This is a genomic window from Streptomyces sp. NPDC031497 (assembly GCF_055580905.1).
On record NZ_JBVIKO010000005.1, the window covers coordinates 395,682 to 559,770 of the forward strand.

General features: G+C 71.1%; 126 protein-coding genes and 3 pseudogenes (1 of these 129 running past the window's edge). 61 read left to right on the forward strand and 68 right to left on the reverse strand.

Features of this window, described 5'->3' with window-relative positions; all coding sequences use genetic code 11:
• A protein-coding gene (locus ACZ5K7_RS13205; RefSeq protein WP_468913061.1) for a DMT family protein crosses the window boundary here: on the forward strand, positions 1-65 show its final stretch. Its footprint begins 895 nt before the window's first position; only the last 65 of its 960 coding nucleotides appear in the window; the start codon falls outside the window, past its left edge; it ends in the stop codon at positions 63-65.
• 135 nt (positions 66-200) lie between these two features.
• Here ACZ5K7_RS13205 and ACZ5K7_RS13210 read toward each other — a convergent pair whose 3' ends face one another.
• The 4 genes from ACZ5K7_RS13210 to ACZ5K7_RS13225 form a co-directional block, all read right to left on the reverse strand.
• Positions 201-857, reverse strand: coding sequence for an LURP-one-related/scramblase family protein (locus ACZ5K7_RS13210; protein WP_351711483.1), 657 nt, complete (start codon positions 855-857; stop codon positions 201-203).
• Between the two features lie 67 nt (positions 858-924).
• The gene (locus ACZ5K7_RS13215) at positions 925-2,973 is read right to left on the reverse strand and encodes a phosphocholine-specific phospholipase C (RefSeq protein ID WP_468913062.1); all 2,049 of its coding nucleotides are present in this window, start codon (positions 2,971-2,973) and stop codon (positions 925-927) included.
• Between the two features lie 199 nt (positions 2,974-3,172).
• Positions 3,173-3,634, reverse strand: coding sequence for a hypothetical protein (locus tag ACZ5K7_RS13220; protein ID WP_351711487.1), 462 nt, complete (start codon positions 3,632-3,634; stop codon positions 3,173-3,175).
• A gap of 122 nt (positions 3,635-3,756) precedes the next feature.
• On the reverse strand, positions 3,757-4,692 hold the full coding sequence (locus tag ACZ5K7_RS13225; protein WP_351711489.1) for a hypothetical protein: 936 nt from the start codon (positions 4,690-4,692) through the stop codon (positions 3,757-3,759).
• 395 nt (positions 4,693-5,087) lie between these two features.
• Between ACZ5K7_RS13225 and ACZ5K7_RS13230 the strand changes: the two genes are divergently transcribed.
• From ACZ5K7_RS13230 to ACZ5K7_RS13245, 4 genes are all read left to right on the forward strand, one after another.
• The gene (locus ACZ5K7_RS13230; RefSeq protein ID WP_468913064.1) at positions 5,088-8,129 is read left to right on the forward strand and encodes an AfsR/SARP family transcriptional regulator; all 3,042 of its coding nucleotides are present in this window, start codon (positions 5,088-5,090) and stop codon (positions 8,127-8,129) included.
• A gap of 85 nt (positions 8,130-8,214) precedes the next feature.
• Positions 8,215-8,880: a M15 family metallopeptidase gene (locus ACZ5K7_RS13235; RefSeq protein WP_468913066.1), complete on the forward strand. Its 666-nt coding sequence runs from the start codon at positions 8,215-8,217 to the stop codon at positions 8,878-8,880.
• Between the two features lie 219 nt (positions 8,881-9,099).
• A complete protein-coding gene (locus ACZ5K7_RS13240; RefSeq protein WP_468913068.1) occupies positions 9,100-9,582 on the forward strand; it encodes an RNA polymerase sigma factor in 483 nt (160 codons plus the stop codon).
• 105 nt (positions 9,583-9,687) lie between these two features.
• Complete coding sequence (locus tag ACZ5K7_RS13245; RefSeq protein WP_450973019.1) at positions 9,688-10,836, forward strand: C40 family peptidase; 1,149 nt, start codon at positions 9,688-9,690, stop codon at positions 10,834-10,836.
• A gap of 51 nt (positions 10,837-10,887) precedes the next feature.
• Here the strand turns inward: ACZ5K7_RS13245 and ACZ5K7_RS13250 are convergent, their stop codons facing one another.
• Complete coding sequence (locus ACZ5K7_RS13250) at positions 10,888-11,466, reverse strand: PadR family transcriptional regulator (RefSeq protein WP_351711499.1); 579 nt, start codon at positions 11,464-11,466, stop codon at positions 10,888-10,890.
• A 53-nt stretch (positions 11,467-11,519) separates the two neighbouring features.
• On the opposite strand from ACZ5K7_RS13250, the gene ACZ5K7_RS13255 reads away from it, so the two are divergent.
• A complete protein-coding gene (locus tag ACZ5K7_RS13255) occupies positions 11,520-11,915 on the forward strand; it encodes a nuclear transport factor 2 family protein (protein WP_468913070.1) in 396 nt (131 codons plus the stop codon).
• 87 nt (positions 11,916-12,002) lie between these two features.
• Entirely contained in the window at positions 12,003-12,752 is a 750-nt protein-coding gene (locus ACZ5K7_RS13260) for a methyltransferase domain-containing protein (RefSeq protein WP_468913072.1), read from the forward strand.
• A gap of 41 nt (positions 12,753-12,793) precedes the next feature.
• On the opposite strand, the gene ACZ5K7_RS13265 is transcribed toward ACZ5K7_RS13260, so the two are convergent.
• The 4 genes from ACZ5K7_RS13265 to ACZ5K7_RS13280 form a co-directional block, all read right to left on the reverse strand.
• The gene (locus ACZ5K7_RS13265; protein ID WP_468913074.1) at positions 12,794-14,089 is read right to left on the reverse strand and encodes an alpha/beta hydrolase fold domain-containing protein; all 1,296 of its coding nucleotides are present in this window, start codon (positions 14,087-14,089) and stop codon (positions 12,794-12,796) included.
• A gap of 128 nt (positions 14,090-14,217) precedes the next feature.
• Complete coding sequence (locus tag ACZ5K7_RS13270) at positions 14,218-15,144, reverse strand: LuxR C-terminal-related transcriptional regulator (protein WP_351711507.1); 927 nt, start codon at positions 15,142-15,144, stop codon at positions 14,218-14,220.
• Between the two features lie 131 nt (positions 15,145-15,275).
• A complete protein-coding gene (locus tag ACZ5K7_RS13275) occupies positions 15,276-16,283 on the reverse strand; it encodes a zinc-dependent alcohol dehydrogenase family protein (RefSeq protein WP_468913075.1) in 1,008 nt (335 codons plus the stop codon).
• A gap of 229 nt (positions 16,284-16,512) precedes the next feature.
• Positions 16,513-17,349: a peptidase associated/transthyretin-like domain-containing protein gene (locus ACZ5K7_RS13280; protein ID WP_468913077.1), complete on the reverse strand. Its 837-nt coding sequence runs from the start codon at positions 17,347-17,349 to the stop codon at positions 16,513-16,515.
• Between the two features lie 197 nt (positions 17,350-17,546).
• Between ACZ5K7_RS13280 and ACZ5K7_RS13285 the strand changes: the two genes are divergently transcribed.
• Both ACZ5K7_RS13285 and ACZ5K7_RS13290 read left to right on the forward strand, forming a co-directional pair.
• A complete protein-coding gene (locus ACZ5K7_RS13285) occupies positions 17,547-17,846 on the forward strand; it encodes a hypothetical protein (protein WP_468913079.1) in 300 nt (99 codons plus the stop codon).
• Entirely contained in the window at positions 17,843-18,646 is an 804-nt protein-coding gene (locus ACZ5K7_RS13290) for an IclR family transcriptional regulator (protein WP_351711521.1), read from the forward strand. Before ACZ5K7_RS13285 ends, ACZ5K7_RS13290 begins: the two co-directional genes overlap by 4 nt.
• 60 nt (positions 18,647-18,706) lie before the next feature.
• Here ACZ5K7_RS13290 and ACZ5K7_RS13295 read toward each other — a convergent pair whose 3' ends face one another.
• On the reverse strand, positions 18,707-19,543 hold the full coding sequence (locus ACZ5K7_RS13295; RefSeq protein WP_468913082.1) for a PaaX family transcriptional regulator: 837 nt from the start codon (positions 19,541-19,543) through the stop codon (positions 18,707-18,709).
• A 287-nt stretch (positions 19,544-19,830) separates the two neighbouring features.
• Between ACZ5K7_RS13295 and ACZ5K7_RS13300 the strand changes: the two genes are divergently transcribed.
• Positions 19,831-21,222: an MFS transporter gene (locus ACZ5K7_RS13300; protein WP_468913084.1), complete on the forward strand. Its 1,392-nt coding sequence runs from the start codon at positions 19,831-19,833 to the stop codon at positions 21,220-21,222.
• 302 nt (positions 21,223-21,524) lie between these two features.
• On the opposite strand, the gene ACZ5K7_RS13305 is transcribed toward ACZ5K7_RS13300, so the two are convergent.
• From ACZ5K7_RS13305 to ACZ5K7_RS13320, 4 genes are all read right to left on the reverse strand, one after another.
• Positions 21,525-22,142 (reverse strand): TOPRIM nucleotidyl transferase/hydrolase domain-containing protein, encoded by a 618-nt coding sequence (locus tag ACZ5K7_RS13305; protein WP_351711527.1) that lies wholly within the window; start codon positions 22,140-22,142, stop codon positions 21,525-21,527.
• Positions 22,143-22,335: 193 nt separating this feature from the next.
• Positions 22,336-22,767, reverse strand: a complete 432-nt coding sequence (locus tag ACZ5K7_RS13310) for a cupin domain-containing protein (RefSeq protein ID WP_468913086.1) — start codon at positions 22,765-22,767, stop codon at positions 22,336-22,338.
• A gap of 47 nt (positions 22,768-22,814) precedes the next feature.
• Positions 22,815-23,642 (reverse strand): phosphoenolpyruvate hydrolase family protein, encoded by an 828-nt coding sequence (locus ACZ5K7_RS13315; protein ID WP_468913087.1) that lies wholly within the window; start codon positions 23,640-23,642, stop codon positions 22,815-22,817.
• 79 nt (positions 23,643-23,721) lie between these two features.
• Entirely contained in the window at positions 23,722-24,945 is a 1,224-nt protein-coding gene (locus ACZ5K7_RS13320; protein ID WP_468913088.1) for a Tm-1-like ATP-binding domain-containing protein, read from the reverse strand.
• A gap of 114 nt (positions 24,946-25,059) precedes the next feature.
• Between ACZ5K7_RS13320 and ACZ5K7_RS13325 the strand changes: the two genes are divergently transcribed.
• Positions 25,060-26,454: an aminotransferase-like domain-containing protein gene (locus ACZ5K7_RS13325; RefSeq protein ID WP_468913090.1), complete on the forward strand. Its 1,395-nt coding sequence runs from the start codon at positions 25,060-25,062 to the stop codon at positions 26,452-26,454.
• 140 nt (positions 26,455-26,594) lie between these two features.
• Here ACZ5K7_RS13325 and ACZ5K7_RS13330 read toward each other — a convergent pair whose 3' ends face one another.
• Entirely contained in the window at positions 26,595-27,974 is a 1,380-nt protein-coding gene (locus ACZ5K7_RS13330) for a DEAD/DEAH box helicase (RefSeq protein WP_468913258.1), read from the reverse strand.
• Positions 27,975-28,313: 339 nt separating this feature from the next.
• Here ACZ5K7_RS13330 and ACZ5K7_RS13335 point away from each other — a divergent pair, with 339 nt between their 5' ends.
• A complete protein-coding gene (locus ACZ5K7_RS13335; protein WP_468913092.1) occupies positions 28,314-29,312 on the forward strand; it encodes a helix-turn-helix domain-containing protein in 999 nt (332 codons plus the stop codon).
• Between the two features lie 197 nt (positions 29,313-29,509).
• Here ACZ5K7_RS13335 and ACZ5K7_RS13340 read toward each other — a convergent pair whose 3' ends face one another.
• From ACZ5K7_RS13340 to ACZ5K7_RS13360, 5 genes are all read right to left on the reverse strand, one after another.
• A complete protein-coding gene (locus ACZ5K7_RS13340; RefSeq protein WP_468913093.1) occupies positions 29,510-32,833 on the reverse strand; it encodes a S8 family peptidase in 3,324 nt (1,107 codons plus the stop codon).
• 374 nt (positions 32,834-33,207) lie between these two features.
• Positions 33,208-34,584: a sialidase family protein gene (locus ACZ5K7_RS13345; protein WP_468913095.1), complete on the reverse strand. Its 1,377-nt coding sequence runs from the start codon at positions 34,582-34,584 to the stop codon at positions 33,208-33,210.
• Positions 34,585-34,651: 67 nt separating this feature from the next.
• Positions 34,652-35,269, reverse strand: coding sequence for a hypothetical protein (locus tag ACZ5K7_RS13350; protein WP_468913097.1), 618 nt, complete (start codon positions 35,267-35,269; stop codon positions 34,652-34,654).
• 55 nt (positions 35,270-35,324) lie between these two features.
• On the reverse strand, positions 35,325-42,167 hold the full coding sequence (locus ACZ5K7_RS13355) for a polymorphic toxin-type HINT domain-containing protein (RefSeq protein WP_468913099.1): 6,843 nt from the start codon (positions 42,165-42,167) through the stop codon (positions 35,325-35,327).
• 222 nt (positions 42,168-42,389) lie between these two features.
• Positions 42,390-46,589, reverse strand: coding sequence for a LamG-like jellyroll fold domain-containing protein (locus ACZ5K7_RS13360; protein WP_468913101.1), 4,200 nt, complete (start codon positions 46,587-46,589; stop codon positions 42,390-42,392).
• 607 nt (positions 46,590-47,196) lie between these two features.
• Between ACZ5K7_RS13360 and ACZ5K7_RS13365 the strand changes: the two are divergent.
• From ACZ5K7_RS13365 to ACZ5K7_RS13380, 4 genes and pseudogenes are all read left to right on the forward strand, one after another.
• Positions 47,197-47,628, forward strand: a pseudogene (locus ACZ5K7_RS13365) (transposase family protein); the annotation flags it as partial.
• A gap of 380 nt (positions 47,629-48,008) precedes the next feature.
• The gene (locus ACZ5K7_RS13370) at positions 48,009-49,073 is read left to right on the forward strand and encodes a Rieske 2Fe-2S domain-containing protein (RefSeq protein WP_468913103.1); all 1,065 of its coding nucleotides are present in this window, start codon (positions 48,009-48,011) and stop codon (positions 49,071-49,073) included.
• Complete coding sequence (locus ACZ5K7_RS13375) at positions 49,070-49,240, forward strand: hypothetical protein (protein WP_468913105.1); 171 nt, start codon at positions 49,070-49,072, stop codon at positions 49,238-49,240. The genes ACZ5K7_RS13370 and ACZ5K7_RS13375 overlap by 4 nt, the downstream gene beginning before the upstream one ends.
• The gene (locus ACZ5K7_RS13380) at positions 49,237-50,193 is read left to right on the forward strand and encodes a PDR/VanB family oxidoreductase (protein ID WP_468913107.1); all 957 of its coding nucleotides are present in this window, start codon (positions 49,237-49,239) and stop codon (positions 50,191-50,193) included. The genes ACZ5K7_RS13375 and ACZ5K7_RS13380 overlap by 4 nt, the downstream gene beginning before the upstream one ends.
• On the opposite strand, the gene ACZ5K7_RS13385 is transcribed toward ACZ5K7_RS13380, so the two are convergent.
• Positions 50,144-50,896 (reverse strand): IclR family transcriptional regulator domain-containing protein, encoded by a 753-nt coding sequence (locus tag ACZ5K7_RS13385; protein ID WP_351711555.1) that lies wholly within the window; start codon positions 50,894-50,896, stop codon positions 50,144-50,146. The two genes, ACZ5K7_RS13380 and ACZ5K7_RS13385, sit on opposite strands and share 50 nt — an antisense overlap.
• Before the next feature lie 245 nt (positions 50,897-51,141).
• Between ACZ5K7_RS13385 and ACZ5K7_RS13390 the strand changes: the two genes are divergently transcribed.
• From ACZ5K7_RS13390 to ACZ5K7_RS13405, 4 genes are read left to right on the forward strand one after another with little or no spacing between them, the layout of a single operon-like run.
• Entirely contained in the window at positions 51,142-52,107 is a 966-nt protein-coding gene (locus tag ACZ5K7_RS13390) for an ABC transporter substrate-binding protein (protein ID WP_468913110.1), read from the forward strand.
• A gap of 5 nt (positions 52,108-52,112) precedes the next feature.
• Complete coding sequence (locus tag ACZ5K7_RS13395; protein WP_468913260.1) at positions 52,113-52,886, forward strand: ABC transporter permease; 774 nt, start codon at positions 52,113-52,115, stop codon at positions 52,884-52,886.
• Positions 52,883-53,659: an ABC transporter permease gene (locus tag ACZ5K7_RS13400; protein ID WP_468913112.1), complete on the forward strand. Its 777-nt coding sequence runs from the start codon at positions 52,883-52,885 to the stop codon at positions 53,657-53,659. Before ACZ5K7_RS13395 ends, ACZ5K7_RS13400 begins: the two co-directional genes overlap by 4 nt.
• A 24-nt stretch (positions 53,660-53,683) precedes the next feature.
• Positions 53,684-54,499 carry an ABC transporter ATP-binding protein gene (locus ACZ5K7_RS13405; RefSeq protein ID WP_351711561.1) on the forward strand — a complete coding sequence of 272 codons (816 nt, stop codon included), beginning with the start codon at positions 53,684-53,686 and terminating at the stop codon, positions 54,497-54,499.
• Here ACZ5K7_RS13405 and ACZ5K7_RS13410 read toward each other — a convergent pair.
• The 10 genes from ACZ5K7_RS13410 to ACZ5K7_RS13455 all read right to left on the reverse strand — a co-directional run bounded on the left by ACZ5K7_RS13410 (position 54,468) and on the right by ACZ5K7_RS13455 (position 66,670).
• On the reverse strand, positions 54,468-56,645 hold the full coding sequence (locus ACZ5K7_RS13410; protein ID WP_468913115.1) for a discoidin domain-containing protein: 2,178 nt from the start codon (positions 56,643-56,645) through the stop codon (positions 54,468-54,470). The genes ACZ5K7_RS13405 and ACZ5K7_RS13410 overlap by 32 nt on opposite strands.
• A 54-nt stretch (positions 56,646-56,699) precedes the next feature.
• Complete coding sequence (locus ACZ5K7_RS13415; RefSeq protein WP_468913118.1) at positions 56,700-58,307, reverse strand: glycoside hydrolase family 13 protein; 1,608 nt, start codon at positions 58,305-58,307, stop codon at positions 56,700-56,702.
• A 30-nt stretch (positions 58,308-58,337) separates the two neighbouring features.
• Positions 58,338-59,219 (reverse strand): carbohydrate ABC transporter permease, encoded by an 882-nt coding sequence (locus ACZ5K7_RS13420; RefSeq protein ID WP_351711567.1) that lies wholly within the window; start codon positions 59,217-59,219, stop codon positions 58,338-58,340.
• Entirely contained in the window at positions 59,216-60,172 is a 957-nt protein-coding gene (locus tag ACZ5K7_RS13425) for a carbohydrate ABC transporter permease (protein WP_468913121.1), read from the reverse strand. Before ACZ5K7_RS13425 ends, ACZ5K7_RS13420 begins: the two co-directional genes overlap by 4 nt.
• A gap of 5 nt (positions 60,173-60,177) precedes the next feature.
• The gene (locus ACZ5K7_RS13430) at positions 60,178-61,530 is read right to left on the reverse strand and encodes an ABC transporter substrate-binding protein (protein ID WP_351711571.1); all 1,353 of its coding nucleotides are present in this window, start codon (positions 61,528-61,530) and stop codon (positions 60,178-60,180) included.
• Positions 61,531-61,671: 141 nt separating this feature from the next.
• Positions 61,672-62,667 carry a LacI family DNA-binding transcriptional regulator gene (locus tag ACZ5K7_RS13435; protein ID WP_351711573.1) on the reverse strand — a complete coding sequence of 332 codons (996 nt, stop codon included), beginning with the start codon at positions 62,665-62,667 and terminating at the stop codon, positions 61,672-61,674.
• Positions 62,668-62,724: 57 nt separating this feature from the next.
• The gene (locus ACZ5K7_RS13440; RefSeq protein ID WP_468913124.1) at positions 62,725-63,540 is read right to left on the reverse strand and encodes an ABC transporter permease; all 816 of its coding nucleotides are present in this window, start codon (positions 63,538-63,540) and stop codon (positions 62,725-62,727) included.
• A gap of 11 nt (positions 63,541-63,551) precedes the next feature.
• On the reverse strand, positions 63,552-64,415 hold the full coding sequence (locus ACZ5K7_RS13445; RefSeq protein ID WP_468913126.1) for an ABC transporter permease: 864 nt from the start codon (positions 64,413-64,415) through the stop codon (positions 63,552-63,554).
• Between the two features lie 3 nt (positions 64,416-64,418).
• A complete protein-coding gene (locus ACZ5K7_RS13450) occupies positions 64,419-65,609 on the reverse strand; it encodes an ABC transporter substrate-binding protein (RefSeq protein ID WP_468913128.1) in 1,191 nt (396 codons plus the stop codon).
• A 29-nt stretch (positions 65,610-65,638) separates the two neighbouring features.
• Positions 65,639-66,670 (reverse strand): ABC transporter ATP-binding protein, encoded by a 1,032-nt coding sequence (locus ACZ5K7_RS13455; RefSeq protein ID WP_450973005.1) that lies wholly within the window; start codon positions 66,668-66,670, stop codon positions 65,639-65,641.
• Positions 66,671-66,793: 123 nt separating this feature from the next.
• Between ACZ5K7_RS13455 and ACZ5K7_RS13460 the strand changes: the two genes are divergently transcribed.
• Positions 66,794-67,534, forward strand: coding sequence for a FadR/GntR family transcriptional regulator (locus ACZ5K7_RS13460; RefSeq protein ID WP_351711583.1), 741 nt, complete (start codon positions 66,794-66,796; stop codon positions 67,532-67,534).
• 38 nt (positions 67,535-67,572) lie between these two features.
• On the forward strand, positions 67,573-68,352 hold the full coding sequence (locus tag ACZ5K7_RS13465; protein WP_468913132.1) for a cache domain-containing protein: 780 nt from the start codon (positions 67,573-67,575) through the stop codon (positions 68,350-68,352).
• A 259-nt stretch (positions 68,353-68,611) separates the two neighbouring features.
• Here the strand turns inward: ACZ5K7_RS13465 and ACZ5K7_RS13470 are convergent, their stop codons facing one another.
• Positions 68,612-69,280 carry an MmyB family transcriptional regulator gene (locus tag ACZ5K7_RS13470; RefSeq protein ID WP_468913134.1) on the reverse strand — a complete coding sequence of 223 codons (669 nt, stop codon included), beginning with the start codon at positions 69,278-69,280 and terminating at the stop codon, positions 68,612-68,614.
• A gap of 246 nt (positions 69,281-69,526) precedes the next feature.
• On the opposite strand from ACZ5K7_RS13470, the gene ACZ5K7_RS13475 reads away from it, so the two are divergent.
• From ACZ5K7_RS13475 to ACZ5K7_RS13485, 3 genes are all read left to right on the forward strand, one after another.
• Positions 69,527-70,180 carry a helix-turn-helix domain-containing protein gene (locus tag ACZ5K7_RS13475; RefSeq protein ID WP_468913136.1) on the forward strand — a complete coding sequence of 218 codons (654 nt, stop codon included), beginning with the start codon at positions 69,527-69,529 and terminating at the stop codon, positions 70,178-70,180.
• Between the two features lie 23 nt (positions 70,181-70,203).
• Positions 70,204-70,773 carry a toxin-antitoxin system, toxin component gene (locus ACZ5K7_RS13480; RefSeq protein WP_351711591.1) on the forward strand — a complete coding sequence of 190 codons (570 nt, stop codon included), beginning with the start codon at positions 70,204-70,206 and terminating at the stop codon, positions 70,771-70,773.
• Between the two features lie 216 nt (positions 70,774-70,989).
• Positions 70,990-71,217 carry a hypothetical protein gene (locus ACZ5K7_RS13485; RefSeq protein WP_351711593.1) on the forward strand — a complete coding sequence of 76 codons (228 nt, stop codon included), beginning with the start codon at positions 70,990-70,992 and terminating at the stop codon, positions 71,215-71,217.
• A gap of 27 nt (positions 71,218-71,244) precedes the next feature.
• Here ACZ5K7_RS13485 and ACZ5K7_RS13490 read toward each other — a convergent pair whose 3' ends face one another.
• Entirely contained in the window at positions 71,245-71,925 is a 681-nt protein-coding gene (locus ACZ5K7_RS13490) for a 4'-phosphopantetheinyl transferase family protein (RefSeq protein WP_468913139.1), read from the reverse strand.
• Complete coding sequence (locus ACZ5K7_RS13495) at positions 71,873-72,778, reverse strand: metallophosphoesterase family protein (RefSeq protein ID WP_351711597.1); 906 nt, start codon at positions 72,776-72,778, stop codon at positions 71,873-71,875. The genes ACZ5K7_RS13490 and ACZ5K7_RS13495 overlap by 53 nt, the downstream gene beginning before the upstream one ends.
• A 356-nt stretch (positions 72,779-73,134) precedes the next feature.
• Between ACZ5K7_RS13495 and ACZ5K7_RS13500 the strand changes: the two genes are divergently transcribed.
• Complete coding sequence (locus ACZ5K7_RS13500) at positions 73,135-74,259, forward strand: ATP-grasp domain-containing protein (RefSeq protein ID WP_351711599.1); 1,125 nt, start codon at positions 73,135-73,137, stop codon at positions 74,257-74,259.
• A 58-nt stretch (positions 74,260-74,317) separates the two neighbouring features.
• Here the strand turns inward: ACZ5K7_RS13500 and ACZ5K7_RS13505 are convergent, their stop codons facing one another.
• Both ACZ5K7_RS13505 and ACZ5K7_RS13510 read right to left on the reverse strand, forming a co-directional pair.
• Positions 74,318-75,127 (reverse strand): alpha/beta fold hydrolase, encoded by an 810-nt coding sequence (locus ACZ5K7_RS13505; protein WP_468913142.1) that lies wholly within the window; start codon positions 75,125-75,127, stop codon positions 74,318-74,320.
• A gap of 106 nt (positions 75,128-75,233) precedes the next feature.
• Positions 75,234-75,536, reverse strand: a complete 303-nt coding sequence (locus ACZ5K7_RS13510) for a putative quinol monooxygenase (protein ID WP_351711603.1) — start codon at positions 75,534-75,536, stop codon at positions 75,234-75,236.
• A gap of 88 nt (positions 75,537-75,624) precedes the next feature.
• Here ACZ5K7_RS13510 and ACZ5K7_RS13515 point away from each other — a divergent pair, with 88 nt between their 5' ends.
• Entirely contained in the window at positions 75,625-76,257 is a 633-nt protein-coding gene (locus ACZ5K7_RS13515; RefSeq protein WP_468913145.1) for a TetR/AcrR family transcriptional regulator, read from the forward strand.
• 304 nt (positions 76,258-76,561) lie between these two features.
• Entirely contained in the window at positions 76,562-78,241 is a 1,680-nt protein-coding gene (locus ACZ5K7_RS13520) for a carbohydrate binding domain-containing protein (RefSeq protein ID WP_468913147.1), read from the forward strand.
• A gap of 235 nt (positions 78,242-78,476) precedes the next feature.
• Here ACZ5K7_RS13520 and ACZ5K7_RS13525 read toward each other — a convergent pair whose 3' ends face one another.
• From ACZ5K7_RS13525 to ACZ5K7_RS13545, 5 genes are all read right to left on the reverse strand, one after another.
• Positions 78,477-79,346: a sulfotransferase family protein gene (locus ACZ5K7_RS13525; protein WP_351699419.1), complete on the reverse strand. Its 870-nt coding sequence runs from the start codon at positions 79,344-79,346 to the stop codon at positions 78,477-78,479.
• A gap of 225 nt (positions 79,347-79,571) precedes the next feature.
• A complete protein-coding gene (locus tag ACZ5K7_RS13530; protein ID WP_468913150.1) occupies positions 79,572-80,822 on the reverse strand; it encodes an alpha-L-fucosidase in 1,251 nt (416 codons plus the stop codon).
• Between the two features lie 79 nt (positions 80,823-80,901).
• A complete protein-coding gene (locus ACZ5K7_RS13535) occupies positions 80,902-83,958 on the reverse strand; it encodes an alpha-mannosidase (protein WP_468913152.1) in 3,057 nt (1,018 codons plus the stop codon).
• Positions 83,959-84,003: 45 nt separating this feature from the next.
• Positions 84,004-85,341 carry a 6-phospho-beta-glucosidase gene (locus ACZ5K7_RS13540; protein ID WP_468913158.1) on the reverse strand — a complete coding sequence of 446 codons (1,338 nt, stop codon included), beginning with the start codon at positions 85,339-85,341 and terminating at the stop codon, positions 84,004-84,006.
• Positions 85,338-86,102, reverse strand: coding sequence for a DeoR/GlpR family DNA-binding transcription regulator (locus ACZ5K7_RS13545; protein WP_468913160.1), 765 nt, complete (start codon positions 86,100-86,102; stop codon positions 85,338-85,340). Before ACZ5K7_RS13545 ends, ACZ5K7_RS13540 begins: the two co-directional genes overlap by 4 nt.
• A gap of 126 nt (positions 86,103-86,228) precedes the next feature.
• Here ACZ5K7_RS13545 and ACZ5K7_RS13550 point away from each other — a divergent pair, with 126 nt between their 5' ends.
• The 7 genes from ACZ5K7_RS13550 to ACZ5K7_RS13580 all read left to right on the forward strand — a co-directional run bounded on the left by ACZ5K7_RS13550 (position 86,229) and on the right by ACZ5K7_RS13580 (position 96,928).
• The gene (locus tag ACZ5K7_RS13550) at positions 86,229-87,248 is read left to right on the forward strand and encodes a carbohydrate kinase family protein (protein WP_351699407.1); all 1,020 of its coding nucleotides are present in this window, start codon (positions 86,229-86,231) and stop codon (positions 87,246-87,248) included.
• 71 nt (positions 87,249-87,319) lie between these two features.
• A complete protein-coding gene (locus ACZ5K7_RS13555) occupies positions 87,320-88,606 on the forward strand; it encodes an ABC transporter substrate-binding protein (protein WP_468913163.1) in 1,287 nt (428 codons plus the stop codon).
• On the forward strand, positions 88,606-89,562 hold the full coding sequence (locus ACZ5K7_RS13560) for a carbohydrate ABC transporter permease (RefSeq protein WP_351699403.1): 957 nt from the start codon (positions 88,606-88,608) through the stop codon (positions 89,560-89,562). Before ACZ5K7_RS13555 ends, ACZ5K7_RS13560 begins: the two co-directional genes overlap by 1 nt.
• A gap of 14 nt (positions 89,563-89,576) precedes the next feature.
• The gene (locus ACZ5K7_RS13565; RefSeq protein WP_351699401.1) at positions 89,577-90,437 is read left to right on the forward strand and encodes a carbohydrate ABC transporter permease; all 861 of its coding nucleotides are present in this window, start codon (positions 89,577-89,579) and stop codon (positions 90,435-90,437) included.
• Positions 90,434-93,355: a glycoside hydrolase family 2 TIM barrel-domain containing protein gene (locus tag ACZ5K7_RS13570; protein ID WP_468913166.1), complete on the forward strand. Its 2,922-nt coding sequence runs from the start codon at positions 90,434-90,436 to the stop codon at positions 93,353-93,355. Before ACZ5K7_RS13565 ends, ACZ5K7_RS13570 begins: the two co-directional genes overlap by 4 nt.
• 49 nt (positions 93,356-93,404) lie before the next feature.
• Positions 93,405-95,237 (forward strand): LamG-like jellyroll fold domain-containing protein, encoded by a 1,833-nt coding sequence (locus tag ACZ5K7_RS13575; RefSeq protein ID WP_468913168.1) that lies wholly within the window; start codon positions 93,405-93,407, stop codon positions 95,235-95,237.
• 23 nt (positions 95,238-95,260) lie between these two features.
• Positions 95,261-96,928 (forward strand): CehA/McbA family metallohydrolase domain-containing protein, encoded by a 1,668-nt coding sequence (locus tag ACZ5K7_RS13580; RefSeq protein ID WP_468913170.1) that lies wholly within the window; start codon positions 95,261-95,263, stop codon positions 96,926-96,928.
• A gap of 132 nt (positions 96,929-97,060) precedes the next feature.
• Here ACZ5K7_RS13580 and ACZ5K7_RS13585 read toward each other — a convergent pair whose 3' ends face one another.
• From ACZ5K7_RS13585 to ACZ5K7_RS13600, 4 genes are read right to left on the reverse strand one after another with little or no spacing between them, the layout of a single operon-like run.
• Entirely contained in the window at positions 97,061-97,516 is a 456-nt protein-coding gene (locus tag ACZ5K7_RS13585) for a MaoC family dehydratase (protein ID WP_468913172.1), read from the reverse strand.
• A 22-nt stretch (positions 97,517-97,538) separates the two neighbouring features.
• Complete coding sequence (locus tag ACZ5K7_RS13590) at positions 97,539-99,047, reverse strand: acyl-CoA synthetase (RefSeq protein ID WP_468913174.1); 1,509 nt, start codon at positions 99,045-99,047, stop codon at positions 97,539-97,541.
• Positions 99,048-99,056: 9 nt separating this feature from the next.
• On the reverse strand, positions 99,057-99,932 hold the full coding sequence (locus ACZ5K7_RS13595; RefSeq protein ID WP_351699389.1) for an amidohydrolase family protein: 876 nt from the start codon (positions 99,930-99,932) through the stop codon (positions 99,057-99,059).
• Positions 99,932-100,849, reverse strand: a complete 918-nt coding sequence (locus ACZ5K7_RS13600; RefSeq protein ID WP_468913176.1) for an SDR family NAD(P)-dependent oxidoreductase — start codon at positions 100,847-100,849, stop codon at positions 99,932-99,934. The genes ACZ5K7_RS13595 and ACZ5K7_RS13600 overlap by 1 nt, the downstream gene beginning before the upstream one ends.
• A gap of 302 nt (positions 100,850-101,151) precedes the next feature.
• On the opposite strand from ACZ5K7_RS13600, the gene ACZ5K7_RS13605 reads away from it, so the two are divergent.
• Genes ACZ5K7_RS13605 through ACZ5K7_RS13615 form a run of 3 tightly spaced genes read left to right on the forward strand, consistent with a single transcriptional unit; the run spans position 101,152 to position 103,739 of the window.
• Complete coding sequence (locus ACZ5K7_RS13605; RefSeq protein ID WP_468913177.1) at positions 101,152-101,571, forward strand: MarR family winged helix-turn-helix transcriptional regulator; 420 nt, start codon at positions 101,152-101,154, stop codon at positions 101,569-101,571.
• Positions 101,568-102,338 (forward strand): IclR family transcriptional regulator, encoded by a 771-nt coding sequence (locus ACZ5K7_RS13610; RefSeq protein WP_468913179.1) that lies wholly within the window; start codon positions 101,568-101,570, stop codon positions 102,336-102,338. Before ACZ5K7_RS13605 ends, ACZ5K7_RS13610 begins: the two co-directional genes overlap by 4 nt.
• Before the next feature lie 9 nt (positions 102,339-102,347).
• A complete protein-coding gene (locus ACZ5K7_RS13615; RefSeq protein WP_468913180.1) occupies positions 102,348-103,739 on the forward strand; it encodes a lanthionine synthetase LanC family protein in 1,392 nt (463 codons plus the stop codon).
• On the opposite strand, the gene ACZ5K7_RS13620 is transcribed toward ACZ5K7_RS13615, so the two are convergent.
• From ACZ5K7_RS13620 to ACZ5K7_RS13630, 3 genes are all read right to left on the reverse strand, one after another.
• A complete protein-coding gene (locus tag ACZ5K7_RS13620; RefSeq protein WP_468913182.1) occupies positions 103,664-104,503 on the reverse strand; it encodes a hypothetical protein in 840 nt (279 codons plus the stop codon). The two genes, ACZ5K7_RS13615 and ACZ5K7_RS13620, sit on opposite strands and share 76 nt — an antisense overlap.
• Positions 104,504-104,732: 229 nt before the next feature.
• Positions 104,733-106,508 carry a sulfatase-like hydrolase/transferase gene (locus tag ACZ5K7_RS13625; RefSeq protein ID WP_468913184.1) on the reverse strand — a complete coding sequence of 592 codons (1,776 nt, stop codon included), beginning with the start codon at positions 106,506-106,508 and terminating at the stop codon, positions 104,733-104,735.
• A 272-nt stretch (positions 106,509-106,780) separates the two neighbouring features.
• On the reverse strand, positions 106,781-109,447 hold the full coding sequence (locus ACZ5K7_RS13630) for an FAD/NAD(P)-binding protein (protein WP_468913186.1): 2,667 nt from the start codon (positions 109,445-109,447) through the stop codon (positions 106,781-106,783).
• Positions 109,448-109,766: 319 nt separating this feature from the next.
• Between ACZ5K7_RS13630 and ACZ5K7_RS13635 the strand changes: the two genes are divergently transcribed.
• The 3 genes from ACZ5K7_RS13635 to ACZ5K7_RS13645 all read left to right on the forward strand — a co-directional run bounded on the left by ACZ5K7_RS13635 (position 109,767) and on the right by ACZ5K7_RS13645 (position 115,326).
• Complete coding sequence (locus ACZ5K7_RS13635) at positions 109,767-111,014, forward strand: L,D-transpeptidase (protein ID WP_450973001.1); 1,248 nt, start codon at positions 109,767-109,769, stop codon at positions 111,012-111,014.
• Between the two features lie 181 nt (positions 111,015-111,195).
• A complete protein-coding gene (locus ACZ5K7_RS13640) occupies positions 111,196-112,605 on the forward strand; it encodes a glycoside hydrolase family 16 protein (protein ID WP_468913188.1) in 1,410 nt (469 codons plus the stop codon).
• A 255-nt stretch (positions 112,606-112,860) separates the two neighbouring features.
• Positions 112,861-115,326: a tetratricopeptide repeat protein gene (locus ACZ5K7_RS13645; RefSeq protein ID WP_351699354.1), complete on the forward strand. Its 2,466-nt coding sequence runs from the start codon at positions 112,861-112,863 to the stop codon at positions 115,324-115,326.
• 115 nt (positions 115,327-115,441) lie between these two features.
• On the opposite strand, the gene ACZ5K7_RS13650 is transcribed toward ACZ5K7_RS13645, so the two are convergent.
• On the reverse strand, positions 115,442-116,338 hold the full coding sequence (locus ACZ5K7_RS13650; protein WP_351699352.1) for a helix-turn-helix domain-containing protein: 897 nt from the start codon (positions 116,336-116,338) through the stop codon (positions 115,442-115,444).
• Positions 116,339-116,483: 145 nt separating this feature from the next.
• On the opposite strand from ACZ5K7_RS13650, the gene tkt reads away from it, so the two are divergent.
• The 13 genes from tkt (at position 116,484) to ACZ5K7_RS13715 (ending at position 135,032) form a co-directional block, all read left to right on the forward strand.
• Positions 116,484-118,562: a transketolase gene (gene tkt, locus ACZ5K7_RS13655; protein ID WP_351699350.1), complete on the forward strand. Its 2,079-nt coding sequence runs from the start codon at positions 116,484-116,486 to the stop codon at positions 118,560-118,562.
• Positions 118,563-118,594: 32 nt separating this feature from the next.
• Positions 118,595-119,737, forward strand: a complete 1,143-nt coding sequence (tal, locus tag ACZ5K7_RS13660; RefSeq protein ID WP_468913190.1) for a transaldolase — start codon at positions 118,595-118,597, stop codon at positions 119,735-119,737.
• Positions 119,737-121,305: a glucose-6-phosphate dehydrogenase gene (gene zwf, locus ACZ5K7_RS13665; protein WP_351699346.1), complete on the forward strand. Its 1,569-nt coding sequence runs from the start codon at positions 119,737-119,739 to the stop codon at positions 121,303-121,305. Before tal ends, zwf begins: the two co-directional genes overlap by 1 nt.
• Positions 121,302-122,237, forward strand: coding sequence for a glucose-6-phosphate dehydrogenase assembly protein OpcA (opcA, locus tag ACZ5K7_RS13670; RefSeq protein WP_351699344.1), 936 nt, complete (start codon positions 121,302-121,304; stop codon positions 122,235-122,237). The genes zwf and opcA overlap by 4 nt, the downstream gene beginning before the upstream one ends.
• Positions 122,230-123,876, forward strand: a complete 1,647-nt coding sequence (pgi, locus tag ACZ5K7_RS13675) for a glucose-6-phosphate isomerase (protein ID WP_468913193.1) — start codon at positions 122,230-122,232, stop codon at positions 123,874-123,876. The genes opcA and pgi overlap by 8 nt, the downstream gene beginning before the upstream one ends.
• 1 nt (position 123,877) lies before the next feature.
• Positions 123,878-124,759, forward strand: a complete 882-nt coding sequence (gene gnd / locus ACZ5K7_RS13680) for a phosphogluconate dehydrogenase (NAD(+)-dependent, decarboxylating) (protein WP_351699340.1) — start codon at positions 123,878-123,880, stop codon at positions 124,757-124,759.
• Positions 124,760-124,765: 6 nt separating this feature from the next.
• Entirely contained in the window at positions 124,766-125,359 is a 594-nt protein-coding gene (locus ACZ5K7_RS13685; RefSeq protein ID WP_351699338.1) for a histidine phosphatase family protein, read from the forward strand.
• Between the two features lie 239 nt (positions 125,360-125,598).
• The gene (locus ACZ5K7_RS13690) at positions 125,599-126,843 is read left to right on the forward strand and encodes an ROK family protein (protein ID WP_468913195.1); all 1,245 of its coding nucleotides are present in this window, start codon (positions 125,599-125,601) and stop codon (positions 126,841-126,843) included.
• A gap of 37 nt (positions 126,844-126,880) precedes the next feature.
• The gene (locus ACZ5K7_RS13695) at positions 126,881-128,746 is read left to right on the forward strand and encodes a glycoside hydrolase (protein ID WP_468913197.1); all 1,866 of its coding nucleotides are present in this window, start codon (positions 126,881-126,883) and stop codon (positions 128,744-128,746) included.
• Between the two features lie 260 nt (positions 128,747-129,006).
• Positions 129,007-130,272, forward strand: a complete 1,266-nt coding sequence (locus ACZ5K7_RS13700; RefSeq protein ID WP_351699332.1) for an ABC transporter substrate-binding protein — start codon at positions 129,007-129,009, stop codon at positions 130,270-130,272.
• 20 nt (positions 130,273-130,292) lie between these two features.
• The gene (locus ACZ5K7_RS13705; RefSeq protein WP_468913199.1) at positions 130,293-131,258 is read left to right on the forward strand and encodes a carbohydrate ABC transporter permease; all 966 of its coding nucleotides are present in this window, start codon (positions 130,293-130,295) and stop codon (positions 131,256-131,258) included.
• Entirely contained in the window at positions 131,255-132,148 is an 894-nt protein-coding gene (locus tag ACZ5K7_RS13710; RefSeq protein WP_351699328.1) for a carbohydrate ABC transporter permease, read from the forward strand. The genes ACZ5K7_RS13705 and ACZ5K7_RS13710 overlap by 4 nt, the downstream gene beginning before the upstream one ends.
• 25 nt (positions 132,149-132,173) lie before the next feature.
• Complete coding sequence (locus ACZ5K7_RS13715; RefSeq protein ID WP_468913202.1) at positions 132,174-135,032, forward strand: glycoside hydrolase family 2 TIM barrel-domain containing protein; 2,859 nt, start codon at positions 132,174-132,176, stop codon at positions 135,030-135,032.
• Between the two features lie 13 nt (positions 135,033-135,045).
• On the opposite strand, the gene ACZ5K7_RS13720 is transcribed toward ACZ5K7_RS13715, so the two are convergent.
• Together ACZ5K7_RS13720 and ACZ5K7_RS13725 are read right to left on the reverse strand one after the other, a co-directional pair.
• Positions 135,046-136,917 (reverse strand): ArnT family glycosyltransferase, encoded by a 1,872-nt coding sequence (locus tag ACZ5K7_RS13720; protein ID WP_468913204.1) that lies wholly within the window; start codon positions 136,915-136,917, stop codon positions 135,046-135,048.
• Between the two features lie 334 nt (positions 136,918-137,251).
• On the reverse strand, positions 137,252-137,557 hold the full coding sequence (locus ACZ5K7_RS13725) for a hypothetical protein (protein ID WP_351699322.1): 306 nt from the start codon (positions 137,555-137,557) through the stop codon (positions 137,252-137,254).
• A 395-nt stretch (positions 137,558-137,952) separates the two neighbouring features.
• Between ACZ5K7_RS13725 and ACZ5K7_RS13730 the strand changes: the two genes are divergently transcribed.
• The gene (locus ACZ5K7_RS13730) at positions 137,953-138,954 is read left to right on the forward strand and encodes an acyl-CoA desaturase (protein ID WP_468913206.1); all 1,002 of its coding nucleotides are present in this window, start codon (positions 137,953-137,955) and stop codon (positions 138,952-138,954) included.
• Positions 138,955-139,058: 104 nt separating this feature from the next.
• Here the strand turns inward: ACZ5K7_RS13730 and ACZ5K7_RS13735 are convergent, their stop codons facing one another.
• The 4 genes from ACZ5K7_RS13735 to wecB are packed head-to-tail and all read right to left on the reverse strand — an operon-like array spanning position 139,059 to position 144,802.
• Positions 139,059-141,245 (reverse strand): glycosyltransferase, encoded by a 2,187-nt coding sequence (locus ACZ5K7_RS13735; RefSeq protein ID WP_351699320.1) that lies wholly within the window; start codon positions 141,243-141,245, stop codon positions 139,059-139,061.
• The gene (locus ACZ5K7_RS13740) at positions 141,242-143,050 is read right to left on the reverse strand and encodes a hypothetical protein (protein ID WP_468913208.1); all 1,809 of its coding nucleotides are present in this window, start codon (positions 143,048-143,050) and stop codon (positions 141,242-141,244) included. Before ACZ5K7_RS13740 ends, ACZ5K7_RS13735 begins: the two co-directional genes overlap by 4 nt.
• Positions 143,050-143,721, reverse strand: coding sequence for a class I SAM-dependent methyltransferase (locus ACZ5K7_RS13745; protein WP_468913210.1), 672 nt, complete (start codon positions 143,719-143,721; stop codon positions 143,050-143,052). The genes ACZ5K7_RS13740 and ACZ5K7_RS13745 overlap by 1 nt, the downstream gene beginning before the upstream one ends.
• Positions 143,714-144,802, reverse strand: a complete 1,089-nt coding sequence (gene wecB / locus ACZ5K7_RS13750; RefSeq protein ID WP_468913211.1) for a non-hydrolyzing UDP-N-acetylglucosamine 2-epimerase — start codon at positions 144,800-144,802, stop codon at positions 143,714-143,716. The genes ACZ5K7_RS13745 and wecB overlap by 8 nt, the downstream gene beginning before the upstream one ends.
• A gap of 101 nt (positions 144,803-144,903) precedes the next feature.
• On the opposite strand from wecB, the gene ACZ5K7_RS13755 reads away from it, so the two are divergent.
• The 3 genes and pseudogenes from ACZ5K7_RS13755 to ACZ5K7_RS13765 all read left to right on the forward strand — a co-directional run.
• Positions 144,904-146,325, forward strand: a complete 1,422-nt coding sequence (locus ACZ5K7_RS13755; protein WP_351699311.1) for a glycosyltransferase — start codon at positions 144,904-144,906, stop codon at positions 146,323-146,325.
• Positions 146,326-146,404: 79 nt separating this feature from the next.
• A complete protein-coding gene (locus tag ACZ5K7_RS13760) occupies positions 146,405-147,727 on the forward strand; it encodes a nucleotide sugar dehydrogenase (protein WP_351699309.1) in 1,323 nt (440 codons plus the stop codon).
• A 74-nt stretch (positions 147,728-147,801) separates the two neighbouring features.
• A pseudogene (locus tag ACZ5K7_RS13765) lies at positions 147,802-148,860 on the forward strand (glycosyltransferase); the annotation flags it as partial.
• 10 nt (positions 148,861-148,870) lie between these two features.
• Here ACZ5K7_RS13765 and ACZ5K7_RS13770 read toward each other — a convergent pair.
• From ACZ5K7_RS13770 to ACZ5K7_RS13780, 3 genes are all read right to left on the reverse strand, one after another.
• Complete coding sequence (locus ACZ5K7_RS13770) at positions 148,871-149,254, reverse strand: VOC family protein (RefSeq protein WP_468913213.1); 384 nt, start codon at positions 149,252-149,254, stop codon at positions 148,871-148,873.
• Positions 149,255-149,299: 45 nt separating this feature from the next.
• Positions 149,300-149,710, reverse strand: a complete 411-nt coding sequence (locus ACZ5K7_RS13775; RefSeq protein ID WP_468913215.1) for a VOC family protein — start codon at positions 149,708-149,710, stop codon at positions 149,300-149,302.
• Between the two features lie 118 nt (positions 149,711-149,828).
• Positions 149,829-150,254 (reverse strand): PPOX class F420-dependent oxidoreductase, encoded by a 426-nt coding sequence (locus ACZ5K7_RS13780; RefSeq protein WP_468913217.1) that lies wholly within the window; start codon positions 150,252-150,254, stop codon positions 149,829-149,831.
• Between the two features lie 331 nt (positions 150,255-150,585).
• Between ACZ5K7_RS13780 and ACZ5K7_RS13785 the strand changes: the two genes are divergently transcribed.
• The gene (locus ACZ5K7_RS13785) at positions 150,586-151,809 is read left to right on the forward strand and encodes a serine hydrolase domain-containing protein (RefSeq protein ID WP_468913219.1); all 1,224 of its coding nucleotides are present in this window, start codon (positions 150,586-150,588) and stop codon (positions 151,807-151,809) included.
• Positions 151,810-151,880: 71 nt separating this feature from the next.
• On the opposite strand, the gene ACZ5K7_RS13790 is transcribed toward ACZ5K7_RS13785, so the two are convergent.
• Both ACZ5K7_RS13790 and ribA read right to left on the reverse strand, forming a co-directional pair.
• Entirely contained in the window at positions 151,881-153,026 is a 1,146-nt protein-coding gene (locus ACZ5K7_RS13790; RefSeq protein WP_351699301.1) for an NAD(P)/FAD-dependent oxidoreductase, read from the reverse strand.
• A 55-nt stretch (positions 153,027-153,081) separates the two neighbouring features.
• Complete coding sequence (gene ribA / locus ACZ5K7_RS13795) at positions 153,082-153,741, reverse strand: GTP cyclohydrolase II (RefSeq protein WP_351699299.1); 660 nt, start codon at positions 153,739-153,741, stop codon at positions 153,082-153,084.
• A gap of 38 nt (positions 153,742-153,779) precedes the next feature.
• Between ribA and ACZ5K7_RS13800 the strand changes: the two genes are divergently transcribed.
• A complete protein-coding gene (locus ACZ5K7_RS13800) occupies positions 153,780-154,538 on the forward strand; it encodes a creatininase family protein (RefSeq protein WP_468913221.1) in 759 nt (252 codons plus the stop codon).
• 101 nt (positions 154,539-154,639) lie between these two features.
• Here the strand turns inward: ACZ5K7_RS13800 and ACZ5K7_RS13805 are convergent.
• From ACZ5K7_RS13805 to ACZ5K7_RS13825, 5 genes and pseudogenes are all read right to left on the reverse strand, one after another.
• A pseudogene (locus ACZ5K7_RS13805) lies at positions 154,640-155,518 on the reverse strand (lysylphosphatidylglycerol synthase transmembrane domain-containing protein); the annotation flags it as partial.
• The gene (locus tag ACZ5K7_RS13810; RefSeq protein WP_468913262.1) at positions 155,515-156,462 is read right to left on the reverse strand and encodes a class I SAM-dependent methyltransferase; all 948 of its coding nucleotides are present in this window, start codon (positions 156,460-156,462) and stop codon (positions 155,515-155,517) included. The gene ACZ5K7_RS13810 and the pseudogene ACZ5K7_RS13805, both read right to left, overlap by 4 nt.
• 92 nt (positions 156,463-156,554) lie before the next feature.
• Positions 156,555-157,766 (reverse strand): glycosyltransferase family 4 protein, encoded by a 1,212-nt coding sequence (locus tag ACZ5K7_RS13815; RefSeq protein ID WP_351699295.1) that lies wholly within the window; start codon positions 157,764-157,766, stop codon positions 156,555-156,557.
• Positions 157,763-158,161 (reverse strand): 6-pyruvoyl trahydropterin synthase family protein, encoded by a 399-nt coding sequence (locus ACZ5K7_RS13820; RefSeq protein ID WP_351699293.1) that lies wholly within the window; start codon positions 158,159-158,161, stop codon positions 157,763-157,765. Before ACZ5K7_RS13820 ends, ACZ5K7_RS13815 begins: the two co-directional genes overlap by 4 nt.
• 150 nt (positions 158,162-158,311) lie before the next feature.
• Complete coding sequence (locus tag ACZ5K7_RS13825; protein ID WP_468913224.1) at positions 158,312-159,295, reverse strand: zinc-dependent alcohol dehydrogenase; 984 nt, start codon at positions 159,293-159,295, stop codon at positions 158,312-158,314.
• Between the two features lie 122 nt (positions 159,296-159,417).
• Here ACZ5K7_RS13825 and ACZ5K7_RS13830 point away from each other — a divergent pair, with 122 nt between their 5' ends.
• Positions 159,418-160,320: a CDP-alcohol phosphatidyltransferase family protein gene (locus ACZ5K7_RS13830; RefSeq protein ID WP_468913226.1), complete on the forward strand. Its 903-nt coding sequence runs from the start codon at positions 159,418-159,420 to the stop codon at positions 160,318-160,320.
• Positions 160,321-160,386: 66 nt separating this feature from the next.
• Here the strand turns inward: ACZ5K7_RS13830 and ACZ5K7_RS13835 are convergent, their stop codons facing one another.
• The 3 genes from ACZ5K7_RS13835 to ACZ5K7_RS13845 form a co-directional block, all read right to left on the reverse strand.
• Positions 160,387-161,109, reverse strand: coding sequence for a YcnI family protein (locus ACZ5K7_RS13835; protein ID WP_468913228.1), 723 nt, complete (start codon positions 161,107-161,109; stop codon positions 160,387-160,389).
• A gap of 50 nt (positions 161,110-161,159) precedes the next feature.
• Positions 161,160-161,819 (reverse strand): hypothetical protein, encoded by a 660-nt coding sequence (locus ACZ5K7_RS13840; RefSeq protein ID WP_468913230.1) that lies wholly within the window; start codon positions 161,817-161,819, stop codon positions 161,160-161,162.
• Positions 161,820-161,963: 144 nt separating this feature from the next.
• A complete protein-coding gene (locus tag ACZ5K7_RS13845; RefSeq protein WP_468913232.1) occupies positions 161,964-163,838 on the reverse strand; it encodes a discoidin domain-containing protein in 1,875 nt (624 codons plus the stop codon).
• Between the last annotated feature and the right edge of the window lie 251 nt (positions 163,839-164,089).

Here is a 164,089-nt window from a genome sequence, read left to right on the forward strand (position 1 = left end):
CGGCGGCGGAGCAGGCGCTGCTCCCCCGGCAGAAGCCGGAGACCGAGCACCTCACGGCACTCTGAACAGCGCCCGGACCGAAGCACCCGTCAGGGGCGCGGGGAACGGCGCGACCAGCCACCGCACACCCGCAGCCGCCCGACGACCGTTCCAACAACCCCCACGGGCCGCGTCAATCGGCACTCGGCCGCAGACGACCCTCAGCCCAGTCCCCGAGAGTCCTGCTTCAGCGCCGTGTCCACGGTCAGTGCCGTCGCCACCACCAGGCTCCGCAGCGGCTCCGGCAACTGGTGGTGGATCTGCAGCACATAGTTGTCGGCGGTGGTGAACATCGTCTTGGCGAGCCCCTCCCACGTCTTCGTGATCCGGGCCACCTCCGTGTCGGCGTGGTCGACGATCGCGAAGTTCCACGCCCGCCAGTTCTCCGCCTTGATCGCACCGACCTTCTGGCCGCCCGCCATCATCGCGAAGTTGATCTTCCCGATCATGTTCTGCTGGACGATCTCACCCACCTGCGAGCCGTCCGGACGCGTGACGATCACCCGGGACTTGAATATCTTCGCGGGCCGGGTCAGCACCAGCTGCGGCTGACCCTGCGCGTCACGGACCTCCAGCCGGTGGGTCATGAACTGGTCGAGGCTGGAGACGAACCGCAGGATCTTCTTCAGCGCGCTCTGGCCGACCTCGGCCACCGAGCCGATCTCCCGGCCGTGCTGGTCCATGACCTTGTACTCGTTGGTCAGTTCGATCAGCTTGGCCTTCTGGTTCACCACCAGGACCGGCTCGGTGAAGAGTGTCTGGGACGCACCGTGCGGATCGCGGTACGAGTCTGCAGGAGTGTTCGATTGCGTGGTCACCGGGGCACACTATCCCGATCTGACCGGTACCTGATCAGTTCCGCACGATGCGGCCCTCAGCCCTTTGTCACTCGGTGCCGATCGCCGGGTCGCTGACCCCGGGCCGCCCGTTCTCCACGTGCCCCGCGAACCGCCGCACGAAGGTCGCGTCGGCCTCGGAGGTGACCGTCAGGTCGTACCACTGGTCGCTGTGGTTGAGGTGGGCGATGTGCTTGACGGTGGCCCCGGCGCGCACCGTGAACGTGCGGCCCCGGCCGCCGTACCCGTCGGCCACCGCCAGCTTCACCGTGCCGCTGCCCTTGTTGGTGAGGGTCAGCTCGATGTCGTCGCCGTGCGGCCGGGCGGTGACCTCGGGTCCCGCCACCTTGCCCGGGCCCTGGAAGGTGCGCAGGAAGCCGTTCGGACCGTGCACGGTCAGGTCGTAGGTGCCGCCCGAGTACGCCGAGTTCCAGGTGTCGGAGACGGACTTGCCGGCTTCGGTGGTGTAGCTCCAGGGACCGTCGGTGCGGTTGTTGGAGGTGACCAGGAAGGCGGCGCCGGCCTGCGCGCCCGAGGCGAAGGTCAGCGTGAGCTTGCCGGCCGCCGCGTCCAGCGCACCGTCCACCAGCGGGGCGTACTTGAGCGGCCGGGTGGGCCGGGAGCCGCGCTCCTGCTTGGGCAGCGCCGGGTTGGCGGGCGGGGTGGGCACGTAGTCGGGGTGGCGGTTCTTGTCCGGCGGCTGGTAGCCGTCGGTCGAGGGCAGTGCGACCGGCTTGGTGTCCTTGCGGGAGAAGTCGAACGCGGCGGTCAGGTCGCCGGTGACGGCGCGCCGCCAGGGCGAGATGTTCGGCTCGTGGACGCCGAAGCGGTTCTCCATGAACCGGATGACCGAGGTGTGGTCGAGCGTCTCGGAGCAGACGTAACCGCCCTTGCTCCACGGCGAGACGACGATCATCGGCACCCGCTGGCCGAGGCCGTAGGCGCCGGCGGCGTGGCTCGCGTCGCCCTTGAAGAGGTCGAGGGCCGGGTCGACCGTGGACTTGCCCTGGGCGGCGGAGGCCGGCGGGAACGGCGGGACCACGTGGTCGAAGAAGCCGTCGTTCTCGTCGTACGTGATGAACAGGGCCGTCTTCGCCCACACCGCGGGGTCCGCGGTGAGCGCGTCGAGGACCTGGGAGATGTACCAGGCACCGTAGTTGGCGGGCCAGTTGGGGTGCTCGGTGAAGGCCTCGGGGGCGACCACCCAGGAGATCTGCGGCAGCTTGCCGGCCTTGACGTCGGCCTTCAGCTGGTCGAAGAAGCCCTCGCCCTTGGTGGCGTCGGTGCCGGTGCGGGCCTTGTCGTACAGCGGGTCGCCGGGCTGGGCGTTCTGGTACTGCTTGAAGTAGAGCAGCGAGTTGTCGCCGTAGTTGCCCCGGTAGGCGTCCTGGATCCAGCCCCAGCCGCCGGCCGCGTCCAGGCCGTCGCCGACGTCCTGGTAGATCTTCCAGGAGACGCCCGCCTTCTCCAGGCGCTCGGGGTACGTCGTCCAGGAGTAGCCGGCCTCGTCGTTGCCGAGGACCGGGCCGCCGCCCTGGCCGTCGTTGCCGGTGTAACCCGTCCACAGGTAGTAGCGGTTCGGGTCGGTGGAGCCCATGAACGAGCAGTGGTAGGCGTCGCAGATGGTGAAGGCGTCGGCGAGCGCGTAGTGGAACGGGATGTCGTCCCGGTTCAGGTACGCCATGGTCGTGGAGCCCTTGGCCGGCACCCACTTGTCGTACTTGCCGTTGTTGACGGCGGTGTGCGTGTCGGCCCAGCCGTGCGGGAGGTCCTGGATGAAGGCGAGGCCCAGGTCGTCGGCGTCCGGGTGGAAGGGCAGGATGTCCTTGGTGCCGTTCGACTGGCGCCACACCGACTTGTCGTCCTGGGTGACCGGACGCGGGTCGCCGAAACCGCGGACGCCCCTGAGGGTGCCGAAGTAGTGGTCGAACGAACGGTTCTCCTGCATCAGGACGACGATGTGCTCGACGTCCTCGATCGACCCCGTGCGGTGGTTCGCGGGCAGCGCGGCGGCGCGCTGGATGCTGTTGGACAACGCGGTGAACGCCGTTGTGGCGCCTGCGAGTTGGAGGAATCGGCGCCGGTTTACTTCGGTCATGAGTGAGCGACCTCTCATCCTGACGCACGGGATGGCCGGAACAGGGCGGATTGTGCGCGGCTGCGAGTGTTCCAAGAGCATCGAACGTCAGGGAAGGGTCCGGTGGCGCGGATGTGAATCTCGGCGGTACGGGAGGTAGGTAGTCGGTAAGGAGGCGGGACCGGCCACGGCCCGGGGCGGCCGTGGCCGGCATGGGACCTCAGCTGATGAAGGAGCCCGGGGCGCAGGCGCTGGACGCCACCCACACGTGGGACATGATGTTGTCGTTCATGTTGTGACCGTCGGTGAAGGAGTCGCGGGTGAGGTTGTCCACGTACAGCTCGCCCGGCTTGAGGCAGCCGTAGGCGGAGGACGGGTAGCCCGGCAGGTAGTAGAAGGCCACGACGTCCTTGCCGCCGACGAAGCCGCTGTTCATCACCGAGGAGGCGGCGTTCTCGTCGCCGCTGCGGAAGGCGTCGAAGTTGTCGCTCCAGTCGGGGTCGTTGCCCGGGGTGGCACCGAGCAGTTCACCCTGGCAGTCGGCGTCCCGCCAGGCCCGCACGTAGCCGTCCCGGCCCGGCCACTTCGCGTTGCAGCCGGAGACGGCGTGGGCGTTCGCCGGTACCGAGAGGCCGAGGGCCGCGAGGCCCAGGGTGGCGACGGCGAGGATCAGTTTGCGCATGATGAGTCCCGTTCTGCCTCGTCGGAGGCGGTGGGTGTGGGTGGGGCCGCGACGGGTGCCGCGGAGTTCGTGGGGCGCCCGGCGGTGTCGGGCGCGGGCCGGGACCAGCGCCGCCCGCCGGGTCAGGCGCGGGCGGGGACGAGCCGCTCGGCGCGTGCCAGCGCCCGCTGCCGCAGTTGCCGGTAGGCGTCCAGCTGGGCGCCGTACTTCGCGTTCAGCCGGGCCAGGTAGTGGGCCTCCCGGTCCTGGCCGACGGACCTGAGGGAGACCTCGCGGGCGCAGGTGGCGTCGGCGACCGCGATCCGGGTCTCGGCGGCGAAGCTGCGGGCCTCCTCGGCCCGGCTCTGGACGGCGGGGTGCTCCCGGGTGGCCTGCCGGGCCGCGTCGGGGTCCGGGTAGGGGTGTCCGGCCCGCTTCATGCAGCCCGCCCAGTCGTGCACGGCGGCGGTGAACCGCCGGTCGTGCAGCAACTTGCCGACGTACAGCGGGCGCAGGTTGCTCGCGGTGGTGTCCAGCCGGAACCAGGTGGCCGGATCGCCGTACAGCGTGCGCTCGGCCGCCGCGTCGCAGCCGCCGGACTGCTTGCTGACCGAGCCGCCGCCGGGGACCGCGGTCCGCAGCAGCTCCGTCTTCCGTCCGCCGTCCAGCGCGGTGTCGTAGGCGGTCCGGCGGACCGCCGGAAGCGCCTTGCGGTAGGCGATGTTGGGGTTGTGCAGGCGGGCGCGGTCCTCCTTGGCGGCGATCCGGCTGCCGTAGCCGTAGGTCCGGGCCCAGCGGACGTCGTCCTGGACGTAGCCGAGCGGCCTGCTCTCCGCCAGGGACAGGGAGCGGTCCGGCCAGTAGCGGAAACCGTGCCGGGCCATGCACTGGGTGATCAGGCGTTGTTCGGCGTCCGAGACCCGGAGGTCCTCGGCGTAGGTCAGCTCGCGCGCCTTGGCCGCGCCGACCGGTGCCGGGTCGTCGCCGGACGTCCCGGAGCAGCCGGTGAGGGCGAGCGCTGCCACGGCGGCGACGGCGCTCAGGTGCGCGACCTTGCGACGGAGGGCGGGGCGCTTCATCGGGCAACTCCCTGGGCTGTGGCGAACGGCTCGGTGCTTTCGGGCCGTTGACGGTGCCGGCGGGGCGTTCGTATGACATGCGGACGCGGGGAATTTCCGGCGCGACGGATTTCGTGACCGGTTCGGGGGCGCGGTCATACGAGGACCGCCGGTCACCCGTCTGACGCACAGGGGCCGCTATGGCCACCCACAGAAACCAGCCAACTGCGCCGGCGGGGAGATCCCTCCCCGGAGCCCTGTCGGCCCTGCCCCTGTTCGGCGTACCGGGCGTCGCGGAGGGTTCCGCACCACCGATCGGACAGCACGGATCCGGTCACGACGGCCCGGTCTTCGCCCTGCCCGGACGACGCCCGCCGATATCGTTGCCGGCATCCGCCAGGAGCGATCGGGGACTGATGTTCGAAGTGCGTCTGCTCGGCCCGGTGGAGGTCTGGGAAGGGGGACGGCGGGCCCCGCTCGGCGGTTCCAGACCCCTGGCCGTCCTCGCCGCACTCGTCGTGCACCTGGGCGAGGTGATCTCCACCGAGCGCCTGGTGGACTTCGTGTGGGACGAGGAGGCCCCGGCCACCGCGGGCGCCCTGGTCGCGACCCATGTCTCCGCCGTACGCCGGGCGCTGTCCCGGGTGGGCACCGCCGAGGTGATCCGCACCCGGCCCCCGGGCTATGTCGCCGACCTCGCCCCCGACCGGGTCGACGCCCGCCGCTTCGAGGAACTCCTCGCGGCGGGGCGGTCCGCGGGGCGTCCGGAGGAGGCCGCCGAGTCACTGGCCGAGGCGCTGGGGCTGTGGCGGGGCCGGGAGGCGCTGGAGGGGCTCGGCCAGTCGTTCGCCCGGATCGAGGCGGCCCGGCTCGGGGAGCTGCGGCTCGTCGCCCAGGAGGAGTCCTTCGGGCTGGCACTGGAGCTGGGCCGCGCGGACGGCGCGATCGCGCCGCTGCTCGCCCATGTGGCCGCGCATCCACTGCGGGAGCGGCCGCGCGGCCAGCTGATGACCGCCCTGTTCCGCGCCGGCCGGGTCTCCGACGCGCTGCGCGTCTTCCAGGAGGGCCGTGCGGTTCTCCGTGACGAGCTGGGCATCGACCCGGGCCCGGAGTTGCGCGCCGTCCACCAGGCCGTACTGACCGGCGACACGGGCGTGTTGGGGGCCGGACGTCCGGCCCGGACGGTGCCCGCCCCCCGCGGTGCCGAGCCCGCACCCTCTCATCTCCCGCCCGACATCGCCGACTTCGTCGGCCGCGGCGAGCAGATCAAGTGGGCCACCGAGCTGCTGCGGAGCGTCGGCGACACCGGCCGGACCGCGCCCCCGATCGGGGTGATCTCCGGACGATCCGGCATGGGCAAGACGGCCCTCGCCGTGCACGTCGGCCACCGCACCGCCGAACTCTTCCCCGACGGCCGCCTGTTCGTGGACCTGAGAGCCGCCGACACCACCCCGTTGGAGCCCGCCGACGCCCTCGCCCGGCTGCTGCGCGCGATGGGGGTCGACCCGGACACCGTGTCCGCCGGCGTCGAGGAGCTGACCGGCCTGTACCGCACCCACATCGGGCACCGGCGGGTCCTGATCGTCCTGGACAACGCGGCCGGTGAGGCGGATGTCCGGCCGCTGCTGCCGCCCGGACCCGGATCCGCGGTACTGATCACCAGCCGGCGGCGGCTGGTGGCCCTGGAGGGCGCCGCCCATCTGGACCTCGCCGTGCCGGACGAGGCCGAGGCCCTCGACCTGTTCCGCCGGGTGGCCGGCGAGGGGCGGACCGGAGCGGACCCGGAGCGGGCCACCGAGATCGTCGCCCTGTGCGGGCGGCTGCCGCTGGCGGTGCGCATCGCGGGCGCCCGGCTGGCCGCCCGCCCGCACTGGGCGCCCGGCCGGCTCGCCGCGCGACTGCGCGACGAGCAGCGCCGGCTCAACGAACTCAGCGCCGGAGACCTGGAGTTGCGCACCAGCCTGCAGCTCGGCTACGCGGACCTCGCGCCTCAGGAGCGCCAGGCCCTGCGCCGCCTCGCCCTGCTGGACCTGCCCGACTTCGCGGCCTGGATCGCCGCTCCGCTGCTGGGCATAGGGACCGAGGAGGCCGAGGAGGCCGTCGAACGGCTGGTGGACTGCCATTTCATCGATGTGATCGGCATGGACGGCACCGGCCTCGCCCGCTACCGCATCCACGACCTCGCCCGCGAGCACGCCCGCGAGCGCTGTCTCTCCGAGGAGAGCACCGAGGAGCGTGCCGCCGCGGTACTGCGCCTCGTCGGCTGCTGGCTGGACCTGGCCCGGAAGGCGGCCGCCCGCGGCCCCGGCGGCGCGGTACGGCACTTCCCGGAACCGGCCGCCGTCCGCCCACTCGACCCGGAGACCGAGGAGGCGCTGCTCGCCCGGCCCGCGGCCTGGTTCGCCGCCGAGCAGGCCGGGTTGCTGGCCGCCGTGACGCACTGCGCCGACCACGGCATGGCGCGGGCCGCCCGGGACCTCGCCGGGGCCCTGATAGCGAGTTCGGCCGCACTGTACAACCAGTTCGACGCCTGGTCCCGCTCGCACACCGCGGCCATGGCGGCGGTGCGCCGCAGCGGGGACGTCGAGGGCGAGGCCTGGCTGCTGGCCGGCCTCGGCCAACTCCGTTACGAACAGGACCGGTTCGAGGAGTCCTACGCCTACTTCGCGGACGCGTTGCGGCTGTTCGAGGAGCGCTCGGCCGAGGGGTCTGCCGTGGCACTGGCCGGGATGGGCACCGCCCGCCGCGAACAAGCCCGCTACTCCGAGGCGTTGGAGCTGCTGGAGACCTCGCTGGAGCGGTACGGCGACGACGGCGACGTGGGCTCCCTGGCGCGGGTGCTGTACGGCATCGGGTACGTGCACCGCGAGCAGGGGCGCGACCCGGCGGCCCGCCAGGCGCTGTCCCGCGCCCTCGACCTCTACCGGGCAGCCGCCGACCTGCACGGCGAGGGGCTCACCCTGCGCTCGCTGGCCCTGTGCGACCGGGCCGAGGGCCGGTACCCGGAGGCCGAGCGGCTGCTGCACGACACACTGCGGCTCTTCACCGGCCTGCACGACACCTTCGGCGCGATGTACACCGAACAGTCCCTGGCCAAGGTGGAGTTGCGCACCGGCCGCACGGTGGAGGCGCGGCGGCGGCTGGTGCGCTGCCTGGAGGTGGCCCGGGAGCGGCAGGACCGGTTCGGCGAGGCGCTGGTGCTGCGCACGCTCGGGGAGGCGCGGCTGGCGGCCGGGGACACCGACGGGGCCCGGGAGCCGCTGGAGCACGCGGCGGCTCTCTGGGCGGAGCTGGGGCTGTCGCTGTGGCGGGCGCGCACGGTCTGGGACCTGGCCGAGGTGTGGACGGCGGACGGCGACGCGGAGGCCGCGCGGGCGGCCCGGGCGCAGGCGATGGAGGTGTTCCGGTCGGTGGGCGGCCGGGAGGCCCGGGAACGCCGGGACGACGCGTCGTCGTGACCCGGTGGGGGCTGTAGGAGCCCTGGTGACACGCTTGCAGGGAACCTGCAGGGCAATTGCAGGGGTGCGGGGCACTGTTGTCTGCGTGACGGACATCATCACGCTCTCCGACTCCCGGGTCGCGGCGGTCACCGAGCAGGAGTGCGGCGAACCGCTGGTCGACCTGCGCGGGACTCCCGGCCTGCTGATCGACCCCCGCCAGGCCGACACCGACGGCAGCTACGCACGACTGCGCTCCGGGGCGCTCAGCAGGCTCCTCGACGCGCAGTCGCTGCTGCCCGCCGGGATCAGGTTCCTGGTGGTGGAGGGGTACCGGCCGCCCGATCTGCAGCACCGCTACTTCGAGCAGTACGCGGCGACGCTGCGCGCGGCCCACCCCGACGCCTCGCCGGGCCGGATCCGCGAGCTGGCCAGCGCCTACATCTCCCCGCCGGAGGTGGCGCCCCATGTCAGCGGCGGCGCGGTGGACCTGACCCTGTGCTCGGCCGACGGCACCGAGCTGCCGCTGGGCACGGAGGTCAACGCCACCCCGGAGGAGAGCGCGGGCGCCTGCCGTACCGGGGCACCGGACATCGGCGCCGAGGCGCGCGCCAACCGGGCGCTGATGGCGCAGGCGCTGGGCGCGGCCGGCTTCGTCAACTACCCCACGGAGTGGTGGCACTGGTCCTACGGCGACCGGTACTGGGCCCTGCTGAGCGGTGCGCCGGCCGCCCGCTACGGGCCCGCCGCCGCCTCCGTCCGGGCCGTCTGACCAGCGGGCCACGACCTTCTCCTGTCTCGGACCACGCACACCGCGAAGAGCATAAAAACCACGAAGATCACGAAGACCACGAAGAGCACGAACACCGCGAACGACCATCGGGGGACGACCATGGAAAGTCACGGCGGCAGATGTACACAAGGCCCGCGCGAAGCCGTGCCGAGTCGGCGCGAGACCGTGCGGGGACCGGGCGAGGCGGCTCAACCGCCCATGAGTCCGGGCGACTTCGACGCCCGCTTCACCGCCGACATGCCCAGACTGCGCAGACGGCTGCTGGCCCTGACCGGAAATCCGCACGACGCCGACGACCTGCTGCAGGAGACGTATCTGCGGCTGTCCCGGCGGGCCCGCGCCCGGAACCTGACGCACCAGCAGCATCCGTACGCCTACACCTGCACGGTCGCGCTGAACCTGTTGCGCGACTCCTGGCTGCACCCCTCCCGCCGTGAGCGCACCACCGACCGGCTGCCCGAGGCGGGCTGGGACGGCGGGCTCGGCTCGTACGAGGCCTCGGCCACCGCCCTCGCGCTGCTGAGCGTGCTCTCGCCGAAGGAGGCGGCCGCGGTGATCCTCGTCGATCTGGAGGGCCTCACCCACGACACGGCCGGGGAGCGGCTCGGCGCCCATCGCGGCACCGTCCAGCGCAACCGGATGCGGGCGCTGGCCAAGATGCGCGCCGCGCTGGCCGGTTGAGCCCCGGGTGCCGCGTCCCGACGGGGGTGGGACGCGGCATCCGGCACGTCACCGGACCCCCGTACACCTCCGTACACGGCTCCACGTCGACCAAGGATGTGCACCTTGAGACTCTCCGAACTCACCACGCCGGGCCGGGCGACGGCCGCGGCGGCGGCGATCGCGCTGATCGCCTTCCTCCCCGCCACCGCGCACGCGGCCGCCCCGCGCGCCGCCCAGGACGCGACCTGTGGGGTGCTGGCCTCCGGCGCCTCGGCCACCGCGGAGGCCGCCGTCGGCGCGGCCTGCTCGCAGATCGGCGTCTGGTACAGCTGGGGCGGCGGGCACGGCGCCACTCCCGGTGCCACGTACGGCTACTACGACGGCTCCGACCCCGACAGCCTGCACGACAACGAGCGCAAGGGCTTCGACTGTTCGGGCCTGATGCGGTACGCCTACTACCGGGCGACCGGCCGGGACCTGCTCAACGGCACCGCCGACGACCAGTACCACAGCTCGCAGGCCACGGCCCGTTTCTCGGCCTCCCAGGGCACCGCTCCCCTGGTCCCCGGTGACCTGATGTTCTGGGGCAGCGGGCACATCCACCATGTCGCCATGTACCTGGGGGCCGGGCAGATGGTCGAGGCGTACGAGTCGGGCACCCACATCCGGGTCGCCCCGGTGCGCACGGGCGGCGACTACGCGGGCGCGATCCGCATCAACCCGTCGGGCACGCCGGTGCCGCCGCCGGCCAACGGCGGTACGACGTTCGAGACCTGGGGCACGGGGGTGCGCACGCACTCCACGCCGAGCGTGCGCTCCTCCGTCGTGGACACCTTCGCCGGGCCGACCCAGGTCTCGGTCCAGTGCCAGGAGCACGCGGAGACGGTGACCGCCGAGGGCTACACCAACGACATCTGGTCCAAGCTGGCCGACGGCTCCTGGCTGACCAACATCTACATCAAGGGCCCGGCCGAGCTGCCCGGCATCCCGGACTGCGGCGGTGACACCCCGCCGCCGCCGGGCGGGGGCAGCACGGCGTTCCAGACCTGGGGCACGGGCGTGCGCACGCACAGCGAGCCGAACGTGAACGCCGGCGTCGTCGACTACTTCCCGCAGCCCACGACGGTCAACGTGGTCTGCCAGGCCCACGCCCAGACGGTCACGGCCGAGGGCTACACCAACGACGCCTGGTCGAAGCTGACCAACGGCGCGTGGATGACGAACATCTACATCAAGGGCCCGGCGTGGCTGCCGGGGGTCGCCACCTGCTGATCCGCACCCGGCCGCGGGGCGCCCGACGATTCGGGCGCCCCGTCCGTGTTCCTACTCACCTTGTTGACTATGCATGCCCGCCCGCTCCTCAAGTCTGCGCAGCGCCAGCTCGCTCCAGCGCAGGTTCTCCCGCTCGAAGGACATCCCGCGCAGCAAGGTCAGGTACGGGCCGATGCGCTCCGCCTCCGCGAAGTACGCCTCCTCCGAGCGCCCGGCGAGCAGGCGCCGGCGGATCCGCTCGTAGCGGGCCAGTTTGGCGGTGGCCCAGTCCATCCGCTCGGCGACGGCGGTGCGGACCGCCTCGATGTCACCGGCGTCCGCGCACTGCACCTTGACCAGCAGTTCGTCCCGGACCACCGCGGGCCGGGCCGGGGGCTCGGCGGTGTACGCGCGCACCGCCTCGCGACCCGCCTCCGTCAGCGAGAACAGCCGCTTGTTGGGCCGGCGTTCCTGCTCGACGACGCGCGCGGTGACCAGTTCCTCGGCCTCCATGCGCTCCAGTTCGCGGTAGAGCTGCTGGGGCGTGGCCGTCCAGAAGTTGGCGACCGTCGCGTCGAATCCCTTCGCGAGGTCGTACCCGGAGGCCTCGCCCTCCAGGAGGGCGGCCATCAGCGCGTTCCGCAGAGCCATGGGTGCACGCTAGCATGCACCTACTCAATTTTTTGACTAGGTGAGGTGGACCCATGCATCCCTTCCGCAAGGCCGTCGAGAACGACGACCTGGACGCCGTGGCCGCCCTGCTGGCCGACGACGTCGTCTTCACCAGCCCGGTCGCCTTCAAGCCGTACGCGGGCAAGGCGATCACCGCGGCGATCCTGCGCGCGGTGTCCCAGGTCTTCGGCGACTTCACCTACGTACGGGAGATGGCGAGCCCCGACGGCCGCGACCACGCCCTCGTCTTCACGGCGACGGTGGCCGGCAAGAAGCTCCAGGGCTGCGACTTCCTGCACCTCGACGAGAACGGGAGGATCGACGACCTCACGGTGATGGTGCGCCCGCTCTCCGCCGCCCAGGCGCTGGCCGAGGCCATGAACGCCCGGTTCGAGGCGATCGCCCAGGAGGCGGCCGCCGCGGGGTGACCCCGTCCGGAGCACCCGGTCCCGGCTTCCGCCATCGCCCGATCGAGGGACTGGTGGGAGCCGGGCACCGCCCACAAGACTCGGGCCATGACCGCCACCAACCCGTCCCAGGGGCTCGCCTGGGACACCCCCGCCGCCGCGGCCGCCTACCGCGACCGTGACATGAGGCTGGCCCGGCAGCTGATCTTTCCGGCGGTGCTGGACCGCGTCGGCGCTCCCCCGGGTCCCGGCGCCACCGTCCTCGACATCGGCTGCGGTACCGGCGCGCTGGCCCTGGAGCTGGCCCGGTCCGGCGGCTGGTCGGTGCAGGGGGTCGATCCCTCCGCGCACATGCTGGACATCGCCCGCGCGGACCGCCCCGACCCGCGCGTGGACTACCGCCTCTTCGACGGCCGTTCCCTGGCCTGGATCCCGGACGGCAGCATCGAGGCGGCCGTCTGCTGCCTGGTCTACTGCACCGACCCCGACGACGACCGCCTGGCCGCGCTGACCGCCGAGATCCACCGGGTGCTGCGGCCGGGCGCCCCCTATGTCCTCGCCGACCTCAACCCCGCCGCGGCGGGAGAACAGTTCGCCACGCTCCGGTACGGCGAGCCCGGCGCGTCGTACGCCGAAGGGTCCCCCGTGCCGACCGAACTGCGCCGGCTCGACGGCGGCTGGGTCACGGCGGCCTGTCACTTCCGTCCGCTGTCCGCCTACACCGCGCTGCTCACCGGCGCCGGTTTCGCCGCACCGGCCACGGACACCCCGGCCGTGCCGGAGTCCGAGCGGGCCGCCGGGTCCGGGCGCGCCCCGTACCTGGTGCTGAGCGCCGTCCGCACTCCGGCCCACGGCTGAGCGGACGGTCCGCGGGCTTCCGTGCCTGCCACAGGAGTGCGTCAGCCTCCGATGTACTGCTTGAGCCACGGCAGCGTCAGTGCCCGCGTGGCCTCGGCGCCGATGCCTGCGGAGACACTGTCGTAGGCGTGGTCCAGGAAGGGGAGTTCGACGTACCGGTGGGTGACGCCCGCCGTCGTCAGCTTGTCGGCGAAGGCCTCGGTGTGGCCGGCGAAGACGAGGTGGTCCCGGGAGCCCTGGAGGATCAGGGTCGGCGGGGCGTCCTTGCTGATCTGGTTCGCGGAGTCGACGGCCTTGTAGCGCTCCGGGTACTGGGCGGGGTCCCCGCCGACGTACCGGTCGCCGGACTCCGTGCCGTACGCGCTCTCACCCACGGAGGTCGACAGGTCGACCACGGGGTAGGCGGCGATCGCGGCGTTGACCCGGGGAAGTTGGCCGGCGGTTCCGCAACTGGGCTTGAGCGTGCCCGCGTTGGCCTGGTAGGCGACGTTGATGGCCAGGTTGCCGCCCGCGGACCCGCCGAAGGTGGCGACCCGGTCCATGTCCCAGCCGTACGCAGCGGCGTGCGCGGTGGCCCAGGTCATGGCGCAGCCGACGTCGGCGTCCGCGGTGTTCCAGGTGTGCTCGGTGGCGGTGGCCAGCCGGTAGTCGACGTCGAGGACGGCGTAGCCGTGGTCGGACAGCCAGCTCGTGTAGACGGTGGGGCCGCGGCTGCCGCTGATGAAGCCGCCGCCGTGGATGCTGACGACCAGCGGGACCGCCGTCGCCGACGCGGCCTCGGGCAGGTACAGATCCGCCTTCATCCGCTCGCCGCCGAGGGTGGCGTAGGTGACGGTCTTGTCGGGGCCCCGGCCGACCGCGCTCGCTGGGGTGGCCGGCGAGAACACGAACCACCGGCCGGTGGCGCCGTGGACCGAGATCACCTGCACGGTGGTGGTGACCAGGGCCAGCAGCAGCGCTGCTCCGCTGATCGCGGAGAGGGCGAGGGGCAGCCGTCGCCGGCCGCGGCGGCGCAGCACGGACACGCCGGCGGCCAGGGCCAGGGCCGCGAGCACGAGGGTCCAGGAGCCGAGCGCGTCCCGGGCTATGGCGACGACGAGCAGCAAGATCTCGATGGGAAAGACGTGCAGGAACGGCGACCACCAGCCGACCGGCAGCACCGCCAGGAGCTGGCCGGCCAGGAGGAACAGGGCGAGGACCAGGACCGCCACCAGGAGCGCGCCGCGGGCGATGCGGCCGACGAGAGCGCCACGCGGTCTCGTGCGGCCCGTCCGGCCCAGTCCTGGCGCCGGGGGTGCGGCGGCGGCGGTTGCGGAACCTTCAAGGTCGTTGCTCATGGTGGATCGCGTCTCTCGTGGTGCTGACCAGGGCAGGCCGACAGCGGATGAGTGGGGGTGATGATCAGCATGTGAGTCGACCGGTACGACGGCAACGCGTCGGGCGCGTACACCCCCCGAACGGGGGGTCAGCGCAGGTGTTCCCGGCCGAGGGCGACGGCCACCAGGGCCGCACGGTTGGGCACACCGAGCTTGCGCATGCCGGCGGTGAGGCTCGACTTCACGGTCTCCGCGCCGATGCCGAGCTTCGCGGCGATCTCCCGGTTCGTGGCGCCGAGCGCGACCTCGGCGACGATCTCCCGTTCGCGGGCGGTCAGACCCGCACGGGCCGCCCGGCGACCGCCCGGCGCCGCGGCTGCGGACGCACCGGCCGGTACGCCGTCCATGGCCTCGTCGATCAAACGCCGGACGAGGGAGTCGAGTTGCTGCCGCTGGGGTCCCTCCGGAATCGAGGACGCGATGTGCGCGAGTTCCGAGCAGATGCCGACGAGCCGACGACGCTCCGCCACGCTCGCCATCGCGTCCCCGGCCGCACGACCGTCGTCCGTGACCGTCCCTCCGGCCGCCGCCCGCAGGTCCTCCAGTCTGCGGCTCAGGGCCAGCTCCTCGGCCAGGTCCCGCTCCAGGGCACGTACGACCGTCATGACGTCGCCGATGACCCGGTCGCCGAAGACGCACTCATGGCGCAGGGCGCCCCAGAGCACGCCTCGCGGGCCCCGGGGCACCCGGATCGGGACGGCGAAGGAGGCGCGGATCCGTTCCCGGCGTACGGCGGCGTCGTAGTCGTGGGTGATCCCGCTCGCGCTGCAGTAGTCCTGGACCTGTACCGGTCTCGACAGGAGCGTCGCCTTGCCGCCCAGCCCCGCGCCGACGGTGATGCGCAGATCGCGCAGGCCCTCGGTGGTCACACCCACGAGCCGGTCGATGACGAAGTGGTCGGCGTCGGCGGCCATGAGAGCGCCCACGGCGAGGTCGACGCCCGCCACCCGGCGCACGTCGTGGAGCAGCAGGGTGAACGCCGCCGACTGCGCTGCCGTGACGGCGGGAACGGTCATGTACCAGGCCTCCGGGACGGAGTCGCACGCGTGCCGCGCGACTGGTTCGCCGACCACCCGTCCGAGGGCCTACGAGCCTGCCCGCCCGGTGGCGGACAGGTCGGTTCGGGCCCCCTGACGGACAGTCCGGGTCACGCCGTCGCGTCGTCGTGGGCGACGGTGACGACGATCTTGCCGACATGGCCGTTGGCCGCCATGTAGCGGTGGGCCTCGGCGATGTCCGCGAGGTCGAAGGTGCGGTCCACGACCGGGGTGAAGGAGCCCGAGCTGAGACCCGCGTTGACGAACGCGACTGCGCGGCGCAGGCGCTCGGGGTCCGCGGTGATCTCGAAGAGCGTGTACGTGCTGCTGTTCAGCGCCGGGTACGAGTGCGCGTTGGGCAGCGGCGTGGTGCGCTGGTCGAGAGCTCCGTAGACCACCAGGAAACCGCCGGGGGCGATGCCCTGGGCAAGGGTCTCGACGCCGGGTCCGGCGATCGGGTCGAAGGCCAGGCGGACGCCCTCGCCGTCGGTGATCTCCTTGATCCGGGCGGGCAGGTCCTCGTCGTCGGTGACGATCACATGGGCCGCGCCGGCGTCCAGGAGACGCTGTTTCTTGCCCGCGCCGCGCGTGGTGGCGATCGGGATCGCGCCGACGTGGCGGGCGACCTGGACGGCGGCCAGGCCGACACTGCTGGAGGCCGCCGTGATCAGGACGTGGTCCCCGGGACGCACCCGGCCGCTCTCGACAAGCGGGCCGTAGGCGGTGATGTAGGCCATCCACACGGCCGCCGCCCGGACGGGCTCGACGTCCGCGGCGCGAGGCACCACGGCCGAGGCCGGCACGACGACGTGGTCGCCGTAAGTCCCGTACTCGCTCTGCAGAAACGCCGGCACGACCGCGACCGGGTCGCCCTCTGCGAAACCGTCCACGCTTTCGCCGACCGCCTCGACCACGCCCGCGGCCTCATAGCCGAGTGCGGAGGGGAAGCGCGGCTGGTCGAAGTAACTGCCCTCACGGAACATGATCTCGGCCCGGTTCAGGCCGATCGCGTCGACGCGGATCCGCACCTCCCCCGCGCCGGGGGCACCCACTTCGACGTCTCGGAGGGTGAGGACCTCGGGGCCACCGAGCCGGTCGAACTGTACGAGTTTTGCCATGGCGCATCCGTCCTGGGAGCGGGAAGGGGGGAAGGGCACCGAACCTGCCCGGTACGGCCTTCACCTTGCCCCAATGTTTGATGGTCGTCAAATCTTGATGGGTATCGAAATAAGCGTTCACCGGCGCATCCGCGGGAGCGGCGCCGCACCAGCGCCTCCAGGACCGTGGCTCTGACGGCCCCGGACCGGCGGTGGTCCAGGGCCGTCATGGGTATCGGACCGGGATCGACTACGAAGCCGACGTCGCCGGTGTCGCGCTCGGATCCACCCCTACGACCAGGCTGCCGCGGACCCCGTCCTCGATCGCCCCCGCGCGGTACGACAGATCGAGCAGTCCGTCCACGGCGCCACCCCCGCCGTAGAAGCGGTCCTGGTCGAGTGTCGTGCGCGTGAGCGTGTTGGTGTTGTAGGGGGCGACCTCTGCGCCGGCGAGTACCGCGTCCTCGGGGAAGTACAGCTGGCCGGTGTGGCAGACCTCGCCGCTCTCGTAGCCGTCCGGTGTCAGCTCACCGCCGACGTGCACCTTGACGTGGACGTGGACGGTGCGGCCGATGTACCAACCGGGGAAGAGGGTGCGGAACTCGACTTTGCCTCGGCCGTTGGTGATCTGTGACCCCCGCAGGTACGTGCGGTCGTCGGTGGGAGGCACGTGGGTGCCGCCGGCCGGTGGTGGTGTGTCGTTGCCGATCTCGGTGTAGCCGGAGTAGACGCCCGTCGCGTCGCAGCTCCAGATGTCGACGGCGGCGCCTCGCAGTGGCTTGCAGGTGACCACGTCGACGAACGTGAGCCGGAGCGTGAACGGGATGCCGGCGCGGTCCTCTGTCAGGTCGCGTCGGAACAGGTCGTAGTCGAGGAAGTACGGGCCCTCGATGGCCTCGGGGGCGAGCGGGTAGCAGGCCGGCGCGGTGGTCCCGGCCGACGCGGCCGCGGAGGGCGCGGAGGCGGATGCCGCGAGGCCGGCCACCGCGAGGCCCGCGCCGCCTGCCAGCAGCACCCTGCGCCTCGACGGACCGTGCGGGTGGGGGGTGGAGTCGGAGGACTGGGGGTGGGGTGTGTCCTGGGTCATGCGGCGGGACTGTAGTTGTCAACGGCATCAACGGCTCCTGTTCTCAAGCCACTTGGGAATTTCCGAGCGCTGCGACTTCTCCGGGGTTGGGGGGCGCGCCTTCCGGGGCCGAGCAGGTCAGCGCGATGATCTCGAACTGCCGGTCCTTGCGCCGGAGGGTGGGCGACCCGGCGTAAGTGACCACGGAAGCGCCGGACATGAGGTTGTTGACCAGGGTGTTCCACACCATCCAGGAGGGGGTCCTGGCCAACGGCGCCAGCTCCCCCGGCGGCGGACCGGGGCTGACGCTGCCCCCTGCCGACTCCGCCGCCGGGTGGGTTCTCCTCGCCCGCATGACGCCCGTGGCCAGGACGTCCCTGCCGCTGACCCGGACCCAGTCCGACCGGGTGGAAAGGGGCATCGCCACCTACGGGAGACAGGACTGGGTACGGTTCGTGCACGACGACGGACGGGCCGAGTACGCCGTCGCGGTGGACGCAGGGCACCGCCGACCATGAGCAGTGAGTCATCCCCCAGCAGCCCCCCGAAGTCCGTCACCGCCAGGGCACTCGCCGTGCTGGCGGCGTTCGACGTCGAGCATCCGCGGCTCACCCTCAGCCACCTCGCGCGGCGCTCGGGGCTGCCGGTCGCCACCGTGTACCGCCTGGCGGGTGAACTGGAGGACGGCCGCTTCCTCGAACGCGACGACGCCGGCCGGTACGGACTCGGCGTACGCCTGTGGGAGATGGGGGTGCTCACGCCCGTCCACGGCCGGCTGCGCGAGACCGCCCTGCCCTTTCTGCTCAACCTCCAGTACGACTGCCGGGAGACCGTGCAGCTCGCCGTCTGTGACGGCACGGCGGCCATCTACATCGAGAAGCTGACCTCCGAGGTGTCCGTCCCCGTGGAGAACCGCATCGGCGGCCGGATACCGCTGCACGCCACCGGCATCGGCAAGGCGCTGCTGGCGTTCAGCCCCGAGGCCTTCACGGAGGCGATCCTGGCCATGCCCCTGAAGCGGTACTCACCCGACACCGTCACCGACCGCCGCACGCTGTCCCGCCAGCTCACGCAGATCAGGCAGCAGGGCCACGCCCGGACCCGGCAGGAGTACCACCTCGGCTCCGCCTCCATCGCCGCGCCGGTCCTGGTCGGCGGGACCGCCAAGGCCGCCATCGGCATCGTCAGCTACACGATGCGCGAGGATCTGGACCGCTACCTGCCCTCACTCCTCCAGGCCACCACGGGCCTCGCCAAGCGGCTGGAGGAGACGGCGGGCACGGCCTATCCGAGCCTGAGCGGCCTGGACCGGGGGTGACCGCCCGATGAGCCAACTCCGTCCAGGCGCGCCCTGAGGACCTGACCGTGCGAGTCGGCCTCAGAGGCTTGTCTCGTCGAGCACCGTCGCCGCCAACTCGGCGGCGCCCCGGGCGATCTTGCGGTCGAGCAGGCGGAAGACCTGCTCGGCGCGGATCGCCGGCCACCGCTCGGGGAGATGTTCGGCCGGCAGATGGGGATCCCAGCGGACGACCTGCAGCCAGTCGGTGTGCAGAAGGATCTGGCAGGCGAGATCGTCATCCGCCACGGCGGCCGGCGGGCGGGTGTCCCACTGGTCCAGGAACGCCTGGTAGCGGGCGGCGATGCCGTCGATGTCGAAGGCGCGGCGGACCAGGTCGGCGGAGCCGGTGAGCCCCATGGGCCGTGCCTGCAGCGTGGTGACGTGGTCGTCGAGTCCGAGGGGTGCGAGGGCCTCCGCGACGTCCTTGGTGCCCGGGGCGATCCACAGGCCTCCCTGGAGCGAGGCGAAACCGGCCCAGGCCAGTCGGGAGCGCAGGTCGTGGCGTGCGTCCGCCCGGTCGTTGGGGAGTGAGAAGGCGACCACGGTCCAGGTGCCGTCCCAGTCCCGGTTGACCGCGCCGGTGTCCCGGACCCGTCGGCGACCGTCCCGCAGTACCTGGACGGCGTGCTCGGTGAGACCGAAGTAGGCCTTGCGGCCTCTGCGATGCCGCGTCAGAAGGTCACGCCTGGCCATGCGGGACAGCGTGGAGCGCACCGCGTCCTCGGACACTCCCAGACGGGCGAACACGTCGATGATGCTCCCGGAGTACACGGCGACGTCACGCTCCAGCACGTAGATGCCCAGGAAGCTGAACATCAGCGATTGCGGGCGGGCCGAAGTCGCCGCAATCGGTGCGCCCTCGTCTTCGAATCTCACGCCAAGAGGGTAGACGAGGCGCGCAATGTTGGTCACAATCCTGACGCAGAACAAATAACTGCCCGACTTTGGGCGATCGGCCGGCGGACACCGGCGGCCGTACCGGGAGACGGCCGGACACGGCTGACGACCAGCCGGGCCGACCGCGGCCCCACCATCCACCGGGTGCATCTCGTCGCCACTTGCTGCGAGCGCCCCGTGCCGGACGGGCATCCCCGTCATCCACCAGAGAGGTCACACCCCGTCTCGGGCCGATGCACCTCAGCGACAGCAAGGGAGCTCACGACATGCAGGCCGCTTCTCCACACCAAGCAACGCAGGATCCCTCGCAGTTGCGCCGGGCGGTGACCTCCAGCTTCCTGGGGAGCGTCATCGAGTACTACGACTTCCTGCTGTACTCCACCGCGTCGGCCGTGGTCTTCGCCGACGTGTTCTTCTCCAACCTCAGCCCCGTGGCCGGCACCCTCGCCAGTTTCACCACCTTCGCCACCGGCTATCTGGCCCGGCCGCTGGGCGGGATCATCTTCGGGCACTTCGGGGACCGGCTCGGCCGCAAGCGGATGCTGGTGGTGACGATGTCCCTCATGGGCGTCGCCAGCTTCCTCATCGGCGTCCTGCCCACGTACGGCCAGGCCGGCACGCTGGCCCCGGTCCTGCTGCTGCTCCTGCGGATCGTCCAGGGAGTGGCGGTGGGCGGTGAGTGGGGTGGTGCCGTACTTCTCTCGGCCGAGCACGCCACCGGACGGCGAGGACTGTGGGCGAGCTTCACCAACGCCGGGGCCCCGGCGGGCATGGCGCTCTCCACCGTCGTCCTGTCCGCGACCTCCGGCGCCGTCGGCGAGCAGGCCTTCCTCGACTGGGGCTGGCGCATCCCCTTCCTGCTGAGTGTGGTCCTGCTGGCCGTCGGCCTGTTCGTCCGGCTGCGCGTCACCGAAACGCCGGTGTTCGCCGAGGCCGAGGAGAAGGAGAAGGAGAAGAAGCGGGAGTCGACGCCGCGCCGGTCCCTCCCCCTGTGGGACGTGCTCCGTCACCACCCCCGGGTACTGCTGCTGAGCATCGGCGTCGGCCTGTCCGCGTTCGTCTTCCAGGGCACGGTGACGACGTACATCATCTCGTACGCGGTACAGGGCGGCTTCGCACGGCAGACGGTGCTCAACGGCCTGGCGGTGTCCTCCGCGCTGGCGATGTTCGGCATCGTCGGCTGGTCGGCGCTGTCCGACCGCGTGGGACGGCGTCCGGTGGTCATGGCGGGCGCGCTCGCGGTGGGCGCCTACTCCTTCGCGCTGTTCCCACTGGTCGACACGGGCAGCACGGCGCTGCTCGTCCTGGCTCTCGTGATCGGGCAGTCGCTGGTGCACCCGATGATGTACGGCCCGCTGGCCGCGCTGTACACGGAACTGTTCTCCACCCGGAGCCGTTACACCGGCGCTTCCCTCGGCTACCAGATCGCCGGCCTGGGAGCGGGCTTCGCCCCACTGATCTTCACCGAGGTGCGGGCCGACGCCGGTGACGGGGCGATGCTCCTCGTCTCCACGATCATCGCCGCGTTCTGCCTGGCGACGGTGGTGTGCCTCGCCCTGCTCGGCGAGACCAGCCGCACCGACCTCACCGGCATGTCCACGGACTCCTCGGCACCGCTGCCCGTCAACGGCCAGGCGGAGGCTGCTCAGCCTTCGTGAGCTGCCGCCGGCGCCTGATCGGGGGCCGACCCGCGGTCCGTGGCAAGGAAGGCCCCCAGGCGGCCGGCCGGGAGTCCGGTCTCTCGCCTCACCGTCCTGGGGGCCTCGCCGACGGTGCACCCGGCAGCGCTCGGCCCGCTGCACACGCTTCCGACGCACCACAGCAGAGAAAGTCGCCCAGAAGCGCGCGAGTCGGAGCGGGTCGTGCCGGCGCCTGCCCGGCCGGTGCCACCCGGCCAACTGATCGAGCCCCGCGGTCGTCTGTTGTCGAGCACGCTCGACGCGGCAGTCCGTCTACGACCTCACAGGCTCGCGAAGAGGCCGTCGAGCGGGGGCGGTGTCCGGTCCGGTGCGAGGGCCTCCACGAGGAGACGGCCGTAGCGGATCTTGCGGCCCTTCTTCGTGCCGAGGAAGCGCCGCACCTGCTGATGCGGGCGCCGGTTGTGCTGTGCGGGCTGGCGCTGGAAGGTCTGCCAGGCGCGGAAGTCGCCCTCGGCACGGAGGATCTCCTCGACTCCTGCCACGCCGAGCGCGCGGATGAGTTCGTCCTCCAGGTCCGCGGTGCACACGTAGATGTCCTGGAGCGGTGCCCGGGCCCGTGTCAGGCCGCGCTCGTAGAAGCCCTTTTCGCCCTCGTCGCACAGTCCTCTCAGGCACAGACCGAGGCCGGGTGGCCCGAGGAGGCCGGCATAGCGGCCGACGCTCATCGCCCCGCCCATCGGCACGACACACACTCCCTCGGCGGCCAGGTCTCGGCCACGTCGGGCGGCCAGCGCCTCGACGGCCGCGAGATCGCTCAGCCCTTCCAGGAGTACCGCGGTCCGTAGCCCCAGGCTTTCCGCCAGATCGCGCGCCGGCCCGTCGGGACCGCCCGTCGCCCAGCTGGTGACCGCATCCTGGAACGCATTCATCTCCGCCATGGGACGAGTCTGCGCATCCACCGGTGGCGCTGCACAGGATTATTCGACGGCGTCGGCCGGACACGACCTGCGCCCCACTCACCAGCGCGGCAGGCCCATGCCGCACGAGGGCGGCGTCAACGGCGAACTGTCCGCCGCCGTCCAGTCCTTGAGGCACAACGCAGCGGACTCGACCGGCCTGCCGAACGTCCGCTCAGCGCGCCCGCTCCCAGACCGGTGCGGCACCCGGAGTCAGCAGGTGGTAGTCGGGTGCGTCCCGCAGTGCCAGCTCCGCGCCGCCGGGCGTGTAGATCGCGATGATCCGCAGCTGCCGCCAGCCGGTGTTGAAGGTGGAGTGCGGGGTTCCCCTGGGCACGAACACGAAGTCCCCGGCCTGCACCGGGAACTCCCCGGAGTCACCCACGGTCTGGATGCCCTCGCCGTCGATGAAGTACAGGACCTCGTCGGAGTTCGGGTGGGTATGCAGGGCGTGCCCCTTGGCGGGGTTGATGATCACCTCACCCGCGGTGAGGGGTGCGCCCGGGAAGTGATCGGCGCTCACTCCCCACTTGATGCTTCCCCAGTCGAAGACCTCGGTCGGCAGCTCCGACTGCACGGTCTGCGCCCTCGTCTCGGATCCGCTCACGATTCCGCTCCTCTCCAGCACGTGTGTTTTCCGGCCCGCACCCGCCCTCAGGGCCGGATGACGACGGACTTGAACTCTTCGGTCTGCCGGCGGATGCCCGCTTCCGTCGGCAGGCGTTCGATCGAACTCGCGCCGAAGAAGCCCACGACCCCGTCCGTGTGCGCGAGTACGTACTGTGCGTCCGCGGGGTCCGCGATGGGACCGCCGTGGCACAGGACGAGGATGTCCGGGTCGACCGCGACCGCCGCGTCCCGCATCTGCTGGATCCGCTCGACGCACTCGTCGAGCGTGAGCGCGGTGTGGGCGCCGATGGCGCCCTTGGTGGTCAGGCCCATGTGCGGGACGAGGACATCGGCGCCGGCCTCGGCCATGGCGGTGGCCTGGGCGGCGTCGAACACGTACGGCGCGGTCAGCAGTCCGCGTTCGCGCGCGGCCGCGATCATCTCGATCTCCAGGTCGAAGCCCATCCCGGTCTCCTCCAGGTTCTGGCGGAAGACTCCGTCGATCAGCCCCACCGTGGGGAAGTTCTGCACGCCGGCGAACCCGGCCTCCTTGACCTGGTCGAGGAAGCGGCCCATCACCCGGAACGGGTCGGTGCCGTTGACGCCCGCGAGCACGGGCGTGTCCTTGACCACGGGAAGCACCTCGTCCGCCATCTCCATGACGATGGCATTCGCGTCGCCGTAGGCCAGCAGGCCGGCCAGGGAGCCCCGGCCGGCCATCCGGTAGCGCCCCGAGTTGTAGACGATGAGCAGGTCGATGCCGCCCGCCTCGGCCGACTTGGCGGAGATGCCCGTGCCGGCACCGCCGCCGATGATCGGCCGGCCTGCTGCCACGGTCTTCCTCAACCGTCCGAGCGCCGTGCTCCGGTCCATGATCGCGTTCCTTTCCGCCCACGCGTGGGTGGGCACCAACTGCCGGGCCGTGCGGGCCGGTTGATTCGAGTCGGGACCGTCACCGGGGCGAGGTGATCAGCCGGTGCAGATGCCGGGCGGCATCGCGCCCGAACCCGGGGTCGTTGATGTACTGATCCACCTCGACGATCTCGGCCGGCGACCCGGTGAGCGCGCCGCGCAGCGCGGCGAAGAGCTCCGCGTCCGCCGCGGCGTCCCGGAACGGGCCGCCTTCCTGGTCGATGCCGCTCACCCCGCGCAGCGGAAGGAGTACCGTGACCGGCCCGCGGGCGCAGGACACCTTCGCACCGATACGCCGGCCGAGTTCGGCGTTCTCCTCCGGAGTGGTCCGCATCAGCGTGACCGTCGGGTTGTGGACCAGAAAGGTCCGGTCGCCGAGACCGGCGGGCACGGTCTCCCGCGGCCCGAAGTTGACCATGTCGAGGGCGCCGAGCGAGACGACCTGGGGGATGCCCCGTTCCCCGGCCGCCTCCAGCCGGTGCGGCCCGGCGCTGAGCACACCGCCCGCGAGATCGTCGGCGAGCTCCGTGGTGGTCAGATCGAGCACGCCCGCGAGCCGGCCGTCGCGCGCGAGCTTCTCCAGCGCGCGTCCGCCGGCACCGGTGGCATGGAACACGAGCGGTTCGTAGCCGAGTTCGGCCAGCTCCGCCCGCGCCTCGTCGGCGGCAGGCGTGGTCAGACCGAACATCGTCACCCCGACCAACGGCCGCTGCTCGCCGGCCGGTGCGCCGCGGCGTGCCTCCTGCGCCGCGGCCATCGCGGCGATCGCCGCGGCCGCGTTGCCGAAGACCTGCTGCGACAGGGAGTTGATCCCGGCGACGTCGACCACCGAGTGCATGAGCGTCACATCGCTCTCGCCGACGTAGGGCGAGACATCACCCGAGGCCATCGTGGAGACCAGCAGTTTCGGCACCCCGACCGGCAGGGCGCGCATCGCGCGGGACGCGACCGACGAGCCACCCGAACCGCCGACGGCGAGCACTCCGTCGAGTCGGCCCTCCGCGTACAGCGCGAGCGCCGTCGACGCGGCGCCGGCGGCCATCGCCTCCATGGCCGCACCCCGGTCCCGCGCCTCCCGCAGCGCCGTGAGATCGGCCTGTCCGGCCTCGGCGACCCGCGCGGCGGTGACGTCCGCGTCCGCTTCCGAGAACACACCGACGTCGACCGTGACGGTGCTCGCCCCGCGGGCGCGTACCCGGTCGGCGATCCAGGCGTACTCCGCACCCTTGGTGTCCATCGTGCCGATGAGAACGACCGTCGCCATCGTGCCTGCCTCCTGCTCTCCTTCGAGCCCTGTGCCAGGCATTGTCGCCACGCCGAGGCGGCCCTGAATGGTCCACTTGGGGCCGAGTGGACCAAGCTGGGAGGCGTGCGAGCGATGCGGACGAGCGAGGACGCCGAGCGGGTGGCCCGGCTGCTCGGTGTGTGGCGCGACGAGGCGCCCGTGAGCGTCCCGCTCCGGGACGCGCTCGCCGAGCTGATCGACGGCTCGTACCTGCCCGCCGGATGGCGCATGCCCGGTCAGCGCGCGCTGGCGACCGCGCTCGGCGTGGCCAGGGGTACGGTCGCCCAGGTGTACGCCGACCTCACGGCGAGCGGCCGCCTGACCGCGACCCGGGGTTCGGGCACGTATGTCCGGGGTGCCGTCGGCCCGGTACGGCCGGACGGAGGGCGGCTGACCTCGTTCGGCGACGGACAGGTGGTCGTCGATCTCTCCTCCGGGGCGCTGCCCGGCTCCGAGCTGGTCGCACGCGTGATGCCGGAGGTCGGCAGACAGCTGCGCGAGCATTACCTCCAGGACACGGGCTACCACCCCGCGGGCCTGCCGGAACTACGTGCCGCGCTCGCCGCCCGCTGCACGGCGCAGGGTCTGCCCACGCGGGCAGACCAGGTACTGGTCACCGGGGGCTCCCAACAGGCCGTCTGGCTGATCGCGACCGCCCTCGCCGGGCCCGGCACCTCGACCCTCGTCGAAGACCCCAGCTACCGAGGGGCGCTGGAGGCGTTGGCGGCCTCGGGCGGCCGCCTGCGGGGCGTCCCCTTCACCCCGGCCGGCATGGACCTGGGCCTTCTTGAGGCCGCCGTCGCCGACGCGGATCTGCTCTATGTACAGACCGCGCTGCACAACCCGACCGGCATCCACATGCCGGAGGCGCAGCGCCGCGCCCTCGCCGACATCGCGGCCAGGCACGGCACTCTCGTCGTCGACGACCAGTCGCAGTCGGAGCTCGGCTGGTTCCGCTCCGACCCGCTGCCGGGGCTGGAACGGATGGCCGACCCCGAACGACTGCTGATCGTCGGCACCTTGTCGAAACTGTTCTGGGGCGGGCTGCGCGTGGGATGGGTGCGAGGGCCCCGGGAGATCATCGGACGGCTCGCGGCGCTGCGCGGCAGCGTCGACCTGGGCGGTCCGATCGCCGAGCAATTGGCGGCGCTGCAGCTGCTGCCCCAGGCGGATCGGCAGCGGGAACTGCGCCGCGAGTTCCTGGCACGGCAGTTCGCGGTCACCGCGGAGGTCCTCCGCACGGTTCTGCCCGATTGGCGTTGGAGCACTCCCGTGGGCGGGTCGGGCCTCTGGACCGACACCGGTCAGGACGCCGTGACCCTCACGCAGCGTGCCCTGGCACGCGGAATCCGGCTCACCGCCGGTCCTGCGTTCTCTCCGCACGGCGGGCACCGCACCTTCGTGCGGCTGCCCGTATGGCACCCGCAAGGCCGTCTCGCCGACGCGGCTCAGATCATCGCCGACCTGCAGAGCACCCGGTCTCCGTGACGGCCGTCGCGCTCCACATCGGCTCCCGGATCAGCCGCCCACCAGACGACCGGAGACGGGGTCAGGACCGCCGTGGCAGGTCCACGCCCTTCTCCTTCGCCTGCACGCCACCCCTGCGCACGGTCACACCGAAGCCGGGCTCAGCCGCCGCGCCGCACCCGGGCCGCCTCGCGGGCCTCCGCGAGCTTGCGGGCTTCGCTGCTCTTGCGGGACGGCCTGCCACCGGAGCCGCTCTTCGCGTCCTTGGTGCTGCCCAGGCCACGGAACGGGGTGTTGTGGTTCTTGGGGCGCGGCACGGCCGCCCCGCCGTCGAGAGGCTTTCCGGAGGGGGTCCTGGCGCCGGTGATCCGGCTCAGCTCCGCCTCTCCGGACCGCACTTTGGTGACCTTGGGGGCGACGTCGGCGTCCGTCATGACCTGGCTCGTCTCGCGGCGCTGTCCCGACAGGGCGAGTGTCACGACGGTGCCGGAGCGGCCGGCCCGGGCCGTTCGGCCCGCGCGGTGCAGATAGTCCTTCGGGTCGGTGGCCGGGTCGACGTTGACCACGAGGTCGAGGTCGTCGACGTGCAGGCCGCGTGCGGCGACGTTCGTCGCCACCAGGGCGGTGACCTGCCCGTTCTTGAACTGGGCCAGGGTCCGGGTGCGCTGCGGCTGGGACTTCCCGCTGTGCAGGGCGGCGGCGGCCACACCACTGGCCCGCAGATGCCGCGTGAGCTGGTCGACGCCGTGCTTGGTGTCCAGGAACAGCAGGACGCGGCCGTCCCGGGCGGCGATCTCCGTGGTCACGGCGTACCGGTCCGGTCCGTGCACGACGAAGACGTGGTGCTCGATCGCGGAGACCGCGCTGGACGAGGGGTCCACGGAGTGGACGGCGGGGTCGCGCAGGTAGTCCCGCACCAGCTGGTCGACGTCGCGGTCGAGGGTGGCGGAGAACAGCATGCGCTGCCCGTCGGGTCGCACCTGGTCCAGGGCTTCGGTGACCTGCGGCAGGAACCCCATGTCACACATCTGGTCGGCCTCGTCGAGGACCGTGACGCGCACCTGTCCCAGCCGGCATCCCTTGCGGTCGATGAGGTCGTGCAGCCGACCGGGCGTGGCGACGACGATCTCGGCGCCGTCCCGCAGCGCGGCGGCCTGCCGTCCGATGGACACCCCGCCCACCACGGTCGCGAGCCGCAGCCCCAGTGCCTCGGCGTACGGGGTGAGCACCTCACCGACCTGCTGCGCCAGCTCCCTGGTGGGCACCAGAACGAGCGCCAGCGGCTCCTTGGGCCGCGCGCGCCGCCCGGCCGTCCGGGCGAGCATCCCCAGGCCGAAGGCGAGCGTCTTGCCGGATCCGGTGCGGCCCCGGCCCAGGACGTCCCGTCCCGCGAGCGCGTGCGGCAGCGCCGCCGCCTGGATGGGGAAGGGCACCGTCACACCGTGCTCGTCGAGCACCCGCAACACCTCGGCCGGCAGCCCCAGCTCCGCGAAGGACACCGCCGGGGTCGGAGCCGCGGTGGCGCCCGACGCCTCGGACACCTCGTCCTGCTGCCGGGCATCGGCACGTGCTGATTCGCTCACAGAAAGCCTTCCTCCGAGGGGACCGTACCGAGGAAGGCGCGGCGGGGACGCGGCCACCGGCCGGGGACCGTCAACCGGGCACCGGCACAGCGACGCTGCAAACGCCCCACGCTAGCACGGGGCATACCGCGCGGGCCTCACACGGCCGCGCCGCTCAGCCGCGGAACGACGGCCGGACCTGCCTGACAACCGTCGTGGTGCCTGGTCGGGGGCTGGTGGCATCATCCGCCGGGACGACCGCGTTCCCCTCGCGGACACCCGGGCGGAGGCGGCCCGGATGCTGAGAAAGGTGGCGACATGCTGGAGACGGTGGGCCTGACGGCCGACGAGAGCGAGGTGTACCGCCTTCTGGTCGCCACCGGGACGGCGTCCGCTCAGGACATCTCCGGCCGCTCGGCCCTCGACGTCGTGACCGCTCGGCTGCTGCTGCGCGCGCTGGAGCACAAGGGCCTGGCGTCGGTGGCCGAGGACAGTCCCGAATGGTTCACGGCCGTGCCGCCGCAGGTGGCCCTCATGCCCCGGCTCCAACGCCACTTCGACGCCCTGGAACAGACCCGGGCCGCCGTCCACGAACTGGCGGAGACCCACCGCCGCAGCGCATGGGCCCGGAGCACGGGCGAGGCCGTCGAGATCATCACCGGCGCGGCGGCACTGCGCCAGCATCTGCGCCAGCTCCAGGAGGGCGCCGGCCGCGAGATGATGTGGTTCGTGAAGGCCCAGTACGTGGCCATGTCCCCGGAGAGCAATCAGGAGGAGTTCGCCGCGCTCGACCGGGGCGTGCTCTACCGGGCCCTGTACGAGCAGGCCTACTTCGACGACCCCGACTCGGTGGACTACGTCGTCAAGGGCGTGTGCGCGGGAGAGGTCGCCCGGGCGGTGCCTCTGCTGCCGCTGCGGATGGCGATCGCCGACCGCTCGGTGGCCATCCTGCCGCTGGCCGCCTCGGGCACGTCCCGCAACCCCCGGGAACTGCAAGCCGCGGTGATCCGGGAGAGCAGCCTGCTGGACGCGCTCATCGCCCTGTTCGAACACCACTGGGAGATCGGTGCCCCGCTCCGGGTGACCGAGGAGGGCCAGATCGGCGGCGCCGGCACCGCGGATGCCGCCTCGCCGGTCGGGGAGGACCGGCACCTGCTCTCCCTGATGGTCGCCGGCATGACGGACGAGGCGATAGCCGGACAGCTGCGGGTCAGCAAGCGCACCGTCCAGCGGCGCATCCAGGGCCTGATGAGCCTGGCGGGCGTCGCCACCCGTATGCAGCTGGGCTGGCACGCGGCCCGCCGCGACTGGCTCTGAGCACGGCGGACACCGCACCGCACACGGACAGGGCCCACCGGAGGTGTCCGGCGAGCCCTGTCCCCGTCCGTCCGGCCGCCACGGCCGGGCGGCGCCACTCGCCATTCGCCACTCGCCACTCGCGGAGGCAGTCGCTCGAGGACGTGACTGCTCCGCGGAAGCAGCCACCAGAGGACGTGGCCGCTCCGCGCAGGCGGCTACTTGAGCAGATAGCCCTTGATGACGGTCTCCTCGAAGGAGTTGCCCGCCGCGTCCTCGACGTGGACGCGCAGGCTGACCGAGCCGCCCGCGGCGCGGCGCGGGTGGTCCACGGTCACGGTGCGCTCCATTCCGGCGCCCTTGACCCGCACCGACTGCCAGGTCCTGCCCTCGTCGAAGGAGACCTCGGTGGTGAAGACGCGGACGGGTGACACCGGGGCGCCGGCCGTCCGCTGGATCAGGACCGGGATGTCGAGCCTGCGGCCGGCCTCGGCCCGGTTCCACTCGTCCAGCTTCGGCGACATACGGACCGCGTACAGCGGCAGCGCCTGCCGGGTCGCCGTGGTCTGCGACCGGAACCGCCATTCCGCCCGCACACTCGTGGAGACGGAGCTGGGGGCCATGTCACGGTTGTGCTCGACCGTCAGACGGTAGTCGGCGGGGGTGGTGTCGGCCGGGACGTCGCTCATGCTCCAGTCCTGGGAGACCAGTTCGCCGTTGCGCCACAGCTTCACCTCGGGCAGACCGGCCGTGGTGTCGGCCACCAGGTCGAGGTTGCCGTTCGCGGCCGACTGGAACGGCCGGTACATCGTGTCACCCTCACGGAAGGCGGCCATCTGGGACGAGAGGCCCACGGCCTGGATCCCGCCGTTCCAGCGCTCCTCGACCTGGGAACCGGCCCGGTAGCCGTGCAGGTCGCTGAGGTAGCTCTGCCCGTGTGCGTCCGGGTCGAGGAAGCTGTTCTGGTCGAAGGCCGTCTGCCGGCGCAGTCCGTCGGCCGCCGAGAAGTAGTCGACGCGTCGCGACGGGACCGGGATCCCCTCCATCGCCCGTCCGCTGAAGCGAACGTTGTCGACGTACGTCCACACGATGCGGGTGGCCGTGGTTCCCGGCGCGGTGGCGGCGAACGTGGTGTTCACCCTGGCCAGCTCCGACTTGCGGGGGTGGTAGGCGGGGTCCGCCGGGATGGCGCCGTGCACCGGTCGCGTGAGGTAGTAGACCGAGGCGGGGTTCCCGTCGGGGCCGGCCGGGTCGCCCCAGACACTGGTGACGAGGTACGTGAACTTCGCGTCCTGGTACCGGGCCGTCGGCACCGCGTACACGCCGTCGATGTGGTCGGTGCCGATCGCGTCGTACATGGTGACCGAGAGCAGCTGGTCAGCCATGCTGATCGTGCCGATCTCGGCCGACATGATGCGCGCGGAGCGGCTCGGTGCCGACACCGTGACGGGCTTCGCCTTCCGGGCGTCGATGGTCACCTGCCGGTCGGCGCTCATCACGACCTTCGGCACGCCGACGATGGTGCCCTCGGTGAAGGTGGCGTCGAAGTAGAAGCCGCTCACCGAGTAGGTGTCCTTCGGCAGTCGCACCACCGTGCTGCTCTTGCCGAGCGCCTCGACCTCGTACGCCTTGCCGTCGGCCGAGTTGACGAGCAGGTAGGCGTTGTCGGGGGCGGCGCCCGTGCGGCTCTTCATGCCGATGCGCAGGTCGTAGGACGGCCGCTCGACGTCCATGCCGAACGGGACGCGCACCGACACCCGGTCGTCCGCGGTGCTCGCGGTCACCACGCCGCTGTAGGCGGCGTACGCCGTGGTGGCTTCCGGGGTCGCGGTGAGGGTGACGGCCGCGGTTCCGTGCGCGGGCACGGTGACCGTGTCGGCGCTGAGCCGGAACAGGCCGGCGGGAGCGGGCACGTCCTTCTTCCCGCTGCTCGGGTTGTCCTTCAGCCGCAGGGTGACCGGCGCGGCTCCCGGGTTGCGGTAGGTGATGGTCTTGGTCACCGGAGGCCGCTCGCCGTCCGTCCAGCGGATCAGCCCGAAGTCCAGTGCGGTGGTGTCGGCGCTGACGTCCTGGTCGACCGCCCGGGCGATGTCGACGCGTCCGGCGCCCTGGAAGTAGGCGCCGTGTTCCTTGGCGCCGGTCGCCGACTGCATCAGCCGGCGCTTGACCTGCTCGGCCGTCCAGTCTGGGTGCTGCTGGAACAGGAGGGCGGCGGCTCCGGTCACATGGGGCGTGGCCATGGACGTGCCGCTCATCGCGACATAGCCGTCATCGGCGGTGGTGCCGCCCGCTCTCGCGGCGACGACGTTGACGCCAGGGGCGATGATGTCCGGCTTGAGGCCGGAGTCGCCCACTCGCGGGCCGACCGAGCTGAAGACGGCGAGGTCGTCGTCCTCCTCGGCCGCGCCGACAGCCAGCGCCCGGTCGTCGGAGGCGGGCGAGGAGACCTTGTCGGGACCGCTGTTGCCGGCCGCGGCCACGACCAGCGTGCCGTAGTCGCGGGTCACGGTGTCGACCATGGCCTCGAGGGCGTCGGTCTCCGGTGTGTCCGTGTCGCCCAGGCTGAGGTTGATCACCTTGGCGCCGTGCTGGGCGGCCCAGGCCAGGCCCTCGACTATGGCGGAGTTGTCGCAGGTGCCGTCCGCGGTGCACACCTTGCCGGACAGGATCCGCACACCGGGTGCCACACCCTTGTACGTGCCGTCGGAGGCCGCGCCGGAACCGGCGACCGTGGAGGTCACGTGGGTGCCGTGGCCGTTCAGGTCGTCGGTGTTCGGCTCGGTGGTGAAGTTCGCGGACTCGGTGACCAGGCCCTTGAGGTCCGGGTGGTTCGGGTCGTAACCCGTGTCGAGCACGGCGACCTTGACGCCGGTGCCGGTGTAGCCCTTCTCCCAGGCGTGCGGGGCGCCGATGCGCGGCACCGTGCTGTCGAGCTGGATCCTGGAGTGGCCGTCCAGCCAGACCCGGCGCACGCCGGCTCCGAAGGACATGGCGTCCGCCCGGCCGGGGGCGATGCCCTTCCAGAACCCGGCGGCGTCCGCGCGGTGTTCGCCGAGGGTCGCGAAGGGGGTACCGCCGATGGGGCGGACGGTGTCGGCACCGGCGGCGGTCAGCTGTCGCCGGACGGTGCCCGCGTCGCCGGCGTACTCGACGATCAGCGGCAGGCTCGACCGCCGCGCGTACCTGCCCCGGACCAGGGCGGAGACGTCGAACAGCGCCTTGTCCAGGCGGCCCGTCGCGAGCAGCGGGAGCGTGTCGGCGGGTATGACCGTCCAGTCACGGCCGCTCTGGCGCTTGATGAACGCAACCCGCTCGCGGCCCTCGGCGGGCTCGACCGACACACTCTGCCTGCCGGAGGTGTCCGTCTCCAGCGTGACGCGGTCGCCGGTGATCAGGGTGACCTGATGGCGGGAGGTGATCTGTGTCCGGTCCGCTCCGGTCTGCGCGGCGGCTCCCGTTCGCCCGGTGTGCGGGCCGAGGTCCTGAGCGGCGCCGGGGGCGGCGGTCAGACCGGCCACGAGCGCCACGAGGGCGGCGGTCACCGCCGTATGCCGAGGCCGGGGAGGGCGGGCCCTGCGGCGCCACCTGTTGTTCATGTCTCTCATGGGAGGACAGCGTGGTGCCGTCAAGTGCCGAGGTCAGCACTTTGCCCTGTCCACCAGGCGTCAAGTCACCTTTACGCCAACCCCCATACTTCACAAAGAGGGCGGAAGCCTCCAGGTTCGCACCGACCGCTCACCCATGTACTCCGACCAGCATTTCTTTCTACGACATCTGCCAGGTCGTGCCGAGTGAGGGACCCAGGATCAGGACGGGTGCGTCGTCCGGTCCGCCGAAGCGGTATTGCAGGGTGTTCGGTGGCGTCTCGCTCACGGCATCGGACGATTTCACGCCGGGTCCCGCCCTCTTTGGACTTCTACTCACCGTCCGCCGACAACTCCCCCAAGGGAACTCGCCGGAACTCGATCGTTTCATACGCCGTCCGAACACCCGTTTCGTACAGGATTCCTATGCTCTCGCCATCCGTCTGAACGAGGTCCGAGTACCCGGCCTTCCGAGCGGACAAGGTCAGCGCCTTGCCGAAGGACCGCCCCCCGTCCGTACTGCTCCACAACGCCATCGCCGCACGGTCGGTCGGCACCGAGGGCCCTGAGAACAACAGGGTGCCTCTCTCCCCGGCCACTTGCAGCACGCTGCCCTCCACCAAGGGCACGTCGTTCAGCGAAGGCTGCTCCGCAAAGCCCCGGTCCAGGCTGGCACCCCCGTCACTGGAGTAGGCGTCCAGGCGGTTCCCCGAGCTCGTGCCCTTCTGGTTCCGGGCATTGAAATACAGTCGTCCGTCCGGCAGTTGGGCCGCTGTCGACTCGTTGGCGTTGTACACACCTTCGTAGGAATCGTCGATGAAGCCGAGGTGCCAGGACTTCCCCCCGTCGTCGCTGTAGATCGCGTGCGCCCCGTAGTACTTGGGCTCCTGGCCGGTGTCCGGCGACCCCGGAGGCGGCGCGGAAGAGTGGTTCGCCGGGACGACCAGCCGCCCCGCGTGGACCCCCCGCGTCAGCGCTATGGCATGGCCCGGCCCTGTGGCGTACCAACGCCAGTCCGGCCTCTTCACCGCCGAGGTGATCTCCCGCGGGGCGGAGAAGGAGCGTCCGTCGTCCTCGCTCGTCTGCACGAAGACCCGCCGGCCCTGCCGGCCCGTGGCCTCACCGCGCAGAATCCGCGCTTCGGTGACGTCACCACTGTGGTACGAGGTGACGAGCACGATGTTCCCTGTCCGGGGATCGACGACCGGGGCCGGGTTGCCCCGGGTGTTCCCCTCGCCCTTTGCGACGACTTGCAGCCGCCCCCATGTGCATCCGCCGTCCCACGACCTCCTGAGCACGACGTCGATGTCGCCGTGGTCCGCCCTGCCACCGACCCGGCCTTCGGCGAAGGCGAGCAAGGTCCCGCCGCGAGTACGGACGACGGCAGGTATGCGATAGCTGTCATAGCCTCCCGCCCCCGAGACATACGGAACCGAGGAGACGCATCTTCGTTCCGGCTCGGCATCCGCGCTGTCGGCCCGGTCCGCCCAGAACCGGACGAAGACCACGAGCGCAGCGATGCCGATCGCGACAGAGCCGAGCACGGACATACGACGGCTCGGGAAGGGACGGCTCATTGCTCTCCAGGTCAGCAGGACGATCCAGCCGAACCTAATGGCACGCCTGTGACGCGACAACGGCTTTGAGTTGAAGGAGAGATGAAGGACCGGGCGGCCAGGCACGCGCTCCGGTTCTGTCAGCCCTGCCATCGGAGGCCCCGCCAGAGTGACGCCGATATCCGGTGGGGCCTCCGCATTACTCAACCGACAGGACTCGTCAGCCGGAGGCGAAGAACTCGACGACGTGACGGGCTACTTCGTCCAGTGCGTCGAGGGAGTAGTCACGGCGCTCCGGCCCGGATTCCTCCACCCGGAATCCCGACCCGTCGCTACGGAGCCGGAACACCCGATCGTCCCGCCGGGGAGGGGGCATGGTGAAGCGGAGGTCGCCGTAGCTGATCTCCGGATAGAAACTCCTCAGTTCACCGAAAGGCGCGAGAGCGACGAGCAGCCGCTGGCCGCCCGTGTGGTGGACCGACTCCAGCAGGTCCTCCCACTGGGCTTCGGCGACCCTTCCCTCCAGGAACGCGCGCGCCAGCCTCCCTGGGGTCATGAACGGGAACTCCGACACGAAGTCGTCGAGGGGCTCGCCGCCCTGCCAGGCGGCAGCCGCCCGAAGCACCTGCTCGACGTCCTCGGTCGCTCCCCTCGCCCATTCGATGCCGGACTCGTGAATTGCCACGGGGAAGGACCTCTCCCAGGCCCCGACCTTGATCCAGACGTCACCACGATCAGTGGCAAGCATTGCCCCGGGTGTGCAGTCGTAGATTCCCTCGAGCTTCAGTCCGAGCCCCGCAGCCCGGCGCTCGAGCGCCTTGGCCAAGCCTTCGGACACGTCGAGGTCAGGGTAATGCAGGGCCGGATCCCATGAATCTTCTGGCAGCCTCTTGCTATTCATCCCAGGGAACCGAACCTTCGCACTTGCACATGGTGAACGGACTTCTGACCGGATCGAGTTTGCCGAACGTGGACCAGTCAGGCTCAGCGGGACGGGCCACCGGGACGGACTTTCCACCCGGACCCACTTCGTAGAAGTGCACGGAATCCCATGAACGCTGACCATTGGCAACCGCCCTGGCGATCCAGCTCATCTCGAGCTCTGTGGCCTTGCCTCCCTCGAGACCGTTCCTCGCCGCGCCCTCGAAATCTGTTTCCCATCCCGTCAAGTTGACGCGGAGAGTGACGTTGGGGTCGCCGATCATTCGCTCCACGGGGAACTTCCAGCCGTCATCCGGGTTGTTAATCATGTGGGTGTAGTTATTCGCCTCCGCCCACTCCGCGGTTCCCATGGTTCGCCACCCAAGGGCGAGATCACAGTTGTGCACCAGGATTGGCGTGGAACCGGCGAGCACATAGTACGTGTGGAGTTCCTCGACGGTGAGGTTGTACATGTCGCCCGCGCCGGCCCGGTGGCGCACGCCGACCAGGCGGACATGGCCGTCATCGGCGGTGCTGAGGTCGTGGCCCGCGGTGAGCTCGCCGGCCTGGATCCACGCGTGGGCCGTGGCGTCCCAGAACGGGTGCTTGAACGTGGTGGGGATGGTGGCCGTACGGCCCTGCTTGTCACGGATCCTCAGGTCGACCAGGTCCGTGTCGCGATGGCTGCCCTGAGCGGTGACCGTGCGTGCACCTTGGCGCCTGCCCGTCTTCGGATCCGCCGCCTCCACCTTGTCGCCGGGCTTGATCTTCCCGATCTGTTTGGTGCGCCCGTCCTTCATGAGCACGCGGGTCGAGGGGGTGAAGCTGCACAGAACCCGCCCGGCCTTGGCCATCGCGCCGATGAATCTGGTGGCGCCCCGCGCGATACCGCCGGCGTCCGCCGAGGACATGGCCATGCCGAGGGTGTCGCACTTGTCCTGGTTGTGGTTGAAGGCACATTGGTACCAGGGTTCGAGCATCGTCATGTCACCGAAGGCGGACATGACGGTCTTCAGGAGCTGCTTGTCGGAGTCGATCTCCGCTTGCGTGTAGCAGGTGTCGTACTTCGGGAGCGGCAGGACCGGATTGCCGAAGCACTTCGACGGCTTGAAGAAGTAGTTGTAGAGCTTCTGCGCCTCCTTCTGCCGCTTCTTCCTGAAGTATTCCTCGGTCTCCTTGTTGGCCTTGTTGACCTTCTCGATGTTCTTCTTCACGCACGCCGAGTCGCAGCTGTTGTCCTTGTGGCCGCACAGTTCGGGGTTGGCGTCGCACTTCGTGCGGCCCGTCGGGTCGCTGTAGGTGACCGGGTTGTTCTCCGTGTAGCTGTAGCCGTTCATCTGCTGCGGGTCGGTCGAGTCCATGACCGGGTCGACGCTGATGAAACGGCCGGTCGCGAGGTCGTACTCGCGGGCTCCGAGGTGGGTCAGCCCGGTCGTACTGTCGTCGGTGCCCCCGATGAAACCCTTCTGGCCGGGCCATGAGGCCGGTGCCTGGCCGCGGGCGGCGCCGAAGGGGGTGGAGCGGCGCTGCTGCATGGACAGGTCGGTCGCGTTGACGGCGAGTTCGGAGGTGCCGTGGTGGTCGCCGAGGAGGAACGACAGCTTGCCGTCGTCGGTGCGGATCGCCTGGTTGCCGCCGCCGAGGTCGTAGTAGCGGGTGGCCTTGGCGGTGGTGGCGCCCTTGGCGAGGGTGATCTCGGTGGAGCCGAGGTAGAGCGTTGTGTCGGCGTCGGTGCGGCGGATCAGGCGGTTGCCGTCGGCGTCGTAGACGTAGGAGGTGGTCTTGGTCCCCTCGGTGACCTTGGCGAGGTGCCCCTCGGCGTCCCAGTCGAGGGTCTGCTTGTCACCGCCGATGGTGCGGGTGTGCGTGTTGCCGACCGTGTCGTACGTGTAGGTGTCGATCGCCGAGCCGTTGGCCGAGGCGGTGGTGACCTGGGTCAGGCCGTGCGGCCGCGGCGACTTGGGCGTGGGGTACTCGTAGGTGCGCTTGACGTCCTTGGCGGCGTCGCCGGCGGTGTCGTGGAGCGTCTCGGTGCGCCGGTTGCCCGTGGCGTCGTAGGTGTACGACTGCCAGTAGGGCGCGGGACCGCCGAGCAGGGATCCGGCCGTGGCCGAGCAGCCGGTGGTGCCCTGGGCCCAGGCCTCGGTGAGGCGGCCGAGGTGGTCGTAGCCGAAGCACTGGTTGTCGGTGCCGTCGCGGGACACGTCACTGATCGACGTGATGTTGCCGGCCTGGTCGTAGCCGAAGGTGGACGACTTGTCGACGCCGGGCACGCCCTCGCGGTCGACCCGCGTGTTGTCCAGGCGCTGGGTGCCCCACTGGTAGGTGTTGGTGACCTGGGTCTTCTTGCCGCCGCTCTGGTAGGTGAACTGCAGCGCCTTGCCGGTGTAGCTGTAGGAGGTGCCGGTGATGTACGTGACGCCGCCCGTGCCGGAGAGCGTCACCGGGCGCAGGATCTCGTCGTACGTCGGGGTGAGGACGTCGGCGGCGAGGCTGCCCGCCGCCGGGTAGCTGCTCGACTGGACGGTGCCGTCGGGGTTGTACTTGATGTTCGACTGGTAGGCCCCGGCCAGGGCGCCCTCGGACGCCGGGATCGTGGTGGTCACGCGGTTGGGGCGGTAGAGCGTGTCGTAGATGTTGTAGGTGGTGGTGTACGCGCTGCCGCTCGCGCCGTCGACGTAGCGGGTGGCGGAGGCCGGCTGGCCCTCGTAGCCGGCCGGGTCCCAGACCCGCTTGGTCAGCAGCGGGCCGGTGGCGGTGCCGTCGTGGGTCTCCAGCTCACGGCCCAGGCCGTCGTAGACGTGCGTGATGGTCTGCTTCGGCACGCGGTCGTCGGTGCTGGTGATCAGTTGATTGCGGTCGTCGTAGGTGTAGGTGCTCTCGCCCTTGTCGGGGTCCTTCGACCAGTTCTTGTTGCCCCGCTGGTCGTAGCTGTACGCCCACTGGTTGCCGACGGGGTCGGTGACCGCGGCCAGCCGCCCGGCGGGGTCGTAGTCGTAGTGGGTCGTGGACGGGGTGCCGGTCGGCGTCGCGGCGTCGTACTGCAGCAGGTCGGTGGTGCGGCCGCGGACGTCGGTGATGGTGGTGCTCGGGGTGCCGCCGGCCGGCGGGGTGACGGTGGTGCGGTCGCCGCCGTAGCTGGTGCTGGTGGTGGCGAGCACCGTGCCGCCGTCGCCGTTGCCGGCCACCTGCTGGGACTTGGTGACGCGGGCGAGGCCGTCGTAGGTGTTCCAGGTCTGGGTCTCCACCGCAAGGGCGTCGTCAAGCTTGAGCAGCTCGGTGGAGGGTGCCTTGGTGTTGTAGTACGGCGCGAAGACCTTGGCCGTCAGGCCGCGTTCGTCGTAGAAGACGTCGTTGACCAGCATGCCGCCGGACGGGCCGGGGCCCTGGGTCTGACGAGACCGCAGAAAGCCGTCGTACAAGGTGTACGAGGTGCGCTGCCCGCCGTCGTTCTTCAGCGTCTTCGTGGCCACCGCCACCGGCTTGCCGTCGGTGATGGTGTAGTCGAACTCGTAGTTCGGGGTCTGGTTGTTGGCTTTGGAGCGGTCGGGCAGCCAGATCTTGAGGCCGCGGCCGAGCGCGTCGTAGGTCCTGTCGGTGCGCTTGTTGTTCGTGTCCAGCACGGTCACGGGCATTCCGCGCAACGTGTCGTACGTGGTCGTGCTGGTCTGGGCGGTGGAGGCGGTGCCCGGGGTGGCCGGCGGGGTGGTGACGGTGACCGTGGTCGGGAAGCCGGTGGTCGGGTTGTACGCCGTGGTCGTCGTCCGGCCGTCACTGCGGGCGGTGCGCGTCGGGGTGCCGGTCTGGGTCGCGGTGACCGTGCCGGTGATGTCGGTGCTGGTGAGCTGGCGACCGTAGGTGGTGTCGTAGGTGACGCCGGACTCCAGGTAGGTCGCGGTTGTGCCGTTGTGCGACTTCAGGCTCGCGATGCGCGTGGGGTCGCCCCTGGTGGGGGCGGCGTTGTACGCCTGGCCGTCGTAGGCGGTGCGGATGTCGGACAGAACGTCCTTGCTGCGGTCCGGGGTGGCATCGCACTTGACCGCCACGGTCTCCACCCGCGAGGGCTTGGTCAGTATCCAGTCGGCGATGTTGTCGACGTAGGTGGTGCGGGTGCACTGGTCGTCGGCCGCGGTGCCGGTGCTGCCGAAGTCCTCGAGCTGTGTGACACGGCCGGCGGTGTCCTCGTAGGTGTTGGTCTGGTAGGTCTGCCGCCACTTGTCGCCCACGCCGTCGTCGAGCGAGGTCCAGGTCCGGACGGAGGCGGTGCCGGTCAGGTTTGCGGTGGTGGTGCCCCACGCCCGGACCCGGCTGGCCGTCTGGTGGTGCCAGGGTGTGCTGACGGTTTTCTCGAGCACCCGGCCGCCGGGGCCGCTGTAATCCTCGGTCTTGTACTCGAAGCCGGCTGCGGAGTCGTGGTCGGTGATGGTGCCGCCGTTGTCGTCGGAGACACTGGCGGACTTGGTGCCGCCGGACGGGGCCGCCCGGTCGCCGTCCATGCCGCGCAGGAAGTAGTGGTCGGTCTGCGACTTCATGCCGACCGGGTCCTGGCCGCCGGTGCGTTCTCGTACGTGGCCGTAGCCGCGCCACTGCGACCAGGTCTTGTACTTCTCCTTGGTCAGGCCGTCATCGTCGGCGTAGTGCCAGGCCGCGCCGTCGAGGTAGTCGTAGCGGGTGACCATGTCCGGCGAGGAGTTGGTGCGGTCGGTCTCGGTGACCGACGCCACCACGTACTTGTTGAACCACTGCAGGCTCGGGTCGGCGTCGCCGGACTTGGTGAAGTAGACCGGGTAGCAGCGGGTGGTATTGGTCTGCGGGGTCGGCAGGTTGCCCGCGTCGCAGGCCGCCGCGGAGTAGTTGACGTCGATCTGGCCGCCGGACTCGTCGGCGACGGCGGAGAGGCGCTCCTTGATGAACGGCGCGGTGTTGTCACCGGGGATGTCGAGGCGGTTGGCGTCCTGGTGGTATCCGAAGGTCACCTTGGGGAGGGTGACCTCGGGGGTGGCCGACCTGCCGGTGTGCTGGATCGAGTCGAGCAGCAGCTGGTAGTCGATGTCCGCCATGCCCCAGCGGTGGCCCAGCGCCCAGGTGTCGACCGGGGCGTACGTGCCGTCCGACTTCAGCACTTGCGTGGTGACATCGGTCAGGCGCTTACGGGTCCAGAAGCTCGGGGAGGCGGATTTGGTGCAGTCCTCCCCGGACTTGCAGTTCAGGTCCCAGGGCGTGTCGTACCAGTAGAACTTCTTGTCGTCGATGGTCGAGGCGTCGCAGGTCACGCCGGTCTGCGGCAGGCAGCGCTCGGCCGAGGTGAAGGAGACCTTGGCGAGGGCCTTGGCCGAGTAGACGGTGTCCTTGCGCAGGCCGTACTCGATCCGGTCCAGATAGCCGCCGCGGTCGTAGGCCGTCTCGTCGGCGACCGTGAGGTTCCGGGCGTAGTAGTTGGATTCCTTCTTGTAGTAGTAGGCGATCGCGTTGCCGTGGACGTCGACGGCGTAGTCGAGGTTCCAGCGGTAGGCCTGCCGGCACCAGGAGTCGGCGAAGGTGGCGGCGTGGCAGGGCTCGTTCGCGTCGTCGCCGTAGACGGGGGTCGTCCAGGTGGAGTCGGTGGTGTCCTTGCCCGATGCCCAGCCGGGCAGGCGGTTGTAGCCGAAGAAGTACTGGGTGCCGTCGGTCGTGGTGACCTTCCAGTACTCGTCGTTGCGGGCGCCGTTGGAGCGGACGTCGGTGGTGGTGCCGTAGACGCGCTGGATCTTGGTGCCGTCGTCGCCCTTGATCCTGAAGGCGTCGGTACCGGTCGGGATCAGCTCTCCGGCACGCCCGTTGAACGAGATGGTGGCGTTGTCGTACGCCCAGCACAGGTCGCCGGGCTTGTTGCCGTCGGCGTTCTTCACGTCGTCGTCGGCACAGCCCTTGTAGCTGCGCTCGATGGAGCCGGGCCACAGGTTGAAGCCGTCGCCCGCCCAGGAGGACTGGTTGTTGGTCGAGGACGTACGGCCGTCGACGCCCCCGGAGGAGTAGGACAGGCCCACGCTGGGCGCGAACTTGCCGGGCACGCCCGGCACGGGCATGTCGTACGACCAGGAGAAGCTCCCCGAGTTCAGGCTCGTCGACCAGGTCGCGGAGGGGGACAACTGGCTGGCGGTGTAGTCGCCGTGGTCGCTGGAGGCACCGCCGGCGGCGGCTGTGGTCGCCGCCAGCATCATCGGCTCGGCGCCCGCGATGCTGACGTCACCGGACAGCTTGGTCCCGTCGTTACGGGCGTCGACCGGCTGCTGCGTGCGGCACTCGGCACGCTGCGGGGTCGTCGCGGCGCAGGCGGGCAGCCGTACCAGCTTCAGGCGGGCGGCGTAGGCACCGCCGTACGCCTGCGCGAAGGCGGAGTGGTCGACGCTGACGCCGACCTTGGTGCCCTGGGCACCGGTCCCGCGCCGCACGGAGAACAGCAGGCCCTCGACACCGGCCTTCCGGGCGGCCTTCGCGTCCAGCACGCGTACGGTCGCGGCACCCTTCAACGCCGTCGGCGCCTTCTTCGCCGCGGGCGCCGTCAGCGACACCGGCAGCGTTCCCGCGCGCCGCGTGACCGCCTTCCCGCCCGGTCGCAGGGTCACCGTTGCCGACCCGGCCTTCGGCCATGTGTGCCGCGGCGCCACGGGCGGCACCTTGCGCTGCCCGTCCGTCCCCCGCGGCAGCGACTTCACCGTGTGCCCGGACAGCGCCTTCTCCGAGGCCGGGACCTTCGGCATGTCGTCCGCCTGCGCCGACGACGGCGTGAACGCCCCCTGCAGCAGTGTTCCGACCAGCACCGCGGACACCGTCACGGCGACTCTGCGCCGTGCTCTCGCCCGTCCCCATCTATCCAAGATCATGTGTTTCCCCCATTCACCCGCTGGTTGATTCCGACGCCACAGCGACCCGGCGGCCCCATCGGAACCGTGGCCGCCCGCGAATCGACCCGCCCTCGCGTGGAGTGCGGGTACGAATGCCACCCGTGCGCGGGGAGCGGGCCGTTGGGCCCGCCCCCGCATCGGTCGTGCCGGCTGTTACGGGCCGGGGACCGTGGCCAGGTCCGTACCGTTGGCCAGCCGGTCGATCTGCTCTTCCGAGGCCACGCCCTGGAGGGTCCACACGTCGTCGATCACGCCGGGCCAGTACTCGCCCCACGTGCCGTCCGTCCTGCCACGGCCGAGCTGGAGGCCGGCGGTGGCGTTGAACGGCAGGACGTTGGAGTTCCAGGACACCGAGTCGGTGCAGCCCGCGACATCCGGACTCCCGTCGTCGTCACTGTCGACGCAGACGACCTGCTCCAGGTTGCCGTCGACATACAGCCGCATCTGATCGGCGAAGGCGTCGTAGACCACCGCCAGATGGTTCCAGCTCGTGTTGTTCATGAAGTTGGGATGCTCGGCCGTCGCCACCGTCGCTCCCTTGGCGTCGGAGCCCGGCATCGCCAGCTGCCATCGGCCGGCGTTCGCCGGGTCGGTCGCACTGGGTACGTACCGCACCGCGAAGCCGCTGTTGACCGAGCCCGCCTGCGAGAACACCGTCACCGGATGGTCCGGCCGGGCAGCCGTGCTCACCCACGCGGCGGCGGTGAAGCTGGTCCCGGTGGAGACGGGCGAGGTGGCCGTGGCGGCGTAGTCGCCGTTGCCGTCCAGCAGCAGCCCACCTGGGCCCACGTAGTTGGAGTTGCCGGAAACGTCGATCGAGGCGTTGCCGCCCAGCGTCAGTGCCCGCTTGCCCGAGGAGTCGTCCGCGGAGGTCAGTGGTGTGCCGGAGCCGGAGTCCAGCTTCCAGCGGCCCTGGACGACCGGACGGGCCTTGTTCAGCTCCTTGACCTCGTCCCCGGACAGCGTCCGGTCGAACAGCCGGACATCGTCCAGGTCGCCCTTCATGAAGGCCTGGGGTCCGCCCGTCGCCTTGTAGCCCAGGGTGACCGGGCCGGTGGCGAGCCAGGGGGTGGTGAAGGGCTGTGTGTCTTTCAGTACCCCGTCGACGTAGAGCCGGATCTCACCGACGTCGTAGTCGTAGACGCCCACGACATGGGTCCACTCCCCGAGCCGGGCGGCCGCGCAGTTCACGTTCGGATCGCAGGCGTTCTGCCGGGCCCGCACCAGCGTGGCGCTGGTCGAGTCGGAACCGGCGCGCAGGAAGGCCCAGCCGCCGAGTGCCGAGGAGTGGACCAGTTCGAAACCTGGGACACCGGCGCTTCCTTGGGTCACCGCCGTCATCGTCCGGCTCTCCTTGTCCTTGGGTAGCCTGGCCCAGGCGGAGACCGCGAAGCTCTGATAAGTGTCCAGCACCGGCTGCGAGGTGATCACACCGTCGTCGACGCCGTCGAACGTCGCCGCCGTACCGTCGACGCCCGCGGAACCCAGCACCGTTCCACCGTTGACGGTCGCCGTCACCTCCTGCGACCGGCCGACGGCCGCGGTCGCTGTGGCTTCCTCGTCCAGCGGCCAGACCACCTTCGCCGGACGGTTGGTGTTCACCGGCTGCTTGGCGTACAGGCGGCCGATCTGGGCGTCGGTGAGCTGGTAGTCGAAGAGCTGGGCCTCGTCCAGATCACCGGTGAAGTAGTTGCTCAGGGTGCCGTAGTGCTGGGCGGCGCCGAGGAGAGTACGGCCGCGGGAATCCCACGGGGTGGTGAACGCCGCACTGCCGACCAGCACGCCGTCGACGTACAGCCTCAGCTCCTGCTTCGTGTTGTCGAAGACGCCGACCAGGTGGGTCCAGGTGCCCAGCCGTGCGGCGGCACAGGCGGTGTCGCCGGTCGGACAGGCGGGCTGCGAGGCGCGCGAGATGGCCGGAGACGAGGCGTCGACGCTGTGCCGCAGGAACTGCCAGCCCCCCAGCACGGGGGAGTAGTAGATCTCGAAGCCGCTGGTGTTGGCTCCGGCCTGCGAGAGAGCCACGACCGAGGTGCCGGGCTGGGTGGCGGGCAGCCTGGCCCAGGTCGACACGGAGAAGCTCTTGCGCGTGTTGAGGACCGGGGAGGTGGTGGCGGCGTAGTCGTCCGTGCCGTCGAAGTGCAGACCGTGGCCCAGGACGCCTTCCCCGCCCGGCGTCGCGCCGTTCAGCTGGGCAGGCCACTCCCCGCCCGTACCGCTGACCGTGGCCGAGCCGGCCGCCTCGTTGAGCTTCATGTTCAGCCGGTCGGGCTGGCCCGCGTTGACCCGGAACTGGTAGGTGCGGATCTCGCTGCCGTTGCCCGCGGTGTCGAAGGCCTGCGCCGTGAGGAAGTTGACGCCGGACTTCGTCGGCATGAACTTCGTCGTCTGCGCGGCGCCGCCAGAAGTGGTCAGCGTGTGCGCGCTGGTCGGGTCGCCGTTGATGCCGAACCAGTACTTGGCCACATCCGTGGACGAGGAGTCGATGGTGAAGGCGCCGTACCGGCCCACCCCGTCCAGCCACGGGTCGTTCGGGTCCTCGGGGTCCGAGGCCGGGTACTGGGTGGAGGCGATCGAGGGACCGGCGGGCACGCTCGTGTCGTAGACCATGAGGCAGTCGGGCGCCGCACCCGAATAGCTCCACGGCGACCATTGCGCGCTGTCGTAGGAGCGCACATGCCAGCCGACGTACTTGTTCTTCGGGATGCTCGTCGGAAGCGAGATCGAGAAGTCGGAACCCGACTTCTTGTAGGTCGTCCGGGCCGAGGTCCAGCGTGCCGTGAAGCCCTTGCCGTCACCGGTATCCCAGGACGCCTGGAACTGCACGGCGATGCTGTCGCCGTCGGGGTCCGTCACGTCGTTCGCCCGGATCTTGGGCAGGATGCGGACCCGCTTGGCGGTCGCGGAGCAGGCACCGCCGGGGTCCTGCGTCAGCTGCGAGGTGCGGATCTGCGTCGGCGGACGGTTGTACTGCACCCGCAGCCACGCGTCGTCGGAGAACCGCTTCCACGACAGCACGTCGTTCTCGTCCCGGGCCTTCAGGCCGAACGTCGTGGTCGACCAGCCGTTGGCCGCCGCCTGCTGCACCGCACGCAGCGCCCAGAACTCCACACTGCCGCCCGGGCAGTCACCGTTCCAGCCCTTCGCCTCGCTCAGCGTCTTCTGCAGGTCGACCCAGAAGCCGTCGGCGTTCTGCGTGTTCCACGTCGTCGAGGAGTTGATCCCCTTGGTGCGCCACAGCTGCACATCGGTCTTGGTACAGCTGTAGGAGTGTGTCTCGTTGACCACGAACTCCGCCGACAGGACGGTCTTGCCCGCGAAGCGCGAGGTCGGGATCGTGTAGAAGATCCGCTTGACGTCCTCGGGCGCGCAGCGCGCGTCACCCGCGCAGTAGCCCATGCCCGAGTCGGAGTTGCCGTTGAACTTCCACTGCGGGGACGAGGCCCAGTAGCGGGAGGCGAAGGTCCAGCTGCTCGCCTTCGGCGTGTACCACTGCGGGTCGATGTAGACCGGGAACGTGGCGTTCTTCAGCAGTTTCTGGTCCGGCGTCAGCACCAGCGCGTCATCACCCGGGGGGACGCTCACGCCGATGGGCGCGATTTTCGCGGACTCGCCGGGCCCGTGCGACGGATCGGCGGCTTCGGCCGCCTTCCCGGCTGCCGTGCGTGCCGCCGCGGTCGACGCGCCCTTGCTGGAGTCCCACATCATCGGCCGCGGGGCCTCGAAGACCGGCCCGCCGGCGCCCGTGTCGACCGCCGCGAGGCCGCCGTCCGGCGTGGTGCGTACGTCCATGCCGTCGGCGTCCATCGCCAGCCGCAGCTCGGCCAGCTTCGGATTCGCCGCCGCTTCGGGCGTCTTGACGACCAGCACCTCCGAGGCGCCGTCGACGCTCGCCTTCACCTGAAGGTCCACGTCCCCCAGCACCGACGGATAGGTCGCCGTGTCACCGTCGATCACCGGCTCCGGCAGCGCCGTCGGCCAGAACAGGGACAGCTTCCGGCCCGCCCGCTCCAGCGTGATCAGCGGCTGCTTCTTCCCGCCGCCGGAGAACGCGATACCCACCGTCGCCGCCTTGGGCGCGACGCTGCCGTCCGCGCGCTTCTCCAGCGCGGTGTCGATCGCCTTCCACTCACCGTCCACCCGCGCCCGCACCGGACGCAGATGTTCCACAGCCTCGAAATTGCCGTTCGGCAGGGCGTACGTCTCGCTGGTTTCACCACGCAGCGAGGCGATCTCCACCTTCTTTCCCGAACGTGCGGCCTGACCGAAAGCGGCGCTCTCCGTGTCCTTTGCCGTCGCCGTGAAGCCCGGCACCATCCCGCCCAGCAACGTCAGACCTGCAACGGCGCTCACTGCGCATGCAGCGGCGCGGCCCCGTTTGGGAACCGTCATCCCCCAGCCCTCCCCCGGACTTTTGCTCTGCAAAACGATCAAGACATCGCCAGTCGAAGGTAAAGGGAGGGCAATAGCTCGTCCAGATCAACCGATAGGCAAATCCAGGGATTTGACCGACAAGACCTATGGAGAATCTGTGTGACCCCCGTCACGATGTCCGCACTCCGCCATTACGTCGGGCGGAAAGTGGCAGCACACGCCGAATTGAAAGAGAACTCCAGATGAACACTACATGGATGCGGCAATGCCTTTGTGTATGTCACTACGTGATACCGAACATCAGCCCAACCAGGGGGTGCAGTCGCAGGGCGGCCACGGCACACAACTGACGCCTCGACAACTGCATCGGCCTGCAAAATGGCCTGGCCGCCCAGAACGCGAGGTTCACCGGTTCCGGTTGCAGGCGGGGAGGCGCCGTAGGAGTGCGGTAAAGGAAGGGCCGAGCGGCTGCCGAACCCGCTGGTAAAAGCGCGGCAGCCGGCTTCCCGGAGCAGGTGATTCCCGTGCCCGTGCCGACCGGCATAGGCCAAGTAGACGGCAACCTGGGCGTTCTCGACCCTGCCTGGCGGCCTGCTCGCACGAAGTCGCCACCGGGGGCGGGAAGTTCCGCGCCGACTTCCTGGCCAGGAAGGTGCCCGAGCGGGGCCGGCAGAAGCTGTCGGCCGGGGCCGGAGCGAAGGGCCACCGCTCCTACGATTGGGCTGTCATCGACCTCACCGACCTTCGGCCCGGGAGCTGGCACCTGCTGATCCGACGGAATCGCGGCAGCGGCGAACTCGCCTACTGCCGTTGCTATTCGCCCGCACCGGTGCCGCTGACCGAACTGGTGCGGGTAGCTGGATCAAGGTGGCAGGCGGAGGAGTTCTTCCAGTCCGGCAAGGGCCTGGCCGGACTGGATGAGCACCAGGTCCGCCGGTACGCGTCCCGGTCCCGCTGGGTCACCCTGGCCATGCTCGCCCACGCCTTCCTCGCTGTCGTCCGGGCCGAGGAACACGACAGGTCGACGCCCAACTTGATGTCGTACGAGCACAGGGCCAGAACGACCACCTACAGTGGCGGCGCGGCATCCAGCGGGACGCTTACGCAGCCTTCCTCCAATCGGTTCTCAGCTACACCGATACCGCCCCGGCAGGGGCGCCCCCTCGGGGGCGTGGTGCTATATCTCACAAGACGGGAGTGTCAAGCTTGGCGCAAACCATCGGCGGAAACGTTCAGTGAGGTCGCTGGCTCAGCGCACTCCTGATTTCACTCCCACAGGCGAGCACCCGCCCTGAACAGGCAGTTTTCCCAGTCCCTTCCGTGAGGCGGAAGAGGTATTGCGGCGCCGTGACGCTCTTCCGGACGATGTCGCCACCACCCAACGACGGGAGCCGCAGCATGCCGCACACCACCGCCTTCGCCAGGAACCAGTGGTACGTCGCCGCCCACAGTCACGAGGTCGGGCGGGAGTTGCTCGGGCGGACGGTTCTCGGGGAACCGCTCGTGTTCTACCGCTCCGAGGAGGACGGCAGCCCGGTCGCGCTCAACGACCGCTGTGTGCACCGGCGTTACCCGCTGTCGGAGAGCGGGCTCGACGGTGACCGGATCGTGTGCGGGTACCACGGGTTCACCTACGACCGGACCGGCGCCTGCGTGTACGTGCCGGGTCAGAAACGCATCCCGCGCACCGCCCGGGTCGCCTCGTACCCGGTGGTCGAGCAGGACTCCCTGGTGTGGGTGTGGGTCGGCGACCCCGGGCTCGCCGACCCGGACGCCATCCCGCGGGCCCGGCACCTCGACGCCCCCGGCTGGACGACCGTACGGGGCATGGAGCCCATCGACGCCGACTACGGCCTCCTCGTCGACAACCTCCTCGATCTCTCCCACGAGACCTATCTGCACGGCGGTTACATAGGCACCCCGGAGGTCGCCGAGACGCCGATCACCACGGAGGTCGACGAAGGCGCCGGGATCGTGCGGGTCAGCCGGCACATGGATGACGCCGAGTGCCCGCCGTTCTACGCCCGTTCGACCGGGATCGAGGGGCGGATCACCCGCCGGCAGGACATCGAGTACCACGCGCCCTGTCTGTATCTGCTGCACAGCCGGATCGCACCGGTCGGTGTGGGGCCGGAGGCCGACGGCAGCGACCCGAACGGCTTCCACACCGAGATCACCTACGCGATCACCCCGTCCTCGGACGGCAAGGTGTACGACTTCTGGATGGTCTCCCGGGACTGGGCGACGGACGACGCCGAGGTCACCGAATTCCTGCGGAGCAACAACCACACGGTCGTCATGCAGGACGTCGACGCCCTCAACCTCCTTCAGCGGACGCTGGGTTCGGAGCGCGCCGGCTACCAGGAGCTGAGCATCAACATCGACACCGGCGGCCTCGCCGCCCGCCGTATCCTCGCCCGGCTGGTCGAGGAGGGCGACAAGCCCGTGGAGAAGGTCCTGTGAGCACGCCGGCCGGTGAGGTCTACCGCATCGACTGGCTGCCGGGCACCGACGTGCTGCACGGCACCTGTCACTGCGGAGCCGAGCACACCGCGCAGGACCCGGTCGCGATGTGGGAGTGGATGCTCGGCCACCCCGAAGGACACCAGCCCCCGGAGCGCACGACATGAGTCTGTACGAAGCCGAACTGGTCGTCGGCGAAAGGGTGTCGGCAGCCGACGGGGTCGTCTCCCTCACCCTTCGGCATCCTCTCGGCGAGGAACTTCCGCAGTGGGAACCGGGGGCGCATGTCGATGTCGTGCTCGGGCCCGGGCTGGAGCGGCAGTTCTCGCTGTGCGGGGATCCCGGGGACCGTGCCGGCTGGCGGATCGCGGTGTTGCGGGAGCCCGACGGGCGGGGCGGATCCGCCTACGTCCACGACCAGTTGGGCGTCGGCGACAGGGTGCGGGTGCGCGGCCCGCGCAACCACTTCCGGCTGGAGCCGGCCCCGCGCTACCGGTTCGTCGCGGGCGGTATCGGCATCACCCCGATCCTGCCGATGCTGGCCGCCGCCGAGGCCTCGGGCGCCGAGTGGACGCTGCTGTACGGCGGCCGGACCCGGGACTCCATGGCGTTCACCGGCGAGTTGGCGCGCTACGGCGGCGATCGGGTCACCGTCGCCCCGCAGGACGAGACCGGGCTGCTGGACCTCGGCCCGGTGCTGGACGACGTCCCGGACGGCACCCTGGTGTACTGCTGCGGGCCGGGGCCGCTGCTGGACGCGGTGGAGGGGCGCTGCCCGGCGGGCGTGCTGCGGGTGGAACGCTTTCAGCCGAAGGCCCGACAGGACGGCAAGGAAGGCGAGGACGGCGAGGACGGCCAGTTCGAGGTCGTCCTCGGGCGGAGCGGTCGTACCCTCACCGTCGCACCCGGGGTCTCCGTGCTCGACACCGTGCGGGCCGCCGGGGTCGAGGTGCTCTACTCCTGTATCGAGGGCACCTGCGGGACGTGCGAGACGGATGTCCTCGAAGGCGACCCGGACCACCGGGACTCGGTGCTCTCCGAGGAGGAACGGGCGGCCGGGGAGACCATGCTCATCTGTGTGTCGCGGTGCCGAGGGAAGCGCCTGGTGCTCGATCTGTGATCCGCAGGTCCGCCTCGGTCCGCGCCACCGCCCCGAGCAGCGGCGGTAGCAGGTCGCGGCGGACCGCGGCGGCGGACATCCGGCCGGAGTGGACCGCCAGGACCGCCCCGGCCACCGCCTGGCCGCTCCGGTCCCGCACCGGGGCGGCCAGTGTTCTGACGCCGTCCTCCAGGTCGTCTTCGAGCAGGGCGAATCCCTGACGCCGTATCGACTCCGCTGCGGGCAGGCCCGGTGAGCAGGGCTCGGATGCGTGGGCGAGCAGCACCGCCCCCGCCGCCGTCCGGCGGGCCGGATACCTCGCACCCACCGCGACGGTCGCCGCCATCACCCGCCGGGCCGGGACCGCGGCGACATGCACCACCGCGTCTCCGTCCAGGACGCAGAGTGCCGCCGACTCCCCCGTCAGCTCGGCGAGTTGCTCCAGATGGGGCTGGGCGAGGCTCGGCAGGTCGAGGCCGGAGAGATAGGCGTAGCCGAGTTCCAGGACGCGCGGGGCGAGGCGGAACCGGCGGCCGTCCGAGTGGACGTAGCCCAGGTCGACGAGGGTGAGGAGCAGGCGGCGGGCGGCGGCCCGGGTCAGGTCGCAGGCGCGGGCCACCTCGCTGAGCGTGCGCGCCGGATGCTCGGCGTCGAAGGCGCGGATCACGGCCAGGCCGCGCTCGAAGGACCTCACGAAGTGCGGTGCGCGGGCATCACTCGACATCGGCGCCTCCCGGTCCGGTACGTCCCGCCACGGTCCGCCGCGGTCCGCCGCCGCGCGGCGGTTCGACGGCTCGACACGGAGAACACGGTGAGAGCGCGGTTCGATAACTGTCAACAATTTTGTCAGCTGAACCCATTGACCGGGTTGTCCGGCCGGTTCTACCTTCCCGCTGAGCACCATCCGAGCACCACTGTGCGCACAGCGCACACCCTGTCGGAACACCGTTGTCTGCACAGGAGGAGCCCATGCGTCGTCTGCTCGCCGGTCTCGCGGCCGGCACCATCCTGCTCACCACGGCGGCCTGCGGCTCCTCCGGGGGTTCGTCGTCCACCTCGCCCTCCTCGGGCGGCACCACCACCGTCAAAGTGGGCATCATCCCCATCGTCGACGTGGCCCCTCTCTACCTTGGGCAGAAGGAGGGCTTCTACGGCAAGCGCGGCCTGAAGCTGTCGATGACGCTCGCGCAGGGCGGCGCGGCCATCGTGCCGGGTGTGACGAGCGGTCAGTTCCAGTTCGGCTTCAGCAACATGACCTCGCTGATGATCGCCCAGTCCAACAGCGTGCCGGTGCGGGCGATCGCGAACGGCGTGGCCTCGACGGGCGTGGCGGGCAAGGACTTCGGCGGGCTCGTCGTGAAGAAGGGCAGCGGCATCACCTCGGCGAAGCAGCTGGAGGGCAAGAAGGTCGCCGTCAACACGCTGAAGAACATCAACGAGACCGCGGTCCGCGAGTCGGTGCGCAAGGCGGGCGGCGACCCGGACAAGGTGAGCTTCGTCGAGCTGGCCTTCGACCAGATGCCGGCGGCGCTCGACAAGGGACAGATCGACGCGGCGATGGCGGTCGAGCCGGCGCTCGCCACCATGAAGCTCCAGGGCGCCACCGAGATCGCCTCGCCGATGGTCGACGTGGCGAAGAACCTCACCGTGGCCATGTACTTCACCTCGACGTCGTACGCGCAGAAGAACCCGGACGTCGTGAAGAAGTTCCAGGAGGCCACGGCCGAGTCGCTGGCCTACGCGGACGCGCACCCGGACGAGGTCCGGCAGATCGTCACCACCTACACCAAGACCCCCGCGGACGTGCTGGCCGCGCTGACCCTGCCGAAGTGGCCGGCCGACCCGAACCGTGCGTCGATCGACACCCTGGAGAAGCTGAGCGAGCAGGACGGCCTCTTCAAGACGGCGCCCGACCTGGACAAGCTGCTGCCGTGAAGGAAGTGAAGGGGCTGAACACCGCACTGGGTGCGGCCGGGCTCGCGGCCTTTCTCGCCCTCGGCGAGGCGGTACCGCGGCTCGGTCTGGTCAAGGCGGACTACTTCCCGCCGACCAGCCGGATCGCCCGCGCCCTCGGCACCGAACTCGCCGACGGAGCCTTCTGGTCGGCGCTCGGCGACACCCTCACCGGCTGGGCGGCGGGCCTGGCCATCGCGGTCGGCGCCGGCATCGTGGCGGGGGTCGTCCTCTCGGTCGTCCCGCACCTGCGCGAGGCCACCGCCTCCACCATCGAGTTCCTCCGCCCGATCCCCTCGGTCGCCCTGATCCCCCTCGCCATCCTGCTCTACGGCACCGAACTCCGCTCGGTCCTGCTGCTCGTCGTCTACGCCTCCTTCTGGCAGGTCCTGATCCAGGTGATGTACGGCGTCCAGGACGTCGACCCGGTCGCCGAGGAGACCGCACGGTCGTACGGACTCGGCACCTGGGCCCGGGTACGCCATGTGCTGTGGCCGACCGCGCTGCCGTACGTCATGACCGGCGTCCGGCTGGCCGCCGCGGTGGCCCTGATCCTCACCATCACCGCCGAACTGGTCATCGGCGCCCCCGGGTTGGGGCAGCAGATCGCGGTCGCCCAGTCCTCGCAGGCGGTGCCGGACATGTACGCCCTGATCGTGGTGACCGGCCTGCTGGGCCTGCTCATCAACGTGGGCGCCCGGTCGGTGGAGCGGCGGGCGCTGGCCTGGCACCAGTCGGTGCGCGGGGAGGTGGCGGTGTGAGGCGGCTGCTGCTCGGAGCGGTGTACGTGCTGGCCCTGCCCGTCGTCCTGGTCGCGCTGTGGTGGGTGGCCTCCGACGGCAGTACGAACGTCTACTGGCCGCCGCTGCGCACCATCCTGAAGACCTTCCCGGACGTCTGGACCGGTCAGCGGCTCCGCGACGACCTGCTGCGCAGTGTGCTGCGCCTGCTCGCCGGCTACGCGACGGCGGCCGTCGCGGGAGTGGCCCTCGGCACGGTCATCGGCTCCTACCGGCGGGTGCGGGCGGTCTGCGAACCCGTCCTCGAATTCCTGCGGGCGGTGCCGCCGCCCGTCCTCGTCCCGGTCATCATGCTGTTCGCGGGCATCGGCGACACCATGAAGATCGTGGTGATCGTCAGCGGCTGCGTATGGCCGATCCTGCTCAACACGGTCGAGGGCGTACGGGCGGTCGACCCGGTGATGACGGAGACGGCCCGCTCCTACGGCATCACGGGCGTGACCCGGCTGCGTACGCTGGTACTGCGTTCGGCGAGCCCGCAGATCTTCGCGGGCCTGCGGCAGGCGCTGTCGATCGGGATCATCCTGATGGTCATCAGCGAGATGTCCGCGGCCAGCAACGGGCTCGGCTTCACCATCGTGCAGTTCCAGCGCAGCTTCGCGATCCCCGACATGTGGACCGGGATCCTGGTGCTGGGCCTGCTCGGCTTCGCGCTGTCGGTGGTCTTCCAGGTGGTCGAGCGACGGGTGCTCGGCTGGTACCACGGGCTGCGCGCGACAACCCGGCGGTCCTGAGTGAACATCGTGAAGGGGCGGTCCATGCTCGACGTACGCGGCCTGCGGAAGGTCTACGACGGATCCGGCCGCCGCATCGAGGCGGTGCGGGACCTCACCTTCACCGTGGAGGCGGGCGAACTCGTCTGTCTCGTCGGCCCGTCGGGCTGCGGCAAGACCACCCTGCTCAGGTGCATGGGCGGGCTGCTCACCCCGACCGGCGGCGAAGTCCTCCTGGAGGGACGGAAGGTGACCGGGCCGCCGCCCGGGATGGCGTTCGTCTTCCAGGAGTACGGCCGCAGCCTGTTCCCCTGGATGCGGGTCGCTGAGAACGTCGAACTGCCGCTGAAGCAGAAGCGGTTGCCGCGAGAGCGGCGCCGGGAACTGGTCTCCGACGCGCTGCGCTCGGTCGGCCTCGCCGACGCCGCGAGCGCCTATCCCTGGCAGCTCTCCGGCGGGATGCAGCAGCGGGTCGCGATCGCGCGGGCCCTCGCCTACGAACCCCGGGTCCTGCTGATGGACGAGCCGTTCGCCGCCGTCGACGCCCAGACCCGGGCCGATCTGGAGGATCTGGTGCGGGGGCTGTGGCGGGAGCGCGGGATCACGATCCTGTTCGTCACCCACGACATCGACGAGGCGGTCTACCTGGGCCAGCGGGTGATCGTCCTGTCCGCCTCCCCGACCGTCGTCCAGGAACAGCTGAAGGTCGATCTGCCGGACGGGCGCGACCAGTTGCACACCCGGGTCGCCCCGCGCTTCGCCGAACTGCGCACTCATGTGTACGAGCAGATCCAGGCGGCGAAACGCGGGACTCCCCGGGCGGCGGAGGTCACGACGTCAGATACGCCTCCACCTCGCTGAACTGCGCGGCCGGCCAGGCGTTGTTGGCGGTGACGGTCAGCCGCACATAACGCAGGTTGGTGCTGCCGGGCAGGGCCACGGTGACGGTGTTGCCGGTGGCGGGGTCGAACCGGTAGCCGGTGGAGCCCACGACGGTCGAGTAGTTCGAGCCGTCGGTGCTGCCCAGCACGGTGATCGTCTGGGTGCGCGCGCCCCAGGCCGAGGACGGCGGCAGCTTCAGCACCAGCCGGCGGGCCGCGTAGGAGGAGCCGAGGTCGACGGTCAGCGACTGCGGGAAGGCGTTGTTGGCGGACTCCCAGTAGCTGTTGGCGTCGCCGTCGACCGCCTTGCCGGGCGTGTACACGTCCTGCGAGCCGGTGGCGGTCGCCGGGCGGCCCTTGGCGAGGTTGCGGTTCGGGTCCGGGTCGGGGTTGCCGGTGCCGGGCTGCGGCCAGCTGGAGCAGTCCGCCCAGGTGCTGGACCAGCCGGAGTTGCCACCGCCGTCGGTGAGCGCGAAGGAGCCGGAGTTCGCCGGGTAGGGGCAGTTGTAGATACCGGCGGCGCCGACGCCGGTGGCGGTGACGTTGCGGAAGGCGGCGGCGCCCTGCGCCTCGGCCTGCACCACGACCGTCCCGGTGTTCCGCACGGTGGCGCCGGTCACGTTGACGTTCCGGACCGGGTATCCCTGGCCGCCGCCGGAGACGAACTCGAAGGCGCTGTACGGACTGTCGGTGATCGTGGTGTTGGTGATGTTGACGGTGGCGTTGATGGCGCTGTCGTAGGAGTCGACGCGCAGCGCGCCCATCGGGTGGTTCCAGTTGGGGTTGATCGCGCCCGCGCGGACCAGCGTGTTGCCGTCGACGGTGATCGTCCCGGACAGCGGTGAGAACGGGTCGGCGAACTTCTGGTTGGAGATGGCGATGCCGCTGCCCAGCGCGTTGGTGTCGGAGATCAGGTTGTTCCGCACAGTGATGTCGGTGCCGCCGTAGATGGCGATGCCGTTGGCCAGGTTCGGCTGGGAGATGGTGTTGCCGGTGAAGCTGGAGTTGGTGTCGGGCGAGTACAGCGACCACATGGCGAGGGAGTCGTCGCCCTGGTTGCGCAGGAAGTTGTTGCGGACCTGGACGCCGTGGGCGGTGCCGTTGAGGTTGAGGCCGTCGGCGGTGGTGTCCAGGACGCGGTTGTTCTCGACGACCAGGTTGTCGTTGTTGCCCGTCAGCCAGAATCCGCACTTGAGGTGCTGGATCCACATCCCGGAGACCGAACTGTTCGGCCCCAGCGACCCGTTGACGAAGTTGTCCGGGTTGGAGTCGACGCGTTCGGTGACCTCGCCGATCACCGCGAAGTTGTTGATGTGGACGTTCCCCGAGGAGCTGGACTGGTCGATGAACCGCGAGGTGTGCACCACCGAGTACCAGCTGCCGGCGCCCTGGAGGGTGACGTTCTGGACACCGCTCAGGGAGGACGTGAGCCTGTAGTCGCCCGGCGGGATCCACACCGTGCCGCCCTGGGCGGCGGCGATGGCGTCCCGGAATGCCTGGGTGGAGTCGCCGTTGCCGCTGGGGTCGGCGCCCCTGGAGGTGACGGAGACCGATCCGGCGGGCTGCGCGGCGGCCCCGGCGACCTGTTCGAAGTCGGCCACGTCGACGGTGACCTGGGTGCCGGTGGACTCGAAGGCGACCTTGTCGCCGGCCTGGACGTTCTGGCCGAGCAGCAGGCGTGCGTTGTCGAAGAAGTGGTGCTGCTTGGCTCCGGCGATCCAGCCGGTGTCGACGTAGGAGTACTTGGAGGTGACGGCCAGGGTCTTCGCCAGTTTGACCCCGTTGACGTACACGTTGAGGGTGCCGGTCTGGCCGTCGGGGACGCTGTAGGAGAGGTTCACGGCGTTGGACGCCTGGGGGGCGGTGAACTCGACGCGCTGCCCGGACGTCAGCCGTACGGCCTGGCGGCCGGAGGCCTCGGAGGCGAGGGTGCCCTGGGTGTAGTCGGGGCCGATCCTGCTGCCGGTGGTGGTCGCCGACTCCGCCTCGACCGAGGTGAAGGGGAGGCTCGCGCCCGCGGCCGCGTGGGCGGCGGGCGCGACGGCGACGAGCAGGCCGGCGGCGAGGGTGACAGCGACCGCCACTGCTGGCATGCTCCTGACAGATCTGGTTGTGGTGCTGTGCATCTGCTGATCCCTTCGAGGTGGGGGGAGGGGAATAGCGCGAGCGATACCGGCGGCTCAGGTCGTCAACCAGGCCGCCGTGTCCTGCGGCAGACGGCCCGTGCCGTCCAACGGGCCGCTGGTGAGCAGAAGCTGGGTGTGGGCGGGGAGTTCGGCGGGTTCGGGCGCGAGGTTGACCACACAGATCAGTCCCTCGGCGCGGGTGAAGGCGAGGACGCCCTCGGGGGCGGGCAGCCAGGTCAGCGGGCCGGCCCCGAACAGCGGGCGGGCGGCGATGGCGCGGCGGTAGAGGCTGAGCATGGAGTCGGCGTTCTCCTGCTGGCGGTCGGCCGCGTACGAGGCCCAGCCGGCCGGCTGCGGCAGCCACGGCTCCTCGCGCGAACCGAATCCCGCGTAGGGCAGGTCGGCGGCCCAGGGCATCGGCACCCGGCAGCCGTCCCGGCCGGGATCGGTGCCGCCCGACCGGAAGTACATCGGATCCTCGATGCGGTCCACCGGAATCTCGGCCTCGGGCAGCCCCAGCTCCTCCCCCTGGTAGACGTACACCGCGCCGGGCAGCGCCAGGGACAGCAGCGCTGCCGCGCGGGCCCTGCGGGTGCCCAGCTCCAGGTCCGTGGGGGTGCCGAAGGCCTTGGCCGCGAAGTCGAAGCCGGTGTCCTCGCGGCCGTAGCGGGTGACCGTGCGGGTGACGTCGTGGTTGCACAGCACCCAGGTGGCGGGCGCGCCGACCGGGGCGTGCTCGGCGAGGGTGGTGTCGATCGACGTCCGCAGCCGGCCGGCGTCCCAGGGGCAGGACAGGAAGGAGAAGTTGAAGGCGGTGTGCAGTTCGTCGGGGCGGAGGTAGCGGGCGAAGCGCTCGGCGTCGGGGAGCCAGACCTCGCCGACGAAGACCCCGTCGTAGGCGTCGGCGACCGCGCGCCACGAGCGGTAGATGTCATGGAGGTCGTCGCGGTCGACGAAGGGGTGCGGCCGTGGATCCGTGGCCAGGTCGGGCAGGTCCGGGTCCTTGGCGAGCAGGGCGGCGGAGTCGATGCGGACGCCGGCGACGCCCCGCTCGAACCAGAACCGCAGGATGTCCTCGTGCTCCTGGCGGACGGCCGGGTGGTCCCAGTTGAGGTCGGGCTGTTCGGGGGTGAACAGGTGCAGGTACCAGTCGCCGTCGGGCAGCCGGGTCCACACCGGTTCGGTGGAACCGAGGAACTGCGACGGCCAGTCGTTGGGCGGGAGTTCGCCGTGCTCACCACGCCCCGGGCGGAAGTGGAACAGCTCGCGCTCGGGGCTGCCGGGCCCGGCCGCCAACGCGGCCCGGAACCAGGGGTGCTGGTCGGAGACGTGGTTGGGGACGATGTCGACGATCGTCCGGATGCCCAGCTCCCCCGCCTCGGCGATGAGTTTCTCGGCCTCGGCGAGGGTGCCGAACGCCGGGTCGATGGCCCGGTAGTCGGCGACGTCGTAGCCGCCGTCCTTCAGCGGTGACAGGTACCAGGGGTTGAACCACAGGGCGTCCACGCCCAGTCCGGCGAGGTACGGCAGCTTGGCGCGGACGCCCGCGAGGTCGCCGGTGCCGTCGCCGTCGCCGTCCGCGAAGCTGCGGACGTACACCTGGTAGATGACGGCGGAACGCCACCAGTCGAGGTCCTTCGGGGCATGGCTGGGCTGTCCCACTGTGCGTGCCTTTCTGTCGGAGGAAGGGCGTCAGCCCTTGGTGCTGCCCGCGCTGATCCCGGCGATGATGTGCCGCTGGAAGACGAGGAACAGCGCGACCATCGGGATGCTGGCGATCACCATCGCGGCGATGAGCACGGTGAGCTGGATGTTCTGCGACAGCTGGACCAGGGCGACGCTGATGGGCTGCTTGTCGGTGTCCGAGAAGACCATCAGCGGCCACAGGAAGTCCTGCCACACCGCGACCAGGGCGAAGATCGACACCACCCCGAGCACCGGGCGGGACATGGGCAGCACCACCGACCACAGGATGCGCAGCTTGCCGGCGCCGTCGATCTCGGCGGCCTCCAGCACATCGCGCGGCAGCTGGTCGAAGAACCGCTTGAGGAGATAGAGGTTGAAGGCGTTGGCGACGGCCGGGAGCCAGATGCCGAGCGGGTCGTTCAGCAGGCTGGTGTGGATGAACGGCAGGTCGGCCACGGTCAGGTACTTGGGTACGACCAGGGCCTGGGCCGGGACCATCAGGGTGGCCAGGATCCCGCCGAGGACCACGTTGCCGAAGGCCGGCTTCAGTTTCGACAGGGCGTAGGCGGCGGCCGTGCAGAACACCAGCTGGAAGGCCCAGGCGCCGGCCGCCTGCACCACCGTGTTCCACAGGTGCTGGGGCAGCTGCATCAGGTCCCAGGCGTCGGTGTACCCGGTGAGGTGCCAGTGCTTGGGGATGAGGGTGGGCGGGGTCTGGGTGACCTCGTCCGGGGACTTCATCGCGCCGGTCACCATCCAGTACACGGGGAACAGGAAGGCGAGCGCAAAGAGCAGGACGACTCCGGTGAAGACGGTCCAGTAGGCCGCCTTCCCGCGCGGGCGGGCCAGGGTCGCCGGCGAGATCAGGGTGCGGGTGGCGCTGCTCATCCGTCCTCCCCGGAGCGGGTCAGCCGCAGGTAGACGGCGGAGAACACACCGAGCAGCACCAGGAGCATGACGCTGAGGGCGCAGGCACCGCCGAAGTCGTTGTAGAGGAACGCGTACTTGTAGATGAGGTAGAGCACGGTGACCGTGGCGTTCTCCGGGCCGCCCCCCGTGATGACGAACGGTTCGGTGAACACCTGCATGGTGGCGATGATCTGAAGGAGCATCAGCATCAGGATGACGAACCTGGTCTGGGGGATCGTCACATGACGCACGCGTTGCAGGAGGTTCGCGCCGTCCAGTTCGGCGGCCTCGTAGAGCTCGCCGGGGATGGACTGGAGAGCGGCCAGATAGATCAGGACGGTGCCGCCCATGTTGGCCCAGGTGGCCACGATCACCAGGGAGACGAGCGCGGTGTCGGCGCCGTTGGACCAGTTCGAGGTGGGCAGGTGCAGGAAGCTCAGGGTCTCGTTGGCGAGGCCGGCGCCCGGATCGTAGAACCACTTCCACAGCAGGGCGCTGACCACCGGCGGGATCATCACCGGCAGGTAGACCACGACCCGGAAGAACGCCTTCGCGTGCCGCAGCTCGTTGAGGACCAGCGCGAGTACGAACGGGATCGCGAAACCGATCAGCAGGGCCAGCAGCGTGAAGGTGAGGGTGTTGCGCCAGGCCGCCGAGAACTCGGGGTCGTGCAGGACCCGGGTGAAGTTGGCGGTGCCGACCCATTCCGGGGACGAGCCGGGCGTGTACTTCTGGAAGGCGATCACGACCGCGCGGATCGCCGGGTACCAGGAGAACAGGGCGAAGCAGATCAGTCCGCCGAGCAGGAAGCCGTAGGCACGGGCCTGGTCGAGGAGCCGGCGCCGCCTCCGGTCCCCTGCCGGGGGCGGCGCCGGGGCCTGTCGGGCGCCGACCGCCGCCGGGGCGGGTCGGCGCTCGGCCGTCTTGTTCATCGCGGTCAGCTCCGGGCCAGGATGCCGTCGATCTTCTCGTTGGCGTCCTTGAGGAGCTGGTCGATGTCGGCGTCCTTCTTGGTGAGGACGGCGGAGACGGCGCCGTCGAGGACGGAGTAGATCTGCTGGGCGTTGGGCGGCTCGATCTTCATCTGGAGGGACTGGTTGCCGTCCAGGAAGGCCTGGTAGTTCTCCACCGGAACGTTGGCGTTGGCCTTCTTGACCTGCTGGTCCTTGGCGTCGGCGGCGCCGGTGAACAGCCGCGGCTCGGGCAGGCCGACGGGTGCGTTGTTCTTCTTGGCGCGGGCGTAGTCGCCGAGGAAGCCGTCACCGGGGGTGAGGAACATGGAGTCGAGCCACTTGAGGCCGGCCTTGATCTGTGCCGGGGTGTCCTTCTTGTTGAACATGTAGCCGTCGCCGCCGATGAGGGTGCCCTGGCCGCCGGGCATCGGGGCGAGGGCGAGGTCCTTGTAGTTGCCGCCCTTCTCCTTGACCAGGATCGGGATGTTGTCCGGGGCAGAGAGGTACATGCCGAGCTTGCCCGAACCCATCATCTGCTGGACGTCGTTGAGGATCAGCAACTGCTTGCTGCCCATGGTGTTGTCGGTCCAGCGCATGTCGTGCAGGTTCTGCAGGACCGCGTGGCCCTGGGGGGTGTCGACGGTCGCCGTCTTGCCGTCGGCGGAGACGACGTCGCCGCCCTGCGAGTACAGCTCGGCGGTGAAGTGCCAGCCGCCCTGGTTCTGCGCGCTGTAGTCGGCGTATCCGACGGTGCCGTTGCCGAGGGCGGCGATCTTCTTGGCGTCGGCGCGGACCTCTTCCCAGGTCGCCGGCGGCTTGTCGGGGTCGAGACCGGCCTTCTGGAAGAGCGCCCGGTTGTAGATCAGCCCCATGCTGTACCCGGTGCGCGGGATGCCGTAGACCTTGCCGTCCACGGTGTAGATGTCCCGTAGCTGCTTCTGGATGGTGTCGTAGCTCTTCAGGTCCTTGAGGTACGGCGTGAGGTCGGCCGCCTGGTTGATGTCCACGACGTGCTTGGCGTCGGTGAAGTACGTGTAGAAGACGTCCTCCATCTGGCCGCCGGCGAGCTTGGCGTCGAAGGTCTTCGGGTCCTGGCAGGGGAACGCGTCGTGCATGACGACGTCGATGTCCGGGTTCTTCTTCTCGAAGTCGGCGGTGTCCTGATCGAAGAACGAACGGTCGACCTTGGCGCTCTTCGGCGGCTCGCAGTTGACGGTGATACGCGTCTTGCCGCTCCCCGCGTCGTCGTCGCCCGACCCGCAGGCCGAGGCCGAGAGCGCAAGGGACGAACAGACACCTATCGCGACGAGAGCACGGCGGAACCCGGTGCTGGACATCGGTGGACCCCCCAGAACAGGAGCAGTTGGGCGCCGCACCGGGACCGGTGGGCGCCGCACACTCAAGCACCGGCAGCACTGCCGCGCAAGATGTCGCGCAGAATCTGTAATTATTCGACAGCAGATGGGATCTGTTGACTCTCAGGCTTTCGGCGCTTGCGCGGTCGACCCCCTGACGACCAGCTCCGGCTCGAACAGCAGCTCCTCCGCCGGGACGACCGTGCCGCCGATCTGAGCGTTCAGCAGCTCGACGGCGGCCCGCCCCATGGCCTCGATGGGCTGGCGGACGGTGGTGAGCGGGGGTTCGGTGCAGTTCATGAACGCGGAGTCGTCGTAGCCGACGACCGACACCTGGGACGGGACGTCCAGGCCCTTGCGACGGGCCGCCCTGATCGCTCCCAGCGCCAGGGGGTCGCTGGCGCAGATGATCCCGGTGACGCCCTGGTCGATGAGGCGCGTGGCGGCCGCGTGACCACCCTCGATCGAGAACATGGCCCGGGCGACGCTCGCGTCCGGGAGGTCGCCCATCGTGCGCGCGGCGGCCAGCTTGCGGGCCGACGGCATGTGGTCGGCGGGGCCGAGGACGAGTCCGATCCGCTCGTGGCCGAGGGAGGCGAGGTGCCGCCAGGCCTGTTCCACCGCCACGGCGTCGTCGCAGGACACGGCGGGGAAGCCGAGATGGTCGATGGCCGCGTTGATCAGCACCACCGGGATGTTGCGGTCGGCGAGCAGCCGGTAGTGGTCGTGGGGCGCGTCGGCCTGGGCGAAAAGACCGCCGGCGAACACGACACCGGAGACCTGCTGTTGCAGCAGCAACTCCACATAGTCCGCCTCGGAGACCCCGCCCTTGGTCTGGGTGCACAGCACCGGGGTGAGCCCGAGCTGGGCGAGCGCGCCGCCGATGACCTCGGCGAAGGCCGGGAAGATGGGGTTCTGCAGCTCGGGCAGGACCAGGCCGACGAGCCGGGCGCGCTCACCGCGCAGCTGGGTGGGGCGCTCGTAGCCGAGGACGTCAAGGGCCGAGAGCACCGCCTGCCGGGTGGCCTCGGAGACCCCGGGCTTGCCGTTGAGCACCCGGCTGACCGTGGCCTCGCTGACCCCGACCTTCTTGGCCACTTCCGCAAGTCGTCGCGTCATGGGTGCAAGCGTAGCGCAAGTTACGCAAGCAGTTTGCGTAAGCCTGGGGAGCCAGGGTCAGACGCGGCTGCCGGTGGCCGTGTCCGCCGACAGCCGCTGGGCGACGTAGATGGGGACCACCGACAGCAGTACGAGCACGGCCGCCACCACGTTCACCACCGGTGCCTGCTGGGGGCGGGTCATGTTGTCGTAGATCCACAGCGGCAGGGTCTGGACGCCCGGCCCCGCGGTGAAGGTGGTGACCACGATCTCGTCGAAGGAGAGCGCGAAGGCGAGCAGTCCGCCCGCGAGCAACGCAGAGCGCACCAGCGGGAAGGTGACGTCGGCGAAGGCCCGGAAGGTGTCGGCGCCCAGGTCGGCCGCCGCCTCCTCGTAGCTGCCGGAGGTACGGCGCAGCCGGGCGACCACGTTGTTGAAGACGATCACCACGCAGAAGGTGGCGTGTCCGACGACCACGGTGAACAGGCCGAGTCCGACGCCGAGCGGCGCGAGGACGGTGCTGAAGGCCGAGTTGAGGGCGATGCCGGTGACGATGCCGGGCAGCGCGATCGGCAGGACGACCACGAAGGAGAGGGCGCCTTGGCCGAAGAAGCGGTACCGGGCGACCGCGAAGGCGATGAGCGTGCCGAGCACCAGGGCGATCGCGGTGGCGCCGAGCCCGGCCTTCACCGAGGTCCACAGGGCCTCGCGAGCGCCGGAGCTGCGCCAGGCGGCCGACCACCAGCGGGTGGTCAGACCGGGCGGCGGCCAGCTCGCGCTGCGGTCGGGGTTCAGGGAGTTGACGAGGACCAGCAGCAGCGGCACGTAGATCACCGCGAAGCCGAACCCGGCGGCGACACGCACCGCGATCCGCGCGGAACGGGAGAGTTGCACGGCGGGCTCCTCTACAGGCTGCTCAGCGCGCCCGTGCGGCGCATCGCGAGCAGGTACAGCACGATGACGACGACCGGGACGGTGGCGAGCGCGGCGGCCATGGGCAGGTTGAGTTCGATGTTGGCGTAGACGAGGTTGCCGATGAGCTGGGTCTTGCCGCCGACGATCTGCACGGTGATGTAGTCACCGAGGCTGAGCGAGAAGGTGAACACCGACCCGGCGGCGACCGACGGCAGGACCATCGGCAGCACCACGGAACGGAAGGTCCGCCCGGCGCGGGCGCCGAGGTCCGCGGAGGCGTCCAGCAGGTTGTCGGGCAGCTGCTCCAGCGCGGTGTGGATCGGCAGGATCATGTAGGGCAGCCACAGGTAGGTCAGGGTCAGCACGGTGGCCGGCAGTCCGAAGCCCGGCCCGCTCAGCCCGAGCGGTTTCAGCAGCCAATCGGCGAGCCCGCCCTCGGACAGGATCAGCCGCCAGGCGTACACCTTGACCAGGTAACTCGCCCACAGCGGGGTGAGGATGGCGACCACCAGGATCGGGCGCCGGCTCGGCCTGGCCACCCGGGCGGTGTAGAAGGCGACCGGGAAGGCGATCACCGCGCACAGGGCGGTCACCGCGAGGGCGACGCCGACGCTGCGCAGGATCACCTGGCGGAACACCGGTGCCGTGAACAGCTCGTGGAAGTTGTCGGTCGACCAGACCTTCACGACCTCGGAGGTGAAGGAGTCCGTCGTCCAGAACGCGGAGACGAACAGCACGGCCAGCGAGCCGAGGTAGAGCACGGCCAGCCACAGCAGCGGGGCGGTCAGCAGCAGGGCGAGGCGGAGCCGGGGGCGCCGGTGCAGCGCCCCCGCGGTCCGGGTGAGCACGGTCATGGCTCAGCCCTTGATCTCGGTCCAGGCCTGCACCCACTTCGCGTACGGCACGCACTTGACGTCGGTACGGCCGTCCAGGCACTGCTCGATGGGCGTGTTCCAGAAGGCGATGTTCTTCCAGTAGCTCTCGTCGGCCGCGTGGTAGGTCGCGCAGAAGTTCTTGTCGCTGGTCAGATCGCAGGCCTTGGCGTTGGCCGGGGCCTCGCCGAAGTACTCGGCGACCTCGGCGTTGACCTTCGGGGAGACGATCCAGTTCAGCCACTGGTAGGCGCAGTCGGGGTGCTTGGCCTTGGCGGAGACCATCCAGGTGTCGGACCAGCCGGTCGAACCCTCCTTGGGTACGAAGGCCTTCACCTTGGCGCCCTCGTCGGCGGCCAGGTTGGCGATGACCTGCCAGCTGGTGCCGATCACGGAGTCGCCGCTCTTGAAGGCGGAGATCTCCTTGAGGTAGTCGCTCCAGTACTCGCCGATGTCCGCGTTCTGCTTCTTCAGCAGGGCGACGGCCGCGTCGAACTGCTTCTGGTCGAGCGCGTAGGGGTCCTTGATCTTCAGCTCCGGCTTGGTGGCCTTGAGATACAGGGCCGCGTCGGCGATGTAGATCGGCGAGTCGTAGGCGGTGACATGGCCCTGATACTTCCCCGCGTCGTCGAAGACGGCCGACCAGGAGGTGGGCGCGGGGGTCACCTTCTGGGTGTCGTACATCAGCAGGTTGGCGCCGCGGCCGTGCGGGATGCCGTACATCTGACCCTTCACCGAGTTCCAGGCGCCGTTCTTCAGACCGCTGAAGACGTCCTTGTAGTTCGGTACGAGCTTGGTGTTGACCGGGGCCGCGTCGCCGGAGGCGATCAGGCGCAGGGAAGCGTCGCCGGAGGCGGAGACGGCGTCGTACTCGCCGGTCTTCATCAGTTTGACCATCTCGTCGGAGCTGGCGGCGACCTTGGAGTTGACCTGGCAGCCGGTCTGCTTCTCGAAGTCGGTGACCCAGTCCACCTTGGGGTCGTCGGAGCCGTCCTCGACATAGCCGGCCCAGGCGATCAGGTTGACCGAGCCCTCGGACTTGCCCAGCTTGGCGAGGGGCTTGAGATCGGGCGGGTTGAGCCCGGTGGACGAGCCAGAGCCGGAGGAGCCACAGGCGGTGGCGGCCAGCAGCAGCACGACGGCGGCGGCCGCGGTGCGGGGACGGATGAGGCGCACGACGTACTCCAGAGGTGAGAGACGGCGGGTCAGTCGGGGACGTGGACGGTGTGCCGGCGCTGCCAGCGCAGCCGGACGCGGGTGCCGCGGTAGGCGGCGACGTCCTCGGCGGAGGTGTCGAGGTTCTGCTGGAGCGCGGTGAGCCGGCCGCCGCCGTCCAGGTCGACCAGGAAGCGGGTGGCGTCGCCGAGGTAGACGACTTCGGCGACGGTGCCGACGGCGTCCGCGTGGTCGGGTTCACCCGGGCCCGCGGTCTCCTCGAGGACCCGGATCTTCTCGGGCCGGATGCTGTGGCTGCCGCTCTCGCCGAACACCCGCCGGGCGGTGTCCCCGGTGAGCAGGTTGGAGGTGCCGACGAACGAGGCGACGAAGGCGGTGGCGGGGCGCTCGTAGATCTCGGCGGGGGTGCCGACCTGTTCGATACGGCCCTGGTGGAAGACGGCGACGCGGTCGCTCATCGTCAGGGCCTCCTCCTGGTCGTGGGTGACGAAGACGAAGGTGATGCCCACCTCGCGTTGCAGGGCCTTGAGTTCGAGCTGCATCTGCTCGCGCAGCTTGAGGTCGAGGGCGCCGAGCGGCTCGTCGAGCAGCAGGACGCGGGGGCGTCCGACGAGGGCGCGGGCGAGGGCGACGCGCTGGCGCTGGCCACCCGAGAGCTGGGCGGGGCGGCGGCCGCCGAACCCGTCCAGGCGGACCTCGGCGAGGGCCTTGCGGGCGCGGACCAGGCGTTCGGCCTTGGCGACCTTGCGGACCTTGAGGGAGTACGCGACGTTCTGCTCGACGTTCATGTGGGGGAACAGGGCGTAGTCCTGGAAGACGGTGTGCACGTCCCGTTCGAAGGGGGCGCGGCGGGTGACGTCCTGTCCCGCGAGTTCGACCACGCCCGAGGTGGGGCTCTCGAAGCCGGCGATCAGGCGCAGGACGGTGGTCTTGCCGGAGCCGGAGGGGCCGAGCATCGAGAAGAACTCGCCGTCACGGATCTCCAGGTCGACTCCTGCCACAGCGCTGGTGTCACCGAACGACTTCCGCAGATCCCGCAACCGGATCGCGCTGGCCTCCATGGGCGGGAACCTTTCTGGCGCTCTCTTGCGTTGCATGTGGTGAACGGAAAGATATGAAGTCATAGTTCAAAGCTCAAGACCCTTCTGAGGTAAAGCTTGGGTCAACGCATAGGGTGGTGGGCCGTGGAACAGCAGCAGACGGACGGCGGCGCCCGAAAGGCCGTCTTCGCCCCGGTGGACAGCGGGGCCCGGGTCGACGCCGTCGTACGCCGGATCGGCGACGCCATCGAACTCGGCCTGCTCGCCGACGGCGAGCAGCTGCCCGGCGAGACGGAGCTGGCCGGACAGCTCGGGGTGTCCACGGTGACCCTGCGGGAGGCGCTGATGGCGCTGCGCCAGCAGGGCCTGGTCGTCACCCGCAGGGGCCGCGGCGGCGGCAGCTTCGTCTCCCTGCCGGACACACCCGGCCGGGAGCGGCTCATGGAGCGGCTGCGCGGCTGGAGCCCCGAGGAGCTGCGCGACCTCGGCGACCACTGGGCGGCCCTGTCCGGCACCGCCGCGCACCTCGCCGCGCAGCGCACCGAGGACCACGACCTGGACCAGCTCCGCCGGACCACCGGGGAGTTGCGCAAGGCCGAGGACACCTCGGCACGTTGCCGGCTGTACGGCCGCTTCCACGTGGAACTGGCCGCCGCCGCCCAGTCGGCCCGGCTCACCCGGGAACAGGTCTCGCTCCAGACGGAGGTCGGGGCGCTGCTGTGCCTTGTGCTCGGCGACGACGAATATCGTGAAGAGGTGGCGGACCGTCACCGGTCCGTAATCTCGGCCGTGCAGGATGGGGCGGACGCATCGGCCAGGGAGCTGGCCGAGCGGTGCGTGCGGGACTCGACGGCGCGGCTCATCGCCCTGCGGCTGACCCTGTAGCCGCGCCGCGCCCGCTCCCCCGTCCGCCGGAGGGCAGCATGAGCCGCGGCACCGTCCCCGCCACTCCTGTGACCAGGACACCGGCCGCCGCCGAGGAGTACGTGGCCGAGCGGGTCGGCCACGCCCTGGAGGCGGTGTTCGACGCCGTGGCGCAGACCCGCGCCGACACCGCCGCGCTGCTGACCCGGGTGGCCGCCCAGGGCCGCCGGCCGGTGACCGCGGACCTCGCCGCACTGCGCCCCGGGCTCCATCTGCGCCTGATGCGGCAGGAGTTGGTGTCCGGCGTCGGTTTCGTGGCCGCGCCCGGACTGCTGGCCGACGTGCCGGCCTGGCTGGAGTGGTGGCAGAGCGACGCCGGCGGGGACGTACGGCCACTGCTCCTCGACCTCGACCCGCGCACCTCGGCCTACTCCGACTACACGCACTGGGACTGGTTCACGCTGCCCCGGGACACCGGGCGGCGGGCGGTGGCCGGGCCGTATGTCGACTACCTCTGCTCGGACGAGTACAGCCTCACTCTGTCCGCTCCGGTGGAACGGGCGGGCCGCTTCCTGGGCGTGGCCGCCGCCGACGTGTATCTACGGCACTTCGAGGCGGCCGCGCTGCCCCTGCTGCGGGCGCTGCCGGGAGCCGCCCGGCTGGTCAACGCGCGCGGCCGGGTGGCGGCGTCGGCGGACCCCGCGCATCTGGCCGGCTCGCTGACCAAGGGGCCGGACTTCGCGGCCGTACTGGAGAGCGGCCGGCCGGGCACGTTCGGCGCACTGCGGTTGGTGCCCTGCCGGGGCGTGCCACTGGTCCTGGCGGTGGCCACGAGGTGAGCGGGGACCCGCGTCCACGGTATGAACCGGGGACCCACGTCGGGGCGCCGCTGCATGAGCAGGACCCGTGTCCGAGGCGCCACGGCATGAGCGGGGACCCACGTCGGGGCCGCCGCGGGATGAGAAGGGGCCCGTGTCCGGGCGCCCCGGCGTGAGACGGATCCCGCGTCCGGGCGGCTGACGGTGGCGGGTGCGGGCCGGGGCGGGTGTGGGCGTCCGGCCCGGCGCCGTCGGCGACCTGAACGCCGACGGTGCCGGGTCAGGCGTCGGGGGTGGGGACCACGGTCAGATGGGCGCCCAGACCGCCGGGCCGGCGGGCGCGGCGCGGGGCGGCGGGGCGGGGGGTGGCGCGCAGCACGAGGGTGTAACGCGCGTAGCCCATGTCGTGAAGGGTCCTGGCGGTCTCGCCGACCACCCGGCACTCGGTGGCGCCCACCGTGGGGTCCGGGTGCAGCACCGGCCGGACGGCCCCGTCGAGCCGGGCGCCCTCCTCGCCGACCGCGCGCAGCCAGTGCGGCAGACCGTGCCGGAAGGCGGCCTCCATGATCGGGTCCTGGGCGATCTCCCGGCGGATCGACAGGAGTTCGTGGTCGTGGGCGTACCCCTCCAGGGTGGTCTTGAACTGGGCCAGCATCGGCAGGCACCAGCCCGACTCGTGCGCGCCGAGCACCGAACCGGCGTCCGGATGGAACAGGACGAACCGGAGGAAGTTGTCCCCCGGCATGGCGGTGGGATGCGGGGCGACCCCCCCGAAAAGTGTCTCGAACGCGCCGTTGGCCAGCACCACGTCCCAGCGGTGATCCACCACCAGGGACGGAAAAGGGACCGCGTCCAGCAGCAACGCGTAGTCCTGGAGATATGCCTGGGCCTCAAGACTTTCGGGGACGGGCCGCGGTGCCGGCCGCCGCCCACCTGCCTGATATGCCATCGGGAGGTCACCCCTCTTGCCTATGCGGCCTTCTCGCGGCGATGTGATCCTGCTGCCCCACCCAGAGGCATGTCAACTATCGTGGCATTTCATGCCCGTTGACGGCCGAAATTGGCCACAGTTGTGGCGACACCTGGATGTGAGTTCGAACGACCCGCTAATCTCCGGGAAGTTCACGCCGGGCGGCCCGCGGCGGCCGCTTGTGAGAAGCCCCTGATTCCCCTGAGAGACGTAGGAGTTCTGTCGGTGACGGATGGCTACGAGGATCCGGGCGCCACGGCGACCGCCCAGCTGCCGGCCGTCGTCTCCCGCGTGACCGCGCTCGCCGACCGGCTCGGCGTGGCGTACGCCGAGGTCTACGACGTCGGACGGCTCTCCCACGCCTGCGGTGTCCCCGAGTCCGTGGTCAAGGCCCTGCTCAGCGGCCGGCCCGCGGGCGAACCCGATGTCCAGGAACGCTTCCTGCAACGCCTCGACCTGCTGCGCCGCACCCGCCTCAAGCCCAACGGCCGCAAGCACACCCAGCAGGAGATCGCGGACGGCGCGGGCATGTCCCGGCAGCAGGCCGGTGCCCTGCTCAACGGCGACCGGCGGCCGACCATGGAGCACTGCGACGCCCTCCAGCGCTTCTTCCGGGTGCACGCCGGATTCCTCACCGCCGCGGACCCCGAGGCGCTGGCCGGTGCCCTCCAGCGCGTCGAGCAGGAGCTGCTGCAGAAGCTGGCCGACCGGGAGCGGGCGGCGGCCGAGGTCGCGGCGGACCCCCTGGAGCGGCTGTTGCAGGACCACGGGGTGCGCGGGATCGCCTGGCGGGCCGCCCAGCTGCCCACCGACCAGCACCGGGACAAGGTCGCGGAATGGCTGGACATGCTCCTGGAAAGTGTCAAGCGGCCCGGGTAGTGAGCTGAGGGGAACAGGAGAAGATGGCCATCGACAGGGACATGCGCCGGCTGAGCGGCAAGCTGGTCGGGGAGCTGACCCTGCCCGCGCCCACCCCGCCGCAGGAGCTGTACCGGGCGCTGTGCGACGCGATGAGCCGCCGTCGCGGCCGCCCGGTCCTGTTCCGTACGGCCGTCTTCCCGCCCGGCACGGCCAGCGGGCTCTGGCTCGACCTTGCCGACCGCGACCTGGTCGTGGTCGAGGAACGCACCGCTCCCGACCACCAGTTGGTGATCCTCGGCCACGAGCTGTGGCACATGCACGCCGACCACCACGGCCATGACGTCGAGGGGGTCGCGGTGGCGGCACGGCTCATCGACGAAGGCACGGGCTACGGCGCGGTCACCGACCGGGCCGCGGTCCAGGCCGCCGTCCGGCGGGTGGCCGCCCGTACCCGCTTCGACCAGGCCGTGGAACAGGACGCGGAGACCTTCGGGCTGCTGCTGGCCAGCAAGTGCCGGACCTGGCTCGCGGGTTCCGCCCTGCGCGGCCCGGTGCGGCGGCATGACGTGGCGGGGCGCATCGAGGCCTCGCTGGGCTATCCGGGGAAGTGAAGCCGGACCGACCGGATTCCGTGCGGGCCGGGCGAGGAGACGTTCCCTCAGGAGGGGCTCGCGGTGCGGTTCCGCGTCGGCTGAGCGGGCGAACCGAGGCGTAGCGGGCAGGCGTTGTCAGTGGCGGACGGCAAGCTGGTGGGTGCGCACCGCACACGCGGTGCGGCCGCGCCGTCCGGGCGCGTGACCGTGACGACCGACGGGGAGAGCCGAGCCATGCCCACCGCCGTACTGACCGACCGTGAGCGCACCGCAGTCAAGGCCTATCTGCGGCTGCTGCACACCGTCCGCGCGGCCTTCGACGGACCGCCGGACGGCGCTCGCCCCTTCGTGGTCCCGCCTGCCGTGCTCGCCGAGGCCGAGGAGGCCCTGGCCCGGGCCGGACTCACCGGCAACGAGGAGGCGTTCTTCCGCCTCCTGCACGACTGGTGCCCACCCACCTGAGCCGGCGGAGCGCGACCGGGGGCACGGTCAGGGGTGCGGCACCACCACGGCGGAGGTCAGCATGCCGTGCCCCACGCTCCAGCGCCCCTCGAAGACCTGCAACCGCTCCGCGCCGACCTGGGGGCCGGGGACCAGCAGACGGGCGCGCAGGGTGCCGTGCGGCCGCCCGCCGGGCTCCGGGACGAGCTCGATGTCGGCCTCCATGAAGTCCAGCCACTTCCCGGTGAGGGGGAACCACGCCTTGTAGACGGATTCCTTGGCGCTGAACAGCAGGCGGTCCCAGTGCACGCCGGGCCGCTCGGCCACGAGGCGGCGCAGCCGCTCCTGCTCCGAGGGCAGCAGGACGGACTCCGCGACGCCCTCGGGCAGCGGGGCGTGCGGTTCGGCGTCGATACCGAGGGAGGCCAGGTCGGTGGCGCGGACCAGGGCGGCCGCGCAGTAGCCCTCGCAGTGGGTCATGCTGCCGACCAGCCCGTCCGGCCAGCGCGGTGCGCCGCGCTCGCCGCTCACGACGGGCTGCGGCGGGACCCCGAGCTTCTCCATGGCGCGCCGGGCGCAGGCGCGCACGGCGGAGAACTCGCGGCGGCGCTTGGGCACGGCCCGGGCGACGAGCGCCGCCTCCTCGGGGTAGAGGGGGGCTTCGCGGATCGCCTCGTCACCGAGCATCTCCACGGCCACCACCGAGTCCGGGAGCAGCTCCTCGATCACCGGTTCCGACCTCCATCGGCAGAATACGGCGCAGCTTGCCCGGGGGTTGGGAGCGCTTGCGCCACTCGCGGGGGTATCCCACGGAGACCTCTTCGAAGCGGACGCCGTCGTGCCAGGTGGTCCGGGGGATGTGCAGATGCCCGTAGACCATGGTGTCGACGCGGAACCGGCGGTGCCAGTCGGCGGTGCGGGTGGTGCCGCACCACATGGCGAACTCGGGGTACCACAGGACGTCCATGGGGTGCCGGTCCAACGGGTAGTGGGCCGCCAGCACGGTCGGCAGGTCCTCGGGCAGCTCGGCGAGCCGGCGCTCGGTGGCCTCGACCCGGGCCCGGCACCAGTCCTCGCGGGTCGGGTAAGGGTCGGGATGCAGCAGGTATTCGTCGTTGCAGACGATGCCGGTGCCGTGCGCGTAGGCGAGGCCCTCTTCCTTGGTGGCGCAGCCGGCCGGCAGGAAGGAGTAGTCGTACAGGAGGAAGAGCGGGGCGACGGCGACCGGGCCGCCCGGGCCCTCCCAGACGGGGTAGGGATCCTCGGGGCTGACCACACCGAGTTCCCGGCAGAGGTCGACGAGATGCTCGTAGCGGGCGACACCCCGCAGGGTGACCGGATCCTTGGGGTGGGTCCACAGGTCGTGGTTCCCGGGCGCCCACAGCACCTTGCCGAAGCGGCCGGCGAAGGTCTCCAGGACCCAGCGGATGTCGGCGACGGTCTCCGCGACGTCGCCGGCCACGATCAGCCAGTCGTCATCCGTCTCGGGACGCATCTTCTCGACGAGCTCGCGGTTCTCCGGATACGAGATGTGCAGGTCGCTGATGGCCAGCAGCTGCCCGGCACCGGCCGTGGACTCCACCTCGTACCCCTTCCGATCATGTCGTCACCACCCACCTCAACACATGACGGGTCGACGGAACAAGGGGACTTGTCGGCCTGTCGGCGGGCGGTCGCCGGCCGGACCTCGGCGGCTCCCCGGGCCGGAGCCGGTCGGTCAAGGAAACCGACGTGGACGGTGCAGGAAAACGCGCGTGGACAGTCCCGGGAAATCCGTAACACTGGCGTTGCACGCGAGGCCCCTTGAAAGCCGTATGATCCCCCCAACACCACCGCCACGAACTTCCCTTCGTCCAGGGCGGTTTGGTGACCCTCCAACCACCCTGCCCGGGCACGGGCCCGCTGAGCCCTGCCCGAAAACCCCGGAAGGCGGCATTAATGCGCTCTCGCGTACGCGTCTGGCTCAACCGCACGTACGCGGAGAACGTGTTCTTCATGGATCAGCTGCGGAAAAATCCCAGCGACCGGGCGGTCGAGATCCATGCGACGCACGGTGACGCCGACTCCCCCGTGCTGGCCGCCGCCGACACCGCCGACCTGGAGCCGGAGGGCCTGTCCCCGGCCGGCTACGTCGAGTACGCGCTCGACCAGTGCCAGCGCCGTGGCATCGATGTCTTCGTGCCCCGGCTGCACCAGTCGGCCATCGTCGCCCACCGGGCCGACTTCGAGGCGGTCGGTACGGCCCTGCTGGCGCCGACGCCGGAGGGCACGGCGGTCTTCGAGGACAAGGCGACCGCGTACGAGGCCGTCGCTTCGGTCGGGGTCCCGGTGCCGCCGTGGTGGCGCGTCCGCACGGCGGACGAACTGACCGCCGCGGTCGAGGCACTGGAGGCCGACGGGCACAAGGCCTGCTTCAAGCCGGCCGCCGGTGCGGGTGGTGTGGGCTTCCGCGTGATCACGCGCGCCCCCTTCTCGCTCTTCCACCTCAACGGGTTCCCCGGGCCGTACGTCCAGCTCGACCTGGTCCTCGACGCGCTGCGGCGGGCCGACCAGCCGGTGGACTGGCTGGTGATGCCGAGGCTGGAGGAGCCGGAGGTGTCCGTGGACTGCCTCACCGGGCCCGACAACCGGGTACGGCTGGCGGTGGGCCGCACGAAGAAGGGCCGCCGCCGCGGTTTCACCCTGGACGAGCGTTGGCTGAAGCCGGCCCGGCTGATCGCGGAGGGTTTCGGGCTGCACTATCTGTCGAACATCCAGTTCCGGATGTACGGCGACGAACCGGTACTGCTCGACGTCAACACGCGTCCAGCCGGGGGGTTGCACCAGCTGTCACTCTGTGGGGTCAACGCGCCATGGGCGGCAGTGCAGTTGGCGCTGGGCGAGGACCCTGGGGTGATCGAGCCGCCGTTCCTGGGGCAGGACTACGCGGTGGTGTCGGGGCCGAGGCATGTGCTGCCGTCGATTCCGGTGCGGCGGGAGGAGGCCGAGGAGATGGTGTTGCCCGCGCCGGTGCCTGCGGCGGTGGAGGCTGTGAACGAAGCGGCCGAGGTGTTGCCGCTCTAGCGCCGCGGCAGGCAGCGTTCGCCCCGTCCCGACGCCCCGGCGAGACCGGACGTTCGCTTCAGCGGGGACGGGCGTGGAGGAAGGCGGCGGCCACGGCGGCGATCAGCTCGGGCGCCTGAAGGTGCAGCAAGTGGTTCGCCCCGGGGATGTCGGCGTCCGAGCACTGGGCGAAGCGCTCGTGCAACAGCTGCCGCCCCTCCTCGAAAAAGGGTCCGCTCCGGGTCCCCAGCACCGACAGTACCGGGCTCTGCACGGCGGCAGCGCGCGTCTCGTCCAGCGTCCAGGCGGTGAGGGACGGCGCCTCCGCCCGGTAGAAGAGTTCGGTGTCACGCACCGCGAGGTCCAGGGCGTCCGCCCCGGCGCTCGTGATCAGCTCCCGCCAGTCGGGCCCCGCGAGATCGGCGAACGTCATGCTCGCGGCGCCGGCCATGTCACCGGCGACGTAGCGGCTCATGACGGGTTCCATGCCTGCCGTGAACGCGGCCCACGACGGCACCTCGGTGAGGATCGGTTCGAGGAGCGCCAGGCTCCGCACGCGGGCGGGCGCGGACAGCGCGGCCTCCAGTGCGATCACGGCGCCGTACGAATAGCCCAGCAGGTGAGCGGACGGCAGGCCGAGCGAGTCGAGCAGGCCGAGGGCGTCGGCGGCTTGCTGCTGGACGCTGATCGGCCAGCCTCGTCCGCCACTCCCGGCCATGCCGCGCCGGTGGTAGCGCACGAGCTGGAGGTGCGGGGCCCGGGCGGCCATCTCAGCCGCCAACGGCGCGAGCCCGGTGGCGAGGTTGGAACCGTGCACGAGCAGAAGTGGCTCACCTTCGCCGAGGGTTTCGTACTCGAGGTCGATGTCATGGACGTGCGCGGTCCTCACGGCGCCTCCTGCGGACAAGCGTGATCGTGCGGTGGGCGGTCGGCGTCTGCCGTGCGCCGCTGCGAGGACGGCACACGGCACACAGGCCTCGGCCGGCGCATCCGGCCTACGCGCCGGGGAGCTTGGCGCCGATGACGTCGGCGTACTCCATCGAGGGCGGCACGACGCCCAGCTGGGCACCTGCCACGCGCAGTGCCTCGCCGAATGCCTCCAGGTGTGCCTCCCGGCCGGCCTCGTCCGCGAAGGCGTCGAAGATGCCGAACGTCGTGGGCCCCAGACGGAGCGCGACCCAGACGGGCGTCGTCGTCTCCTCCCGTACCTGATCCAACGCTGACTTCAGCGCGGTCTCAACCTCCGACACCTTGTCCGGTTTCGCCTCGAAGCGGACGAGCAGTCCCACGGTGACCATGCGAATACCTCGATCCCTCTCACTTCTAGAACGATCCTTCTGGAAGTAAGCTAACAGACTTCTTGAAGGATCGCTCTAGAATGGGCGCATGAAGACGGGAAGACCCCGGTCCTTCGACCGGGACGAGGCCCTGGAGGGCGCCATCGCCGTGTTCTGGGAACACGGCTATGAAGCCACCTCCATCGCCCTGCTCACCAAGACGGTCGGCATCGGTGCGGCCAGCCTGTATGCGGCGTTCGGAGACAAGCGGGCCCTGTTCCTCGAGGCGCTCGACCGCTACCTCGGCACCTATGGCGCGTTCACCGCACGCGCACTGGCCGAGGAAGCGAGCGCCCGCGCAGCCGTCGAGCGCCTGCTGCGCGAGGCGGCGGCCGCCTACACACGGCCCGACCGCCCGCACGGCTGCCTCCTGATCACCGCGGCGACCAACTGCTCCCCGCAATCCGCCGACATGGCGGACCGCCTGCGCCATCTCCGTGCCGCAGGCGTCCGCGCACTCGAAGACAAGATCGCCGCCGCATCGCCCGACGAACTCCCTGCCCGCACCGACGCTCACGCCCTCGCGGCCTTCTACTCGGCCGTCCTGCAAGGCATGTCCGCCCAGGCTCGCGATGGCGCCGAACGAAGCGATCTGGAGCGGATCGCCGAGGCGGCGCTCCGGGCCTGGCCGTCTGCCGCCGGACACGGGACAGACCACGGCACAGGTGCGGCGCCCGCATAGCGGAGCGCCTCAAGACGCCACGGCGCGAGTCTCGCCGAAGTCGCCCGAGTCCACTTCCCCCGACGCCCGACAGCCGTTCGGACGGAGCCGGTACGCAGACCCGGCACCTGCTCGGCCGCCTGCCGGAGCCAGGTTCGTCGGATCCGGGCGCCCGGGCCGGGCAGGGCACGTTCGGACAGTCACCGGTATGGACCAATTCACGTCCGTCTCCTTGACAGTCGGATTGGTCCATACCAACTTGGTTGCGCACCCCCTCGCACCTTCGTGCAACTCCCGAACACCCCCATTCCATCAGGGAGATCGCGTGCGCAACTCGCTCAGACGTTCCAGACGTCGGATACTCGCACTGCTCGGGTCCGCCGCCCTCGCGCTCGCCGGGGCCATCGCGCTTCCCGGCACCGCGCGGGCGGCCAACATCCTCTCCAACCCCGGCTTCGAGTCGGGGAGCCTCTCGCCCTGGTCCTGCACCGGGAACCTGGGCTCGGTCGTCTCCTCCCCCGTGCACGGCGGGTCCAAGGCCCTCGCGGGGGCCGTGAGTTCCAGTGACACCGCCCAGTGCGCGCAGACCATCGCCGTGCAGCCCAACACCACGTACTCGCTCAGCGGCTGGGTCCGCGGCTCGTACGTCTATCTCGGGGTCACCGGCGGCGCCTCCACCTGGACCAGCTCGCCGTCCCAGTACAGCCAGCTGAGCGTCTCCTTCACCACCGGTGCCTCGCAGACCAGCGCCCAGATCTACGTCCACGGGTGGTACGCCCAGGGGACGTACTACGCCGACGACATCAGCCTCGACGGGCCCGGCGGCAGCTCCGACACCCAGGCGCCCACCGCACCGACGAACCTCACCTCCACCGGGAAGACCTCGTCCAGCGTGTCCCTGTCGTGGTCGGCGGCGACGGACAACGTCGGGGTGGCGGCGTACGACGTCTACCGCGGGTCGACCCTGGCGACGAGCGTCTCCGGGACCTCCGCCACGGTGAGCGGCCTTTCGGCCAGCACGGCGTACACGTTCACGGTGAAGGCGCGGGACGCGGCCGGGAACGTGTCGGCCGCCTCCAACTCCGTGTCCGTGACCACCGACGCGGGCAGCGGCGGCGGGACCGGCTTCAAGCAGGCCGCGCCCTACCTCTTCGAGGGCTGGGGCGATCCGCCGAGCCCCTCGACCGTGATGAGTGCGACCGGCATCAAGTCGTTCACCATGGCCTTCGTGCTGGACTCGGGCGGCTGCACGCCGGCCTGGGACGGCAGCCGGGCGCTGACCGGCGGCGTCGACCAGACCGCGATCAACCAGATCAAGGCGGCCGGCGGTGACATCACCCCGTCGTTCGGCGGCTGGCAGGGCAGCAAGCTCGGCGCCAACTGCTCGTCCGCGAGCGCGCTGGCCGGGGCGATCCAGAAGGTGATCGACGCCTACGGTCTCAAATCCGTCGACATGGACATCGAGAACACCGACGAGTTCGAGAACGAGGCCGTGCAGGCGAAGATCCTGACCGCCCTGAAGACGGTCAAGGCCAACAACCCCGGCCTGAAGACGATCGTCACCTTCGGCACCTCCACCACCGGGCCGACGTACTACGGCAACCGGCTCATCGAGCAGGCCCAGTCGCTCGGCGCGAACATCGACGTCTTCACGATCATGCCGTTCGACTTCGGCGGCGGCGCCGACATGTACGGCAACACCGTGGCGGCGGCCGAGGGGCTGAAGACCAAGCTGAAGTCCACCTTCGGGTGGGACGACGCGACGGCCTACGCGCACATCGGGATCTCCGGCATGAACGGTCTGTCGGACCAGCAGGAGACCACGACCCCGGCGATCTGGACGCAGATCCGTGACTGGGGGAACTCGCACCACATCGCCCGGCTCGCGTTCTGGGCCGTGAACCGGGACCGTGGCTGCGCGGGCGGTGGCGTGGTGAGCAACTGCTCCGGGATCAGCCAGAGCAACTGGCAGTTCACCTCGATCACGGCCGGCTTCACCGGCTGAGCATCGGCGGCGGTGGCGTGGGGGTGCCTAGGGCCTGTCTGACCATTCCCGTCGTCGCCCGGAGGGCGGCCTCGCGGCGTCAGGTGCGTGCTCTCGGCGCGCCGGGCGTAGGCCCTCGTACTGGACGTACTTGGGTCTGCGCCCGGTGCGGCGAGTGGGGGCACCTCCCACGCCCTTGAGGCAGTGGGGGAGCGTGCATGGCGTCGCGAGGCAGACGGGAATTGTCAGGCAGGCCCTAGACCGGGTACCCCCACGCCTTCGCTATCTCGGCGAGCCGGGGTGGGAGTTCGGCGGTGGGGTCGGCCTGGCGCGCGGCCTGGATACGGCCGGACTTGATCTCGCTGCTCCAGTCGCCGAGCTTGGGTTTGAAGGTGCCGTGGTCCTGCTTGCCGTAGTCGAGCATGCCGCTCTCCCACGGGACGCCGAGGTACGCGCACAGGCCGCGGGTGACCCGTTCCGGTTCGGCGGTGAGCTCCTCGTAGGTGATCACATGGGCGCCGGGGAGCTGCTGCCGGGCCTCTTCCAGCTTCTCGGCGTAGCTCAGGACCTCGGCGCGGATCCCCTCGTGGTCGGGGTCGGCGCGGCGGCTGGTCAGGGACTGGATGACGGCGCCGGGGTGGCGCAGCAGCAGGACGAACCGGGCGTCGGGCCAACATCGGTGCAGCCGGGGCCAGATGAGGGTGTTGGGCGGGGTCTTGTCGACGATGACGTCCTTGCCGCTGCGGCTGAGCTCCAGGTGCAGCACCCGGTCCCACAGGACGTGCTCCAGCTCCTCGCGGTCGAGGGCGAGCTCCTTCATGGCGTCCGCGGTGAAATCCCGGGACATCCGGACGTGGACCGTGCGCAGATGCATCTCGTGCGGGGCGCGGATGCGGCTGTGGCTGTTCAGCAGGACCCGCAGCAGCGTGGAGCCGGAGCGCACCGAGGAGAGTACGAAGACCGGGGCCTCCACCAGGCGCGGGGCGCGCGGGGCCACGTAACCCTCGGCGGGCCGCGGTCCGGCCGGACGCTGCGTCGGGATCGCGTCCAGGGTCTTGCGCGGCGGACTCACCGCCTGCGCCATGAGCCGTCCCCGGCGCTTGAGCCCCTTGGCGATCGCTGACATTCGCGGGTCTCGCACGGTGATGCCTTTCTCTCGTCCCTGCCGTTCCGCATCCCAGGGGCGACAGGCGAACTCAAGATGTCCAAGAGGCGAACCAGAGGGGTCACGGCGGCCCGAAAAGCCGCCGTGACCAGCCGACTTACCGTTCTCTTAATTCTTCATATGAGAATTCCCGACCTTTGGTATCAAATCATCCCAGAACCGGATCAGAACCGGATCAGAGCTAGATCAGAACCGGCCGGATCCCCGGTACAACTCCAGCTCCCCGTCCAGCTCGACGGCGAGGACCGTGGCGTACGGGTCGAGGTCGGCCGCGGTCGGCGGGTCGATCCACAGCACGCCGACCGCCTCGTGCAGCCCGCCGACGACACGGTGGGCGAGTTCGGTGCCGGTGCCGAGCACGCTGACCTTCCGGACCGGGGTGACCAGGCCGCGCACGCCGATCTCGGCGCGCGGGACGTCGTACAGGGTGAGGTAGAGGGTGCGGCCGTCGGCGGAGAGCGTGCTCGGCCCGTAGTGGTGCCCGGCAGGCAGTCCGCGGACCGTGCCGTACACGGCCTCGGCGTGTCTCCGGATCCACTCCCCCAGGCCTTCGAGGCGCTCGACCTGCGGCTGCGGGATGGTGCCGTCCTCCATCGGGCCGACGTCCAGGAGGAGATTGCCGCCACCGCCGATGGTCTCGGTGAAGTAGCGGATCAGCTGGCTGAGCGACTTGTGGTTGTGGTCGTGGTGCTGGAAGCCCCACGAGTCGTTGATGGTGAGGCACAGCTCCCAGGGCCCGGCGGGGGGTTCGACGGGTGCGCCCTGTTCCGGTGTCGCGTAGTCGCCCTCGCCGAGCATCCGGGCGTTGAAGACGACATGCGGTGAGTAGGAGCGGACGAGCGCGGCGAGTTCCCTGATCCGCCACTGCTCCTCGCTGCGGTCCCACTCGCCGTCGAACCACATCAGGTCGGGCCGGTAGCGGGAGGCCAACTCGCTTATCTGGCCGTCGCGGTAGGCGATGAACCGCTCCCAGGCGTCGAGGTCCTCGTCCTCGGCCGAGCACTCGGAGTACCGGTTGTCCTCCTGCTCGGGCGGGCGGCCCGGCTTGCGGGTGCTGGCGTAGTCGGGGTGGTTCCAGTCGGAGTGCGAGTAGTAGAGACCGACCTTGAGGCCCTGTTCACGCAGGGCGTCCGCGTAGCCGGTCAGATAGTCTCTGCCGAGGTTGAGATCGCCGAACTCGGTGTCCCACAGCGCCACTCCGTCGTGATGACGGCTGGTGAGCACGGCGTATCTGGCGCCGGCGCGGGCGAACAGGTCGGCCCAGGCGCGCGGGTCGTACTTCGCGCCGGTGAAGCGGTCGAGCTGGGACATGTACTGGTCGTGCGGCACGATGTCGTCGTAGAACGACCAGGACTCCTGGACGCCGTCGACGGCGTAGATCCCCCAGTGGACGAAGATCCCCAACTTGGCGTCAGTGAACCACGGTTGCATGGGCACGGCTGGACTCCCGTTGTGTACAAGGTCAGTCGGGGAAGGGGCGGGTCCGGCGCACGACCGCCGGGCCCGCCCCCGGGGGCTACTGGCCGGAGCCCGCCCGCTGCAGACGGAGCGTCAGGATCTGGAACGGCCGCAGCGCCACGGCGACCGTGTTCCCTTCGGTGGCCGCCGTCTCCAGGGGCCGCTCCAGCAGGTCGGTCACCTGGGCGCCGGCGAGCGGGAAGCCGGTGCGCAGCACGCCCTCGGCACGGCCGCCGCGCGACTCGTAGAGCCGGACCACGACATCGCCGGAGGCGTCGTCGGCGAGCTTGACCGCCTCGACCGTCAGGCCCGCGCCGGAGACGGAGACGACCGGCTCCGGCGCGCCCGCCGCGTCGGCCACCCGGAGCGGGAGGTTGAGGGCGTAGCCCGCGGCGACCGCGTCCTCGATGCTCGCGCCGGGGAGAAGGGAGTAGGTGAAGCGGTGGCGGCCCTGGTCGGCGCCCGGGTCCGGGACGCGCGGGGCGCGGACCAGCGAGAGGCGGACCGTGGTGGTCGTACCCCCGTCCTCGCGGACCGTGCGGGAGACGTCGTGGCCGTAGGTCGAGTCATTGATGACGGCGACGCCGTAACCGGGTTCGGCGAGGTGCACCCAGCGGTGGCCGGGGACCTCGAAGCGGGCCGCCTCCCAGGTGGTGTTGGTGTGCGTGGGCCGCTGGACATGCCCGAACTGGATCTCCGCGGAGGAGTGCGCGGCACGGATGTCCACCGGGAACCCGGCCTTGAGGAACTTCTCCGCCTCGTGCCAGTCGATGTCCGTCTCGAAGTCGATGCGGGGGCTGCCCGCGCGGACGGTGATCGTCTGGGTGATCTTCGAGCCGTTGCCGAAGGCGCGGGTGACGCGGATCGCGCCGAGCAGCGGGTCCTCGTCGACGACCGTGATCTCGGAGGGGTCCAGCAGGTCGGTGTAGCGGTTCTTGTAGTGCTTGTCGACGTCCCAGGCGTCCCAGTAGTTGGGGAGGTCGGTGTGCAGGCGGAGCAGGTTGCCCTGGCCGGCCAGGACCTCGCGGTTCGCCCGGAGGTCGTACACGGACGACAGGGTGCCGTCCTCGGCGATCTCCACCCGGACGAGTCCGTTGTCGATGACCCGGCCGTCGACCGTCACCGGCTGCGGGGCCTCGGGGGCGCCCGTCAGCGGCGCGCTGCCGCTCGCGGGGACCTCGACGTACACCGGGGTGCCCGCGCTGTCGCGGACGACCTCGGCGCGGTCGTAGGGGCTGGTGTTGAAGACCCGGGCGGTGCCGCCGCCGAGCGCGGTGACCGCTTCCGCGGTGAGCGCCTCCAGCTCCTGGGCGACACGGGCGTACTCGGCCTCGGCCTCGCGGTGCACCCAGGCGATCGAGGAGCCCGGCAGGATGTCGTGGAACTGGTGGAGCAGGACCGTCTTCCAGAGCCGGTCCAGCTTCTCGTGCGGGTAGCGGTAGCCGGGCGCGTGCAGCGCGGCCGTCGTCGCCCACAGCTCGGCCTCGCGCAGCTTGTGCTCGCTGCGCCGGTTGCCCTGCTTGGTGCGGGCCTGGGAGGTGTAGGTGGCGCGGTGCAGCTCCAGGTAGAGCTCGCCGACCCAGACCGGGGCGTCCTCGTACTCGGCGCGGGCCTTGGCGAAGAAGGCGTCCGGGTGCTCGACCTCGACGCGCGGGGAGCCCTCCAGGTCCTTCAGGCGGCGGGCCCGCTCCATGATCTCGCGGGTGGGGCCGCCACCGCCGTCGCCCCAGCCGAACGGGGCGAGGGAGCGCGTCGCGCCGCCCTTCTCGGCGTAGTTGCGGACCGCGCGGGACATCTCCACGCCGCTGAAGCGGGCGTTGTAGGTGTCGACGGGCGGGAAGTGCGTGAAGATGCGGGTGCCGTCGATGCCCTCCCACCAGAAGGTGTGGTGGGGGAACTTGTTGGTCTGGTTCCAGGAGATCTTCTGGGTGAGGAACCACTCGTTGCCGGCGAGCTTGGCGATCTGCGGGTAGGCCGCGTTGTAGCCGAAGGAGTCCGGCAGCCACACCCCCTTGGTCTCGACACCGAAGTGCTCCATGAAGAAGCGCTTGCCGTGGACGAACTGGCGGGCGACCGCCTCGCCGCCGGGCAGGTTGCCGTCGGACTCCACCCACATGCCGCCGACCGGCGCCCACTGGCCCTTCTTCACCGACTCCTGGATCCGGGCCCAGACCTGCGGGTAATTGTCGCGCACCCACTCGTACTGCTGGGCCTGCGAGCAGGCGAAGACGAACTCCTCGTACTCCTCGGCGAGCGAGGTGACGTTGGAGAAGGTGCGGGAGGTCTTGCGCTTGGTCTCGCGGATCGGCCAGAGCCAGGCCGAGTCGATGTGCGCGTGGCCGACGCCGGAGATGCGGTGGGCGCTGGCGTGCGCGGGCTTGGACAGCGCCGGCTTCAGTGCCTCGCGCACGGCGGCGGCCGACCCGGCGATGTCGTCCAGGTCGAGCAGGTCCATCGCGTTGTCGAGGGCGTGCATGATCTCGTGCCGGCGAGGGTCGTGCTCGCCCAGCTCCAGCATCAGCTCGCGCAGCACCTGGACGTCCAGGTCGAGGTGGAAGACCTCCTCGTCCAGGACGGCGATGTCGGCCCGCTTGAAGGTGTAGAGCGGCTTGTCGCCGGCGGTCAGCACGTCGCCGAGCGGGGTCGGCGCCGCGAAGTCGTTCGCCAGGATGTCGGGGTTGGAGGCGGCCTCGACCAGGTAGTCGATCACCTCGCCGCCGGTCGCCGGGTTCGCGATCCGCACGTACTGGTTGAGCGGGTTGACCGCCTTCAGCGGGGTCCCGTCGGCGAGGTGGACCAGGGCCTCGGCCTGGTTGCCGGGCCAGTCGCCCACGAAGCCGAGGTCGATGACCGCCTCGACGCGGCGGCCCGCGAACTCTGCGGGAACCTGTCCGCGCATCCGGAACCAGGTGGTGCCCCACGGCGGGCCCCACGGGGTGTCCATGGCGAACGGCTCGTACGCGGCGGCCGCGGCCTCCTCGAAGGGCACCGGCTCCCCGGGGGCCTGCCAGGCGGACACCTCGAAGGGGACGGTGGCCGCGTAGATCGCGGGCTTGATGCGCTGGTTGTGGAGGCGCTCTACGCGCTCCTCGATCCGGCGGCGTTCGTCGTGCATGGAAGTCTCCAGAAGAGGGATGGAAAGCGCTTTCCGGACGGCTGGCTACCTAAGATACGCGAGGCCCGGGTGGACCTCGGTGTACCCCTCGACCAGCCGGCGGGCCACGTTCACCGAGTCGACCAGCGGGTGCAGGGCGAACGCCTTCACGGCCGTCGTACGGGATCCGGACTCGGCGGCGGCCAGCACCTCGCGCTCGACGGCCTTGACCGAGCAGACGAGACCGGTGGCGTGGTCGGGCAGCGGGGCGACGGCGACCGGGTGGGCGCCGTTGGCGTCGACCAGGCAGGGCACCTCGATGACGGCCTCGCCGTCGAGCACCGCGAGGGTGCCGCGGTTGCGGACGTTGAGGATCAGGGTGGTGCGCTCGTCGCGGGCGATGGCCCGCATCAGCGCGAGGGCGACCTTCTCGTAGCCGCCGGACAGGTCGTCGGCGTCGCGCTCGCCGGCGCCCGCGGTCTCCCGGTTCTCGGACATGTAGGTGGCCTCGCGCTCGGCGCGGGTGCGCTCCCAGGCCGCCAGGGCCTTCGCACCGGGGTCCCGGACCTCCGCGTAGAAGTGCGCCTGCTGGTCGCGCAGGAAGGCACCGCGGGTCTTGTCGGCCTGCTGGTAGGCGCGGACGGCCTCGCGGTTGAAGTAGTAGTAGTGCAGGTACTCGTTGGGGATCGCGCCGAGGGACTGGAGCCAGTCCACGCCGAAGAGCTTGCCCTCCTCGAAGGAGCCGAGCAGGTCGGGGTCGGCGAGCAAGCGCGGGAGCTCGTCGCGGCCCGCGATGTGCAGGCCGCGCACCCAGCCGAGGTGGTTGAGGCCGACGTAGTCGATCCAGGCCTCCTTCGGGTTCCCGCCGAGCACCCGGGCGATACGGCGGCCGAGGCCGACCGGGGAGTCGCAGATGCCGATGACGCGGTCGCCGAGGTGGCGGGACATGGCCTCGGTGACCAGTCCGGCGGGGTTGGTGAAGTTGATGACCCAGGCGTCGGGGGCGAGACGGGCCACCCGGCGGGCGATGTCGACGGCGACGGGGACGGTCCGCAGGCCGTAGGCGATGCCGCCCGCGCCGACCGTCTCCTGGCCGAGGACGCCCTCGGCGAGGGCCACCCGTTCGTCGTCGGCCCTGCCCGCCAGGCCTCCGACGCGGATCGCGGAGAAGACGAAGTCGGCCCCGCGCAGGGCCTCGTCGAGGTCGGTGGTGGCGGTCACCGTGGGGGCGTCGGGGACGCCGGCCGCCTGTTCGGCCAGGACCCGGGCGACCGCGGAGAGCCGGCCGGCGTCGAGGTCGTGCAGCACGACCTCGGTGACCCGGCCCTCGGCCCGGTCCGTCAGCAGCGCCCCGTACACGAGCGGCACCCGGAATCCGCCGCCGCCCAGAATGGTCAGTTTCACGCTAGAGCCTTTCCTGCCAGGACCACGTCGACATCGGCCTCCTCCAGGGCGGACCGGGTCGCCGGGTCGACCGGCGCGTTGGTCACCACCATGTCCAGGTCCTCGGGACCGCAGACCTTCGCCATGCCCGTACCCGGGAACTTGGCGGCATCGGCGAGCAGCACCACCTTGTCGCTCGCCTTGATCATCGCCCGCTTGACCGGCACCTCCACCACCGTCGTGTCCATCACCTGCCCGCCGGGGCGCACCCCGCTGGTGCCGAGGAAGAGCCAGTCGGCGTGCAGCTGGCGCAGGTTGTCCTCGGTGAGGAAGCCGACCAGGGAGCGGTACTCGCGCCGGACCATGCCGCCGAGCAGCACCAGCTCGATGCCCTCGTCGTCGGCGAGCTCCTCGTAGACCACCAGGTTGCTGGTGATCACGGTGAGCCGGCGGCCGTGCAGCTGACGGGCCAGCCGGTAGGCGGTGGTGCCGATGTCCAGGAGGACCGACTGGCCGTCCGCGACCAGGGCCGCCGCGCGCGCCGCTATGGCGTCCTTCTCCGCGACCCGCACCTCGGCGACCTCGGCGAAGGGCTGGTCCCCCTCGTCGGCGACGGCACCGCCGTGCACCCGCGTCAGCAGCCCCTCCTCCTCCAGTTTCAGCAGGTCACGCCGGACGGTGGCGGGGCTCACACCCAGCTGCTCGGAGAGATCGGTCACGGCCGCGGGGCCGCCCGAGCGCAGGGCCCGCAGGATGAGTTGATGTCGTCGTTCTGCCAGCACACGACGAACACTACTCGTCATCTTCAATCATTTCCATGCTCAGTTCTGCTCGTGTATTGACCAATCTCGCGTGGCAGCGCACGATTCCGTCATCGAAATTGACGAGTTTTGACGAGAGGGTGGCGTGTGGACGACGACATGCCCGATGCGCTGCTGACCGGGCTGCTCTTCTACGACCTCGTCCTCACGGGGCTCGGGAAGCCGCCGACGCCGGGCGAGGAGATCTGGACGGCCGGCATGGGCTGCGGCCCCGGCGGCATCGCCAACCTCGCGGTGGCCGCGTCCCGCTTCGGCCTGCGCACCTCGCTGGCCACCGTCTTCGGCGACGACTTCTACGGCGCCTACTGTCAGGAGGTCCTCGCCGGGCAGGAGGGCGTCGACCTCTCCCTCTCCCGGGTCGCCGACGGCTGGGCCACCCCGGTCACCGTGGCCCTCGCCCACGGTCAGGACCGGGCCCTGGTCACCCACGGCTCGGAACCGCCGTACTCGCAGGACGTGCTGATGGGCGACCCGCCCGAGGCCCGCACCGCCCTCGTGCACATCGAGGCCGAACCCCGCGAGTGGATCGCCAAGGCCGCCGCCAACGGCACTCGGATCTACGCCGACGTCGGCTGGGACCCCACCCAGCAGTGGTCCCGCGACCTCCTCGACCAGCTCGCCCTGTGCCACGCCTTCCTCCCCAACGAGACCGAGGCGATGGCCTACACCCGCACCGACAGCGCGGTCGCGGCCCTCGGCACCCTCGCCGAACTGGTCCCGGTGGCCGTGGTGACCCGCGGCGGGGACGGCGCGGTGGCCGTCGACCAGACCACCGGCGAGTTCGCCGAGGTCCCGGCCCTCGCCGTGGACGTCCTCGACGCGACGGGCGCCGGGGACGTCTTCGGCGCGAGCTTCGTGGCCGCCTCGCTCGGCGGCTGGCCGCTGGACGAGCGGCTGCGGTTCGCCGTACTCGCCGCCGGTCTCTCCGTCGGCCACCACGGCGGGGCACTGGCGGCCCCCGGCTGGTACGGCGTCGACCGCTGGTGGCGCTCGCTCACCGACCCGGACCTGAAACGCGCCTACGGCTTCCTCACGGACCGGCTGCCGGCCGACCCCGGCCCTCCCGTCCGCCACGCACCCGTCACACCCCCCGCACGGCAGTACTGAACCCCACGCCCCCCCACGCTCCATGTGAAAGTCCCGAACAGATCCGAAAGATCCGAAAGGCGGTGGGAGCTGTGCGGCTCTCACGTAGAGGCCTGCTGCGCGCGGGCCTGGCCGGTACGGCCGCCACGGCGCTCGGCGGCCTGGCATCCGGCTGTGCCGTTCCGACCGGTTCCACCGGCCGGAACATGGTCCTGTGGTATTGGGACGGTGGCCTCGGCGACACGGTCATCAAGAACGCGAAGGCCCGTTACGACGCGGACGTCGATCTGCAGGCCATCAAGATCGGCGGCTACTACCGTTCCAAGCTGCTCACCACCATGACCGGCCGGGCCCACATACCGGACATCGCCGGTCTCAAGGGCGAGGACATGGCGTCCTACCTGCCCAACGCGAACCAGTTCGTGGACCTGCGCACGCTGGGCGCGGACAAGTACCGGAGCCGGTTCCTGTCCTGGAAGTGGGACCAGGGCATCGCCGACGACGGCACCATGGTCGGCTTCCCCATCGACTGCGGCCCGGTCGCGCACTTCTACCAGTACCAGGTCTTCCAGAAGGCCGGACTGCCCTACGAACCCGACGACGTCAGCGCCGAGCTGAACACCTGGGAGAAGTTCTTCGCCGCCGGCGAGCAGCTGAAGAAGCGGATCCCGGGGACCTGCCTGCTCTCCGACGTCAACGCGGTCTTCGAGAACGTGGTGCAGCAGGGCAGCCGGCGGTACGTCGACAAGGACCGGCACTTCATCGGCGACCAGGACCACGTCCGCCGCGCCTGGGCGCTGGCCGTGGAGGCCAAGAAGCGGGGGATCGTCTCGGACCTGGTCAGCGGCACGCCCGACCAGCTCTCCGCACTCCAGGACGGCAAGCTGCCCAGCCAGCTCAACGCTTCCTGGGCCACCAACGACATCAAGACCGGCGTCCCGAAGACCAAGGGCCGCTGGCGGGTGGCCCAGATGCCGGTACGGCCGTCCAACAACGGCGGTTCCTTCCTGTCGATCACCAAGGAGTGCCGCGAGCCCGAGCAGGCGTTCCGGATCATCGCCTGGATGCTGGACGCCGCCAACCAGGCACAGGGCTTCGTCGACGCGGGGCTCTTCCCGTCCACCCCCGCGTCGTACGAGATGAAGACCCTGCGCGCGCCCGACCCGTTCTTCGGCGGCCAGGTGACGATGGACGTCTTCGGGCCCGCCGCGCAGAAGATCGCGGTCGCCTACAACAGCCCGTTCGACGTGGCGCTGTCGCAGCCCCTCAAGGACGAGATCAAGAACGTCGGCGTCCTCGGCAAGAACCCCGAGCAGGCCTGGAAGGACGCCATGAGCAAGTGCCGGCGCATCGCCAAGCACCTGGGGGTGAGCTACTGATGGCCACCGCACTGGAGAAGCCCACGGCGACCGTGGAACGGACCAGCACGGCCGGTCCCCGTACCGGATTCCGCAAGTACTGGCACCTCTACGCCGCGATCTCCCCCTTCTACCTCCTCTTCCTCTGCTTCGGCCTGATCCCGGTCGGCTTCTCGCTCTACGTCTCCCTGCACCGCTGGGACGGCCTCGGCTCGATGGAATGGGCGGGCCTGTCGCAGTACCAGTACCTGCTCAGCGACACCGACTTCTGGACCGCGGTCGGGAACACGATCGTCATCTGGGCGCTCGCCACCTTCCCCATGATCTTCCTGGCGATGGTGACGGCCGTGATGCTCAACTCGGCGGTCCGCTTCAAGAACGTCTACCGGTTCGCCTACTTCCTGCCGAACGTCACCTCGGTGGTCGCGATCGCGATCATCTTCGGTTCGGTGTTCTCCACCAACTTCGGCCTGGTGAACGCCTTCCTGCAGGCGGTCGGCCTCGACCAGGTCGCCTGGCTGAACACCCCGTGGGGCATCAAGATCGCCATCGCCACGCTGATGACCTGGCAGTGGACCGGCTACAACGCGATCATCTTCCTCGCCGGACTCCAGACGGTCCCCGGCGAACTGTACGAAGCGGCCCGGATGGACGGCGCCGGGCCGGTGCAGACCTTCTTCCGGATCACGCTGCCGATGATGCGGCCGGTGCTGCTGTTCGTGCTCGTCGTGTCGACCGTCACCGGTCTGCAGAGCTTCTCCGAACCGCAGGTCCTGCTGCAGACCACCTCCAACGACTCGACGTTCGCGGGCGGTCCGGGCCACGCCGGCCAGACCATGGTCCTCTACTTCTTCCAGCAGACCTTCGACAACAACGACTTCGGCTACGGCGCCGCCGTGGCCTGGGGCATCTTCCTCGTCGTCATCATCTTCTCGATCATCAACTGGCGCCTGGTGCAGCGCCGGGGCGAAGACTAGGGAGGCCGCACACCATGGCATCCATCCGCACAACCCGCCCGAGGGCCATCAAGGGCACCCGCGGCCGCGGTATCGCCCTGCACACCGTCCTGATCGTCGGTCTGCTGCTCTCGGCCTTCCCGTTCTACTGGGCCGTGATCATGTCGACGCACACCACGTCGGAGATCTTCTCCTACCCGCCGAAGCTGCTGCCCGGCTCGCACTTCCTGGAGAACGCCCGCAGCCTCTTCGACAACATCGACTTCTTCGGGTCGATGGCGAACTCGCTGCTGGTCGCGGGCTCGGTGACCTTCCTGGTCCTGCTCTTCGACTCGCTGGCCGCCTTCGTCTTCGCCAAGTTCGCCTTCCCCGGCAAGAACGTGCTGTTCGCCCTGCTCATGGTCATCTTCATGGTGCCCGCCCAGCTGTCCGCCATCCCGCAGTTCGTGATCATGGCGAAGCTGGGCTGGATCGGCTCGATGACCTCGCTGATCGTGCCGGCGGCGGCCAACGCGTTCGGCATCTTCTGGATGCGCCAGTACATGAAGGGCGCCATCCACGACGAACTCCTCGACGCCTCCCGCATCGACGGCGCCCACTTCCTGCGCCAGTACTGGCACGTGGCCCTCCCGGTGGTCCGGCCGGGCCTCGCCTTCCTCGGCATCTTCACCTTCATGGGCCAGTGGAACGACTACGCCTGGCCCCTGATCGCCCTCACCAACCCGGACAACGTCACCCTCCAGGTCGCGCTGTCCCAGCTCAACGGCACCCACGGCACCACCGACTACGGAATGGTCATGACCGGCGCGCTGCTCGCCCTCGTCCCGCTGCTGATCGTGTTCGCGGTCGGCGCCCGTCAGATCATCGGCGACCTGGCCAAGGGAGCCATCAAGTGACGGACCCGCTGGTGGCCGTCCGCCCCTGGGAGGCACCCGAGGTGACCTCCTGGGGGCGGTTGCCGATGAACGCCGTCGACCGCCGTCCCGGGGCGCTCTCCCTGGACGGCGAGTGGCGCTTCCAGCTGCTGCCGGCCCCGGACGCGCCGGTCGAGGAAAGCTGGTCGACCGCGCACGTCCCCGGTGCGTGGACCTTGCAGGACACGGACGACCTGCCGCAATACACGAACGTGCAGATGCCGTTCGCGGAGTTCCCGCCGCACTCCCCCGCGGCCAACCCGACCGGGGTCTACGAGCGCGAGCTGGACATCCCCGCCGACTGGGCCGGTCGCCGGGTCGTCCTCCAGGTCGGCGCCGCCGAGAGCGTGCTCCTCGTGCACGTGGACGGGCGGCCCGTCGGCGTCTCCAAGGACTCACACCTCGCCGCCGAGTTCGACCTCACCGCGGTCGTACGCCCCGGCGGGCGGTCGGTCCTGCGGCTGACCGTGGTCAAGTGGTCGGACGCCTCGCACCTCGAGGACCAGGACCACTGGTGGCACGGCGGGATCACCCGCTCGGTGCTGCTGTACGCGACCGACCCGCTGTATCTCGCGGACGTGACCGTGCGGGCGCGGCGGGACGGCGAGCTGCGGGTGGACTGCGTCGTACGGGACCACGGCGGTGCGCTGCCGGACGGCTGGTACGTCACCGGCGACCTGGACGGTGAACTCCTCGCGCAGGACACCGAGTTCGACCGGCTCAACGCCGAGGACGACCGGGTCTCCGACTTCCTGGGCGAGGCCCGGGTCCACGCCACCGTGCCCGAGGTGCGCACCTGGAACGCGGAGCGGCCCGAGCTGTACGGCCTGACCGTCCGGCTGCACCGCGCGGACGGCACGGTCGCCGACACCTCGTACCACCGTGTCGGCTTCCGGGACGTCGAGATCGCCGGCCGGGACCTGCTGGTCAACGGCGAGCGGGTGTTCATCCGGGGCGTCAACCGGCACGACTTCCACCCCCTCACCGGGCGGACGGTGTCGTACGACGACATGCGCGCGGACCTGGTGGTGCTGAAGCGGTTCGGCTTCAACGCGATCCGCACCGCCCACTACCCGAACGACCCCGCCCTCTACGACCTCGCCGACGAGCTGGGCTTCTACGTCGTCGACGAGGCCGACATCGAGTCCCACGACCACGCGCACGAGATCGCGGACGACCCGCGCTATCTGAACGCCTTCGTCGACCGCGTCTCACGCATGGTGCTGCGTGACAAGAACCATCCGTCGGTCATCATCTGGTCGCTGGGCAACGAGTCCGACTACGGGGCGAACCACGACGCGGCGGCCGGCTGGGTGCGGCGGCACGACCCGACCCGGCCGGTCCAGTACGAGGGCGCGGCCAAGCGCGGCTGGGCGGACCCGGACGTCGCCTCCGACATCGCCTGCCCGATGTACGCGCCGCTGGAGGACTGCGTGGCGCACGCGCTGTCCGGGGAGCAGACGAAACCGCTGATCCAGTGCGAGTACTCGCACGCCATGGGCAACAGCAACGGCACGCTGGCCGACCACTGGGCCGCCATCGAGTCCACTCCGGGTCTTCAGGGCGGGTTCATCTGGGAGTTCTGGGACCACGGAATTCTCCAGCGGGTGAGCGACGGTAGACCGGTCGGGCCCACGGGCGCCGGACTGTACGACAACGGTGTCACCACGCCCGGCCACCGCTGGGCGTACGGCGGCGACTTCGGCGAGGCCCTGCACGACGGGGCGTTCGTCGCGGACGGCATGGTCTTCCCGGACCGCACCCCCAAGCCCGCGATGTACGAGCACCGGGAGATCGCGGCGCCGGTCCGCATCCGGTGCTTCAGGCACGAGGGCATCGTGCTCGCCAACCACCAGTCCTTCCGGGGCTTCGACTGGCTGACCGGCAGCTGGGAGCTGGCGCTGGCCGACGGCCGTACCCTGACCGGGCCGGCCGAGCTGCCCGAGCTGTGCCCCGGCGAGACCGCGGCCGTGCCGCTGCCCTTCGAGGTGCCGGCGGACGGCGGCGAGGCATGGCTGACGCTGCGGGTGACCACGGCCGAGGACCAGGCCTGGGCGCCGGCCGGTACGGAGATCTGCGCACCGCAGATCCGGATCCGGGCGGCGGACACGCCCCGGCGGCCGGTGCCGGCGGGACCCGCCGTCGAGGTGGACGGCGAGGGTCTGCTGCTGCACCCGCTGCTGACGGCCGCGCCGGCGCTCTCGCTGTGGCGGGCGCCCACGGACAACGACGAGCTGGGCGGGATCGCGCTGCGCTGGCGGGCCTGGGGGCTGGACAGCCTGGTGCGCAAGGTGGTCTCGGTGCACCACGGGCACGACAGGGTGAGTGTGCTCGCCGAGTACGCCGGCACGACGGGAGTCGTGCGGCACCGGCAGGAGTTCACCGCGGTCGAGGGCGGCGTACGGGTCGACGAGTCGGCCGAGCTGCCCGAGGAGTTCGACGACGTGGCCCGGGTCGGCTCGGTCTTCGAGACGGTCGCCGGGCTCGATCTGCTGGAGTGGTTCGGTCAGGGTCCCTGGGAGTCGTACCCGGACCGTGCCGCCGGTGCCCCGGTCGGCCACCACTCCGTCCCCGTGGACGAGCTGTTCACCCCGTATCTGCGGCCCCAGGAGAGCGGCGGCCGCCATGGCGTACGACGGTTCACGCTGTCGGCGCCGGACGCCACCGGACTCGCGGTCGAGCTGGACGAGCCCCGCCAGGTATCCGTCACCCGCTACCGCGCCGAGGACCTCACCGCCGTCACCCACCACGACGAACTCGTGCCCCGGGCCGGCTGCGTGGTCCACATCGACGCCGCACACCGGGGCCTCGGTACGGCCTCGTGCGGTCCCGACACCTTCCCCTCCTACCTCGTCGCACCGGGCGTCCACCGCTGGAGCTGGACCCTGCGCGTCCTCTGAGATCCCCCCACGCCCTTCGCCGTCACTTCTCCTCATCCACGGAGCACACGTGTGTACGTCGCATGACCAGGTCCAGGGCGAGGCCGCGCAGGCCGGAGCCGGCAGACGCAGTTTCCTCAGGGCCACCGCGCTCCTCGGCGCCGCCGCCACCGCCGGTGTCGCGCTCCCGGCCGTCGCCGAGGCGTCCTCCGGCTCCGCCCGGCACCCCGACCCCGAGAGCCGTCGCTTCACCCTCGCGGTGATGCCCGACACCCAGTACCTCTTCGACGGGCCGAGCATCAACCCGGCACCGATCGAGGCGTCGCTGCGGTATCTGCTGGAGCAGGGCGGCGAATCCGACGAGAACATCGTCTTCCTGAGCCATCTGGGCGACCTCACGCAGAACGGCGCCGAGGAGGAGTTCGCGGCGATCAGCAAGGCGTTCGGGATCCTGGACCGGCGCGGGGTCGGTTACAGCGTGCTGGCCGGCAACCACGACATCAGGTCGTCCACGGACGACCAGCGCGGCTCGACGCCGTACCTGGACGCCTTCGGGCCGCAGCGCTTCCAGGGCAAGCCCACCTTCGGCGGGGCCTCTTCGGACGGCTACAACACCTACCACCTGTTCCGGGCGGCCGGGCGCGAGTGGCTGGTGCTGGCGCTGGACTGGCGGCTGTCCGCGCAGGGCTACGCCTGGGCCAAGGACGTCATCGCACAGCACCCGAAGGCGCCGGTCATCCTCACCACCCACGAACTGGTCGTCGACGACGACACGCTGTCGGACTACGGACAGCAGCTGTGGGACCAGCTGATCGACGAGCACGACCAGATCTTCCTCACCCTGAACGGCCACTTCTGGCCGGCCCGCCGCGCCACCCGCAAGAACGCGGCCGGCAACGAGGTCCATCTGCACCTGACGAACTACCAGAACCGCTACTTCGGCGGCGCCGCGATGATCCGCCTCTACCACTTCGACCTGGACCGCGACGTCATCGACGTGGAGACGGTCTCGCCGTGGATCCTCGGCCGGGCCAAGAAGGGCCTCAACGAGCTGGAGCGGCAGGAGATGGAGCTGAGCGGCGACGGGGACCGCTTCTCCGTCGGCATCGACTTCGAGGACCGCTTCGCCGGCTTCGCCCCGGTGCCGGCCCGTCCGGCGCGGCCCGCCGCGCAGCTGCTGGTCCGGGGCACGGCCGCCTACTGGCGGTTCGACTCGGCGGTCTCCGGCACGGTCCGTGACCTGTCCGGCCACGGCAACGACCTCACCGTGGTCTCGGTGGGCGGCGGCACCCTCGGCTGGTCGGCGGACCATCACCCGGACCAGCCGGGCCACGGCAGCCTGGAGTTCACCGGCTTCAAGTCGCCGCTGAAGGGCGCGTACCTGAGGACGATCGACGGCGCCCCGCTCAACTCGGCGACTTTCAAGGACGGTTACACCATCGAGGCGTTCTACCGGCTGCCCGCCGACTGGGACGCGTCGCACAACGCCTGGTCTGGTCTGGTCAGCCGGACCGGCCGCAACGGCTCGGTCGGTACGGTCACCGACGATCCGGACGAGCCGCTGGCCACCCTGTCCATCTCCGACGGTCCGGGCCCGCAGTGGGCGATGCACCCGCTCAACCAGCAGCAGCTGGTCACCAACTGGGGCGACGAGACCGCCCGCGAGACCTGGTGGCACCTGGCCGTGGTCAACGACGGACGGCACACCACGATGTACGTCCAGGGCTGCCCGGTGGCCCGCAACCCGCACGCCGCCGCGATCGGTATCGCCTCGTCCGGGAAGCCGTGGCTGCTCGGCGGCTACGAGTACGCGGACCGGATCGACCAGATCCTGCACGGCCGCCTCGGCGACGTCCGGATCGTCTCCCGGGCGCTGCCGGTCTCCTCCTTCATGACCCACTGACGCCCGTTACGAGGATCATCACCATGACCGAGCAGCAGCTGCCCAGCTGGGCCGATCCTGCCGTCTCCCCCACCGACCTGGATGCCCAGGGCATGTCGAGACGCGGACTCCTGCGCCGCGCCGGCCTGTTCGGCGCCGCGTTCGCGCTCGGGTCGGCGGCCACCCCCGCGCTGGCGTCCACCGGGCGGGGCCTGGGCGGCGACGACCCCCGCCTCGCCTACCTGGTCGGCGACCACCACGTCCACTCCGTGTACAGCCACGACGCGAAGTACACGTTCTCCCAGCAGGCCCAGGCCGCCGCCCGGTTCGGCCTGGACTGGATGGTGTTCAACGAGCACTCCAACTTCGGGCACGCCTCCTACGGCGCGAAGCTGGAGCACGCGGAGATCCTCAAGGCCCGCCGGGAGAACCCGCGCCAGCTGATCTTCCAGGGCCTGGAGTGGTACATCCCGGCCGCCGAGCACGCCACCGTGTTCGCCGCGCCGGGCCGCCACGAGACCGACCTGCTCACGCGGTTCGAGCTGGCCTACGACGGCAAGCTGCTCGGCTACGACAAGGGCGGCGCGGCCGACGCGGACACCGCCCGCAACCAGGCGCACGCCGTCAAGGCCATCAAGTGGCTGGCCGAGCAACGCCGTACGGGCTATGTCGACGACGTCCTCGTCCTCGCCAACCACCCGCTGCGGCTCGGCATCGACTCGCCGTACGAGATCCGCGACTGGCGGGACGCGGCCCCCGAGATCATGATCGGCATGGAGGGCGCACCCGGCGCCCAGGGTGCCGCGATCCCCGGGTGGCGCGGCGCCACCTCGATCCGCGGCGAGTACGAGAACAAGCCCTCCGCGCAGTCCTGGGCGGGCTACCCGGCGGACGCGTACCTGACGTACGGCGGTTTCGACTGGGCCACGGCGACGGTGGGCGGCCTGTGGGACGCGCTGCTGTCGGAGGGGCGCCTGTTCACCATCACCACCAACTCCGACAATCACCGCACGGTCTTCGACACCTGGAAGAACGGCGACTGGCTGCCGGGGCAGAACTTCGACAACACCGGCAAGCTGCCCGACCCGGTGAACACCGACACCCCGCAGCCCGGCAGCGACTTCTGGCCCGGCGAGTTCAGCCGTACCCACGTCGGCGTCACCCGCTACGGCTACCGCGCGGTGATGGCGGGCCTGCGCGCCGGCCGGGTCTGGCTGGACCACGGGCATCTGCTGGACGGGCTGGACGTCCGTCTGAAGCGGGACCGCGACCACGGCGACGGCGTCACCCTCGGCGGCCGGCTGCGGGTCCGCAAGGGCGAGCGGATCACCCTGAACGTGACGGTGACGACCGCGTCCCGGGTCAACGCCCAGGGCATCCTTCCCCAGTTGGCGCACGTGGACGTGATCCGCGGCGCGGTGCGCGGCCCGGTCTCCGACCGCGAGACCTGGCAGGCGCCCGACACCAAAGTCGTCCAGACGAAGGACGTGTCCGGCCGCAAGGGCACCTACACCCTGCGCATCCCGCTCACCGCGGGGGACGAGTCCTTCTACGTCCGGCTGCGGGGCAGCGACGGCAAGCGGAACGGCGCGGGCTACCTGGGCGCCTCGATCGACCCGCACGGCCCGATCACCCACGAGCCGGGGAACGGCGACCCGTGGGCGGACACGTGGTTCTACTCGAACCCGATCTTCGTGGACGTGGTGGGCTGAGCCGAGAGAAGCGCCCCACAGGGGCGCTGGGGGTACCCCCGGCCGAAGGCTGGGGGAGGAACTGCGCGCAGCCCCCACCGGCCCGCAGTCCCCCACCGCAGCAGTCCGGGGAGTCGGTTCCCGGGCGAAGCCCTACGCGTAGAACCGCGAAAGACTCTGCAGCACGGCGGCGGGCTTTGTGCCGCCCTCGATCTCGATGGTCCCGTCCACGGCGATCTGCACGCCGCCCGGCACCTCCTCGACCTCCGCCAGCCGGGCGGCCAGGCGGATACGGGAGCCTGCCTTCACCGGGGACGGGAAACGCACCTTGTTCAGGCCGTAGTTGACCTTCGTGGTGACGCCCTGGACGTCCAGCAGCTCGGTGAACAGGGGGATGAAGAGGGAGAGGGTGAGATAGCCGTGGGCGATCGGGGCGCCGAAGGGGCCCTCGGCCGCGCGCTCGGGGTCGACGTGGATCCACTGGTGGTCGCCGGTCGCGTCGGCGAAGGTGCCGATGCGGTCCTGGGTGACCTCGATCCACTCGCTGGTGCCCAGGTCGCTGCCCGCGAGCTTCTTCAGTTCGTCGAGGCCGTTGACGGTGACGCTCATGTCGCTTTCCTTTTCCTTGGAGCTACGAGGTGGCGGAGCCGTAGCGTTTGCGCACACGGGACTTGAGGAGCTTTCCGGAGGCGGTGCGCGGGAGTTCGTCCGCGAGCACCACCGACTTGGGGAGCTTGTACTTGGCGAGCCGGCCGGACAGCGAGGCCAGCACCTCGTCGGGGTCGAGGACGGCGCCCTCGCGGGGGACGACCACCGCACGCGGCACCTCGCCCCACTTGTCGTCCGGCACGCCGATCACCGCGCACTCCACGATGTCGGGGTGGGCGAGGAGCAGGTCCTCGATCTCGGCGGGGTAGATGTTCTCGCCACCGGAGATGATCATGTCCTTGAGCCGGTCGACGATGAAGACGTAACCGTCCGCGTCGACCCGGGCCGCGTCCCCGCTACGGAACCAGCCGTCCGCGAAACAGGCCGCGGTCTCCTCCGGCAACCCCCAGTAGCCGGGCATGACATGGGGACCGTGGACCATGACCTCGCCGGGTTCGTCGACGTCGACCGGGGTCAGGTCGGGCCGTACCACCCGTACGTCGCTGAAGAAGTGCGGCACGCCCGCCGAGCCCGCCTTGCCGATCGCGTGCTCGGCGTCGAGGAAGAGGGTGCCGGGCGCGGCCTCGGTCATGCCGTAGCCCTGGAGGAAGGTCAGCCCGCGTTCCTGGTAGGCCGCGATCAGCGGGGTCGGGACCGGGGAGCCACCGCAGGTGAGGATGCGGAGGGAGGAGAGGTCGGCGTCCGGCCAGCGCGGGTGGCGGGCCACCCGCTCGAACATGGTCGGCACCCCGAACATGAAGGTGATCCGGTGTTCTTCGATCAGGTCGAGGGTCGTCTCCGGGGCGAAGGCCTCCACCAGGACACAGCTGCCGCCTTTCAGGAGGACCGGCAGGGCGAGCATGTTGAGGGCCGCCGTGTGGAACAACGGGGCGGAGACCAGGGCTCGTTCGTCGGCGATCAGGTCGGTGTCGACCAGGACGTTGACCGCGTTCCAGGTCAGGTTGGCGTGGGTGAGCATCGCCCCCTTGGGGCGGCCGGTCGTCCCCGAGGTGTACATGATGACGCAGGTGTCGTCGGGGGTGACGGGCTCGTCGATCGGGTCGTCCGCCGCCGACGCCAGCAACTCCTCGTACTCGGCGCCGACTTCGACGTACGTCCGGACGTCCGTGGTGCCGGGCAGGCCCGCGACGACACCGGCGTGCGAGGGGCCGTACAGGAGGGCCCTGGCACCGGAGTCGGCGAGCTGGTAGGCGATCTCGGGGCCGGCCAGGCGGGTGTTGAGCGGGACGAAGACCGCGCCGAGGGTGCCGGCCGCGAAGAGCGTCTCCAGGTAGGCGGGGTGGTTGGCGCCGAGGTAGGCGACGCGGTCGCCGCGGCGGACGCCCCGGGCGCGCAGGGCGTGGGCGAGGCGGGTGGTGCGCGTGTACAACGTGCGGTAGTCGGTGGAGTGTTCACCGTGTACCAGCGCCGTGCGGTGCGGGGTCTTGCGGGCCCGGCGTGCGGGCCACGACCCCAGTCCCTCGTTGCGCATCTCGGCCCCTTACGGCTTGGCCAGCCCGAGCAGGCGGGCGGCGTTCTCCTTGAGGATCTTCGGCCGGACCTCGTCCTTGACCGGGAGCTTCGCGAAGTCGGCGAGCCAGCGGTCGGGGGTGAGGACCGGGAAGTCGGAGCCGAAGAGGACCTTGTCCTTGAGCAGCGTGTTGGCGTACTGCACGAGCTGCGGCGGGAAGTACTTCGGCGACCAGCCGGACAGGTCGATGTACACGCCCGGCTTGTGGGTGGCGACGGCGAGGGCCTCGTCCTGCCAGGGGAAGGACGGATGCGCCAGGATGATCTTCAGGTGCGGGAAGTCGGCCGCGACGTCGTCCACGTGCAGCGGGTTGGAGTACTTCAGCCTGATCCCGCCGCCGCCCGGGACGCCGGCCCCGATGCCGGTCTGGCCGGTGTGGAAGAGGGCGACGGTGCCGGTCTCCTCGATCACCTCGTAGAGGCCGTACGCCACCGAGCGGTCGTCGGGGAAGAAGCCCTGGATGCTGGGGTGGAACTTGAACCCCTTCACCCCGTACTCCTCGACAAGGCGGCGGGCCTGCCTGACCCCCGCCTTGCCCCGGAAGGGGTCGACGGAGGCGAAGGGGATCAGGACGTCCGCGTTGGCGGCGGCGGCCTCGGCGACCTCCTCGTTGGGGACGGGCGCGGTGCCGGTCGCGGACTCGGCGTCCACCGTGAAGATCACGGCGGCCATGTTCCGCTCCCGGTAGTAGGCGGCGGTCTCCTCGACGGTCGGCTTCCGTTTGCCCTCGACCTTGAAGTAGGCGGAGGAGGCATCGTGCAGGGCGTCGTCCAGGGAGGAGTGCCCCTGGGCGGAGACCTCGGCGTGCGTGTGGACGTCGATCGCCGTGAGTGCCTCGATGTCCATCACGCCTCCGGGAACTTGGGCGCCGGGATGCCGACCGTCTGGAGCTCGGCGCCGACCGTGGCGGGAAAGGCGTCGGCCAGGGTGTCCGGGGTCCAGCCGCCGTCGGCGTAGGCGGCCCGGATCTCCTGGGGGTGCGACCAGAGTGCCACCTTGTCGCCGCCGATGCCGATGGCCTGGCCGGTGATGGAGCGGGCGGCCGCGGAGGCGAGGAAGGGGACGAGGGCCGCGCAGTCCTCGGGGGTGCCGAAGCCCTCGCCCTTGCGCAGGAAGTCCGGGAGCGGTTCGCCGTTCTTCATGGCCTCGACGTAGGGGGCGAAGCCGGGGATGGTCTCGGTCATCGCGGTGGCGGCCACCGGGACGATCGCGTTGACCGTGATGCCCGCCCGGCCCAGCTCCATCGACCAGGTACGAGCCATCGCGGCGATGCCGGCCTTGGCGGCGGCGTAGTTGGTCTGGCCGAAGTTGCCGCGCTGGCCTGCCGGGGAGCCGACCAGGATCAGGGTGCCGCCCTCGCCCTGCTCGCGCATCCGGACGGCGGCGGCCCGGGCGCAGGTGAAGGTGCCCTTGAGGTGGGTGGTGAGCACCGCGTCGAAGTCGTCGTCGGTCATCTTCCACAGCACCTTGTCGCGCAGGATGCCCGCGTTGGTGACCAGGACGTCGAGGCGCCCGAACTCCGTCACGGCCCGGGCCACCAGCCGGTCCGCGGCCTCGCTCGTGCCGACCGGGACCACCTCGGCGACGGCGGTGCCGCCGGCCGCGGTGATGGACTTCACGGCCTGCTCGGCGACCCCCTCGTCCACGTCGTTGACGACCACGGAGGCGCCGTGGGCGGCGAGTGCGTGGGCGTAGGCGAGGCCGAGGCCCCGGCCGCTGCCGGTGACGACGGCGGCCTTGCCGGTGAGATCGATGCTGGGCACGGGCGGTGTCCCTTCGGGTACGACGGGTGCGGCTTGCGGGTTCGACGGGTGCCGCGTCTCGGATGCGACGGGTGCCGCTTCTCGGATGCGACGGGTGCCGCTTCTCGGATGCGACGGGTGCGGCTTCGAGATCGAAGCTAAGAGCAATAATTGTTGTCGTCAATAGTTGTTGCCCATCCACGGGTGCGCCATGCTGGAATCCGCACCACAGACCGCCCCGCCGCCGGGGCCCGGACCAGGGAGACGCCATCACCCGCCAGCACACCGAGAACCCGCCCCCGATCGACGCGGACGAGCCGTGGATGCGCGGGCTGCACGCGGACACGGGATACCTGCTGTACCGCCTGGGTCTGCGCTCGGGGCAGCTCTTCAACGCGTTCCTGCAGGAGTCGGGGGTGCGGCTGCGCCACTACGCGGTGCTGCGTTTCCTCGCCACCTCGGAGGGTGCCCTCCAGCGCGAGCTGAGCACCCGGCTCGGCTACGACCCGAGCGCGATCGTCGGACTCGTCGACGACCTGGAGAAGCTGGGCTTCGCCGAGCGGCGCCCCTCCCCCGACGACCGCCGCAGCCGGATCGTGGTCCTCACCGAGGCCGGCGGTGCCTTCCTGCGGGACACCGACGAGGCGGGCCGGCGCGTCACGAACGATCTGCTGGGCCCGCTCGACCCCGCCGAGCGCCAGGCGCTCCACCGTCTGCTGCTGCGCGTCGCCGACCGGCCATGACCGCCGGTGCCCGTTCCGCACCCGACCGGCTGCTGGCGGTGCTGGCCGCGTTCGACCACGGGCATCCGGCGCTCAGCCTGAGCGGCATCAGCCGCCGGGCCGGGCTCTCCCTGACCACCGCGCACCGCCTGGTCGGCGCGCTCACCGCCTGGGGCGCGCTGGAGCGGGACGCGGACGGTTTCTACCATGTGGGGCTGCGGCTGTGGGAGCTGGCCGCGCTGGCACCCCGGGGGCTCGCGCTGCGCCAGATCGCGCTGCCGTACCTGGAGGACCTGTACGAAGCCACCCATGAGAACGTGCAGTTGGCGGTGCGGGACGGGTCCGAGGTCGTCTACATCGAGTGGCTGTCGGGGCGTTCGGCGGTGGGCGTGCACATCCGGGTGGGCGCCCGCTGGCCGCTGCACGCGACGGGGGTGGGCCTCGCCCTGCTCGCACACGAGACGCCCGGGTTCCAGCAGGAGTACTGCGATGGGCCGTTGGCCGCCTTCACGCCGTACACCATCACCGATCCGGGCCGGTTGCGCCGCTCGCTGGCCGAAGTGCGGCGCTCCGGGGCGGCGGTGAGCAGCCGTCAGGTGACCGACGACGCGCTGTCGGTGGCGGCTCCGGTGCGCGGGTCGGCGGGGCGGGTGGTCGCGGCCGTCTCGGTGGTGGTGCCCCAGGCCGACGCCCAGGTACCGGCGCTGCTCCCGGCGGTGCGGCTGGCTGCACGGGGGATCTCCCGGGCGCTGGGCTGGCAGCCGGAGCGGACCGGCCAGCCCGTGTAGCGTGGCCGGGTGACGGCAGGCAGGCAGTATCGGGAGCTGGGCGAGGCCGCCTGGGCATGGGTGTTGGACCAGGTCCGGGAGGCCGAAGGCCCCTGGCTGCCGGTCACGGTCCCCGAGGACGACGACGGGCACCCCGCCCCGCCGGAACACCGGGACTCGCTGTACTCAGGGATCGCGGGCCTGGCCCCGGTGCTGGCGGAGATCGCGCGCCACCGGCCGCTCGGCGAACGCGAACAGGCCCTGGCGGCGGGGATCGTGAGCCGCCTGTCGGCACGGGCCGCCGGCACGACGGAGCCCTCGCTCTACCTCGGCCTGGCCGGGCACGCCACGGCGCTGCGGCTCCTCGCGCCGGGCAGCGAGGCGCTCGTGCTGCGGCGGCTGGCCGAGCTGGCCACCCCCGACGGCTGGCGGACCACCAGTGCGTTCGTGCCGGGCTCGGACGCGCCGCTGAGCGACATCATCATGGGCGGGGCGGGCGTGGTGCTGACGGCGGTCTGGGCGGGCGGCGAGTTCGCGGAGCGGATGGCGGCGACGGGCGGCGAGGCCCTGCTGCGGATGGCGGACCGGACCGAGGCGGGCCTGGACTGGGGGATCGCGCCGAGCACGGAGTGGCGGCTGCCCAACTACTCGCACGGCACCGCCGGGGTGGCCGCCGCACTGGCGACGGCGGGCGCGGCACTGCACCGGGAGGACTTCGTGGCGGCCGCGGTGGAGGGGGCCCAACACGTGCTGTCCGTGGGCTCGTTGGCGGACGACGGCTTCATCGTCCCGCGCCGGATCCCGCCGTCCGAGCAGTCCTCGGACCCGGTGACGTACACCTGGTGCCACGGCCCGGCAGGCACCTCGCACCTGTTCGCGGCACTGGCGCACGCGGGCGTGACCGAGGTGGCGGGCCATGAGGTCGACGCGCTGCGGCAGCGGTGCCTGACCTCGATCCTCGCTTCGGGGGTCCCGCAACGGCTGCGGCCGGGCTTCTGGGACAACGACGGCCGCTGCTGCGGCACCGCGGGGGTCGGAGACGTCCTGCTGGACGCCGCACAGGACTGCGCGGGTACGCCGAGGGCGGACGAACTGGCCGGCGCCGCGCTCCGGATGGGCGACGCGCTGGTGGAACGGGCGGTCAAGGACACCACGGGTGCCCGCTGGCGCTTCCTGGAACACCGCGAGGATCCCCCGCTGCTGCCGCCGGGCACGACGTGGATGCAGGGCGCGGCGGGCATCGCGGCCTACCTGCTGCGCCTCGCACGGTACCTCGACACCGGTCCGCAGGCCCCGGTCGTGGACCGGCCGGACCAGTGGTGGGCGGTGCCGGCGCGGGTCCGCGGTCAGGCGGGATCGTCACAGGCGTGCCGCGCAAGCTTCTCGGCGGTCAGCGATCCGGGCCGGGCGTCGAACTCGTAGCAGTCCCGCGCGTCGGCGTCGCTGCCCGTGGACAGCCAGGCCCGGACGGTGGCCACGTCCACCCCCTGCACGCCCCCCAGGAACCGGATGCCCGGGGTCTGCCACACCGCCGCGCCGTACACGGCGGCCGCACTGCCCTGGGCGTAGGCGGCGCGGAGTTCGCCGACCACGTCGGCGGCGACCTCGGCCGACGGCCGGTACGTCCGGCGCAGCGCGTACGCCCCGTCCGAGTACTGCGACGGGTACGACGGCAGGTCGCCGCAGCCCCCGTCGGAGAGCCGATGGACCGAGACGGCGGGCGGCCGGACCCGGAACTCGTAGCAGCCGGTGGTCTCGGTCCTGCCCCAGATGACCGCCGGAGCGCCGCCCGTGAACCGGGCGGTCACGGTGACGCTGCGGCCCTGCCTGCGCACCTTCGTGACGGGGGCGATCCGGTCCCGGTCGATCTCGGTGCCGAACAGGGTGCCGTCGGCGGCGGACTTCCGCAGCCGCGCCCCGGCCTCGGCGGCGGAGGCGCGCAGGTCGGCGCGGGCCTGCTGCCGGTAGTAGGCGGGCCCGACGGCACCGATCCACACCCAGAAGCCGATCACCACCAGCAGGGCGCCCACGAGCACGGCCAGGCAGCAGTTCCACAGCCCGCCGACGGCCCCTCCCCTGCCGAGCGAACTCCCCCTGACCTCCTGGTCCTCCGCCACGAGCCGGTGCAACTCGCCCTGCCGTACGGCCCGCTCATGCCGATATGCCCTCAGTCTGTCGTCCCCCATGCCCTCAGGCTGCCCGGCCGGTCACCGGGCGACGGGCCCCGTTTCCGAGACGTGATCGATTCGGAGCCCGGACGGAGACCAGCCTCCGGCCGGCCGGGCGGCCTGCGCGCGTGACCGTGGCCGTCCGGACCACATGCGGGACCGTAGTCTGCCGGACCACATGCGGGACCGCGGCCTGCCGGCTGGCACACGCGGCCGCGGCCTGCCGGACGACACGCGGGGCCCTACGTCAGCCGAGTGTCGCCGTCGCCGTGTACGTCACCTCGTCGTCGGCGTGGTGGGCGGTGCCCCGGCAGGTGAGCGTCGTGGCGGTGGAGACCTGGGGGCGGGTGACCCGCCAGCGGACCGTGAGGCGCTCGCCGGGCTCCAGGCGGGCCGCGGTGGCCGCGTCCCGGGCGTGCACCGCCCAGCCGCTCGGGACGTCGAGGATCAGCCGGGCGGCGCTCCAGGGCCGGGCGGAGCCGTTGGCGAGCGTGGCGGTGACCGTGAACTCCGCTCCCCCGTCGCCGGCTTCGAGGGTCACGCCGAAGGGCTTGCGCGGGTACACCGGCGCCCACGACTCGCGCATCAGCTTCACCAGGGCGTCCGCCTGGGCGGGCCGGACGGCGGCGAGGTCGTGCTCCTCGCCGGGGTCCCGGGCGAGGTCGTACAGCTCCACGTCCCACTGGTCGTCCGGGGCCCGCAGGCTCTGGCCCGGCGCGAACCGGATCGCCTTGAGGTCGCCGCGCCGCAGCGCCTCGGCGAGCCGGTCGCCCCGGCCGTGGTCGGCGGCGTTCTGGCGCGCGGTGACGCCGTTGTGGTTGCGGTAGAAGTACAGGCTGTCGTGGCGGGCCGGGTGCGCGGAGCCGCGCAGGAGGGGGGCGACGGACAGGCCGTCGACGTCGGTGGGGGCGGGCGCGCCCGCCAGGTCGGCGAGGGTGGGCAGCAGGTCGGTGAGCGGGGTGGGCCGGTCCGTGGTGCCGGACCGGACGTGCCGCGGGGACCAGGCGATGAGCGGGACGCGGATGCCGCCCTCGTACAGGTTCCGTTTGAAGCCGCGCAAGGGCCCGTTGCCGTCGAAGAGTTCGGGGTCGGTGCCCGCCTCCTCGTGCGGTCCGTTGTCGCTGGTGACCAGCACGACGGTGCGGTCGGCGAGGCCGAGCGCGGTGAGTTGGTCGGTGACGGCGCCGACGAGGGTGTCCAAGGTGGTGACCTGGGCGGCGTGCCGTTTGTTGGGCCCGGTCCAGGGACGGTCGGCGTACTCGCCGAGGTGCGGGTCCTTGCTGGGCGCGTGCGGCAGGGTCGGGGCGAGGCAGAGCAGGAACGGCTCGTCGCGGTGGGTGTGGAGGAAGCCGAGCGCGCGTTCGGAGATCAGGTCGGGAGCGTAGACCTGCTGGGTGCCGCCCTTGTTGGCCGGGATCTCCTCGCGGGTGCCGTTGTGCCACAGGTACTCGGGGAAGTAGTCGTGGGCGTGGTGGTGCGTGAGGTAGCCGTAGAACTCCTCGAAGCCGCGGGAGTTGGGGTGGCTCGGCTGGTCGGGGGCGTTGGGTCCGAAGCCCCACTTGCCGATCAGGCCGGTGCGGTAGCCGAGCGCCCTGAGCGCCTCCGCGAAGGTGAAGTCCCGGTCGGTGAGGGCGCCCTGGCCGCCCGGCCCCCAGGGGTTGTTGCGTACGGTCGCGTGCCCGCTGTGCAGGCCGGTGAGGAGTGAGCAGCGCGAGGGCGCGCACACCGGGGCGGCTGCGTAGGCCTGGGTGAAGCGCAGCCCCTCGGCGGCGAGGGTGTCCAGGCGCGGGGTGTGCATCAACTTCTGCCCATAGGAGCCGAGTTCGCCGTAGCCGAGGTCGTCGGCGAGGATCACCACGAAGTTGAGCCGGTTCGACGGGGTCCGCGCGGCGGGTGCCGCCGCGGCCGGTTCGACGGTGTGCCGGGCGGGCTGTGCCGCGTCCCCGTCCTCGCACGCCGTGACCGCCGCGAGCGCGACGGGCGCGGTGGCGGCCCCGGTGAGGAAACGGCGGCGGCTGGGCATAGGAGTTCCCCCGGTGCGACGGCGGTGCGTGCTGCTGGACCGATGGTGACGGCGACCATCCGTCCAGGACCATGCACACGCTGTGAACGCTCTGTTGCGACTCGTAAGAGGGAATCCCGGGGTCGGAGGTTCCCCCTTCACGGCATCGGAATGATCACAGACGGACCCGGCGTCCTCCCGTCCGGGGACGCGGAACCGCACCGGGCGGACGCACCGGTCCCCGTCCCCGCCGGGTGTCGGGCGGGGACGGGGACCGGGTCCGTGCCGTCGGCTCAGGCGGGCAGTGCCGCGCGCAACCGCCGGTCGCGGGGCGCCGGTTTGCGGTCCAGGCGGGCGTCCAGGAGGCGCCGGGCCGCGTCGCAGCGGCCGCCCGCCACCAGGGCGTACAGCAACGTCTCCTCCACGACCTCCCGTTGGGCCGCGCTGCCGCCGACGCTGCGCAGCACCGGCAGCAGGGTGTCGAGCCCCCGGGCCGCCTCGTGGAAGCGCTCCTCGACGAGGTCGGCGAAGGCCTCGCACAGCGGCGCGATCACCTCCCGCTGCACCGGGTCGGCGGCCGCCGCGTGGTCGCGCAGCCTGCGCAGCGCGGGCAGGTCGCCGGCGGCGGTGAGGGCGACGGCCGCGTGCAGCGCGGTGAACGCGGTCGCGGGCCGTTCCAGCACCTCCCGGGCCACCGAGTCCAGGACGTCCGCCGCCGGCAGGTCCCCGTCCCAGCTGTCGCTGAGCCGGGCACGCCACAGCAGCGAACCGGAGTCCACCAGCGCCCGCACCCCGCGCACCCGGCCCGGCGCGAGCTGGGCGAACCAGCGGCGGCGGACCGCGGCCGGGTCGTCGAGGGCGAGTTCGTGCAGGGCGATGTGCCAGGAGAAGTGCGCCCGGTGGACCGCGCCCCGCCCGCGCCCGGACACCCAGCCGTCGAGCCAGTCGCGGCCCGCCTCGTGCGCCCCGGACTCGTAGTGGACGTGCGCCAGCGCGTGCACCGCGTGCCCGGACGCGGGCTCGGCGGCCAGCGCGCGGTGGGCCAGTTCCCCCGCCTCGTGCAGCCGGCCCTGCTCCTGACGCAGGAAGGCCAGCAGCGAGGTGTGGAACCAGTGCCCGTCGTGGGCGGGCGAGGTCAGGTCGAGCAGCCGCAGGGCGTCGTCGTCCTGCAGGTCGCTCACCCCGGAGAACGCGATGGTGGGCACGGCCGCCGCGAGCGCCAGCGCGTCCCCCGGGTGCTCCCGCAGATGCCGTACGAGCGCCTCGTCCCCGTCGTCACCGGTCACCCGGCGGGTGACCACGTCCACGAAGGAGCGCTCGCGTTCGTCGGCGCGCTCGCGGGCCGAGCGCTGGGCGTCGGCGAGGGCGCGCGGCACGTCGACGGCGGCGGCGCACTCGTGGCCGAGCAGGGCGAGGGCCGCGTGGCCGAGGGCGAAGCCGGGGTCGAGGGCGACCGCGCGGGCGAGCGCGTCCTCGGCGCCGGAGCGCACCTTGAGAACCCGGCCGAGGCCGCTCCGGTAGGCGGCGGCCGCCTCGGCGTGGGTCGAGAGGGGCAGCCCGTGGCCGTCGACGGGACGCCGGGACGCCCGCCCGCGCCCGGGGAGGGGCAGCAGCCGCTGGGCCAGCTCGGCGGCCTGGACGCGGATCTCGGGGATCGCCGTGGTCTCCCACAGCTCGCCCCGGCGCGGGGCTCCGAGCGTGAACAGGGGCCCCTCGGCGCGGCCTTGGGCGTCGAGGAGCCGGCCCTCGCGGGTGGCGGCGCCCATGCCCAGCGGTCCGGGGACGGCGAGGCCGGCGGTGAACAGGGCCTGCCACAACGGCGTGTCGAGACGGCGACCGGGTCCGGTGCAGTCGACCACCCAACCGACGCGCATCACATGGCCGTTGGACAGCTCGACCGTCAGGGGGCCGGCGTCGCCTTCGGTGACGCGGGCGACCGTGCCGGTGTGGACGTGCAGGCGGCGCGCGGTGCGGGCGCGGGAGACGTGCTCGGCGGTGGCCGGGGCCATCCGGTGACGGTGGGTGTTCCACAGGGCGCCCTCGCGGGCCAGGAACTCCTCGCGCTCCTGGGGGGAGAGGCTGCGCCACAGCCGTGCGGTGTGCGGGCGGAGGCTGTCCAGGCCCGGGCGCCAGTCACCGTGGGTGCGCACCGAGCGGCTCACATGGCGGTAGACGGCGCGGCGCAGCCGGCCCAGCGAGGTGTCGTCGAGGCCCTCCGGGGCGGGCATGGCGCCGGCCGGGCCGAGGGCGTGCGGCTGGGGCAGCAGCCCGCTGCGGGACAGGGCGTGCACGGTACGGCCGGGACGGTCGAGGGTGAGGGCGAGATCGACGGCGGTCAGGCCGGTGCCGACCAGCAGGACGTCCTCGGGGCTGTCCCGTACGGGATCCAGGGCGCCCGGCGCCCACGGGCCGGCGACGAATCGGTCCGAGGCGCGCAGGGCGGGCGGGGCCCAGCCTCCGGTGGTCCCGGCGGGGCCGGTGGCCAGGACCGCGCTGTCCGCCACCAGGGGTCCCCCGTCGGCGAGGTGGAGTTCCACCCGGCCGTCGGGGGTGCCGGTACAGGACTCCGCCCGGGTGCGCATGCGGCGGACCGCGACCGTGCCGTGGGAGCGGACGAGGGCCTGGCCGAGGGTGTCGGCGAGGTAGGCGCCGTAGCGGTAACGGGTGGCGAAGTCGGCGCCGGTGACGGTGGGTTCGCCGTGCCGGCACAGCCAGCGGAGGAAGTGCCCGGGGTCGTCCGGGTAGGCGCTCATGTTGCCGGCGGGCACGTTGAGGCGGTGCCGGGGGTCGTGGGTCGCGTAGGCGGTGCCCCGGCCCGCCTCCGGGGCCGGGTCGATCAGGACGAGGTCGAGAGGGGTCCGGCGGCGGTGCGCCGTCTCGCAGAGCTGGACGGCGGTGAGGGTGCCCGCCGCTCCGGCTCCCACGATGGCCACGCTCTGCCGCTTGCGGACGTCGGTCACGGAATACCTCCGGCGGGGGATCGGCGGACTGCTTCCTCACTGTTCCGAACTATTCCGATCGGACAGGTGGGGAAGCCATCCCGCGAGGGTGATCTCACGGGAAACTCAGGCCGCCGGTCGGGCGTTCATACTCTGTTCACGAACGGAGGCGGGGACAACCGGGGTTCCGGTCGACTCGTTCCGGCCCCGCGAGGCGACGCCCGGAGACGCCCGGCGCTCCTCATCCGAATCTCAGGGATCACCCCCGCGATTCAAAGGAACCACCCATACAACCGGCGCAGGATGCCCTGACACAGGTGGACAGTCAGGAAGGCGTGTCGTGGGCGTCCAGCACATATCGAACGGGTCCGGTCGGCAGTCGCGGAGGTGGACCCGGCGCGGGATCCTCGCCGCTCTCGGCGCGGTGCCCGCGGGGGCCGCGCTGGCCGGATGCAGTTCCTCGGCGGACGCCTCGGCCGCCACCGACGGCAAGGGCGCGACGGCCTCGGTCAAGTCCGCGACCAAGAAGGCCACGATCACCGTGACGCCGGTCTCCGGCACAAAGAAGGCCGACTTCACCAGCCCGGTCAAGGTCACGGTGACCGACGGCACGCTGGCCTCGGTGACCGTCGCGGGCAACGACGGCTCGGCGCTGTCGGGCACCTTCGACGACACGAAGACGACATGGACGTCGGCGAAGAACCCGTACTCGGGCACGAAGTACACGGTGACCGCGAAGGCGCAGGGCGCGACCGACGAGACGGTGGCCACCTTCACCACGAAGTCCCCGGGCGAGACCTTCCTCGGCTACTTCACGCCGGAGGCGGACTCCACGTCCGGTGTCGGCATGCCGGTGTCGATCAACTTCACGCACGCGGTCGCGGACCGGGCCGCGGTCCAGAAGGCGATCACGGTGACGGCCGAGCCGGAGGTCGAGATCGTCGGGCACTGGTTCAGCGACACCCGGCTCGACTTCCGCCCGGAGACGTACTGGGCGGCCGGCACCAAGATCACCCTCGGTCTGCGGCTGAAGGACGTCGAGGGGACGGACGGCGTCTACGGCACCCAGTCGAAGGACGTCACCTTCCACATCGGCCGGGAGCAGATCTCCACGGTCGACCTGTCGGCCAAGCAGATGGTGGTCAAGCGGGACGGCGCCACGTACGCCAGCTACCCGGTGTCCGGCGGCGACTCCGACCACACCACCTGGTCCGGGATCATGGTGATCAGCGAGCGGTTCAAGCAGACCCGGATGGAGTCCTCCACGGTCGGTCTCGGCGACGAGTACGACATCTCCGACGTCCCGCACGCCCAGCGCCTGACCACCTCCGGCACCTTCGTGCACGGCAACTACTGGGCGTCCACCTCGGTGTTCGGCAGCCAGAACACCAGCCACGGCTGTGTCGGCCTGCACGACGCCAAGGGCGCGAACGACTCCTCGGTGGCCGGCTACAAGTTCTACGAGAGCTCGATGCTCGGCGATGTGGTGATCGTCAAGAACTCCGGCGAGAAGACCGTCGAGGCCTCCAACGGCCTCAACGGCTGGAACCTGTCCTGGTCGGACTGGAAGGCCGGCAGCGCGGTCTGATTCCCCCGGCGCCTTCACCGCCTGAACTCCCCCGGGAAACAAGGAGATTCTTTGTTTTAACTCTTGACGACCGCAGGCACGGAGAGCACATTGGGCCCACTTTGAGAGCGCTCTCAGCACCGCCTCCCGGCGCTCTCGAAGGCATCCCGCGCACCCCCACTCCGTACCCGAGAGGCACCCCATGAGTGAAACCTCCGGTATACCCCCTGCGCACCACAGACGGCGGCGCTCCTTCCGCCGTGCCCTCGTCGCCGTACTCGCCACGATCGGTCTGGCGGCAGCCGCCGCCACGACCGCGACCCTCCCCGCCAGCGCCTCGGCACCCGGTGTGCCGTCCGGCTGGAGCCAGGTCTTCCTCGACGACTTCAACGGCACCGCCGGCACCGGCGTCTCCACCTCCAACTGGCAGTACGACACCGGGATCTCGTACCCCGGCGGCCCCGCCAACTGGGGCACCGGCGAGGTCGAGACGATGACCTCCAGCACCTCCAACGTCGCCCTCGACGGCAGCGGCAACCTGAAGATCACCCCGGTCCGTGACGCGTCGGGCAACTGGACGTCGGGCCGGATCGAGACCACCCGCACCGACTTCCAGCCCCCGGCCGGCGGCAAGCTGCGCGTCGAGGCGCGGATCCAGATGCCGAACGTCACCGGCAACGCCGCCCTCGGCTACTGGCCGGCGTTCTGGATGCTGGGCGCGCCCTACCGGGGCAACTACCAGAACTGGCCGGGCGTCGGCGAGCTGGACATCATGGAGAACGTCCAGGGTCTGAACAAGGTCTGGGCGACCATGCACTGCGGCACCAGCCCCGGCGGCCCCTGCAACGAGACCACCGGCCTCGGCAACTCCACCGCCTGCCCCAACACCACCTGCCAGTCCGGCTTCCACACCTACTCGATGGAGTGGGACCGCTCGGTGAGCCCCGAGGCGATCCGCTTCTACGTCGACGGCGTCAACTACCAGACGGTGACGGCCGGTCAGGTGGACGCGACCACTTGGGCGAACGCCACCAACCACGGCTTCTTCGTCATCCTGAACGTGGCGATGGGCGGCGGCTTCCCGGGCGCGTTCGGCGGTGGCCCGACCAGCGCCACCGAGTCCGGCCACCCGATGGTCGTCGACTACGTCCAGGTGCTGCAGGCCAGTGGGAGCGGTACCACCACCCCGCCGACCGGCAACCGGGACGCCTACAGCGCGATCCAGGCCGAGTCCTACGACGGCCAGTCCGGCGTCACCGCCGAGACCACCACCGACACCGGCGGCGGCCAGGACATCGGCTACCTCGCCAACGGCGACTGGACCCTGTACAAGGGCGTCAACTTCGGCTCCACGGCGGCCACCCAGTTCTACGCGAGGGTGGCGAGCGGCGCGGCCTCCGGCGTGAGCGGCCTGGTCCAGGTACGTCTGGACAGCCCGTCCAACGCCCCCGTCGGCAGCTTCGCGGTCGGCAACACCGGCGGCTGGCAGACCTGGACGACGGTCCCGGCCAACATCAGCGCGGTGACCGGCACCCACGACGTCTACCTGACCTTCAGCAGCGGCCAGCCGGCGGACTTCGTGAACGTGAACTGGTTCGACTTCGGGCACTAGGCGCACAGCGCGGGGCTCCTCCGGGGCCCCGCACTCGGAGCCGTCAGGTGCAGACATGCGGGCTGATATTCAGTAGCCAAGGTTGCGGAGAAGGCGCTGCCGTCCCGCACATCACCCCCGTCGGTCCAGGGCATGGAGCCGTGTCCGAGTGGGCATGTGCTGTTCGCCTGACGACCACGGGGGGCGATGGCCATAAGTCCCAGACGACGACGCGAGCCACTGATTCTGGCGTCCGGGCCCGTTCTGGGAGCCGGTGTGGGTGCGGTCACGAACATCGTCACCGCCACCTGGAGCTGGTGGCTCTTCGGCACGCTGCTCGTCCTGGTCACCATGGCGGCCGCGGGCGCCGCTCTGGTGCCGGGCGGCAGCCCGACAGCAGGCGATCCCGTCCCGGACGACGCGTCCGCTGACCACGACGGCGGCCCGAACACGCTCCCGCCGGGTACGGCCGTGTTTGCCGGCCGCGACAGCGAAATGGAGCGGCTGCTGACCGCAGAGCCTCCCGCGGCCGCGGCACGGCCACTCGTCTGCCTCGTCACAGGCCGTTCGGGAAGCGGCAAGACGGAGTTCGCGGTCCAGGCGGCGCACCTCCTCGTCGACCGCTACCCGAACGGCCGGCTGTTCTTCGGGTACCGCAGCCACGCCGAGCCGGCGGGTCGGCTCCGCCCGCAGGACGTTCTCGCCTCGGTACTGGCCATCGTCGGAGCGGCTCCGGCGACGACGGACCTCGATCTGGAGAGCATGAGCAGCCAATGGCGGTCCGCCGTCGGGAACGGGCGATTCCTGATCGTCCTCGACGATGTGACCGAAGCCGCCCAGGTGCGCCACCTGCTGCCGGCATCCGCCCACTCGATGGTCATCGTCACCAGCCGGCACATGGTGCCCGGTCTGGACGCGGACCTGCACGTCGAGGTCGATGCCCTGAGCGAGGACGCGGCCCGGTCCGTAATCGGCGACATCCTGCGCCGTGGTTCCCGCGTGGTCGACCGCAGCGTGATCGACGCGTTGGTTGCCATGTACCGGCTGCCGCTGACCATCCGGCACATCGCCGACAGAATCGTCGCCGAGCAGACCCCGTTGGCCCTGCGCACCGAGCCGCACCTCACCCCGGGCGCCGACGGCCGCGAACCGCTGCCGGCGACGATCGAGGCGTTGGCACCTGTGGACCACCTGGTCTTCCGTCGGATGGCGGTCCACCCCGGACCCCACGTCACCGCCGAGATCGCGGCCGCCCTCGCCGACCTGCCGGTCCCGGAGGCAGCGCGGGCGCTCGCACTGCTGCATCAGCAGGGTCTGGCCATCAGGCCTGATCCGCACGGTTTCGGCTTCCACGACCTCGTGCGATCGCTGGCACAGCGGGAGCACTCACGCCGGGACGATCCCGCAGCGCGCGACCAGACCCGCGAGCGGCTATTCCGGCTCGTGGCCGAGCAGTTGGCGGTTGCCAACCGGGGTATCCATGCCTCCTTCGTCATGCACGTCCGCCAGGCCGACGGGCGGGAACCTCAGGCGTCGATGGCCGAGGACGAGGCTCTCAAGTGGCTCCGGAACTACTTCGACGACTTGCGGTCGGTTGCCCGGCTGGCCGTCGACTGCAGCTGGCCCCGCAGCTGGCAACTGACCGCGGGGTTGGCCTACTTCATGCGCATCCAACGGAACATCCCGCAGGCGGAGGAGCTGAACGACTCCGCGTTGCAGCTCGCTCTCGCCTCTGGAGACGAAGCCGGGCGCGCCCATTGCGGTGTCCAGTTAGGCATTCTGCATCGCGCCTCGGGACGGTATCGGACCGCCCTGGCGTTCGCCGAGGATGCGAGGGACATCTTCGACAGACTGGGCGACTCGCGCAACGAGGCGTACTGCGCGTGCGAAGTCGGCGTGAACCTCTACCATTTGGCCGACTACGCATCGGCGCGGGACAAGATGGTGGCTGCCGTCGACTTCTTCCACCGGCATGCGAGCGAGTGGCGCGGCGAGGCCAACGCTCTCGGAGTCCTCGGGATGATCAACAGGGCGACGGGGGACTACCGAGAAGCACGGTCCAGGCTGGACCGGGCGATGCGCATCTACCGTGCACAGGGGAACCACCGCAATGTGGCATGGATCCTCATCGAGCTCGGCACCGTCGACCGGCTGACCGGAGACTACGACAGTGCGCAGACACGGTTCGCGGAGGCCCTGCGGATCAACTCCAGTGCCTCGGACCGGAACGGCTGCGCCTGGGCCCGGCGTGAGCTGGGGATCCTGGAAAGGATCCTCGGACACCACTCCGAGGCACAGGTCCTGCTGGACGAAGCGTTGCGGGAGTTCACCGCCCTGGACGGCCAACGGAACATCGCGGATGTGAACGTCGAACTGTGCACGCTCCACAGGGAGGCCGGGGATCTTGACACGGCGCGGGATCACGGCGACAGGGCACTGCGGACCTACGAACGACTGGAGAGTCGACGCGGCGCTGCCTGGGCGGAAGTGGAACTGGGCGTCATCGACCGCGACGAGGGTGATGTGGACTCTGCAGCCCTACGGTTCGAGCGGGCGGGTGACATCTGCGCACGCATCGGTGACCGTTCCGGCGCCGCCAGGGTCCTGCTGGAACGCGGCAGACTCGCGCTGATCCGAGGGGAGCGGCATACGGCGACGCAGTGTCTTGAAGACGCCCTGGTGTCCTACACCGAGCTCGGCGCGGCGCAGGCCGCTGAGGCCCGGGATCTCCTCGCAAGGTAAGAGAACCGGTCATAGGCGCAGAGCAGTCCGGCAGGAACGGGCCGCGCCCGCGGTCGCGCCAGGCGGAACCGATCCGGCACCGGCCGGCCGCATGTGCACAGCACGGCCCGCCGCCTCAGCGCAGCTCCGCCCGGAACGCCACCGGGGTCTGACCCGTGTGCAGGTGGAAGAACTTGGAGAAGTTCGCCGCGTCCGGGAAGCCGATCGCCGCGCCCACCCGGCCGATCGGGAGGTCCGTGTGGGCCAGCAGGCGTTTGGCCTCCAGGACGACCCGCTTGTCGATGAAGCCCTTCGGGGTCTCCCCGGTGGCGGCACGGACCGCGCGGACCAGGGTGCGGCGGGAGTAACCGAGGGCGTCGGCATAGGCGCTGACACTGTGGTTGGTGGCGAAGTCCTCCTCCACCGCGTCCCTGAAAAGGGTGAAGGTCGTATCGGCCTGGCGGCGGGCCGCCTCCGCCGAGCTGGCCGCGAGATGCGCGAGCCGCAGCAGGAGCGCGGTGAGCGAGTGCCGCAGGACCGAGGTGTGCAGGCTCAGGGGGAGGGTAGCGGTGTCCTCGTACTCGCGTTGCAGGTTGGCGAGTGACGCCCGCAACGCGGTGAGCTGGGGCGCGTCGGGGCGGAGCAGGGGCGGCAGGTCGTAGCGGTAGAGGCCGGTCGCCTCCACGATCGCCCTCGGCAGGAAGCCGGGCTGCATGGTCAGGACACTTCCGCGGTACTCGCAGGTCCGCGAGAAGCGGTGCACCTGTCCGGGCCGGATCCACAGCAGGTCACCGGCCTGTGCCTGGTACTCGGCGAAGTCGATCATGTGACGGACCGGGCCCTCGGTGAAGAGCATGACCACGTGGAAGTCGATGCGGTGGACGCGTTCCAGGGGGGCGTCGGCGTGCCACATGCGCTCGGTCCCCATCGGGCCGACCTGTATGCCGACACCGCCGACGCTCAGATCCACCGGGAAGGGGAAGGTTCTGATTCCGTCATCGTCGCCCGCCCCTTCGGGCGTTCTGTCCGCCATGTCCTTCTCGTGCCGTCCCTGTCGAAGATCCGTGTCCCACTTTCACCACAGGCTGACACACTCCGACCTTCCTTCCAAAAAGTCAGACTTTTAGTTTTGAACGCGTCAGGCCAGCCAGAACGCTTCTAACGAGGACTTCTTGAAGATGAGCACGCAGACATCAGACGGCTTCGAGTGGACCGACCTGGACCGGCGTGCCGTGGACACCGCGCGCCTTCTCGCGGCCGACGCCGTGCAGCAGGTCGGCAACGGGCATCCCGGCACCGCGATGAGCCTGGCCCCGGCCGCGTACACGATCTTTCAGAAGGTGATGCGGCACGACCCGGCCGACCCGGAGTGGACCGGGCGGGACCGTTTCGTCCTCTCCCCCGGCCACACCTCGCTGACCCTCTACACCCAGCTGTTCCTCGCCGGGTACGAGCTGGAGCTGGACGACCTCAAGGCGTTCCGGACGCACGGCTCCAAGACCCCCGGCCACCCCGAGTACGGCCACACCGCCGGTGTCGAGACCACCACCGGCCCGCTCGGGCAGGGCGTCGCCAACGCCGTCGGCATGGCGATGGCCGCCCGCTACGAACGCGGCCTCTTCGACCCGGAGGCCCCCGAGGGCACCTCCCCCTTCGACCACACGATCTGGGCGATCGTCTCCGACGGCGACCTGGAGGAGGGCGTCTCCGCCGAGGCCTCCTCGATGGCCGGCCACCAGAAGCTCGGCAACCTGGTCTTCCTCTACGACGACAACCACATCTCCATCGAGGGCGACACCGCGACCGCGTTCTCGGAGGACGTGCTGAAGCGGTACGAGGCCTACGGCTGGCACACCCAGCGCATCGAGCCGACCGCCGAGGGTGACGTCGATGTTCACTCCCTGTACGCGGCCCTGAAGGCGGCCCAGGCGGAGACCGAGCGCCCGTCGATCATCGCGATGCGCACGATCATCGCCTGGCCCGCCCCGAACGCCCGGAACACCGAGGCATCCCACGGCTCCGCGCTCGGCGCGGACGAGGTCGCCGCCACCAAGCGCGTCCTCGGCTTCGACCCGGAGCGGACCTTCGAGGTCGCCGACGAGGTGCTGGCCCACACCCGCCGGGCGCTCGACCGGGGCGCCGAGGCGCACGCCGCCTGGGACAAGCGCATCGCCGAGTGGCGCACCGGGAACGAACAGCACGCGCGGCTCTTCGACCGGGTCGTCGCCGGCCAGCTCCCCGAGGGCTGGGAGTCCGAGATCCCCGTGTTCGAGGAGGGCAAGGCCGTCGCCACCCGGGCCGCCTCCGGCAAGGTCCTGCAGGCGCTCGGCCCGGTGCTGCCCGAGCTGTGGGGCGGCTCCGCCGACCTCGCCGGCTCCAACAACACCACCATCGACAAGACGTCCTCCTTCCTGCCGAAGGGCAACCCGCTGCCCGAGGCCGACCCGTACGGCCGTACCGTCCACTTCGGGATCCGCGAGTTCTCGATGGCCGCCGAGATGAACGGCATCGCGCTGCACGGCAACACCCGGATCTACGGCGGCACCTTCCTGGTGTTCTCCGACTACATGCGCAACGCCGTCCGCATGGCCGCGCTCATGCAGCTCCCGGTGACCTACGTCTGGACCCATGACTCCATCGGCCTCGGCGAGGACGGCCCCACCCACCAGCCGGTCGAGCACCTCGCCTCGCTGCGCGCGATCCCGGGCCTGAACGTCGTCCGCCCGGCCGACGCCAACGAGACCGCGACGGCCTGGGCCGAGATCCTGAAGAGGCACGCCACGCACCCCGCCCCGCACGGGCTCGCGCTGACCCGCCAGGGCGTGCCGACGTACGCGCCGAACCCCGACGCGGCCAAGGGCGGCTACGTCCTGCGCGAGTCGTCCACCGAGACCCCGGAGGTGATCGTCATCGCCACCGGCTCCGAGGTGCACCTCGCCGTCGAGGCGCGGGACCTCCTGGAGGCCGAGGGGATCGGTACCCGCGTGGTGTCGATGCCCTCCGTGGAGTGGTTCGAGGAGCAGCCCCGCGAGTACCGCGAGCGCGTCCTGCCGCCGGCCGTGAAGGCGCGGGTCGCCGTCGAGGCCGGAATCGGCCTGACCTGGTACCGGTTCGTCGGCGACGCCGGCCGGATCGTCTCCCTGGAGCACTTCGGCGCCTCCGCCGACGCCAAGACCCTGTTCGCCGAGTTCGGCTTCACCGCCGAGCACGTGGCCGCCGCGGCCCGCGAGTCCCGCACGGCCGCCCGTACCGCCTGATCCACCAGCCAGAAACAGTTCAGTAGAGGAAGATGATCACTGTGACCGAAGCAACCGCCACCGCGGGAGCACTGAAGCGCCTCTCCGACGAGGGCGTCTCCATCTGGCTGGACGACCTGTCGCGCAAGCGGATCAGCACCGGCAACCTCGCCGAGCTCGTCGCGGACCGCAACGTCGTGGGCGTGACCACGAACCCGTCGATCTTCCAGGCCGCCATCGGCTCGGGCGAGGGATACGAGGAGCAGCTGGCCGACCTGGCCGTGCGGGGTGTCACGGTCGACGAGGCCGTGCGGATGATGACCACGCAGGACGTGCGCGCCGCCGCGGACGTACTGCGCCCCGTGTACGACGCGACGGACGGCCGGGACGGCCGGGTCTCCATCGAGGTCGACCCGCGGCTGGCCCACGACACCACGGCCACCGTCGCCGAGGCCAAGCAGCTCGCCTGGCTGGTCGACCGCCCCAACGTCATGATCAAGATCCCGGCGACGAAGGCCGGTCTCCCGGCGATCACCGAGGTCATCGGCCTCGGCATCAGCGTCAACGTCACGCTGATCTTCTCCCTGGAGCGCTACCACGAGGTCATGGCCGCCTACCTGGCCGGCCTGGAGCAGGCCGCCGCCAAGGGCCTGGACCTCTCCACCATCCACTCCGTGGCCTCCTTCTTCGTCTCCCGCGTCGACAGCGAGATCGACAAGCGGCTGACCGTCATCGGGACGGACGAGGCGCTCGCGCTCAAGGGCAAGGCGGCGCTGGCGAACGCGCGGCTCGCCTACGAGGCCTACGAGCAGGTCTTCGCCGGTGACCGCTGGACCGCCCTGGAGTCCGCCGGCGCGAACCGGCAGCGCCCGCTGTGGGCCTCCACCGGCGTGAAGGACCCGTCGTACAAGGACACCCTCTACGTCGACGAGCTGGTCGCGCCCGGCACGGTCAACACCATGCCGGAGGCGACGCTGAACGCCACCGCCGACCACGGCGACGTCCGCGGTGACACGGTGACCGGCGGCTACGACCGGGCCCGCGCCGACCTGGCGGCCGTCGAGCGGCTCGGCATCTCCTACGACGAGGTCGTGGGCAAGCTGGAGGACGAGGGCGTCGCCAAGTTCGAGGTGGCCTGGCAGGAGCTGCTGGACGCCGTCACGAAGTCCTTGAACAGCAAGGGAGTTGACGCGTGATGAGCAAGAAGGAAGAGGAGGTGCGGGTGCCGGTGGCACCCGCCGCCGACTGGGACAACCCGCTGCGGGACGCCGGCGACCGGCGGCTGCCGATGGTCGCCGGACCGTCCGGCCTGGTCATCTTCGGGGTGACCGGTGACCTGTCCCGCAAGAAGCTGATGCCGGCCGTCTACGACCTGGCCAACCGGGGTCTGCTGCCGCCGGGCTTCTCGCTCGTCGGCTTCGCCCGCCGGGACTGGGAGGACCAGGACTTCGCCCAGGTCGTCCACGACGCGGTGCGCGAGCACGCCCGGACCCCGTTCCGCGAGGAGGTCTGGCAGCAGCTCGCAGAGGGCATGCGCTTCATCCCCGGCGACTTCGACGACGACACCGCGTTCAAGCAGCTCAAGGCCGCCGTCGACGAACTGGACGGCTCCCGTGGCACCGGCGGCAACTTCGCCTTCTACCTCTCCGTGCCGCCCAAGTTCTTCCCGAAGGTCGTACAGCAGCTGAAGAAGGTCGGCCTGGCCACCCCGCCGGCCGGGTCCTGGCGGCGGGCGGTCATCGAGAAGCCGTTCGGCCACGACCTGGCGTCGGCGCAGGACCTCAACCGGGTCGTGCACGACGTGTTCGACCCGGAGCAGGTGTTCCGGATCGACCACTACCTGGGCAAGGAGACCGTCCAGAACATCCTGGCGCTGCGCTTCGCCAACCAGATGTACGAGCCGATCTGGAACCGCTCCTACGTCGACCACGTGCAGATCACCATGGCCGAGGACATCGGCATCGGCGGCCGGGCGGGGTACTACGACGGCATCGGGTCGGCCCGTGACGTCATCCAGAACCACCTGCTCCAGCTGATGGCGCTGACCGCCATGGAGGAGCCGATCGCGTTCGACGCGGACGCCCTGCTCACCGAGAAGCTGAAGGTCCTGAAGTCGGTGCGACTGCCGGAGGACCTGGGCAAGCACACCGTGCGCGGCCAGTACGCCGAGGGCTGGCAGGGCGGCGAGAAGGTGATCGGCTACCTCCAGGAGGACGGTATCGACCCCAAGTCGAAGACCGACACCTACGCCGCGGTCAAGGTCGAGATCGACAACCGCCGCTGGGCGGGCGTCCCCTTCTACCTGCGCACCGGCAAGCGGCTCGGCCGCCGTGTCACCGAGATCGCCGTCGTCTTCCAGCGGGCCCCGCACTCCCCCTTCGACTCGACGGCCACCGAGGAACTCGGCGCGAACGCGATCGTCATCCGCGTCCAGCCCGACGAGGGCATGACGGTCCGGTTCGGCTCCAAGGTGCCGGGCACCTCCATGGAGATCCGGGACGTGACGATGGACTTCGCGTACGGCGAGTCGTTCACGGAGTCCAGCCCCGAGGCGTACGAGCGGCTCATCCTGGATGTGCTGCTCGGTGACGCCAATTTGTTCCCCCGTCACCAGGAAGTGGAAGAGTCCTGGAAGATCCTCGACCCGATCGAGACGTACTGGGCGAAGCATGGCAAGCCCGCGCAGTACGAGTCGGGCAGCTGGGGACCGAAGGAAGCCGACGAGATGCTCGCACGAGACGGACGGAGCTGGCGCAGGCCATGAAGATCGACCTGACCGACACCACGGCAAGCAAGATCAACAAGGCGCTGGTGCAGGGTCGCCGCGCCATCGGAACCCCTGCGGTGGGCATGGTCCTGACGATGGTGATCGTCACGGACGAGGAGAACGCCTACGACTCGATCAAGGCCGCCGAGGAGGCCTCGCACGAGCACCCCTCGCGCACCCTGGTCGTCATCAAGCGGCACGCCCGCACCCTGCGCGACCGCACCACCTCCCGCCTCGACGCGGAGGTCCGGGTCGGCTCCGAGGCCGGCACCGGCGAGACGGTCGTGCTGCGCACGTACGGCGAAGTCTCCGACCACGCCGACTCGGTGGTGCTGCCGCTGCTGCTGCCGGACGCCCCGGTCGTCGTGTGGTGGCCGGTGGAGGCCCCGGACACCCCGTCCAAGGACCCGCTCGGCGCCCTCGCCCAGCGCCGGATCACCGACCTGTACGCCGTCGAGCGGCCGATGGAGGTCCTGGACGCCCGCGGCCGCAACTACGCGCCCGGCGACACCGACCTCGCCTGGACCCGGCTCACCCTGTGGCGGTCCATGCTGGCCGCCGCCCTCGACCAGGCCCGGGTCGCCGTGACCTCGGCGGCCGTCGAGGCCGAGGCGGACAACCCCAGCGCCGAACTCCTCGCCCGCTGGCTGGAGGCCCGCCTGGGCGTCAAGGTGGACCGCGTGGTCTCCCCCGGCCCGGTCGTCACGAAGGTACGGCTGGGCACCGCGACCGGCGAGATCGTCATCGACCGCCCCGAGGGCCCGCTGGCCACCCTGACCCTGCCGGGCCAGCCGCCGCGCACCCTCGCGCTCAAGGTCCGCCCCACCTCCGAACTGATCGCCGAGGAGCTGCGCCGCCTCGACGCCGACGAGATGTACGCCATCGCCCTGCGCGGCGAGGGCACCAAGGAGACCGCTTCCGATGTCTGACACCCCCCGGCTCACCCGCCGGCCCGAGTGGACCGCCCTGGAGGACCATCGCGCCCAGGGACAGCCGGTCCTGCGTGAGCTGTTCGCGACGGACCCGGCTCGCGCCGAGCGGTACGTCGTACGCGTCGGCGACCTGTACATCGACTACAGCAAGCACCTGATCACGGACGAGACCCTCGCCCTGCTCCAGGAACTGGCCACCGCCACCGACGTGTTCGGGCTGCGGGACGCGATGTTCCGCGGCGAGAAGATCAACATCACCGAGCGGCGGGCGGTCCTGCACACCGCCCTGCGCGCCCCGCGTGACGCGGTGGTCGAGGTGGACGGCGAGAACGTCGTACCGCAGGTGCACGCGGTCCTGGACAAGATGAGCGGCTTCGCCGACCGCGTCCGCTCCGGCGAGTGGACCGGCCACACCGGCAGGCGCATCAGGAACGTCGTCAACATCGGCATCGGCGGCTCCGACCTGGGCCCGGCGATGGCCTACGAGGCCCTGCGGGCCTTCACGGCACGGGAGTTGACGTTCCGTTTCGTCTCCAACGTGGACGGCGCGGACCTCCACGAGGCGACCCGGGACCTGGACCCGGCGGAGACCCTGTTCATCGTCGCCTCGAAGACGTTCACGACGATCGAGACGATCACCAACGCGACCTCGGCGCGGAAGTGGCTGCTCGACGGTCTCGAAGGTGACGAGAAGGCAGTGGCGAAGCACTTCGTCGCCCTGTCCACGAACGGCGAGAAGGTCACGGACTTCGGGATCGACCCGGACAACATGTTCGAGTTCTGGGACTGGGTCGGCGGCCGCTACTCCTACGACTCCGCCATCGGCCTCTCCCTGATGATCGCGATCGGCCCGGACCGCTTCCGTGAGATGCTCGACGGCTTCCACCTGGTCGACGAGCACTTCCGCAGCGCGCCCGCCGAGGCCAACGCGCCTCTGCTCCTGGGCCTGTTGGGCATCTGGTACGGCAACTTCCACGACGCCCAGTCGCACGCGGTGCTGCCGTACTCGCACTATCTCTCCAAGTTCACGGCCTACTTGCAGCAGCTGGACATGGAGTCCAACGGCAAGTCGGTGGACCGGGACGGCCGTCCGGTGGACTGGCAGACGGGTCCCGTGGTGTGGGGCACGCCCGGCACCAACGGCCAGCACGCCTATTACCAGTTGATCCACCAGGGCACCAAGCTGATCCCGGCGGACTTCATCGGCTTCGCCGAGCCGGTCGCCGAGCTGAGCGGTGAACTCAAGGCACAGCACGACCTGCTGATGGCGAACTTCTTCGCCCAGACCCAGGCGCTGGCCTTCGGCAAGACGGCGGAGGAGGTCCGCGCGGAGGGCGTCGCGGAGGAGCAGGTCACCCACCGCACCTTCCAGGGCAACCACCCGACCACGACGATCCTGGCCCGTGCACTGACCCCGTCCGTGCTCGGCCAGCTGATCGCGCTGTACGAGCACAAGGTGTTCGTACAGGGCGCCGTCTGGAACATCGACTCCTTCGACCAGTGGGGCGTGGAGCTCGGCAAGGTCCTCGCCAAGCGCATCGAGCCCGCCCTGACCGAAGGCGCCGACGTCCCCGGCCTCGATCCGTCCACCACCGCGCTGGTCTCCACGTACCGCACGCTCAAGGAAGTGAACTGACATGCAGCTCGGACTCATCGGCCTCGGCAAGATGGGTGGCAACATGCGCGAGCGGATCCGCCGCGCGGGCCACACCGTCATCGGCTACGACCGCAACCCGGACGTCTCCGACGTCAAGAGCCTCGCGGAGCTGGTCGACAAACTCGACGCCCCGCGCACGATCTGGGTGATGGTCCCGGCCGGCACCGCCACCCAGGGTGTCGTCGACGAGCTGAAGGACCTGCTCTCCGAGGGCGACACGGTGGTCGACGGCGGCAACTCCCGCTGGACGGACGACGAGAAGCACGCCGCCGAGCTGGGCATCAAGGGCATCGGCTTCGTCGACGCCGGCGTCTCCGGCGGCGTGTGGGGCCTGCAGAACGGCTACGCCCTGATGGTCGGCGGCGACAAGGAGCACGTCGCACGGCTCCAGCCGATCTTCGAGGCGCTCAAGCCGGAGGGCCCGTACGGCTATGTGCACGCGGGCCGGGTCGGCGCCGGGCACTTCTCCAAGATGGTCCACAACGGCATCGAGTACGCCATGATGCAGGCGTATGCGGAGGGCTGGGAGCTTCTCGAGAAGGTCAAGTCGGTGGACAACGTCCGTGAGGTCTTCCGCTCCTGGCAGGACGGCACCGTCATCCGCTCCTGGCTGCTCGACCTCGCGGTCAACGCCCTGGACGACGACGAGCACCTGGACAAGCTGAAGGGCTTCGCCCAGGACTCCGGCGAGGGCCGCTGGACCGTCGAGGCGGCCATCGACAACGCGGTGCCGCTGCCGGCGATCACCGCCTCCCTGTTCGCGCGGTTCGCGTCCCGCCAGGACGACTCCCCGCAGATGAAGATGATCGCGGCCCTGCGCAACCAGTTCGGCGGCCACGCGGTCGAGTCCGCGAAGGAGTGACCTACGGTGGGGGACCTCCTTCTGGTCCGCCACGGTGAGACGGAGTGGAGCCTGTCGGGACAGCACACCAGCTGGACCGACCTGCCCCTCACCCAGCACGGCGAGGAACAGGCCAAGTCCCTCGCCCCGCTGCTCACCGAGCGGACCTACGCACTGGTACTGGCCAGCCCGCTGAACCGTGCGATACGCACGGCCGAGCTGGCCGGCCTCACCGGGGTCGTACCCGACCCCGACCTGCACGAATGGGACTACGGCGGCTACGAGGGCATCACCACGGTGGAGATCCACCGCTCCCGTCCCGACTGGTACCTGTGGACCGACGGCGTGCCCCCGGGCCCCGCGGGCCACCCCGGCGAGTCGCCCGAGGAGATCGGGGCCCGGGCCGACCGGGTGCTCGCCACGGTGGACAAGGCCCTGGCGGGCGACGACGGCGATGTGGTCCTCGTGGCCCACGCCCACTTCCTGCGGGTGCTCACCGCCCGCCGCCTGGGGCTGCCGCCCGCCGAGGGCCGGCTGTTCCAGCTGGCGACCGGGACGGTCAGCCGGTTGTCCATGGAGCACGGCTGGCCTGTGATCGCCGAGTGGAACAAGACGCCTTGAGTGACCTCGTGACGGCCCGTCAGTAGCAACTGGCGGGCCGTTTCGACGTGTGGGACCACCCCGGACCACGCCGGGGCGGTGCCCGCGGTGCGGGCCGGCCTCGGGGCCACACTGCCGCAAGTTTCTACGGCCCCTTTCCTAACCCCTTGTCGAAAGTCCGGCGAAGCCCATAGCCTTGCGCCGCGCCGGTGCCGTCGTCCGACCGGGCCCGGTCGTGACGGGATGGGAGGGGCAGCCGCGTGAAGCGCACATCGCGTGACATCCGCACCGCGAACCGCTACGAGGTGCTGCGCCAGATCATCGCCCAGTCCCCCACCTCCCGGCAGACGCTGGCCGCCGCCACCGGACTGAGCGTCGCCACCGTCGCCACGCTCGTCGGTGAGCTGCTCGACCTGCGGATGATCACCGAGGTCGGTTTCGAGGACTCCGCGGGAGGCCGGCCCCGGGGTCTGATGGCCGTCAACGCGGCGGGCGGCGCGCTGATCGGCGTCGACATCGCGGAGACCTACGTCCGGGTCGAGCTGTTCGACCTGGGCCTGAACGTGCTGGCCCGCGCCGTGGAGGACATGCGCCCGGGCGAGCACCGGCCCGAGCAGGTGGTCGGCCATGTCGCCACCGCCGTCGGCTCGGTGGTGGCGCAGGCCGGGGTGGAGGGCGCGCGGGTGCTGGGCGTCGGGGTGAGCGTGCCGGGCCAGGTCGACCGGGGCACCGGGATCGCCGAGTACGCGCCCAACTGGGACTGGCACGACGTGCCGTTGCTCGACCTGCTGTCCGAACACATCGCCTATCCGCTGTACCTGGACAACCCGCTGCGGGCGAGCGCGGTCGCCGAGCTGTGGTTCGGGGCCGCGCGCGGGCACGAGAACGCGGTGGTGGTGAACCTCGGGACCGGGGTGGGCGCCGGGCTGGTCCTGGCCGGCGGCCTGTACCGGGGGGTGAGCAACAGCGCCGGGGAGTGGGGACACACCACCCTCGTGCTGGACGGGCGGCTGTGCCACTGCGGCAACCACGGCTGTGTCGAGACGTACGTCGGCGCGCCCGGCATCATGCTGAACCTGCGCGAACTCAGCCCGCGCAGCACGCTGTTGCATCCCGAGGACCAGACGGCGACCGTCGACGCCCTGGCCCGCGGGGTCGTCGCGGGCGATCCGGTGGCCGTCAAGGTCGTCCGCGACACGGCCCGTTACCTGGGCGCGGGCGTCTCGGACCTGGTGAACCTGTTCAACCCCGAGGTGGTCGTGCTGAGCAGCTGGGTCGCCAAGAAGCTGGGCGCACCGCTGCTCGACGAAGTGCGCGAGGCCGTCCGGCGGCACGCGCTGAGGCGGCCGTTCGACGCCGCCGAGATCGTCCTCTCCCCCGTCCCCACCGACCCGGTGTGTCTCGGCGCGGCCACGTTCGCGCTGGAGGGCGCCCTGCAGTCGGTGGGACAGCGGCCCCCCAGACGCACCACCCCCGCAAGGAGCCGTACCGCACCACCTTCATGACGACGGAAGGGATGCCGTTTTGACCCGCACGACACGTATGAAGAGATCGGTCCTCGGCGCAGCCGCGGCCGCGGCCGTACTGACCGTGACGGGGGCCCTGATCAGCTCCCCGCCCGCGAACGCCGCCGACTCCGCCGGAACGGCCGGCACAGCCGGCACCGCCGGGACGGCATCGGCGGAGGTCTCCCCGCACGCCGCCCAGACCATCGACGACATCGGGGTCTCGGGCGCCTGGTGGGTCAACGACCTCCAGCACTTCGACCCCAAGGTCCAGGCCAGGGTGGCGAAGCTGCTGTTCTCGAAGCAGGGCCTGGACCTCAGCTCGTACCGGTACAACATCGGCGGCGGCGGGGTCGCGGTCACCACCCCGGCCCGGGCCGCCGAGGACTTCACAGGCTCCGACGGCTCGTACGACTGGAGTCGGGACCAGGGCGGTCGGACCTTCCTCGAGTACGCCGCGAAGTACGGCGTCGAGGACCTGATCGGCTTCGTCAACAGCGCGCCCGCCCAGTGGACCACCAACGGGCAGAGCTGCGGCGGCCGGTTGAAGACGGAGAACGAGACCGACTACGCCAAGTACGTGGCCGACGTCACCGACCACTTCGCCCGCCAGGGCGTGCGCCTGGACTACATCAGCCCCTTCAACGAGCCGGACAACGACTTCGGTTCGTGCGGCCAAGAGGGCATGCAGGTCACCGTCGACCAGCGCGACGACATCGTCAGGGCGCTCGGCGCCGAGCAGCTGGCCCGGCACCAGAGGACCGGGATCATCGCCGACGAGTCCAGCAGCACCGTGCAGTTCACCACCGAGGTCCCGCAGTGGCTGTCCCAGCCGGGCACCGCGCAGTACGTGGCCAAGCTGGCCCACCACACGTACAACAATCCCAGCGACGGCCAGCTGGGCAACGTCTACGAGACGGCGAAGGCGGCCGGCAAGGCGTCCTGGGCCTCGGAGATCTGCTGCTTCGGCAAGGGCTCGACGGGCTGGAACCAGGAGTACGACCCGACCATCGACAACGCCCTGCTGATGTCCCGGATCGTCTACAAGGACTTCGCGAGCTCCCACGACTCCGCCTTCCAGTGGTGGGTGGCGCTCGCGAGCGGGTACGGCAGCGACCCGTACACCAGGAACGACGAGGGCTGGAACGACGGCCTGATCTACTACGACCCGGACTACGCGACGAACGGCGACCAGACGCTGTACTTCACGAAGCGGTACTACGCGCTCGGCCAGTACAGCAGGTTCGTCAAGCCGGGCTCGGTCGCGCACAACGTGACCGGTGCCCCGGACGGGGTCGAGGTGTCGGCGTACGACCGGGACGGCAAGTGGGTGGTCGTGGTCAACAACCACAACACCGTGGACACCCCGCTGAGCCTGCACTTCAACGGCAGGACGCCGGTACGGGCCAGGGAGGCGGTGCGGACCTCGGCCACCGAGGACTGGGCCGACGTCGCGCGGCCGATGGTGAGTTCGGGTACCGCCTCCGCGACACTCGCGGCCCGCTCGATCACCACCTACGTCTTCGACCAGAAGGGGCACGGCAGTTCGGCCGTGACCGGTGCCCTGGTGGGCGGGCAGTCCGGCAAGTGCCTGACCGCGGGCGCCTCCGGGGCCGCGATCGCCACCTGCACGGGCACGGCGGACCAGTCCTGGTCGTACGACGCGAAGGGCACCCTGAAGGGCGCGAACGGCTACCTGACGGCTTCGGGTTCCGGTCTGATTACCAGCGCCGACCACACCGGTGACGCGGGTCAGCGCTGGCTGCTGAACGCCAACGGCCAGATCCTCAGCGAGGCGTCCGGCAAGTGCCTGGACGTGAGCGGGCAGGCCACCGGCGACGGCGGCAAGGTGATCCTCTACAGCTGCAATGGCGGCGCCAACGAGGCCTGGACCAGGCGGTAGCCGCACCGTTCCGCACGAACCGAGGGCCGCCGGCCACCCCCTGACACGGCGGCCCTCAACTCGCCGTGCATTGCTGACCGTTCGTGATTCCGAACCGGGTACAACGTTTCGCGCAGACTTCGTCCAACCTCTTGCCGAAGTATTAGCGGAAGGTTAACGTCCCGCACCGCAGCGCAATTTCAGCCATTGGCTTCCGGGGGTTTTCAGGGCCTCCCACGGCCGCGGAGCCGCAGCCGCACTCGACAGACAAGGACGTCAGCATGTCGGCACTCAGCAACAACAACTGGTCCCGCCGGTCCCTCCTCCGGGCGGCCGCGGGCATGACCGCAGCCGGCACGCTGGCCGCGTGCGGCGGCAACAACGGGCGGGGCGGGGGGTCGGGGTCGGGCACGCAGCTCACCCAGATGTTCCACGCCTACGGCGAGGCGGGGACGGAGCAGGCCGTCAAGAAGTACGCCGCCGCCTACAAGGACGCCAACGTGACCACGCAGTGGATCACCAGTGCCGACTACGAGAGCAAGCTGTTCGCGACCCTGCTCACCAAGAGCGCCCCCGACCTGTTCGAGTTCCACCCGCAGATCCAGATGGTCAAGAGCGGGCAGGTCGCCGACCTGAGCGACCTCATCGACCCGGTCAAGGACGACTTCAACCCGGCCGACATCAAGTCGCACACGGTGGACGGGAAGATATACGGCGTCCGGATGATCGACGACCCGCAGTTCTTCTTCTACCGGCCCTCGCTCTTCGAGAAGGCCGGCGTCAAGGTCCCGGAGACCCTCGACGAGCTGATCGAGGCCGCCGCCAAGCTCACCACCGGCAAGGTCAAGGGCCTGTACGTGGGCAACGACCTGCACGCGGTCGTCAGTCCCCTGATCTGGTCCGCGGGCGCCGACACCCTCGACGACAAGAACCAGATCGCCTACCACACCGACGGCGTCGTCGAGGGCCTGAAGAAGATGCGCAAGCTGTTCACCAGCGGCGATCTGCTCCTGGGCGCCCCCACCGACTACTGGGACCCCTCCTCGCTCAGCCAGGGCCTGTGCGCCATCCAGTTCTGCGGTATGTGGGCGATGCCGCAGTTCCAGAAGGCCCTCGGCGACGACCTCGGGATCTTCCCCTTCCCGAAGACCGTCGACTCCGGCAAGCAGTCCGTCTACAACGGCGGCTGGTCGATGTTCGTCAACGCCAAGGGCGACAACGTCGACGCGGCCAAGGAATACGTCAAGTGGCTGTGGATCGACCAGAAGAAGTACCAGGAGGACTGGGCGACCTCGTACGGCTTCCACATCCCGCCGCGCGCCTCGATCGCCGCGTCGGCCACCAAGCTCAAGTCCGGCCTGCCCGCGGAGGGTGTGAAGCTCTTCAACGAGTTCGGGCACTTCGACAACATCGGCTGGACCCAGGCGATGATCCAGGCGACGTGGGACGTCATGGCCAACTGCGTCCGCAAGGACGGTGACCCGGAGAAGGCGCTCGACCAGTGCGACAAGACCGTCAACCGTGAGCTGAAGAAACTCTTCGGATAGGCGGGCGGACGGACCGGACCATGTCGACGACCACGACGCGCGACCTCGCGAACCCCGCCCCGGCGAAGGCCAAGTCGGCCAGGCCGCGGCGGGGCCTGCGGGGCAGCCGCACCCTCAACTTCTGGCTCTTCATCAGCCCCTTCCTCATCGGGCTGATCGTCTTCATCTACGTGCCGATCGGCTGGAGTGTCTACCTCAGCTTCTTCGACGCACGGTTCACCGTCACGCCGGACAAGTTCATCGGCATCGACAACTACACGTACATGCTGACGGACCCCAAGTTCGTCGGTTCCCTCGGCACCTTCACCGTGTTCGCCGCGTTCATCGTGCCGATCACCTGGGCGGTGTCGCTCGGCCTCGCCCTGCTGGTCAACCGGATACGGTTCATGCGGGCGTTCTTCCGCTCGGTGTTCTTCCTGCCGACCGCGTGCAGCTACGTCGCCGCGTCCCTGATCTGGAAGATGTCCATCTTCAGCGGGGTCCGCTTCGGCATGATGAACACCGTCATCGGCTGGTTCGGCATCGACAACATCGCCTGGCTGGCCTCTCCCAGCCCGCCCTGGTACTGGCTGGTCATCGTCACGGCCCGGCTGTGGCTGCAGTCCGGCTTCTACATGATCCTGTTCCTGGCCGCCCTGCAGAACATCCCCGGCGAGCTGTACGAGGCCGCCGCCATCGACGGCGCCAAGCCGGGCTGGCAGACCTTCCGGTACATCACCCTGCCCCAGCTGCGGGCCACCTCGACCGCGGTGATCCTGCTGCTGCTCATCGCGGCCTACCAGGCCTTCGACGAGTTCTACAACCTGCTCGACAAGACCACCTGGGGCCGGCCTCCGCTGGTCGAGCTCTACTACACCGCCCTCGGCACGGAACAGGACTACGGCGCCGGCAGCGCGGGGGCGGTCATCCTGACCGTGCTGATCATCATCGTCACCCTGTTCCAGGGCAAGATCATGGGCTTCGGAAGGGGGGAGGAGGCCAAGTGACCACCACCACGCCCGACACGCACAAGACCACGCCCGCGAAGGGCCGCCGCTCCGGCCGGCGCGGCGGTGGAGTGATGGGCAGCACCGGCCTCTACATCGCCACCGGTGTCGCCACCCTCCTCTTCCTGGTCCCGTTCTACATCCTGCTCCGCAACGCCCTCTCCACGGACCCCCAGATCACCGGAGAGCACTGGGAGTTCTTCCCCACGCACCTCCAGTGGGGCAACGTCAGGGAACTCTTCGACGACCCGCAGGTGGACTTCGCCCGGTCGATGTGGAACTCGCTGGTGGTCGGCGTCTCCATGACCGCCGGCATCCTGCTGGTGTGCTCCCTGGCCGGCTACGCCCTGGCCCGCATCCCCTACCGGCACGCCAACAAGATCTTCTACGTCGTCCTGGGCACCCTGATGGTCCCGACCTCGGTGACCTTCGTACCCAGCTTCGTGCTGGTCTCCTCGCTCGGGTGGGTGGACACCTACCGGGGCCTGATCATTCCGGGCCTGTTCAGTGGTTTCACCTGCTTCCTGTTCCGGCAGTACTTCCTGGGGTTCCCGAAGGAGCTGGAGGAGGCGGCACGCGTGGACGGGCTCGGCTACTGGGGCGCGTACTGGCGCATCGTCGTACCCAACTCGCTGAACTTCTTCGCGGCCATCGCCACCATCACCTTCATCAACGCCTGGAACGCCTTCCTGTGGCCACTGGTCATCGGTCAGGACCCGGGGGCGTGGACCGTCCAGGTCGTGCTCTCGTCGTACATGACCAACCAGACGGTCGTCTTCCACACGATCTTCATGGCCACCGCCATCTCCATCCTGCCCCTGGTGTTCGTCTTCCTCTTCCTCCAGCGCTGGCTGGTGCAGGGGATCGCGCAGACCGGTATCAAGGGCTGACACCCTTCCGAAGACCTGGAGACCGATGTCTTTCCGTACCTCCGCCACCGACTACGTCGAGGACGTCACCCCGGGGTCGGGCGCCCTGCCGCCCCGTGCCCGGTACCCGCGCTCGGATGCCGAGTCGCTCTCACTGAACGGCAGTTGGCGCTTCCGGCTGTCGGCCACGGCCGACGCCGAGGACGACGCGTTCGCCGAGCCCGGGTATGACGCCGGCGGCTGGGCGGAGGTCTCGGTCCCGGGCCACTGGGTGCTCCAGGGCCATGGCGCACCGATCTACACGAACCACCTCTATCCGTTCCCGGTCGACCCGCCGCGGGTCCCGACCGAGAACCCCACCGGCGACCATCTCCGCGTCTTCGACCTGCCCGGGGACTGGGACCTGACCGACGGCGGGGCGGTCCTCCGCTTCGACGGGGTCGAGTCCTGCGCCCGGGTCTGGCTGAACGGCACGGACATCGGCGAGTTCAAGGGCTCCCGGCTGCCGCACGAGTTCGCGGTCGGCCACCTGCTGAGGCCGGCCGGCAACGTGCTCGCCGTCCGCGTCCACCAGTGGTCGGCCGGTTCCTATCTGGAGGACCAGGACCAGTGGTGGCTGCCCGGCATCTTCCGTGACGTAACCCTGCTGCACCGCCCGGCGGGCAGCGTCCTGGACTTCTTCGTCCACGCCTCCTACGACCACCGCACGGGCGAGGGCACCCTGCGCGTCGACTCCGATGTCGACGGGCGGGTGTCCGTGCCCGCCCTGGACATCGATGTCGCGACCGGCGAGCCGGTGACGGTCCCGGTCGAGGCGTGGACGGCGGAGACCCCGAAACTGTACGACGGGGTACTGGCCACCGAGGGCGAGCGGGTGCCGTTGCGGATCGGCTTCCGGACGGTGGCGCTCGCCGACGGGCTGATCAAGGTCAACGGCACGCCCGTCCTCTTCAAGGGCGTCAACCGGCACGAGTGGCACCCGGAGCGGGGCCGCGCCCTCGACCTGGAGACCATGCGGGCGGACGTGCTGCTGATGAAGCGGCACAACATCAACGCGGTCCGCACCTCCCACTACCCGCCCCACCCTGACTTCCTGGACCTGTGCGACGAGTACGGCCTGTGGGTGATCGACGAGTGCGACCTGGAGACCCACGGCTTCACCGAGCAGGCCTGGCGGGACAACCCGGTCGACGACGACCGCTGGACCCCGGCCCTGCTCGACCGGGCGGCCCGGATGGTCGAGCGCGACAAGAACCACCCGTCGGTGGTGATCTGGTCGCTGGGCAACGAGGCCGGCACCGGCCGGGGCCTGACCGCGATGGCCGAGTGGATCCACGGCCGGGACCGGTCACGGCTCGTGCACTACGAGGGTGACATCGACTGCCGTGACACGGACGTCTACTCACGGATGTACGCCGACCACGCCGAGGTCGAGCGGATCGGCCGGGGCCTGGACGGCGGCACCCACAAGCGACGGCAACTCCCCTTCATCCAGTGCGAGTACGGCCACGCCATGGGCAACGGTCCCGGCGGCCTGGCCGACTACCAGCGGATCTTCGAGTCGTACGACCGGATCCAGGGCGGCTTCATCTGGGAGTGGATCGACCACGGCATCAAGGACGACCGCTACGGCTACGCCTACGGCGGCGACTTCGGCGAGGAGCTGCACGACGGGAACTTCGTCTGCGACGGACTGGTCTTCCCCGACCGGCGGCCCTCCCCCGGTCTGGTCGAGTACAAGAAGGTGATCGAACCGGTCCGGTTCGAGGGCGACGGCACCGCCGTCCGGATCACCAACAAGCAGGACTTCGCCGATCTGTCCACGCTGGCCTTCACCTGGTCGTACGAGGTCGGCGGCGAGACCGTGGAGTCGGGCCGACTGGCCGTACCGGCCTTGGCGGCCGGTGAGTCGGCGGAGGTGAAGCTGCCGGAGCCCCCCGTCGCCACCGGCAGCGGCGAGACGCAATGGACGGTGCGGGCGGTACTGGCTGCCGACACCGCCTGGGGACCGCAGGGGCATGTCGTGGCCTGGGGCCAGTTCCCGGTCTCGGGGCGGCAGTTGCCGTCCTTCGCCGCCTCCGCCGGACCGGTGGTGTCCGGCGACGGGCTGATCACTCTCGGCCCGGCCGCCTTCGATGCGCGCAGCGGCACGCTGCGGAGCATCGGCGACGTGGCGGTGACCGGACTGCGGCTGGACGTATGGCGGGCGACGACCGACAACGACGACGGCGCCGCCTGGCAGAGCGACATCCGCTACGGCACGCTGTGGCGGAAGTTCGGTCTGCACCGCATGCGGCACCGCCTGGACGCGGTGGAGCCGACCGGCGACGGGTTGACCGTGCGCACCCGGGTGGCGCCCGCTGCCTGGGAGTTCGGACTGGTGACCATCTACCGCTGGACCACGGACGGCAGCCGCCTCGGGCTCACCGTCTCCGTGACCCCCGACGGCGACTGGACGGTGCCGCTGCCCCGGCTCGGCGTCCGCTTCGGCCTGTCGGCGGCCGACCGCGTGCGGTGGTTCGGCGGCGGCCCGGGCGAGGCGTATCCGGACACCAAGGCGGCCTCGATGGCGGGCCGTTGGCAGTCCACGGTGGACGACATGCAGACCCCGTACCTCCGCCCGCAGGAGAACGGCGCCCGCGCGGACGTCCGTTGGGCGGAGATCGGCGGCCTGCGGATCGAGGGAGCCCCGGAGTTCTGGTTCACCGCCCGACGCTGGACCACCGAACAGCTGGACGCGGCCGCTCACCGCAGCGACCTCACCCCGGGTTCCACCGTGTGGGTCAACCTGGACCACGGCCAGCACGGCATCGGCTCGCAGTCCTGCGGTCCGGGTGTCCTGCCGCCGTACCAGCTCCACGCCGTACCGGCCGAGTTCTCCTTCGTGTTCTCGGACATCGGCTGACCCTTCGGCGCGGTCACCCGCCGTGCCCCGGCCCGCAGCGGTACACCGTGTAGGCCGAGACATGAACCGGCGAGCAGTGGCCGATGACCCAGCGCATCAGGGCCCGGCCCGGGGTCTTGGCGCCCCGGGCACGGCGGGTGAGGTCGGCACGGCCCAGGAGGACGTAGCGGAGCCTGCCCGTGTCGATCAGCTGGTGGAACGCCGTGGCGGCGGGGAAGGGCACATGGGCGGTGAAGCCGCCCACCGGCAGGACCGGGGCGTCGGCCGCGAGGATGTACGGTGCCGCCGCCTGCCAGCGGGGTACGGCGGCCAGGTAGCGGGCGCCGTCCCGGTGCGCGGTGAGGTAGGCGAGAACCCGCCGCTGGGCCGGGGTCAGGGCCGAGGTGGCGTTGTGGACGCGGACGCTGGCCGGGCCGACCCGGCCGAAACCGCCGGGCTGGTTGTACCGCAGGGACAGCGCGGACGCGGACCACACCGTGGGGATGACGAGGACGGCGGCGAGGGCGACGGCGATTCCGGTCCGGTGCCCGCGCGGCCGGTCGGCGACGAGCAGGGCCAGGGCCGGCAGGGACAGTCCCACGGCGACGGCGACCGACCAGACGAAGAAGTGCGGGTAGGTCAGGGCGAGGGCCGCGCACCAGGCGACGTTGACGGCGAGCACCACACCCAGCACGCCGTGCCGCCGTAGCTGTGTCACGCCCGCCCCGGCCAGCGCCGCCAGGGCCACCGCCACCACGCCCATGTAGTACGTGTGTCCGGTCACGCTGCCGAAGCTGAAGACCAGGAAGAAGGTCACCAGCCACACCCCCCACATCAGGTGTCCGGCCAGGGCGGGGTCGGTGCGCGGGACGCGGCGGCGCCGCAGCGCCGGCAGTCCGGCGGCCAGGCCGAGCGCCGCGAGCGGATACAGCCAGCCGGTCTGGGTGGCGATGCCGGGGCTGAACATCTTCCAGACGCTGTCCCCCATGCCCGCCGACAGCCTGCTGTGCGCCCGGTCCGCGACGATGCTGCCGGTGCCGGCCGCGTCGACGCCCAGCGCGTGGAAACGGGTGAGGAAGTTGTAGCCGACGACCAGCCCGAACGGCGAGTTGTCGGTCGTACCGTCCAGGTACGGGCGGGCCGACGCCGGAGTGAGCGCGGCGGTCAGCATCCAGGACAGGGACACCGTCAGCATGACCGCGCCCGACACGGCCAGGTCGCGGATCCGGCGGCGCAGGGACGTCGGCGCGGCCACCAGATAGGGCACGGCCAGCGCGGGCAGCACCGCCCAGGCCTCCAGCATCTTGCACTGGAAGGCCACTCCGACCCAGACGCCCGCCAGGACGAGAGTGCGCATCCGGGCGCGGGCGGTGGCCCGTTGGGCGGCCTCGGCGGCGAGCAGCAGCAACAGCACGAACGGCGCGTCCTCGGTGACGGATCGGGCCAGGCCGACGGTCACCGGGGTGAGCGTGAGGAACACGGCGGCCAGCAGCCCCGCCCCCACCCCCGCCCACCGCCGTACCACCACATGCAGCAGCACCACGGCGGCCACGCCCTCCAGGCACTGCGGGATCACCAGGGCCCAGGGGTGGAAGCCGAAGAGCAGCGCCGACAGGGCCTGCGGCCACAGGAAGCCGGGGAGTTTGTCGAGGGTGATCGAGCCCGCCGGGTCGAAGGAGCCGTAGAGGAAGGCGACCGGGTTGTCGGTCATGCTGCGGACCGCGCTCGCGTAGAAGGCGTGGTACGCGCTGTGCCAGATGCCCCAGAAGTAGAGGAGCGCGGCAACGGCGGCGACAGCGCCGAGCAGTGGACGCTCGTAGCGCTCGGTGCGGGTCCGCGCCGGGGTCGGCGGAGGCGGCGGACCCTGGACACGGACGAGCGGCGCGGTGACGGCAGGGCTCGGCATCGGAGGCGGCCTCCAGGACTCCCGGGTTCCAGGACTTCCGGTACGTCCTGGATTGCTACGGCCTCTAGGACGGGTGGAAGTCGACGAAGGTCACATCCGGAACGGTATGAACATTCCGGATCTTCGTGAGTATCCGCCGTAGCGCCTGTGAGCAGCCTGAATCCGGGCCGTGTCTCACCGCCCTCTCACCACAAGCTCACCGAGCGGCTCAGCGGGCGGCCCGCCCGGGGGAGTCCGGGACCGCGTCCTGCGGCGCCGGCCTGGCCGTCGTCGGAGCGTACGCCCTCGCCGGGGAGCCGGCGCGGGCGGGCGGTGACCGGGCGGACCGCGGCCGTCACCCTGCGGCGGCCTCCCGGATCAGCGGCTCGAACTCCCGCCGTACGTAGACGTCGAACGGTGCCGACAGCGCCCCGTCGATCACCCGACGGACCTGGTGCCCCGCCGCGAACTCCTTGATCTCGGCGCGGGATTCGGGCCCCACGCCCCCGCCGATGATCAGCACCCCGAACTGCCCGGTCGCCAACAGCTTCCGGGCCTCGTCGTCGGTGCTCACTCCCTCCGCGTCGAAGCCGTCGGCACGCAGCGTGGCCAGCACAGCCGTCACCCTGGCGGGCGTCCTCCCGAGCACCAGTGTCCTCATGGCCGTTCCTCTCCACGACGTCGGCATCAGCGCGTCCGACTGTAGAACCTCAAGCGCACTTGAGATCAAGCGTTTCCGGGGACTGGGGCGGGGCCCCGCACGTCCGGGGATCGGGCCAACCACGGCCGGAGGAGCGGGAGTTGTCGACATCGGCGCACCGAGGGTGTTCGTGGACCCAGCCGCAGACCCGGCGACGAACGACGCTTCCGCCGGGCCGTGAAGGAGATTTGGTCCCACGCCGTTCACACCCTGGACATGAGCGGTGACCTGCGGGGATGCCGTCCGGTGCGATGGTGTGACGTAGGCCGCCGAGCACTCTCGACAGCGCACGCGCGCGCCTTCTCCCGGTCGGTCCGGCACCGTGTCCGACGACCTCGAGCAACGGCGAGGAAGCGATGAACCCGAGCAAAGCCGACCGTCCCGAACAGGCCGTCGCCGACAGCGACGCCGAGACCGCGGCCGGGGTCAAGCCGCTGCTCGACGCCCCGCAGACGGCCGCGGCCGGCGTCGCGATGTGGATCTTCGTCGTAGGCCCGCTGATCTGCCTGCTCGTCGCCGTGCCGCTGGTGTGGGGTCGGGGCCTGTCCGCGCTGGACATCACCATGGCCGTGGTCGCCTACCTCGTGTCCGGCTTCGGACTCACGGTCGGCTATCACCGCCTCTTCACGCATCGCTCGTTCAAGGCGAAGCGGGGCCTGCGCATCGCCCTGGCCGTCGCGGGCTCGCTGGGGGTCGAGGGATCGCCGGTGCAGTGGGTGGCGAACCACCGCCGCCATCACGCCTTCGCCGACCGCGAGGGCGACCCGCACTCCCCCTGGCGCTTCGGAACCGACACGCGCGCGCTGCTCAAGGGGCTGCTCCACGCGCACATCGGATGGATGCTCAAGCGTGAACTGAGCAACCGGGCCAGGTTCGCGCCCGACATCGACGCCGACCGCGACCTGCGACTCGTCGGCCGGCTCTTCGGGCCGCTGACCGTCGTCTCGCTGCTGGCCCCCGCGCTGGTCGGCGGCCTCGTCACCGGCACCTGGACCGGTGCGCTGACCGGGTTCTTCTGGGCCGGTCTGATGCGGATGGCGCTGCTGCACCATGTCACCTGGTCGGTGAACTCGGTCTGTCACGTCGCGGGCAGGCGACCCTTCGCCAGCCGCGACAAGGCCACCAACTTCTGGCCGCTCGCCCTGCTCTCCTTCGGCGAGAGCTGGCACAACTCGCACCACGCCGACCCCACGGGCGCGCGCCACGGTGTGCTGCCGGGCCAGATCGACCCGTCGGCCCGCCTGATCCGGGCGTTCGAGAAACTGGGCTGGGCCTACGACGTCCGCTGGCCGAGCGCGGACCGTCTCAGCGCCCGCCTGCTGCCCGAACCGGCCGCCCAGCAGGAGTCCGCGGCCTGACGCTCCTCGCCGAAGACCCCGCCCGCGGCGAAACCGCTGGGGGCGGGGTCTTCGGGCACGCCCTGGAGGACACGAACGGGCACGAGTCTCGGGAGACGCGTGGCTCAGCCGGACACCAGCAGTTCCGTCCACTCCTTCGCCACCCGTTCCAGCGAGAAGCCCTCCCGTACCTGGCCGCGGGCCGTCTCCCCGGCCGCGCGCCAGTCGTCCTGCTCGCCCAGTGCGGCGATCGACCCGGCCATCGCCTCCGGGGTGTCGTGGATCCAGCGCCGGTCGTAGATCTCGTCCGCGCCCGGCCACGGCAGCAGCGCGGGTACGGCGCCGGAGGCCATGCCCTCGGCCGGGGCGAGGTGGAAGCTCTCGTCGTCGCTGGTGGACAGGACATGGCCGATGCGGCGCAGCCAGTTCGGCACGTCCGGGCCGAACTGGTCGAAGACGACGGCCCCTTCGAGCAGCGGCGAGGTCTGCATCCGGCGCAGGATCGCCTCGTAGTGGGCGCGTTCCTCGGGCTTGTTCCAGATCCACCAGTACTCCCACGGCGGCTTGGACTTGACCGAGAGATGCCAGCGCCGGTCCTGGGCGCGCAGCGCCTCCAGGACGTCGAGACCCAGGTCGAGGCGCTTACGGCTGGGCGCGATGCCGATCATGCCGAGCCGGTGCCGGGCGCCGGGGGCCTTGGGCCGGTCGAGCTGGTCGACGTCGACCCAGTTGCCGATCGTGGTGATCTTCGAGGCGGGCCAGCCGGTGCGCTCCCGGGTGCTGCGGGCGTAGTACGGGCTGACGCACACCACGCGGTCGACGGCGTCGATGTCGACCTGCCGCGGGTAGCCGGCGTCGAGTTCGAAGCGGTGCAGGCGGACGATCAGCCTGCTGCCGCGCCGCTTGTGGCGGCTGTACCAGACCGCGGCCGGGCCGCACCACTCGACGACCACCACATCGGCCCAGTCGGCGAGTTCACGGCTCGCGGCCGGGTCGTGCCGGGCGAGCGCGGGCCAGGCGTCGACGCGTACGTCGAGGCCGGGCAGGGCGCTGAAGTGGTCGAGCAGGCGGGTGAGGAACTTCAGGTCGTGTCCCGCCACCCCGATGCGCAGCGGGCGCCCGCGGGTGGCGACGGCGGCGGGTGCGGAGGGGAAGGCACCGTCGAGGTGGGCGCGCCAGCGGGCGGCCGCGGCCTCCATGGTGTAATGCCGGGCCGCTTCCGCACACCGGTCGGCCGCCAGCTGCCTGGCGTCGGCGTCGCGTACGGCGACGGTGACGGCGTCCACCGCGTCCGCGAGGGCCGCGTCGCCGGGCACGAACAGTGGATAGTCGGTGCCGAGCAGCGCCTCGTGCGCGGGGGTCCGGTTGAGGACGACGGGCAGGCCGAGGGAGCCGAACTCCAGCACCTTGGTGGAGAGTTCGAGGCTGGCGTCCAGGGAGGAGTCGCGCCAGCCGAGGCCGAGGTCGCAGTCGGCGGCGATGCGCATGGCCTCCTCGCGGGGCACACCGCCGTGGTGGACGACCTCGGGGGTGGTGCGTAGCGCCTCGGCCATGGCGAGGTCGAAGCCGGGGTGGGCGGCATCCTTGTGGATCTTGTCGCCGACGGCGTGGAGTTCGGTCCGGATGCCGCGTTCGGCGAGCCGCGCGGGCAGCCGGGTCATGGGCAGGGTGTTCCAGCGGGGCGCGAACTTGCCGGTGTAGACGAGGCGTACGGGGTCGTGCAGTCCGTCGCGCTGCGGGAGCGGGACGCCGGGTTCGGGCACCGCCGGCGGGCAGAGCACGGCCCGGCCGCAGGCCTCCGGCACACTCGCCTCCAGGAAGCAGCGCAACTCCTCGGTCTGGCACAGGAGTTGCCGGGAAGCGTTGGCGATACGGGCGAGGTCGACGCGGTCCTGTTCGGTCATCTCGGCCGGGGACTGCGGGATGTCGGTGAGGTAGGCCCAGACGCGTCCGTGGAAGTGGCCGTCGCCGACGATCTGCTTCACCAGCCGGCGGCCGCGCAGCACCAGCAGGTCGCAGGGCTCCTCCTCGTCGAGGCGGGCGAGCAACTGCGAGGCCTGGTAGGGGGACAGCGGGTGCGCGCCCTGGCCGGGGACGAGGTGCTCCTCGTACGGGCGGACCACGGTGACCCCGGGCAGTCCGGCCAGCGGGTCGGTCAGCCGGCCGGTCTCCACGGGGGCCTTGAGGACGAGCCGGGTCCGGCAGCCCGCGCGGGACAGCGCCTGTACCGTCGACTGGGCCCAGACGGCGGAGCCGTCGATGAGGTTGAGGTCCACGTCGCCGTAGACGAGCGCCCTGAGGGTGCGGGTCATGACGGTTCCTTTCCACGCACGGCGAACAGGCGGTGCCCGGCACGCGACCAGGTGTCCGGTGGGGTGCCGGTGTCCAGGAGCGACCGGCGGACGAGCAGCGGCTTCAGGGCCGGCACGAAGGCGTAGTCGTCGGCGGCGGGGGTGTGGCCCACCGCGTCGGCGCCCGAGAACTCCTGGGCGCAGAGCAGGTCGAGCAGCAGGGTGTCGGGGCGGTCCTCGGTCAGGTCCGTCCAGTCGGCGACCCAGGGCGCGGTGGGCGGTCCGGAGTGGACGGTGACGGAGGCGGCGGTGAGTTCGCCGAGGTCCAGGCCCACGGGGTCGGCGACGACCACCTCGGCCGGCCGGTGCAGCTGGCCGAGCGTCTGGGCGACGAGCCGGGCGACGTCGGTGGCGTCCCGGGGCGCGGCCAGGACGGCGACCCGGCGCTCGGCCGTCGGGTCGGGGGCGCCGGCCAGTGCGGCGAGCCGGGCCAGCCGTACCCGGGTGCTGTCCAGCTGGAAGACGTCCCGGAGCCGGTCCCGGCCGTCGGTGACCGGGTCGAGGCGACAGAGCGCGGTCCCGGTGTCACCGTCGAGGACGGCGTCCCAGGGCAGTTGGGACAGTCCCGGTGCCGAGGACGCCGGGCCGTCCCGCCACAGCACCGCGGCCCGGCCCAGTCCCCGTGCCTGGCCGATCAGTTCGGCGAGGCGCCGGTCCAGGTCGGGGGCGTGTCCGGTGCCGGTGAGCGTCCAGGGGCCGGCCTCGGCGGTGCAGGCGCCGAGCTGGACGAGGAAGACGTCCGGGTCGGTGCGCTCGACCAGCAGCCGTCCGTCGTGCGGCAGCACCCGGCTGACCACGGCGTCGGCCGCGAAGTCGGCGGCGGTGCGGTCGGTCAGCACGCCGGTGATCACCAGCCGGTCGCGGGGGGCCACGGACAGCGCCCGGTGGGAGAGGTAGAAGCGGTCGTCGGCCGGTGCCTCCGTTGCCGGGGCGGCGCTCGCGGCCCGGACCGGCCGTCCCTTGACCTTCCGCTGCCGCCACAGCCCGTACAGCTCCCCGGGCAGCCGGGCCGCGCCCCGCTTGGGTGACCGGGCCGCGGACACCAGCGCCTTGCCGATCCGCAGCGAGGTGGAGCCCTCCAGCATGGCCACGCGGGCCTCCAGCACGCCGGTCCGCTCCCGGGCCCCGCGCAGGGCGGAGGTGAGCTGGTCCTTGTCCCGCAGGGCGGTGGCCAGCCGTTCGGCGAGGCCGTCCTCGCGGCTGCTCTCCAGGGCGCGGGCGGTCTCCTCGGCCGCGCGTTCCAGGTCGATCAGGCGGGCCCGCTGGGAGCGGGAGACAAAGTCGGCGAGCACGTACTCGTCGGCGATCCGCAGGGCCGTGGCGAAACCGTCGGCCGGCAGCGGGTGGCCGAACCAGTCGTGCGGCGGCAGGAGTTCCTCGGTGCAGGCGAAGACCGCGCCGGCGTGCAGATGCGTGTAGCCGAGCGCGGCGGCGTGCAGCACCTGGCAGCGGTGGGCCACCAGGGCGTCGAGGAGCCGGTGGTAGGGTAGGTCGGTCCCGGGGTGGCCGAAGACGATCAGGCCACGGCCGCCGGGCCGCATGCGTTCCAGTGCGGCGAGACAGTCCGCCTCGTCGCCGTGCAGGGCGGGGTCGGGGCCGTAGCAGAGGAGCATCAGCTCCCCTTCGCCCACCGGCTGTTCGTGCCGGGTCGAGTCGACGCCCGGCGGAAGGTGCAGATAGGGGTCGAGACGCAGGCCGCCGCTCGTCGCGTCCACGACCGAGGTCACGTCGTCCAGGTGCGGGTGGAGCAGATCGGTCAGGCGCATCAGCGGGTCCTTGTGAAGACATGGAAGCCGACCCGGTTCTCGCGGAAGCCGTAGGGCCGGAAGAGGGAGTGGCTCAGGCCCAGGGGCTCGAGTTCCTTGCGGTAGGCGGCGATCGGCCGGTGCACGATGTAGTCGCCGCGGGGCACGGGCTCGTCGGTGTGCTCGTCGGTGACGATCAGCCGGCCGGTGATCCGGACCAGCGAGGCGAGGTTGCGCAGGCCGGCCGCCCACTGGGCGTCGTCCATGACGTGGAAGAGGACGTCCACGCACATCACCACGTCGTAGAGCCAGGGGCTGCGCCACTCGTCGAGAGCGGCCAGGGCGTAGCGGGGTCCGCCGCCCTCGGCCCGGGCCTGGGTGACGGCCTCCTCGCTGGCGTCGAAGGCGTCCACGTGGTGGCCGCAGCGGGCCAGGGCGCGGGCGAAGTGCCCTTTGCCGCAGCCGGCGTCGAGCACGAACAGCGGGGACGCCGGGCTGGACAGGTCTCCGATCAGGGTGAGGAGCTGGCCGAGGCGTACCGCGTAGAAGATCTCGTTGCCGGGCCGGTCCAGGCCGATGTGGCCGCCGGAGGAGAGGTCGTCGCGTTCGCGGTGCCGGGTGTCCCAGTAGGTGCGGACGGTGTGCCCGAGGGTGCGGGGACCGTCGGGGCGGGTGCGGGTGGCGTCAGTCATGGCGCTCCAGCCACTCGGTGAGGACGCGGGCGATGCGGGGGCCGGCCTTGCCGTCCCACAGCGGCGGGCCTTCGGGGTCGGCCGCCGGCGGTCCGTCCAGGACCTTGCGCAGGGCGGGCACCAGTTCGCCGTGGCTCACCAGGCGGTTGGTGCCGTGGGTGACGGTGACGGGGCGTTCGGTCGTGGTGCGCAGCGTCAGACAGGGGACGCCCAGCACGGTGGTCTCCTCCTGGACCCCGCCGGAGTCGGTGATCACGGCGGCGGCGCCCCGCACGAGGCCCATGAACTCGACGTAGCCGAGCGGTTCGAGCAGATGGATGCCGGGCGCGTCGGCGAGGCCCGCCTTGCGCAGCGCCTCCCGGCCGCGCGGGTGCAGGGGCACGGCGAGGTCCAGGTGGCCGGCCGCCTCGGTCAGCGCGCGGGCGGCGGCCGCGGCGGCCTCGGGGTCGTCCACGTTGGCCGGCCGGTGCAGGGTGACCACGCCGTAGCGTTCGGGCAGTGCGTGGGCGGTGCGGGCGGCGACCGGGTCGAAATGGTCCAGATGGGTGAGCAGGGTGTCGATCATCGGGTTGCCGACGAGGTGCACCCGGCCCGGGTCGACGCCCTCGCGGGCGAGGTGGCCGACGGCTTCCGGGCTGGTCGCGAAGTGCAGCTCGGCCAGCTGGTCGACCAGGCGCCGGTTGACCTCCTCCGGCATCGCCATGTCGAAGCTGCGCAGGCCCGCCTCGACATGGGCGACCGGGATGCGCAGCTTGGCGGCGGCCAGGGCCGCGGCGAGGGTGGAGTTCACGTCGCCGTACACGACGACCAGGGCCGGGGCGCGGGCCAGCAGCTCGCCCTCCAGCGCCACCAGCAGGTCGGCGGTCTGCCGGGCCTGGCTGCCGGAGCCGACGCCCAGGTCGGTGTCCGGGGCGGGCAGGCCCAGCTCCCGGAAGAAGATGTGCGACATCCGTTCGTCGTAGTGCTGACCCGTGTGCACCAGGACCTGGTCGTGCCCGGTCGCACGCAGGGCGGCGACGACGGGCGCGGCCTTCACGAAGTTCGGCCTGGTCCCTACGACATGGAGTACGCGGCCGTTCATGTCGTACGTTCTCCGCTCTGTCGGCCTACCTTGGCGACATGGCCCGACTTCTGTTCCCGCACATGCCGCGGTGTGTTCTTCGGATTCCCCGTGCACTCAGCTTGGCCGCATCCGTGGCATGGGGCGAGTTGCGCGGCGACCCCGCGCGGGCCGCGCTGCTCGGCGTACGGCTGCTGCCGGGGCGGGTGCGGCGCGGGCTCGGACCGGTCGAACGGCGGCTCGCCGCCCGGGCCCGCACGGCCGGGCCGACCGCGACGCCGTCCGCCGCCCGGGTGGCGGCACCCGCCGGTCGGCCGGTGCGGCCCGAGCCCGGCCGGGTGCTCCATCTGGTCACCAACGGGCTGCCGTTCAAGCACGCCGGTTACACCGTGCGCACCCAGGCCCTCGCCGAGGCCCAGCGGGCCGCCGGGCTGGATCCGCACGTGGTGACCCGTATCGGGTTCCCGGTGGCACAGGGCGTCCTGGACGCCCGCCCGCTGCAGATCGTGAACGGGGTGCCGCAGCACCGGCTGCTGCCGCTGAACCTGCCGTACGGGCAGGGCGCGGTGCTGGCCCGCAACGCCGAGCTGGCCGGGCGTCTGGTGGAGCGGCTGCGGCCCGCGGTGCTGCACGCGGCCACCGACCACGGCAACGGGCGGGTGGCGCTGGCCCTGCGGGAGACCTACGGACTGCCGGTGGTGTACGAGGTGCGCGGGTTCCTGGAGGAGACCTGGCTGACCCAGGCGGCGGGCCGCACTCCGGAGGACCCGACCTACCGTGCGCGGCGCGCCCTGGAGACGTACTGCATGCGCCAGGCCGATCTGGTGCTGACGCTGGGCACGGCGATGAAGGCCGAGATCGTGTCCCGCGGGGTGCCCGGGGAGCGGGTCCTGATCGTGCCCAACGCGGTGGACGACACCTTCCTCGCCCCGCCGCCGGACGGTGCGGAACTGCGCGGCCGGCTCGGCATCGCCGCGGACGACTTCGTGGTGGGCACCGTCAGCAGCCTTACTCCACACGAGGGAATCGGCACATTGCTCCATGCGGGTGCCGAGCTGCGCCGCCGAGGGGTTCCGCTGCGGCTGCTGATCGTCGGCGACGGACCCGAGCGGGGGGCGCTCGAGGCGCTGGCCGACCGGCTGGGTCTCGGCGCCGGCGTCGCGCTGTTCACCGGCCGCGTTCCGCACGGCCAAGTGCGCTCCTACCACGCGGTTCTGGACGTTTTCGCGGTGCCGCGCACCGATGAACGGGTCTGCCGGCTGGTCACCCCGCTCAAGCCGGTCGAAGCGATGGCGAGCGGTCTTCCCGTGGCGGCCAGTGATCTCACAGCCCTGCGGGAAGTTGTCGAGTCGGGAGTCAACGGTCAGCTGATCTCGCCTGAATCTCCGCAAGCTTGGGCAGAAGCTCTCGAAGTATTGCTTTACAGTCGAGAACGGCGGCATGAATGGGGAGCGTCCGCCCGCGCTCTGGTAGCGCGTGACCGCACCTGGAAAAGGGTCGCTGCCACGACCCGAGACGCGTATCGCGCTCTTGGATGTGTCTGAGGCCCCCTCGCCCGGAATCGCACCGTCCGGGCCCTTCGGATCCATACGGCGTCTGCCGTTGAGGGCGGAGTGAATCCCTATGCAGGTCGAAAAGGCCGTACCGCTCGGGGAATTGAGCGAATCGCTCGGGGACGCAGAACGGACCGACGGCTTCGAACTGGCCGTCATCGGGCTCGGCTACGTCGGGCTTCCGCTCGCGCGGGAGGCGTCGCTGGTCGGGCTGAGAGTGGCGGGGCTCGACCTCGACCCACGGGTCGTGGAGGGCCTCAACGCCGGGCACTCCCATGTGGACGACGTCTCCGACGACGACGTCGCCCGCATGCGGCAGGCCGGCTTCACCGCGTACACGGACGACGCCTGTCTGGCCCGTGCGCAGACGATCGTGATCTGTGTGCCGACCCCGCTCAGCGAGGACGGCGGTCCCGATCTCGGCGCGGTGACCTCCGCCGCGCGGGCGGTGGCGGGCAGGCTGGGCCGCGGACGGCTCGTCGTCCTCGAATCGACGACCTATCCGGGCACCACGGAAGAGGTGCTGAAACCGATCCTGGAGGAGTCGGGGCTGCGGGCCGGCGAGGACTTCGCGCTGGCGTTCTCACCGGAGCGCATCGACCCCGGCAACACCACCCACGGGCTGCGTGAGACACCGAAGGTGGTGGGCGGCCACACCCCGGCGTGCGCGGCCCGGGCAGCCGCCTTCTACGGCAAGCTCGTCGACACCGTCGTACAGGCCAAGGGCACCCGGGAAGCCGAGATGGCCAAGCTCCTGGAGAACACCTACCGGCACGTCAACATCGCCCTGGTCAACGAACTGGCCATCCTGTGCCAGGAGTTGCGCGTGGACGTATGGGACGCGATCCGCTGTGCCGGCACCAAGCCGTTCGGCTTCCAGGCCTTCCGGCCGAGCGCCGGGGTGGGCGGGCACTGCATCCCGATCGACCCCAACTACCTTTCGTACAAGGTGCGTTCGATCGGCTACGAGTTCCGGTTCGTGGAACTGGCCCGGGAGATCAACGCGCACATGCCGGAGTACGTCGTCCGGCGCGCGCAGGATCTGCTCAACCACGAGGGCCGCGCCCTGCACGGCTCCCGGGTGCTGCTCCTCGGCGTCACCTACAAGCCGGACGTCGCCGACCAGCGCGAGGCGCCGGCGGTTCCGGTGGCACGGCTGCTGCGGGACCGGGAGGCGGAGATCGCCTTCCACGACCCGTTCGTGCCCGCCTGGTTCGTGGACGGGGAGGCCGTGCCGCGCGTCACCGACGTCATGGCCGCCGTGCGCTCGCACGATCTGACGATCCTGCTCCAGGACCACTCCGCGTACGACCTCCCGGCCCTCGGCGACGAGGCCCGGCTGCTCTTCGACACCCGTGGGCGGATCTTCCGGCCCGGTGTCGAGGTGCTGTAGGCGGTCTCTGTGGCAACTCCCCTTCCGCCGCCTGGAGTCCGAGGGCTCCGGCGGCGGAGTCGAAAGGCGCTCAGATGCGGATACTCGTCGTCACCGTCGTCCACCACCCCGAGGACGCGCGCATACTGCACCGGCAGATCACCGCGCTGCGGGACCGGGGGCACCACGTCGTGTACGCGGCGCCGTTCTCGGCCCGCGAGGTGCGCCCCCGCGCCGACCTCGAAGGCATCGACCTGCCCCGGGCGGCGGGCCGCAGCCGCCGGGCGGCGGTGGGCGCGGCCCGCGCCCTGCTCGCCGACCGCGGCCACGAGGCGGACGTGATCCTCCTCCACGACCCGGAACTGCTCCTCGCCCTGCCCGGCACCCTGCGCCGCTGGCGGCGGTCCGGGGCGGCCCCGGTGGTCGTCTGGGACGTCCACGAGGACACCGCAGCCGCGCTCGCCGTGAAACGCTGGGTGCCCCGGGTGCTGCGGCCGCCGCTTCGGCTCGGTGTGCGGGCGGCCGAGCGGCTGGCGGAACGCCATCTGCGGCTGCTGCTCGCCGAGGACGCCTACCAGGAACGGTTCCGCCGCACCCACCCGGTGGTGCCCAACTTCACGACCGCACCGGTGCAGGCGCCCGAACCCCCCGGCAGCGAACGCGTCGTCTACATCGGTCACCTGTCCCGGGCCCGCGGTGCGCTGGACCTGATCGAGACCGCCCGGCAGCTGGGGCCGGGACTGCGCGTCGAGGTGGCCGGCGCGGCCGACCCGGACGTCCGGGAGGCGCTCGCGGCGGCCGACCGGGACGGCGTGCTGCGCTGGCACGGCTTCCTGCCCAACGACCGCGCCCTCGCGCTGCTCCCGGGCGCCCTGGCCGGCCTCTCCCTCCTGCACGACCAGCCCAACTACCGCCATTCACGGCCCACCAAGGTCGTCGAGTACATGGCGCACGGCGTCCCCGTCATCACCACGCCCACCCCGCTGGCGGCCGACATGGTCGAGCGGCACGGCTGCGGTCTCGTCGTCCCCTACGAGGATCCGCGCGCGGCGGCGGAGGCGATACGGCGGCTGAGCGCGGACGCGATACTGCGCCACACCGCGGCCCAGCGGGGCCGCGAGGCGGCTGTCACGCACTTCAACTGGCCGGACCGGGCGGCCGAGTTCACGTATCTGCTGGAGACCTGGGTGCGGGAGAAGGCCGGTGCTGGGCGCGCGGGTGGCGCGGCTCGTACAAAGCGACCTCGCCTCCGCCCGGCAACCGGAAGCCCGTCACCCGGCCCCAGGCCGCGTCCTGGACGGGTCGGCTGAACTCGACGCCCTTCGCGGTGAGTTCGGCGGTGGTGGCGTCGAGGTCGTCGCACATCAGCATCAGTTCGTGCGACGGTTCGCCGTCGGCCGGATGGCAGGCCACCTCGGCCGGCGGCAGCGTGAAGATCAGCCAGCCGTGTCCGGCGTCGACGTGCGGCCAGTCCAGGACGTCCCGGAGGAAGGCGCGGTCCGCCTCGGCGTCGCGCGTGTAGATCACCACATGTGCCCCATTGATCACGCGCGGAGGCTAACGGCGGACGGGACGAGCGGCAAGCACCCCCGGTCACGCGTTGGACCAGCCCCGCTCGCAGAGCACGAGCCGGTATCCGTCCGGGTCCTCGACGGTGACGCCCCACCGGTTCCAGTACGGGTTCGGTGACGGCACCCGCTTGCCGCCGTGCTCCTCCAGCCGGGCGACCAGGTCGTCCGGCACCGGGCCGTCGACGTAGACCACCAGCAGGTCCTCCTCGGTGGGCCGGGGCTCGACGGGCCGGGCGGGCTCGTGGACCAGCTCCAGATGCCAGCCGGCGTCCGGCCAGCCCAGCATCAGCAGGTCGTGCTCGCCGGGTTCCGGTCCCCCCTCGGCCCGCCACACCACACCGAGGCCCAGCCCCCGCACCCAGAACCGCTCGGCCGCGGCGAGATCCCGGGAGGGCCGGGCGACGCGGAGGTGACTGCGACCGTTCACGGGCATGGTGACCTCTTCCTGGGCTGCCGTTGCCTGTCCAGCAGCCTAGGCATCCGGCCCGCACGGAACCATCGGCCGATCGCCCTCGATCACAGGTCCTAGGCCCGGCCCTCAGGAGCCGCCCTCAGGCGCGCGGAATGCCGTACGCCCGCTCCACGCGCAACCGCAGCACCAGCCGGCGGTCGCGGACCATCGCGGCGCGGTAGTCGTCCCAGTCGGGGTGTTCGCCCTGGACGTCTCGGTAGAGGCGGATGAGTTCCTCGACGGTCTCGTCGTGGGGGTCCTGGGCGACCGGCGAGAGCTCGGCGGTACCCTCGGCGACCGTGTACGCCCACCGGTCGGGGCTGGTGACGTGGTACGAGGCACGCGGGTCCCGGCGCAGGTTGCGGGTCTTGGCGCGGTCGTCCGTGATCGAGACCCGGACGGTCCGCTCGTCCGGGTAGTACGCGTGGTTGACATTGGACAGCTGGGGGCGGCCATCGCCCTTGAGGGTAACCAGCACCCCGTTGTGGCCTTCGGCGAGCAGCTTCAGAAGAGCGTCCTGGGTCATACGGGGAAAACCCCGCCCGGCCCGCCCCGCATTCCCGCCGACAGGTTCGGCGAGGAGACGGCCCGCCGGGCCGGGTGTACCCGGAGCGCACACGGGAAGACGGGGGCATGTACATGTGGGCGCCCTGCCGGTGTCCCGAGCCACAAGACCGCTTCTCGTACTGGCGTTCCTGGCCGCGCTCGGCGTGGCGGCCGGATCTCCCCTACCCGGCGCCTCTTCTATAGCGTCCGTCACACCAAACGCGGATGAGCGGGACCGTTCCCCTGTTCCTGCGCGACGATGAGGTCCGAGGTCGTACCGCACAGCGGGACGACACGACCGGAGGAGAGCGATGGCACAGCTGCGACAGGAAGTCGACCCCAGTGAGGTCGGGCTGGACGTGAAGGCGTTGGACCGCCTCGACCAGCACTTCGCCCACTACGTCGACGAAGGGCGCCTGCCCGGCTACCTGGTGTCCGTGGCGCGCGGCGGCCGGATCGCCCACCTCACCACGCAGGGCCGACGCGACCGCGCGGCCGGACTGCCCGTCGAGCCGGACACCATCTGGCGGGTGTACTCGATGACCAAGCCGGTCACCGCGGTGGCGATACTGCTGCTGGTGGAGGACGGCCTGCTGTCCCTGGACGACCCGGTCGGCCGTCTGCTGCCCGAGTTCGCCGATCCCCGGGTCTACGTGAGCGGTTCGGGCGACACCATGGTGACCCGGCCGGCCGACGGGCCGATCCTGATCCGGCATCTGCTCACCCACACCGCCGGGCTGACCTTCGCGTTCTACCACTCGCACCCCGTGGACGCCCGCTACCGCGAGGCGGGCCTGGAGTTCTCGGTGCCGGCGGGCGCGGATCTCGCCGAGACCATGCAGGTGTACGCGCGGATGCCCCTCCAGTTCGAGCCCGGCACGCAGTGGAACTACTCCGTCGGCTTCAACGTGCTCAGCCGGGTCATCGAGGTGGTCTCCGGGCAGCGGCTCGACGAGTTCTTCGCGGACCGGATCTTCCGCCCGCTCGGCATGCCGGACGCGGGCCTGCACATCGTGCCCGAACAGGCCGACCGGCTCTCGGAGTTGTACGGCGAGACGGAGGACGGCGGCCTCGCGGCGATCCCCGGGCTGCCGTTGCGCGGCCGCCCCCGCCTCCTGTCCGGCAGCGGCGGCCTCGCGGCGACGGCGTACGACTACCACCGCTTCATGGAGATGCTGCGCCGCGGCGGCGAACTGGACGGCGTCCGGCTGCTCTCCCCCGCCTCGGTCGGTCTGCTGTCCAGCAACCACCTGCCCGGCGGCACCGACCTGCGGGCCTTCGGCGCCCCGCCCCACCAGGAGCCCGGCAACGACGGCCTCGGCTTCGGCCTGGGCGTCTCGGTGGTGATCGACCCCGCCCGTACCCTCTCGCCGAGCAGCCCCGGCAGCTACGGCTGGACCGGTGCCGCCACCACCGCCTTCTGGGTCGATCCCGCCCACGACCTGACCGTGCAGTTCCACACCCAGGTGCGCCCCAAGACCCTGAAGATCCTCCCGGAGCTGCGCCGGCTGGTCCACGAGACGATCCAGGACTGATCCAGGACTCATCCAGGACTCATCCAGGACTCATCCAGGACTGGGACGAACCCGGACCAAGGGGCGTCCGGTCAGACCAGGTTGGTCTCCGGGCGGGACGCGTCGGCGGCGAACCGGCCGGCGCCGAGCGGACGGACGTCGAGGAAGGGGGCGCGGCCCAGGTAGAGGTCGCGGATCACCTCGCCGACGGCCGGGCCCTGGAGGAAGCCGTGGCCGGAGAACCCGGTGGCGTACAGGAACCGGGAGACCGAAGTCGCCTCGCCGATCAGGGCGTTGTGGTCCGGGGTGTTCTCGTACAGGCCGGCCCAGCCGCCGGTGCGACGCAGGTCGAGCAGGGCGGGCGCGCGCCGCTCCATCGCCGCGCACAGGCGCGGGATCCAGCGGTCGTGCGGGTCGGTGGCGAAGCCGGGCCGCTCGTCCGGGTCGGACATGCCGACCAGCAGTCCCGGGCCCTCGGCGTGGAAGTACAGGCTGGTGCTGAAGTCGATGGTCATGGGCAGCGTCGGCGGCAGCCCCGGGACCGGTTCGGTGACCGCGATCTGGCGGCGCAGCGGCTGTACGGGTAAGTCGACGCCGGCCATCGCGCCGACCGCCCGCGACCAGGCCCCGGCCGCGCAGACCACCGTGTCGGTGGCGATCCGGCCGAGGGTGGTGTGCACGGCGGTGACGAAGGCGCCGTCCCGTTCGATGCCGGTGACCTCGGTGTGCCGCAGTACCCGGGCGCCGCGGGCGCGGGCGGCGGCCGCGTAGCCGTGCACGACGGACTCGGGGGTGCAGTGGCCGTCGTCCGGGGAGTACGCGGCGGCCAGCAGTCCGTCGGTGGCGATCAGCGGGGAGAGCCGGGCCGCCTCTTTCGGGGTGAGCATCCGGCTGGGCACGCCGAGGTGGTTCTGGAGCCGGACGCCGGCCTCGAAGGAGGCGACCTCCTCGGGGGTGGACAGGAGGAAGAGGTAGCCGACGCGGCGCAGCCCGATGTCGTACCCGATCTCCTGCCCGAAGCGGGCGAAGGCCTCCAGGCTGCGCGCGCCCAGCCGGATGTTGAGCTCGTCGGAGAACTGGGCGCGCACTCCGCCGGCGGCCTTCGAGGTGGATCCGGCGGCGAGTTCGTCCCGTTCGACGAGGACGACGTCACGGACTCCCGCGTTCGCCAGGTGGTAGGCGATGCTGGTGCCCATCACCCCGCCGCCGATGATCACGACCTGGGCCCGAAGATTCACGCGTGCGCCTCCTGTCGGTCTCCCCTGTTCCTTCCCCGGGAGGGCACCCGGTACCTCAGGACCAGTGCGCCACCGCGTCCAGGTGGGGCAGCACGTGGTCGAGGCGCTCGCGCTTGGTCCGCAGATACGTGATGTTGTTCTCGCACGGCTCGATCAGCAGCGGGACCGTCTCGGCGACCTCGATGCCGTGGCGTACCAGGGACTCGCGTTTGCGCGGGTTGTTGGACATCAGGCGGACCGAACTCACCCCGAGGTCGCGCAGGATGCCGGCGGCGACGCCGTAGTCGCGGGCGTCGACGGGCAGCCCGAGCGCGAGGTTGGCCTCGACCGTGTCGAGGCCCTCCGCCTGGAGGGCCATCGCGCGCAGCTTGGCGAGCAGCCCGATGCCGCGGCCCTCGTGGCCCCGCAGGTAGACGACGATGCCGCTGCCCTCGGCGACGACCGCGCGCAGGGCGGCGGCCAGCTGGTCGCCGCACTCGCAGTGCTGGGAGCCGAACGCGTCACCGGTCAGGCACTCCGAGTGCAGCCGGGTCAGCACCCGCTCGCTGTCGATGTCCCCGTAGACCAGGGCCACTTGCTCGTCACCGCGCTCGTGGTCCAGGTAGCCGATCGCCTGGAATTTTCCGTAAACGGTGGGCAGCGGTGCATTGACGACGCGCTCCACGCCCGAACGCCGTGGGGACTTCTTGCCGAGTACGCCGATGTTCTCTGTCATGATCTGATTCCTAAGAGGAGACGAAAGGCCGTGAAAAGATGAATGGTTCGGGCGCGCGTACGACGGCATACGGCTTGTTGCCGGCGGACACCACGGAAGAGGTACGGACCAGGGGGGCGAGCGTTTCAACTCAGGTCGCGGTCCTTCCCGTGGGGAGCTTCGAACAGCACGGCCCCTTCCTTCCGCTGGCGACGGACACGCTCGTCGCCTGTGCTGTCGCCCGGGAGATCGCCGCCGCGTTCCCGGTGCACCTCCTTCCGCCGGTGACCGTCTCCTGCTCGCACGAGCACGCGGCCTGGCCGGGGACCGTCAGCATCTCCTCGGTGACCCTGCACGCGGTGGTCCGGGACATCGCAGAATCGTTGCACCGCTCGGGCGTCGAGGCACTGGTCGTGGTCAACGGCCACGGCGGCAACTACGTGCTGGGCAACGTCGTCCAGGAGGCGTCCGCACGGGGCGAGCGGATGGCGCTGTACCCGGCCGCGGAGGACTGGGAGACAGCGCTCGGACGGGCCGGGGTGGAGACCTCGGCGCTCACCGACATGCACGCGGGAGAAATCGAGACCTCGATTCTGCTGCACGCTCATCCCGAATTGGTCCGCCCTGGTCACGAGTCCGCCGATTTCACCGCTGACGACCGCCGTCATCTCCTCACCCTGGGAATGTCCGCCTATACCGAGTCGGGCGTCATCGGCCGTCCCTCCCTGGGGTCGGCGGAAAAGGGGAAGGAACTCCTGGCGAGCCTGGCCGATTCCTTCGGCGCGGTTTTCGAACTGCTCACCGCGGGGCGGGCGTAGCGCATCCCCGCGTACCAGCGGACGACCAGGACCACCAGTCCCGGCAGGGCCGCCACGAAGCTGAGCACGCCGTAGACGACGGCGGTGGCGAGCCCGCTGTCCGCGCCGAGGCCTGCCGCGGCGAACGCCCAGGCGGTGACGCCCTCCCGGGGGCCCCAGCCGCCGACGTTCAGCGGCAGGCCCATGGCGACCAGGGCTAGGACCGCGATCGGCGTCAGTGCCGCCACGGAGGCGGCGGAGCCGGCGACCCGGGCGGCCACCACGAACATCCCGACGTGCCCGGCGAGGACGACCGCCGAGGACAGCGCGACGCCCGGCCCGTTCCGCCGGGACAGCAGCGCCTGCCGGGCCTCGGCGAGCGTCGCTCGCAGGGCGCCACCGCGCTTGCCCGGGGCCCTGTTCATGCGGATCGCGATCACGACCGCGCAGGCGCCCGCGAGGCCCGCCGCCACCAGCGGGGCGAAGCTGCGCGCCTCGGCGCGGACCGGCGAGGGCAGGATCAGCAGAGCGCCCGCGCCGAACACCGTCAACGCGATCTGTCCCGCGGTCCGTTCCAGGACGACCGCGCGCACCCCGCGCCCGACGTCGCCCTCGCTCTGTCCGTGTCTGACCGCCCGGTGCACATCGCCGAGCACCCCGCCGGGCAGGGCCGCGTTGAGGAACAGCGCACGGTAGTAGTCGCCGACGGCGGGCCCGAGCGGCAGCCGCAGGCCGAGGCTGCGGGCCACCAACTGCCAGCGCCAGGCGCTCAGCACGGTGGTGACCGCGCCGATCACGAGGCCGATGACAAGCGTCGGGGTGTCGATGCGGCGCAGTCCGTCGAGGAAGACACCGGTGCCGAGCCGCCACAGCAGCACGGCGATGATGGCGACTCCGGCGACGGTGCCCAGGTGGGTGCGTACGGCGCGGAAGTTGAGGCGCCGGGACACGGTGACCGGGGTGACGGGGGCGGTCTCACGGACCAGGGTGGGGGTGGTCATGAGATGCCTCCGGTCGGCCGGGCGAGCGCCAGCAGATCGCTGTGGTGCAGGACGACCCGCAGTTCGCCGGCCGCGCAGGCGGCGAGCCGCTCGTCCAGGTAGGCCCGGGCGCGCTCGGCCAGTTCGGGGCGCTCCTCGACGGCCGCGCCGACCCAGCCGCGCAGCCACTGCTCGGTGAGTGCCTTCTCGTCGGGGCCGAGCCGCCAGGGGCTGGGGTGCACCTTGACGGTGGCGCCCCGGTCGGCGAAGGCCTCGCAGGCCGCGGTGACGGCGTCCGGGCCGAGCATCCCGCCGCGTCGCTGGTGGGCGTTGAAGGCCTCCGTCAGCTCCGCGTCCAGCGGATGGGGCGTGCCGAACTCGACCCGTCCGGCGACCGACAGGGTGAGCAGGGCGGGGCAGCCGGCCCCGGCACAGGCCTCCGCGAGGGTGTCGATCTCCTCCCGGGTGAGGACGTCCAGGAGCGCGGACGCGGTCACCAGCGAGGCGCCGATGAGCGCGTCGGGGGTGAGCCGGGCGACGTCACCGCGGCGGGTCTCCACCGTGACCCGGCTGCCGTCGGCGGCCACCCGGGGCGAGGCGACGGCGGCGAAGTGCAGGAGGTAGGGGTCGCGGTCGTGCAGGATCCAGTGCTGGGCGCCGTCCAGGCGGGGCGCCAGCCAGCGGCCCATGGAGCCGGTGCCGCAGCCCAGGTCGTGCACGACCAGACCGCCCGCCTTGCCGGGGAGGTTGGCCAGCCGGATCCGCAGCGGGTCCAGCAGATCGTGTGACCGGGCGGCCGCGTCCGCGCTCTCCCGCAGCTCCAGCCACTCGGGGGCGTACCGCGGCGGCTCCTCGGGCTCGCTCCCGCGCAGGCGTACGGTGGCCCGCTCGCCCAGGCGTACGACGGGGCCGGCCCCGGCTATCACCTCGGACTGTCCGGGCTCCCCGGCGGCTGCGGCATCCATGTGCTCTCGTCCCACCCCTGCGTCGGTGACATCCCTGGGCCCGGGCTGCGCGGGGATCGCGCCGACCGGGGTAGTGGTCGTCGTCTCGCTGGTCATGCCGCCCTCCGGGGTTCGTCGGGGAGCCTCAGCAGGACTCCGGCCAGGCTGCGGGCGGTGGTCGCCCAGCCGTCCAGTGCCGCCCGCCGGCCGCGCGCGGCGGCCTTCAGACGACGGCGTACGTCCGCCTCACCGAACCAGCCGCGCAGTTCGGCGGCGAGCGCGGCGGGGTCCTCCGGCGGCACGAGGATGCCGGGTACCCCGCCGTCCGGGGCCCTACCGACCGCTTCCGGCAGCCCGCCGACGTCGGTGGCGAGCACCGGGATGCCCCGGGCGAGGGCCTCGGTGACCGCCATGCCGTAGGTCTCGGCGTACGAGGTGAGGACCATCAGGTCGGCGGCGGCGTAACTGGCGTCGAGGTCGGCGCCGGAGCGGGGGCCGGCGAGGTGCAGCCGGTCCGTCAGGCCGTGCCGGGCGATCAGCGACCGCAGATGGGCGACGTACTCGGGGTCCTGGCCGAGGCCGCCGACGCAGGTGCAGGTCCACGGCAGGTCCCGGACCGCCGCGAGCGCCTCGACCAGCCGGTGCTGGCCCTTGCGCGGGGTGACGGCGGCGACGCACACCAGGTGCGAGACCCCGTCGGTGCCGCCGGCCAGCGGGGCGATGTCGGCACCCGGGGTGGCGACGTGCACCCGTTCGGGTGCCAGACCGTGGTGCGAGACCAGACGTCGTACCGCCCAGTCGCTGGTCGCCACCACGGCCGGCACGGCGCGCAGCACCGCGCGCTCCCGGGCGTCCAGGTCGGCGGCCACGGCCGGATCCAGCCCGGTCTCGTCACCGAGCGGCAGGTGCACCAGGACGGCGAGCCGCAGCCGTTCGGCCTCCGGTACGACGATCTCGGGGACCCCGCACGCCACCAGGCCGTCAAGGAGGACGACCGCCCCGTCAGGCATGTCCCGCAGGGTACGGGCGAGGGTGTCCCGGGCGGCCGCGTCGGGGCGCGGCCAGGAGCCGGGCACCGCGTGCCTGGTGACCTGCCAGCCGAAACCGGGCAGGTCCAGGCAGACCCGCCGGTCGTAGGCGTTGCCGCCGCTCGGGGTGGCCAGGTCGTCGACACCACCGGGCATGACGAAGTGCACGTTGCGCAGGGACATGGGGAGGATCCCGATGTTCGCGGGGGCGTTCTCGCCGGCCGGGTCGGTGGTCGCCGCGCGCTGCGCGGGCACGTAGGTCAGGGCCGGTGCCCGGCCGATGGTCACGTCGGTCACAGGGCACGCTCGTAACTCGCCCAGGCGACATGCGACTCATGCAGGGTGACGGTCAGGCCCGCGAGACCCCGGGCGCCCTCACCCAGGGCGCCCTTCTCGATCCGCTCGGCGAGCCGGTCGGCGATGACCTTGGCCAGGAACTCCGTGGAGGTGTTGATCCCGGCGAAGTCCGGCTCGTTGTCCAGGTTTCGGTAGTTCAGCTCGCTGACCACGGCGCCGAGCTCCTGGGTGGCAAGACCGATGTCGACGACGATGTTGTCGTCGTCCAGCTGCTCGCGGCGGAAGGTGGCGTCCACGAGGAACGTGGCGCCGTGCAGGCGCTGCGCGGGCCCGAACACGTCGCCGCGGAAGCTGTGGGCGATCATGATGTGATCGCGGACGGTGATGCTGAACAACGGACGACCCTCCAGGTGCGGCGCGTCTGGTCCCCCGGCTGATCCCTGCCGGGGGATGCCCTTAATACGGCTCTTGGCTTCCCCGTGTTCAGTCCACTCTCACTCTTTTCTCAGGTCAGGACCTCTTGGCCGCCCGCATTGGACATTCCGTCAGCCGACGGCGCCGTAGCGGACCCGGTGGCAGAGCGCCGGGATCTCCCCCGAGGCGAGTTTCGGGAGCACCTCCGGGAGCTCTTCGAACGCGCTTTCCCCGGTGATGAGGGCGTCCAGCGCCGGGTCGGCGAGCAGGTCCAGGGCCAGGGCGAGCCGGTCGGCGTAGCTGCGGCCGGAGCGGGCGGCCGGGGAGACGGTGCCGACCTGGCTGCTGCGCACGGTGAGCCGGCGGGAGTGGAAGGCCTCGCCGAGCGGCAGGGCGATACGCCGGTCGCCGTACCAGCTCAGTTCGAGGACCGTGCCCTCGGGGGCGAGGAGTTCCAGGGCGCGGGTGAGGCCCTGCTCGGTGGCGCTGGCGTGGACGACGAGGTCGCAGCCGTCGAGGGCGTCCTCGGGCGTCGCGAAGTCGATGCCGAGGGCCTGGGCGGTCCTGGCGCGGGCCGGGTCGGCGTCGACCAGCTGGAGCCGTACGCCGGGGAAGCGGGCGAGCAGGGCGGCGACCGAGCAGCCGACCATGCCGCCGCCGATCACCGCGATCCGGTCGCCGAGCAGGGGCGCGGCGTCCCAGAGGGCGTTCACGGCGGTCTCCACGGTGCCCGCGAGCACCGCACGCGCCGGTGGTACCCGCTCCGGTACCACCGTCACCGCGGTCACCGGAACGACGTAACGCGTCTGATGCGGATACAGGCAGAACACCGTACGCCCGATCAGCTCAGCGGGGCCCGCCTCCACGACGCCGACGCTGAGGTAGCCGTACTTCACCGGCCCGGGGAACTCGCCCTCCTGGAACGGCGCCCGCATCACCTCGTGTTGGCTGTCCGGCACCCCGCCGCGGAACACCAGTGTCTCGGTGCCCCGGCTGACTCCGGAGTACAGCGCGCGCACCAGCACCTCGCCCTCGGCCGGCTCCGTGAGGGTGACGTCACGCAGCTCTCCGTGGCCCGGAGAGCGGAGCCAGAACGCGCGGGCCGAGGAGTTCATCGGCATCCTCCTGAACGATCGGGAAGTTGTTCACGTACCGAGGTGTGCACAGCGAGAAGTGCACAGTCCGCGCACAGTACGCGGCGTTGATCGACTCTGTCACTCGGCCGGAGGAACGTGCGGTGGCCCTGAACAACACTTACGAAGCCAGGCTGGTCCAGCAGGAGACCGCTGTGGGAGCGGGCGTACAGATCCTGTTGCTGGTCCTGCTCGGGTCGGCGATCGGCATGGGGCCGGCCGGATGGCTGACGGGGCTCGCGTTCGCGGTGGCCACCTGGGCGGTGCTCTCCCGGGCCCTGCACCGCACCCGGCCGCGCACCTTCGGCCCGGCGAACCGGGTCACCCTCGGCCGCGCGATCCTGGTCGGCGGCGTGACGGCCCTGGTCGCCGACTCCTTCGAGAGCTCCCCGCCGGTCTCCCTCCTGGTCGGCCTGACCGCCGTCGCCCTCATCCTCGACGGCGTCGACGGCAAGGTGGCCCGCCACACGGGTACCTCGACGGCCCTGGGCGCACGCTTCGACATGGAGGTCGACGCGTTCCTGATCCTGGTGCTGAGCGTGTACGTCTCGACGCAGCTGGGCCCGTGGGTGCTGCTGATCGGCGCGATGCGCTACGCGTTCGTCGCGGCGGCGAAGGTCGCGCCCTGGCTGAACGCCCCGCTGCCGCCGTCGATGGCCCGCAAGACCGTCGCCGCGATCCAGGGCATCTGCCTGCTCCTCGCGGGCGCGGACCTGCTCCCCTACCTGGCCAACCTGGGCGTGGCGCTGCTGGCCCTCGGCTCCCTGCTGTGGTCGTTCGGGCGCGATGTGGTGTGGCTGTGGCGGAACTCGCGGGAGGCGACGGTGACGGCGCCGGAGGAGGCGCCTGCGGTGGCGGTGCGAGAGGCGGCGCCGACGGTGGCCGCGGTCGCGGAGGAGGACCGGGCGGAGGCCCGGGCGCCCGAGATGCGGCTGACGGTGCGCGTGGAGGCGCGGGTCGAGGTGCGCGCGGAGGAGATGGAGATGCTGGAACTGGCGGTTCGGTGAACTGACCCTGCCCGACCACGGCGCAGGGGCCCGGACCGGGGGATGGTCCGGGCCCTTGCTGTTTGCCTACGGGCGTGCTCCCCGCGTCCGTACGAAGGCGAACGTGGCCGCCGCCAGGCCCAGTGCGCCGACGATCAGGCCCGCGATGCCGAGGCCGCGCGCGGTGGAGTCGCTGGAGTCGGCCGACGCGGTCGTCGTCGCTTTGGCGCTGCTCTCCGTCGCCGGTGCGGTCGAGGCCGCAGCCTCGTCACCCGCCGTCAGCTTGATCGTCGGGGCCGGGTTCTCCGGCTCCTCGCCCCCGCTCCCGGCCTCCTCGATCCAGCGCACGACCTTGCCGTCGGAGTACGTCTGCAGCGTCTTGAAGGCCAGCTGGTCGGCGTCCTCGGGCAGCTGGCCGAAAGCGACGTCGAAGTCCTCGAACTGCCCCGCCCCGATCTTCCCGCCCGTCCAGGTGATCTCGGAGGCGGCCTCGGTGATGGTCCCGTCGTCCGTCTTCACCGGCGTCTTCAGCTTGGTCGTGGTCACCTTGGCGGTCCAGCCGTCCCGCGGGGAGACGAGGACGCCGAGGACGGGGTGGTCGGTGGGCAGGAACACCTGCACCTTGGTGGTGGAGGCGGTGTCCTCCTCGTTGGGCACGCGGAAGGTCAGCACACCGTCCGTGGCCCCCTTGGCGTAGCTCTCGGGGTGGACGGTGACATGCGCGGAGGCGACACCGGCGGCGGCGAGGACCGCCGCGGCGGTGAGCGTGGTGACGGTGACGGCCCGGCGCAGGGCGGAGTTGGCAGACATGGGTGAGGGATCTCCGTACGAGTGAAGTCTGTTAGGGGGTCTCGCGGGTGTTAGACCGGGTACGGGATCGCGGAAGGGGGGCCACGTCGACTCACCGCGTGCCGCAGCGCGAGCAGCCGACGGGGACGTATCGGGTCGGCCGGGACCCGGTGCGGGCCGGCGGCCGGGGCGGGCAGCGGGGCGTCGCACCACCAGGCCGCCAGACCGGGTACCAGGGCGGCCGCGCGGCGCGACAGCGACCACAGCGCGGCCTCGCCGCACCGCAGCCACCAGGAGGCGACCAGGGCAGCGAGAACATGGGCGGCGGTGGCATGCGCGGTCAGGGCGTGCGGGTGGTGCACCATGCCCGCCATGGCATGACCGTGCATGCGCAACTGGCCCGGACTCATGTGCGCCATGCCCATGTGTGCCATGCCCATGTGGCCCATGCCCATGGTGCGCGGCGGCGCGGGTGTGGCCGCTCGGGCCGCGTCGAAGCCGACGTGCAGGCCGGCCTGGGTGAGCAGCATGCCGGCGACGATCTCCGGGAGTCCGCGCTCCTGGCCCGCGAGGGCGCGTCCCAGGCCGAAGACGGCGACGAATCCGGCCGCGTCGGCCCACAGCGGCGGCATGTCACCCATGGCGAGGCCGTGACCGGCGGCAGCCAGGAGCACGCACACCGCGGCGAACACCGCGGCACGCAGGCTCCGCACCGCCGGTGACGCACTCATGGTGAGCGATCCTCCCACGGTCGGGGGATGCGCGAGGCGCGGACGCCTCGTTCACACACGGCTGGGCTTTCCCCGTGCGACGGCCGTGGTTCGCTGTGAGGGCGGAGGCCGGGCGACGGCGGACCGCCGCCCGGCCCGGCACCGCTACTTCTTCTGCTCCACCCGCACCCAGTCCACCTCCGCCTGCACTCCCCCGGCCGCGATCTTGTCCACGCTGGACTGGGGCAGGCCCCAGTAGGGGCTGGTGACCTGGTTCCAGCCGGCCGGGTAGGCGCCGCCGAGGGCGAGGTTGAGGATGACGTACTGGTTGTGGTCGTAGACCCACTGGCCGCGCGTGGACTCCACCTTGTTGCGGGTCGTCTCCTGGACCAGGGTGTCGTCGACGTAGAACCGCATCGCCGTCGGTGTCCACTCCACCGCGTAGGTGTGCCACTGGTCGACGGTGCCGCCGTTCGGGAAGGTCTGGCGGGCGCCGATGTTGCCGTCGGCCGAGTAGCCGGGGCCGTGCAGCGCGGTGCTGGTCCACGTCGGGTAGCCGATGTTTTCCATGATGTCGGTCTCGCCGGACGCGGGCCACGAGACCGACGGGTTGTCGACGTTGCTGCCCAGCAGCCAGAAGGCAGGCCAGTAGCCGTCGCCGACCGGGAGTTTCATACGGGCGCTGACCTTGCCGTACGTGAAGTCGAAGTGGGTGTTGGTGTCGATGCGGCCGGACGTGAAGTCGTAGGTGCCGCCTCCCGCCTGGGTGCAGCCCTTGCAGTACTTCGCCTTCAGGAGCAACTCGCCGTTCTGCGTCTGGATATTGTTCGTCGAGTCGACGTACGCCTGGGACTCGCCGTTGACCGGGCCCATCTCGGTACCGGTGCGGACGACCCGCCACTTGGAGCGGTCGAGTGCGGCGCCGGTGAAGTCGTCGAAGAACGTGGTCTGGTAGGTGCCCGACTGGTCGGCGGGGAGGGCCGGGTAGGCCGCCTGCGCGCTGCCGCCGGTGCCCCAGACCTGGAACTCGTAGAGGGAGTAGCCGAACTGGGCGGTGGAGGGGGCCGGGTTGTAGAAGCTGCGGCGCTCCTTGCCGAGCATCCGGACGTAGCGGCCGGTGGCCGGGGAGGGCAGGGCGACGGTGTCGTGCAGGCCCGCCGCGTCCCCGGGGGCGGCGACGTTCGCACGGCGGGCCGCGATGGCGGCGGCCGACGGCTCGTACACCGTGCGCCAGTTGACGTTGTCGTCGGAGACCTGGAGGAGGTAGTCGACGGCGAACGCGGACTCCCAGTACAGGTCCACGGAGGAGATCGTGGAGGTGGCGCCCAGGTCGACCGAGATCCAGCGGTCGGCGTTCCAGTCGCTCGACCAGCGGGTGTAGTCGCCCTTCAGGTCGGCCGGCCAGCCGCCGTCGGTGGCGAACGCCGGTGAGTTGCCCGCGTGCTGGTAGTAGTTGGAGTACGCCGGGTGGTTCAGGGCGAGGTTGCTCAGGGTCGTGGAGGCCGGGGCCGGTTCGCCGCCGTAGACCTTGAAGTTCCACAGTGAGTAGCCGTAGGGGGTGGCGCGTTCGATGCCGCGCATCCGGACGTAGCGGCCGGTGACCTCCTGCGGGTAGGTGCCCGCGGTGACCGAGCCGCCGGTGCCCGCGGTCTCGGTGTAGAACGGCGTCCAGTCCGTGCCGTTCTTCGAGGCCTCCAGGACGTATCTCTTGCCGTAGGCGGCCTCCCAGTCGAGGACCACCCGGTCGATACGGATCGTGGTGCCGAGGTCGATCCGGATCCAGGCGTCATCCGCGAAGTTGCTGGACCAGCGGGTCGCGCCGTTGCCGTCGAAGGCCAGGCCGGCAGTGGTGCCGCCGTTCTCGCTGCCGGAGGCGGTGACGGCGTTCGGGTTCGCCGTGTAGGCGGTGTTCGCGCGGTCGGTGTCCCAGGTCACGGCGGCAGCGGCGGCGGACGCCGGTACGGCCAGGACCGGGCCCGAGGCCAGCAGGGCGGCCGTCGCGAGGGCGGCCAGAAGGGTGCGGGGAACGCGGGTCGGCATGCGGGTCTCCTGAGTGTCGATGGTGCACATGTTGTTGTGTTCATGACAGATCAGAGTTCGGTGTCCATGACCCATGGACCGTCGTGCATGCGTGTGGAGTTGAGCGTGCGGTGGGGGGGGGGGGGGAACCCCCCCCCCCCCCCCCCCCCCCCCCCCCCCCCCCCCCCCCCCCCCCCCCCCCCCCCCCCCCCCCCCCCCCCCCCCCCCCCCCCCCCCCCCCCCCCACCCCCCCCCCCCCCCCCCCCCAACCC

Bases quoted from the DNA above. Each gene is read 5' to 3' on its own strand.
- ACZ5K7_RS13215 (WP_468913062.1), bottom strand. From the start codon at position 2,973: ATGACCGAAGTAAACCGGCGCCGATTCCTCCAACTCGCAGGCGCCACA.
- ACZ5K7_RS13220 (WP_351711487.1), bottom strand. From the start codon at position 3,634: ATGCGCAAACTGATCCTCGCCGTCGCCACCCTGGGCCTCGCGGCCCTC.
- ACZ5K7_RS13225 (WP_351711489.1), bottom strand. From the start codon at position 4,692: ATGAAGCGCCCCGCCCTCCGTCGCAAGGTCGCGCACCTGAGCGCCGTC.
- ACZ5K7_RS13230 (WP_468913064.1), top strand. From the start codon at position 5,088: ATGTTCGAAGTGCGTCTGCTCGGCCCGGTGGAGGTCTGGGAAGGGGGA.
- ACZ5K7_RS13240 (WP_468913068.1), top strand. From the start codon at position 9,100: ATGAGTCCGGGCGACTTCGACGCCCGCTTCACCGCCGACATGCCCAGA.
- ACZ5K7_RS13250 (WP_351711499.1), bottom strand. From the start codon at position 11,466: ATGGCTCTGCGGAACGCGCTGATGGCCGCCCTCCTGGAGGGCGAGGCC.
- ACZ5K7_RS13255 (WP_468913070.1), top strand. From the start codon at position 11,520: ATGCATCCCTTCCGCAAGGCCGTCGAGAACGACGACCTGGACGCCGTG.
- ACZ5K7_RS13260 (WP_468913072.1), top strand. From the start codon at position 12,003: ATGACCGCCACCAACCCGTCCCAGGGGCTCGCCTGGGACACCCCCGCC.
- ACZ5K7_RS13265 (WP_468913074.1), bottom strand. From the start codon at position 14,089: ATGAGCAACGACCTTGAAGGTTCCGCAACCGCCGCCGCCGCACCCCCG.
- ACZ5K7_RS13270 (WP_351711507.1), bottom strand. From the start codon at position 15,144: ATGACCGTTCCCGCCGTCACGGCAGCGCAGTCGGCGGCGTTCACCCTG.
- ACZ5K7_RS13275 (WP_468913075.1), bottom strand. From the start codon at position 16,283: ATGGCAAAACTCGTACAGTTCGACCGGCTCGGTGGCCCCGAGGTCCTC.
- ACZ5K7_RS13280 (WP_468913077.1), bottom strand. From the start codon at position 17,349: ATGACCCAGGACACACCCCACCCCCAGTCCTCCGACTCCACCCCCCAC.
- ACZ5K7_RS13285 (WP_468913079.1), top strand. From the start codon at position 17,547: ATGAGGTTGTTGACCAGGGTGTTCCACACCATCCAGGAGGGGGTCCTG.
- ACZ5K7_RS13290 (WP_351711521.1), top strand. From the start codon at position 17,843: ATGAGCAGTGAGTCATCCCCCAGCAGCCCCCCGAAGTCCGTCACCGCC.
- ACZ5K7_RS13300 (WP_468913084.1), top strand. From the start codon at position 19,831: ATGCAGGCCGCTTCTCCACACCAAGCAACGCAGGATCCCTCGCAGTTG.
- ACZ5K7_RS13305 (WP_351711527.1), bottom strand. From the start codon at position 22,142: ATGGCGGAGATGAATGCGTTCCAGGATGCGGTCACCAGCTGGGCGACG.
- ACZ5K7_RS13315 (WP_468913087.1), bottom strand. From the start codon at position 23,642: ATGGACCGGAGCACGGCGCTCGGACGGTTGAGGAAGACCGTGGCAGCA.
- ACZ5K7_RS13320 (WP_468913088.1), bottom strand. From the start codon at position 24,945: ATGGCGACGGTCGTTCTCATCGGCACGATGGACACCAAGGGTGCGGAG.
- ACZ5K7_RS13325 (WP_468913090.1), top strand. From the start codon at position 25,060: ATGCGGACGAGCGAGGACGCCGAGCGGGTGGCCCGGCTGCTCGGTGTG.
- ACZ5K7_RS13335 (WP_468913092.1), top strand. From the start codon at position 28,314: ATGCTGGAGACGGTGGGCCTGACGGCCGACGAGAGCGAGGTGTACCGC.
- ACZ5K7_RS13345 (WP_468913095.1), bottom strand. From the start codon at position 34,584: ATGGCAGGGCTGACAGAACCGGAGCGCGTGCCTGGCCGCCCGGTCCTT.
- ACZ5K7_RS13370 (WP_468913103.1), top strand. From the start codon at position 48,009: ATGCCGCACACCACCGCCTTCGCCAGGAACCAGTGGTACGTCGCCGCC.
- ACZ5K7_RS13380 (WP_468913107.1), top strand. From the start codon at position 49,237: ATGAGTCTGTACGAAGCCGAACTGGTCGTCGGCGAAAGGGTGTCGGCA.
- ACZ5K7_RS13385 (WP_351711555.1), bottom strand. From the start codon at position 50,896: ATGTCGAGTGATGCCCGCGCACCGCACTTCGTGAGGTCCTTCGAGCGC.
- ACZ5K7_RS13390 (WP_468913110.1), top strand. From the start codon at position 51,142: ATGCGTCGTCTGCTCGCCGGTCTCGCGGCCGGCACCATCCTGCTCACC.
- ACZ5K7_RS13405 (WP_351711561.1), top strand. From the start codon at position 53,684: ATGCTCGACGTACGCGGCCTGCGGAAGGTCTACGACGGATCCGGCCGC.
- ACZ5K7_RS13410 (WP_468913115.1), bottom strand. From the start codon at position 56,645: ATGCACAGCACCACAACCAGATCTGTCAGGAGCATGCCAGCAGTGGCG.
- ACZ5K7_RS13420 (WP_351711567.1), bottom strand. From the start codon at position 59,219: ATGAGCAGCGCCACCCGCACCCTGATCTCGCCGGCGACCCTGGCCCGC.
- ACZ5K7_RS13425 (WP_468913121.1), bottom strand. From the start codon at position 60,172: ATGAACAAGACGGCCGAGCGCCGACCCGCCCCGGCGGCGGTCGGCGCC.
- ACZ5K7_RS13430 (WP_351711571.1), bottom strand. From the start codon at position 61,530: ATGTCCAGCACCGGGTTCCGCCGTGCTCTCGTCGCGATAGGTGTCTGT.
- ACZ5K7_RS13435 (WP_351711573.1), bottom strand. From the start codon at position 62,667: ATGACGCGACGACTTGCGGAAGTGGCCAAGAAGGTCGGGGTCAGCGAG.
- ACZ5K7_RS13445 (WP_468913126.1), bottom strand. From the start codon at position 64,415: ATGACCGTGCTCACCCGGACCGCGGGGGCGCTGCACCGGCGCCCCCGG.
- ACZ5K7_RS13455 (WP_450973005.1), bottom strand. From the start codon at position 66,670: ATGGAGGCCAGCGCGATCCGGTTGCGGGATCTGCGGAAGTCGTTCGGT.
- ACZ5K7_RS13465 (WP_468913132.1), top strand. From the start codon at position 67,573: ATGAGCCGCGGCACCGTCCCCGCCACTCCTGTGACCAGGACACCGGCC.
- ACZ5K7_RS13470 (WP_468913134.1), bottom strand. From the start codon at position 69,280: ATGGCATATCAGGCAGGTGGGCGGCGGCCGGCACCGCGGCCCGTCCCC.
- ACZ5K7_RS13480 (WP_351711591.1), top strand. From the start codon at position 70,204: ATGGCCATCGACAGGGACATGCGCCGGCTGAGCGGCAAGCTGGTCGGG.
- ACZ5K7_RS13485 (WP_351711593.1), top strand. From the start codon at position 70,990: ATGCCCACCGCCGTACTGACCGACCGTGAGCGCACCGCAGTCAAGGCC.
- ACZ5K7_RS13500 (WP_351711599.1), top strand. From the start codon at position 73,135: ATGCGCTCTCGCGTACGCGTCTGGCTCAACCGCACGTACGCGGAGAAC.
- ACZ5K7_RS13510 (WP_351711603.1), bottom strand. From the start codon at position 75,536: ATGGTCACCGTGGGACTGCTCGTCCGCTTCGAGGCGAAACCGGACAAG.
- ACZ5K7_RS13515 (WP_468913145.1), top strand. From the start codon at position 75,625: ATGAAGACGGGAAGACCCCGGTCCTTCGACCGGGACGAGGCCCTGGAG.
- ACZ5K7_RS13525 (WP_351699419.1), bottom strand. From the start codon at position 79,346: ATGTCAGCGATCGCCAAGGGGCTCAAGCGCCGGGGACGGCTCATGGCG.
- ACZ5K7_RS13535 (WP_468913152.1), bottom strand. From the start codon at position 83,958: ATGCACGACGAACGCCGCCGGATCGAGGAGCGCGTAGAGCGCCTCCAC.
- ACZ5K7_RS13560 (WP_351699403.1), top strand. From the start codon at position 88,606: ATGGCCACCGCACTGGAGAAGCCCACGGCGACCGTGGAACGGACCAGC.
- ACZ5K7_RS13565 (WP_351699401.1), top strand. From the start codon at position 89,577: ATGGCATCCATCCGCACAACCCGCCCGAGGGCCATCAAGGGCACCCGC.
- ACZ5K7_RS13580 (WP_468913170.1), top strand. From the start codon at position 95,261: ATGACCGAGCAGCAGCTGCCCAGCTGGGCCGATCCTGCCGTCTCCCCC.
- ACZ5K7_RS13585 (WP_468913172.1), bottom strand. From the start codon at position 97,516: ATGAGCGTCACCGTCAACGGCCTCGACGAACTGAAGAAGCTCGCGGGC.
- ACZ5K7_RS13590 (WP_468913174.1), bottom strand. From the start codon at position 99,047: ATGCGCAACGAGGGACTGGGGTCGTGGCCCGCACGCCGGGCCCGCAAG.
- ACZ5K7_RS13595 (WP_351699389.1), bottom strand. From the start codon at position 99,932: ATGGACATCGAGGCACTCACGGCGATCGACGTCCACACGCACGCCGAG.
- ACZ5K7_RS13605 (WP_468913177.1), top strand. From the start codon at position 101,152: ATGCGCGGGCTGCACGCGGACACGGGATACCTGCTGTACCGCCTGGGT.
- ACZ5K7_RS13610 (WP_468913179.1), top strand. From the start codon at position 101,568: ATGACCGCCGGTGCCCGTTCCGCACCCGACCGGCTGCTGGCGGTGCTG.
- ACZ5K7_RS13620 (WP_468913182.1), bottom strand. From the start codon at position 104,503: ATGGGGGACGACAGACTGAGGGCATATCGGCATGAGCGGGCCGTACGG.
- ACZ5K7_RS13625 (WP_468913184.1), bottom strand. From the start codon at position 106,508: ATGCCCAGCCGCCGCCGTTTCCTCACCGGGGCCGCCACCGCGCCCGTC.
- ACZ5K7_RS13640 (WP_468913188.1), top strand. From the start codon at position 111,196: ATGAGTGAAACCTCCGGTATACCCCCTGCGCACCACAGACGGCGGCGC.
- ACZ5K7_RS13650 (WP_351699352.1), bottom strand. From the start codon at position 116,338: ATGGCGGACAGAACGCCCGAAGGGGCGGGCGACGATGACGGAATCAGA.
- tkt (WP_351699350.1), top strand. From the start codon at position 116,484: ATGAGCACGCAGACATCAGACGGCTTCGAGTGGACCGACCTGGACCGG.
- tal (WP_468913190.1), top strand. From the start codon at position 118,595: ATGATCACTGTGACCGAAGCAACCGCCACCGCGGGAGCACTGAAGCGC.
- zwf (WP_351699346.1), top strand. From the start codon at position 119,737: ATGAGCAAGAAGGAAGAGGAGGTGCGGGTGCCGGTGGCACCCGCCGCC.
- opcA (WP_351699344.1), top strand. From the start codon at position 121,302: ATGAAGATCGACCTGACCGACACCACGGCAAGCAAGATCAACAAGGCG.
- pgi (WP_468913193.1), top strand. From the start codon at position 122,230: ATGTCTGACACCCCCCGGCTCACCCGCCGGCCCGAGTGGACCGCCCTG.
- gnd (WP_351699340.1), top strand. From the start codon at position 123,878: ATGCAGCTCGGACTCATCGGCCTCGGCAAGATGGGTGGCAACATGCGC.
- ACZ5K7_RS13695 (WP_468913197.1), top strand. From the start codon at position 126,881: ATGAAGAGATCGGTCCTCGGCGCAGCCGCGGCCGCGGCCGTACTGACC.
- ACZ5K7_RS13700 (WP_351699332.1), top strand. From the start codon at position 129,007: ATGTCGGCACTCAGCAACAACAACTGGTCCCGCCGGTCCCTCCTCCGG.
- ACZ5K7_RS13705 (WP_468913199.1), top strand. From the start codon at position 130,293: ATGTCGACGACCACGACGCGCGACCTCGCGAACCCCGCCCCGGCGAAG.
- ACZ5K7_RS13715 (WP_468913202.1), top strand. From the start codon at position 132,174: ATGTCTTTCCGTACCTCCGCCACCGACTACGTCGAGGACGTCACCCCG.
- ACZ5K7_RS13720 (WP_468913204.1), bottom strand. From the start codon at position 136,917: ATGCCGAGCCCTGCCGTCACCGCGCCGCTCGTCCGTGTCCAGGGTCCG.
- ACZ5K7_RS13725 (WP_351699322.1), bottom strand. From the start codon at position 137,557: ATGAGGACACTGGTGCTCGGGAGGACGCCCGCCAGGGTGACGGCTGTG.
- ACZ5K7_RS13730 (WP_468913206.1), top strand. From the start codon at position 137,953: ATGAACCCGAGCAAAGCCGACCGTCCCGAACAGGCCGTCGCCGACAGC.
- ACZ5K7_RS13735 (WP_351699320.1), bottom strand. From the start codon at position 141,245: ATGACCCGCACCCTCAGGGCGCTCGTCTACGGCGACGTGGACCTCAAC.
- ACZ5K7_RS13740 (WP_468913208.1), bottom strand. From the start codon at position 143,050: ATGCGCCTGACCGATCTGCTCCACCCGCACCTGGACGACGTGACCTCG.
- ACZ5K7_RS13745 (WP_468913210.1), bottom strand. From the start codon at position 143,721: ATGACTGACGCCACCCGCACCCGCCCCGACGGTCCCCGCACCCTCGGG.
- wecB (WP_468913211.1), bottom strand. From the start codon at position 144,802: ATGAACGGCCGCGTACTCCATGTCGTAGGGACCAGGCCGAACTTCGTG.
- ACZ5K7_RS13760 (WP_351699309.1), top strand. From the start codon at position 146,405: ATGCAGGTCGAAAAGGCCGTACCGCTCGGGGAATTGAGCGAATCGCTC.
- ACZ5K7_RS13775 (WP_468913215.1), bottom strand. From the start codon at position 149,710: ATGCCCGTGAACGGTCGCAGTCACCTCCGCGTCGCCCGGCCCTCCCGG.
- ACZ5K7_RS13780 (WP_468913217.1), bottom strand. From the start codon at position 150,254: ATGACCCAGGACGCTCTTCTGAAGCTGCTCGCCGAAGGCCACAACGGG.
- ACZ5K7_RS13785 (WP_468913219.1), top strand. From the start codon at position 150,586: ATGGCACAGCTGCGACAGGAAGTCGACCCCAGTGAGGTCGGGCTGGAC.
- ribA (WP_351699299.1), bottom strand. From the start codon at position 153,741: ATGACAGAGAACATCGGCGTACTCGGCAAGAAGTCCCCACGGCGTTCG.
- ACZ5K7_RS13800 (WP_468913221.1), top strand. From the start codon at position 153,780: ATGAATGGTTCGGGCGCGCGTACGACGGCATACGGCTTGTTGCCGGCG.
- ACZ5K7_RS13810 (WP_468913262.1), bottom strand. From the start codon at position 156,462: ATGGATGCCGCAGCCGCCGGGGAGCCCGGACAGTCCGAGGTGATAGCC.
- ACZ5K7_RS13825 (WP_468913224.1), bottom strand. From the start codon at position 159,295: ATGAACTCCTCGGCCCGCGCGTTCTGGCTCCGCTCTCCGGGCCACGGA.
- ACZ5K7_RS13835 (WP_468913228.1), bottom strand. From the start codon at position 161,109: ATGTCTGCCAACTCCGCCCTGCGCCGGGCCGTCACCGTCACCACGCTC.
- ACZ5K7_RS13840 (WP_468913230.1), bottom strand. From the start codon at position 161,819: ATGAGTGCGTCACCGGCGGTGCGGAGCCTGCGTGCCGCGGTGTTCGCC.
- ACZ5K7_RS13845 (WP_468913232.1), bottom strand. From the start codon at position 163,838: ATGCCGACCCGCGTTCCCCGCACCCTTCTGGCCGCCCTCGCGACGGCC.